Source organism: Streptomyces sp. NPDC051211, assembly GCF_040689505.1.
Taxonomy (GTDB): domain Bacteria; phylum Actinomycetota; class Actinomycetes; order Streptomycetales; family Streptomycetaceae; genus Streptomyces.
In genome coordinates, this window is the sequence record NZ_JBFBAV010000013.1 from 1 (window position 1) to 181,128 (window position 181,128).

At 72.9% G+C, this 181,128-nt stretch carries 156 protein-coding genes, 1 rRNA gene, 1 pseudogene and 1 riboswitch; of the genes and pseudogenes, 85 read left to right on the forward strand and 73 right to left on the reverse strand.

Annotated elements, in window-relative coordinates; translation table 11 throughout:
- The first annotated feature begins 136 nt into the window (after positions 1-136).
- The 11 genes from rrf to AB0447_RS15425 all read left to right on the forward strand — a co-directional run bounded on the left by rrf (position 137) and on the right by AB0447_RS15425 (position 10,545).
- A 5S ribosomal RNA gene (gene rrf, locus AB0447_RS15375) occupies positions 137-253 on the forward strand.
- A gap of 121 nt (positions 254-374) precedes the next feature.
- Complete coding sequence (locus AB0447_RS15380; protein WP_366477138.1) at positions 375-962, forward strand: CDP-alcohol phosphatidyltransferase family protein; 588 nt, start codon at positions 375-377, stop codon at positions 960-962.
- Positions 963-983: 21 nt separating this feature from the next.
- Positions 984-3,479, forward strand: coding sequence for a mannose-1-phosphate guanyltransferase (locus tag AB0447_RS15385; RefSeq protein WP_366477139.1), 2,496 nt, complete (start codon positions 984-986; stop codon positions 3,477-3,479).
- A gap of 112 nt (positions 3,480-3,591) precedes the next feature.
- A complete protein-coding gene (locus AB0447_RS15390; RefSeq protein WP_366477140.1) occupies positions 3,592-4,494 on the forward strand; it encodes a DUF881 domain-containing protein in 903 nt (300 codons plus the stop codon).
- Positions 4,491-4,823, forward strand: coding sequence for a small basic family protein (locus AB0447_RS15395; RefSeq protein WP_003970459.1), 333 nt, complete (start codon positions 4,491-4,493; stop codon positions 4,821-4,823). The genes AB0447_RS15390 and AB0447_RS15395 overlap by 4 nt, the downstream gene beginning before the upstream one ends.
- Before the next feature lie 10 nt (positions 4,824-4,833).
- Positions 4,834-5,607: a DUF881 domain-containing protein gene (locus tag AB0447_RS15400; RefSeq protein WP_366477141.1), complete on the forward strand. Its 774-nt coding sequence runs from the start codon at positions 4,834-4,836 to the stop codon at positions 5,605-5,607.
- An 82-nt stretch (positions 5,608-5,689) separates the two neighbouring features.
- A complete protein-coding gene (locus AB0447_RS15405; protein ID WP_366477287.1) occupies positions 5,690-6,628 on the forward strand; it encodes an FHA domain-containing protein in 939 nt (312 codons plus the stop codon).
- Between the two features lie 48 nt (positions 6,629-6,676).
- Positions 6,677-7,408 (forward strand): MerR family transcriptional regulator, encoded by a 732-nt coding sequence (locus AB0447_RS15410; protein WP_366477142.1) that lies wholly within the window; start codon positions 6,677-6,679, stop codon positions 7,406-7,408.
- A 53-nt stretch (positions 7,409-7,461) separates the two neighbouring features.
- The gene (locus AB0447_RS15415) at positions 7,462-7,935 is read left to right on the forward strand and encodes a bifunctional nuclease family protein (protein WP_366477143.1); all 474 of its coding nucleotides are present in this window, start codon (positions 7,462-7,464) and stop codon (positions 7,933-7,935) included.
- A 158-nt stretch (positions 7,936-8,093) separates the two neighbouring features.
- Positions 8,094-8,735 carry a MerR family transcriptional regulator gene (locus AB0447_RS15420; protein WP_366477144.1) on the forward strand — a complete coding sequence of 214 codons (642 nt, stop codon included), beginning with the start codon at positions 8,094-8,096 and terminating at the stop codon, positions 8,733-8,735.
- 334 nt (positions 8,736-9,069) lie between these two features.
- Positions 9,070-10,545, forward strand: a complete 1,476-nt coding sequence (locus AB0447_RS15425; RefSeq protein WP_366477145.1) for a DNA polymerase IV — start codon at positions 9,070-9,072, stop codon at positions 10,543-10,545.
- A gap of 243 nt (positions 10,546-10,788) precedes the next feature.
- On the opposite strand, the gene AB0447_RS15430 is transcribed toward AB0447_RS15425, so the two are convergent.
- The gene (locus AB0447_RS15430; RefSeq protein WP_366477146.1) at positions 10,789-11,163 is read right to left on the reverse strand and encodes a PRC-barrel domain-containing protein; all 375 of its coding nucleotides are present in this window, start codon (positions 11,161-11,163) and stop codon (positions 10,789-10,791) included.
- Between the two features lie 122 nt (positions 11,164-11,285).
- Positions 11,286-11,384: riboswitch (glycine riboswitch) on the forward strand.
- Between the two features lie 197 nt (positions 11,385-11,581).
- On the opposite strand from AB0447_RS15430, the gene gcvP reads away from it, so the two are divergent.
- A complete protein-coding gene (gene gcvP, locus AB0447_RS15435; RefSeq protein WP_366477147.1) occupies positions 11,582-14,467 on the forward strand; it encodes an aminomethyl-transferring glycine dehydrogenase in 2,886 nt (961 codons plus the stop codon).
- Between the two features lie 71 nt (positions 14,468-14,538).
- On the opposite strand, the gene AB0447_RS15440 is transcribed toward gcvP, so the two are convergent.
- Both AB0447_RS15440 and AB0447_RS15445 read right to left on the reverse strand, forming a co-directional pair.
- The gene (locus AB0447_RS15440; RefSeq protein WP_366477289.1) at positions 14,539-14,745 is read right to left on the reverse strand and encodes a DUF5999 family protein; all 207 of its coding nucleotides are present in this window, start codon (positions 14,743-14,745) and stop codon (positions 14,539-14,541) included.
- 277 nt (positions 14,746-15,022) lie between these two features.
- Positions 15,023-15,613 (reverse strand): hypothetical protein, encoded by a 591-nt coding sequence (locus AB0447_RS15445; RefSeq protein WP_366477148.1) that lies wholly within the window; start codon positions 15,611-15,613, stop codon positions 15,023-15,025.
- Positions 15,614-16,122: 509 nt separating this feature from the next.
- Between AB0447_RS15445 and AB0447_RS15450 the strand changes: the two genes are divergently transcribed.
- Both AB0447_RS15450 and AB0447_RS15455 read left to right on the forward strand, forming a co-directional pair.
- Positions 16,123-17,631, forward strand: coding sequence for a glutamate-cysteine ligase family protein (locus AB0447_RS15450; RefSeq protein ID WP_366477149.1), 1,509 nt, complete (start codon positions 16,123-16,125; stop codon positions 17,629-17,631).
- 57 nt (positions 17,632-17,688) lie between these two features.
- Positions 17,689-18,522 carry a type II CAAX endopeptidase family protein gene (locus AB0447_RS15455; RefSeq protein WP_366477150.1) on the forward strand — a complete coding sequence of 278 codons (834 nt, stop codon included), beginning with the start codon at positions 17,689-17,691 and terminating at the stop codon, positions 18,520-18,522.
- 75 nt (positions 18,523-18,597) lie between these two features.
- On the opposite strand, the gene AB0447_RS15460 is transcribed toward AB0447_RS15455, so the two are convergent.
- Positions 18,598-19,434 (reverse strand): PhzF family phenazine biosynthesis protein, encoded by an 837-nt coding sequence (locus AB0447_RS15460; protein ID WP_366477151.1) that lies wholly within the window; start codon positions 19,432-19,434, stop codon positions 18,598-18,600.
- A 128-nt stretch (positions 19,435-19,562) separates the two neighbouring features.
- Between AB0447_RS15460 and AB0447_RS15465 the strand changes: the two genes are divergently transcribed.
- Positions 19,563-20,168 (forward strand): PadR family transcriptional regulator, encoded by a 606-nt coding sequence (locus tag AB0447_RS15465; RefSeq protein WP_366477152.1) that lies wholly within the window; start codon positions 19,563-19,565, stop codon positions 20,166-20,168.
- Positions 20,169-20,235: 67 nt separating this feature from the next.
- Here the strand turns inward: AB0447_RS15465 and AB0447_RS15470 are convergent, their stop codons facing one another.
- Complete coding sequence (locus tag AB0447_RS15470; protein ID WP_366477153.1) at positions 20,236-20,664, reverse strand: SRPBCC family protein; 429 nt, start codon at positions 20,662-20,664, stop codon at positions 20,236-20,238.
- 148 nt (positions 20,665-20,812) lie between these two features.
- Here AB0447_RS15470 and AB0447_RS15475 point away from each other — a divergent pair, with 148 nt between their 5' ends.
- Entirely contained in the window at positions 20,813-21,769 is a 957-nt protein-coding gene (locus tag AB0447_RS15475; protein ID WP_366477154.1) for an EamA family transporter, read from the forward strand.
- Positions 21,770-21,931: 162 nt separating this feature from the next.
- A complete protein-coding gene (locus AB0447_RS15480; protein WP_366477155.1) occupies positions 21,932-22,900 on the forward strand; it encodes a DMT family transporter in 969 nt (322 codons plus the stop codon).
- On the opposite strand, the gene AB0447_RS15485 is transcribed toward AB0447_RS15480, so the two are convergent.
- Positions 22,882-23,550 carry a pyridoxamine 5'-phosphate oxidase family protein gene (locus AB0447_RS15485; RefSeq protein WP_366477157.1) on the reverse strand — a complete coding sequence of 223 codons (669 nt, stop codon included), beginning with the start codon at positions 23,548-23,550 and terminating at the stop codon, positions 22,882-22,884. The genes AB0447_RS15480 and AB0447_RS15485 overlap by 19 nt on opposite strands.
- A 37-nt stretch (positions 23,551-23,587) precedes the next feature.
- Between AB0447_RS15485 and AB0447_RS15490 the strand changes: the two genes are divergently transcribed.
- On the forward strand, positions 23,588-24,919 hold the full coding sequence (locus AB0447_RS15490; protein WP_366477158.1) for an aminotransferase class I/II-fold pyridoxal phosphate-dependent enzyme: 1,332 nt from the start codon (positions 23,588-23,590) through the stop codon (positions 24,917-24,919).
- A 115-nt stretch (positions 24,920-25,034) separates the two neighbouring features.
- On the opposite strand, the gene AB0447_RS15495 is transcribed toward AB0447_RS15490, so the two are convergent.
- Both AB0447_RS15495 and AB0447_RS15500 read right to left on the reverse strand, forming a co-directional pair.
- The gene (locus AB0447_RS15495; protein ID WP_366477159.1) at positions 25,035-25,298 is read right to left on the reverse strand and encodes a hypothetical protein; all 264 of its coding nucleotides are present in this window, start codon (positions 25,296-25,298) and stop codon (positions 25,035-25,037) included.
- 50 nt (positions 25,299-25,348) lie between these two features.
- The gene (locus tag AB0447_RS15500; protein ID WP_366477160.1) at positions 25,349-26,296 is read right to left on the reverse strand and encodes a DMT family transporter; all 948 of its coding nucleotides are present in this window, start codon (positions 26,294-26,296) and stop codon (positions 25,349-25,351) included.
- A 74-nt stretch (positions 26,297-26,370) separates the two neighbouring features.
- Here AB0447_RS15500 and AB0447_RS15505 point away from each other — a divergent pair, with 74 nt between their 5' ends.
- On the forward strand, positions 26,371-27,282 hold the full coding sequence (locus AB0447_RS15505) for a LysR family transcriptional regulator (RefSeq protein WP_366477161.1): 912 nt from the start codon (positions 26,371-26,373) through the stop codon (positions 27,280-27,282).
- Positions 27,283-27,307: 25 nt separating this feature from the next.
- Here AB0447_RS15505 and AB0447_RS15510 read toward each other — a convergent pair whose 3' ends face one another.
- Positions 27,308-27,766, reverse strand: coding sequence for a pyridoxamine 5'-phosphate oxidase family protein (locus tag AB0447_RS15510; RefSeq protein ID WP_366477162.1), 459 nt, complete (start codon positions 27,764-27,766; stop codon positions 27,308-27,310).
- A gap of 76 nt (positions 27,767-27,842) precedes the next feature.
- Between AB0447_RS15510 and AB0447_RS15515 the strand changes: the two genes are divergently transcribed.
- Both AB0447_RS15515 and AB0447_RS15520 read left to right on the forward strand, forming a co-directional pair.
- Entirely contained in the window at positions 27,843-28,448 is a 606-nt protein-coding gene (locus tag AB0447_RS15515; RefSeq protein WP_366477164.1) for a cysteine hydrolase, read from the forward strand.
- Positions 28,449-29,088: 640 nt separating this feature from the next.
- The gene (locus tag AB0447_RS15520) at positions 29,089-30,216 is read left to right on the forward strand and encodes a hypothetical protein (protein WP_366477165.1); all 1,128 of its coding nucleotides are present in this window, start codon (positions 29,089-29,091) and stop codon (positions 30,214-30,216) included.
- A 422-nt stretch (positions 30,217-30,638) separates the two neighbouring features.
- Here AB0447_RS15520 and AB0447_RS15525 read toward each other — a convergent pair whose 3' ends face one another.
- Positions 30,639-34,877, reverse strand: coding sequence for a hypothetical protein (locus AB0447_RS15525; RefSeq protein WP_366477166.1), 4,239 nt, complete (start codon positions 34,875-34,877; stop codon positions 30,639-30,641).
- A 218-nt stretch (positions 34,878-35,095) separates the two neighbouring features.
- Between AB0447_RS15525 and AB0447_RS15530 the strand changes: the two genes are divergently transcribed.
- The 8 genes from AB0447_RS15530 to AB0447_RS15565 all read left to right on the forward strand — a co-directional run bounded on the left by AB0447_RS15530 (position 35,096) and on the right by AB0447_RS15565 (position 41,992).
- Complete coding sequence (locus AB0447_RS15530; RefSeq protein WP_366477167.1) at positions 35,096-35,305, forward strand: hypothetical protein; 210 nt, start codon at positions 35,096-35,098, stop codon at positions 35,303-35,305.
- 658 nt (positions 35,306-35,963) lie between these two features.
- Positions 35,964-36,800, forward strand: a complete 837-nt coding sequence (locus tag AB0447_RS15535) for a HipA family kinase (RefSeq protein ID WP_366477168.1) — start codon at positions 35,964-35,966, stop codon at positions 36,798-36,800.
- The gene (locus AB0447_RS15540) at positions 36,797-37,180 is read left to right on the forward strand and encodes a DUF3037 domain-containing protein (protein WP_366477169.1); all 384 of its coding nucleotides are present in this window, start codon (positions 36,797-36,799) and stop codon (positions 37,178-37,180) included. The genes AB0447_RS15535 and AB0447_RS15540 overlap by 4 nt, the downstream gene beginning before the upstream one ends.
- 117 nt (positions 37,181-37,297) lie before the next feature.
- On the forward strand, positions 37,298-38,059 hold the full coding sequence (gene fabG / locus AB0447_RS15545) for a 3-oxoacyl-ACP reductase FabG (protein ID WP_366477170.1): 762 nt from the start codon (positions 37,298-37,300) through the stop codon (positions 38,057-38,059).
- Positions 38,060-38,080: 21 nt separating this feature from the next.
- The gene (locus AB0447_RS15550) at positions 38,081-38,842 is read left to right on the forward strand and encodes an SDR family oxidoreductase (RefSeq protein ID WP_366477171.1); all 762 of its coding nucleotides are present in this window, start codon (positions 38,081-38,083) and stop codon (positions 38,840-38,842) included.
- 151 nt (positions 38,843-38,993) lie between these two features.
- Positions 38,994-40,577, forward strand: coding sequence for an ABC transporter substrate-binding protein (locus tag AB0447_RS15555; RefSeq protein ID WP_366477172.1), 1,584 nt, complete (start codon positions 38,994-38,996; stop codon positions 40,575-40,577).
- Between the two features lie 124 nt (positions 40,578-40,701).
- Positions 40,702-41,370: a uracil-DNA glycosylase gene (locus AB0447_RS15560; protein WP_366477290.1), complete on the forward strand. Its 669-nt coding sequence runs from the start codon at positions 40,702-40,704 to the stop codon at positions 41,368-41,370.
- A 103-nt stretch (positions 41,371-41,473) separates the two neighbouring features.
- The gene (locus AB0447_RS15565) at positions 41,474-41,992 is read left to right on the forward strand and encodes a hypothetical protein (RefSeq protein ID WP_366477173.1); all 519 of its coding nucleotides are present in this window, start codon (positions 41,474-41,476) and stop codon (positions 41,990-41,992) included.
- 28 nt (positions 41,993-42,020) lie between these two features.
- On the opposite strand, the gene AB0447_RS15570 is transcribed toward AB0447_RS15565, so the two are convergent.
- Positions 42,021-42,572, reverse strand: coding sequence for a hypothetical protein (locus AB0447_RS15570; RefSeq protein ID WP_366477174.1), 552 nt, complete (start codon positions 42,570-42,572; stop codon positions 42,021-42,023).
- A 72-nt stretch (positions 42,573-42,644) separates the two neighbouring features.
- Entirely contained in the window at positions 42,645-43,172 is a 528-nt protein-coding gene (locus AB0447_RS15575; protein ID WP_366477175.1) for a DinB family protein, read from the reverse strand.
- Positions 43,173-43,260: 88 nt separating this feature from the next.
- Between AB0447_RS15575 and AB0447_RS15580 the strand changes: the two genes are divergently transcribed.
- Positions 43,261-44,169 (forward strand): Gfo/Idh/MocA family oxidoreductase, encoded by a 909-nt coding sequence (locus tag AB0447_RS15580; RefSeq protein ID WP_366477176.1) that lies wholly within the window; start codon positions 43,261-43,263, stop codon positions 44,167-44,169.
- On the opposite strand, the gene lnt is transcribed toward AB0447_RS15580, so the two are convergent.
- From lnt to AB0447_RS15595, 3 genes are all read right to left on the reverse strand, one after another.
- A complete protein-coding gene (gene lnt / locus AB0447_RS15585; RefSeq protein ID WP_366477177.1) occupies positions 44,111-45,664 on the reverse strand; it encodes an apolipoprotein N-acyltransferase in 1,554 nt (517 codons plus the stop codon). The genes AB0447_RS15580 and lnt overlap by 59 nt on opposite strands.
- Positions 45,665-45,699: 35 nt before the next feature.
- Positions 45,700-46,167 (reverse strand): nuclear transport factor 2 family protein, encoded by a 468-nt coding sequence (locus tag AB0447_RS15590; protein WP_366477178.1) that lies wholly within the window; start codon positions 46,165-46,167, stop codon positions 45,700-45,702.
- 71 nt (positions 46,168-46,238) lie between these two features.
- Positions 46,239-46,418, reverse strand: coding sequence for a hypothetical protein (locus AB0447_RS15595; RefSeq protein WP_366477179.1), 180 nt, complete (start codon positions 46,416-46,418; stop codon positions 46,239-46,241).
- 150 nt (positions 46,419-46,568) lie between these two features.
- Here AB0447_RS15595 and AB0447_RS15600 point away from each other — a divergent pair, with 150 nt between their 5' ends.
- Positions 46,569-46,952 carry a hypothetical protein gene (locus AB0447_RS15600; RefSeq protein WP_366477180.1) on the forward strand — a complete coding sequence of 128 codons (384 nt, stop codon included), beginning with the start codon at positions 46,569-46,571 and terminating at the stop codon, positions 46,950-46,952.
- Positions 46,953-47,020: 68 nt separating this feature from the next.
- On the opposite strand, the gene AB0447_RS15605 is transcribed toward AB0447_RS15600, so the two are convergent.
- Together AB0447_RS15605 and AB0447_RS15610 are read right to left on the reverse strand one after the other, a co-directional pair.
- Entirely contained in the window at positions 47,021-47,893 is an 873-nt protein-coding gene (locus tag AB0447_RS15605) for an undecaprenyl-diphosphate phosphatase (RefSeq protein ID WP_366477181.1), read from the reverse strand.
- Between the two features lie 48 nt (positions 47,894-47,941).
- Positions 47,942-48,646: a TVP38/TMEM64 family protein gene (locus tag AB0447_RS15610; RefSeq protein ID WP_366477182.1), complete on the reverse strand. Its 705-nt coding sequence runs from the start codon at positions 48,644-48,646 to the stop codon at positions 47,942-47,944.
- A 94-nt stretch (positions 48,647-48,740) separates the two neighbouring features.
- Here AB0447_RS15610 and AB0447_RS15615 point away from each other — a divergent pair, with 94 nt between their 5' ends.
- Positions 48,741-49,622, forward strand: coding sequence for a patatin-like phospholipase family protein (locus AB0447_RS15615; RefSeq protein WP_366477183.1), 882 nt, complete (start codon positions 48,741-48,743; stop codon positions 49,620-49,622).
- A 79-nt stretch (positions 49,623-49,701) separates the two neighbouring features.
- Positions 49,702-50,493: a fused MFS/spermidine synthase gene (locus AB0447_RS15620; protein ID WP_366477291.1), complete on the forward strand. Its 792-nt coding sequence runs from the start codon at positions 49,702-49,704 to the stop codon at positions 50,491-50,493.
- Between the two features lie 314 nt (positions 50,494-50,807).
- On the opposite strand, the gene AB0447_RS15625 is transcribed toward AB0447_RS15620, so the two are convergent.
- Complete coding sequence (locus AB0447_RS15625) at positions 50,808-52,193, reverse strand: MFS transporter (protein WP_366477184.1); 1,386 nt, start codon at positions 52,191-52,193, stop codon at positions 50,808-50,810.
- A gap of 52 nt (positions 52,194-52,245) precedes the next feature.
- Entirely contained in the window at positions 52,246-53,319 is a 1,074-nt protein-coding gene (locus AB0447_RS15630; RefSeq protein ID WP_366477185.1) for a hypothetical protein, read from the reverse strand.
- Between the two features lie 96 nt (positions 53,320-53,415).
- On the opposite strand from AB0447_RS15630, the gene AB0447_RS15635 reads away from it, so the two are divergent.
- The 3 genes from AB0447_RS15635 (at position 53,416) to AB0447_RS15645 (ending at position 57,266) form a co-directional block, all read left to right on the forward strand.
- Entirely contained in the window at positions 53,416-53,871 is a 456-nt protein-coding gene (locus tag AB0447_RS15635; RefSeq protein ID WP_366477186.1) for a DUF4442 domain-containing protein, read from the forward strand.
- 98 nt (positions 53,872-53,969) lie between these two features.
- Positions 53,970-56,492, forward strand: coding sequence for a glycoside hydrolase family 3 C-terminal domain-containing protein (locus AB0447_RS15640; RefSeq protein WP_366477187.1), 2,523 nt, complete (start codon positions 53,970-53,972; stop codon positions 56,490-56,492).
- 69 nt (positions 56,493-56,561) lie between these two features.
- The gene (locus tag AB0447_RS15645) at positions 56,562-57,266 is read left to right on the forward strand and encodes a DedA family protein (protein ID WP_366477188.1); all 705 of its coding nucleotides are present in this window, start codon (positions 56,562-56,564) and stop codon (positions 57,264-57,266) included.
- 57 nt (positions 57,267-57,323) lie between these two features.
- Here AB0447_RS15645 and AB0447_RS15650 read toward each other — a convergent pair whose 3' ends face one another.
- Positions 57,324-57,869: a gamma carbonic anhydrase family protein gene (locus tag AB0447_RS15650; protein WP_366477189.1), complete on the reverse strand. Its 546-nt coding sequence runs from the start codon at positions 57,867-57,869 to the stop codon at positions 57,324-57,326.
- Between the two features lie 116 nt (positions 57,870-57,985).
- Here AB0447_RS15650 and AB0447_RS15655 point away from each other — a divergent pair, with 116 nt between their 5' ends.
- Positions 57,986-58,735 carry an acyltransferase gene (locus AB0447_RS15655; RefSeq protein ID WP_366477190.1) on the forward strand — a complete coding sequence of 250 codons (750 nt, stop codon included), beginning with the start codon at positions 57,986-57,988 and terminating at the stop codon, positions 58,733-58,735.
- Positions 58,736-58,812: 77 nt separating this feature from the next.
- On the opposite strand, the gene AB0447_RS15660 is transcribed toward AB0447_RS15655, so the two are convergent.
- Positions 58,813-59,220: a CoA-binding protein gene (locus AB0447_RS15660; protein ID WP_366477292.1), complete on the reverse strand. Its 408-nt coding sequence runs from the start codon at positions 59,218-59,220 to the stop codon at positions 58,813-58,815.
- Between the two features lie 111 nt (positions 59,221-59,331).
- Between AB0447_RS15660 and AB0447_RS15665 the strand changes: the two genes are divergently transcribed.
- Positions 59,332-59,961, forward strand: a complete 630-nt coding sequence (locus AB0447_RS15665; RefSeq protein WP_366477191.1) for a YigZ family protein — start codon at positions 59,332-59,334, stop codon at positions 59,959-59,961.
- 30 nt (positions 59,962-59,991) lie between these two features.
- Here AB0447_RS15665 and AB0447_RS15670 read toward each other — a convergent pair whose 3' ends face one another.
- The 5 genes from AB0447_RS15670 to AB0447_RS15690 all read right to left on the reverse strand — a co-directional run bounded on the left by AB0447_RS15670 (position 59,992) and on the right by AB0447_RS15690 (position 68,908).
- The gene (locus AB0447_RS15670) at positions 59,992-61,272 is read right to left on the reverse strand and encodes a vanadium-dependent haloperoxidase (protein WP_366477192.1); all 1,281 of its coding nucleotides are present in this window, start codon (positions 61,270-61,272) and stop codon (positions 59,992-59,994) included.
- 111 nt (positions 61,273-61,383) lie between these two features.
- On the reverse strand, positions 61,384-62,460 hold the full coding sequence (locus tag AB0447_RS15675; RefSeq protein WP_366477193.1) for a serine protease: 1,077 nt from the start codon (positions 62,458-62,460) through the stop codon (positions 61,384-61,386).
- Positions 62,461-62,490: 30 nt separating this feature from the next.
- Complete coding sequence (locus tag AB0447_RS15680; RefSeq protein WP_366477194.1) at positions 62,491-63,639, reverse strand: trypsin-like peptidase domain-containing protein; 1,149 nt, start codon at positions 63,637-63,639, stop codon at positions 62,491-62,493.
- A 6-nt stretch (positions 63,640-63,645) separates the two neighbouring features.
- Complete coding sequence (locus AB0447_RS15685; RefSeq protein WP_366477195.1) at positions 63,646-67,719, reverse strand: ATP-binding protein; 4,074 nt, start codon at positions 67,717-67,719, stop codon at positions 63,646-63,648.
- A 316-nt stretch (positions 67,720-68,035) separates the two neighbouring features.
- Positions 68,036-68,908 carry a DNA/RNA non-specific endonuclease gene (locus AB0447_RS15690; RefSeq protein ID WP_366477196.1) on the reverse strand — a complete coding sequence of 291 codons (873 nt, stop codon included), beginning with the start codon at positions 68,906-68,908 and terminating at the stop codon, positions 68,036-68,038.
- A 142-nt stretch (positions 68,909-69,050) separates the two neighbouring features.
- On the opposite strand from AB0447_RS15690, the gene AB0447_RS15695 reads away from it, so the two are divergent.
- From AB0447_RS15695 to AB0447_RS15705, 3 genes are all read left to right on the forward strand, one after another.
- On the forward strand, positions 69,051-69,899 hold the full coding sequence (locus AB0447_RS15695) for a caspase family protein (protein WP_366477197.1): 849 nt from the start codon (positions 69,051-69,053) through the stop codon (positions 69,897-69,899).
- Between the two features lie 149 nt (positions 69,900-70,048).
- Positions 70,049-71,218, forward strand: coding sequence for an exonuclease SbcCD subunit D (locus tag AB0447_RS15700; RefSeq protein ID WP_366477198.1), 1,170 nt, complete (start codon positions 70,049-70,051; stop codon positions 71,216-71,218).
- Positions 71,215-74,241, forward strand: coding sequence for an SMC family ATPase (locus AB0447_RS15705; protein WP_366477199.1), 3,027 nt, complete (start codon positions 71,215-71,217; stop codon positions 74,239-74,241). The genes AB0447_RS15700 and AB0447_RS15705 overlap by 4 nt, the downstream gene beginning before the upstream one ends.
- A 53-nt stretch (positions 74,242-74,294) precedes the next feature.
- On the opposite strand, the gene AB0447_RS15710 is transcribed toward AB0447_RS15705, so the two are convergent.
- Positions 74,295-74,741 (reverse strand): Lrp/AsnC family transcriptional regulator, encoded by a 447-nt coding sequence (locus AB0447_RS15710; protein ID WP_366477200.1) that lies wholly within the window; start codon positions 74,739-74,741, stop codon positions 74,295-74,297.
- Between the two features lie 94 nt (positions 74,742-74,835).
- On the opposite strand from AB0447_RS15710, the gene AB0447_RS15715 reads away from it, so the two are divergent.
- The gene (locus AB0447_RS15715; RefSeq protein ID WP_366477201.1) at positions 74,836-75,354 is read left to right on the forward strand and encodes a rhodanese-like domain-containing protein; all 519 of its coding nucleotides are present in this window, start codon (positions 74,836-74,838) and stop codon (positions 75,352-75,354) included.
- 82 nt (positions 75,355-75,436) lie between these two features.
- Here the strand turns inward: AB0447_RS15715 and AB0447_RS15720 are convergent, their stop codons facing one another.
- The 4 genes from AB0447_RS15720 to AB0447_RS15735 form a co-directional block, all read right to left on the reverse strand.
- Positions 75,437-77,131: a DUF885 domain-containing protein gene (locus tag AB0447_RS15720; RefSeq protein ID WP_366477203.1), complete on the reverse strand. Its 1,695-nt coding sequence runs from the start codon at positions 77,129-77,131 to the stop codon at positions 75,437-75,439.
- A 111-nt stretch (positions 77,132-77,242) separates the two neighbouring features.
- A complete protein-coding gene (locus AB0447_RS15725) occupies positions 77,243-78,640 on the reverse strand; it encodes a GNAT family N-acetyltransferase (RefSeq protein WP_366477204.1) in 1,398 nt (465 codons plus the stop codon).
- A gap of 163 nt (positions 78,641-78,803) precedes the next feature.
- Positions 78,804-80,384: an alkaline phosphatase D family protein gene (locus AB0447_RS15730; protein WP_366477205.1), complete on the reverse strand. Its 1,581-nt coding sequence runs from the start codon at positions 80,382-80,384 to the stop codon at positions 78,804-78,806.
- Positions 80,385-80,481: 97 nt separating this feature from the next.
- A complete protein-coding gene (locus AB0447_RS15735; RefSeq protein WP_366477206.1) occupies positions 80,482-81,411 on the reverse strand; it encodes an alpha/beta fold hydrolase in 930 nt (309 codons plus the stop codon).
- A gap of 223 nt (positions 81,412-81,634) precedes the next feature.
- On the opposite strand from AB0447_RS15735, the gene AB0447_RS15740 reads away from it, so the two are divergent.
- Positions 81,635-82,396 (forward strand): GntR family transcriptional regulator, encoded by a 762-nt coding sequence (locus AB0447_RS15740; protein WP_366477207.1) that lies wholly within the window; start codon positions 81,635-81,637, stop codon positions 82,394-82,396.
- A gap of 99 nt (positions 82,397-82,495) precedes the next feature.
- Here AB0447_RS15740 and AB0447_RS15745 read toward each other — a convergent pair whose 3' ends face one another.
- The 3 genes from AB0447_RS15745 to AB0447_RS15755 form a co-directional block, all read right to left on the reverse strand.
- Complete coding sequence (locus tag AB0447_RS15745) at positions 82,496-83,650, reverse strand: ROK family transcriptional regulator (protein WP_366477208.1); 1,155 nt, start codon at positions 83,648-83,650, stop codon at positions 82,496-82,498.
- An 83-nt stretch (positions 83,651-83,733) separates the two neighbouring features.
- Entirely contained in the window at positions 83,734-84,384 is a 651-nt protein-coding gene (locus AB0447_RS15750; protein ID WP_366477209.1) for a response regulator transcription factor, read from the reverse strand.
- Between the two features lie 4 nt (positions 84,385-84,388).
- Positions 84,389-85,564 carry a histidine kinase gene (locus AB0447_RS15755; protein WP_366477210.1) on the reverse strand — a complete coding sequence of 392 codons (1,176 nt, stop codon included), beginning with the start codon at positions 85,562-85,564 and terminating at the stop codon, positions 84,389-84,391.
- A 108-nt stretch (positions 85,565-85,672) separates the two neighbouring features.
- Here AB0447_RS15755 and AB0447_RS15760 point away from each other — a divergent pair, with 108 nt between their 5' ends.
- The 3 genes from AB0447_RS15760 to AB0447_RS15770 are packed head-to-tail and all read left to right on the forward strand — an operon-like array spanning position 85,673 to position 87,840.
- Positions 85,673-86,587, forward strand: a complete 915-nt coding sequence (locus AB0447_RS15760; protein WP_366477211.1) for an ATP-binding cassette domain-containing protein — start codon at positions 85,673-85,675, stop codon at positions 86,585-86,587.
- A 22-nt stretch (positions 86,588-86,609) separates the two neighbouring features.
- Positions 86,610-87,362 carry an ABC transporter permease gene (locus tag AB0447_RS15765; RefSeq protein ID WP_366477212.1) on the forward strand — a complete coding sequence of 251 codons (753 nt, stop codon included), beginning with the start codon at positions 86,610-86,612 and terminating at the stop codon, positions 87,360-87,362.
- A 40-nt stretch (positions 87,363-87,402) separates the two neighbouring features.
- Positions 87,403-87,840, forward strand: a complete 438-nt coding sequence (locus tag AB0447_RS15770; RefSeq protein ID WP_366477213.1) for a hypothetical protein — start codon at positions 87,403-87,405, stop codon at positions 87,838-87,840.
- A gap of 6 nt (positions 87,841-87,846) precedes the next feature.
- Here AB0447_RS15770 and mug read toward each other — a convergent pair whose 3' ends face one another.
- From mug to AB0447_RS15795, 5 genes are all read right to left on the reverse strand, one after another.
- The gene (mug, locus tag AB0447_RS15775; RefSeq protein ID WP_366477293.1) at positions 87,847-88,386 is read right to left on the reverse strand and encodes a G/U mismatch-specific DNA glycosylase; all 540 of its coding nucleotides are present in this window, start codon (positions 88,384-88,386) and stop codon (positions 87,847-87,849) included.
- Positions 88,383-89,816 carry an adenylosuccinate lyase gene (gene purB / locus AB0447_RS15780; RefSeq protein WP_366477214.1) on the reverse strand — a complete coding sequence of 478 codons (1,434 nt, stop codon included), beginning with the start codon at positions 89,814-89,816 and terminating at the stop codon, positions 88,383-88,385. The genes mug and purB overlap by 4 nt, the downstream gene beginning before the upstream one ends.
- 71 nt (positions 89,817-89,887) lie before the next feature.
- Positions 89,888-90,655, reverse strand: a complete 768-nt coding sequence (locus AB0447_RS15785) for an SGNH/GDSL hydrolase family protein (protein ID WP_366477215.1) — start codon at positions 90,653-90,655, stop codon at positions 89,888-89,890.
- 23 nt (positions 90,656-90,678) lie between these two features.
- On the reverse strand, positions 90,679-91,692 hold the full coding sequence (locus AB0447_RS15790; RefSeq protein ID WP_366477216.1) for a hemolysin family protein: 1,014 nt from the start codon (positions 91,690-91,692) through the stop codon (positions 90,679-90,681).
- A complete protein-coding gene (locus tag AB0447_RS15795) occupies positions 91,689-93,044 on the reverse strand; it encodes a hemolysin family protein (RefSeq protein WP_366477217.1) in 1,356 nt (451 codons plus the stop codon). The genes AB0447_RS15790 and AB0447_RS15795 overlap by 4 nt, the downstream gene beginning before the upstream one ends.
- Positions 93,045-93,211: 167 nt before the next feature.
- Here AB0447_RS15795 and AB0447_RS15800 point away from each other — a divergent pair, with 167 nt between their 5' ends.
- Positions 93,212-93,637, forward strand: a complete 426-nt coding sequence (locus AB0447_RS15800; RefSeq protein WP_366477218.1) for a GNAT family N-acetyltransferase — start codon at positions 93,212-93,214, stop codon at positions 93,635-93,637.
- A 5-nt stretch (positions 93,638-93,642) separates the two neighbouring features.
- Here the strand turns inward: AB0447_RS15800 and AB0447_RS15805 are convergent, their stop codons facing one another.
- From AB0447_RS15805 to bioB, 5 genes are all read right to left on the reverse strand, one after another.
- Positions 93,643-94,326, reverse strand: coding sequence for a class I SAM-dependent methyltransferase (locus AB0447_RS15805; protein ID WP_366477219.1), 684 nt, complete (start codon positions 94,324-94,326; stop codon positions 93,643-93,645).
- A gap of 91 nt (positions 94,327-94,417) precedes the next feature.
- Positions 94,418-95,443, reverse strand: coding sequence for an SUKH-4 family immunity protein (locus AB0447_RS15810; RefSeq protein WP_366477220.1), 1,026 nt, complete (start codon positions 95,441-95,443; stop codon positions 94,418-94,420).
- Between the two features lie 216 nt (positions 95,444-95,659).
- Positions 95,660-96,379 (reverse strand): dethiobiotin synthase, encoded by a 720-nt coding sequence (gene bioD / locus AB0447_RS15815; protein ID WP_366477221.1) that lies wholly within the window; start codon positions 96,377-96,379, stop codon positions 95,660-95,662.
- An 8-nt stretch (positions 96,380-96,387) separates the two neighbouring features.
- A complete protein-coding gene (locus tag AB0447_RS15820) occupies positions 96,388-97,701 on the reverse strand; it encodes an adenosylmethionine--8-amino-7-oxononanoate transaminase (protein WP_366477222.1) in 1,314 nt (437 codons plus the stop codon).
- Positions 97,694-99,019 (reverse strand): biotin synthase BioB, encoded by a 1,326-nt coding sequence (gene bioB, locus AB0447_RS15825; protein ID WP_366477223.1) that lies wholly within the window; start codon positions 99,017-99,019, stop codon positions 97,694-97,696. The genes AB0447_RS15820 and bioB overlap by 8 nt, the downstream gene beginning before the upstream one ends.
- A gap of 158 nt (positions 99,020-99,177) precedes the next feature.
- Between bioB and AB0447_RS15830 the strand changes: the two genes are divergently transcribed.
- Positions 99,178-100,344, forward strand: coding sequence for an 8-amino-7-oxononanoate synthase (locus AB0447_RS15830; RefSeq protein WP_366477224.1), 1,167 nt, complete (start codon positions 99,178-99,180; stop codon positions 100,342-100,344).
- On the opposite strand, the gene AB0447_RS15835 is transcribed toward AB0447_RS15830, so the two are convergent.
- Positions 100,341-100,559, reverse strand: a complete 219-nt coding sequence (locus AB0447_RS15835) for a DUF397 domain-containing protein (RefSeq protein WP_366477225.1) — start codon at positions 100,557-100,559, stop codon at positions 100,341-100,343. The two genes, AB0447_RS15830 and AB0447_RS15835, sit on opposite strands and share 4 nt — an antisense overlap.
- 13 nt (positions 100,560-100,572) lie before the next feature.
- The gene (locus AB0447_RS15840) at positions 100,573-101,454 is read right to left on the reverse strand and encodes a helix-turn-helix transcriptional regulator (protein ID WP_366477226.1); all 882 of its coding nucleotides are present in this window, start codon (positions 101,452-101,454) and stop codon (positions 100,573-100,575) included.
- A gap of 200 nt (positions 101,455-101,654) precedes the next feature.
- Between AB0447_RS15840 and AB0447_RS15845 the strand changes: the two genes are divergently transcribed.
- Complete coding sequence (locus tag AB0447_RS15845) at positions 101,655-102,107, forward strand: ATP-binding protein (protein ID WP_366477227.1); 453 nt, start codon at positions 101,655-101,657, stop codon at positions 102,105-102,107.
- 9 nt (positions 102,108-102,116) lie between these two features.
- On the opposite strand, the gene AB0447_RS15850 is transcribed toward AB0447_RS15845, so the two are convergent.
- The gene (locus tag AB0447_RS15850; RefSeq protein ID WP_366477228.1) at positions 102,117-102,596 is read right to left on the reverse strand and encodes a C40 family peptidase; all 480 of its coding nucleotides are present in this window, start codon (positions 102,594-102,596) and stop codon (positions 102,117-102,119) included.
- A gap of 488 nt (positions 102,597-103,084) precedes the next feature.
- Here AB0447_RS15850 and AB0447_RS15855 point away from each other — a divergent pair, with 488 nt between their 5' ends.
- From AB0447_RS15855 to AB0447_RS15885, 7 genes are all read left to right on the forward strand, one after another.
- Positions 103,085-103,387 carry an urease subunit gamma gene (locus AB0447_RS15855; RefSeq protein ID WP_366477229.1) on the forward strand — a complete coding sequence of 101 codons (303 nt, stop codon included), beginning with the start codon at positions 103,085-103,087 and terminating at the stop codon, positions 103,385-103,387.
- Positions 103,388-103,406: 19 nt separating this feature from the next.
- Complete coding sequence (locus tag AB0447_RS15860) at positions 103,407-103,718, forward strand: urease subunit beta (RefSeq protein WP_366477230.1); 312 nt, start codon at positions 103,407-103,409, stop codon at positions 103,716-103,718.
- The gene (locus AB0447_RS15865; protein ID WP_366477231.1) at positions 103,711-105,432 is read left to right on the forward strand and encodes an urease subunit alpha; all 1,722 of its coding nucleotides are present in this window, start codon (positions 103,711-103,713) and stop codon (positions 105,430-105,432) included. Before AB0447_RS15860 ends, AB0447_RS15865 begins: the two co-directional genes overlap by 8 nt.
- Positions 105,433-105,445: 13 nt before the next feature.
- Positions 105,446-106,120, forward strand: a complete 675-nt coding sequence (locus AB0447_RS15870; RefSeq protein WP_366477232.1) for an urease accessory UreF family protein — start codon at positions 105,446-105,448, stop codon at positions 106,118-106,120.
- A 26-nt stretch (positions 106,121-106,146) separates the two neighbouring features.
- The gene (gene ureG, locus AB0447_RS15875) at positions 106,147-106,842 is read left to right on the forward strand and encodes an urease accessory protein UreG (RefSeq protein WP_366477233.1); all 696 of its coding nucleotides are present in this window, start codon (positions 106,147-106,149) and stop codon (positions 106,840-106,842) included.
- A 143-nt stretch (positions 106,843-106,985) separates the two neighbouring features.
- Complete coding sequence (locus AB0447_RS15880; RefSeq protein ID WP_366477294.1) at positions 106,986-107,732, forward strand: urease accessory protein UreD; 747 nt, start codon at positions 106,986-106,988, stop codon at positions 107,730-107,732.
- A gap of 153 nt (positions 107,733-107,885) precedes the next feature.
- Positions 107,886-109,541, forward strand: a complete 1,656-nt coding sequence (locus AB0447_RS15885; protein ID WP_366477234.1) for an alpha/beta hydrolase — start codon at positions 107,886-107,888, stop codon at positions 109,539-109,541.
- A gap of 43 nt (positions 109,542-109,584) precedes the next feature.
- On the opposite strand, the gene AB0447_RS15890 is transcribed toward AB0447_RS15885, so the two are convergent.
- Positions 109,585-110,295, reverse strand: a complete 711-nt coding sequence (locus AB0447_RS15890) for a lysophospholipid acyltransferase family protein (protein ID WP_366477235.1) — start codon at positions 110,293-110,295, stop codon at positions 109,585-109,587.
- Between the two features lie 16 nt (positions 110,296-110,311).
- Positions 110,312-110,779 (reverse strand): DUF6328 family protein, encoded by a 468-nt coding sequence (locus tag AB0447_RS15895; protein WP_366477236.1) that lies wholly within the window; start codon positions 110,777-110,779, stop codon positions 110,312-110,314.
- A 447-nt stretch (positions 110,780-111,226) separates the two neighbouring features.
- Between AB0447_RS15895 and AB0447_RS15900 the strand changes: the two genes are divergently transcribed.
- The gene (locus tag AB0447_RS15900) at positions 111,227-111,862 is read left to right on the forward strand and encodes a VOC family protein (RefSeq protein ID WP_362636108.1); all 636 of its coding nucleotides are present in this window, start codon (positions 111,227-111,229) and stop codon (positions 111,860-111,862) included.
- Between the two features lie 177 nt (positions 111,863-112,039).
- Positions 112,040-112,487: pseudogene (locus AB0447_RS15905) on the forward strand (transposase); the annotation flags it as partial.
- A gap of 15 nt (positions 112,488-112,502) precedes the next feature.
- Here AB0447_RS15905 and AB0447_RS15910 read toward each other — a convergent pair.
- The 5 genes from AB0447_RS15910 to AB0447_RS15930 form a co-directional block, all read right to left on the reverse strand.
- Positions 112,503-112,661 (reverse strand): hypothetical protein, encoded by a 159-nt coding sequence (locus tag AB0447_RS15910; RefSeq protein ID WP_366477237.1) that lies wholly within the window; start codon positions 112,659-112,661, stop codon positions 112,503-112,505.
- A gap of 32 nt (positions 112,662-112,693) precedes the next feature.
- Positions 112,694-113,650, reverse strand: a complete 957-nt coding sequence (locus tag AB0447_RS15915; protein ID WP_366477238.1) for a cytochrome c oxidase assembly protein — start codon at positions 113,648-113,650, stop codon at positions 112,694-112,696.
- 82 nt (positions 113,651-113,732) lie between these two features.
- Positions 113,733-114,758: a 6-phosphofructokinase gene (locus AB0447_RS15920; RefSeq protein ID WP_366477239.1), complete on the reverse strand. Its 1,026-nt coding sequence runs from the start codon at positions 114,756-114,758 to the stop codon at positions 113,733-113,735.
- Between the two features lie 138 nt (positions 114,759-114,896).
- Positions 114,897-115,625, reverse strand: coding sequence for a glutamine amidotransferase (locus AB0447_RS15925; RefSeq protein ID WP_366477240.1), 729 nt, complete (start codon positions 115,623-115,625; stop codon positions 114,897-114,899).
- A 24-nt stretch (positions 115,626-115,649) separates the two neighbouring features.
- Positions 115,650-116,888, reverse strand: coding sequence for a MurT ligase domain-containing protein (locus AB0447_RS15930; RefSeq protein ID WP_366477241.1), 1,239 nt, complete (start codon positions 116,886-116,888; stop codon positions 115,650-115,652).
- A 134-nt stretch (positions 116,889-117,022) separates the two neighbouring features.
- Between AB0447_RS15930 and def the strand changes: the two genes are divergently transcribed.
- Positions 117,023-117,562 (forward strand): peptide deformylase, encoded by a 540-nt coding sequence (def, locus tag AB0447_RS15935; RefSeq protein ID WP_366477242.1) that lies wholly within the window; start codon positions 117,023-117,025, stop codon positions 117,560-117,562.
- 124 nt (positions 117,563-117,686) lie between these two features.
- Here def and AB0447_RS15940 read toward each other — a convergent pair whose 3' ends face one another.
- Positions 117,687-118,334 (reverse strand): TetR family transcriptional regulator, encoded by a 648-nt coding sequence (locus AB0447_RS15940; protein WP_366477243.1) that lies wholly within the window; start codon positions 118,332-118,334, stop codon positions 117,687-117,689.
- Between the two features lie 191 nt (positions 118,335-118,525).
- Between AB0447_RS15940 and AB0447_RS15945 the strand changes: the two genes are divergently transcribed.
- On the forward strand, positions 118,526-119,755 hold the full coding sequence (locus AB0447_RS15945; RefSeq protein WP_366477244.1) for an acyl-CoA dehydrogenase family protein: 1,230 nt from the start codon (positions 118,526-118,528) through the stop codon (positions 119,753-119,755).
- Here AB0447_RS15945 and AB0447_RS15950 read toward each other — a convergent pair.
- A complete protein-coding gene (locus AB0447_RS15950) occupies positions 119,752-120,186 on the reverse strand; it encodes an SRPBCC family protein (RefSeq protein ID WP_366477245.1) in 435 nt (144 codons plus the stop codon). The genes AB0447_RS15945 and AB0447_RS15950 overlap by 4 nt on opposite strands.
- A 154-nt stretch (positions 120,187-120,340) precedes the next feature.
- Between AB0447_RS15950 and AB0447_RS15955 the strand changes: the two genes are divergently transcribed.
- Positions 120,341-120,532 carry a DUF5999 family protein gene (locus AB0447_RS15955; protein ID WP_150211049.1) on the forward strand — a complete coding sequence of 64 codons (192 nt, stop codon included), beginning with the start codon at positions 120,341-120,343 and terminating at the stop codon, positions 120,530-120,532.
- Positions 120,533-120,674: 142 nt separating this feature from the next.
- Here the strand turns inward: AB0447_RS15955 and AB0447_RS15960 are convergent, their stop codons facing one another.
- On the reverse strand, positions 120,675-122,741 hold the full coding sequence (locus AB0447_RS15960; protein WP_366477246.1) for an NB-ARC domain-containing protein: 2,067 nt from the start codon (positions 122,739-122,741) through the stop codon (positions 120,675-120,677).
- Between the two features lie 150 nt (positions 122,742-122,891).
- Complete coding sequence (locus AB0447_RS15965) at positions 122,892-123,890, reverse strand: fibronectin type III domain-containing protein (RefSeq protein ID WP_366477247.1); 999 nt, start codon at positions 123,888-123,890, stop codon at positions 122,892-122,894.
- 166 nt (positions 123,891-124,056) lie between these two features.
- Here AB0447_RS15965 and AB0447_RS15970 point away from each other — a divergent pair, with 166 nt between their 5' ends.
- The 7 genes from AB0447_RS15970 (at position 124,057) to AB0447_RS16000 (ending at position 131,469) form a co-directional block, all read left to right on the forward strand.
- Positions 124,057-125,685, forward strand: a complete 1,629-nt coding sequence (locus AB0447_RS15970) for an ABC transporter substrate-binding protein (protein WP_366477248.1) — start codon at positions 124,057-124,059, stop codon at positions 125,683-125,685.
- A gap of 23 nt (positions 125,686-125,708) precedes the next feature.
- Complete coding sequence (locus tag AB0447_RS15975) at positions 125,709-126,674, forward strand: ABC transporter permease (RefSeq protein ID WP_366477249.1); 966 nt, start codon at positions 125,709-125,711, stop codon at positions 126,672-126,674.
- The gene (locus AB0447_RS15980; protein WP_366477250.1) at positions 126,667-127,545 is read left to right on the forward strand and encodes an ABC transporter permease; all 879 of its coding nucleotides are present in this window, start codon (positions 126,667-126,669) and stop codon (positions 127,543-127,545) included. Before AB0447_RS15975 ends, AB0447_RS15980 begins: the two co-directional genes overlap by 8 nt.
- Positions 127,546-127,694: 149 nt before the next feature.
- On the forward strand, positions 127,695-128,597 hold the full coding sequence (locus AB0447_RS15985) for an ABC transporter ATP-binding protein (RefSeq protein ID WP_366477295.1): 903 nt from the start codon (positions 127,695-127,697) through the stop codon (positions 128,595-128,597).
- The gene (locus tag AB0447_RS15990; protein ID WP_366477251.1) at positions 128,590-129,249 is read left to right on the forward strand and encodes an ATP-binding cassette domain-containing protein; all 660 of its coding nucleotides are present in this window, start codon (positions 128,590-128,592) and stop codon (positions 129,247-129,249) included. Before AB0447_RS15985 ends, AB0447_RS15990 begins: the two co-directional genes overlap by 8 nt.
- Before the next feature lie 305 nt (positions 129,250-129,554).
- The gene (locus AB0447_RS15995) at positions 129,555-129,749 is read left to right on the forward strand and encodes a hypothetical protein (protein WP_366477252.1); all 195 of its coding nucleotides are present in this window, start codon (positions 129,555-129,557) and stop codon (positions 129,747-129,749) included.
- A 154-nt stretch (positions 129,750-129,903) separates the two neighbouring features.
- The gene (locus AB0447_RS16000) at positions 129,904-131,469 is read left to right on the forward strand and encodes a hypothetical protein (protein WP_366477253.1); all 1,566 of its coding nucleotides are present in this window, start codon (positions 129,904-129,906) and stop codon (positions 131,467-131,469) included.
- Between the two features lie 95 nt (positions 131,470-131,564).
- On the opposite strand, the gene AB0447_RS16005 is transcribed toward AB0447_RS16000, so the two are convergent.
- Entirely contained in the window at positions 131,565-131,738 is a 174-nt protein-coding gene (locus tag AB0447_RS16005) for a CsbD family protein (RefSeq protein WP_366477254.1), read from the reverse strand.
- 138 nt (positions 131,739-131,876) lie between these two features.
- Here AB0447_RS16005 and AB0447_RS16010 point away from each other — a divergent pair, with 138 nt between their 5' ends.
- Positions 131,877-133,454 (forward strand): FAD-dependent oxidoreductase, encoded by a 1,578-nt coding sequence (locus AB0447_RS16010; protein ID WP_366477255.1) that lies wholly within the window; start codon positions 131,877-131,879, stop codon positions 133,452-133,454.
- Between the two features lie 39 nt (positions 133,455-133,493).
- Here AB0447_RS16010 and AB0447_RS16015 read toward each other — a convergent pair whose 3' ends face one another.
- On the reverse strand, positions 133,494-134,114 hold the full coding sequence (locus AB0447_RS16015) for a sigma-70 family RNA polymerase sigma factor (RefSeq protein WP_366477256.1): 621 nt from the start codon (positions 134,112-134,114) through the stop codon (positions 133,494-133,496).
- A 183-nt stretch (positions 134,115-134,297) separates the two neighbouring features.
- Positions 134,298-134,936: a hypothetical protein gene (locus AB0447_RS16020; protein ID WP_366477257.1), complete on the reverse strand. Its 639-nt coding sequence runs from the start codon at positions 134,934-134,936 to the stop codon at positions 134,298-134,300.
- A 293-nt stretch (positions 134,937-135,229) separates the two neighbouring features.
- Here AB0447_RS16020 and AB0447_RS16025 point away from each other — a divergent pair, with 293 nt between their 5' ends.
- Together AB0447_RS16025 and AB0447_RS16030 are read left to right on the forward strand one after the other, a co-directional pair.
- The gene (locus AB0447_RS16025; protein WP_366477258.1) at positions 135,230-136,462 is read left to right on the forward strand and encodes an MFS transporter; all 1,233 of its coding nucleotides are present in this window, start codon (positions 135,230-135,232) and stop codon (positions 136,460-136,462) included.
- Positions 136,459-137,550 (forward strand): sugar ABC transporter permease, encoded by a 1,092-nt coding sequence (locus AB0447_RS16030; protein ID WP_366477259.1) that lies wholly within the window; start codon positions 136,459-136,461, stop codon positions 137,548-137,550. Before AB0447_RS16025 ends, AB0447_RS16030 begins: the two co-directional genes overlap by 4 nt.
- Here the strand turns inward: AB0447_RS16030 and AB0447_RS16035 are convergent.
- Positions 137,535-138,683, reverse strand: coding sequence for an acyl-CoA dehydrogenase family protein (locus AB0447_RS16035; protein WP_366477260.1), 1,149 nt, complete (start codon positions 138,681-138,683; stop codon positions 137,535-137,537). The two genes, AB0447_RS16030 and AB0447_RS16035, sit on opposite strands and share 16 nt — an antisense overlap.
- 155 nt (positions 138,684-138,838) lie before the next feature.
- Here AB0447_RS16035 and AB0447_RS16040 point away from each other — a divergent pair, with 155 nt between their 5' ends.
- Both AB0447_RS16040 and AB0447_RS16045 read left to right on the forward strand, forming a co-directional pair.
- On the forward strand, positions 138,839-140,671 hold the full coding sequence (locus AB0447_RS16040) for a CoA transferase (RefSeq protein ID WP_366477261.1): 1,833 nt from the start codon (positions 138,839-138,841) through the stop codon (positions 140,669-140,671).
- On the forward strand, positions 140,668-142,317 hold the full coding sequence (locus tag AB0447_RS16045; RefSeq protein WP_366477262.1) for a class I adenylate-forming enzyme family protein: 1,650 nt from the start codon (positions 140,668-140,670) through the stop codon (positions 142,315-142,317). The genes AB0447_RS16040 and AB0447_RS16045 overlap by 4 nt, the downstream gene beginning before the upstream one ends.
- Before the next feature lie 73 nt (positions 142,318-142,390).
- Here the strand turns inward: AB0447_RS16045 and AB0447_RS16050 are convergent, their stop codons facing one another.
- From AB0447_RS16050 to AB0447_RS16070, 5 genes are all read right to left on the reverse strand, one after another.
- A complete protein-coding gene (locus AB0447_RS16050) occupies positions 142,391-143,200 on the reverse strand; it encodes a zinc ABC transporter substrate-binding protein (RefSeq protein WP_366477263.1) in 810 nt (269 codons plus the stop codon).
- Complete coding sequence (locus tag AB0447_RS16055) at positions 143,158-144,027, reverse strand: metal ABC transporter permease (protein ID WP_366477264.1); 870 nt, start codon at positions 144,025-144,027, stop codon at positions 143,158-143,160. Before AB0447_RS16055 ends, AB0447_RS16050 begins: the two co-directional genes overlap by 43 nt.
- Positions 144,024-144,659, reverse strand: coding sequence for an ABC transporter ATP-binding protein (locus AB0447_RS16060; protein WP_366477265.1), 636 nt, complete (start codon positions 144,657-144,659; stop codon positions 144,024-144,026). The genes AB0447_RS16055 and AB0447_RS16060 overlap by 4 nt, the downstream gene beginning before the upstream one ends.
- 78 nt (positions 144,660-144,737) lie before the next feature.
- Positions 144,738-145,292: a MarR family transcriptional regulator gene (locus AB0447_RS16065; RefSeq protein ID WP_366477266.1), complete on the reverse strand. Its 555-nt coding sequence runs from the start codon at positions 145,290-145,292 to the stop codon at positions 144,738-144,740.
- Positions 145,293-145,456: 164 nt separating this feature from the next.
- Entirely contained in the window at positions 145,457-146,404 is a 948-nt protein-coding gene (locus AB0447_RS16070) for a methionyl-tRNA formyltransferase (protein WP_366477267.1), read from the reverse strand.
- 246 nt (positions 146,405-146,650) lie between these two features.
- Between AB0447_RS16070 and AB0447_RS16075 the strand changes: the two genes are divergently transcribed.
- From AB0447_RS16075 to AB0447_RS16095, 5 genes are all read left to right on the forward strand, one after another.
- The gene (locus AB0447_RS16075; protein WP_366477268.1) at positions 146,651-148,000 is read left to right on the forward strand and encodes a lysine N(6)-hydroxylase/L-ornithine N(5)-oxygenase family protein; all 1,350 of its coding nucleotides are present in this window, start codon (positions 146,651-146,653) and stop codon (positions 147,998-148,000) included.
- A 145-nt stretch (positions 148,001-148,145) separates the two neighbouring features.
- Positions 148,146-149,132: an iron-siderophore ABC transporter substrate-binding protein gene (locus AB0447_RS16080; RefSeq protein ID WP_366477269.1), complete on the forward strand. Its 987-nt coding sequence runs from the start codon at positions 148,146-148,148 to the stop codon at positions 149,130-149,132.
- 48 nt (positions 149,133-149,180) lie between these two features.
- Positions 149,181-164,783, forward strand: a complete 15,603-nt coding sequence (locus AB0447_RS16085) for an amino acid adenylation domain-containing protein (protein ID WP_366477270.1) — start codon at positions 149,181-149,183, stop codon at positions 164,781-164,783.
- The gene (locus AB0447_RS16090; RefSeq protein ID WP_366477271.1) at positions 164,780-164,992 is read left to right on the forward strand and encodes an MbtH family protein; all 213 of its coding nucleotides are present in this window, start codon (positions 164,780-164,782) and stop codon (positions 164,990-164,992) included. The genes AB0447_RS16085 and AB0447_RS16090 overlap by 4 nt, the downstream gene beginning before the upstream one ends.
- 187 nt (positions 164,993-165,179) lie before the next feature.
- Positions 165,180-166,583 carry a hypothetical protein gene (locus AB0447_RS16095; RefSeq protein ID WP_366477272.1) on the forward strand — a complete coding sequence of 468 codons (1,404 nt, stop codon included), beginning with the start codon at positions 165,180-165,182 and terminating at the stop codon, positions 166,581-166,583.
- A gap of 364 nt (positions 166,584-166,947) precedes the next feature.
- Here AB0447_RS16095 and AB0447_RS16100 read toward each other — a convergent pair whose 3' ends face one another.
- A complete protein-coding gene (locus AB0447_RS16100; RefSeq protein WP_366477296.1) occupies positions 166,948-168,675 on the reverse strand; it encodes an ABC transporter ATP-binding protein in 1,728 nt (575 codons plus the stop codon).
- A 203-nt stretch (positions 168,676-168,878) separates the two neighbouring features.
- Positions 168,879-170,714, reverse strand: coding sequence for an ABC transporter ATP-binding protein (locus tag AB0447_RS16105; RefSeq protein ID WP_366477273.1), 1,836 nt, complete (start codon positions 170,712-170,714; stop codon positions 168,879-168,881).
- A 179-nt stretch (positions 170,715-170,893) separates the two neighbouring features.
- Between AB0447_RS16105 and AB0447_RS16110 the strand changes: the two genes are divergently transcribed.
- The 6 genes from AB0447_RS16110 (at position 170,894) to AB0447_RS16135 (ending at position 176,503) form a co-directional block, all read left to right on the forward strand.
- Positions 170,894-171,976 carry an iron chelate uptake ABC transporter family permease subunit gene (locus AB0447_RS16110; RefSeq protein WP_366477275.1) on the forward strand — a complete coding sequence of 361 codons (1,083 nt, stop codon included), beginning with the start codon at positions 170,894-170,896 and terminating at the stop codon, positions 171,974-171,976.
- Between the two features lie 26 nt (positions 171,977-172,002).
- The gene (locus AB0447_RS16115; protein ID WP_366477277.1) at positions 172,003-173,067 is read left to right on the forward strand and encodes an iron chelate uptake ABC transporter family permease subunit; all 1,065 of its coding nucleotides are present in this window, start codon (positions 172,003-172,005) and stop codon (positions 173,065-173,067) included.
- Positions 173,064-173,924, forward strand: a complete 861-nt coding sequence (locus AB0447_RS16120; RefSeq protein WP_366477278.1) for an ABC transporter ATP-binding protein — start codon at positions 173,064-173,066, stop codon at positions 173,922-173,924. The genes AB0447_RS16115 and AB0447_RS16120 overlap by 4 nt, the downstream gene beginning before the upstream one ends.
- A 12-nt stretch (positions 173,925-173,936) precedes the next feature.
- Entirely contained in the window at positions 173,937-175,511 is a 1,575-nt protein-coding gene (locus AB0447_RS16125; RefSeq protein WP_366477280.1) for an amidohydrolase, read from the forward strand.
- Positions 175,508-175,747, forward strand: coding sequence for a hypothetical protein (locus AB0447_RS16130; protein ID WP_366477281.1), 240 nt, complete (start codon positions 175,508-175,510; stop codon positions 175,745-175,747). Before AB0447_RS16125 ends, AB0447_RS16130 begins: the two co-directional genes overlap by 4 nt.
- 240 nt (positions 175,748-175,987) lie before the next feature.
- Positions 175,988-176,503 carry a GNAT family N-acetyltransferase gene (locus AB0447_RS16135; RefSeq protein ID WP_366477297.1) on the forward strand — a complete coding sequence of 172 codons (516 nt, stop codon included), beginning with the start codon at positions 175,988-175,990 and terminating at the stop codon, positions 176,501-176,503.
- Between the two features lie 117 nt (positions 176,504-176,620).
- On the opposite strand, the gene AB0447_RS16140 is transcribed toward AB0447_RS16135, so the two are convergent.
- The 4 genes from AB0447_RS16140 to argC are packed head-to-tail and all read right to left on the reverse strand — an operon-like array spanning position 176,621 to position 180,829.
- Entirely contained in the window at positions 176,621-177,817 is a 1,197-nt protein-coding gene (locus tag AB0447_RS16140; RefSeq protein ID WP_366477282.1) for an acetylornithine transaminase, read from the reverse strand.
- Positions 177,814-178,647 carry an acetylglutamate kinase gene (argB, locus tag AB0447_RS16145; protein WP_366477283.1) on the reverse strand — a complete coding sequence of 278 codons (834 nt, stop codon included), beginning with the start codon at positions 178,645-178,647 and terminating at the stop codon, positions 177,814-177,816. The genes AB0447_RS16140 and argB overlap by 4 nt, the downstream gene beginning before the upstream one ends.
- Positions 178,644-179,798, reverse strand: coding sequence for a bifunctional glutamate N-acetyltransferase/amino-acid acetyltransferase ArgJ (gene argJ, locus AB0447_RS16150; RefSeq protein WP_366477284.1), 1,155 nt, complete (start codon positions 179,796-179,798; stop codon positions 178,644-178,646). The genes argB and argJ overlap by 4 nt, the downstream gene beginning before the upstream one ends.
- Positions 179,795-180,829, reverse strand: coding sequence for an N-acetyl-gamma-glutamyl-phosphate reductase (gene argC / locus AB0447_RS16155; RefSeq protein ID WP_366477285.1), 1,035 nt, complete (start codon positions 180,827-180,829; stop codon positions 179,795-179,797). The genes argJ and argC overlap by 4 nt, the downstream gene beginning before the upstream one ends.
- Positions 180,830-180,907: 78 nt before the next feature.
- Here argC and AB0447_RS16160 point away from each other — a divergent pair.
- Positions 180,908-181,128: DUF397 domain-containing protein (locus AB0447_RS16160; RefSeq protein WP_366477286.1), on the forward strand; the 221-nt coding region annotated here is incomplete at its 3' end.

The window sequence follows — 181,128 nt, forward strand, 5'->3', positions numbered from 1 at the left end:
CAGATGTGGAAGCCCGGTAACGGGTGGAGCTGACTGGTACTAATAGGCCGAGGGCTTGTCCTCAGTTGCTCGCGTCCACTGTGTTAGTTCTGAAGTAACGACCGTGATTATGCCCGGTTGGTTAACTTCATAGTGTTTCGGTGGTCATAGCGTTAGGGAAACGCCCGGTTACATTCCGAACCCGGAAGCTAAGCCTTTCAGCGCCGATGGTACTGCAGGGGGGACCCTGTGGGAGAGTAGGACGCCGCCGAACAATCATTGTGGGAAAGCCCCGCACCTTATGGTGCGGGGCTTTTCTGCGTTCAGGGCACACCCGTTCTCCTGTAGGGTCAGTAGGCATCGTTCGCACGTTCAACTGCTGTGGAGGCCCCCGGGTGGAGGTCCAGGAGACTCGGGTTCAGACGGACCGAATTTTCACCATTCCGAACATCCTGAGCATGGCTCGGCTCGCTGGCGTACCCCTCTTCCTCTGGCTGATTCTGGCGGAGTACGACGGTTGGGCTCTGCTCGTGCTCATGCTGAGCGGCGTCAGTGACTACCTCGATGGAAAGCTCGCAAGGCGGTGGAACCAGATCAGCAGCCTCGGCCGGCTGCTCGACCCCGCCGCGGACCGGCTCTACATCCTGACCACGCTGTTCGGCCTCACCTGGCGTGAGATCCTGCCGCTGTGGGTGACCGCCGCGCTCCTGGCGCGCGAACTGATGCTCGCGGTCATGGTGTTGATCCTGCGTCGGCACGGCTATCCGCCGCCCCAGGTGAACTTCCTCGGCAAGGCCGCAACGTTCAACCTCATGTACGCCTTCCCGTTGCTTCTCCTCAGCGATGGCTCCGGATGGCTCCCCTGGCTTGCATCTGTTTTCGGATGGGCGTTCGCTGGATGGGGTACAACCCTCTACTGGTGGGCAGGAATCCTTTACGTGGTTCAGGTCCGTCGGCTCGTTAAGGCGGACACCGTCGATTGAGCCAAGGAGGATTTTTCCGACATGAAGGCCGTCGTGATGGCCGGTGGCGAGGGCACACGTCTTCGCCCCATGACCTCGAGCATGCCCAAACCGCTCCTGCCGGTGGCCAACCGGCCGATCATGGAGCACGTACTCAGGCTGCTCAAGCGGCATGGGCTCAACGAGACCGTGGTCACCGTGCAGTTCCTGGCATCCCTGGTGCGGAACTACTTCGGTGACGGCGAAGAGCTCGGCATGGAGCTCACCTACGCCAACGAGGAGAAGCCACTCGGCACCGCCGGCAGTGTGAAGAACGCCGAGGCGGCCTTGAAGGACGATGCCTTCCTCGTCATTTCCGGGGACGCGCTCACCGACTTCGACCTCACCGATCTCATCAACTTCCACAAGGAGAAGGGCGCACTGGTCACGGTGTGCCTGACCCGGGTGCCGAATCCACTGGAGTTCGGCATCACCATCGTGGACGAAGAAGGCAAGGTCGAGCGGTTCCTGGAGAAGCCGACCTGGGGGCAGGTGTTCTCGGACACCGTCAACACCGGCATCTACGTCATGGAGCCCGAGGTCTTCAACTACGTCGACCCGGACGTCTCGGTCGACTGGTCCAGCGATGTCTTCCCCCAGCTGATGAAGGAAGGCCGGCCCATCTACGGCTACGTCGCCGAGGGCTACTGGGAGGACGTCGGCACCCACGAGAGTTACGTCAAGGCCCAGGCCGACGTCCTCGAGGGCAAGGTCCAGGTCGAGATGGACGGATTCGAGATCTCGCCCGGGGTGTGGGTCGCCGAAGGTGCCGAAGTGAGCCCGGAAGCGGTACTGCGCGGGCCGCTCTACATCGGTGACTACGCCAAGGTCGAGGCCGGGGTCGAGATCCGCGAGCACACGGTCATCGGATCGAACGTGGTGATCAAGAGCGGTGCGTTCCTGCACAAGGCCGTCGTCCACGACAACGTGTACATCGGGCCGCACAGCAACCTGCGCGGCTGCGTCATCGGCAAGAACACCGACATCATGCGGGCCGCCCGGATCGAGGACGGCGCCGTCATCGGTGACGAGTGCCTGGTCGGTGAGGAATCGATCGTCCAGGGGAACGTGCGGGTCTACCCGTTCAAGACCATCGAGGCCGGCGCGTTCGTCAACACCTCCGTCATCTGGGAGTCCCGCGGGCAGGCGCACCTCTTCGGAGCGCGCGGCGTGTCCGGAATCCTCAACGTGGAGATCACCCCCGAGCTCGCGGTCAGGCTGGCCGGCGCGTATGCGACCACGCTGAAGAAGGGTGCGACCGTCACCACGGCCCGCGACCACTCCCGTGGCGCGAGGGCGCTGAAGCGGGCCATGATCTCGGCCCTGCAGGCCAGCGCCATCGACGTGCGGGACCTGGAGAACGTGCCCCTGCCGGTCGCCCGGCAGCAGACCGCGCGAGGCAGCGCCGGCGGAATCATGATCCGGACCTCGCCAGGTGTGCCCGACTCGGTGGACATCATGTTCCTCGACGAGCGCGGGGCAGACCTCTCGCAGGCCCAGCAGCGGAAGCTGGACCGGGTGTACGCGCGACAGGAGTACCGGCGTGCCTTCCCCGGAGAGATCGGCGACCTGCAGTTCCCCTCCAGCGTCTTCGACTCCTACACGGGCTCGCTGCTGCGGCGGGTGGACACCACCGGGATCGCCGATTCCGGCCTCAAGGTGGTCGTCGACGCCTCCAACGGCAGCGCCGGCCTGGTCCTGCCCAGCCTCCTCGGACGGCTCGGGGTGGACGCCCTCACCATCAACCCGGGCCTCGACGAGTCCCGGCCCACCGAGACCGGGGACACCCGGCGGACCCGGCTGGTGCGGCTCGGCGAGATCGTGGCCTCCGCACGGGCGGCCTTCGGTGTCCGCTTCGACCCCGTCGGGGAGCGGATCTCGCTGGTCGACGAGCGCGGGCGGATCATCGAGGACGACCGGGCGCTGCTGGTGCTGCTGGACCTGGTCGCGGCCGAGCGGCGCAGCGGCCGGGTGGCGCTGCCCGTCACCACGACCCGGATCGCCGAGCAGGTGGCCGCGTACCACGGCACCCAGGTGGAGTGGACGACGACCTCGCCGGACGATCTGACCCGGGTCGGCCGGGCCGAGAACACGATCTTCGGCGGCGACGGCCGCGGCGGGTTCATCGTGCCCGAATTCAGCAGCGTCTTCGACGGCTCCGCGGCCTTCGTACGGCTCCTCGGCCTGGTGGCGCGCACCCAGCTCACCCTGAGCCAGATCGACGCCCGGATACCGCGTGCGCACGTCCTGCGGCGCGATGTGCCGACGCCGTGGGCGGTCAAGGGCCTGGTCATGCGGCGGGTGGTGGAAGCGGCCGGAGACAGGCAGGTGGACACCACCGACGGGGTGCGGGTGGTCGAGGCGGACGGGCGCTGGGCGCTGGTCCTGCCGGACCCTGCCGAGGCCGTCACCCACCTGTGGGCCGAAGGCCCCGACGACGCGTCGGCGCAGGAGCTCCTGGAGGAGTGGGCGAGCGTGGTGGACGGCGCCGGGAACTGAACCCGGACCGGTTTCCGAGCGGATCCTGAACCCGGCGGGCCGGGACGGGCGACAGCCCCGTCCCGGCCCGCCGGGCGACCGCATTCGGTAGTGGTGGTGCCGCCATGCGACGATGTGCGGCATGTCGCAGCCGCCCAAGAACCGGACTCCGGCCGCGCCGCCGGCCCGTCCGGACGCGTCCATGTCGCTGCTGACGCACGTGATGGACCACGGCCTCGACGAGGGCTACGCGGAAGCCTCGGCCCGGCGCGCCGCGGACGGTACGACCGGCCTGCCGCGCACGCTCAAGGCGAAGCTGGGGCTCGCGGCCGGACTCGTCCTCGCCGCCATGGTCGTCACCCTGGGCGCCGCCGAGGCGCAATTGAGCGCCCCGGTGCTCGCCAAGGAGCGGCAGGAGCTCATCGATCGGGTCCAGGTGGCCGACGGCCACGCCAACGACCTGGAAAAGGACATCGAGAAACTCCGCGCGGACGTCGCCGCACGCCAGCGGGAAGCGCTGCGTCAGCACGGCGGAGAGCAGGGCCAGCTGGTGGCGCTGCTGTCCGGGGCTACGGAGGTCCGCGGGCCCGGGATCAAGCTGGTCGTCGACGATGCCAAGGGTGCCGCGGCGGGCGGCGGCGGACCGCGGGAGAACACCGGGTTCTCCGACACCGGCCGGCTGCGGGACCGGGACATGCAGCGGATCGTGAACGGGCTGTGGCAGTCCGGAGCCGAGGCCGTCGCCATCAACGGGCAGCGGCTGACGGCCCTGTCCGCCATCAGGGCCGCGGGTGACGCGATACTGGTCGACAACCGGCCCTTGGTGCCGCCGTACGAGATCCTCGCCGTGGGGGACAAAAACCGGCTGGGCACCACGTTCCAGGACAGTGCCGACGGCCAGTACCTGCACGTGCTGCAGGAGAGCTACGGCATCCGCTCCACCCTGTCCCCGCAGGACGAGGTGCGGTTGCCGGCCGCGTCGAGCCTGACCGTACGGACAGCCACAGCAGTAGAGCCGAAGAAGGGTGCATCGTGATCGCGGTACTGGGCCTGGTGGTCGGAGTGGTGGTCGGACTGCTGGTCCGGCCCGAAGTGCCGGCCGTCGTCGAGCCTTATCTGCCGATCGCCGTCGTGGCGGCGCTCGACGCCGTCTTCGGCGGTCTGCGCGCGATGCTCGACGGCATCTTCGTGGACAAGGTGTTCGTCGTCTCCTTCCTCTCCAACGTGGTGGTCGCGGCGCTGATCGTGTTCCTCGGGGACAAGCTGGGCGTCGGCGCGCAGCTGTCCACCGGTGTGGTCGTCGTCCTCGGCATCCGCATCTTCTCCAACGCCGCGGCCATCCGTCGGCACGTGTTCCGGGCGTGAGGACAGGCCGATGAGTACGCACGACACTCCCCCCGAGGCGATGCCCGAGCCGGAGCGGCCCGAGGAGACCGGGCGGCAGCGGCTGATGGCAGGGCTGTGGCCGCCGAGAATCAGCCGGGCCCAACTGATCGTTGCGCTGCTGCTCTTCGTCCTGGGGCTGGGGCTGGCCATCCAGGTGCGGTCCAACAGCGACTCCAGCGCGCTGCGCGGGGCCCGGCAGGAGGACCTGGTCCGGATCCTCGACGAGCTCGATGGGCGCACCAAGCGCCTGGAGGACGAGAAGCAGAGGCTGGAGGACCAGCGCAAGGAGCTGGAGAGCAGCTCCAACCAGGCCGAGGAGGCGCGCAAGCAGACCGTGGAGAAGGAGCGCCAACTGGGCATCCTGGCGGGTACGGTGGCAGCCCAGGGGCCGGGCATCACGCTGAAGGTCTCCGACCCCAAGGGCCTGGTCGAGTCGGACATGCTGCTGGACACCATCCAGGAGCTGCGGGCCGCGGGTGCCGAGGCCATCCAGATCAACGGTGTGCGTGTGGTGGCGAGCTCGTACTTCTCCGACGAGAGCGACGGTGTGAGTGTCGACGGTAAGAAGATCACACAGCCTTACGAGTTCAAGGTCATCGGCAAGCCCCAGGACCTGGAACCGGCGCTGAACATCCCGGGCGGCGTCATCCAGACGCTGGAGAAGGAGCAGGCCACGGCCACTGTCGTACGCTCGACCAAGATCGTCGTGGATGCCTTGCGGGCAGTGAAGCAGCCTGACTACGCTCGGTCGTCATCGTCATGAGGCGGGGCGGAGGGTGGCGCCTCTCACGTGGGCGGAAGCCTGCGGGGGGTCGACGCGCCGAAGTCGCGGTGCGTGGTGGAAACTGTCTGGTGGTTACGGACGTTGTGAGGATGTCCGGGTCGGCAGGTGTGTGCATTCGGAGTTCGTCCTGCCCCACGGGCGGGTCTGTTTCGGTCAAGGGGAATCGCCCGTGAAGTTGTTTGAGAAGTTGTTCGGCAAGAAGAACCGCGAGGAAAGCGGTGCCAGGCACCGCGCTGGGCACGGGGACGTGGAAGGGCAGGGCGACCGGCCGCTCTTCCGCGACGAGGTTGCCGGCCCGGGTGACATTTCGGGCGCGCAGGGCGCGTCGGCTGTTGACCCCGGTACCGGCCGCATAGGTTTCGGTGAACCATCAACCTCAAGTGCGGGTGGAGGGTTTGACTCCGACCCGTATGCCACCAATGCCTCCGCGGGGCAGCCGCGGCGCGAGGAGCCGTCCATGTCGGCCGAGCAGGTTTGCAGCAGGTGTGGGCACCGCGCTGGCGCGGCCAGCCGATTCTGCTCCAACTGCGGCGCGCCGCTGCGGGCGGGTCTGACGCCGGAGCGTGCCTCGGAGACCACGTCCACCATCTCGATCTCGGGCCTCGAGGCCTACGAGGCCGAGGTGTCCGGACAGCAGCACGTGTCGTCCTCGCTGTCCCCCGAGGCCCAGGCCGCGGTGGAAGCGCTCCCGCCGGGCTCCGCTCTGCTCATCGTGCGGCGCGGCCCGAACTCGGGCAGCCGCTTCCTGCTGGACGGCGAGCTGACCACGGCCGGCCGCCACCCGCAGAGCGACATCTTCCTGGACGACGTCACGGTCTCCCGGCGGCATGTCGAGTTCCGCAGGAGCCAGGACGGCGGCTTCACCGTCGCCGACGTCGGCAGCCTCAACGGCACGTACGTCAACCGGAACCCGATCGAATCCATCGCCCTCAACAACGGCGACGAGGTGCAGATCGGCAAGTACCGGCTGGTCTTCTACGCGAGCCAGCGGGGCATCTGACCCTCCCCCGGACTCCGTCCGGGGGGACCCGACCCCCAGGGAAGGTCCATGCTGCGTACACCGACAGGCGGTGCCGGACACGGCACCGCCGGCTCGGCCGGGCGGCTGGTGAGCATCGGTACGGTGCTCAACCAGCTGCGTGACGAGTTCCCCGAGGTCACCATCTCCAAGATCCGCTTCCTGGAGGCGGAAGGGCTCGTCGAGCCCCGGCGCACACCTTCCGGATATCGCAAGTTCAGCGCCGAGGACGTCGACCGGCTGGCGCAGATCCTGCGGTTGCAGCGCGATCACTACCTCCCGCTCAAGGTCATCCGCGAGCAGCTCGACGGGCGGGCGCCGGGGGAGCCGATCCGCATCCCCGCCCCCACTCCACACGCCGACGCGGCCCCCGAGGGCCCCGAGCGGCCCACCGCCGCCCGGATCGGCCGGGCCGAGCTGCTCGCCGCCGCCGAGGTGGACGAGGTACAGCTGTCCGAATGGGAGTCGTACGGGCTGATCGCCGAGGCGCCCGGCGGCGGTTTCGACGCCGAGTCCGTGACCGTGGCCAGGCTGGTGGCCGATCTCGGCCGCTTCGGACTGGAGCCGCGGCACCTGCGGGCGATGAAGGCCGCCGCCGACCGTGAGGCCGGGCTGGTCGAACAGGTGGTGGCACCGCTGCGCCGGCACCGCAATCCGCAGACCAGGGCCCATGCCGAGGCCACCATGAAGGAGCTCGCAGGGCTGTCCGTACGCCTGCACGAGGCGCTCGTACAGACCGCCCTCGGTGTGCGTCTGCACTGAGCGGCGAAGGCCCCGACTACCCAAACCCGCACGGCAGGTCCTAGGGTTGCTGTGTGAACGAGCTCGACGTTGTGGGTGTCCGGGTGGAAATGCCCTCCAACCAACCGATCGTGCTCCTGCGTGAAGTGGGAGGCGATCGGTACCTCCCCATCTGGATCGGTCCTGGGGAGGCGACCGCCATTGCCTTTGCCCAGCAGGGCATGGCCCCTGCCCGGCCGCTGACGCACGACCTGTTCAAGGACGTGCTGGAGGCGATCGGTGAGGAACTCACCGAGGTCCGGATCACGGATCTGCGGGAGGGCGTGTTCTACGCGGAGCTGGTCTTCGCCAGCGGGGTGGAGGTCAGTGCGCGGCCGTCGGACGCGATAGCGCTGGCCCTGCGCACCGGAACGCCGATCTACGGCAGTGACGGGGTGCTGGACGACGCCGGAATCGCCATCCCGGACGAGCAGGAGGACGAGGTGGAGAAGTTCCGCGAGTTCCTCGACCAGATCTCGCCCGAGGACTTCGGCACCGGCAATCAGTGACCGCCGTTCCGCCCCATTCGAGTAGCCTTTCCCCGCAATGGGGCACGGGAAACCACTCTCAGGGTGATTATCACTCGGCGTGCCGAGTGTGGCGATCGTTGACGCACCCCTGGTGACTGCCTACCGTCGACATGGCAGGTCAAGGACGGAGGGTCGGCGTGAGAGTCACGGGCGACGGTACGACCGGGGGCATCCCCGCACGGAGTGAGAGCGGGCCGTATCCGCTGCACGGCAGTGCGGTGGGCCCCGCGCGCCGGTCGCCGGAATCCGCGCCGGGCACGCCGGGGGGTGGGGACGAGCCGGAGACCCAGCAGATCGGGTACCGGGGGCCGACCGCATGCGCCGCGGCCGGGATCACCTATCGACAGCTCGACTACTGGGCGCGGACCGGGCTGGTGGAGCCGAGCGTGCGCCCCGCCTACGGATCCGGCACCCAGCGGCTGTACAGCTTCCGGGACGTCGTCGTCCTGAAGATCGTCAAGCGTTTCCTGGACACCGGGGTGGCGCTGCAGAACATCCGCACCGCCGTCCAGCACCTGCGGGACCGGGGATTCGCCGACCTGGACCGCATGACCCTGATGAGCGACGGCGCCACCGTGTACGAGTGCACCTCGCCCGACCAGGTCGTGGACCTGCTCCAGGGTGGGCAGGGGATCTTCGGCATCGCGGTGGGGGTGGTGTGGCGGGACGTGGAGAACGCGTTGTCGCAGCTGCACGGGGAGCGGGTCGATACGGGGGAGACGTTGGTGGGGCACAATCCGGCGGATGAGCTGGCGGCTCGGCGCAACCGGGCTGTCTGAGCCCGCCTGGCCCGCCTGCCGATTCCGCCATTCCGTTCCGGCCTGCTTCGGCCTGCCGTAGCCGGCACCCCGCTGTGGTGCGGCCGGTGGTCGGGTGCGGCGCCGTTGCCGGGGGCCGGCCCCCGGACCCCCGCGCCTCAAACGCCGGCGGGGCTGGTTTTGCCGCTGCCGATGGGCCGTGCGGCGCCGTTGCCGGGGGCCGGCCCCCGGACCCCCGCGCCTCAGACGCCGGCGGGGCTGGATTTGCCGCTGCCGATGGGGCCGTGCGGCGCCGGCGCCTCAAAACGCCGGCGGGGCTGGGTCCGCTGTCAGTGGGGTGAGGGAGGATCGGCGTGTGAGAGCCGCGCCGACGATTCTGCATCTCGACATGGATGCCTTCTACGCCTCTGCCGAGCAGGCGGCGAAGCCCAGTCTGCGTGGGAAGCCGGTCATCGTGGGCGGGCTGGGGCCGCGGGGGGTGGTGGCGACCGCGTCGTACGAGGCGCGGCGTTTCGGGGTGCATTCGGCGATGCCGATGGCGCAGGCGCGGCGGCTCTGCCCGAACGGCGCGTACGTCGTCCCCCGCTTCACCCTGTACCGGGCGGTGAGCGACCAGGTGATGGCCCTGCTGCGCGAGCTCTCCCCGCTGGTCGAGCCGCTCAGCCTCGACGAGGCCTTCGTGGACCTGGAGGCGGGTGCGACGGCCTTCGATTCGGCCTCGGCGCGGGCGGCCGGCGAGCGGCTGCGTGCCGACATCCTGGCGGTCACCGGGCTCAGCGGCTCGGTGGGGCTGGCCGGGTCGAAGATGCTGGCCAAGGTGGCCTCGGAAGAGGCCAAGCCGGACGGGCTGCTGCTCATCGAGCCGGGTACGGAGCGGGCGCTGCTGGCGCCGATGCCGGTACGGACGCTGCCCGGGGTGGGGCCGGCGACCGGGGAGCACCTGCGCAGGGCCGGGATCACCACGGTGGGGGAGCTGGCCGAGGCCGGCGAGGACGAGCTGGTGCGGATGCTGGGGCGTTCGCACGGGGTCGCCCTGTACCGGATGGCGCTGGGGCAGGACGACCGGGCGGTCGTCGCCGAGCGCGACGCCAAGTCCGTCTCGGTCGAGGACACCTTCGACGTGGACCTGCACGACCGGGTCCGGATCCGGTACGAGGTCCAGCGCCTGGCGGACCGGTGCGTGGAGCGGTTGCGGGCGTCGGGGCACTCCGGGCGGACCATCGTGCTGAAGGTGCGGCGGTACGACTTCTCGACGCTGACCCGGTCCGAGACGCTTCGCGGGCCGACGGACGATCCGTCGGTGGTCCGGGAGGCGGCCGGCCGGCTGCTGGAGGGCGTGGACACCACGGGCGGGGTGCGGCTGCTGGGCGTGGGGGTCTCCGGGCTGGCGGACTACACGCAGGAGGACCTCTTCGCGCAGACGCTGGCCGCTGAGCCGGACGGGGCGCCCGGGGCCGCTGAGGCGGCTGCGGAGGCTCCACCGGTCCAGGAGCCCACCGCCCTCCCGGAGCGGCGCTGGGCGGCCGGGAGCGACGTACGGCACGCCCTCTACGGGCCGGGCTGGGTGCAGGGCAGCGGGGTGGGCCGGGTGACCGTGCGGTTCGAGCAGCCGTGGTCGCCGCCCGGCCGGGTACGGACCTTCCTGATCGGAGACCCGGAACTGGAGCCGGCGGAACCGCTCCCCCTGCGAAAGCCGGCCCCGGAGCCCATGCCGGAGCCGCCGGAACCGGGGTCCGAGCCGCACCTGGAGCCCGGGCCGGAGCCGGAGCCCGGCCCAGACCGGGAACCGGAGCCCGGCCCCGACCTGGAGCCGGAGCCCGACCGGACCTGAAGTTCAGGCCGGACCTGAAGCCCGGGCCGGGACCCGAGCAGGGGGCCCGAGCCGCACCGGGAGCCCGGGCCGGACCTGGAGCCCGAGCCGAAGCCGGACCTGGAGCCCGAGCCCGAGCCGGGCCCTGAGGGCGCGCCCGGGCCCCGGCCCGGAGCATGATCCGGGGGCCGGTTTCGGGCCGGGTTCAGGTGGTGGTCCGGACCTGACACAGGACCTGACACAGGGCGCGGACCGGGGGAGGTCCTAGCGCGGCTGGCCCTCCTCGCCGGCCAGGCGGCCGAAGTCGCGTTGGAAGTCGCTCGGCAGGGCGACGTCCAGACCGTAGTGGTGATAGAGCTGGAGCTCCTGTTCGGGGGAGAGGTGACGGCCCACTCCGAAGTCCGGGGCGTCCTTGATCAAAGAGCGCTCGAAGGGCACTCGCAGGGTCTCGTTCACCAGCTCACTGGGCTCCAGCGGCACGAACGCGTCCCGGCTGAACAGACCCGTACGCACCGCCGCCCATTCCGGGACGCCCGTGGCGTCGTCGAGATAGACCTCGTCGACGGTGCCGATCTTGACGCCATTGCGGTCGAACGCCTTGCGGCCGATCAGGCTGCGCGGATCGATGTCGGTCTGCACGGTCCCTCCAAATGGTCGCAACTCCTCCGTAAGCACAACGAAAGTGCATATCGGGAGAGGGGGCCACTCGAGGGAGGGCCGGAAGGCCCCGGAACTGCGCTGGTAGGCTGGGTGACGGCTGTTGACCCTGTGCGGGAGAGTCCTCCGAGTGAGTACGACGGAGGCGCCGAAGGAGCAAATCCTCCCCGGAATCTCTCAGGCACACGTACCGCACGGACGAGGCCACTCTGGAAAGCAGGGCTGGGCGTCGGATCCGCAGTGCCGGCACTCTCCCTCACCGACGGTGAAAGTCGATCCTCCACGGGAGACCCCCAGGAGACGGCGAAGCTCTCAGGTTGAGATGACAGAGGGGGAGGCCGTCCGGGCGCCCGCCTCGTGGTGCCCTCACAGGTCGTGCAGACCAGGAGGCCTCCGTAACATGACTGCCAACCGCATTCCGCTCTCCCAGCTGGAGCGTGGCATCCCCTTCGAGCAGCGCCACATCGGTCCCGATGCCGAGGCGCAGGCGAAGATGCTCGCCCAGGTCGGCTACGGCTCCCTCGACGAGCTGACGGCCGCCGCGGTACCGGATGTGATCAAGAGCGCCGCAGCCCTGAACCTGCCGGAGGCCCGGACCGAGGCCGAAGTGCTGGCCGAGCTCCGCTCCCTCGCCGACCGCAACCAGGTCCTCTCCTCCATGATCGGTCTCGGCTACTACGGGACCTTCACCCCGCCGGTCATCCTCCGGAACGTGATGGAGAACCCGGCCTGGTACACGGCGTACACGCCCTACCAGCCGGAGATCTCGCAGGGCCGGCTGGAGGCGCTGCTGAACTTCCAGACCGTGGTCGCCGAGCTCACCGGTCTGCCCACCTCCGGCGCCTCGCTGCTCGACGAGGGCACCGCGGCCGCCGAGGCGATGACGCTGGCCCGCCGCGTCGGCAAGGTCAAGGGCGGGGTCTTCCTCGTCGACGCCGATGCGCTGCCCCAGACCATCGCCGTCATCGAGACCCGCGCCGAGCCCCTCGGCATCGAGGTCGTCGTCACCGACCTGTCCGAGGGCATCCCCGCCGAGATCGCCGAGCGCGGCGTCTTCGGCGTGATGCTCCAGTACCCCGGCGCCTCCGGTGCCGTGCGGGACATCAAGCCGGTCATCGACCAGGCCCACGGGATCGGCGCGATCGTCACCGTCGCCGCCGACCTGCTGGCCCTCACCCTGCTGACCTCCCCGGGCGAGCTCGGCGCCGACATCGCGGTGGGCACCACCCAGCGCTTCGGCGTCCCCATGGGCTTCGGCGGCCCGCACGCCGGCTACATGGCCGTCCAGGAGAAGCACGCCCGCTCGCTGCCCGGCCGCCTGGTCGGCGTGTCCGTCGACGCCGACGGCAACAAGGCCTACCGCCTGGCCCTGCAGACCCGCGAGCAGCACATCCGCCGCGAGAAGGCCACCAGCAACATCTGTACCGCGCAGGTGCTGCTCGCCGTCATGGCCGGCATGTACGCCGTCTACCACGGCCCCGAGGGCCTGAAGACGATCGCCCGCCGCACCCACCGGTACGCCACCCTGCTCGCCGAGGGCCTGAAGGCCGGCGGTGTCGAGATCGTGCACGGCGCCTACTTCGACACGATCACCGCCCGCGTCCCGGGCCGCGCCGCCGAGGTCGTGGCCGCGGCCCGCGAGGGCGGGGTCAACCTGTACCAGGCCGACGCCGACCACGTCTCCGTCGCCTGCGACGAGACCACCCTGCGCGCCGACCTCGAGGCCGTCTGGGCCGCCTTCGGCGTCACCGCCGACATCGAGGCCCTGGACGGGACCGCCGCCGAGACCCTGCCCGAGGGCCTGCTGCGCTCCGACGCGTACCTCACCCACCCGGTCTTCCACCAGCACCGTTCCGAGACGGCGATGCTGCGCTACCTGCGCAAGCTGTCCGACAAGGACTACGCGCTGGACCGCGGCATGATCCCGCTGGGCTCCTGCACCATGAAGCTCAACGCGACCACCGAGATGGAGCCGGTGACCTGGCCCGAGTTCGGCCAGCTGCACCCGTTCGCGCCGATGGACCAGGCCCAGGGCTACGCCACGCTCATCACCGAGCTGGAGGAACGTCTCTGCGAGGTCACCGGCTACGACAAGGTCTCCATCCAGCCGAACGCCGGTTCGCAGGGCGAGCTGGCCGGCCTGCTGGCCGTCCGCGCCTACCACCGGGCCAACGGTGACGAGCAGCGCACCATCTGCCTGATCCCGTCCTCCGCGCACGGCACCAACGCCGCCAGCGCCGTCATGGCCGGCATGAAGGTCGTCGTCATCAAGACCGCCGACGACGGCGAGGTCGACGCCGAGGACCTGCGCGCCAAGATCGAGCAGTACCGCGACGAGCTCGCCGTGCTGATGATCACCTACCCGTCCACGCACGGTGTGTTCGAGGAGCACGTCGCCGACATCTGCGCCCAGGTGCACGACGCCGGCGGCCAGGTCTACGTCGACGGCGCCAACCTGAACGCGCTCGTCGGCCTCGCCAAGCCGGGCCACTTCGGCGGCGACGTCTCGCACCTGAACCTGCACAAGACCTTCTGCATCCCGCACGGCGGCGGCGGCCCGGGCGTCGGCCCGGTCGGTGTCCGCGCGCACCTGGCGCCGTACCTGCCGAACCACCCGCTGCAGCCGACCGCCGGCCCGGAGACGGGCGTCGGCCCGATCTCGGCCGCGCCCTGGGGCTCGGCGGGCATCCTGCCGATCTCCTGGTCGTACGTACGCCTGATGGGCGGCGAAGGCCTCAAGCGGGCCACCCAGGTCGCGGTGCTCGGCGCCAACTACATCGCCAAGCGCCTCGAGCCGCACTACCCGGTGCTCTACACCGGCCCCGCCGGGCTGGTCGCGCACGAGTGCATCATCGACCTGCGCCCGCTGTCGAAGGAGACCGGCGTCTCCGTGGACGACATCGCCAAGCGCCTGATCGACTACGGCTTCCACGCCCCGACCATGTCCTTCCCGGTGGCCGGCACGCTGATGATCGAGCCGACCGAGTCCGAGGACCTCACCGAGATCGACCGATTCTGCGACGCGATGATCGCCATCCGCGCCGAGATCGACAAGGTCACCTCCGGTGACTGGCCGGCCGGTGACAACCCGCTCTCCAACGCCCCGCACACGGCGGCCGCGCTGGGCGGCGAGTGGAACCACCCGTACACCCGCGACGAGGCCGTGTTCCCCGGCGGAGTCGTGGCGGCCGAGAAGTACTGGCCGCCGGTGCGCCGCATCGACGGCGCCTTCGGCGACCGGAACCTGGTCTGCTCCTGCCCGCCGGTGGACGAGTACGACAACTGATCACGCTGAAGAGGCCGAGGGGCCGGTCCGGGAGGAATCCCGGGCCGGCCCCTCGGCCGTTCGGCCGTCGGTCAGGCCGCCTTCACCACGTGCGCCGCCGCGAGCGGGCGGTGCGGTGCGATGATCTGGCCGTTCGGCAGCAGCTCACCGGTGTCCTCGAAGAGCAGGACGCCGTTGCACAGCAGGCTCCAACCCTGTTCCGGATGGTTCGCCACAGGGTGCGCTGCCTCCCGGTCGGCGGAGTCGGCTGATGGGCAGGCAGGCTGGTGCTGGCACATGGATGCGTTCTTTCGCTGCGGTGTGGTCTGTGTGCTGCGGCTCGATGCGTTGTTCATGGCCGCCCCCCGTATCAATCGGTGTGGTCAGGGTCCCAGTGTTGCCCTACGGCCTTGGCTCCGCAGGGATTTCCGGCAGCTGTCCTCATAGATTGATGACGCATCACTCGTGCGGGCGGTTCAGGCCAACTCCCCTGTCATTTCGGATGGTTCGGATCTGGCCCGGAGGGACTAGGCCAGATGGGTCAACCATGTCATCGACACCGGACCGGCGGTGCGCTCAGGCGGCCGCCTCACCCGCCAGGGCGGGCGGGGTCAGCCGGTGGGTCATCACCGGGAGCAGCTCGGAGACCGGGTGCGGGCGGTACGCGGCGATGCCCGGCGGGGCCGGGGCCAGCGGTACCAGCAGGTCCGCGGCAGCGGGCAGGCCGGCGGCGGGATCCGCGCCGACCGCCCCGTGCAGCCACAGCGTCAGCATGTACAGCTCCGGTACGGACAGCAGCCGGGGCTGGTAGCTCGTGCCGAGGGATTCAGCCTGTCGCAGCGCCCGCTCGGTGGCGGCCACGTACGGGCCCTCGAAGAAATGGGAGAACGTCCAGCCGTCCGCGGTCAGCCGGGTGTCCGCCGCCGCCACGAACCGGTCCCCGCCGCGGATCAGGAAGCGCCATGCGGTGAGGCGGGTGCGCGGTGGCCGTCCTCCGGCGATGACCCGGTCCAGGACGTGGACGGGAAGCGGGAGTTCGGCGGTCAGCGGCCCCTGGTGGGCGCGCAGGGTGGGAGTGTGCCTCTCATGCACGGCGGTGGGGGAGCCGAGTGCCGCGAGGACGCTGCGCAGGGCGGGCGCGGGAGCCGGAGGGACATGCAGCGGCATGGTGGGTCGCCTCTCACTTGGGAGACCGGTGGAGCGGGGGCAGGGGTGTGCGGAGGGCGCAGTCGCATTCTGGGGCCAGAGGGGGGCTGTGGGGCAATGGCCGCGCGCCAACTCTCTGCCTCGTTTGCGAGTTTATACGACACGTGTTCACACAGTGTTTCGGCTAGCTGTCCCGTCTATTGCCGACAAGGCGCTTACCGGTCCCACTGTCATGGATTTCATGCCGGGGGGTGCGCAAGAGTTTCGCGCTGACCTCGGAGGTTACCTGACGAGGGCTCGGCTGGAAAGCGTCGGTAATGCGTGCGATCGGAACTTCGGCAAGTCGACGGGTAAATGGCGTCCGGCCATGTGCCGAGTGAATGTGCCAACGCGCTGTGTCGGCCAAACCGGCGCACGCTCCCCGCCACGCACGCCCCCTCGGAGTTATAGATCACGCGGCTGGGGCATCATCGACCGTAACGCGCGCGCCCGGGTGGCCGGGTGGGGCCCACTCCAGGAGGGACGCTTCGATGGGGGAGAAGGTCGTGGCAGGCGGATTCGACCTGTCCGATCGGCAACGGTATCGGAGGAAGCTTCACGAGTGCCTGGAGGGGCTGGAGCGGCTTCTGGCGGAGAAGAGGTTCGATCGGCCCAAGAATCTCATGGGGCTTGAGATCGAATTGAATCTCGCGGGTGCCGACGGACTGCCGAGAATGGTGAACGCACAGGTTCTGGAGCGCATAGCGAGCCCCGATTTCCAGACCGAACTCGGAATGTTCAACCTGGAGGTCAACATACTCCCGCACCGCCTCGACGGCCGGGTATTCGACCAGCTCGCCGAGGAACTCAGCGCCGGTCTCGGCTATGCCCACCGGCAGGCCGCCGAGGTCGATGCCGGAGTCGTCATGATCGGCATTCTGCCCACCATCTCGCAGCAGGACCTGGTCACCGCGAACCTCTCCGCGGTGGACCGGTATTCGCTGCTCAACGAGCAGATCCTGATGCTGCGCGGGGAGGACTTCCACCTGGACATCGACGGGGTGGAGCGGGTCAGCTGGACCGCCGGGTCGATCGTTCCGGAGGCGGCCTGCACCTCCGTACAGCTTCATCTGCAGGTCACTCCGGCCCGGTTCGCCGATGTGTGGAACGCGGCGCAGTGCGTGGCGGCGGTGCAGATCGCGGTCGGCGCCAACTCGCCGTTCCTGTTCGGCAGGGAGCTGTGGCGGGAGTCGCGGCCGCCGCTGTTCCAGCAGGCCACCGACACCCGCCCGCCCGAGCTCCAGGCGCAGGGGGTGCGGCCGCGGACCTGGTTCGGCGAGCGCTGGGTGGACTCGGCGTACGAGCTGTTCGCCGAGAACGTCCGCTTCTTCCCCTCCCTGCTGCCGATCTGCGACGAGGAGGAGCCCCTGCGGGTGCTGGCCGAGGGCGGGGTGCCCGGCCTGCAGGAACTGGTCCTGCACAACGGCACCGTGTACCGGTGGAACCGGCCGGTGTACGGGGTGGCCGACGGGATGCCGCACCTGCGGGTGGAGAACCGGGTCCTGCCGGCCGGGCCGACCGTCACCGACGTGGTCGCCAACGCCGCCTTCTACTACGGGCTGGTGCGCACCCTCGCCGACGAGAAGAGCCCGGTGTGGGGCAGGCTGCCGTTCGCCGAGGCCGAGGCCAACTTCGACGCGGCCTGCCGGTACGGGATCGACGCCCGGGTGCGCTGGCCGCGCCGGGGGCGGTCGGGCGGGCTGGCGAGCGTGCCGGCCGTCCGCCTGGTCCTGGACGAGCTGCTGCCGTTGGCGGCCGCCGGGCTGGACGCCTGGGGGATCGAACCGGCCGACCGGGACCACTACCTCGGCATCATCGAGGAGCGCTGCCGGCGGCGGGTCAACGGGGCGACCTGGCAGGTGGACACCTACCACCGGGGGCTGGAGGGCGGGCTGGAGCGGGAGGCGGCGCTGGCGGCGACCACCCGGCGGTACAGCGAGCTGATGCACAAGGGGGATCCGGTGCACACCTGGCCGGTGGGGCTGCCCGAGCTCTCCTGACCTCCTCCCGCCCCCGGATCCCGTCCCGGCCTCCCCTTCCGCTGCCGGGCAGGCAGTATGGGGAGGTCGGAACGGGATGGCAGGACGGAGTCGGGCGTGCGGGCGGAACCGGTGCTGGAGGATCTGCGCGAGGGCGGGCGGCGGAGCCTGCTGCGCACCGAGACGCTGCTCGTGCTCGCGCTGTCGCTGGGGGCGAGCGGGGTCTCGTCCCTGATCAGCTTCATCGGTTCGCTCACCGAGCCGGGCGGCCTGAAGGACCAGGCCGCCACGCTGAACGGCTCGTACGCTCCCGGCCGGCCCTGGCTGGACCTGGCCTGGCAGCTCTTCGGCATCGGCACCGCCCTGGTGCCCGTCCTGCTGGTGGCGCACCTGCTGACCCGGGAGGGGGCCGGCGGCGTGCGGGCGCTCGGTTTCGACCGCACCCGGCTCCGGCCGGACCTGGGCCGGGGCGCGCTCGTCGCGGCCGGCATCGGCAGTGCCGGGCTGGCCTTCTACCTGGGGGCCCGCGCCGCCGGATTCAACCTGACGGTGGTGCCGGAGGCGCTGCCCGACGTGTGGTGGAAGTTCCCCGTACTCATCCTCTCCGCCGTGCAGAACTCGGTGGTGGAGGAGGTCATCGTGCTGGCCTACCTGCTGCGCCGGCTCGACCAGCTGGGCTGGTCGCCGATGGCCGCGCTGCTGGCCAGCTCGCTGCTGCGCGGCTCGTACCACCTCTACCAGGGCATCGGCGGGTTCATCGGCAATGTGGTGATGGGCGTCGTCTTCGTCCTGCTGTACCGCCGGTGGGGCCGGGTCGGGCCGTTGGTGGTCGCGCATGCGCTGCTCGACATCGTGGCCTTCGGCGGGTACGCGCTGCTGGCCGGCAAGGTGGGCTGGCTGCCCACCCCTTGATGACACCTGACGACACCGCTTGATGACACCGCTTGATTGTCCGCCTTTTGATGCCCACCCCCTCCGGACCGGCCCTCAGGGGGCGGTGAGCAGTTCGCCGTCGATGACGGTGACGGCCCGGCCGGTGAGCAGGGTGCGGTCGCCGGCGAGGGTGACCTTGACCAGGCCCGTGCGGGCCCCGCCCTGCAGGCCGGTCAGCTCGGTGCGGCCCAGGCGGGCCGCCCAGAACGGGGCCAGCGCGGTGTGGGCGCTGCCGGTGACGGGGTCTTCGTCGATTCCGACGAGCGGGAAGAAGCCGCGGGAGACGAAGTCGTAGCCGCGCGCCGGGTCCTCGGCGGGAGCGGTCACGATCACTCCGCGCCGGGCGAAGGCCCGCAGTCCCGCGAAGTCGGGGCGCAGCTCGCGGACGGTCTTCTCGTCGGCCAGCTCGATGAGCAGGTCGCCGATGTGCTCGGCCGTGTCGTGGGCCGTGAGGATCTCCACTCCGCCCAGGGCCCGCGCGATCTCGGCGGGCGGCTCCCAGGGGGTCAGCGAGGACGTGGGGAAGTCCATGGTGATGCCGCCGTCCTCGGCCGCCTCGGCGGTCAGGATCCCGCAGCGGGCGGTGAACCGGACCGGTCCGGCGGGCCGTCCGGTCGTCGCCAGGCTGTGCTGGTTCAGTACGTGCGCGGTGGCAAGGGTGGCGTGGCCGCACATGTCGACCTCGGCGGCCGGGGTGAACCACCGCAGGGCCCAGTCCGCGTCTCCGCCGGCCGGCAGCGGGTGGGCGAAGGCGGTCTCGGACAGGTTGACCTCGGCGGCCACCTGCTGGAGCCACTCGTCCGGCGGGAACCCGCCGTCGAGGAGCAGGACGCCGGCGGGGTTGCCGCCGAAGGGCCGGTCGGAGAAGGCGTCGACGATTCGGATTCGCATGCTCCGACGGTAGGGCGCCCCCTCGTGCGGGGCCCAAGGCCAATTCGGGATGACTGGCCTTGTCAGTAGAACACTCCCGATATATCGTTGAAGCATCGCGAACGATCGATGATGAGAGGAGCGCAGCCATGCGTTCACATGGACATGGACACGGACATGGGCACGGCAACTGTGGGCCCGACCGTCAGGGAGAGTTCGAGGGGCGCCGCGGCGCCTTCGGCCCGTTCGGACCCGGCTGGGGCGGCGGTCCCGGCGGACCCTTCGGCGGGCGCGGCCGGGGCGGCCCGCACCGGCGGGCCCGGCGTGGCGACGTACGCGCGTCGATCCTGGCGCTGCTGCTCGACCGGCCGATGCACGGCTACGAGATGATCCAGGAGATCGGCGAGCGCAGCGGCGGGGCCTGGAAGCCCAGCCCCGGCTCGGTCTACCCGACCCTCCAGCTGCTGGAGGACGAGGGGCTGATCCGCAGCGAGAGCGAGGGCGGCAAGAAGCTGTTCACGCTCACCGACGCGGGCCGTACGGAAGCCGAGGCGGGTCCCGCGGCGCCCTGGGAAGAGGTCGGGCGCGGCTTCGACTTCGAGGCCATGAACGAGGTCCGCGCGGCCGGCTTCGGCCTGATGGAGGCCTTCGCGCAGGTCTGGAAGACGGGCTCGGCCGAGCAGCGGCAGAAGGCCGTCGGCGTCATCAACGAGGCCCGCAAGAAGCTCTACCTGATCCTGGCCGACGAGCACTGACCCGGCCGGTGCGCACCAGCGCCCCGCGGCTTCGGCCGCGGGGCGCTCGCGTGTGGGGGGCGGCGGCTCAGGCGACCAGGCCGGCCAGCTTGCGCAGCGACTCGTTGAGCGCGGCCGTGGCCGAGTCCTTCAGCTTGCCCGCCATCAGCGAGACGGCCGCGCCGGTGAACTCGCCGTCGATACGGACCGTGGTCGCCCCGCCGTCGGGGACCAGGGTGTACTTCGTGCCGACGACCACGCCCATCGGCCCCTTGCCCTTGATCGCGAAGACCCGCTCGGCCTCCAGCTCCTCGATGGTCCAGGTGACCTCGGCGGGGAAGCCCATCATCTTCATGTTCTCCTCGAAGGTGGACCCGACCGCGAGGTTCTCCGGTCCGCCCTTGGGGAAGCTGGTGTGGGTCATGCTCCACTGGCCGTACGCACCCCAGTCCGTCAGCTGGGACCAGACCTTCGCGGCGGACGCCTCGATGCGTGATTCCGCGGTGACTTCAGCCATGCGACCACCCCTTCTCGTCGGGTACGTGCGCGGAACGTAGCCCCGGCGGCCACAACATTCAATACTGACGACCTGTCAGAAAATGTGTGACCGTCTCAACAGGCGTCACACGTGTGACGCTCCTGACGCCGACTGCCATGATGGCCGGATGCAAGCGTCAGGGAAGAACGCCGGACTGGGCCTCGCCCTCGTCTCGGCGGCCGCGTTCGGCGGTTCGGGAGTGGCGGCGAAGCCGCTGATCGAAGCGGGTCTGGACCCGCTGCACATGGTCTGGCTCAGGGTGGCCGGAGGCGCGCTGGTGCTCTCCCCGCTCGCCTGGCGGCACCGCGATCTGGTACGCCGCAAACCGGCCCTGCTGGCCGGCTTCGGTCTGATAGCGGTCGCCGGTGTGCAGGCCTTCTACTTCGCTTCCCTGTCCCGCATCCCGGTCGGCGTGGCCCTCCTGCTGGAGTACCTGGGCCCGGCGCTGCTCCTCGGCTACATCCGGTTCGTGCAGCGCAAGCCGGTCACCCGCGCGGCCGCGGCCGGAGCGGCGGTGGCCGTGGTCGGGCTGGCCTGTGTGGTGGAGATCTGGGCCGGGCTGAGCCTGGACCCGCTGGGCGTGCTGCTGGGGCTGGCCGCCGCCTGCTGCCAGGCCTTCTACTTCGTCTTCGCCGATCAGGGCACGGACGGGGAGGACGTCCCGGACCCGCTCGGCGTCGCGGCGTACGGGCTGATCATCGGCACCGTGGTGATGACGGTGATCGCCCGCCCCTGGCAGATCGACTGGCAGGTGCTCGGCGGGAACGCCGAGGTGGCGGGCGCGCAGGTGCCCGGACTGGTGCTGCTCGCCTGGGTGGTGCTGATCGCGACCGTGCTCGCGTACCTGACCGGAGTGGTCTCGGTGCGCCGGCTCTCGCCGCAGGTGGCCGGGGTGGTGGCCTGCCTGGAGGCGGTCGTCGCCACCGTGCTGGCCTGGGTGCTGCTCGGCGAGCACCTGTCCGGGCCGCAGGTGCTCGGCGGCGCGCTGGTGCTGGGTGGTGCGTTCATCGCCCAGTCCTCGCGGAACCGGGCGCCGGCCGGGCCGGAGATGGACGCGCTGGACCGGGAGAAGACCACCGCGTAGGGTTCCGGTCATGCCTTCGACCGTGCTTCCGCCTCCCGCCGCCTAGCGCGGGCGGCCACGCTCAAGAACGAGACCCCGGCCCGGGGGTTCCCGGGCCGGTCCGTGCTGCCCGCGAAGCGATGACGCAGACCCTTCATCCTTCCTGCAAGCGCGGAGAAACACGTGTCGAACCACTCGCCCGCCGGGCGCAGTCTGCTGTACCTCGTCGTCGCCGGAGCTGCCTGGGGCACTGCCGGGGCGGCCGCCTCCCTGCTCTTCCTGGCCAGTGACCTCGGGCCGCTGTCCCTGTCCTTCTGGCGGTGTGCGGGCGGCCTGGCCGTTCTGCTGGCCGTGCTGGCGGTCCGCCGTCCGGCGGGCCGCCCGGGGCGGGCTGCGGCCGGCGCCGCGCGCCCGTCGCTCGGTTCACTGATCACCACCGGCCTGCTGTTCACCCTGTTCCAGGCCGCCTACTTCGGGGCCGTGCAGCAGACCGGACTGGCCGTCGGAACCGTGGTCACCCTCGGCGCCGGCCCGGTGATGATCGCTCTCGGCGCCCGGACCTGGACGGGCGAGCGGCTCGGGCGCGGCGGCGCGGCCGCCGTGGCCGGAGCGCTCGCCGGGCTGGTCGTTCTGGTCCTGGGCAGCGGCGGCGGTGAGGTGCGGCCGCTGGGTGTCGGCCTGGCGCTGCTGTCGGCCGCCGGCTACGCGGCGATGACCCTGCTGACCCGGTGGACCGGTCAGCGCGGCGAGGGCGGGGACCCGCTGGTGACCACGGCGTGGTCGACGGGGGTGGGCGCCGTCTGCCTGCTGCCCCTGGCCGCGGTGGAGGGACTGCTGCCGCACACGGCCGACCTCGGGCAGGTGATCTGGCTGATGGCGTACGTCGCGACCGTGCCCACCGCGCTCGCGTACGCGCTCTACTTCACCGGAGCCGCCGCGGTGCGGGCCGCGACCGTGTCGGTGATCATGCTGATCGAGCCGGTCAGCGCGGCGGTGATCGCCGTGCTGGTGCTCGGGGAGGAGCTCACCGGGGCGGTGGTGCTCGGCACCGTGCTGCTGTTGACGGCGGTCCTCGCGCTGATCATCGCGGAGGCCCGCCGTCCGGTGGTGCAGCAGCCGTCACCCGCTCCGCTTCAGAGCGCGGCGAGGTAGTCCGGGGTGGCGATGCCGGGGGCCAGGCCGTCGGCCGGCACGGGGGTGCCGTACGTCCGGGCGACCGGGACCACACCCGACCAGTAGGGCAGGTCCAGGTCCCCGGCGTCGTCGTTCGGGCCGCCGGTACGGATCTTCGCCGAGACCTCGGCCAGGTCGAGGCGGATCACCGCGGTGGCCGCCATCTCCTTGGCGTCGGCCGGGCGGGAGTCGGCGGAGCGGCCCGGGACCACCTGGTCGACGAGGGCGTCGAGCGCCATCCGCCGCTCGTCCGCGTCGGTCACCTCGTACGCGGTGCCGTGCACCACCACCGAGCGGTAGTTGAGGGAGTGGTGGAACGCCGACTTGGCCAGCACCAGGCCGTCCACGTGCGTGACGGTGACGCAGACCGGCAGGCCCGGGTCGGTGCGGCCGGCCTCGCGGAGCGGGCGGGAGCCGGTGGAGCCGTGGATGTAGAGGGTTTCGCCGACCCGGCCGAAGAGCGTGGGCAGGACCACGGGGGCGCCGTCGCGGACGAAGCCGAGGTGGCAGACGTACGCCTCGTCGAGTATCGCGTGCACCGTCTCGCGGTCGTAGCGGGCCCGGTCGCGGGACCGGGTGGGGACGGTCCGGTCGGTGGGCTCGTAGGAGGCGGGAGTGGGGGCGGTCATGGTGCGAACTCCATTGCACTAGTGCATAATGTGTTTTGTGCTAGGAGAATATCTGATCAGCGGTGGGCGTGCATCGGAGATTGCGGCCAGCGTCGAAGCAGGGGTGGGATCGGGGGAGCTCACCCCCGGCGCACTGCTGCCCCCGATGCGGGAACTCGCCGCCCGGCTGGGCGTCAACCCGAACACGGTCGCGGCCGCGTACCGGACGCTGCGCGAGCGCGGGGTCATCGAGACGGACGGCCGGCGCGGCAGCCGCATCCGGGCGCGCCCGGCCAGCACCCCGCGCGGGGCCATGGGGGTCGCCGTACCGGCCGGCGCGCGGGACCTGTCCACCGGCAACCCCGATCCGGCCCTGCTGCCCTCGCTGGACGGGCCGCTCGCCGCGGCCGCGCGCCGGTACGCGCTGGCGCCCACCCAGTACGGGCAGGACCCGGTGGTCCCCGAGCTCGCCCGGCTGGCCCGCGCGGAGTTGACGGCGGACGGGGTGCCGGACGGGCCGCTGGCCCTGACCTCCGGTGCGCTCGACGGCATCGAGCGGGTGCTGGCGGCCCACCTCAAACCCGGCGACGCGGTGGCCGTCGAGGACCCCGGATGGGGGAACGTGCTGGACCTGGTGCCCGCGCTGGGGCTGCGGGTGCTGCCCGTCGAGGTGGACGACGAGGGGCCGCGCCCGGCGGCGGTCGCCGCGGCGCTGGCCGCCGGGGCGCGGGCACTGGTGGTCACCTCACGGGCGCAGAACCCGACGGGGGCGGTGGTGGGCGCGGCCCGGGCCGCGGCCCTGAGGACGCTGCTGGCCGCGCATCCCCAGGTGCTCGTCATCGACGACGACCACGGTCACGGCATCGTGGACCTGCCGCTGCACTCGCTGGGCGGAGTCACCCGGCACTGGGCCCTGGTGCGGTCCACCGCCAAGGCGTACGGGCCGGACCTGCGGCTCGCGGTGCTCACCGGCGACCCGGTGACCCTGGACCGGGTCCGCGGCCGGCAGCGGCTGGGGCCGGGCTGGGTCAGCCGGGTGCTGCAGTACGCGGTGCTGGAGCTGTGGAGCTCGGGCGCGGTGGACCCGGCGGCGGTGGCACGGGCGTACGGGGAGCGGCGCGACGCGCTGGTCGCCGCACTGGCGGCCCGCGGGGTGCCGGCGTACGGGCGCAGCGGGATGAACGTCTGGGTGCCGGTCGCGGAGGAGACGGCCGTGGTGACCCGGCTGCTCGCGGCGGGCTGGGCGGTGGCGCCGGGCGCCCGCTTCCGGCTGGGGAGCGGGCCCGGCATCCGCATCACGGTCTCCCGCCTGACCCCGTCGGACGTCCCCGGCCTGGCGGAGGCGATCGCCGCCGCGACCGGACCGGCCTCGACGACCCGCTACGTCTAGGGGGTGTCCTGTCGATCAGGCCGGATCAGGGAGCGGTGCCACGCGTCGCGAGCCCGGCCTGACCGGCGGGACACGCCCCAGGCCCTGACCGGATGGTCTTCGTTCACCGGCTCGGTCAGGCGGTGGCGATCACGGCGAAGGAGAGGAGGGCGAGGACGCTCCCGGCCGCGGCGACCACGGCGGCCAGGACCCGGAAGCCCGTGACGCCGAACCAGGCTGCGGGCGGGTCGAGGCGGCCCTGGGCGTGGGCACGGAGTTCGATATTGCGTTCTTGACGCTGGTTCAGCGAGACCGCGGCGCCGCGGATGTTCAGCGCGACCCAGCCCCCGCCGGCCAGACCGGTCAGGCCGAGAACGAGCAACAGTATGCCGACGGGCATGTGGTCCCCCCAGGGATGCAATCGATGATCGCCCAGAAGGTAGCAGTGGCTCAGGTGCGCCGGCCGGACTGGGTCAGTGCAGCGCCCGCCAGGACGACGGCGGCGCCCACCGGGGTGTTCCAGTGGAGCTGTTCGCCCAGGACCAGGACGCCGGCCGTGGTGGCGATGACCGGGATGAAGTACGTGACCATCTGGGCCGTGGTCGGGCCGATCTCGGTGACGAGGCCGTACTGCATCTGCAGGGCCATGCCGGTGCCCAGGGCTCCGAGGGCGATCACCGAGAGGGTGGGCCAGAGCGGGAAGGAGGCCGGGGCGGTGGTGAACACGGCGCTGGTCACGGCCAGCTGGAGGGTGGAGAGCAGCAGCTGGCCGCCGGTCAGGGCGACCGGGGAGCCCGGGGTGTCCGCCAGGGTGCGGCGGACGTAGATCCAGCCGATCGGGTAGCAGAGCGCGGCCAGCAGCGCGAGCGCGGTGCCCTTCGCGTCGACGCCGGAGAAGCCCTGCCAGGCGCCGAGCACGGTGAGCACGCCGAGGAAGCCGAGGCCCAGGCCGGCGACCCGGCGCCGGGTCGGGCGGTCCTCGGAGAGGGCGACCAGGGAGAGCGCCATCCCCCACAGCGGGGAGGTGGCGTTGCAGATCCCGGCGAGGCTGGAGGGGATGCTCAGCTCGGCGTACGCGAAGAGCGAGAACGGGACCGTGTTCAGCAGGAGGGCGGCCACCGCGAGGTGGCCCCAGGTGCGCAGGCCGCGCGGCAGCGGCTCGCGCCGGACCAGCAGGACGGCGAGCAGCGCGAGCGCACCGAAGAAGACCCGGCCGAGGGCCACCTGGAACGGGGCGTACCCCTCGGTGCCGACCTTGATCAGGAGGAAGCTGAAGCCCCAGACGACGGAGAGCACGCCGAACCGGATCCGCCAGTCGAGGGCGGCGCGGCGGGTGCCGGTCGGGGAGGTCGGCGGGGCGGGGGAGAGGGTCGGGCGGGTGGCCGCGGGTGCGCTCATGGGGCCTACTCTGCGGGCGCCGACCTCGTAGGACAAGCGAGATTTTTTAGAGCTGACGGCGTAGCATCACTTACATGTTGAACCTGGAGCGCCTGCGCACCCTCGACGCCCTCGCCCGGCACGGCTCGGTCAGCGGCGCCGCCGAGGGTCTGCACGTCACCACCTCCGCCGTGTCCCAGCAGATGGCCAAGCTGGAGCGCGAGGTCGGCCAGCCGCTGCTGTCCAAGAACGGCCGCGGAGTGCGGCTCACGGACGCCGGGCGGCTGCTCGCCGATCACGCGGCGCGGATCATCTCCCAGGTGGAGCTCGCCCAGGCCGACGTCGAGGCCCAGCGCGGCTGCGCCGTCGGCGAGCTGCGCATCGGCGCCTTCCCCACCGCCATGCGGGGCCTGCTGCCGGCCGCGCTGACGGCCCTGCGGGCCGGGCATCCGGAACTGCGGGCGCGGGTGCGCGAGATGGAGCCGGCGGAAAGCATGGCCGCGGTGGTGCGCGGCGACCTCGACCTCGCGCTCGCGATCGACTGGCACAACAAGCGGATGCCCGTCCCCGCCGAGCTGGTCCGGGCGCACCTGCTCGACGACGCCGCCGATGTGGCGGTGCCGGCCGGGCACCCGATGGCCGGGCGCACCGAGGTCTCCCTCGCGGACTTCGCCGAGGAGGACTGGGTGTCCTGGAACGAGGGGCAGTTCTGCCACGAGTGGCTGGTCTTCACGCTGCGCGGCACCGGCGTCGAGCCGCGCATCGCGCACATCGCCGAGGAGCACCACACCCAGCTCGCCTTCGTGGAGGCCGGGCTCGGCGTGTGCGTGACCCCCCGGCTGGGGCGCGGCCCGGTGCCGCCCGGGGTCCGGCTGCTGCCGGTCTGCGACACCGTGCGGCGCCACGTCTACGTGGTCTGGCGGGCCGACGCCGACCGCCGGCCCTCGATCCGGGCCGCGGTGGACGCGCTGCGGACCGTGGCCGCCGAGGTCGAGGGCCGATCCTGATCCGGCCCGATCGACAAGACGCCCCCTAGAGCTTGCGGAAGTCCCAGGACACCACCGCGTCCGGGGTCAGCCGCAGCCAGGCGTGGCGCCCGTCGTGCGGCATCTCGGCGATGCCGAAGTTCTTGGCCGGAAAGAGCCGTTCGACCTCCTCCAGCTCGGGGCAGGGCTCGCCGGTGCGCGGGGCCTCGCCCACGAAGACGGCGCTGCCCGACAGCTCCACCCCGCGCAGTTCGTCGTACGACTCGCCCGCGTCCACCACCACCGAGATCCGCGGATCCTTGCGCAGGTCGGCCCAGCGCCGGCTGCGGGTGATCGAGTACAGCCAGAGCGAGGTGCCGTCCCAGGCGAACCACAGGGCTCCGACGTGCGGGCGGCCGTCGGCGGAGACCGTGGCCACCCGGCAGGTCCGCTGTTCCCGCAGAAAGGCATCCACTTCCCGCTCGGTCATCATGATCCGCCGGCCGCGCCGCTGGGTCTCGTCCATCAGTCCCGCACCCCTTCACATCTGACTGTGTGTCAGGAATCATGAGGGCTCTTCCGCCGTCACGCCAGGGGGAACCATGCTGCAGCTCGGCCCGGCCACCACCGCCCTGCTCACCGTCGAATGCCAGAACGGCGTCGTCGGCGAGGACGGCGCGCTGCCGGAGCTCGCCAAGGAGGCGCGGGCCTCCGGGATGCTCGGGCGGGTCGCCGCGCTGGTCGACGCCGCGCACCGGGCCGGCGTACAGGTGCTGCACGCGGTGGCCGAGCGGCGGCCGGACGGGCGCGGGGCCAACTCCAACGCCCGGCTGTTCCGGGCCGCGGGCAGGCTCCCCGTACAGCAGCTGTCCGGCACCCGGGCGGTCGAGGTCGCAGCGCCGATCGAGGTGGCCGGGGAGGACCTGGTCGTACGGCGTCTGCACGGCCTGTCCCCGATGGCCGGCACCGATCTGGACGCGCTGCTGCGCAACCTCGGCTGCCGGACCCTGATCGTCACCGGGGTCTCCTCCAACGTCGCGATCCCCAACACCGTCTTCGACGCCGTGAACCTCGGCTACCAGGTGGTCGTCCCGGCCGACGCGATCGCCGGAGTGCCCGCCGAGTACACCGCGCAGGTCCTCCGCAACTCGCTCTCCCTGGTCGCCACCGTCACCACCACCGAGGAGATCCTCGCGGCCTGGCCGTGACCTGCATTCTCTCGAGCGGTTCAGACCGTCTGGGCTCGCTGACCCCGCCCCGTGCGAGCTCTGACCCAAACTCGGACATGGCTTCGCCCCGGCGCAGTGTCGGCGCATGTACCGGGGCGGGGAGTGCCTGGGACCTACTTCGGATCAACGATCAGAGATCCGAACTCCCGGTTGACCGTCTTCGTCGATGGCGTTGATGTGGCTGGTGCGGGAGGTGGGAGTGAACGCACCTGCCGTGTAAGCCCCGAGCGTGGTTCCGGCCCCGTCCACGATACCCGGATGCCCCAAGCCGCCGGACACTGAGCCGACGCTCCGTACAGTTCTGCCCATCGCGTCATCGGGCGACGCGCGCGCGAGTCGCAGACCTGGGACGACGCTGTGAGTCGGCCCCGCAAGATGCGAAAGAGACGGCCAGGGGCCCGGGCGCAAGCCGACCCGATCCCGCTGCCGCTGCCCGGTGGCCAGGGCGGTACGGCCGCTGAGGTCCGGGAGACTTTCATTCGTCATGGCGGGAACGTCGGGGACCCGCGCGCACCCCGCCCGCCCGCCCGTTCCAGGCCGGGCTCGAAGCTGATGAAGGCTGAACTACTCGATGTGAGCATGCAGTAGCAGAGCCTGTCTATTCGTGACAAACTGTGATTTGAGCTTCCAGTGGGGCGTGCTCGCGCGTCGAGCCGGGCAGCCCATCCATCGTCAAAGCGGTGGGGGGACTGTTTCGAAATGCGATGCGAAAGGATGCGCCATGGAACTCGAATCTCTCCCGGATGACGTCGTCGCGGCGATCGAAGTACGGGATCGTTGGAGGCGCGCATCGGCCGGCGGCGGCCTGGAGTTCCTCGTTACCGACATCGCGCGGTGGACACCCGGTGCGACACTGAGGGTCGCGTTCCTCGACGGGGACGACCAGCTGCACGCGGATATCGCAGGAGCGACGGAGCAGATCACCGACAGCTGCAACCTGAAACTCGACTTCGGCCACGACGAAGCGACCGGGACGTTCCGGAGATGGACCACGGCCGACACCGCCTTCGCCGCCGAGATCCGCGTCAGCTTCGACATGGGCGGCTTCTTCTCCCTGGTGGGCACCGACAGCACGGACCGCACCATCGGTGCGGGCGGCGGCCCGGTCGGGGGCAACCCCGGCCAGCGCAGCCTCAACCTCGGACGGTTCGCCGTGAACAGGCCCACCACGTGGGAGGGCACGGTGCGTCACGAGTTCCTCCACGCACTGGGATTCCACCACTCCCACCAGAACATGCGCGGAACCTGCGAGGGCGAATTCCGCTGGGACGACGAAGCGGGGTACGTTCCCACGCAGAATGCGGACGGTGTGTTCGTGGCGGATGCCCAAGGGCGGCAGCCCGGAATTTACACGTTCCTCGCGGGTGAGCCGAACAACTGGCCGCGCGCGAAGGTGGATCACAACCTTCGCACCGAGGACGACCCGGATGTCGTCGCCGGGCCATTCGACTCACGATCCGTGATGCTCTACCGGTTCCCGCCGTTCTTCTACAAGTCCAACCCGAGCAGCTGCGCGCCGAGCGGTAACGGGCAGAATCTGTCGGACGACGACAAACGCGGGCTCAGGCTGCTGTACCCGCACACCGCGGAAGAGTTGGCGGACCGTCAGGCCCGCGCCGACGCGGTCCTGAGGTCGATGGGGGCCGGCCCGGAGGGGCTTCCCGGTTCGGACGGCGGCAGCCTGGTCGAGGCGTACCGCAGCCGGGTCGAGGAGCTGGCCGCCGCCCAGGCTGCGGGCGCCGGCTGAGCCGAGCGGAGGACGTCATGTCTGACGGCAGCCCTTACGACAGGCTCCTTGGAGGGTCACCGGACGGAGGACTTGAGGGAGCCGCCGGGGGCGGCGCGTCGAGTCCACCGGATCCGAACGCCTGGTCGCCGGGCTGTCCGACGATATCGGCTGGCTGGAGGAGCGTCTGGGGGAGCGAGCCGATCCGGCGGCGCTGGAGCGGCTGATGCGGGGCGCCGAGCACGCGCTGCGGGAGGTCGTCGACCGCGGGGCTCGAAGGTGTCGTCGCCGTGCGCGGTGCCGGGGGCCATAGTGGGCGTCGCCGGTGTGCCGAACGGTGTAGCCGAACACACCGCCGGGGCGCAGAACACGTCGGACCTCGCCGACGAGGGCGTGGATCCTTCGTCGACAGCGTGCCGCCCTCCGGGCCCCGGCCGGACGCCTCAGGGCGCCGCGGTGTCTTCGTAGAGCGTTTCCCAGCGCAGGTTGGCGCCGTCGCGGCCAGCCCAGGACGCGGTTCGCCGGGCGGCGTCGCGCAGCTCCGCCGGCCAGATCGGGTCCGCGAGCAGCCTGTGCAGTTCGACCGAGATGTCGGTCACCGCCTGGCCCGCGACTTCCAGCAGGTGTCGGGTGAGTTGATGGTCGCGAGGGCCGTACTCGATGAGCAGGTCGTACAGTCGGGAGCGTTCGCTGACAAGGAGGCGCAGGTAGGGGCGCCAGGGATTCCATCCGGCGTTTCGCCAGCGGGCGGAGGCACCGGACTGCGCGGTCGCGACGGTGACCGCGCGCTCCAGCAGCCGCTCGGCGTCCTGCCGATGCCCCGCCTCGTGGAGGTCGACGCAAAGGCGGGGCATGGTGTCGAAACGGCGCGGCCACACATTGCCCGGCTGCGTCAGGCTGTGGCCGGGCGGCAGGCACAGGTCTGCGGGGAGGAAGACCTGGGACTCGACCTGTTCGAGACCGAAGTCGTCGACGCCCTCGGCGACCTTCCTGCGTGCGTCGAGGACGGCCAGACGCGCTCGCAGCAGATGTGCTGCGTATCCGGCCAGCATGTAGGCCTCATGTCCCATCTGCGGCGCGGTGACGTCGGCGGCCATCTCCGTGGCCCGGTCGACCAAGGCGTCCAGGCGGGGGGCTAGAATCGCGTGCGCACTGGGAAGATCCCACGACTGGGGGTCTGCGGTGATGGCCTGGGTGACCGCTTGGAGCAGTTCGGTCTGCGCGACGGCGCTCGTGTTCAGCGAGTTCACCTGCTGTACCACGTCCTCGGGGCTTCCCAGAGGGGTCATGCCGCAGCTGATCATGCGGGCGGCCAGCCGGTGCGCGGCGGCGACTGCGCGGGGGTCATCCCGCGTCGCCAGGTAGGCGGCGATGTCGCGTAGCTGCTCAGGGTGCTCGGCGGGCAGTTGCCCCCCGCTCGCCCGGACGAAGCCGATGACGGCGTCGGCATTCTCACGCTGCTCGGCGTCTCGCAGGAGCCACGGCAGGAGAAGCCCGGGCGCTTCCGGCACGCGGGCGACGACCTCCTCGCGGGGCGGTGCCAGCCGCTTGCGTGGCTGCTTGCCCCGACGGCGGCCCTTGCCCCGTGCGGACGCCTCCTCGGCCTGCTCGGTGCCGGCTCCGTCCGCTTCGAACTGCTCCGGTCCGGGCTGCTCCGGTGCCGGTGCTTTCGGGTCGTGCACTGTTCCTCCGGTCAGGAGGTCAAGGGCGCCTGTGGCGAGATGGTGTCCGCCGGCTGCGGCGGCGACGGTCAGATCGGCGTCCCAGGGGGCGGTGATCCAAGGAAGGAGCGTTGTGGCGCGCTTCCTGGCCGAACGTGGATCATCGGGAAGGCACCCGGCCACCACGGCTCCCGGTAGGCGTCGGCCTCCGAGGACGCTCAGGGCGGTCAGGGCCAGGGCGGTGCCCGGGGGCTGCGGGTCCTGACGGACTTTCTTGTGATTGATCTGGGACCGGCACCACTCGCGTGCGGCGCGCCCGGCGGGCGCTTCACCGGCCAGGATCAACGGGCGCAGGAAGTAGCGGGCCACGGTCTTGCGGGGACTGCCGTCGGTGACATCGGCCGCGGCACTGTCCAGCGCGGAGCGGAGGAGTCTGGAGTCGGTGTGCGCATCCGGGCGGCAGAGCGTGCTCGCCACGCCGTGCAGGACGACGTGCCGGCGTCCCGTCGGCGGGCTGCCGTCCGCCAGTTCGTCGAGGCAGCCCTGCAGCGTCTTGAGGGTGTCGGCGGTGCGTTCGTGTCCGTGGGCAGCGGCCCAGCAGGCTGCGGCGGAGGAGATGATCGCGTCGACGTCCTTGGGGACTTTGTCCGGCGTCGTCATGCGCTCGGGTAGTCCGCGGCACAGATCGCCGTACTGAGCCGGCCACTGGGTGGCTAGGTCGGCGAGCGTGGCGAGTGCGCGTTCCAGAGGCGCGCCACGCTGGACGAAGACCTCGTCGAGCATCTCGTGCATGACGGTGACGGCCGTGCGCTCGGCACGTCCGGTGCCGTCCGAGGGGGCTTCCGCGTCGTGGTTGTGTGCCTGGTGCATCAGGCCGGTCAGATGCTGTGTAGGGGCATGCTTTGCCAGCTCGCCGGCCTCAAGGCTGTACAGGAAAACAGTGGCGGCGTCACGCTGTTGCAGGACAAGGGTGGTGACCGTGTGCATGACCTGCGGACGGAGCGAGGCGTTGCCCGTGTCCCAGATCGTCCGCAGCACCGTCGGCCAGATGCCGTCGGCGGGCTGGACGATGGCGCTGAGGGCATCCAGGTAGTGCTCGGCGTGCAGCGCGCCGGTCTCTGGATCCTTGATCACAGCGACGGCGTCGGTGGCAGCGCTGAGCGGAGCATGGCGTAGGCCGGCGAAGATGCGGAGGAAGGTGTCGCGTGCCACCGGAGCGGTGGCCTGGGCCAGGCCCGCCAGGTGTGGGTACCACCGATGTGACTCGTGTGCGTGAGCCCGGTCGGTGTAGTGGAATGCGTGCCGGGCCGCCTCGGCGAGGTAGAGGTCCTGCGGATGCTGCGCGATTCGGCGGGCGGTGGCGGCCAGGCCGGCGGGGGCACTGGCGAGGCCCCGGCCTGCGGCGTACTCGCCGATGACCTGGTGGTGGAAGCGCACCCGCCCGGCGACGCCCTCGCTCAGCACGCCCCGGCGAACCAGCAGCCCGGTCCAGCGGGCTGCGGTGTCACGCGGCTCACCACACCGTGAGGCGAGCAGGTCGCGCGCGTGCTCCCGGTGCAGCTCGATGGTGCCCCGGAGCAGGGTGGCCAAGCCGAGTTCGGCTGCGGCCCGTCCCAGTTGCCGTGCCTCTTCCGGCGCAACCGTGTCGAGGCCCGTCACCGAGTCGCGCAGATCACGCTCGACGCGCCTCTCCCAGTAGTCGCGGAAGAGGGCGGCGACATCGAGCTCGGACACGTTCGGGCCGTGGGGGCTGTACAGGTCGAAGACCATGCGCAGATGCAGTGGGTGGCGGATCAGCTGGCCCAGGGGGAGTCCGCGGGCGGCCGCGGCAGCGAGCGACTGCTCCATTCTCGGGAGGGAGCCGTCTTCGTCCTTCCGGGCCGGGGCGTACGTCCGTCCGTAGACGGCGATCGCCCGGCCGAGTTCGGAGTCCGGGGTCCAACCGCGTTCTCTGCGTTCGTCCTTCCCGGTTCCGTAGAGGCCGAGAGGGATGTTCGAGAGCAGTGAGGTGTAGGCGCCGTCGCCTTCCTCCGCGTCCCAGCTCCGCTTGAGAAGACTCGCTTCGCCAGACCGGCAGGCCAGCGCCACGGCGACGTTCCTGGACCGCAGGACGGTGATCAGCTCGGTGAAGTCGTGCGCTGTCTCCGTCTCGTGCAACAGCAGATCGGCGGTGTCGAGCAGCAGGACGATCTGGCGTTGCTCGGGTGCCCTGGCACGCCCTCCAACGGCGGGGGTGCCGGTCGGCCGGCTGCGATGGGCCTCCAGCAGTCTGGGCAGTTCGTGCGGGTGCAGGTCCGGCTCGCGTCCTGCGCCGGCCAGCAACGAGGTTGCGGACAGCAAGACGAGGCAGAGCTCCGGCCGCTTGGACAGGGCTCTGTGCACGCCCCACAGGGAGCAGCTCTTTCCGACACCTGGCTCGCCGAGCAGGGCCGCGGCTTGCCCCGGTGCCCTGTCTGCCAGTTGCCGATCGATGTGCTTGATCACCTCCTTCTCGGCCACGCGTTCGACCCGGACCTGATCCAGGGTCACGCGGTTCAGGACCGAGTCGAACGGGTCGACGGTGACGGTCTTCAGAGCCCGCAGCGCGTCCTTCTGGGCATCCTCCAGCGAGGACAGACCGCCGGCGATGTCCTTCAGGGGGCGGCTGTAGGCGGCGGGCAACGGGTGAGGCCTACTTGAACGTCGTGCATGGGCGTTGGCGCTCTTGAAGTCCCGGGCGGCGCCCTCGTAGCGAGTGACCAGGGCGTTCCGATCGCCGAACCCGCTCTCGCAGTCGGGCGAGCAGCGGGACCGCTCCTGGGCCACCTGGCAGAAGTGCAGGCCCCTCCGTGCCACGCCGCCGTTGCTGATCCACGTGGTGATCGTCGAGGCGCTCTTGACCTCGCACCACTCGGCCAGCTCCTGGCCCTGCATGCGACGCCCCTGGAAGCCGTGGTCGCGATGCCAGGTCCAGTGCTGCAGCGCCGCCAGGAGCCAGAGGCGATCCTCGCTCCAGCCTCTGGTGTCGCTGGGCCAGTTCAATTGCCGGTTCCGTCCGGCGGGATGCCACTTCAGTTCTTCATCGGCCACTTCTTCAACCCCCGGAGCATCTGAAGAACAACCACTCAGCGTCATTGCACCAGGCCAGCAGCGTACGTGAATTGCGTCGGTGGCGAGCCGCCTCGGCGGCTGTTCTGCACAACTCCCCTGCACGGGAGTCTCGTTCGTGTCGGAGAGACCGACACGAACGGGAGGAAGAGATGGACCTCAACGAGCTGCTCAACCAGGCCGAGAGCTGGGCCGAGACCCTGGCCCCGTGGATGGGCGTCAACCTCGGTCTGCGCCTCGGACGGGATGTCGTCCGCTACGGCGTCCTGCTGTGGATGACCCGCGGCTGCACGCCACGCGAGCGCGCCATGGCCCTCGCCGCGATGCATCGGTCGGGTCGGAGAGGCCGCCGAAGGAGGTGACCGCAAGCCGGAGTGGCCAGGACCGTTCCTGGCCACTCCGGCCCCCCCCCCGCACCGGCGGTGACAGGAAGACGGGCGCGCCGTACCCGCGTCCCCATAGAAATACGTCAAGCGCACGATCACGGGGCCTGGGGGAAAGCCGGACGGTGGCTCCGTTCGGCGGTTCGGCGCCGGCCGTGAGGTCTTGCGCTTCCCCGGTTGGGCTGGTCATCCACGAGGTCCGTTTGGCTCAGGCCTGGGGAGTGAGGGCGCGGCGTAGTGCGGTGAGGATGTTCTGGCGTCGACGGTGACGAAGCCGAGCCAGCGTGTGCTGGACGGGTGGGTTCCGCGCGCAAGTGGGCGCTGCGTACGCGACGTGGGGGCATCGGTACGGCGGTTGGTGAAGCGGCACGCCAGGGTGCGGGCGACTGGGCGAGCGGCGAAGTCCGAGCTCTCCCATTGCCGGACCTGGCACCGTCGAGCCCCAGGAATCTCGGTAGGGCGCGACGATCACGACGCCTACTCTGGCGGTGGAGCCCCTCGACACTCGCCGGGGAGCGGGGCACTGACTGAAACTCCCCAGATTCTCCCCAGGGCCCTAGGCCGGCAAGCCGAAGGGACACGCAGGAGGAGAGTGTGCCTTTGATTGAAAGGCTTAATGAATGGATACCCTGGGAAAATGCTCACAGAAGTGATTGCGACCCGCTACGTCACGCCCTTGCGTGAGGGCGGCTCGCTTCCGGGGATCGTCGAGGCCGACGACCTCGGGACCTACGTCATGAAATTCACCGGAGCCGGCCAGGGGCGCAAGACCCTGGTCGCCGAAGTCATCTGCGGGCGGCTCGCCCAGCGCCTGGGCCTGCGGGTCCCCGAGCTGGTGCAGATCCAGCTGGACCCGGTCATCGGGCTCGCCGAGCCCGACCAAGAGGTCCAGGAACTGCTCAAGGCCAGCGGCGGGCTCAACCTCGGGATGGACTACCTGCCCGGCTCGATCGGCTTCGACCCGCTCGCGTACCAGGTGGACCCGGTCGAGGCGGGGCGCGTGGTCTGGTTCGACGCGCTGATCAACAACGTCGACCGGTCCTGGCGCAACCCCAACATGCTGGTCTGGCACGGCGATCTGTGGCTCATCGACCACGGCGCCACCATGATCTGGCACCACAACTGGCCCGGCGCCCCGGCGGCGGCCGCCAAGCCGTACAACGCCTCCGACCACGTCCTGGCCCCGGCCGGGCCGGACATCGCCGCGGCCGCGGCGGAACTGGCCCCCCGGGTCACCGCGGAACTGCTCGCCGAGATCGCCGCGGACGTTCCGGACGAGTGGCTGGTCGACGAGCCCGGCTTCGACTCCACCGACGAGCTGCGGCGGGCCTACGTGGACGCGCTGCTGCCGCGGGCCGCGACGATCCACGAACGGATCTCGATGGAAGCTCCGGTGAAGGCCCCGTCGAAGCCGCCGGGCTGGCTCCAGCCCCTGATCGAACGGCCCTACAAGAAGAAGAGCGACAGCCGGTGACCAAGCGGGACGTGTTCGAGTACGCGCTGGTGCGCGTGGTGCCGCGGATGGAACGCGGGGAGTGCTTCAACGCCGGGGTGATCGTCTACTGCCGGGCGCACGGCTACGTGGCCGCGCGGACGCACCTGGACGAGGCGAAGCTGCTGGCGCTGGACCCCGAGGCCGATGTGACCGGCGTACGGGCCGCCCTCCGGGCGGTCGAAGGGGTCTGCGCGGGCGGGGAGTCGGCCGGCCAGGCCGCGGGGGACGACCCGGGGCGCCGCTTCCGCTGGCTGATCGCACCGCGGAGCACGGTCGTGCAGCCGGGGCCGGTGCACACCGGGCTTACCGCCGACCCGGAGGCGGAGCTGGAACGGCTGCTGGACCTGCTGGTGCGCTGACGTCGGGGGCGGCGGCGTTGACAGGGAGTGGCGCGGTCCCTAGCGTCTCCTCAGCTGAAGCTACTAAGCGGTTGCTCAGGCCTGGGCGGCCGTCTCTCAAGGGCGAGGAGAACCAGCATGTCCACGACCGAGCAGCGCGTCGCCGTCGTCACCGGGGCGGCCCGGGGGATCGGCGCCGCCACCGCCGTGCGGCTGGCCGCGGAGGGCCGGGCCGTGGCGGTCCTCGACCTCGACGAGGGTGCCTGCAAGGACACCGTCGAGGCGATCACGGCCGCCGGCGGCAAGGCCCTCGCGGTCGGCTGCGACGTGTCCGACGCCGCCCAGGTGGAGGCCGCGGTCGAGCGGATCGCCGGGGCGCTCGGCGGCCCGACGGTCCTCGTCAACAACGCCGGCGTGCTCCGCGACAACCTGCTCTTCAAGATGAGCGAGAACGACTGGGACACCGTCATGAACGTGCACCTGCGCGGTGCCTTCCTGATGTCCCGGGCCTGCCAGCAGTACATGGTGGAGGCCAAGTTCGGCCGGATCGTCAACCTGTCCAGCAGCTCCGCGCTGGGCAACCGCGGCCAGGCCAACTACTCCGCCGCCAAGGCCGGCCTGCAGGGCTTCACCAAGACCCTGGCCATCGAGCTCGGCAAGTTCGGCATCACCGCCAACGCCGTGGCCCCGGGCTTCATCGTCACCGAGATGACCGCCGCGACCGCCGCCCGCGTGGGCATGGGCTTCGAGGACTTCCAGGCCGCCGCGGCCACCCAGATCCCGGTCCAGCGGGTCGGCCGGCCGGAGGACATCGCCAACGCCATCGCCTTCTTCACCGGCGAAGCGGCCGGCTTCGTATCCGGCCAGGTCATGTACGTGGCCGGCGGCCCGCTCAACTAGCACGAGAGAGGGCGTACGGACATGGCGTACAACGGGACCGACAGCGGCAAGGTCGCGCTGATCACGGGCGCGAGCCGGGGCATCGGCTACGGCATCGCGGAGGCGCTGGTCGCCCGCGGCGACCGGGTCTGCATCACCGGCCGGAACGAGGAGACCCTCAAGGAGGCCGTCGAGCAGCTCGGGGCCGACCGGGTGATCGGGGTGCCCGGGAAGGCGCACGACGAGGCCCATCAGGCCGTCGCCGTCGAGCGCACGATGGAGGCATTCGGGCGGGTCGACTTCCTGATCAACAATGCGGGTACCAATCCGGTCTTCGGCCCCATCGCGGACCTGGACCTCGGGGTGGCCCGCAAGGTCTTCGAGACCAATGTGATCTCCGCGCTCGGCTTCGCCCAGCGCACCTGGCACGCCTGGCAGAAGGACAACGGCGGGGCGATCGTGAACATCGCCTCCATCGCCGGGGTCTCCGCCTCGCCGTTCATCGGCGCCTACGGGATGAGCAAGGCCGCCATGGTCAACCTCACCCTGCAGCTCGCGCACGAGATGGCGCCGGGTGTGCGGGTGAACGCGATCGCCCCCGCGGTGGTCAAGACGCAGTTCGCGCAGGCGCTCTACGAGGGCCGGGAGGCCGAGGCGGCAGCCGCCTACCCGCTGGGCCGGCTGGGTGTTCCGGCCGACATCGGCGGAGCCGCCGCATTTCTCACCTCGGAGCAAGCGGAATGGATCACAGGGCAGACTCTGGTCGTTGATGGAGGAATGTTTCTCAATGCCGGAGTTCACTGACCGATAACCGGACACATTTGCCCCTCAAAGGGCGGCAAATGTGTCCCGAATATGTATAGAACCGGTCAAGTACCCCACGGAACCTGCCCATTGGATTCGTGGGGTACTGCGGTATGGTCTGCCGCACCCAGGCTGATCGAGGAGCGTGCACGTGTTCAACCGGACCAGATGCCTGCAGATCACTGCAGCCCTTGCGTCCATATCCATGCTCGCCGGCTGCGGGCTGATCTCGGGCGACAGTGGCGACAGCGGAGAGCGGATCGTCGTCGGCACGACGAGCGCGCCCAGCACGCTCGACCCGGCGGCAGCCTGGGACGGCTCCTGGGAGCTGTACCGGAACGTCTACCAGACCCTGCTCGCCTTCCCGACCGGCAGCGTCAAGCCGCAGCCGGACGCCGCGCAGAGCTGCGAGTTCACCGACTCGGTCAACGAGTCCTACCGCTGCACCCTGCGCAAGGGCCTGAAGTTCTCCAACGGCGAGCCCCTCGACTCCAAGGCCGTCAAGCACTCCTTCGACCGCATCCGGACGATCAATTCCAAGGTCGGCCCGAAGGACCTGTTCGGCAGCCTGGAGCGGATCGAGACCCCGGACGCGCAGACCGTCGTCTTCCACCTCAAGACCCCCGACGCGACCTTCCCGTACGTGCTCGGCTCCCCGGCCGCGTCCCTGGTGGCGCCCAGGGACTACCCGGCCGACAAGGTCCGCGAGGACGGCAAGGTCACCGGCTCCGGGCCGTACGTCCTGGACGAGTACGTGGACAAGGAGAAGGCGGAGCTCAGCGGCTACTCCGACTACCAGGGCTTCGCGCAGCGCAAGAACGACGGCGTGACCATCCGGTACTTCGACGACTCCGGCAAGATGGTCGCGTCCCTCAAGGACAAGAAGATCGACGCCACCTACCGTGGTCTGACCGCCGCCGAGATCAAGGAGCTGCAGACCCCGAACTCGCGCGATCAGGGCATCCAGGTCGTCGCCAACGTCGGGGCCGAGATCCGCTACCTGGTCTTCAACCCCAAGGACCCGGCCGTCCGGCAGCTGCCCGTCCGCCAGGCCATCGCCCAGGTCGTCGACCGCGGCACCCTGGTCTCCGAGGTCTACCAGGGCACCGCCGAACCGCTGTACTCGATGGTTCCCAAGGGCGTGGTGGGCCACAAGACGCCGTTCTTCGACAAGTTCGCCCACCCGGACATCCCCAAGGCCAAGAAGCTGCTCAAGGACGCCAACGTCGCCACCCCGGTGGAGCTGAGCTTCTTCTACACCACCGACCGCTACGGCTCCTCCACCGAGGCCGAGTTCAAGGAACTCAAGCGGCAGCTGGAGGAGAGCGGCCTGTTCAAGGTCAGCCTGCAGGGCAAGCCCTGGAAGGAATTCCAGGCGGGCTACAAGAACGGCCAGTACCCGGTCTTCGGGCGCGGCTGGTTCCCCGACTTCCCGGACCCGGACAACTTCATCGCGCCGTTCGTCGGCAAGGAGAACGCGGTCGGCACCCCGTACGAGCCGACCGAGATCATCAACGACCTGCTGCCCAAGTCCCGGCGGTCCGGCGACCGCTCGGCGGTCAGCAGCCAGTTCGAGCGGGCCCAGCAGATCCTCGCCGAGGACGTGCGGCTGCTGCCGCTGTGGCAGGGCAAGCTCTACGTGGCGGCCGGTGAGGACATCGCGGGCTCCGAGCGGGCGCTCGACCCGCAGACCGCCATGCAGATGTGGGAGCTGTACCGCAAGACCAGCTGGTAGCCGCGGAGGCAGGCAGCGGGTTCGGCGAGCAGGCCGGGCAGCGGGTTCGGGCAGTGTCAGTGGGCGCCGGTAGATTCTCCGATCAGTTGCTGAACGATTGTCGGAGGTTGTCGACGTGACCGAGATGCTGCCCGAATCCTGGCTGCCCGTCCTGGGCGAGGAACTGGACAAGCCCTACTTCAAGGAACTCACCGAGTTCGTCGAGCTGGAGCGGGCCCAGGGGCCGGTCTACCCGCCGCGCGAGGAGGTCTTCGCCGCGCTGGAGGCCACGCCGTACGACCGGGTCAAGGTGATGATCCTCGGCCAGGACCCGTACCACGGCGCCGGCCAGGGCCACGGCCTGTGCTTCTCGGTCCGCCCGGGGGTGAAGACCCCGCCCTCGCTGCGCAACATCTACAAGGAGATGCAGGCCGAGCTGGGGACGCCCATTCCCGACAACGGCTACCTGATGCCGTGGGCCCAGCAGGGCGTGCTGCTGCTCAACGCGGTGCTCACGGTCCGCGAGGCCGAGCCCAACTCGCACAAGGCCAAGGGCTGGGAGAAGTTCACCGACGCGGTGATCCGCGCGGTGGCCGAGCGGCCCGACCCGGCCGTGTTCGTGCTGTGGGGCGCCTACGCGCAGAAGAAGCTGCCGCTGATCGACGAGACCCGGCACGTGGTCGTGAAGGGTGCGCACCCCTCGCCGCTGTCCGCGAAGAAGTTCTTCGGCTCCAAGCCCTTCACGCAGATCAACGAGGCCGTCGCCGCGCAGGGGCACGAGCCGATCGACTGGCGGATCCCCGACCTGGGCTGACGCCCGATCGCCCGACCGCGCCTCGGCGGCATTGTCGGTGCCTCCGGATAGCTTGTTGATGATCAGACCGGACAGGTCTGACAGGACGAAGCCGGAGGCCGCGGTGACGGAGCAGCAGGAGGCGTCGGAGGACGCCGTCATGACCAGGATCGGCCAGGCGATCATGCTGCTGCACGCGGGGGACCGCGAGGAGGCCCGCAACCGTCTCGGCGAGATCTGGACGGAGATCGGCGAGGAGGGCGACCCCCTCCACCGCTGCACCCTGGCGCACTACATGGCCGATGCGCAGGACGACCCCGCCGATGAACTCGCCTGGGACCTGAGGGCGCTGACCGCCGCGGACGGGCTGGGCGACGAGCGGCTCGCCCGGCACGAGCCGGACGTGGCGGTCCGGGCCTTCTACCCGTCCCTGCACCTGAATCTGGCCGCGGACTACGTCAAGCTCCAGCGGCCCGAGGAGGCCCGGGTCCACCTCGCCCGGGCCCGCGCCGCCACCACCGCACTCGCCGACGACGGGTACGGCAACGGCATCCGGGGGGCCATCGCCCGGCTGGAGCAGCAGCTCGCCGCTCCGCCGGGCGACCATCCCAACCCGGGGCCCTTCCCCGGCCAGCAGGGCTGACCGTTCACCGGCCGGGAGGACCGACCGCTCAGCCCTCCTGGACGCCCGCGCAGATGCGGGCCTCCGGGCTGTCCGGCTGCCAGCTGCCGTGCTTGCGGCCCAGGGCGCACACGTCCGCGGGGCGCACGGGCAGGCGCTTCATCAGCTCCCGTTCCACCTTCTTGGCCTCCGGCTGCTGCCGCTTCCCCGAGCCTTCGGGCCGGCCGGACGCCGATTCGGCCGCGGCCGGGGGTTCCGGGATGTCCGGAACCGGCGGCGGCAGCTCCGTCCCGCCGGCGGCCGCCTCCTGCGGGGCGCCCGAGGGCTCGGCGGCGGCCGGCCGGACCGGGGCCGCCGGCGGGACGGAGCTGCCGTCCCCGGCGGGCGCCGGCGCGGCCCGCAGCGCCTCCAGGGCGGGTGCCTGCACTTCCACGGGGGCGGCCCCCGGGCCGCTCCGCGGCCCGTGCTGCGGCGGCACCCCCGCCGTGGGGGCCCCGGCGGGCTGGACCGGCCCCGGGGTCACATTCACACAGCCGGAGACGGCCGAGACGGCACAGGCGACTCCGAGCAGCAGGGTTGTCGTGGTTCGGGTTGGATGCACTCGCGCAACTCTGCTCTGCGCGGACCCGGTTGCGAAAACCCGCGGGCCATAATGACCCCGCATGAGTGACACCTACGCGCCGGTTGCCCCGTCGATCTGCTCCCGCAGCAGGTCCGCGTGGCCGTTGTGCCGCGCGTACTCCTCGATCATGTGCGTGTAGACCCAGCGCAGGTTGAACCGCTCCTTGCGGCGCGGGTGCACGGCCACCGACACCTCGTCCAGCGACCGGCCGGCGACCGCCTCGCGGGCGGCCTCCACCTCCGTCCGCCACACCCGGTCGGCCTCGGCCCAGGTGTCCTCCGGGCCGAAGTGGAAGTCCCCGTCCCGGTCTTCCTCGGTGGAGTACAGCTCCGGCAGCTCCAGGCCCAGGGTGATCTCGCGGAACCACCAGCGCTCCACCTCCGCCATGTGCCGTACGAGACCCAGCAGGGTCAGCTCGGACGGCGGCACGGCGGCCCGGCGCAGCTGCTCCTCCTCCAGGCCCTTGCACTTTCGGGCGAGGGTGGCCCGGTGGTAGTCCAGCCAACCGTCCAGCATCTCCCGCTCCTTCGCGGTGGTGGACGGCTCGGGACGTGCGTCTTCAGAAGAGATCATGGCCATATCCTCGGCGAACCCGCGTTCGCGCACCAGGGATTAAGCTGCCCGCAGTCCCACGGGGAACCAAAGCGCAGGAAAGAGGAGGATCCCGGTGAAGGTCGCATGCATCGGACTCGGTGACATCGCGCAGAAGGCGTACCTGCCGGTCCTCACGGCCCGCCCAGGCCTCGAACTGCACCTGCAGACCCGCAATCGGGCCGTCCTGGAGGAGCTCGGCGACCGGTACGGCGTCCCGGCCGCCCGCCGCCACACCGACCTCGGCTCGCTCATCGACCAAGGCCTGGACGCCGCTTTCGTGCACGCCGCCACGACGGCCCACCCGCAGATCGTGACGGAACTGCTCGAAGCCGGCGTCGCCACCTACGTGGACAAGCCCCTCGCCTACGAGTACGCGGACTCCCAACGGCTGGTCGAACTCGCCGAGGAACGCGGGGTGTCCCTCGCCGTCGGCTTCAACCGCCGCCACGCGCCCGGCTACGCGCAGTGCGCCGACCACCCGCGCGAGCTGATCGTGATGCAGAAGAACCGCGTCGGACTGCCCGAGAACCCGCGCACCCTCGTGCTGGACGACTTCATCCACGTCGTGGACACCCTGCGCTTCCTGCTGCCCGGCGAGGCCGACCACATCGACGTCCGGGCCCGGATCCGGGGCGGCCTGATGCACCAGGTGGTGCTGCAGATGTCCGGGGACGGCTTCACCGCGCTCGGCATCATGAACCGGCTGTCCGGCTCCACCGAGGAGATCCTGGAGGTCTCCGGCCAGGACACCAAGCGGCAGGTGGTCAACCTCGCGGAGATCATCGACCACCGCGGCCAGCCGACCGTCCGGCGGCGCGGGGACTGGGTGCCGGTGGCCCGCCAGCGCGGCATCGAGCAGGTGGTGGACGCCTTCCTGGAGGCCGTCGCCGCCGGCAAGGTGCTGAGCGCCCGGGACGCACTGCTCACCCACGAGCTGTGCGAGCGGGTGGTCCTGTCGGCGCTTGAGCAGGCCGGTTCCTGAGCCTCCCGGCGGCCGCCACCGCCCCGTACCCGGCGAGCGAGAGCAGCGCGGCCGCGACCGGCCAGGCGCCGAAGCGGGCGTACAGGGTGCTGCCGTGCGCGAGCGGGACGTCGTACACGGCCGTTCCGCTCGCCCAGACCGGCAGCGGCCGGCCGATGCGCTCCCCGGACGGGCCGTGCACCACGCTGATGCCGGTGAGGGTGGCGTGCACCATCGGCCGGCCCGCCTCGGCCGCCCGCAGGGCCGCCAGCGAGGCGTGCTGGGCGGGCGCCCAGCTGTCCTGGAAGGTGGAGGTCGCCGACTGGGCGACCAGCAGGTCGGCGCCGTCCCGGGCCAGCCGCCGGGTCATGTCGGGGAACGCCGACTCGAAGCAGACCAGCGGGCCGATCCTGACCTCGGGCCGGTCGGGCAGGGCCATCAGGACCGGGGCGGTGCCCCGCCGCCGGTCCTCCCCGGCGGCCTTGCCCACCGAGGTCGCCCAGCCCAGCGCGGACCGCGCCGGAACGTACTCCCCGAACGGCACCAGCCGCATCTTGTCGTACCGGGGGCCGGTCGGACCGTGCGGTCCCACCAGCACCGAGGACTTGTAGATCCCCGGCCGGTCCGCGCCCCGGGCGTCGACGTTCACCAGCAGCGGGGCATCCAGCTCGGCCGACAGGGCCGCCAGCCGCCGGGTCAGGTCCGGCCGTGCCGCCGGATCCGCCCCGACGCTGCTCTCGCCCCACACCACCAGATCCAGCCGCTGCCCGGCCAGCGCCCGAGTCAGCCGCTCCCCGACCGCGAACCGCTGCTCCACACTGTCCGCGCCGCCCACCACCCCGGGCTGTACGACCGCCACCCGCAGCCCGCCCGACAGCTCCGGCCGGGGAGCCCACAGCCACACCGCGCCCGTCAGCACCGCGCAGCCCGTCACCCCGGCGAGCGCCGGGAGGCGGGCCGCGGGCACCGCGATCAGCAGGACCAGTGCGCAGTTCACCGCCACCACCAGCAGGCTCAGCAGCCACACCCCGCCCACCGAGGCCAGCCGCAGCGCCGCCGGCACCTGCCACTGTCCGGCGCCCAGCAGCCCCCACGGCCCGCCCAGCCCCTCCCAGGACCGGGCCAGCTCGGACAGCAGCCAGCCCGCCGGTACGAGCACCAGCGCGGCCGCCGCCCGCCCCGCACCCGGACTCCCCCCGAGCAACTGCCGTACCAGCAGGGCCCAGGGGATCCACAGCAACGCCAGCAGGGCCGCCAGCGGCAGCAGGAACACGTGCAGGCTCGGCAGCAGCCAGTGGTGTACGGCCAGAACGAAGCCGGTCCCGCCCAGCCAGCCCTCCAGGGCGGCCCGCCGCCCGCTCGGGGCGGTCCGCAGCAGCAGCATCCACGGCACCAGGGCCACGTACCCCGACCACCACAGCGCGGGCGCGGGAAAAGCGAGCGCCGGCAGGGCACCGGCCGGTACCGCGGCCGCCGCCCGCCACCGCCGGGTCCGGCCCGGCCGGTCGGTCAGCATGACGCGCCTCCCCCTCCAGTGTGGACCGCGCCGGGTCAGCCGGTCAGATGACGCCACTTCTCGTGGACGGTGACGGAGGCGATCCGCCAGCCGTCCGGGGTGCGGGCGAGCGCGAAGGTGTACCGGCCGGCGGCCACGAAGTTCGGTGCCGTGACGGTCCCGTCCTCGGCCTCGCCGACCAGCCGCATGGGGTTGACGAAATCGGCGCGCACCTCGGCCCGGTCGCCGGGGGAGCCGCCCAGATCCTCCAGCACCACCCGCCGGTTGACGATCAGGTGCTGGCGGACCGGAAACAGTTTCATCGTCTCCGCCAGCCATTCCGCCACCTCGCCGGCGGCCCCGTCGATCCCGCCGGCCGAGCGGTAGTCGGCCCGCCCGCCCGGGGCGAACAGCGCCCGGTACGCCGCCCAGTCGCCGTCGTCGACGGCGACGGCGTACCCGGTGATCACCTCGTCCACGGCGAGCCGGTCCATTACGGTCGCCAGGTCCACACGCTGCGTCATCGGCCCAGTGTGGATCAGTCGGGCACGGAGGCCAAGGGGCGTGCGCCGGCCGGCCGGATCAGTGGAGCCGGTCAGTGGCCGGAACGCCGCGCGTCCCGTTGCCGTACGACGACCAGGAAGGCGTCGGTGGCCAGATCCATCACCACTTCGGCCGGCACCCCCTCCCGCATCCGCTGCGCCGCGTACTCCTCGGCCGGCCAGCTCCCCCTCGGACTTCCGGCCGGAAATCGCTCCAGCACCACTCGTCCCATCGGACACCCCCTGCACGTCACCTGTCGTTCGTATGTCGGCCTTCTCTTCTCACAACGACGCGGAAGCCATCCGGGAACGTTCCACCGTGCTCTCGCCACGGGCGGAGGTCTCGCTGCATGATGCAGCGCACCCGAACCCCTGGGGGAACCATGCGCACGACCCGAACCCTGGCTGCGGCCGCCCTCGTGGCCGCCGCTCTGGCCGGCTGCTCCGGCAGCTCCGACCCGAAACCCGGCGCCACGACGCCGACCGCCACGCAGTCCACGGCACCGCCCACCGCACAGCCCACCGCGACCGGCCCCGCGCCGGGCGCCACCGCCCCCTCCTCGAGCGTGGCGGAGCAGCGGGCGCGCTGCGTGCAGGCCGTCGTCGACCAGGCCGCGACGAACCCGGCCGAGCTGACCGCCGACCCGCGACCGCCCGAGTGCTCGGCCCTGTCCGACGAGGCCTACCTCGCGGCGTACTACGAGGCCCTTGCCGAGGTGAAGAAGAAGGGCTTGGACGGACTCGGCGGAGGATCCACCGGGGGCTGACGACGAGACGCCCCCGCGGTGTGCGCGGGGGCGTCTCGGTTCGGTCCGGATTCGAAAAGGACCGCGGGTCAGTGGCCGGACTCGCCCGCGTGCGGGCTCAGCACGTCCGTGCCGACCAGCACGAACAGGGCGATGCCCAGCAGGATCCGGTAGATCACGAAGGGCATGAAGCTCTTCGTGGTGATGAACTTCATGAACCATGCGATGACCGCGTAGCCGACGAAGAAGGCGATGACCGTCGCGAAGATGGTCGGACCCCAGGACACGTGGCCCTCGCCCGCGTCCTTCAACTCGTATGCCCCGGAGGCCAGCACGGCCGGGATGGCCAGCAGGAAGGAGTAACGGGCCGCCGCCTCACGGGTGTAGCCCATGAGCAGACCGCCGGAGATGGTCGCACCCGAGCGGGACACACCCGGGATCAGCGCCATCGCCTGGCACACGCCGAAGATCAGGCCGTCCCTGACGCCCAGGTCCTTGAGGGTCTTGCGGTCCCGGATCGCCCGGTGCCGGCCGCCGATCTCGTCGCGGGCCGCCAGCCGGTCGGCGATGCCCAGCACGATGCCCATCACGATGAGCGTGGTGGCGATCAGCCGCAGATCACGGAACGGGCCCTCGATCTGGTCCTTGAGCGTCACGCCCAGCACACCGATCGGGATCGAGCCGACGATCACCAGCCAGCCCATCTGGGCGTCGTGGTCGGACCGCATCGCCTTGTTGGTCAGCGACCGGAACCAGGCGGAGATGATCCGCGCGATGTCCTTGCGGAAGTAGATGAGCACCGCGGTCTCGGTGCCGATCTGCGTGATGGCGGTGAAGGCCGCACCCGGGTCCTTCCAGCCGGCGAACGCCGCGGTCAGCCGCAGGTGGGCGCTGGAAGAGATCGGGAGGAACTCCGTAAGCCCCTGGACGAGACCGAGGATTAGGGATTCGAACCAGCTCATGTCGGGGTGCGCTCGTCCTTGTGATCGTCGGGCAGTTCGGGTCCGATGCTAGGGCCCGTGCGGAACTCCGTTGACCACTGGGGTGCCCTGGGCGGGCATCGAGGCCGTCAGCCGGTGCCGCTTGCGCCAGGCCACGACCCCCGCCAGCAGGCCCGATACGGCGATGAAACCGAACGCGGCCAAGAACGCGGGGGAGGTCGGCGAACCGGCATTGCCGCCGGCGATCACGTACGCCGCCGTGTTCGGCACCGTGCCGATCGCCGTGGCCAGCAGGAACGGCAGCCACCCGCAACGGGAGACCGCGGCACAGTAGTTGGCGGCGGCGAACGGCACCCCCGGGAAGATCCGCACCGCCAGCATCGACCGGAACCCGTGCCGGCTCAGCTGCCCGTCCACCGCCCGCAGCCAGCGACCCCGCACCAGCGGCCGCAGCGCGTCCTGGCCCATCACCCGGCCCAGCCCGAAGGCCAGACCGGCCCCCAGGACCGTGCCGCCGACCGCCGCCACCAGCCCGAACTGCGCCCCGAACACCGCACCCGCGCCCAGGTTCAGCAGCGGCCGCGGCACGAACGCCGCCGTGCACACCCCGTACGCCGCCGCGAACAGCAGCACCGCCGTGCCCACCGGAAGCCCGGGCGGCCAGCCCTCGGACAGCAGCCGCTGGGGCTCGTACACCAGCACGCAGGCACCCGCCGCCGCCAGCAGCAGGACGAGCAGCGACAGCCGGATCCACGGCGCGAGGAGGAGGGACATCCGGGGAGACTAACCGAAGCGAACGGCCGAGCGCCGTAATCTGGGCCTCAAACGGCGGAACCGCCGGTATCCAGGACGGGGGACGGGGGCGGCGATGACGGCGACGGGCGGCGGGACGGCGAAGGAAACGGCACTGGGCGGGACGGCGCTGGTGCTGGGCGGCGGGGGGCTGACCGGGGTCGGCTGGGAGTGCGGCATCCTCCACGGCCTGGCCGAGGCCGGTGTGAACCTGTTCGACGCCGACCTCGTCGTCGGGACCTCCGCCGGGTCCGTCGTCGGCGCCCAGCTCACCTCCGGCCTCCTCGACCCCAGGGAGCTGTACGAGCGCCAGCTCGTCGACCCCGCCCAGGAGGCCGCCGCCCGGCTCGGCACCGGCACCCTCGCCCGCTACGCCCTGGCCATGCTGGGTTCCCGCAGCGCCACCGCCTACCGCCGGCGGGTCGGCGCCCTCGCCCTCGCCGCGGCCACCGAGGACGAGGCGGCCCGCCGCACCGTCCTCGCGGCCCGCCTGCGCTCGCACGAATGGCCCCGCCGGAGGCTGGTGGTCAGCGCGGTCGACGCACTCACCGGCGAACTCAAGGCCTTCGAGCGGGACAGCGGGGCCGGGCTGGTCGACGCGGTGACGGCGAGCTGCGCGGTACCGCTGGTGTGGCCGCCGGTCACCATAGACGGCCGCCGCTACATCGACGGCGGGATCCGGTCCTCCGCCAACGCGGACCTCGCGGCGGGCTACCGGCGGATCGTGGTCCTCGCCCCGATCTCGCTGGGGTCCCGGATGGTCCCCTCGGCCCGGGCGCAGGCCGCCGCGCTGCGCAGGGCCGGGGCGGAGGTGGCGCTGATCCACCCCTCCCCGGAGGCCCGCAAGGCCTTCGGCCGCAACGTGCTCGATCCGGCGCGGCGGGCCCCGGCGGCGCGGGCAGGCCTCGCCCAGGCGGCCGCGCACGCGGACGAGGTGGCGCGGGTCTGGGCTGCCTGACAATGGTGGGGTGAGCGACGAGCAGACCGACGAGCAGATCCCGGTGATCCGGGAGGTGGGCCAGGGCACCGCGAAGCTGATGCCGGACGTCGACCGGGACCGGGCGTGGCTTCTGACCGTCGACGGGGCCCCGCAGTCGTACGTGGACCTCGACGATCCGGAGCACCTGGAGTTCGAGTACGCACGCCGGCTCGCCCACGTCCTGGACTGCGCGGCGGAACCGGGCGCACCGCTGGACCTGGTGCACCTGGGCGGTGGCGCGCTGACCCTGCCGCGCTATGCGGCGGCGACCCGGCCGGGGTCGCGGCAGCAGGTGGTGGACTTCGACGCGGAACTCCTGGACCTGGTCGCCGAGCACCTGCCGCTGCCCGCGGACGCGGGGGTGACCCTGCACGCGGCCGACGCCCGGGCCTGGCTGGAGCAGGCGCCCGCGGCGAGCGCGGACGTGCTGGTCGCCGATGTCTTCGGCGGCTCGCGGGTGCCGGCGCAGCTGACCTCCGTCGAGTACGCGCGGGAGGCGGCGCGGGTGCTGCGGCCGGGCGGGCTGTACGCGGCCAATCTGGCGGACGGGGCGCCGTTCGGGTTCCTCCGCGCCCAGCTGGCGAACTTCCGGGCGGTGTTCGCGGAGCTGGCGCTGATCGCGGAGCCGTCGGTGCTGAGGGGGCGGCGGTTCGGGAACGCGGTGCTGGTGGCGTCGGATGGGGAGGTGCCGGTGGGGGTGCTGGCGCGGCGGTGTGCGGGGGATGTGTTTCCGGCGCGGGTGGAGGCGGGGGCGGGCTTGGCCCGGCTGATCGGCTCGGCCACCCCGGTCCCCGACGGCCATGCCTCCCCCTCGCCCCAGCCACCCCCGAACACCTTCACCCTCGGCTGACCCCACCGGCCGCAACCCGCTGCCCGTGCCCGTGCGCCAGCCTTGCCGGGCCGCGACACCGCTCCCGTACGCCGGCCCCGGGACCTCCGCGCCTCAATCGCCGGCGGGGCTGGATGGGGCTCTGCCGGTGGTGCGGTGCGGCGCCGTTGCGGGGGCGCTGCCTCCGGACCTCCGCGCCTCAATCGCCGGCGGGGCTGGAGTTGCCGGGCGCGAAGGCCCGCTTTCGGATTCCGCCGGGCGGACCCACCCAGCCCCGCCGGCGTTTGAGGCGCGGGGTCTGGGGCGGAGCCCCAGGTCTTTCGGCCCACCGGCCGTCAGGCGCCGGGCCGGACCGCCGCGGGGGAGGCAGCCGGCGTCGTGACCGGCGGGGCACCGGTCAAGTCCGGGGTCGGGCCCGAGGCCAGGGACGGGGCCAAGCCCGGGGCCGGGGGCGGGGCCGGGGAGAGGGTTTTCGGGGGGCGGCGGGTCAGGTGGCGGACGTCGGGGACCAGGAGGGTCAGGGCGGTGACCAAGATGACCAGCGCCGCGCAGCCCCACAGCGCCTCCGTCCGCCCGAACACCGACTCCGCCGGCCCCGCCACCGCCGTCGCCAGCGGCAGCAGCGACACCGATCCGAACCAGTCGTAGGCGGAGACCCGGGAGAACTTGTCCTCGGGAATCTCCTGGTGCATCGTCGTCATCCAGTTCACGCCGAACACCTCGATCGCGGCGCCGCTGACGAACATCACCAGGCACAGCGCCCAGACCGGCAGCGGAACCGCCAGCCCGGCCGAGGGCAGGGCCAGCGGGAAGACGCACAGGGTGCCGACCAGCAGCATGCGGCGCGGTTTCCACGCCACCATCAGCACCGCGCCGGCGATGGTGCCGACGCCGAAGCAGGCCAGGGCCACGCCCCAGGGTGCGGGGCCGCCCAGCTGGTCCCGGGCGACCAGCGGCCCGTACACCGATTCGGCGGCGCCGACCACGGCCACCACCACGGAGAACTGGAGCACGATGCTCCACAGCCAGGGCCGGGTCCGGAACTCCACCCAGCCCTCGCGGAGGTCGGACAGCAGGCCGCCGCCCGGCTCCCGCTCCGGGGTGCCGCCGACGTCCAGGAAGGCGCGCAGCAGACCGGCGACGGCGAAGGCGGCGGAATCCACCGCGAGCACCCAGCCGGGCCCCATCGCGGCGATCATGGCCCCGCCGAGCGCGGCCCCGCCGATGCCCGCCCCGTTCACGGCCATCCGGAACAGGGCGAAGGCGCGGTTGGAGTTCTCGCCGGAGACGGTGGCCAGCAGCATGCCTTCGGCGGCCGGGTTGAAGAAGGCCTGGCCGACGCCGCAGAGCGCGGTGAGCGCCATCATCTGCCACAGCTGCGGCTCGCCGAGCAGCACCAGCGCGGCAAAAGCGCCCTGCGAGAGGAAGTTGAGCGCGTTGGCCGCGACCATCACCCGGTGCCGCGGCAGCCGGTCCGCGAGGGCCCCGCCGACGAGCAGGAACAGGACGAGGGGGAGCGTACGGGCGGCCGCGACGAGACCGACGTCGCCGCCCGAGCCGCCTGCCTCCAGCACGGCGAACGCGGCGGCGATGAGCGCGCCGTGCGCACCGAGGTTGGTGACGACGGCGGAGGCGGTGAGCAGGCTGTAGTTGCGACCTGCCCACGCCGGGCGTCGGCGGGGTGTCCGGGGGTGGTCGGCGCGGGCGGTGCGAGTACTCACCCCCGGACTATGTCTGGCCGAAGCCCTTCTGCCAAACCGATTATCCGGCGGCTTATCCGGCGGTGAGCCGGACCGTGCTGAGCACCTTTTCCGCCATGTCGTTCTGGTACTCGTCCTTGACGCCCGCCGCGCCGTACATCACCCAGCTGGCGAAGTCCCCGTTGGCGGTCTTGAAGCCGAAGCCGATGCCCTTGCCGTCGGAGGCGCACTTGTGGGGCTTCTTCACCCCGGTGGCGGTCGAGGTGACCATGTGCCCCTTGAGGCCGGACTTGGTGGTGTACTCCTTGGGCTGGGTCACCTTGGTGGTGCCCTTCGGCTCCTTCTGCGCGTAGCCCGCCCACACCCAGCTGCCGGTGTTGTCGTACGCGGCCTGGCCCGTGTCCTTCGCGCCGTTGGCGCCCTTCACGCCGGTGGCGGCGAGGGACCACTCCTCGGTGTCGCCGTCCTTGTCGGCGTCGACCGTGCACCACTCTTCCTTGAGGTACGCGGGCGCGGACATGGTGATGACCGGCATGCCGTCGGTCCGGGACTCGTCCTCGATGCCGGAGGACACTCCGGAGCCCAGCACCTTCCACTCCGGCGGGACGTCGAAGGCGACGCCGTACTTAGGGTTGATGACGACCTTCCAGCCCGGGATGACCGGCGGGATCGAACCGCCGGCGCGCGGGTTGCCGGTGGCCGAGGGGGAGGTCGCCGGTGCGGAGCTCGCGGGCTGGTCGGCCGGGGCGGAGGCGGAGTTCTGCGGCTTGCCGTCCGCCTCGGTCTTCTTGTCGTCGTCCTTGGTCAGGACGAAGGCTCCGGTGACGGCCGCCGCGACGACCACGGCGGAGGCGGCGATGATGGCCACGCTCTTCGTCGAGGCGGAGGAGCCGGAGCCGCCGCCCTGCGGGGGCAGCGGGGGCTGGGCGGGCGGCGGGCCCCACGGCTGCGGGGCCGGCGGCTGCTGCGGGTAGCCCTGCTGCGGGGCCGGCTGCTGCGGGTATCCGTAGCCCGGCTGCTGCTGTCCGTACCCGGACTGCTGCTGGTACGGGTTCGGCTGCCCCGGCTGCTGCTGCTGGTACGGGTTCTGGTGGGGGTCCTGAGGGTTCTGCTCGCCCCCGGGCTGCTGCTGCTGTCCTGGCCACATGGCCGATAACGATAGTGGGAGGGGGTGGGCGGGGATACGGCCGCCCCTCCCCAGGGTCTGGCCAAGAGCTTCTACTCACGGGTAACATCCGATCGCATGAGCGCAGATCAGATGAACATGGGCGAACTCCTCGCCGCGACGGTGCCGATGGTCCGCACCCTGAACCTCGAGTGCGTGGAGACCACGCCGGAGCGCGCCGTCTTCCGCCTCCCGGACCAGCCGGACTACCACAACCACATCCAGGGCCCGCACGCCGGCGCCATGTTCACCCTCGCCGAGTCGGCGAGCGGCGCGATCGTCCTCGCCGCCTTCCAGGAGCAGCTGGCCCGTGCGGTCCCGCTGGCCGTCAGCGCCCAGATCGGCTACAAGAAGGTCGCCAAGGGCCCGGTCACCGCGACCGCCACCCTCGGCCGCCCGGCCGCCGAGGTCGTCGCCGAGCTCGACGCGGGCGGCCGCCCCGAGTTCCCGGTGACCATCACCATCCAGCGCGACTCCGACGAGGCCGTCACCGGCGAGATGACCGTGGTCTGGACCCTTCGCCCCAACAGCTGAACGGCCCGCACCCGGCCGCGCGTCCGGCCCGGGGCGGGCGGCGGGTGGCTCACAGTGGGCCGGGTCGTGTCGTCGAAGGAGCGCCGCCGGGAGCCTGCATGAGCGAGGCCGTGTCCAGACGTTCCGCCCTGCGGGTGTTCGGCGCCCTCGGAGCGGCCCTCGGAGCGACCGCCGGGGCCGGCGGATGCGCGGGCACCGCCCCGCCCGGGGCCGGACCCGGTACGCCGGCCGGGGCGGACGGCGCCGCACCCGGCGCGGCCCGACCGCCGAGGGCCGCTCCCGTCGACGCGCTGCTGGAACGCCTCACCCTGGAGGAGAAGACCGCCCTGCTGCACGGCAGGCCGGACCCCGCCTCCCTCGGCCGGGCCGGCTACCTGCCCGGCGTACCGCGCCTGGGCGTCCCGCCGCTCCGGCTCGCCGACGGGCCCGCCGGGGTCCGGGCGGCCCGGCCGGCCACCGCGCTGCCCGCCCCCGTGCTCCTCGCCTCCGCCTTCGACCCGGAACTGGCCCGCGAGTACGGGCGGGTCCTGGGCCGCGAGGGCCGCGCCCTCGGCCTGGACGTCCTGCTCGCGCCGACGGCCAACCTGATCCGCACCCCGTACGCGGGCCGGAACGCCGAATCCTTCGCCGAGGACCCGCGGCTCACGGCCGACCTGGTCGCCGAGGTCGTCCGCGGCATCCAGGACGAGGGCCTCATCGCCGCCGTCGGGCACCTCGCCCTCGCCAACCAGGAACAGGGCCGCGACACCGTCGACGTGATCGTCGGCGAACAGGCCCTGCACGAGACCGAACTGCGCGGCTTCGAAGCCGCCGTGGCCGCCGGCGCCGGAGCGGTCACCGGCGCGCACAACAAGGTCAACGGCGTCCACGCCTGCGAGAGCCGGGCCCTGCTCGACGAACTGCTGCGGCAGCGCTGGGGGTTCGACGGCTGGGTGATGTCGGACCGGAACGCCACCCGCAGCACGGTCGCCGCCATCACAGCCGGCCTGGACATGGAGCTGCCGGGCGGCACCCACTTCGGCGCCCCGCTGCGGCAGGCGGTCCGCGGCGGCTCGGTCTCCGAACCCGCCGTCGACCAGGCCGTCCGCAGGATCCTCGGCACCCTGGACCGGTTCGGCCTGCTCGACGGTCGCGCACCCCGGCGGCCCCCGCGGGACCCGGTGGCCGGCGCCCGGATCGCCCGCCGGGTCGCCACCGCCGGCGCCGTCCTGCTCCGCAACGAAGGCGGCACCCTGCCGCTGACCGGAGCCGCCGCCCGGTCCATCGCCGTCATCGGCCCCACCGGCTCCATCCCCTTCGTCGGCGGCGACGGCAGCGCGCACGTGGTCCCCGACCGGGCCGCCGCACCGCTGGCCGCCATCAAGCACCGGGCCGGGCGGACCGCCACCGTCCGCTACGCCCTCGGCGAGGACGTCCACGGCCGGCCCCTGCCCACCCGGCTGCTCACCCCGGCCGTCGCGCTCGACGACCGACAGGTCGACACCGGCCGCACCTGGAGCTGGGAGGGCACCCTCACCCTGCCCGAGGACGACGAGTGGACCCTGCTGGTCCACTACTCCGGACAGCGGCCCGCCGTGCGGCTCGACGGCGAGGACCTCTTCGCCGTCCGGCCCGGCGCCACCGACCCCTCCGCCGGAAGCCTGCTCGCCACCGCCCCCGACGGCCTCACCGTGCGCCGCCGCACCCTCGCCCTCAAAGCGGGCCCGCACCGGCTCGCCCTCACCGCCCGGGGCGGCACCCGCGGCCAGCGGTTCCGGCTGCGCCACACCACCCGCGCCACCCGGGCCGCCGACCTCGCCGAGGCGGTGAAGGCCGCCAAGGCGGCCCGCAGCGTGGTGCTCTTCGCCTACGAGGACGCCACCGAGGGCACCGACCGCACCACCCTCGGCCTGCCCGGCGGCCAGCCGCAGCTCATCGAGGCGGTCACGGCGGCCAACCCGCACACCACCGTGGTGCTCAACACCTCCGCCGGCACCACCATGCCCTGGCTGGCCCGCACCGGTGCCGTACTCCAGATGTACTACCCCGGCCAGGAAGGCGCCGGTGCCACCGCCGACATCCTCTTCGGCCACGCCGACCCGGGCGGCCGGCTCACCCAGACCTTCCCCGCCGACGAGCACGCCCACCCGGTCGCCGGCGACCCGCTCCGCTACCCGGGCGTGGGCGGGCGCCGGGAGCACACCGAGGGCATCCACGTCGGCCACCGCTGGTACGACGAGCAACGCGTGACCCCGCTGTTCCCCTTCGGGCACGGCCTCTCGTACACCACCTGGCGGTACGAGCAGCTGGCCGTCCGGCCCCAGGACGGCGGCCTGCGCGTGGAGTTCACCCTCCGCAACACCGGCCGCCGCAAGGGCACCGAAGTGGCCCAGGTGTACCTCGGCCCCTCGCCCGACCTGAAACTCGACCAGGCCGTCCGGGCACTGGCCGGCTACCGGCGGCTCAGCCTCGCACCGGGCCAGGCGCAGCGGATCACCGTGGACATCGACCGCCGCGCCCTGTCCTCCTGGGACCCCGCCAAGCACGCGTGGGTGCTGGGGAGCGGGCGCCGGGAGGTGTTCGTGGGGCGCTCCTCCCGGGAACTGCTGCTGCGGGCGAAGACGGTGGTCCGGAGCCGGTAGGCTGCCCGGTCGGTGCGCCACAGGGGGCGCGCCGGGAGATCGACGCGGGCAGATGCGGAGGACGTTCCGGTGCACATCCAGGACTGGCTGGAGACCGTTCCGGCGGTGAGTGTCTACATCCTGGTGGGACTGGTCATCGGGCTGGAGAGCCTGGGCATCCCGCTGCCGGGCGAGATCATCCTGGTGAGTTCGGCCCTGCTCGCCTCGCAGCACGGCGAGATCGACCCGCTGGTGCTGGGCATCTGCGCGACCACCGGCGCGATCGTCGGGGACTCGATCGGGTACGCGATCGGACGCCGCGGCGGCAAGCCGCTGCTGGCGCGGCTGGGGAAGCGGTTCCCGAAGCACTTCGGCGAGCACCACATCGCGATGGCGGAACGCTCCTTCGAGAAGTGGGGCATGTGGGCCGTGTTCTTCGGCCGGTTCGTCGCCCTGCTGCGGATCTTCGCCGGTCCGCTGGCGGGCGTGCTGCACATGCCGTACTGGAAGTTCCTGATCGCCAACGTCTTCGGCGGCATCCTGTGGGCGGGCGGCACCACCGCCGTCATCTACTACGTCGGCATCGTCGCCGAGGCCTGGCTGAAGCGGTTCTCCTGGCTGGGCCTGGTGCTGGCGGTGCTGATCGGCGCGACCTCGATGCTGGTGCTGAAGAACCGGGCGAAGAAGGCGGCGGCCGAAGCCGAAGCCGAAGCCCAAGCCGAAGCCCAAGCCGGAGCCGAACGCGAGGCCGTCGGCTCCGCCGAACCCGCACTGGCCCGGGCCGACCGGACCTGACGCGGCCCACGGCCGCCCCGGGCCCGGGGCCCGGCGGTCGGGCCCGGCGGGGTCGGGTCAAGCGGTCGGGGAGACCGCCGCGCGGTGCTGCTCGGCCAGCTCCAGGTACATCGCCGCGTTCAGACGGATGCCCTCCCGCTCCTCCTCGGTCAGCTCGCGCCTGACCTTCGCCGGCACGCCCGCGACCAGCGAGCCGGGCGGGACCACCATGCCCTGCGGGACCAGGGCCTGGGCCGCGACCAGGGAGCCCTCGCCGATCACCGCGCCGTTGAGGACGGTGGCGCCCATGCCGATCAGGCAGTCGTCCTCGACCGTGCAGCCGTGCACCACCGCGTTGTGGCCGATCGACACGCGCGCGCCGATGGAGACCGGGAAACCGGGGTCCACGTGGATCGTGCAGTTGTCCTGCACATTGCTGTCCGGGCCGAGCGCGATCGGACCGCAGTCGGCGCGCAGCACCGCCGAGTACCAGATGCTCGAACCGGCGGCGAGGGTGACATCGCCGACGACCACGGAGGTGGGCGCGGTGAAGGCCTTGGCGTCGATCTGCGGGCTCTTCCCGCCCACACCTGCGACGAGTGCCTGGTCCGACTGGTACGCCATGTCTCGTTCTCTTCCTCTGCTGTCCGGTTGCCGCGCTGCCAGCACCGTAGACGATGGGGTGAAGATCACAGGATCCCGGTCCGGACGTCCGGGGCGCGGCGCACTACCGTGGCCGGGTGCCGAAGAACAGAAACACGTTCTCATCCCTGGCGGCCTGGCGCCGCCGGGCCGCCAGCCGCGCCGTCCACGCCGGCTGGCGCTGGATGCAGCAGGCCGGCGCGGTCACCGCGCAGACCCCCGGCGGCCACCGCTTCGGCGCCATCGGCACCGGCACCCGGCTCGCCTTCCCCCAGGGCACCGTCTTCGGCGCGCCCTGGATCCGGCTCGGCGACCACTGCATCATCGGCGAGCAGGTCACCCTGACCGCCGGGATGATGCCCGACCTCGACCTCGGCCCGGAACCGATGCTGGTGCTCGGCAACGGAGTGGTCCTGGGCCGCGGCAGCCACGTCATCGCCGACACCCGCATCTCCATCGGCGACGACACCTTCTGCGGACCGGGGGTGTACATCACCTCCACCAACCACAGCTACGACGACCCGCACGAGCCGGTCGGCCGCCAGTGGCCGCGCAGCGAACCCGTGGAGATCGGCCCCGGCTGCTGGCTCGGCACCGGCGCGGTGATCCTTCCCGGCGCCCGTCTCGGCCGCAACGTGGTGGTGGCCGCCGGAGCCGTCGTACGGGGCGAGGTGCCCGACCACGCGGTGGTGGCGGGCGCGCCCGCGCGGATCGTCCGCCGCTGGGAACCCGACACCGGCTGGCAGCCGCCGCTGCGCAGCCCCGCCCCGGTGCCCATCCCGGACGGGGTCACCCCGGAGCAGCTGCGGGCGCTCGCCGAGGCCGAGCGCACGGCGGACGCCGGCTGACCCGCCGGCACCCTGCCGCTCCGGCCCGCCGGCACCCTGCCGCTCCGGCCCGCCGGCCCCCGGCCGCCGGCCGCCGCTCAGACCAGGGCGGGGATTTCGATGGCGGGGCAGCGGTCCATCACCATGTGCAGCCCGGCCGCGCGGGTCCGCTCGTACGCCGCCTCGTCGACCACGCCGAGCTGGAACCAGACGGCCTTCGCGCCCGCCGCCGCGGCCTGGTCGGCGACCGGGCCGGCCAGCGTGCTGTTCACGAACACGTCGACCACGTCCACCGCGAACGGGATCGCCTCCAGCGACGGGTAGCCCTGCTCGCCGTGGACCGTCTCGGCCTTCGGGTGGACGGGGATCACGCGCTTGCCGAACCGCTGGAGGACCTTGGCCACGCCGTACGCCGCACGGTCCTCGTTGTTGGACAGGCCCACGACGGCCCAGGTGTCGCCGAGTTCGGTGAGGATGGTGCGGATGGTTGCCGGATCGCCGTACACGTGCGCCGCCTCCTGCTGCTCGCGGGGCCGGCCCGCTGCCGGCCCGCACTGGGGATCAACGGCCCGGAAGCCCGTCCGATTCCCCACCGCGGTTCCGCTTAGGGTGGAGACGTGAAGGCAGACCAGTACGTGACGGTCGCCCGGGAGGGCGTGCACGAGTCCGAGATCAACCGCTCCCGGTTCATCTGCGCACTCGCCCCCGCCGGGACCGAGCAGGAGGCGCAGGACTTCGTCGCCCGCATCCGCCGGGAGCACCCCACCGCCACGCACAACTGCTACGCCTACGTGATCGGCGCGGACGCCTCGGTGCAGAAGGCGAGCGACGACGGAGAGCCGGGCGGCACCGCCGGGGTGCCGATGCTGCAGATGCTCACCCGGCGCGACATCCGCTACGCGGTGGCCGTGGTGACCCGCTACTACGGCGGGGTCAAACTGGGCGCCGGCGGACTGATCCGCGCCTACGGCGGGGTGGTCGGCGAGGCCCTGGACGCGCTCGGCACCGTCACCCGGCACCGCTACCGGCTGGCCACCGTCACCGTGGACCACCAGCGGGCCGGGAAGACCCAGAACGACCTGCGCTCCACCGGCCGCACGGTGCTCGACGTGCGCTACGGGGAGGCCGTCTCCATCGAGATCGGCCTCCCCGAGTCGGACATCGACGCCTTCCGGGCCTGGCTGGCCGACACCACGGCCGGCACCGCCGCATTCGAGCTCGGCGGCGAGGCGTACGGCGAGGGCTGAGGCCCGGCGCCCCTCGTCGCCGCTGAAGGGCTAGCCCCGGAGCTCGCCGAACAGCCGGTCGGCGTTGCGCAGCGCGTGCTGCCCGACCGCCCGCCCCAACCGGACACCCGCCTCGTCGGCGGTCCGGCTGTGGATCCCGGACCAGACCCGGGCGTCCACGTTGTCCCGGGTGAGCGCGCCCCAACTGCTGTACGTGCGCTCCACGCCGGGCGCAGTGGCGCTGGTGAAGGTGAACGGCGCGGTCCGCGGACCGGTCAGCGCGTCCAGGACGGCCTGGGCGGCGCCGGCGTAGGTGGTGTGACCGCTGGGATAGTCGGGGTGCGCCGGGGTCCGGTGCAGCGGACGCCAGCTGGGATCGGTGCCGAGTGAGCCGGTCCGGATCGCCGTCACCGGCCGCCACCGCAGATGCGTGTACTTGCTGTCGGAGGTCGCTATCTGGGTGTCGACGAGCGCGGTGTGGAACAGCGCCAGCAGTTCGGCCCGCTGCCCGGCCGAAACACCGTGCCGGGCGACGGCCACCCGCAGCGGCTCGGTGTAGAGGGTCAGCGAGGAGCCGTACCAGAAGGTCGCCGTCTCCGTCTGGCGGGCCGTGCGGACGGTGCTGTCCGCCGAGCCGTACGCCCGTACCTCCGCCAGGTCGGCCCGGTACCGCCGGGAGTCCAGCGCGGGCGGCGGGCCCAGCCGGTACTGGGCGGGGGAGTCCAGCAGGAAGGGCCGGGCGATCCGGTTGCCGTACTGGACGGCCGGCGCATGGTCGTCGGGCGTCGGCTGCCACACACCGGGTGCGGCCGCCGGCACCGTGAACGGGGCGTTCACCGAGGCCGGGTCGAGGCCGTCGCCGGAGCGCGCGGCCAGCACCGTCCGGGCCTGCCGGGCGCCCGCAGCCACCCCGCGGTCCTCGGCCGGGCCGTCCGGGACCCGGGCCAGGCTGGTGGTCAGCGCGGCGTCCAGCTCGGCCTTGCGCGAGGGCGCGAGGGCGACCAGCGCGTCGTGCACGGCGGACGCCACCGCCGCGTCCTGGAAGGCGGCCCGGGAGCGGCCGTCCGGGGCCTCACGGGTGGCGCGGGCGGCGGCGAGCCAACTGATGGCCCATGTCCGGCTGTTGGTGATCTGGGTCGGCGCGGAGGTGGCGGCCACCGTCCGCGCGGTGGTGTCGTACCAGTCGAGCACGACCGAGCCTCGGGTGCCGACAGCTTCCGGACCGGTGGAGGCGGCGGCCGAGGGCACCGCGGCGGTCAGCGCCAGCAGCGCCGCGGAACCCAGCGCGATCAGGCCGGGACGCCGGCTCCGGGAATGTGTGATGAACGACATGCGGCGAAGCTAGTCAGCGCCCCGCCCGGCGGACAAGGACCCCAAGCAGCCAACGGAGTTCGGCCACGGAACCTTCGTACGGCAGCCATGGTCCCGTAACAGCCGGGCCGGTCAGACCCAGTTGACCTCCGTCCGGGCCAGCAGCGGGTCCTCGGTCAGCGCGAACAGCGGCACGGCGAAGTTGCCGGACCGGAACCGGCCGCCGAAGTGGAGCCCCAGCACCCGGTGATCGGCGAGGTCGAAGACCGGGGAGCCGCTGTTGCCGCCCAGCGTGGAGCAGTCGTGCGTCATCGTGAACCCGTCCGTGAGCAGGGCCGTCGCCGTGCCCGGCTGCAGCCGCTTCACGTTGTAGACGTCCATGAAGATCCGGCTCATCGCCTCGGGTTCGTTGCGCCGGCCGTCCGCCGCCGGGTACCCCACCACGTACACGGGCCGGCCGGCCAGGTCCGCCGGTGCGTCCGCGGCCACCGGCAGCGGGGTGGGCAGCGTTCCGCCGCCACCCGCGGCCGGGGCCACCCGCAGCAGCGCCATGTCGACCTCGCTGTGGATCCCCACCACTTCGGTGACGTTGAACTCGAAGGAGCCGTCGGACGCCGGGGCGCCCAGCTCCTCCCTCGTGTCGATGCGCGCGCCCATGCCCGGGCGGAAGGTGAAGCCGCCCCCGCCGTCGGAGCGGGTGAACTCGGCGGCCACGTGCCGGTTGGTCATCACGACGTCGGGCGACACCAGGAATCCGGTGCCCAGCCAGTCCAGGTCCAGGTGGCCGGAGACCTCCACCCGGCCGACCCGGGCGATGGACTCGCGGATCCCGGCCCGCTGCCCCTCCAGCACGGCCCAGTCGCCGGCCTGCGCGGCGAAGTCCTGGCCCTGCACGAGGATCGCCGGCCTGCCCTCGAGCAGGACGATCGCCTCCACCCCGAAGTACTCGTCGTCGTCGACGTCGTCGCGGCGGCCCGCGGCCAGTTTCTCCAGCCCGCGCACCCCCGCCTGAAGCACCCTGGCCCGCTCCTCGTGGGCGGCCCGCTCGATCTGCGCGGCGCTCACCTCCTCGGGCGGGACGTCTTCATCGGCCACGTCGGACTCGGAGATCTCCTCGTCCAGACCCTTGCGTACGCGTGCGGCGACCTCCAGCAGGTCCTCGTCGAAGACCTTCTCGGGGCCGGTCGCCACCGGTGAACCACCGCGCATTTCACACCTCCTGGGTTGCCGGGGCCCGGTTCAGGCGGACGGCCCCGGTCGGGCGGACTGGGCCGCCGTGATCTCGGCGTGGACCTCCGGGCTGTGCTCCCGCAGGTGCTGCATGAGGGCGCTCAGCTGGGTGCCCACGTTCACAAAGGCCGTGCTCTTGCCCTGGAAGCTGACGTCCGAGACGCGGCGGGTTCCGCGGTGCAGGGCCACCACCGTCCAGTCGTCGGTCAGCACGGGGGAGCCGGAGGAGCCGCCGCGGGTGTCGGTGAAGTAGCGGATGTCGCGCTCGTCCGCCTCGAAGACGATGTTGTTGCGCAGCGCGACCCGCTGCGGCTCCCCGCCGGGGTGCTGGATGATGTTGACCGCGACCGGGGAGTCCTTGTCCACGGCCAGGGGTTCGGTGGCGACCCGCAGGAAGGGCCGGGGCGGGGCGGGAGCCAGCCGCAGCACCGCGTAGTCGAGTTCCTCGTCCCAGGCCAGGAGGTCACCGGCCGGGATCTCCTCGGTGTCCCCGTCGTCCTCGGCCACGTAGTCGAACCGGGAGCGGGACCCCAGGGCCTGGAGCCGGAAGTCCGCGGGGTCCACCACCGGGCGTTCGCCGGCCGTCCGCTTGCGCGCGTGGATCACATGGTGGTTGGTGACCAGCAGGCCGGGCGCGATCAGCCAGCCCGTGCCGTTGTGCGGCAGCGCGATCGGCTGGAGCAGGGCGCCGGACTGGTACGGCAACACCTTGATCCGGGCGACCGAGGAGCCGGCCAGCGCACCGCCGCCGAGGAACTCGACCGGCACCGTGTCGTCCTGGGCGACGACCTCCTCCTTGGTCTCCCCGGTGGGGAGGTCCGGTGCCACGTCGGGCTCGCCGGCCTCGTCGCGCGAGACCCGGTCCAGTGCGGACATGAAGAGGTCCCGGGCGGCGGCGTCGGTGAGCTGGCCGACGGCGTTCTTCAGCCAGATCGCCAGCGGAACGGTGCCGTCGATCAGCCGCTCCACCTGGTTCATGTGGTTCAGGTCCGACTGGACCTGCGGGCCGGGGAACGGGAGCATCGGCAACGAACCCCTGTACTTGGGCAGGATGCCGGCGAAGAGCAGGCTCCGCAGCATCGGATCGGCCAGCCCCTGCTCCACCGCGGTGTCCTTCAGCTGCGCGATGTCGTCCTGCGGGAGATACGGGTCGCTCATGGTCGCTCAGGCCGCTCGGTGGCCGTTTCCTTCCGCCGTGCCCCCGGTGGTGCCCGCCGGATCGGCCGGACTCGCCGGATCGATCGGATTTGCCGGCGCGGGTGGGCGGGCCGGTGCGCCCGCTGTGCCCGGTGCGCCCGGTGCGTCCGCTGTGCCCGCCGTGTCCGCCACGCCCGGTACGTAGGCGGGCAGGTCGGTGCGGGCGCCCGCGCCCATCGCCGCCGCCACTCCCGAGACGAGTTCCGGGCTCTGCTCGTCCAGCCTCAGCAGCCGCCGGGCGAGCCGGTTCAGGGTGCCCCTGCGCTGTGCCTCCCGCAGGATGCCCGTCACGCCGGTGGGTGCGCCCCCGTCCGTGGCGGCCCGGTCCGGCGGGCCGAGCGCGTTCTCCAGCAGCCTGCCCAGTGCGGCGCGCAGGTCGGGCCGGTCGGCCTCCACCCGCCCGATCGCCTTGCCCAGGGTGGCCAGTGCTCCCTCCTCGGCCTCCGGCAGGCCCACCACTTCCAGGGTGTGTTCCAGGACCTTCGGGTGGTCGTGCGACACCTCGGCCGCCGCGGCCCGCACCAGCGCGGGCTGCCGGAGGAGTTCCTCGTCGGGCAGCCGGCGCAGCCGGTCGGCGAGCCGGCTGCCGGCCTCCGGGTCGGCCCGCCCCGTCCCGGCACCCAGCCGGGCCCGGGCGAGCAGGGCACCCACCGCCTCGAAGTTCCGGCCGAGACCGGTGGCGATCTCCTCGGCCTCCGCCAGGTCTTCGGAGGCCTCGCCGAGATCGCCGTCCGCCTCCGCCAGCCGCGCCGACAGCAGCAGCAGTTCCAACCGGAGCCCGGGGAGACCCGCCTGCTCGGCCCGGTCCACGGCCGCGTCGGCGGCCGCCCTGGCCTCCGTACGCCGGCCCTGCCGGTCCAGGGTCTCCACCCACAGGGGGTGCAGCGGGCTGCCGGGGGTCCACGGCCGGCGTTCCGCGAGCCGGGCCGCGGCCGCGTCCGTGTACTCCTGCGCCAGCAGGTCCTCGACCTCGCGGGCGGCGATCCGCTCCCAGTCCTCCTGATCGGCCTCCGCCATCACCTCGTCCGGGGTGTGGCCGCCCAGGTGCCCGGCCAGATAGGCGGCGGACCGGCCGGCCATGTCCTGGCCGGCCCCGGCCAGGAACCGCTCCACGCCGGGCGTCCAGCGCTCTTCCACCGTGCGCGGGTTCTCGTTCAGCCGCAGCCGGTGGTAGATCTCCTCGGCCCGCGCCTCCGGTCCCTCGCGGGCCGCGTAGTAGGCCACCGCGCGCCGACCGACCGTACGCATCAGATCCGCCCGGGCCCGATCGGCCGGCCGCAGCATGATCGCCCGAAGGTCGGCGCGGTGGCGTACGGCGCCCGGCCCGGCGGGCTCCAGGAGGTCGAGCCGGGACAGCGGGCCGAACAGCCGCTCGGCCTCCTCCTCGGATTCCACCCGCAGCCCGCAGGGCTCGGCGAGCACTTCCCGGACCAGCTCGGGGGTGATGGTGCGCAGCGCCAGGCCCGCCTGGGCCAGGATGCGGACCCGGTCGTCCGCGATGTGCTGGAGGATCCGCTCGTACAGGGTGCCTTGGACGAGCAGCTGGTCGACCTTGCGGAAGAACTGCCGGCGGCGCGCGGGCAGGCTCTCGATCAGCTCGCTGAGGGCGCCGGTCCCGTCGTCCTCCTGTACGGCGGCCCGCGCGGCCAGCTTCAGACTGAGCGGGTGTCCGCCCACCCGGGCGGCGAGCTCCGCGGCCAGCCGTCCGTCGGTCACCCCGCAGGTCAGCAGCAGGGCCACCGAGGCCTCCGGGTCGAGCTCGCCGAGCTCGATGGTCCGGGGCTCCACCACCCGCGCCGGATGTTCGACCAGCAGCCGCCCGGAGACGATGACCCGCAGCCGGGGGTGGGCCTCCTGGAGCGCGGACCAGACGGCCCACAGCCGGCCGAGCAGGGGCGAACCCCGGTACTGGGCCTCCTCGAAGGAGTCGATCACGATCACGAAGGGCGGCTGCGGCTCCCTGGGCGGGATGCCCACCGCCTCCACCACCAGCTCTCCCAGATGGCGGGCCAGGCCGGCCTCGCGGGCGGCGATCTCGGCGTGCACTCCGGAGTAGGACACCCGTCCCAGGGTGGCCCGGGTGGTGGACAGCCCGAAGAGCTCGTCGACGGTGCGCCGTTCGGCCCGGTGGATCCCGGCGGTCTCCTCGCAGGTGCGGGCCAGGTCGTCGAAGGCCGTCCGCCGGTCCGGGTACTGGATGCCGAGCTGGCGGGCCATCTCGGCGATCAGGGTGGCCGGTTCGTGCACCGAGAGGGTGGGCCGTTCGAAGTCCACGTACGCGAAGGGGAATCCGGACGGGACATCGCGCAGGCTGTCCAGCAGGAACTTGGCGAGCAGGCTGCTCTTGCCGATGCCGGCGGGGCCGTGGACCACGACCGGGGGCTCGGGTCCGCCGCCGACGGCCCGGGCCAGGTCCTGCCGGACCTCCCGCAGTCGGCCGTGCAGGGACTCGGGCGGAAGCCCGATGTACGTGCGCAGTTCGGCGAGCTCCCGGGCGCGTCCCTGGAAGGAGTCCTCCACCAGGCGTTCCAGGGGCTGGAGCAGGCGGGCGTGTTCCAGTCGGTGCTGGACGGCCGCCGGGTCCGGGATGCCGGAGATGCCCGGGATCAGGGCCAGCCACAGCATGGCCTCCAGGGTGTGCGGCAGTTCGTCGGGGGTCTGCCGCGACAGGTCCGGGGGAGTGCCGCTCAGGAAGCCGAGGGCGATGCGTTCGGGGCCCGGGCCGGGCGGGACGTGGTCCATGTTGGCGAGCAGCGCGAGCCGGGCCTGCTCGGGGCCGGCGAGGCCGCGCAGGGTGCTGTCGCGGATCTCCGGTTTGAGGACCCAGGAGGTGGTGATCACGGTGACCCCGTCCGGTGTGTCCACGGCCGGGGTGCCCACGGCCCGGCTGTCGTCCACCAGTTCCAGGGCGGCCTTCCCGGTCGGCCGCTGCTCGCCGGGCAGCCGAAGCCGGTCGGGGTCGAAGCGGGTCAGCAGGCAGGCGGCCTCGCGGTAGGCCTTCCGCAGGTCGGCCACCGCGGCCGGAGCCGGGGCGGTGACCGCGGCGCACACCCGCTCGCGCAGTCGGGGCCCGAAGTCGTCGCGGGGGCCGAGGGACTGGTAGAGGCGGACGGCCTCCTCGGCGGCCGTGCATACCTTGCGCATGTAGCTGTCCTCGCCGGGGGCTTCGGCGGCTTGCAGTACGGCCGGGACCACCGTCTCCACGAGAGTGGCGATGCGGTGTTCGTCGACCGGTGCGGCCGCGGCGGGGTCGTCAGGGCCGGCGGTTGCGGCGGCTTCGGCGAAGAACTGCCGGAAGAACATCTGGAGGTCGTCGGCCCCGGTGATCCGGGCGGTGTCCCGGACCTCGTTCTTGCGTATCTCGTACGGGAGCTGCCGCATCGTCGCCGAATAGCCGAGCAGCACCAGACGCGGCGCCGCCGCCCGGTGGACGGGGGCGTGTTCGTAGATCGCCAGGGCGAGCTTGCCGATGCAGTCCCAGGCATCGGAATTCACGTCGAGCTTGTCGCATTCGTCGAGGACGAGCCAGAACTGCTCGGGGGCGGCGGTGGCCTCTCTGACGATGCGGTGCACCGCCGCACCGATCGAGGGCAGTGGATCGTTCAACCGTGTTGGATTCAACGGTGAGATGTGGGTGCGCGGATCGATGACGAAATCGGCGAGCCGCTGCACCACCTGCTCGGCCGTCGAGGCCTGGTCGAGCGTCACCCGCACCGGCCGGAATCCGCAGTGTGCACTGAGATGGCGAATGAAGCTGTACGTGTAGGAACGGCCGCTGCCCGGCTCTCCGTCCACCAGCAGAACGGTCTTTTCGGGGTCCTCGACGAATTCCCGGATCCTTTTCCTCAGGTCCACCCGGTCGATGAAAACCTCGGCGCCGTTCTTCAGTACTCCGGCGAGATAGGGGTCCAGCGGTGAGACGCGCAGCCGGTTGGCGTCGGCCAGCTCCCCCCTCAGCGTGTCGAGCAGCTCGGCTGCGGGGAGGGAGGTGAGCGAGTCGAGCTGGCCGAGCGTGTCCAGCACGAGGAGCTGGATGTCCATCCCGTCGTTCCGCGCGGCCCCGACCAGAGCGGCCGCCCTTTGGCTCGCCGACCCGACTTCACCGAAAGGGATGTCCCCGACAAATTCCTTGGGGAATCCGAATTGCAGGAGAATTAGCTGGGGCGGAGGGCCGAGCGTGAAAAGGTGGTCGCGGGCCCATTCTCTGACGAGGTCCCATTGGGTATTGGTGAGCGGCATAGCACACCTGCACATCCGCAGCAGCGGAGCGGCGAGACGGACTGCCTGATACCTGTCATGGTTTCACTCGCCCACCTCCGCTGCAACGCGGCCGAACGCCGCGCGGACCGCTCCCCGCTCAGTCCGCCAGGACCAGGTCGTCGAACGACTCCAGCCGCTTCCAACGCTCCGCGGGCGCCCGGGTGACCGGCATCAGGTCGGCCGCCGGCAGGGGGCCGAAGTCGAGTCCGGTGAGTTCGGCGATGTCCGTGACCGGCACCTGGAAGGTGCGGAACGGGCCCAGCGGCGGCGGGTCCCCGGGCTTGGCCCCGGCCATGGCCCGCTCGTAGTCCCGGCTGAGGTCGGGGCTCTGGTCGAGGATGTAGCCGGTGGAGGCGAGTGCGCCGGCGTGGAGGAACGCGGCCACCTTCCAGAACCGCAGCGGGACCTGGATGCCCCGGTAGGGCGGGTCGGAGTCCTGGAGCACCGGGCCGGTCATCACCGACAGCTTGCGGTCGAACTGGGCGGCGTGGTCGAGGAGATGGTTCTCCAGTCCCTGCCACAGCTGTTTGCCCTGGTTGAACACGTCGGCCTGCGGGGCCGCGTTGGTGTACCGGAAGGTGTCGGTGTTGGCGCGGTGCGCCTCGGGGGCTGTGCCCCAGACCGGGTCGAGGCGCCGTACCAGGTGGCCGCGGTCCAGGCTGTTGTTGCGGTAGATGTCGTTTCCGGCCTGCTGGGACTCCGGAACCCGCGGGTCGAACTCCCAGACGTCGTCGCGGGGCACGTCCTCCAGCAGCCGGCTGCCGTCGATGCAGACGGCGGTGGAGGCGGCCAGCCGGCGGTCCGGGCGCAGCACCACGGTGAAGTGGGTGTAGGGGAGGATCTCCGTCTCGATGCCGTCGGAGGCGGGCAGTGGGAGCGGGACCACGGGCCCCAGGAAGGCCTCGTCATAGCCGGTGCGGTCGGCGAGCGAGTCCGCGCGGGCTTCCGGAGGCGTCTCGATTGCATTCATATGATGGAAATACCGCGCATGGCGGGGCATTCACGGCGCGACGCGACCGGCCACCCGAACAGCGGCCACCCCTGATTCGGACGGCGGCGAGCACGGAAACCATGCTCTCGACCCACCCTCCCCTCCCGCCCGAGGAGTCATCGTGCCCACTGGTCTGTCCATCCACGTCGGCCTGAACGAGGTCGACCCCGACAAATACGACGGCTGGGACGGCAAGCTCCTGGCCTGTGAGAACGACGCCCGCGACATGGCGGAGGTCGCTCGTGCCCGCGGGTTCGAGGACACGGTGATCCTCACCCCCGACGGCACCGTGGACAACATCACCGCCGCCCTGCGCGAGGCGGCCGGCCGGCTCCGCACCGGGGACATGCTGCTCTTCACCTACTCGGGCCACGGCGGCCAGATCGACAACCTGGCCGGCTCGGACGACGAGGCCGACCGGCTGGACGAGACGCTGGTCTTCTACGACCGTCAGTTCCTCGACGACGAGTTGTACCGCGAGCTCCAGCGGTTCGAGCAGGACGTACGGATCTTCGTGCTGCTGGACTGCTGCCACAGCGGCAGCTCCATCGAGTCGATCCGGGAGATGCTCACCCCCGACGCCATGGAGGCCCGCTTCCAGACCCGCGACCCGGAGCAGATCGAGGCCACCTCCCGGCTGATGCCGCTGTTGAAGCAGCAGGAGATCGCGGCCCGGGACCGCTCCTTCTTCACCGAGCTCCAGCGCGAGCTGAAGGACGGCGAGCGCGACGGGCCCGCCCAGAACGCCGTCCTCATCGGCGCCTGCCAGGACAACCAGCTCGCCTCCGACGGCCAGATCAACGGCCTGTTCACCGAGCAGCTGCTCAAGGTGTGGCGCAAGGGCGCCTTCGAGGGCGACCACCGCACCTTCCACCGCGACATCCAGAAGCGGATGCCCGCCATCCAGAGCCCCAACCTCTACACCACCGGCCGGCCGACCTTCCTCGACCAGAGGCCGTTCACCATCTGAGCCAGGCCCGCCGCCCCGCCGACCCGCGCGCGTTACTGTGATGGGTGCCGTCAGCCGCACCCAGCCCGGGTCGCGCGGGGTCCGGGAGCTCAAGGAGCGGAAAACATGCAGGTCGGGGCGGGGATCGGAATGCGCGGCGGGGCCGCGGCGTGAGGTTCCTGCACACCTCCGACTGGCACCTCGGCAGGTCCTTCCACCGGGTCGGCCTGCTCGACGCCCAGGCCACCTTCATCGACCACCTGATCGAGACGGTGCGCGAGCAGGCCGTCGACGCCGTACTCGTCGCCGGCGACATCTACGACCGCGCCGTGCCCCCGCTGCCCGCCGTCGACCTCTACGACCGGGCCCTTCACCGCCTCGCCGCCCTCGGCGTGCCCACCGTGATGATCTCCGGCAACCACGACTCAGCCCGCCGGCTGGGGGTCGGCGCCGGGCTCATCGGCCGGGCCGGCATCCACCTGCGCACCGACCCGGCCGGCTGCGCCGACCCCGTCGTGCTGGCCGACGTACACGGGGACGTCGCCCTGTACGGGCTGCCGTACCTGGAGCCCGCCCTGGTCAAGGACGAGTTCCCGGCCGCGAAGGTCAGCCACGAAGCAGTGCTCGGCGCCGCCATGGACCGGGTCCGTGCCGACCTCGCCGGCCGGACCCCCGGCACCCGCTCCGTGGTCCTCGCGCACGCCTTCGTCACCGGCGGGCAGCCCAGCGACAGCGAACGCGACATCACCGTCGGCGGGGTCGAGGCCGTGCCCGCCGCGGTCTTCGACGGGGTGGACTACGCCGCCCTCGGGCACCTGCACGGCTGCCAGACCATCAGCGAACGGGTCCGCTACTCGGGCTCCCCGCTCGCCTACTCCTTCTCCGAGGCCGGCCACCGCAAATCCATGTGGCTGATCGACCTCGGGCCCGCCGGAGAAATCACCGCCGAACGCGTCGACACCCCCGTGCCCCGGCCGCTGGCCCGGATCCGCGGCCGCCTCGACGCACTGCTCGAGGACCCCGCCCTCGACCCGCACGAGGACGCCTGGGTGGAAGCCACCCTCACCGATCCCGTCCGCCCCGAGGACCCGATGGCCCGCATCGCCGCCCGGTTCCCGCACACCCTCAGCCTGGCCTTCGACCCCGAAGGCCGGGACGAGGAGGACGGCACCGCCTCCTACGCCCGGCGCCTCAAGGGCCGCAGCGACCAGCAGATCGCCGAGGACTTCGTCGCCCACGTCCGCGGCGGCGGCCTGCCCGACGAGGCCGAGCGCAGCGTGCTGCGCGAGGCCTTCGACACGGTCCGCGCCGACACCGCGACCCAGGAGACCGCCCGATGAGGCTGCACCGGCTCCAGGTCACCGCCTTCGGGCCGTTCGCCGACCGGCAGGAGATCGACTTCGACGCCCTCTCCGGCGCCGGCATCTTCCTGCTCCACGGCCCCACCGGAGCCGGCAAGACCTCCGTCCTCGACGCCGTCTGCTACGCCCTGTACGGATCCGTTCCCGGCCCCCGCCAGGCCCCCGGCACCCGGCTGCGCAGCGACCACGCCGACCCCGGCACCCCCACCGAGGTCACCCTGGAGCTCACCGCGGGCGGCCGCCGGCTGGAGATCACCCGGCGCCCCGAACAGGACCGCCCCAAGAAGCGCGGCACCGGAACCACCCGCGACAAGGCCCAGAGCCGGCTGCGCGAGCACACCGTCGACCACACGGGCGAACCCGGCTGGCAGGCCCTGTCCCGCTCCCACCAGGAGATCGGCGAGGAGATCGAACAGCTCCTCGGCATGAGCCGGGAGCAGTTCTGCCAGGTGGTCCTGCTGCCGCAGGGCGAGTTCGCCCGCTTCCTGCGCGCCGACGCCGAAGCCCGCGGCCGGCTGCTCGGCCGGCTCTTCGACACCCGCCGGTTCGCCGCCGTGGAGACCCTGCTCGCCGACCGCCGCCGGGCCGCCGAGGCCAAAGTGCGGGCCGGCGACGAGAAGGTGCTGGCCACCGCCCAGCGGCTGGCCCAGGCCGCCGGCGACACCGCCGAGCTGCGCGAGTGGCCGCTGCCCGCCCTCGCCCCCGGCGACCCCGGCCTGGCCGAGGCGGTGCGGGCCTGGGCGGCCGTCGCCCGCAGCGGGGCCCGGGAGCGGCTGACCGTGGCCGAGTGCGCGCTGGCCGCCGCCGAGAGCCGGCACCACGCCGCCCGCCGGGCCGCCGAGGACGCCCGCGAACTCGACCGGCTGCAGCGCCGGCACGCCGAGACCGAACAGCGGGCCCGGGAGCTGGCCGCCGCCGCGCCCGAACGCGACCGGGTACGGGAGCAGCTGGACCGGGCCCGCCGGGCCGCCCTGGTCCGCCCCGCCCTGGAGCTGCGCGATACCGCGGCGGCCGCCCACGGCGCGGCCGCCCGCGCCGAGGCCGACGCCCGCGCGCAGCTGCCCGCCGGCCTCGCCGAGGCCGGCACCGAACAGCTCGGCACCCTGGAACAGCGGCTCCGCGAGGACCTCGGCGCGCTCGGCGCCGCCCACCGCGCCGAACAGCGCAGCGCCGACATCGGCCGCGAGCGCGCCGCCCTGGACCGGGAAGCCCGCTCCGCCGAGGAACTGCTCCAGGAGGACGCCGGCTGGCTGGCCCGCTGGGAGACCACCCGCACCGCCCTGCGGGACCGGGTCGACACCGCCCAGCAGGCCGCCACCCTCGCCGAACAGCTCGCCGGGGCGCTGGAGCCCGCCCGGCTCCGGCTGGACGCGGCCCGCCGCCGGGACGCCCTCGCCGCCGAGGCCGACACGGCCGCCGCCGACCTGCTCGCCGCCCGGGAGGAGTCCGGGACGGCGAAGGAACGCTGGCTGGAGCTCAAGGAGGCCCGGCTGCGCGGCATCGCCGCCGAACTGGCCGGCGCGCTGGTGTCCGGCGAGCCCTGCAGCGTGTGCGGCTCGGCGGAACACCCGGCTCCGGCGCGGCCGGCACCCGGCCATGTGGACCGGGCCGCGGAGGACGCCGCCCACGCCCGCTACGAGCGGGCCGAAGAGCGGCGCGCCGGGGGCGAACGCCGGCTGGCCGCCGTACGCCAGGCCGGAACCGAGGCCGCGGCGGCCGCCGGGGACACCGCCACCGCCGAACTGCTGGCCCGTACACAAGACCTGACGGCCCGGCATGCGGCCGCGCACACCGCCGCGGCCGGACTGCACGCCGCCCGCGAGGCCCTGGCCGCCGCCGAGCGCGAGCACGCGGCCCGCAGCGAGAACCGGCAGCGGGCCGAACGCCTCGCCGCCGCCCGCGCTTCCCGGCGGGAGGCCCTCGACCGGGAACAGGCCGCCCTGGAGGCCGAACTGCGCCTGGTCCGGGGGGACTCGGGCACGGTCGCCGAGCGGGCCCGGATCCTGGAGACCCGGGTCCGGCTGGTGGCCGGGGCCGCGGAGGCGCTGCGCCGGGCCGAAGCGGCCGCCCAGCGCCTGAAGGAAGCCGACGGCCAGCTGGCCGACGCCGCCTTCAAGGCCGGTTTCGACACCACCGGGCAGGCCGCCGAAGCCGTGCTGCCCGAATACGAACGCGCCGCGCTGCAACGCCGGCTGGACGGCTGGCAGGCCGAGGAGGCACTGCTGGCGGACCGGTTCGCCGAGGCCGGCACGGCGGCCGCGGCCGCCCTGCCCGCCGCCGAACCGGTCCGCGCCGAGGCCGCCGCCGACCGGGCCGCAGCCCGCCTGCGGGCCGCCGGCTCGGCCTGCGACGCGGCCCGGCTGCGCTGCGCCGAACTGGACCGGCTCTCCCGGCAGGCCGAAACGGAACTGCGGGCGCTGGGCCCGCTGCGCGAGGCGTACGACCGGGTGGCCCGGCTGGCCGGGCTGACCGCCGGCACCTCCGCCGACAACGAGCGCCGGATGCGCCTGGAGGCGTACGTCCTGGCGGCCCGGCTGGAGCAGGTCGCGGCGGCCGCCACGGCCCGGCTGCTGCGCATGTCCGGCGGCCGCTACACCCTCGTGCACTCCGATGCGCGGGCCGGCGGACGCGGGCGTTCCGGGCTGGGCCTGCACGTGGTGGACGCCTGGACCGGCAGCGAGCGGGACACCGCCACCCTGTCCGGCGGCGAGACCTTCTTCGCCTCCCTGGCGCTGGCGCTGGGACTGGCCGACGTGGTCACCGACGAGGCCGGCGGGATGCGCCTGGACACCCTGTTCATCGACGAGGGCTTCGGCAGCCTGGACGACCAGGCGCTGGACGAGGTGCTCGACGTACTCGACTCGCTGCGGGAACGCGACCGCAGCGTGGGCATCGTCAGCCATGTCGCCGACCTGCGCAGCCGGGTGCAGGCCCAGCTGGAGGTCGTCAAGCAGCGCGGCGGCTCGGTGGTCCGGCACCGGACGGCCGGCCTCACGGACTGACGGCCGGTCTCGCGGACTGACGGCTCGGCCGGACCACCGGGCCGCCGCCGGTCTCACGGACTGAGCGGACGCCTGGGCAGCGGCGAGGAGTAGACGATGCTCGTGGTCACCGGACCGAGGCCGGCGATCCGTCCGGTGATCTCCTCCAGGTGGGCCATCGAGCGGGCTGCCACCTTCAGTACGAAACAGTCGTCGCCGGTGACGTGATGGGCTTCCAGGATCTCGCCGGTCGTTTCGAGCAGGTCGTGGAAGGGCTTGTAGTTGCCGTGCGGATAGCGCAGCCGCACCAGGGCCAGGATGGACTTGCCGAGCTTCTCCGGGTCCACCACCGCGGTGTAGCCGGTGATCACGCCGGTCTCCTCCAGCCGGCGGACCCGCTCGGTCACGGCGCTCGCGGACATGGACACGGCGCGGGCGAGGTCGGCGAAGCTGGCCCGGCCGTCCTGCTGGAGGGCCTCCAGGATGCGCCAGTCGGTTGCGTCGGGGGAATAGGTCGCCATGGGGCAGGAATAGCAGGGGATTCCCCGGTCCAACAAGTGATACGCCGTGGAAACCTGCTTCCGCGCGATGATCAACGGCCGTAGATTTCTGGCCATGACGACGACGCAGAACACCACGACCGCAGCCGCCACCACCGCCAACCCCGTGCTCCGGGTCCCGCCGGCCTCCCCGGCCGCGGCCGCCGCCTACTTCGGGGCCAGCCTCGCCTTCCACGCGGACGTGTCCGACGTCGCCGCCGCCTTCAAGGCCCACCGCGAGCAGGGCGCCGAGCTCGGCTTCCAGCTGATCGACTCGCGCTCCACCCCGTCCTGGGACCAGGCCCACGTGCCCGGCGCCATCCACCTGCCCACCGCACTCATCCCCGAGCAGGCCGAGCAGCTCCTCGACAAGAACGTCCCCGTGGTGACGTACTGCTGGGGCCCCGGCTGCAACGGAGGCACTCGCTCCGCCCTGGCTCTCGCCGAACTCGGCTTCCAGGTCAAGGAGATGCTCGGCGGCATCGAGTACTGGATCCGCGAGGGCTTCGAGGTCGAGACCTGGCAGGGCAAGGCCCGGCGGACCGAGGCCGACCCGCTGACCGCGCCGACCGACTCCGACGACTGCGGCTGCTGAAGCCCGTGCTTCGGCGCTGCGCCCGCGGCATGCGGACGGGCCGCCCGCTCCACCGGGGAGCAGGCGGCCCGTCGCGCTCGCCTCAGAGCTTGGACAGCTCGTCCACCAGGTCGTCCAGGCCGAGCGAACCCTGCGACAGCGCCGCCATGTGCCAGGCCTTCAGGTCGAAGGACTCGCCCCGCGCGGCCCGCGCGTTCTCCCGGCCCAGCAGCCACGCCCGCTCGCCCAGCTTGTAGCCGATGGCCTGGCCCGGCATCGACAGGTAGCGGGTCAGCTCGCTCTCGACGAAGTCCTCCGGCCGGCCGCTGTGCAGGCCGAAGAACTCCTGCGCCAGATCCGGGGTCCAGCGCTCGCCCGGGTGGAACGGCGAGTCCGCCGGGATCTCCAGACCCAGGTGCATGCCGATGTCCACGATCACCCGGCAGGCCCGCATCATCTGGCAGTCCAGGTACCCGAGTCGCTGCTCCGCGTCCTTGAGGTAGCCCAGCTCGTCCATGAGCCGCTCCGCGTAGAGCGCCCAGCCCTCGGCGTTGGCGCTGACCCCGCCGACGGTGGCCTGGTAGCGGGACAGCCGGTCGGCGACGTGCGTCCACTGCGCGAGCTGCAGGTGGTGACCCGGCACGCCCTCGTGGTACCAGGTGGAGACCAGGTCGTAGACCGGGAACCGGGTCTGCCCCATGGTCGGCAGCCAGGTGCGGCCGGGACGCGAGAAGTCCTCCGAGGGCGCCGTGTAGTACGGGGCCGCGGCGCCGCCGGGCGGCGCGATCCTCGACTCCACCTTCCGGACCCGCTCGGCGAGTTCGAAGTGGGTGCCGTCCAGGTTCTCGATGGCCTCGTCCATGATGCCCTGGAGCCAGGCCTGGACCTCGTCGACGCCCTCGATGTGGGTGCCGTGCTCGTCCAGGTGCTTCAGCGCCTCCCAGGGGGTGGCGCCGGGCAGGATCTTGCCGGCCTCGGTCTTCATCTCGGCGAGCAGCCGGTGGTACTCGGACCAGCCGTAGGCGTAGGCCTCGTCGAGGTCCAGGTCGGTGCCGTTGAAGTAGCGGGACCAGCGGGCGTACCGCTCGCGGCCGACGGTGTCGGGCCGGCCTGCGACCGCGGGCGCGTAGACCTCGCGCATCCAGTCGCGCAGCCCGGCCACGGCCGCGGTGGCCTCGGCGCCGGCCGCGTCGAGCTCGGCCCGCAGCGCGTCCGGGCCGCCCGCCGCGAACTCGGTGAAGAAGGCGGGCTCGACCCCGTCCTCGCCGGCCCAGGTGGTGAGCTGGCCGATGAAGGTGGCGGTGGGCCGCGGGCCGCCGTACAGGCCGCGGGACAGGCCCAGTTCCAAGCAGGCGCGGTAGCCGGCCAGGGCGGCCGGGACGGCGCGCAGCCGCTCGGCGATGGCCGCCCAGTCCTCGTCGGTCTCGGCGGGGGTGAGGGTGAAGACCTCGCGCACCGAGTGGGCGGGGGAGTGGATGTTGCTGACCGCGAGCAGGTCCTCGTCGGCCTCGTGGACGGCGAGCTCGGCGGTGAGGCGCTCGCGGAGCAGCCGCGCACAGCGCCGCTCGACGTCGCTGTCGGCTCCGGGCAGTTGCTCGGCGGCGTCCAGCCTGGCCAGGGTGGTGCGGGCGAGTTCGGCGACGGCGGCGCGCCCGGCCGGCGAAAAGTCCGGGAGCTTGGCGGAACTGGCCGCCACGCCGAGGTAGGTGCCGGTGATCGGGTCGAGGGCGATCAGCTCGTCGACGTAGGCATCGGCGACCTGCCGGGGCAGCTGCTTGCTGTGGAGGGTCTCTGACATGCGGACATCTTCGTACGGGACACCCGCCCGCGTCACCACCGTTTCGACTCAGGCGCCTGACGTCGGAACGGGAGCACGGGCGGCGCCCGTGGGCCGGACCGGACCGGGCGCTCAGCGCTGCGGCCGCGGGCGATCCTGCGATGCCGCGCGCGGAAGCTCGTACGGCAGCCGCGACCTGACCGGGGTGGCGTCCAGCCGGGTGGTGATCACCAGCGTGCCCTCCTCGATCTGGTAGTCCAGCGGCAGGCCGAGGCCGCGCATGGCCGCCACCATGCCCGTGTTGGAGGCCTGGGTGACCGCGTACACGCTGTCGCACCCGGCCTCCACGGCCATCGCGATCAGCCGGCGCAGCAGCTCGGAGCCGACGCCGCGGCGCTGCCAGTCGTCCTCGATCAGCAGCGCCACCTCGGTCTCGTCCCCGTCCCACAGCAGATGGCCGAGGGCGACCAGCTTGCCGGAGGCGGTGGTGGCGGCCAGGGTCCGGCCGAACCGGGGGCTGAGCAGGTGGGCCAGGTAGCGGTCGGCGTCGGCGACCGGGCCGTGGTAGCGAAGCGACAGCGTCCGGTCGGAGCAGCGCCCGTGCATGGCGAGCGCGGCCTCGTGATCGGCGGAGTCCGCGCGGCGCACGGTGATGTCGTTGCCCTCGGGCAGGGTCAGCACGTCCTGGCTGCGCGGCACCCGCGGCCCGAGCCGGGCGTCCAGCTCGACCAGGGCGCGGGCCCGGGCGAACTCGGTCGGGGTGAAGGGCAGGTAGGGCCGCTCGACGGTGATCGCGCCGCCCGAGGGGTCGCGCAGCCGCATCACGGTGGCCTCCAGGACCCCTTCGACGGGAGCGTCGGCGGCGGCGTTCGGCCGGCCCGAGAGAGTGGTGGCGGGCAGCGAGTGGATGGTGCAGCGGCCGAGCAGCTGGCGCAGGGAGAGGGGGAGTTCGGCGGCGTCGAGGGCCGTCCGGGTGGCGAGTCCGAGGACGCGGGTGGGGGTGTCGACCAGATCGTGGGCGTCGGCCCGCTCGATCCAGGTGCTGTGGCCGCCGGCGCGGGCGACGGCCCGGCCCAGCTCGGCGGTGACCAGGCCCTGCGGGGCGCGCAGCAGGAACTCGTCCACGGTGCCGCCCTCGGCGAGCGGGTGGGTCTGCAGGGTCAGGATGTCCACGTGCTGGGCGGCCAGCACGGTGCACAGCGCGGCCAGGCTGCCCGGCTCGTCCCGCACGGTCGTCCGCATCCGCCACAGGGTGGGGGATCCGGAAGCGGCCGCGGGGACGGCGGTATCGGAAGGCGCTGTCGTCTCCGGCGGCGGCGCATGGCTGTGGCGGCGCGCCCACCAGGTGTGGAAGGCGGCCGTGACCAGGAGTGCCACGGCCGAAGCCACGAGCAGGACGGGGCCGTTCGGGCCGTGCACGACGAGGTTGGCGATGCCGTCGGCGACGGCGACGGCGCAGAACAGGGCGGCCAGCTCGACGAGGTCGCGGCGCCAGTGGTGGATGTGCTTGCGAAGGGTGCGCTGAGTCATGCACACCACTGTGGCGAAGGGGTGTTGCGTGATCACGAACGATCTGTGACCGACTGGTTAAGGATCCATCTGGCCGATTTCGCCCTGTTTTCCTGGCTGTCTTCGGCCTATCGGCCTATCGCCCTATCGGCTTGTCGCCCCAACGGGCCGCGGGCCTCCCGGACTACTGTCCGACCTGGCCGGGCCGGAGCGTCCGGGAGAAGAGCACGCCCTCCCCTTCGGCGCGCAACCGGACGGTGAGCTCGCCGCTGTCCGCGTCGATGTCCACCTCCCCGTAGTACGGCGGGTGCTCCGCCGGGGACATGTTGGCGAACGGAGCCGACCGTACGAACTCCTGGCGCGGGCCGAAGGTGGCGTCCAGCCGGCCGTGCGGGAAGCCGCCGGCGCCGACCGGGCCCGAGACGAACTCCCAGAACGGCTCGAAATCCGTGAACGCGGCCCGCTCCGGGGCGTAGTGGTTCGCGGCCGTGTAGTGGACGTCCGCGGTCAGCCACAGGGTGCCGGTGATCCGGCGGTGCCGGATGAACCGCAGCAGCTCGGCGAGCTGGAGCTCCCGGCCGAGCGGGGCGCCGGGATCGCCCTGGGCCACCGCCTCGAAGTCGGTCGCGCCGTCGGGGACGACGATGCCCAGCGGCATGTCGGCGGCGATCACCTTCCAGGTGGCGCGGGAGCGGGCCAGTTCGCGCTTGATCCAGGCCAGTTGTTCGGTACCCAGGATGCCGACCGGGTCCTCGGTCTGCCGGCCGGGGGAGTTGGCGTTGCGGTACGTCCGCATGTCGAGGACGAACACGTCCAGCAGGGGGCCGTGGTGGACGACCCGGTACATCCGGCCCTCGCTGCCTTCTCGGAGTCCGGTGACCGGGAAGTACTCGGAGAACGCCCGGCGGGCGCGGGCCGCGAGCAGGTCCACCTCCTTGACCGTGTACCGGGGGTCCGACAGCAGCTGGCCGGGGTACCAGTTGTTGCGGACCTCGTGGTCGTCCCACTGGGCGATCACCGGGACCTGGGCGTTGAAGGCGCGGAGCTGGCGGTCGAGCAGGTTGTAGCGGAAGTTCCCGCGGAACTCGTCCAGGGTTTCGGCGACCTTGGACTTCTCCTCGGTGGTGATGTTGCGCCAGACGGTGCCGTCGCGCAGCGGGACCGCGGCCTGGATCGGGCCGTCGGCGTACACGGTGTCCCCGCTGAAGAGGAAGAAGTCGGGGTCGCACCGCCGCATCTCGTCGAAGACGCGGAAGCCTCCGCGGTCCGGGTTGATGCCCCAGCCCTGTCCGGCCAGGTCCCCGGACCACAGGAAGCGCACGCCGGAGCGGCGGGTGACCGGGGTGGTCCGGAACGTGCCGTACACGGGCTCGCTGCTGCGGCGCGGATCGTCGGGGTCGGCGAGCAGCACCCGGTAGTGGATCTGCCGGCCGGGCGGCAGGCCGTGCAGGGCGGCGGTGCCGGTGAAGTCGGTGGCCGGGCCGAGATAGGGGCCCGGATGCCGGCGTACGGCATAGCGGAAGGACTCGCTCGGGGAGGTCTCCACGTACATCCAGGCGGGCCGGTCGGAGCGGGTCCAGACGGTGGCCGAGAACGGGGTGATCTCACCGGACTGGACACCCCACGGCGCGCTGGGCCGGCCCGAGCGGGCGAAGGCGGGTGCGACGGGGGCCGGCGCGGCGAGGGCGGCGGGTGCGCCGGGCAGGGCGAGAACGGCGGACGCGGCGAGGGAGCCGCGGAACAGGGACCGGCGGGTGTGCGGCATCGGTGCGCCTCCAGAGACGGGTCGGGCCAGTGTGCCGTCGGCACCCCGGCCCGACCGCGACCTCGACGCGAACCGCCGGTGAACAGCCGTCAGACACTCACGGATGGACCCGGCGCGGACGTGCCGGGGCGGACGTGCCCGGTGTGGACGTTCCCGTAGGGGAGGTGCGTGGTGTGGACGTGCCCGGGGCGGCGGCGGCGCGGGCGGTGTCGAGGATGACCCGGGAGACCAGCGCCGGGTCGTCGTTCATCGGGACGTGGCCGCAGCCGGGCAGCCGGACCAGCCGGGCGTCCGGGATGGTGTGCTTGGCGCGGATGCCCTGGCGGCGGAGCAGCAGCCGGTCCCGGGAGCCCCAGGCGATGGTGACGGGCAGGCCGGGGACATCGGAGGTGAACCGTACGGAGCCGCCCGCGGCCAGGGTCTGGGTGAAACCGGTGGCGCCGCGCAGGGCCAGGGTCTCGGCGACCACCGCCTCCGGCGAACGCCGGGTGGGCCGGGCGTAGATGGTCCCGGTCAGGGCGGCCCGGCCGGCCGCGCTGCGGGCGAGGCGCTCGAGCGCGGGCAGCGGCAGGGCCTTCGCCCCGGCCCGCATCGCGAGGAGGGTCGCGAAGGCGTAGCGGCGCTCGGGCTCGGACCAGAAACCGGCGGGGGACAGCGCGGTCACCGAGCGGACCAGCCCGACGCGGCCCATTTCGAGGGCGAGCAGCCCGCCGAGCGAGTTTCCGGCGACGTGCGGGCGCTCCACCCCGAGGGCCGAGCAGAGGGAGGCGAGGGCGGGGACGACGGTGGCGAGGTCATAGGGGACGCCGTCCGGGAGCGGCTCCGAGGCTCCGAAGCCGGGCAGGTCGACGGCGATCACGTCGTGCCGGCCGGCCAGCACGTCGGTCACCGGCTGCCAGGCCTGGAGGTGATGGCCGATGCCGTGGAGCAGCAGGAGCGGCTCGCCCGCGCCCTTGCGCTCGTAGCGGGCGGTGGCCGTGCGCGGGCCGAGCGGGGAATCGATGGGGAACGACACCGTGGAGGTCATGCCGCATCACTACCGTCCGGTAGCCCCCTGCTACAAGCCCTTCGCAGGCCTCGGCGAGTCCGCGAACATCCCGTGAACGGCTTGATACGTATGCCCGATCTGCCCGGCAAAGGGATGAGGATTGGTCTTGACCAAGGGATTGCGTCGCCCTATGGTCGCAGGGATAGTGCAAGAACCTTTAATAAACAAAGGCGCGAAACGAAGGCGCGAACGAGGAGTCAGGGTGGGGACCACGCAGCTCGAAACGGTGCCGGAGCCGAAGTACTGGCACCTCAAGACCGTGCTCAGCGAGGCGCTCGATCAGGACTTCGCGGTGGGCGAGGTGCTGCCGAACGAGCGTGAGCTCGCGGCCCGCTTCGGCGTCGCCCGCGCGACCCTCCGGCAGGCCCTCGAACAGCTGGAGCTCGAAGGCCGGCTGCAGCGCCGCCGCGGAGTCGGCACCACCGTCGCCCCGCCGCGGGTCGGTGTGGCCGTCGGCAGCGCCCGGCACAGCTGGCCCGGTGAGGGCGGCGACGGCTGGCAGCCGGTCGACGCCACCGAAGGCCTGCCCACTGCCGCGGTCGCCAAGCTCCTCGGCGCCCCCGCCGACCGGCCGGTGCACACGGTGCGCCGGACCCGGGTCACCCAGGGCCAGGTCGTCGCCGCCGAACTGCTGTACGTCCCGGCCGCCTCGGTGCCCGGCCTCTCCGGCATCGACGCCCCCTCGGGGCCGGCCCGCGCCCGCGCCGTCCTCCGCGAACTCCAGCGCCTCGTCCTTGAAGGCCAGGACCGCGCGGTGGAGTTGGGCTCCGCCCGCGCCGACGACGCCAAGGAACTCGACCGGCTGCCCGGCGCCCCGGTCCTCCTGGTCACCACCCGCTACATGGCCGCCGCCGGCACCGCCGCGGTCTCCGTGGCCACGTACCGCGCGGACACCTGCCGGCTGACCTTCGGCGACGAGGGCGGCGTGGAAATCGCGCACCAGCCCGACCGCGTCGCCTCCTGACCCACCGGCCCGGCCCCCGTACGGCCGCCGCTTGCCGGCGTTCGTCCGGGGGCCGCGCCGTGGGTGCGCTCCTCGGTCCCGGGCCGGGCGCCGACGGGATCAGCGCCGGGCCGTGACCGACTTCTCCACGGCGAACAGCTCCGCCTCGACGTGGTCCATCGCCAGTCGCAACGCCCCGGTCGCCACCGCCGCCTCACCCAGCAGGGACAGTGCCACCCGCGGGGGCCGCAGGCAGTACCGCTCCAGTTCCCGCCGCAACGGGTCCAGTACGCCGTCCAGCCCGGCCGCCCAGCCGCCGACCACGACCAGCTCCGGGTCCATGGCCAGCACCAGCGCCGCCACGTCGTGGACCAGCCGCTGGATGAACCGGTCCAGCGCGGCCACCGCCCGCTCGTCACCCCGCTTGGCCATCGCGAAGACCTCGGCCACCGCCTGCTCGTCCAGCGGGTGCAGCGGCTCCCCGGTCGTCGACAGCAGCCTCTCCGGGGTGACCTCGCGCCCCAGCAGGTGCAGCGCGCCGATCTCGCCCGCCGCCCCTCCGAACCCCCGGTGCAGCCGGCCGCCGATCAGCGACCCGGCGCCGGGACTGAGCCCCGCCATCACGAACACCATGTCGTCCGTGTCCTGCGCGGCGCCCTTCCAGTGCTCCCCGACCGCCGCCGCGTTCGCATCGTTCTCCACCAGCACCGGGCAGCGGAACGACCGCCTCAGCCGGTCACCGAGCGGCAGCCCGGTCCAGCCCGGGAGCGCCGTGCCCAACCGCACCGTGCCGTCCGCCTGGACGATGCCCGGGCTGGCGACCCCGACCGCCCGCAGCGAATCCCGGGGCACTCCGGCCCGCCGCAGCAGATCGGCCACCGTGGCCCGGACCTTCTCGAGCCGCTCGTCGGCGGACGCCGTCTCGGCGACCTCCTTCGTGCCGGCGCCGATCACCCGGCCGTCCAGCCCGGACAGCAGCGCCGCGATCCGGTGCGAACCGATCTCGACACCCAGCAGATGGCCCGCCTCGGCCCGGAACCGGAACCGCCTGGCCGGCCGGCCCTGCCGGCGCGCGCCTTCCTCGGCCGAGGCCTCGACCACCAGCCCCGTGCCCATCAGCCCCTCGACGACCCCCTCCACGGTCGGCCGGGACAGCCCGGTCGCCCGCGTGAGGTCGGTGAGGGTCCGTGCGCCGGCCGCGCGCAGCGCACGCAGCACCACCGCGGAATTGATCCGCCGGAGCAGAGAGGGGTCCCCGCCGGTCAGCTGCCCCAACGTGTGTCCTCCCAGCTAGCGCGCCTGTCAGCCGGATCGTACTGCCCACCTGCGGCGGCGGCGAGAAGCGGCCCCCCATCCGTTCACGCCGGGGCGACGAACCCCGACTCGTACGCCGCGATCACCGCCTGGGTCCGGTCCCGTGCACCCAGCTTCGCCAGCACCGCACTCACATGGGACTTCACAGTCTCCGTCCCCACGAACATCTCGCCCGCGATCTCCGCATTGGTCAGCCCCCGCGCCATCAGCCGCAGCACCGCCTCCTCCCTCTCGGTCAGCGCGGCCCGCTCCAGCGCCGCCCGCGCCCGGCTGTTTCCGTACTCGGTGGCCAGCGAACGGACCGCCGCGGGGAACAGCAGGCTCTCGCCCTCGGCGACCAGCCGCACTGCGTGCACGATCTCCGACGGCCGGGCCCGCTTCAACAGGAACCCGTCCGCGCCGGCCCGCAGCGCCCGGTAGACGTACTCGTCGTTCTCGAAGGTCGTCACCACCAGGATCTTCGGCGGGGAGTCGACGGACTTCAGCACCGCCTTCGTCGCCTCGATCCCGTCCAGCAGCGGCATCCGCACATCCATCGCCACCACGTCCGGGCGCAGCTGCCGCACCAACGGGATCACGGAGGCCCCGTCGGCGGCCTCGCCCACCACCTCGATGTCGGGCTGCGCATCGAGCACGGCGCGCAGACCCGCGCGGACCAGGGGTTCGTCGTCGACGAGCAGTACGGTGACCGGCATCCGGTCAGCCTATTCGCTCCAGCGGAAGCCGCGCGCGCACCCTCCAACGACCCTTGTACGGACCGGTCTCGGCCTCACCTCCCAGCAGGGCCGCCCGCTCCCGTATACCGCGCAGCCCGCTCCCTCCGCCGGTGGACACCACCGGCCGCGTGGGCAGCGGGTTCGACACCTCCAGATCCAGCCGTTGCGCGCCCATCGCCACCCGCACCCGGACCGGAACCGGTCCGCAGTGCCGCAGTACGTTCGTCAGCGCCTCCTGCAGGATCCGGTAACCCTCCCGGGTGACCGGGCCCGGCAACGTCTCCAGCGGGCCGGACAGTTCGGCCTCCACCGTCGCCCCCGAGGCCCGGGCCGATTCCAGCAACCGGTCCGCCTCGGCCAGCGTCGGCCGCTGCGAGGGGCGCGGCCCGGTGTCCCGCAGGACCGCCAGGACCCGCTCCAGATCCTCCAACGCGGCGCGGCCCGTCTCCTCGATGGCGCTCAGCGCCCGTTCGGTGAAGGCGGGATCCCCCGCCGCTTGCGCCGCTCCGGCCTGCACCACGGCAACCGTCAGGGCGTGCCCGATCGTGTCGTGCAGCTCCCGCGCGATCCGGGTCCGCTCCAACAGCTGTTCGGTGCGCTGCTCCAGGGCGGACAGCCGCTCGGCCGCCGAGGGCCCCAGCAGCCGGGCCGCCACGGCGGTGACCAACTCGCCCAGCAGGAACACGGTCACGAGCAGCACGATCAGCGGTACGGGCACCAGCGCGGCGGCCGCCCAGCGCGGTGGCTGCACGGGCAGTGACACGTCGCCCTGCACCGGGTACCCGCAGGCGAGGGTGACCAGTTCGACGGTGAACACCGGCAGCCACACGGTGGCGAACATGGTGACCATCGCCAGCACCATGCGGACCTCCAGCCACAGCACGGTCCGCCAGCGGTCCCCCCAGCGCCTGGAGGCGGCCGTGGATATGGCGCCGTCCTCGGCACCCCGGTCGTAGGGGGTGAGCAGGAACTGCGCCTGGAGCCCCTCGGCCGTCCGCACCCAGGGAATCAGCCCGAACGGCGCGATGAACACCGCAGGCAGCCACGGCGCCTCGGGCATGATGAAGATCCAGACCGCGACCACCAGCACGGGCACGCACAGGTGCAGCCAGCGGGAGTAGGTCACCGGCCGGATGGCGAAACGGAGCAGTCGGTACATGCCCACATCGTGACACTCCGTCGATCACCGCCGTCTCCCCCGTGCGGGGGAGACGATCCCCCCGCACGGGGGAGGAAGGGGGGTGGGCCCGGCGGCGAATCTTGAGCCATGAACAGCATCGAGATCCGCCGACTGACCAAGGAATACGGTGCCACCCGGGCCGTGGACCGCCTCGGCTTCGACGTCCTGCCCGGCCGGGTCACCGGCTTCCTCGGCCCCAACGGCGCCGGCAAGTCCACCACCATGAGACTGCTGCTGGGCCTCGACCGGCCGACCTCCGGCACCGCCACCATCGGCGGCCGCGCCTTCACCGACCTCACCGAACCGCTCCACCACGTCGGCGCCCTCCTGGACGCCCAGGCCGCCCACGGCGGCCGGACCGGCCGGGACCACCTGCTCGCCCTCGCCGCGAGCAACCGCATTCCGGTCCGCCGGGTGGACGAGGTCATGGAGCAGGCCGGCATCGGCTCGGCGGCGCGCAAGCGCATCAAGACCTACTCGCTGGGCATGCGCCAGCGCCTCGGCATCGCCGCGGCACTGCTCGGTGACCCCGGTGTCCTGCTGCTCGACGAGCCGACCAACGGGCTCGACCCCGAGGGCATCATCTGGATCCGCGAGCTGATGCGCAGTCTGGCCGCCGAGGGGCGGACGGTCCTGGTCTCCAGCCACCTGATGTCCGAGACCGCCTCCTTCGTGGACCACCTGGTCGTCCTGGGACGCGGAAGGCTTCTTGCCGACACATCGATGAAGGAATTCATCGATGCGCGGAGCACCCCCCGGGTCCGGCTGCGCACCTCGGACCCGATACGCCTGCGGGCCACCTTGGCCCGGGACGGCCTCGAACTGATCGAGGCGGCGGAAGGCCGCTGGACCGTCGACGGAGCGCAGGCCGAGCAGATCGGCGCGCTCGCCGCCCGCGAGGGCATCCCGATGTTCGAACTGTCGGACGAGCGGGCCTCGCTGGAGCAGGCCTACCTCGACCTCACCGCCGACCATGCCGAATTCGCCGCCACCCCCCGCTGACTCCCACAGGAGGCTCCACCCCATGTCCACCACCGCCCTGCCCACCCGCCCCGTCCTGCACGCGGAATGGATCAAGATACGGTCGCTGCGAGGCACCCTCTGGTCGCTGATCGCCGTCTTCGTCGTCACCGCCGGGATCCAGGTGCTCACCGCGGCCGCCATCGGCACCGCCGAGGAGGGCAGCATGGGAGCGGACCCGCTGCTCGCAGCCTTCTACGGCCTCAACTTCGGGCAGATAGCCGCCATCGCGTTCGGTGCGAGCGCGTTCTCGAACGAGTTCCACAACAACGCCCTGAGGGTCACGCTGACGTCCGTGCCGGACCGCACCCGCTTCTACCTGTCGAAGGTCCTCATGGTGGGCGGGCTCGCGCTTCTGGTGGGCCAGGTCACGGGGTTCGTCACCTTCGCTGCCGGCCAGGCCTTCATGGGGCAGTACGCCATCGGGCTGGGAGACGAGGGCGCGGTCCGTGCCATGGTCGGCAGCGGGGTCTACTTGGCCCTGATGGCGCTGTTCGCCGCCGGCCTGACGGCGATCCTGCGCAGTGGTACCGCGGTGTTGAGCCTGCTCATACCGTTCATCCTGATCGTCTCCTTCGTCGTGGGCGAAGTCGTGGGCGGCATCAGCCAGTACCTGCCGGACCGTGCCGGGCAGCTGGTGATGCGCATCGAGCCGCACGGCGAGCTCGGCCCCTGGACCGGGCTGGGGGTGATGGCCCTGTGGGCGCTGGCCGCGCTGGTCGGAGGCTGGCTGGCGGTGCGCCGCCGGGACGCATGACGCAGGGCCAGTTGTCAGTGCCGGCCGGAATACTGACGGCATGACCACGGCACAGCATCTAGAGACGATAGACCGGCTCCGGACGCGCGAGTTCCCCGCGGTCCGGGGCAGGTCCGGGACGGTGACCAGCGGACCCGGCTACCACCTCGCCGAGTTGGGCGGCAGCCGCTGGTACGGGGACGAGGACGCCGCCGACCGGATCGAGGGGGAGGAGCAGGTGTCCGCCGAGTACGGGGCGCTGGCGCAGGAACTGGCCGGCCGCTGGGGGGAGCCCGACCTGGTGCCGCTGGCCGGCCTGCTGGAACGAGCCGGTGCGGGGGAACGGCTCGCCCAGCCCTGGCAGGAGCTGAGCGGCACCACCGATCACCTGAACCTGTGGCGGGTGGGGGACCGGTGGGTGGCGGTGTACGCGGCGCAGTGGGGGGCCGACCACTCCCCGCAGCTGATGGCGGCGGTCACGGTGATCGACCCGCCTTAGGGAGAGCTATGGCCGGTCGGCGGCGGCGCGGAGGCGGGCGTACTCCTGGGCCATGGTCTCGGCGGTCCAGTGGGCGTTGAGGCCGCTGGGGTTGGGGAGGGCCCAGATGCGGGTGGCGCCGATGGTGCGGGCCTGTTCGCCGATGGCGGCGCGGCGGTCGCCGAAGGCGGTGCGGTAGGCGGTCACGCCGACCACGGCCAGCCACTGGGGGCGCAGCTGCTCCACCTTGGCGGTCAGGATCCGGCCGCCCTCGCGGAACTCCTCGGCCGACAGTTCGTCGGCCCGCGCGGTCGCCCGGGCCACCACGTTGGTGATGCCCAGGCGGTAGGTCAGCAGCTCCTCCTGCTCGGCGGGTGCCAGCCGGCGGGGGGTGAAGCCCGACAGGTGGAGCACGGGCCAGAAGCGGTTGCCGGGACGGGCGAAGTGGTGGCCCGTCGCGGCGGAGAGGAGGCCCGGATTGATACCGCAGAAGAGCACGCGGAGACCGCCCGCGACCACGTCGGGGACGACGCGGTCACGGGCGGCGTTCAGCTCCTCGGGGGTCAGAGGATCGACCCCGGCGTGTACCCGGCGGCCTCCGGGTGCTGCTTGGCAATCTCCTCGATGCGGGAGACCACCGTGGCGACCTGGTCGCCGGCCGCGCCCGTGAAGGACAGCTTGTCCGCCATCAGGGCGTCCAGCCCGGCCCGGTCCAGCGGGATGCGCTCGTCGGCGGCCAGCTTGTCCAGCAGCTCGTTGCGCTCGGCGCCCTGCTCGCGCATGGCGAGCGCCGAGGCCACCGCGTGCTCCTTGATGACCTCGTGGGCCACCTCGCGGCCCACACCGGCGCGCACGGCCCCCATCAGCACCTTGGTGGTGGCGAGGAAGGGGAGGTAGCGGTCCAGCTCGCGGGCCACGACGGCCGGGAAGGCGCCGAACTCGTCGAGCACCGTCAGGAAGGTCTCCAGCAGGCCGTCGAAGGCGAAGAACGCGTCGGGCAGGGCCACCCGGCGGACCACGGAGCAGGAGACGTCGCCCTCGTTCCACTGGTCGCCGGCCAGCTCGCCGGTCATCGAGGCGTAGCCGCGCAGGATGACCATCAGGCCGTTCACGCGCTCGCAGGAGCGGGTGTTCATCTTGTGCGGCATCGCGGAGGAGCCGACCTGGCCCGGCTTGAAGCCCTCGGTCACGAGTTCGTGCCCGGCCATCAGGCGGATCGTCTTGGCGATCGAGGACGGGGCGGCCGCCAGCTGCACCAGGGCGGTGACCACGTCGTAGTCGAGGGAACGGGGGTACACCTGGCCGACCGAGGTGAAGGCCTGGCCGAAGCCGAGGTGCGCGGCGATCCGCTGCTCCAGGTCGGCAAGCTTGCCGGCGTCACCGCCGAGCAGGTCCAGCATGTCCTGGGCGGTGCCGACCGGGCCCTTGATCCCGCGCAGCGGGTAGCGGCCCAGCAGGTCCTCGAGGCGGCCGTAGGCGACCAGCAGCTCGTCGGCAGCCGTCGCGAACCGCTTGCCGAGGGTGGTGGCCTGGGCGGCGACGTTGTGCGAGCGGCCGGCCATGACCAGCTCGGCGTACTCGCCGGACAGCTTGCCCAGGCGGGCGAGGACGGCGACCGTGCGGTCCCGGGCCAGTTCCAGGGAGAGGCGGATCTGGAGCTGCTCGACGTTCTCGGTGAGGTCGCGCGAGGTCATGCCCTTGTGGACGTGCTCGTGGCCGGCGAGGGCGTTGAACTCCTCGATGCGGGCCTTCACGTCGTGCCGGGTGATCTTCTCGCGCTCGGCGATGGACGCGAGGTCGACCTGCTCCAGGACGCGCTCGTAGTCGGCCAGGGCGGCGTCCGGGACCTCGATGCCGAGGTCCTTCTGGGCGCGCAGCACGGCGAGCCAGAGCCGCCGCTCCAGGGTCACCTTGTACTCGGGGGACCACAGGACGGCGAGCTCCGGGGAAGCGTAGCGGCCGGCCAGGACATTGGGGATGCGGGGCTTGGCAGTCACGTAAAGGGATTCTACTGGCCGCCGGGCTGTGGGTTTACGCAGGTCCGGGGCCCGTCCCAGGTTGTGGATTGCTACGAGAACGGCAGCAGGTCGGGGCGCTTGGCGGGCCGGCCGTCGCCGGAGGAGCGGCCGGTGAGGCGCCGGCCTATCCACGGCAGCAGATGCTGCCGGGCGAACCGGAGGTCTTCGGTCCGCCGGACCGTCCAGCCCGCGGGCCGGCCCGGCGCCAGTGCGGCCCGCCAGTCCTCGGCCGCCGGCAGCCCCAGAGCCTGCCAGACCGCCTCGGCGACCCGGCGGTGGCCCTCGGCGTTCAGGTGCAGCCGGTCGACGTCCCAGAGCCGGGGGTCGCCGAGCACCGGTGCCCCGTACAGGTCGACCACCAGGGCCCCGTGGCGCGCGGCGAGCTCCTCGATGACCGCGAAGAGCTCCTCCATGCGCGGCCGGAAGCGTTCCATCACCGGACCGTTGCGGCCCGGAGAACGCATCAGCACCAGCTGCCCGCAGGCCGGGGCCAGCCGTTCCACGGCCTCCTCCAGGTGGCCCCGGACCCGGCCCATGTCCACCTTGGGGCGCAGCGCGTCGTTCAGCCCGCCGACCAGGGTGACCACGTCGGCGCCCATGGCTGCCGCCGTGCCGACCTGGTCCTCGACGATCTGCCCGATCAGCTTCCCGCGCACGGCCAGGTTGGCGTAGCGGAAGTCCGGTTCCCGGGTCGCGAGGCGGGCGGCGAGCAGGTCGGCCCAGCCCCGGTAGGAGCCGTCCGGCAGGCCGTCCGACATGCCCTCGGTGAAGGAGTCGCCGACCGCGACGAAACTGGTGTAAGAGGCATTCATCTGCATGGCGGAGCGATGTTACCGCGCAGTCAGGCCCGCTTGCCGAACAGTTCGCGCAGGACGTCCTCCATGGTCACCAGGCCCGCCATGGCCCCGTCCTGGCCGCGCACCGCGGCCAGATGGGTCCGGCTGCGCCGCATCGCGGTCAGCACGTCGTCCAGCGGGGTGTCCGCCCGTACCTGGGCGATCGGCCGCAGTGCCGGCAGCGGGAACGGCTCGTCCCGCGCCGTCGCGTCCAGGGCGTCCTTGACGTGCAGATATCCGAGGATCATGCGCTGTTCGTCGATCACCGGGAAGCGCGAGTACCCGCTGGCCGCGGAGAGCCCCTCCAGTTGCCCGGGCGTGATCCCGGCCCAGGCCGGCACGACCTTTTCGGCCGGCAGCACCACGTCGGTCACCGGCCGGCGCCCCAGTTCCAGCGCATCGTGCAGCCGCTCACTGGCCCGGTCGTCGAGCAGACCGGCGTCGCTGGAGTCCTTCACCATCCGGGCCAGCTCGTCGTCCGAGAAGCTCGACGCCACCTCGTCCCTCACCTCCACCCGCAGCAGCCGCAGCAGGGCGTTGGCGAAGGCGTTGATGGCGAAGATCACCGGCTTCAGCGCCCGGGTGGTGGTCACCAGCGGCGGACCCAGCAGCAGCGCCGTGCGCACCGGCTCGGCCAGGGCCACGTTCTTCGGCACCATCTCGCCGAAGAGCATGTGCAGGTAGGTCGCGAGGGCCAGCGCCACCACGAAGGAGATGGGATGGGTCAGCCCGTGCGGGACACCGGCGAGGTCGAGGAGCGGGGTCAGCAAGTGGGCGATGGCCGGCTCGGCCACCACGCCCAGCACCAGGGTGCACAGGGTGATGCCCAGCTGCGCCGCCGCCATCAGAGCCGACACGTGCTCCAGGCCCCAGAGCACGCTCCGGGCCCGCCGGTCCCCCTGCTCGGCGTACGGCTCGATCTGGCTGCGGCGGACCGAGATCAGCGCGAATTCCGCACCAACGAAGAAGGCGTTGACGACCAGGGTCGCCAGGCCGATCAGCAACTGGACCGTGGTCATCGGGCCGCCTCCGAACCGTGCTCGTCCCCGTCGTCGTCTCCGGTGGATCCGACCGGTGCGTGCAGCAGCACCCGCGCGGCCCGCCGTCCGGTGTCGTCGACCACGTCGAGCCGCCAGCCGTCCAGCTCCAGGGTGTCGCCGACGGCGGGAATGCGGCCCAGTTCGGTCGCCATCAGCCCGGCCAGGGTCTCGTAGGGGCCGTCCGGCACCCGGAGCCCGATCCGCTCCAGCTGGTCGGTGCGCGCCGCACCGTCCGCCGAGTAGAGCAGGCGACCGTGGGCGTCCGTACCGGCCGAGGCCAGATCGGGCGTCTCGTGCGGATCGTGCTCGTCCCGCACCTCTCCCACCACTTCCTCGACGATGTCCTCCAGCGTGACCACTCCGGCCGTACCGCCGTACTCGTCGATCACCACGGCCATCGTCTGCTTCCCGGACAGCCGGTCCATCAGCCGGTCCACGGTCAGCGACTGGGGGACCAGCAGCGGCGCCCGCAACAGCTTGGCCACCGGGCGGAGGCGCCGTTCGGCGGCGGGCAGGGCGAGCACGTCCTTGATGTGGACGGTGCCGACCACCCTGTCCAGGCTGCCCTGGTAGACGGGGAACCGGGACAGACCGGTGGCCATGGTCGCGTTCGCCACGTCCTGCGCCGTCGTCTGCACGTCCAGGGCGGTCACCTGGACCCGCGGGGTCATCACGTTCTCCGCCGTCAGGTCGGCCAGGTTCAGGGTCCGTACGAAGAGCTCGGCGGTGTCCTTCTCCAGGGCGCCCGACTTGGCCGAGTGCCGGGCCAGCGCCACCAGCTCCTGCGGGGTGCGGGCGGAGGCCAGCTCCTCCGCCGGCTCCATGCCGAACCGGCGCACCGTGTGGTTCGCGGTGGTGTTGAGGTGGCCGATCAGCGGCTTGAAGGCCCGGCTGAACACCCGCTGCACGGTGGCGACCCGCTTGGCGATGGCCAGCGGCGAGGAGATCGCCCAGTTCTTGGGCACCAGCTCGCCGACGACCATCAGGACGACGGTCGACAGGATGGTGCCCAGTACCAGGGCGGTGGAGGAGGCGGCGCCCGAGGACAGGCCGATGGCTTTGAACGGGCCCGTGAGCAGGGCGGCGATCGAGGGCTTGGCGATCATGCCGATGACCAGGCCGGTGACGGTGATGCCGAGCTGCGCGCCGGACAGCTGGAAGGTCAGGCTGCGGACGGCCGCCAAGGCGCTCTCCGCCCCTCGCTCACCGCGCTCCACGGCCCGTTCCAGCTCGCTGCGTTCGACGGTGGTCAGCGAGAACTCGGCCGCGACGAAGACGCCGCAGGCCAGACAGAGCAGCAGCGCCACCACGAGCAGAAGCACTTCGGTCATCGGTTCACCTCCGTCCAATGATCAACCAGGAGGAGGGGAGTCGCGCGACGTCGGGTGCGGAGAGCCGGTACCCGACATGGTAAAGGACGGGCAAAGGGGAGGTGTGGCCGTCTCGCGGGACGGAACCCGGTGGCGGGCCCGAGCCCGCCCGTGCTTCGCTGTGGATCATGACTGAGCCCCAGATCCGGACGGCCGTGCCGGCCGACGCCGAGAACGTCCTGCTCTTCTGGAAGGAAGCCGCGGAGGGCACCTCCATCACCGACGACGTCGACGGGGTGACCGGCCTGATCGGCCGCGACCCCGAAGCGCTGATCCTCGCGGAGACGGACGGGCGGATCGTCGGATCGGTGATCGCCGGGTACGACGGATGGCGCTGCTCCCTGTACCGGCTGGCCGTGCTCCCCTCCCACCGGCGCCGCGGCATCGCCACCCGGCTCCTCGACGCGGCCGAGCGGCGCTTCCTCGCGGTCGGCGGGCGGCGCGGCGACGCCATGGTGCTGGAGGCCAACGAGCGGGCCCAGCAGGCCTGGGCCGCGGCCGGCTACCGGCGCGAGGACCACTGGCGCCGCTGGGTGAAGCCCTTCACCGGCTGAGGCCCCTACCGGGACGATTCCATGTCCCGCCGGGCCGTGCCGATCACGCAGTACGAGGTGGGCAGCGGGGGGCCGTGCTCCGGCAGCCGGAAGGCGCGCCGCTCGGTGACCCGGAACCCCGCGGCCTCGATCGCGGCGGCCGCGTCCCGCGCGGTGTGGCAACCGCCGAACAGGTGCGGCCACACGGTCCGGTCCAGGGCACGCTGCACCGCCGCCATCCCACGCCCGGGAGCCACCCCGTGCTCGAAGAACCGCAGCTCCGCCCCGGGCCGCAGGACCCGGTGCAGCTCGGCCAGCGAACGCGGCAGGTCCCGGACGCTGCACAGCACCAGTGAGGCCACGGCCCCGTCGAAGGCCTCGCTCTTCACCGGCAGCGCCTCGGCGGCCCCCGGCACCACGTCCACCGGCACCTCCGAGCGCTGCGCGGCCTCGGCCGCCAGCCTCCGCAGGGTGCGCTCCGGCTCCACGGCGACGACCTCGGAGACGGCACGCGGATAGTGGGCGAAATTCAGGCCGTTGCCCGCGCCGATCTCGATGACCCGGCCGGACAGCCCGGCCAGCAGCTCGCGGCGCAGGTCGGCGACCCCGCCCCGGGCGTCGGCCTGCACGCTCAGCCGGGCGTAGAACCGGGCGAACAGGGGGTGGTGGACGGCGTCCGGGGGCAGCGCCCGTTTCGCTCGCAGCGGCATGGCGGCGGACCTCCTCGAAGCGGACGGACTCCTACCCCCAGTCTTCCCCGCGGCCGCGCCCCTACCACCCCGCCTACAGCACCCCGCCGGCCTACAGCACCCCGCCCGCCTCGTCGTGGAACACCTGGGGCCAGTAGTGCCAGTCCTCCTCGTCGTCGGTCGCCCGGCCGGGCACCGGGTCGACCGCCGCCAGCACGTCCACCATCGTGTCGGCCAACTGGCCGTACAGGCCGTCCGTGAACCCCTGGACCTCCTCCAGGGCCTGCTCGCGCCGGTACAGCCACAGGGTGAACGCCAGGGTCGAGACGTCGGAGTTGAGCGGGACCAGACTGCCGTACCCGTGGTACCAGGCATGGACGGCGCCGGTCACTCCGTCGACGTAGACCGAGGTGTCCTCCACGAGCCCGCCGAGCGAGAACAGCGCCCGGGTGTCGACACCCGGTATCTCCGGAGCCTCCTCGGCGAACGGGGTCAGCAGCTCGTCCGGCCCGTCCAGGTAGAACATGCCGCCGTCCCTAGGCAGTCCGACGGCGGCCAGGAACCGGCGGGTCGGCTCGTGCACCAGCCCCGCCGGCAGCCGGGCGGGATCGACCCGGACCACCTCGCCGGCCCCGAACTCCTCCACCAGCAGCGCCCCGGGCAGCTCCAGCCGCAGTCCGTCCCCCGGCCCCGCGATCAGGGACAGCGGGCGGATCACCGCGGAGAGCTCCCAGAACCGGGGTATGCCGCCGGAGCCCCAGTCCTCCTCGGCGAGCACCGACCGGAACAGGACCTCCGCCCGCGCCACCGCCGCCGGCCCCCGCTGCCCGGCCAGCTCGGCGAAGCGCCCCCGGAAGGCCCCGAGATCCTCCACCGCGCCGAGCAGCCTGCCCAGCGAAGCCGGCGACGGCGCCAGCTCCCGCAGGGTGCTGAGATCGGGCCGCTCCTCGTACAGCCACAGGCTGAACAGCCGTCCGGTGACCGGATCCAGCACCACGTGCTCCGCGTCCCAGTCCTGCACCCGCAGGTGCCCGACGGCCAGCCGGCCGGCCAGCCCCGGCTCGAGCAGAGCCGGATCACCCTTGCCCTCCACCAGCCGGGCCACCGTCACGGCAGCCTCCACCGGCCTGAAACGCATCAGAGCGCCACTGCGTGGCAGTTCCCATCCCTGCGTCATGTCCGTCGCCCCCTCCTGCGCCAGGTGTCTTCCGATCACCACCGTAGGAGAGGGCACCGACAACGCCCGTACGGACCACTCCGGCAGTGGACAACGCCCGTCCGGCAAACGCCGGCAACGGACAACGCCCGTCCCGACAACGCCGGCAGTGGACCATCCCGCACGGACAACGCCCTGCTACGCGGGCCAGCGGCGCAGGAATTCCTCCCCCGACCAGCTGCCGCCCAGCACCGGCCCCAGCCACGCACCCGCGGCCGCCCGGAACTCCGCCGGGGCCAGCGCCCCCGCCCCGTCCGGTACGGCACCCAGCAGCGGCATCCCCGACACCGCCGGCAGGTCCGCCAGGTTGCAGCGGGCGGCCAGGTCCGGGGCGGCCGGCCAGCTGCCCACCACCACGCCCAGCGGCTCCAGCTCCCGAGCCCGCAGGGCTTCGGCCGTCAGCGCCGTCGAGTTGAGCGTCCCGAGCCCGGCCGGAGCCACCACCAGCACCGGCGCCCCCAGCAGCCGCGCCGCATCGGCGAGGGTGTGCCCCGCCTCGTCGAACCGTACGAGCAGTCCGCCCGCCCCCTCGACCAGGACCAGGTCGTGGGCGGCGGCCAGCCCGGCCGCCGTGTCCGCGATGTCCTGCGGCGCCACCGTCGCCAGCCCCGACCGCCGTGCCGCGGTGTCCGGGGCCAACGGTTCGGGGTAGCGGGCCAGTTCCCTGGCCGTCACACCCGGCCCGGCCAGCCGCACCACCTCCGCCGCGTCCCCGGCCTCGTCCGGCGCAACGCCCGTCTGGGCGGGCTTGAGCACCGCCACCGACCGGCCCGCCGCCACCGCGAGGGCAGCGACGGCCGAGGTGACCACGGTCTTTCCGATTTCGGTGCCCGTCCCGGACACCACCAGCACGCCCATCCGCGCCCTCAGCCTTCCCGCGCCGCTGCGCACACGGCGCGGCCGATCCGCGCCACGTCCGCGTCCCCGGTGACGAACGGCGGCATCGTATAGATCAGGTCGCGGAACGGGCGCAGCCACACGCCTTCCCGGACCGCGGCCGCGGTCGCCGCCGCAACGTCCACCGGATGGTCCAGCTGCACCACTCCGATGGCCCCGAGGACGCGTACGTCCCGGACCCCCGGCAGCGCGGCGGCCGGCGCCAGCCCCTCCCGGAGTCCGGCCTCGATCCGCTTGACCTCCTGGCCCCAGTCCTGGCCGAGCAGCAGGTCGATCGAGGCCAGCGCCACCGAGGAGGCCAGCGGATTGCCCATGAAGGTCGGGCCGTGGGCCAGCACCGGGACCTCGCCCCGCGAGATCCCGTCCGCCACCCGTTCCGTGCACAGGGTCGCCGCCATGCTGAGGTAGCCGCCGGTCAGCGACTTGCCGAGGCACATCACATCGGGGGTGATGCCGGCGTGGTCGGCCGCGAACAGGGCACCGGTGCGCCCGAATCCGGTGGCGATCTCGTCGAGCACGAGCAGGACCCCGTACTCGTCGCACAGTTCGCGCAGCACCCGCAGGTAGCCGGGGCTGTGGAAGCGCATGCCGCCCGCCCCCTGTACCACCGGCTCCACGATCACCGCGGCCAGCTCGTCCGCGTGTGCCGCGATCAGGGTGCGCAGGTGGTCGGCGTACGCCGGGTCGACGGACGCGTCGAAACCGCCGGGCGGGGCGTCCGCGAAGACCTGCTTGGGCAGGTGCCCGGACCACAGCTCGTGCATCCCGCCGTCGGGATCGCAGACGGCCATCGGCTGCCAGGTGTCGCCGTGGTAGCCGCCGCGCCAGGTCAGCAGCCGGGTCTTGCCCGACCGCCCCACCGAACGCCAGTACTGGAGACACATCTTGACCGCGACCTCGACGGCCACCGAGCCCGAGTCGGACAGGAAGACGTGCTCCAGGCCGGCCGGGGTGAGCTCGACCAGCTTGGCGGCCAGCCGGACGGCGGGCTCGTGGGTGAGCCCGCCGAACATGACGTGCGACATCCGGCCCAGCTGCGCCGTCACGGCCTCGTTGAGCACCGGGTGGTTGTACCCGTGGATCGCCGACCACCAGGAGGACATGCCGTCGACCAGCTCGTCCTGCCCGTGGGCCGGGGCGGCCAGACGCAGCCGGACCCCGGCCGCGGAGGCCACCACCAGCGGGTCCTCCCGCCCCGGCATCGGCCCGTACGGATGCCAGACGTGCTGCCGGTCCAGGGCGATGAGTTCACCGGCCGACAGCTGATGGTGCAGATCAGGCATTGGGCGCGAGGTCCGTTCCGGCGCCGCGGCGGCGCACCGACACCAGGTCCGGACGCACCTCGCCCGGCGCGGCCTGCCCCGGGGCGGTGGTTGCGGCCTGCGCCGGAGCCGTGGCCCGTGCCGCGCCGGCCGTCTGCGCCGCAGTGGCCGTCTGCGCCGGTACGGGCTGCTCGTCGGCCGGCGCGTGCGAGCCGCAGCCCCCGCAGCCGGAGCCGCAGCCCGCGTCGGCGGCCGCGCCGCCCGCGGAGGAGCCGCACACCGAGCCGCCGGAGCCGTGCGATCCGCAGCCGCCGCCGCTGCCGGCCGCCACGTCGGAGCGGTGCGCGGGCAGGGTCTGCTCTCCTGCGCCCTCCACCTCGAAGCCGGCGTCCGCGATCATGTCCAGGTCGGCCTGGCCGGCCTGGCCCTCACTGGTCAGGTAGTCGCCCAGGAAGATCGAGTTGGCCAGGTGCAGGGCGAGCGGCTGAAGCGTGCGCAGGTGCACCTCGCGGCCGCCGGCCAGCCGGACCTCGACGTCGGGGCAGACGAACCGCACCATCGCCAGGATCCGCAGGGCGCGCTGCGGGGTGAGGTGCCACTCCTTGGCCAGCGGGGTGCCCTCGAACGGGATCAGGAAGTTGACCGGCACCGAGTCGGGGTCCAGCTCGCGCAGCGAATAGACGACGTCGACCAGGTCCTCGTCGCTCTCGCCCATGCCGGCGATCAGACCGGAGCAGGCGGACAGGCCGGCCGCGTGGGCCTTCTGCACCGTGTCCACCCGGTCCTGATAGGTGTGGGTGGTCGTGATGTCCCCGTACGTCCCCTCGGACGTGTTGAGGTTGTGGTTGTAGGCGTCCGCGCCCGCGTCCCGCAGCCGCTCCGCCTGGCCGTCCGACAGCAGACCGAGGCAGGCGCACACCTCGATGCCCTCGTTCTGCTCCTTGATCGTCTCGATCGTCTTCGAGACCCGGTCCACGTCCCGGTCCGTCGGCCCGCGCCCGCTGGCGACCAGGCAGACCCGCTTCGCGCCGCCCGCGACACCGGCGGCCGCGGCCTTCGAGGCGTCCTCCGGCTTCAGCCAGGTGTACTTGAGGATCTCCGCCTTCGAGCCCAGCCGCTGGGAGCAGTACGAGCAGTCCTCCGGGCACAGGCCCGACTTCAGGTTGACCAGGTAGTTCAGCTTGACCCGGCGCCCGAACCACTGCCGGCGCACCTTGCCGGCCGCGGCCACCACGTCGAGCAGTTCGTCGTCGGAGGTCGCCAGCACGGCGAGCGCCTCTTCGCGGGTCGGCAGCTCACGCCGCAGCCCCTTGTCCACCAGGGTGTTCAGCAGGTCCATGGGCCCGATCCTGGACCACACCACCACTCCCGGCCAAGGAGAGACCGTACAAGATGGCTTGAGATGAGTGTGTGTATCGCCACACCAACCACACCGGTTGCGGGCGGCTAGGGTCGGGGAAGGTCTGTGGACAGCCGACAAAACGCGAGGACCAGCCAATGGACGTGTTCGCCTGGATCGACGACGAGGCCCGGGCCCGGGAACGGGCCGGCCTCGTGCGCACCCTGCGCCCCCGCCCTGCTGCCTCCGGGCTGCTGGACCTCGCCGGCAACGATTACCTGGGTCTGTCCCGGCACCCGGAGACGGTCCGCGGGGCGCGCGAGGCGGCCGAGCGCTGGGGCGGCGGAGCCACCGGTTCCCGCCTGGTCACCGGCACCACCGAGCTGCACGCCGAGCTGGAGCAGGAGCTCGCCGCCTTCTGCGGGTTCGAGGCGGCCCTGGTGCTGTCCTCCGGCTACGCCGCCAACCTCGCCGCGGTCACCGCGCTGAGCGGTCGCGGCAGCCTGGTGGTCTCCGACGCGGGGAACCACGCCTCCATCGTGGACGGCTGCCGGCTCTCCCGGGCCGAGACCGCGGTGGTCCCGCACTCCGACCCGGACACCGTCCGCAAGACCCTGGCCGCCCGGGCGCCCGGCACCCGGGCCCTGCTGGTCAGCGACTCGGTCTTCTCGGTGGACGGGGACGCGGCCCCGCTCGCCGGGTACGCGGCCGTCTGCCGGGAGGAGGGCGCGGCCCTGGTCGTGGACGATGCGCACGGGCTGGGCGTGCTGGGCGAGGGCGGCCGGGGCGCGCTGCACGAGGCGGGTCTCGCGGGGGCGCCCGGTGTGGTCGCCACGCTGACCCTTTCCAAGTCGCTGGGCAGCCAGGGCGGTGCGGTGCTCGGCCCCGCCAAGGTGATCGCCCACCTGGTCAACACGGCCCGGACGTTCATCTTCGACACCGGGCTTGCGCCGGCCGCGGCGGGAGCCGCGCTCGCGAGCCTGCGGCTGCTGGCCCGCGAACCGGAACGTGCCGGGCGGGCCCGGGCGGTGGCCGCCGAGCTGTACGGGCGGCTGACGGCGTCCGGCCTGACCGCGGCCCGGCCGGACGCGGCCGTGGTGTCGGTACGGGCCCCGTCGCCGTCGGCGGCACTGCGCTGGGCCGCCGACTGCCGCGAGGCGGGACTGTCCGTGGGCTGCTTCCGGCCGCCGTCCGTGCCGGACGGCATTTCCCGGCTGCGGCTGACCGCCCGGGCCGATCTCACGGGGGACGAGATCTCCCGGGCCGTCGAAACGATCCTGCGGACCGCTCCGGCCGGAGCCACGGACCTGGGGGAGACGCTCTAGCCTGCGTCCACCCGGACGGAGTCGAGGAAGCCTGCCCAGGCCGGCCCGGTGAAGAGCACGGCCGGGCCGTCCGTCCGCTTGGAGTCGCGGACGGCCAGCAGGCCGCCACCGAGGTCGGCGGCTTCCACGCAGTTGTTCATTCCGGTGCTGCGGCTGCTCCGCCGCCACCGCGCGCTGTTCAGAAGTCCGCCGGTGCTCGAGGGGGTTGCGGACACGGGGGTTGCCTCCTTACGCGTCGTCAGCGATCACGCTGATCAGATCCGACGAGTCCTGGGGCGGGAGGGCGTGCGCCTGGATGGTGCGGAACGCGGCACTGTACGCCTCAAGGTCTTCCTTCCGCTCCAGATAGAGGCTACTCGTCAAATGGTCGAGCACCACCACATCCAGATCGGCGATGTTCGGAAATGAGAAAATGACGAACGGTCCGGTCAGGCCGAGATGACCCCCCACGCTGAACGGCAGGACCTGGAGCCGGACGTGCGGCAGCCGCGCCACCGCCACCAGGTGCCGCAGCTGCTGGGCCATCACCCCGGGACCGCCGATCTGCCGCCGCAACACCGCCTCGTCCAGCACCGCGCTCAGCTCCAGCGGCGGATCCGCCCGCAGCACCGACTGCCGGGCCAGCCGTACGTCGACCAGCGCGTCCACCTTCGGCTCGGGCAGCCCGCCGAGCGCCGCCCGGGTCACCGCCTTCGCGTACGCGGCGGTCTGCAGCAGCCCCGGCACCACCGAGAGCTCCACGGTCCGGGCCGACCTGGCTCCCGCCTCCAGGCTGATGAAGTCCCGGTACTCCTGCGGCAGCAGTCCCCGGTAGTCGTGCCACCACTGCCGGCCGCGCCCGGTCTCCTCCCCGCCGGCCGGCCCGGCGGCCGAGGCCGACAGCGCCTCCAGCAGCGCGCGCTGCTGGGCGCCCACTCCTCCGTACGCATCGAGGAGCAGCCGGACGTCCTCCGGTTTCACGCCACTGCGACCCGTCTCGATCCGGCTGATTTTCGACTGGTGCCAGCCCACGATCCGGGCGGCCTCACCGCTGGTGAGCCCGGACCGGTCGCGCAGCGCACGCAGTTCCTCGCCGAGCTTCCGTCGGCGCACCGCGGGGCCGTGCTGCATACCCGCCTCCCCTTCCACCGGCACACCTCGCACCAGTCTGCCGTCCAAATACGGTCTCTCGTAGCAGAGTTCACCGCTTTGAGCGACAGATATATGCATATCTTGGGGGAACGGCAGCCGTGGCCCGGCGAACAGTGGCAGTCTGGCGCGAAGCACAGATCCGGGGCGAATCCGCCCCGGTGGGAAAGGGACAGCGCGCCATGGCAGACCACCAGGAAGCATCCGTCACTCTGCCGAGCGATCCCGCCTCGGTGTCCGCCGCCCGCCGCTACGTCGCGGACGTGCTCAGCGAATGGGGCCTGCCGGACGAGCACACCACGGCCGACACCGTCCGGCTGATCGTCTCCGAACTCGCCACCAATGCCGTGCAGCACACCTTCGGCCGGTCGCCCACCTTCACCGTGGACGTCCGGCTGGAGCGGGAGGAGCTGCTGCGGGTGGGGGTGACCGACAGTCACCCGCGCTGGCCCAAACGACTCCCGGCCGCCGTCCAGCAGGACAACGGCCGGGGGATGGTGATCATCCGCTGGCTCACCGCGGAGGCGGGCGGCCGGTTGTCGGTCACCCCGACGGCGGACGGCGGGAAGACGGTCTGGATCGCCCTGCCCTGGACCGTCGGCGCGCCGGCGAAATCGCGGTCCTGTCTGCCCTGACCGCCCGGTTCAGTGCACGCGTCCGTACGTGACGCTGTCGGTCCAGATCTTCTCCAGGCGCACCGTGCCGCCGGGCTTCGGGGAGTGCCAGATCCGGCCGCCGCCCGCGTACACGCCCACGTGGTAGACCTGGCCGCCGGACAGGAAGAAGACCAGGTCGCCCTTCCGGCGGGAACGTTCTCCTATCGGCGTGGTGCGGTTGTACTGCTGGGCGGCCGTCCGGGGCAGCGACTTGCCGGCCTGTTTGTACGAGTACTGGGTCAGCCCCGAGCAGTCGAAGCGGTCCGGTCCCGTGCCGCCCCACTCGTAGGGCGCGCCCTGTTTGGATGCGGCCACCTGAAGTGCCTGCCGGGCGTGCGCCGTCGCCGCCTCCGCTTGTGGTGAGGCCCCCGGGGTGAGCATCGTGCCGCCGGCCACCGCGAGGGTGAGCGCGGCGGTGACCCCGACCCGGGTCGCGGCGGACGGAACTGCATTCAGACGCGCGGACATGGGATCCCTTCGGTCCGGACCCGCCGGGAAGGCGGGGCTGTTGACCGGGATCCTGGCGTAGGAAATGCCGGATTTACGGCTTTTGATGGCCCTGTGTGATACTCATCACTTATTGAGCGTATACGGCGTGTCGCGCGAAACCCGCCCCTTCGCGGCCCCTGCATCAGCCGTCCGACCAGCGGTGTTGTGCGGGTCGGCGGCAGGTCGGCCGCGCAAGTGCGTTCGCCGTTCGGCCCGTTCCGGCGCTGCTCCGAACGGGCGACGGCGCGGCGTGACGCCAAGTCCCCCGATGTGTACGGTCCGTGTTCTCCCTGCCCTGCCGGCGTGTCCTCCGCCGTATACGGAGTCACACGAGCGGTGTGCGGACCCTGAACCGGGTGACCGCTTGAAACGTGCGTTAACGCATCGGAAAAGCGAGCGCCCTAGCGTGAGGCGGCCGGATTCCGCAGGGCGTGTGGTGATCATGTCCATAAGGCAGGGTGGTACGGGTGCAACTGACACCGCATGAGCAGGAGCGACTGCTCATTCACGTGGCGGCCGACGTCGCCGAGAAGCGCAAGGCGCGCGGAGTGCTGCTCAACCACCCCGAGGCGATCGCCCTGATCACCTCGCACATTCTCGAAGGGGCCCGCGACGGCCGGACGGTGGCCGAGCTGATGGCCTCCGGCCGCACCGTCCTGACCCGCGACCAGGTCATGGAAGGCATCCCGGAGATGCTGCACGACGTCCAGGTCGAAGCGACCTTCCCGGACGGCACCAAGCTCGTCACCGTCCACGACCCGATCGTCTGAGCGCGAGGGGAACAGCCGCATGATTCCCGGCGAGATCCAGTACGGGGCCGGGCCGGTCGCCCTCAACGAGGGCCGCCCCGTCACCCGCCTGACCGTCCTCAACGCCGCCGACCGGCCCGTCCAGGTCGGCTCCCACTACCACTTCGCGGAGGCCAACCCGGGCCTGGAGTTCGACCGGGCCGCCGCCCGAGGCCATCGGCTCAACATCGCCGCCGGTACCGCCGTCCGCTTCGAGCCCGGCATCCCGGTCTCGGTGGAACTCGTACCGCTGGCCGGCCTGCGCACCGTACCGGGCCTGCGCGGCGAGACCGGAGGGCCGCTCGATGGCTGAACTCTCCCGCCCGGTCTACGCCGACCTGTTCGGCCCCACCACCGGCGACCGGATCCGGCTGGCCGACACCGACCTCCTGGTCGAGATCGAACAGGACCTGTCCGGCGGCCCCGGACGGGCCGGTGACGAGGCCGTGTTCGGCGGCGGCAAGGTGATCCGCGAATCGATGGGGCAGGCCCGCACCACCCGGGCCGAAGGCGCCCCCGACACCGTGATCACCGGGGTGGTGGTGCTCGACCACTGGGGCATCGTCAAGGCCGACATCGCCCTCCGCGACGGCCGGATCACCGGCATCGGCAAGGCCGGGAACCCCGACACCATGGACGGCGTGGAGCCCCCGCTGGTGATCGGCCCGGAGACCGAAGTGATCTCCGGCAACGGGAAGATCCTCACCGCCGGCGCCATCGACGCCCACGTCCACTTCATCTCCCCGACCATCCTCGACGAGGCCCTCGCCTCCGGCATCACCACCCTGGTCGGCGGCGGCACCGGCCCCGCCGAAGGCACCAAGGCCACCACCATCACCCCCGGCCCCTGGCACCTCGCCCGGATGTTCGCGGCCCTGGAGTCCCACCCGGTCAACATCGGCCTGCTCGGCAAGGGCAACACCACCTCCCGCGAGGCCATGCACTCCCAGCTGCGCGGCGGAGCCCTCGGCTTCAAGATCCACGAGGACTGGGGCGCCACCCCCGCCGTCATCGACACCTGCCTGGACGTATGCGAGGAGACCGGCGCCCAGCTCGCCATCCACACCGACACCCTCAACGAGGCGGGCTTCGTCGGCGACACCCTCGCCGCCGTCAACGGCCGCACCATCCACGCGTACCACACCGAGGGTGCGGGCGGCGGGCACGCACCCGACATCATCACCGTGGTCTCCGAGCCGCACGTGCTGCCCAGTTCGACCAACCCCACCCGCCCGCACACCCTCAACACCGTCGAGGAACACCTCGACATGCTGATGGTCTGCCACCACCTCAACCCGGCCGTGCCCGAGGACCTCGCCTTCGCCGAATCCCGGATCCGGCCCACCACCATCGCGGCCGAGGACATCCTCCACGACCTCGGAGCCATCTCGATCATCTCCTCCGACTCCCAGGCCATGGGCCGGGTCGGCGAGGTGATCCTGCGGACCTGGCAGACCGCCCACGTGATGAAGAAGCGGCGCGGCCCCCTGCCCGGCGACGGACCCGCCGACAACCACCGGGCCCGCCGGTACATCGCCAAGTACACGATCAACCCAGCCGTGGCCCAAGGGCTTTCCCGCGAGATCGGCTCCGTCGAGACCGGCAAACTCGCCGACCTGGTGCTGTGGGATCCCGCCTTCTTCGGGGTGAAGCCACACCTGGTCATCAAGGGCGGACAGATCGCCTACGCGCAGATGGGCGACGCCAACGCCTCCATCCCCACCCCGCAGCCGGTGCTGCCGCGCCCCATGTTCGGCAGCCACGGCCGGGCACCCGCCCACAACTCGGTCAACTTCACCGCCCAGGCCGCACTCGACGACCACCTGCCCGAACGGCTTGGCCTCGGCAAGGAGTTCGTCCCCATCGACAGCACCCGCAAGGTCACCAAGGCGGACATGCGCAACAACGACGCCCGGCCCCGGGTCGAGGTCGATGCCGACACCTTCACCGTCACCATCGACGGCGAGCGGGTGGAGCCGGCACCGGCCGCGGAACTGCCCATGGCCCAGCGCTACTTCCTCTTCTGATGAAGGGCCGCAGATGAGCCGCGCAGCCCTCCTGGTCCTCGCCGACGGCCGCTTCCCCGCCGGCGGGCACGCCCACTCCGGCGGGGCCGAGGCCGCCGTCAAGTCCGGCCGGATCCACGACGCCGCCACCCTGGAAGAGTTCTGCCGGGGCCGGCTGCACACCGCCGGGCTGGTCGCGGCCTCCCTCGCCGCGGCCGCCGCCCTCGGCCTGGACCCGGCCGCCCTGGACGCCGCCGCGGACGCCCGCACCCCCTCGGCCGCGCTGCGCCTGGCCGCCCGGAAACTCGGCCGGCAACTGCTCCGCGCTGCCCGGGCCACCTGGCCCGCACCCGAACTCGACGCCCTCGCCGCGGCGTTCCCGCGCGGCGCGCACCAGCCGGTGGTCCTCGGCCTCACCGCCCGCGCCGCCGGCCTCGGACCGGCCGACGCCGCGCACGTCGCGGTGTACGAGAGCGTCGGCGGCCCGGCCACCGCCACCGTACGGCTGCTCGGCCTCGACCCCTTCGAGGCCAGCTCCGTACTCGCCCGGCTCGCACCCGAACTCGACACCGTCGCCGCCACCGCCGAACAGGCCGCCCGGCACGCCCGCGAGGCCGGACCCGGCACCCTGCCGGCCGCCTCCGGCCCGCTGCTGGAGATCGCCGCCGAAGCCCACGCGGCCTGGCCGGTACGGCTGTTCGCCTCCTGACCCCTCCGCCGCACCAGGGAGAACCCATGCACCTCGACCACGCCGTGACCTTCCCGCACCGGCACACCCACAGCGCCGAGCCCACCCGGCCCGACGGCTCCCGGCGGGCGCTGCGGATCGGGCTCGGCGGGCCCGTAGGCTCCGGCAAGACCGCCACCGTCGCCGCGCTCTGCCGGGCCCTGCGCGCCGAGTACTCCATGGCCGTCGTCACCAACGACATCTACACCCGGGAGGACGCCGAGTTCCTGCTCCGCGAGGCCGTCCTGCCGCCCGAGCGGATCAGCGCCGTGGAGACCGGCGCCTGCCCGCACACCGCCATCCGCGACGACATCTCCGCCAACCTGGAAGCCGTGGAGGAACTGGAGGAGACCCTCCGCCCGCTCGGCCCGCTCGACCTGATCCTCGTCGAATCGGGCGGCGACAACCTGACCGCCACCTTCTCCCGCGGCCTGGTCGACGCCCAGATCTTCGTCATCGACGTGGCCGGCGGGGACGACATCCCCCGCAAGGGCGGCCCCGGCGTCACCACCGCCGACCTCCTCGTGGTCAACAAGACCGACCTCGCGCCGCACGTCGGCTCCGACCTCGACCGGATGGCCCGCGACGCCGCCGAGCAGCGCGCCGGACTGCCCGTCGCCTTCCAGTCGCTGCGCACTCCTGAAGGCATCGGCCCGGTGGCCGGCTGGGTGCGCGAGCGGATCACCGCCTGGGTGTCCCGGTGAGTACGGCGCCCCCGCGTACGGCGCCCCCGCGTACGGCGCCCCAGGGTGCGGCGTCCCCCGGTGCGGCGTCCCCCGGTGCGGCGCTCCCGGGGCCGGCGACACCGACTCCGGGGCCCCCGACTCCGGCGCCCCCGCCCGCTGGGCTGCGCGCCACCGCCCGGATCGCCGCCCGGGCCGACGGCCGCGGCGCCACCGTCCTGCCCGTCCTCACCGGGGAGGGCCCTCTCGCCCTGCGCCGCACCCGGGGCACCGGCGCGGAGGCCGGGGTCACCCTGGTCGGTGCGATGAGCGCACCCCTCGGCGGGGACCACCTCACGGTCCGGGCCGCCGCCGGGCCGGGCGCCCGGCTCGCCGTCGGCTCGGCCGCCGCCACCCTCGCCCTGCCCGGACCGGCCGGCGAACCCGCCCGGTACGACGTCCACCTGACCCTGGACCGGGAGGCGGCGGTGCGCTGGCTGCCCGAACCCCTGGTGTCCGTACGCGGCAGCGACCTGCGGGTGACCACCCGGGCCGAACTGGCCCCGGGCGCACGGCTGCTGCTCCGCGAGGAGCAGGTCCTAGGCCGCACCGGCGAGATGCCGGGACTGCTGCGCAGCCGGCTGACCGTCCTCCTGGACGGGAACCCGCTGCTGGACCAGGAAACCACCGGCGGCCCCGGCGCGCCCGGCGGCTGGGACGGCCCGGCCGGACTCGCCGGCCACCGCGCCTTCGGCCAACTCCTCGTCGTCGACCCGGACTTCGAGACCGCACCCGCCACACCCCGGATGCTGGGGGAACTCGCCGCCGCCACCCCGCTCGCCGGCCCCGCCGTCCTGGTCACCGCGCTCGCCCCGGACGCGCTGAGGCTGCGCGAACTGCTCGACGAGGCACGCCGGACCTACGCCTGGTAGACCGGCACCGTTCAGCGGTACACCGCACACCGGTTATCGGCTTGGCAAAGAACCAGGCCACGGACTGTTGCCGCGCCCGGCCGAGACGCAAAGATCCCTGTGACCGCGAACCGCGCCGCCTCGCACGGCACCTGACGCAGGGGGAACAACCACGTGATACGCAACGCGGCGCTGGGGAGCGCCGCCACTCTGACCGTCGGCGCAGTGGCCGCCGGACTGCTGCTCGCCCCGCCGGCCTCTGCCTCCGCCGACAGCCGTACGTACGGTGTCCCGGAAGCGGTGGGCGTGCAGATCGCCGCCGCCCGGGCGGCCCGCGCCGGCATCGACTGGAAGGACTGTCCGGCCGACTGGGGGCTGGAGAAGCCGATCCAGTGCGGCTGGGTGAAGGTCCCGCTGGACTACGCCAAGCCCTACGGCAAGCAGATCGAGATCGCCGTCGACCGGATCGGCAACACCGGCACCCCGCAGGAGCGCCAGGGCGCGCTCCTCTACAACCCGGGCGGCCCCGGCGGGTCCGGCCTGCGCTTCCCGCGCCGGGTCACCACCAAGAACCCGCTGTGGACCAACGTCTCCAAGGCGTACGACTTCGTGGGCTTCGACCCGCGCGGCGTCGGCCACTCCGCGCCGATCTCCTGCATCGACCCGCAGGAGTTCGTCAAGGCGCCCAAGGCCGACCCGGTCCCGGACAGCGAGGCCGACAAGCGCGCCCAGCGCAAGCTCGCCGCCGAGTACGCGGACGGCTGCAAGGAGCGCAGCGGCTGGATGCTGCCGCACATGACCACCGCCAACACCGCGCGCGACCTGGACGTGGTCCGGGCCGGGCTCGGCGAGGGGAAGCTCAACTTCCTGGGCGTCTCCTACGGCACCTACATCGGCGGGGTCTACGCGACCCTGTTCCCGAACCACGTCCGCCGCATGATCGTGGACAGCGTGGTCAACCCGTCGAAGGAGAAGATCTGGTACGAGGCCAACCTCGACCAGGACGTCGCCTTCCAGATGCGCTGGGACGACTGGAAGGCCTGGGTCGCCAAGAACGACGCCACCTTCCACATCGGCGACACCCCGGCCGAGGTCGAGCAGAAGTGGCGCGAACTGCGCGCCGCCGCCAAGGCGACCCCGATCGGCGGCAAGGTCGGTCCGGCCGAGCTCATCGGCTTCTTCCAGGGCGCGCCGTACTACGACTCCGCCTGGGTGCCCGTCGCCCAGACCTGGAGCGACTACCTGGCCGGCGACACCCAGGCGCTGGTCGACGCGGCCGCCCCGGACATGACCGACACCGCCGGCAACGCGGCCTCGGAGAACGGCAACGCCGTCTACACCGCGGTGGAGTGCACCGACGCCAAGTGGCCGACCAGCTGGAAGAAGTGGGACCGGGACAACTCCCGGCTGCACGCCAAGTACCCCTTCCTGACCTGGTCCAACGCCTGGATGAACTACCCGTGCGCGGTGTGGAAGTCCAAGCAGCACACCCCCGTCGAGGTCGGTGCCAAGCGCGGGCTCCCGCCGGTGCTGATCGTCCAGGCCGAGCGGGACGCGGCCACCCCGTACGAGGGTGCGAAGGAGCTGCAGCGCCGGCTGGCCGGCTCCCGCCTGATCACCGAGAAGGGCGCGGGCTCGCACGGGGTCACCGGGCTGAAGAACGCCTGCGTCAACGACCGGGTCGACGCCTACCTGCTGACCGGCAAGGTGGACGCGCGTGACGTGACCTGCGCTCCGCACGCCGCCCCGGTGGTGCCCGCCCCGGCGGCCGCCAAGGCGCAGGCCCCGTCGGCGCTGCCGCAGCTCGAGGACCTGCCGGCCGTCCGGTAGTCCGGCAGTCCGGTAGTCCCGAAGTACGCGGACGGGAGAAGGCTCAGCGCGGTGCGCGCCGGGCCTTCTTCCGTGCCGCCTCCTCCTCGGCCTTGACCTCGGCGGCGTACCGGTCGACGTACTCCTGCCCGGACAGTTCGAGGACGGCGTACATGATCTCGTCGGTGACGGCCCGCAGCACGGCCTTCTCGCCCTCCAGCCCGGCGTACCGGGAGAAGTCCAGCGGCTCGCCGAAACGGATGGTCACCCGCCGGATCTTCGGCACCACCTTTCCGGGCGGCTGGATCTCGAAGGTGCCCACCATCGCGCACGGGATGACCGGCACTCCGGCGCCCAGCGCCATCGCCGCCACCCCCACCTTCCCCTTGTACAGCCGCCCGTCGTGGGAGCGGGTGCCCTCCGGGTAGATGCCGAGGAGTTCGCCCTTGGCCAGCACCCCGAGCCCCTCGCGGATCGCCGCCTGGCCGGCCTCCTTGCCGGAGCGGTCCACCGGGATCTGTCCGGCGCTGCGGAAGAACGCCGCGGTCAGCCTCCCCTTGGGGCCCTTGCCGGTGAAGTACTCCGCCTTCGCCAGGAAGGTGATCCTCCGTTTGAGGATCGCGGGCATCAGGAAATGGTCGGAGAACGACAGGTGGTTGCCCGCCACGATGGCAGCGCCCTCGGCCGGGATGTTCTCCAGGCCCTCGATCCGCGGCCGGAACAGCAACCGCAGCAGCGGGCCGAGCAGGACATGCTTGAGCACGTGGTAGAACACCGGGGCGTTTTCCCTTCTACCGGGCGGGGAGGTCAGTGTGACGGACCCTGTGCCAGATGGGCATGGCGAACCAGAAGCCGACCAGCCAGAACAGTATGACGGCGGCCAGCAGCCCGGCGAGGGACAGTCCCAGGACCAGATTGAGCACGAGCAGCACCGCCGAGGACATGGCCGGCATCAGCAGCAGCACCCCCCAGAGCGCGAGCCGGCCGGCGATCCGGACGAGACGGACCTTGTCCATCGCGTCGCACAGCCGGTGCAGCGGGGCGGGCGCGGTGAGCAGCCCGACCGAGCCGAACGCCAGCACCAGCGCGGTGACGTAAATGGCGCGGTCGGCGGAGTCGAACGTGGCGAACCGCGGTGTCACGGCCACGGCCATCAGAAAGCCGAGCAGGAACTGCACCGCCGTCTGGGCGATCCTTACCTCTTGCAGGATTTCGGCGTAGGCCTGGCAGGCCCGATCGTCTTCCGCGCCCTTGGACATGAGTGGGTCCCTCCAGGCAGTGGGTCGTCACATGGACTTCCTGTGACAGATAGAACGGATCCCGTTGCCCGGAGTTCATCTGGGCGTGGGCCGGAATCGGCCAAGTCGTCGTGCGCCGCGCGAGAGCGGAGGGACGGGAGCGCCGGGCGGTGCTCCCGTCGGAGGGCGGCGGGGCAGGCTCCTAGAGCCTGTCTCTTGGAAGAGCGGTGCGCATGGTGCTGCATGCCGGATCGAAATCCTGTGGCAGCAGCGCTCGCCCCGCAGCGGCCGATCGAGCGGGTCGCGGGCCTCGACGAGGCGGCAGCGCTGCTGCCTGGCTTCGACCGGGCCTCCCCCCGCCGGGATGACGATGATCGATCCGCTCCACGGCTGAATCCACGGCGGACGCGGCCGGGGCGGCGGGCGTGGCGTCGGGATTTGTACGGGTCGTCGGGTGATGCTGGCTCAGTGCGACTTGATCACGTGTCCTATGCGGTGGCCCGCGACAGCTTCGTCTCGACCGTCCAGTGGATCGGATCGGCCCTCGGCGCCGGGTTCGTCGACGGGGGCGTGCACCCGCGATTCGGCACCCGCAATTTTATTCTCCCGCTGAGCGGCGGCACCTACGTCGAGGTCGTCACCACACTCGACCACCCCGCCGCCGACCGCGCACCCTTCGGCCAGGCGGTCGCGCGCCGCGCCGCCGAGGGCGGCGGCTGGCTCGGTTGGGTGGTCTCCGTCGACGACATCGCCCCGGTCGAGGCCCGCCTCGGCCGCACCTCGGCCGAGGGCCACCGTGTCCGCCCCGACGGGTTCGACTTGAGGTGGAAGCAGATCGGCCTGCTGGAACTGCTGGAGGACCCGCAACTGCCCTACTTCCTCCAGTGGTTGGTCCCCGTCGAGGAGCGCCCGAGCGCCGACCCGCGCACCTCCACCACCATCCACGGGGTCTCCATCGCCGGCGACGCCGCCTCCATCGCCGAATTCCTCGGCGAACCGGCCGACCACCCCCTCGACCAGATCGACGTCACCTGGGTCGAGGATGAGGAACCGGGCCTGGTCTCGGTCGAGTTCGCCACCGCCCACGGCCCGGTCACGATCTGACCAGGGCCGAACATCCTGACCGCCGAGCTGGCGGCCGCGGACGCCGATGACGACATCGGCTGGACCGTCTCGGTCGACTCCACCGTCGTCCGCGCCCACCAGCATTCCGCCGGAGCACGCAAATAGCAGCGAGCCCGCCGACCACGCCCTCGGATGCTCACGCGGCGGCCTGAGCAAAAGATCCACCTGGCCGCCGACGACCGTGCACGGCCCCTGGCCTTGACCGGCACCGCGGGCCAGGCCGGCGACGCACCCGCCTTCGAAGCGGTCATGGCCCGCATCCGCGTGCCACGAAGCGGGCCCGGCAGGCCGCGCACCCGGCCGTTGGCCGTGCTCGCGGACGGGGCCTATTCCTCCCGTGCCGTCTGGTCCCACCTGCGGCGACGTGGGATCCGCGCGGTCATTCCGCAGCCGTCCGACCAGATCGGCCACCGTCTGCGGCGAGGCCGCCGAGGCGGCCGCCCGCCCGGCTTCGACGCCGAGATCTACAAGCAGCGGAACACCGTCGAACGCTCCATCAACCGCCTCAGGCAGTGGCGCGGCCTGGCCCCACGATGCGACAAACTCGCCATCGCATACCAGGCTCCACCACCTCGCCGCCGACCTCATCTGGGCAGGACGCTGACCAAAGAGACAGAACCTAGGAGCTGCGGGTGGCTGCCATGCCGGCCGTGAGCAGCCCGAGGACCACCCAGCCGAACCAGAGCCAGCCATTGCTGCCGAGCGCCACCGAATACGTGGCGACGGCCACCAGAGAGGCGAAGGTCAGCACGGCCATCGCCTTAACGGATCCGGTCATGCCCCATGGTGGCGCCTGAAGGTGCTCCTCCGCTACTGGCCACGCGCTTGGAGCGAGGCCAGATACGCGTTGTAGGCCTCCAGCTCCTTGTCGCCGTCCCGGTCGGCGGCCCGGTCGGCGCGCTTCGCCGCCCGCTGTTCCGAGTGGTACCACTGGTAGACCAGGGCGATCAGCACCAGGACCGAGGGGATCTCGCTGAACGCCCAGGCGATGCCGCCGGCCCACTGCTGGTCCTCGAGGGCGTCGATGCGGAGCGAGCCCGGGGGACTGGCGTACGTGCCGATCATCGGCTCGCTGGCCATCATCAGGGCGATGCCGAAGAAGGCGTGGAAGGGCATGCCGGCGAACAGCTCGAGCATCCGCATCACGTAGCCGGGGCGGTGCGGTCCCGGGTCCACGCCCATGATCGGCCAGAAGAAGACCAGGCCGACGGCGAGGAAGTGCACCATCATCGCGATGTGGCCGGTCCGGCTGCCCATCAGGAAGTCGAAGAGCGGGGTGAAGTACAGGGCGTACAGGCTGGCGATGAACATGGGGATCGTGAACGCCGCGTGGGTGATGATCCGCATGTACCGGCTGTGCAGCAGCATCAGGAGCAGCTCGCGCGGTCCCTTGCGGCCGCGGGCGGCCGGCGGGAGGGCCCGCAGGGCCAGGGTGACCGGGGCGCCGAGCAGCAGCAGGATCGGCGAGATCATGCTGATGACCATGTGCTGGACCATGTGGACGCTGAACATGACCATGCCGTAGTCGTTCAGCTTGGTGCACATCACAAGGGCGATGCTCAGCACGCCCAGGGTGAAGGCGGCGGTCCGGCCGAGCGGCCAGGAGTCGCCGCGGCCGCGCAGCCGGAGCATCCCCCAGCCGTACAGGGCCAGGGCCAGCAGGCAGCCGATCAGGAAGAAGGAGTCGAAGGAGAACTCCAGCCCCCGCCCGAGAGTGAACGGCGGCAGGTCCATGTCCATGTCCATGCCGTGCCCGTTGTGATCCATCTGTTCACTCCCTTGACCGTGGTGCCCCACCACAGTAATGGCGCCCCCGGCCGTGCTCACGGCCGGGGGCGCCATCGGGACATCAGAGGACGTTCTGGGCCTCGGCGTAGCGCTCGGCCGGCACCGTCTTCAGGGTCTGGACGGCGTCGCCGAGCGGCACCATCTCGATCTCCGTGCCGCGCAGGGCGGTCAGCATGCCGAACTCTCCCCGGTGGGCGGCCTCCACCGCGTGCCAGCCGAACCGGGTGGCGAGCACCCGGTCGTAGGCGGTGGGGGTGCCGCCGCGCTGGACGTGGCCCAGGATCACCGGGCGGGCCTCCTTGCCGAGCCGCTCCTCCAGCTCGACGGCCAGCCGGTTGCCGATGCCGGCGAACCGCTCGTGCCCGTAGATGTCCTTGCCGCCGTCCTCGAACTCCATCGAGCCCTCGCGCGGCTTGGCGCCCTCGGCGACCACCACGATCGCGAACCGCTTGCCGGCCGAGAAGCGCTCCCCGACGATCCGGGTCAGCTCCGCCACGTCGAAGGGGCGTTCCGGCACCACGATGGCGTGGGCGCCGGCCGCCATGCCGGAGTGCAGGGCGATCCAGCCGGTGTGCCGGCCCATGACCTCGACCACCATGACGCGCTGGTGGGACTCGGCGGTGGTCTTCAGCCGGTCCAGGGCCTCGGTGGCCACCCCGACCGCCGTGTCGAAACCGAAGGTGACGTCGGTGGAGGCGATGTCGTTGTCGATGGTCTTGGGCACGCCGACGATCGGCAGCCCGGCCTGCGAGAGCAGGTGGGCGGCCTTGAGGGTGCCCTCGCCGCCGATCGGGATGATGGCGTCCAGGCCGAGGTCGGCGACATGGCCGCGGGCCCGCTCGACGCCGTCCCGCAGGTGGGCGGGCTGGACCCGGGAGGAGCCGAGGATCGTGCCGCCGCGGGCCAGGATGCCGGCCACGGCATCCAGGTCCAGCTTGCGGTAGTCGGCCTCCAGCAGGCCCTTCCAGCCGTCGTGGAAGCCGATGACCTCGTCACCGTGGTCGACGACGGCGCGGTGCACGACGGAACGGATGACGGCATTGAGGCCGGGGCAGTCGCCGCCGGAAGTGAGCACACCAATGCGCATGGCAGGGAGAACCTTTGCAACGTGGGCCGAGGACCGGACCACGTTGTCCGGTTGGAACAACCGTCACCCTACAAGGTCGTAGAAAAAGCCGAAGGCCCGGATTTCCCTGGGGAAACCCGGGCCGTACGGCAGGTGACGCTATGCGGGCTGGGTGGCGGCCGCGATGCGCTCCGCGCGCAGCGCCTCGTACCACCGGTCGTCGATCGGCGGCAGCGCGTTCACATCGAGGGCCAGCTTCAGCAGCAGGTCCGCGATCTGCGGGTTGCGGGCCATCACCGGGCCGTGCATGTAGGTGCCGAACACGGTGTCGTTGTACGCGCCTTCGGTGCCGTCGCCGGTGCCGTTGCCGCGGCCCAGCCGGGTCCGGGCGAAGGGCCGGGCGGTCGGGCCCAGGTGCGTGACGCCCTGGTGGTTCTCGAAACCGGTCAGCGGGGGCAGGTTCAGCTGCGGGTCGATGTCGGCGAGGACGTCGCCGACGCACCGCTCGCCCTCGCCGCGCACGGTGACCACGTCCAGCAGGCCGAGGCCCTGCTGGCGCTCGCCCATGTCGTTGACGAACTCCTGGCCGAGGATCTGGTACCCGGCGCAGACCGAGAAGACGATCGCCCCGTTCGACACGGCGCGCTCGAGGCCGCCGTCCCGCAGCAGCCGCTCGGCGGCCAGCCGCTGCGGCCGGTCCTCGCCGCCGCCGATCAGGTAGATGTCACCGGAGGTGGGGATGGCCTGGTCGCTGCGGACGTCCAGGCGCTGGACGTCCAGGCCGCGCTGGCGTGCCCGCCGCTCCACCACCAGGGCGTTGCCCTGGTCTCCGTACGTGCTCAGCAGGTCCGGGTAGACCCACACCAGACGCAGGCTGTTGTCGCTCATGCTGTTGTCCTCTTGGGATGGGTACTAGTTGCCGACGCGGCGGCGCACGTCCTGGAATGCGGTGTAGTTGGCGATCAGCTCGATCTGCCCGGGCGGCGCCAGCTGCACGGCCTCGTCGAGGGTCTCGCAGACCCGGAAGTCCAGGCCCGCGACCTCCAGGCGGACCGCCAGGTCCAGCTTGCGGTCGCCGATCACGAAGATCGGGTGGCCGGCCAGCCGGGGGTAGTCCACGTCCCACAGCCAGGAGGTGTCGGTGCCGTCGGCGCCGCGCGCGTTGACCGAGAGGATCACCGGAGTGGGCGGCGGGTCGATCAGGGAAAACGTTTCGAGCCAGCCCGCCGGGTTCTTCGCGAGCAGCAGCCGCAGCTGCCGGTTCTGGAAGGTGACCACGTCGTAGCGGCCGGCCACCGCCTGCACCTGGTACATCCGCTCCAGTGCGACCTGCGGCGGAACACCGAACACGGCGGCCACGGCCGCCGAGGTGGCGGCGTTGGCCTTGTTGGCGCGGCCGGGCAGCTGGAGCTGGATCGGCCAGGCGCTGCCGTGCGGGTCGAGCACGTGGTCGCCGGAGAGCGCCCAGCTCGGGACCGGGCGGCGGAAGCCGCACTCGCCGCAGAACCAGTCGTCGCCCGGGCGCTGCATCACACCGCCGCAGGAGGGGCACGACCAGGCGTCGTCCTTCCACTCCTGGCCGGCCGCGACCCACACCACGTTCTGCGAGGAGGAGGCCGCCCATACGATCAGCGGGTCGTCGCAGTTCGCGATCACGACCGCCTTGGAGCCGGACAGGCCCTCCCGCCACTTCTCGGCGAGCATCCGGGTCTCGGCCGCGCGGTCCAGCTGGTCGCGGGAGAGGTTGAGCAGCGCGATGGCCTTGGGCGTCACATCGCGGGCCACCCCGGCCAGGTACTTCTCGTCCACCTCGATGACGCCGTACTTGGCGTCGCTGCCGCCCGCGAGGGCGGAGGTGATGCCGGCCGGCATGTTCGCGCCGAGCGCGTTGGAGACGACCGGACCGCTGGCCCGCAGGGCCTCGGCGATCAGCCGGGTCGTCGTGGTCTTGCCGTTCGTCGCCGACACCAGGACGACGTCGAGGTGCTGCGCCAGCGCTCCGAGCAGATCGGGGTCGAGCCTCAGCGCGACCTTGCCTCCGATCACCGATCCGCTTCCACGCCCCGCGGCCCGCGACACCGCCGCCGCGGCCTTGCCCGCCGTCACGGCCAGCTTGGCCCGCGGCGAAAGCGGCTCCGTGTTGCCTGCCATCGTCCCTGTTCCTCCTTGCGTCGGTCCGGCACCAGCCTATCCAGAACCGGCCGGACCCCTGACCGCGGCGCCGCTGTGACGCCGCGGATCTCCTCATATATTCGCCGGTACCGGCCCCACGTACCCTTACCGCCATGCGACAGCGCCCCATCCCCGGTACGTCCGGCCTCGTCCGCACCATGAGCCTGCTGGGCGATCCGGTGCTCCACTCGGCCTGCCGGGAGGTCACCGAGTTCGGCCCGGCCCTCGACCGGCTGATCGAGGACATGTTCGCGACGATGTACGCGGCCCACGGTGTCGGCCTGGCCGCCAACCAGATCGGCGTGGACCAGCGGGTGTTCGTCTACGACTGCCCGGACGACGAGGACGAGCGGCACGTCGGGCACATCGTCAACCCCCGCCTGGTCGAGGCGGACGGGATGGAGCTGCGCGGGCCGGAGGGCTGCTTGTCGCTGCCGGGGCTCGAAGCGGGGACGGGGCGGTTCGACCGGGCCGTCGTCGAGGGGGTTGCCGCCGACGGGCGGGCCGTACGGGTGGAAGGTACCGGGTTCTTCGCGCGGTGCCTGCAGCACGAGTGCGACCACCTCGACGGTGTCGTCTATCGCGACCGGGTCACGGGGTGGCGGCGGCGGCGCCTGGAGCGGGCCATTCGCAAGGCCCCCTGGTCTGCGTAGCCGGGGCCGGGCCGCTGCGCGGAGCTGTTCCCCTACCCGCCCCTTCCCGAACTGGGGGCAAGCCCCCAGACCCCCGTACGTGCGCTTCGCGCCCATGCGCTCAAACGCCGCGCGGGCTGGAGTGTCAGAAGCCGGGCCCGTCGGTGCGGTTGCCGGCTGTGGCGAGGCGGCCCCAGAGGAGGTCCGTCAGGCCGCTGACCAGGGTGGCGCGGTCGCAGGGGCGTTCGCCCAGCCACCAGTCGCCGGCCGCGTGCATCATGCCGACGATGCCGTGGCCCCAGATCCGGGCCAGCTGGTCCCCGTCCGGCCCCAGGTCCACCCGCTCCGCGACGACCTGGGCCAGCTCCTCGCCGAGCCGGCGCAGCAGCGGGGCCGAGTGCAGGCCCACGTCGAAGCCGCGCTCGGCGGTGTGCGAGTCCTCGGCCGGGTGCATCAGGAAGCGGTACACCTGCGGCCGGGCCTCGATGGCCGCCAGGTAGGTGTCGAGGGTGGACTCCACCCGGCGGCGCCGTTCGGCCGGGGCGTCGAGCGCGGCGCGCAGCGAGTCCAGCAGGGCGTCGGTGTGGCGGGTGGCGAGGGCCTGGTAGAGGCCCGCCTTGTCGCCGAAGTGCCGGTACAGGATCGGCTTGGTGATGCCGGCCTCGGCCGCGATGGCGTTCATGGAAGCCTTCGGGCCGTCGCGCAGCACGACCCGGTCGGCCGCTTCGAGCAGCTCCCGTCGGCGGCGTTCCGCCGTTCCCGGCTGCTGGCCGGCCTGCTGCGTGGTCTCCATGACGTGTCTCTCCCCGCCCTTGCGATGTGCGTGACGCCCACGCAACGTAACACCCCGCACACCCTGGCGAACGAATCGGCGGTCGGTCCGACCTCGTTGTTGACAGTTGCTACTGGTGAGTAACACACTGAGGCCCCTGCGGTAGTTACCGCAGGTAACGCACGTGATGCACAAGCATAGCTGGAGGGGACATGGCGGAGTTCACCATGGAGCTCAACGAGGACCAGAAGCAGGTCCAGGAGTGGATTCACGGCTTCGCCGCCGATGTCATCCGCCCCGCCGCCGCCGAATGGGACGAGCGCGAAGAGACTCCCTGGCCCGTCATCCAGGAAGCCGCCAAGGTCGGCATCTACTCCCTCGACTTCTATGCGCAGCAGTTCTTCGACCCGACCGGCCTCGGCATCCCGATGGCCATGGAGGAGCTGTTCTGGGGCGACGCGGGCATCGCCCTGTCCATCGTCGGCACCGGCCTGGCCGCCATCGGCGTCGTCGCCAACGGTACCGAGGAGCAGATCGGCACCTGGATCCCGCAGATGTACGGCACCCCGGACGACGTGAAGGTCGCGGCCTTCTGCTCCTCCGAGCCGGACGCCGGGTCGGACGTCGGGTCCATGCGGACCCGTGCGGTCTACGACCAGGCCAAGGACGAGTGGGTGCTGAACGGCACCAAGACCTGGGCGACCAACGGCGGTATCGCCAACGTCCACATCGTCGTGGCCGTCGTCGACCCGGAGCTGGGGACCAAGGGCCACGCCTCCTTCATCGTGCCGCCGAACACCCCCGGCCTGTCCCAGGGGCAGAAGTTCAAGAAGCACGGCATCCGCGCCTCGCACACCGCCGAGGTGGTCCTGGAGGACGTCCGGGTGCCCGGCTCCTGCCTGCTCGGCGGCAAGGAGAAGCTCGACGAGCGGCTCGCCCGGGCCCGCGAGCGGGCCGAGGCGGGTGGCGGTGAGCGGGTGAAGAACGCGGCCATGGCCACCTTCGAGGCCTCCCGCCCGGCCGTCGGCGCCATGGCGGTCGGCACCGCCCGGGCCGCGTACGAGGTGGCCCTCGACTACGCGAAGACCCGCACCCAGTTCGGCCGCCCCATCATCGACAACCAGGGCGTGGCCTTCCAGCTCGCCGACATGCGGACCCAGATCGACGCGGCCCGGCTGCTGGTGTGGCGGGCCTCCTGGATGGCGGTCGCCGGCAAGCCCTTCACCTCGGCCGAGGGGTCGATGTCCAAGCTCTTCGCGAGTGAGGTCGCCAAGAAGGTCACCGCGCAGGCCGTACAGATCCTCGGCGGGAACGGGTTCACCCGCGAGTACCCCGTGGAGCGGATGCACCGGGACAGTGCCATCTACACGATCTTCGAGGGGACGAGTGAGATCCAGCGCCTGGTGATCGCCCGCACCCTCTCCGGGATGCCGATCCGCTAGGTCAGCAGCCGGTCCAGGGCGCGGGAGAAGAGCAGGTGTCCCACCGCCGCCACGGTGGGATCGAGAAGGCGGGGGAGGGCCGGTAGGCGGAGGTCCTCCCGCCAGGTGATCTCGCTGCCCCCGGCGGGCAGCGCGGTGATCTCGATCTCCGCCCAGCCCCTGACCGCACGGCCGCGCTTCTCCAGCCGGACCAGTCCCGCCCGGCCCGGTTGCGGGGGCTCCCAGCGGACCACTTCCATCCGGTCGTCGAGTGTGAGCCTCCCCACGCCGGTGCGCGCCGTGAAGCGGGTTCCGACCCGCGTGGGCGGCGCCGTATCGACAACGGTTTTCGTCAGGGGGACGGCTGTGCCGTGGCGTTCCCAGTCCGTGAGCCGCATCCAGGCCTCCGCCGGGGCGAGCGCACAGGGGCGGACAATCCGGATGCAGGGCATGAACGCATCGTAACCGGGCAGGAGCGCGCCGAACTGGACCTCGAATATGGGTTCCGTCCGGTGCCCGTGATCAGTAATACTCCTCGCCACCGTGGATCGCGGAATCGACCGGGTGACCGCCGGCCCTCCGCCCCACACTGCAAGGAGGTGCGCCATGTGCTCCCACCAGCCCCCCTGCCCCAGCGCCGACAGCGCCGACCGCGAAGCGGCCCGCGTCGTCGCCTCCCGTCCCGAACAGGGCTGGAGCCTGCTCTGCAACGGTGCCGTCGTCTTCGACGACACCGGCGAGCTGCTCCCCGACGGCCGCACGGTGGAACCGCACCGGCCGGCCCCGGCCCTGGTCTGACCGAGGAGGCCCGCATGCGCCAGCAGTTGATCCGCAAGCCCGTCCCCAAGCCGGCTCCCCGCGATCTGGACCTGCGTACCCCGTCGGGCAGAACCCTCCCGTACTGACGGGACCGCGAGGCCCACCGGCCGGCCAGTGACGCTCAGCCGGTGGGCGCCTGCGTGCCCCCGCGGAACGCCGTCTCGTAGGCCTCGTCGCCGATCGCCGCGCGGGCCTGCCGCTCGCCCTCTTCCCGCAGGGCCGTGAGCGAGGGCGATCCCATCTGCGGCCGGCCCACCGTCCGCCACCAGGCGTGGCCGTTGCCCAGCAGCCGGGCCGCCAGTTCCCCGTCGCCCAGGGCGGCGACCGCCGCGGCCAGCAGGTCCAGGCCCAGCGCGATGCCGAACCGGTCGCCCAGCAGCCGTTTGCCCGACAGCATCGCCCGGACGTGCCGGGCGGCCTCGTCGTGCCGGCCCAGTCGCAGCGCCGCGACCGCCAGGACGTAGTCCGCATAGGCCCGCAGCCAGCGGTCGCCGAGTTCCGCGCAGGACTCCCGCAGTCCCCTCGCCTCCTCGGCGGCCTCCTCGAACCGGCCCAGGTCGCACAGCGCGTACGAAGCCGACAGCCGGCACAGCAGCCATCCCGGCCCGTTCGCCGGGCCGCCGATCGCCGCCCGGGCCCGCGGCCCGGCCAGGAGCAGGGCCTGCTCGGGGGCGCCCGGCATCAGCACCGACACGGACAGCAGATAGGCCGCCTTCAGCTCCCGCTCCGGGTCGGCCAGCCGGGCCGCGGCCGCCGTGCACTGTTCCCCGTACTCCCGGGCCGTGCCGAGGTCGCCCTGCATCAGGCAGGTCAGCCCGGCCGCCCAGAGCCCCTGCGTGTACGCGGCGCCGGTCGGCGGGGCCGTCCGCAGGGCCCGCTCCAGGAAGCCGCGGCCCTCGTGCACGTGCCCGCAGGAGAACCAGAAGAACCACAGCGCCCCGGCCATCTCCAGTGCGGCGGCCGGGTCGGTGCCCAGCAGGTGCTCCAGTGCGGCGCGCAGCTGCATGTGGTCGCCGGTCAGCCGGCGGTACCAGTCCACCTGGCGGGGCCCCAGCCAGCCGCGGTCGGCGGCCTGCACCAGTTGGGCGTACCAGTGGGCGTGCCGGTCGGCGAGGGTCCGCACCTCGTCCAGTGCGGCGAGCCAGCCGTGCCCGTACTCGCGGATGGTGTCGAGCAGCCGGTAGCGGGTGCCCTTGCCGCGGAGGTCGGTCTGCCGGACCACCGACTTGGCGACGAGCGAGGCCAGCACCGGCTCGACCCGGCCGGCCGGCAGGGGCCCGCCGGCGCAGACCGCCCGGGCCGCAGCCAGGTCGAAGTCCCCGGCGAACACCGAGAGCCGGGCCCACAGCAGCCGTTCCAGCGGCTCGCACAGTTCGTGGCTCCAGCCGATCGCCGTGCGCAGGGTCTGGTGCCGGGGGAGCGGCGCCGCGGAGGTCCCCCCGGAGGAGGTCCCGGGGAGGGTGTCGGACGGCTGGTCGAAGCCGGCGCCGAGCCGCTCGGCGATCTGTTCCAGGGGCCATACGCGCAGCCGGGCCCCGGCCAGTTCCAGGGCGAGCGGGATGCCGTCGAGCCGGCGGCACAGTCCGGCGGCGACGGCGGTGCGGCCGGGGTCGTCGAACAGGGCGGCAGCCCGGGGGGTGGCGGCGAGGGCCCGGGCGCGGAACAGGGCGAGGGCATCGCTGTCCGGGCCCTCGGTGGGCAGCGGTTGGAGTACGAGCACGGCCTCACCGGGGCAGCCGAGCGGTTCCCGGGTGGTGATCAGGACCGTCAGGCCGGGGGCCGTCTGCAGGAGTTCGCCGACCAGGTGGCGGCAGGCGGCCACCAGGTGCTCGCAGGTGTCCAGGACGAGCAGCAGCTCCTTGTCCGCCATCCAGGAGCAGAGTTCCTCGTTCAGGGCATGGGTGGACTGGGCCGCCAGGCCCAGCCCCAGGGTGTGGGCGACGGTCGCGGCCAGCAGAGCCGGGTCGCGCAGCGGGGAGAGCTCCACCCACCACACGCCGTCGCGGAGATCCGGTCTTCGGTTCCGCGCGGCGGTCCGGACGGCGCGCAGAGCCATCCGTGACTTGCCGACTCCGCCGACTCCGGTCAGGGTGACCAGTCTGCGCTCGCGCAACAGGACGTCGAGCAGGCCGAGTTCGCGTTCACGGCCTATGAAGCTCGCCGATTCCGGCGGCAGGTTTCCCGGCACGGCGTCAGATTCTGGCTCAGAACCGCCGTCGAACGCGCCTGCCTGACTGTTGTTGATTGAATACTCTCCGCACACGGCTGCATTCTGCGCGATCTTCATGCATCGCGTGGCTGTTCTGTGCGGATCTTGACGTGGACCGGTCGGCCGGGCTCAGTGGGCGAGCACCACCCGGCGTTCGGCGGAGAAGGAGCCCCAGGTGCCGTCGGGCAGCCGGGCGCGCAGTTTCAGCCGCCACACGGTGCCGGCCGGCTCGGCGACGGTGAGCCGGTGTTCGACCCGTCCGTCGGGTACCGCGCCGGCCCCGAACTGGATCACCGTGGTGGCCCGCCCGTCGACGAACAGCTCGTACGCGCGGGTCTCGTGGCCGGTGTCCGGCGGGGTCCAGGCGAGGGCCACCGTGCCGGGCGAGGCGGTGGCGGTGAAATCGGCGGGCGAGGTGCTCGGGCCCTCGCCGTCGGCGGGCTCGGTGGTGATGTCGACCGGGGGGCTGTCCGGCGAGGAGTTGTCCGCTCCGTCCCGGGCCCGCACGGTGAAGGTGTAGACGGTGTCGGGCTGCAGTCCGGTGAGCCGGGTGCCGGTCTCGGTGCCGGCCACCGTGTGGATGCGGACCCCGCCCTGGTGGACGTCGTAGGCCGTGACGCCGGTGTCGTCCGTGGCCGCCGACCAGGACAGCCGGGCCTCCCGGGGGCCCGCCGGGCTGCCCGCGGCGCGGGCCGGGGCGGTCGGGGCCCGTTTGTCCTCGGCCCGGACGGCGGGGGTGGTGACGGTGACGAGGGGGCCGGCGGGGGAGAGGTTCCCGGCCGCGTCCCGGGCGCGGACGGTGAACTCGTACCGGGTCTGCGGGCTGAGGCCGGTGATGTCCACCATGGTCTTGTCGGCGGGCAGTTCGCGGACCGGCTGCCCGCCCTGGAGCACCTGGTAGCCGGTGACCCCGTCGCGTCCGTCGGCCGCTTCCCACATGACGTGGGCCGAACCGGCGCTGCCGGCCTGCACGGTGAGGCCGGCCGGGGCCGGCGGAGGCTCGGTGTCCGGCCGCGAGCAGGCAGTGAGTGAGGCTGCGAGTACGGCCGCGAGTACGGGCGGGAGTACGGCCGCGGTCAGGGAGGGCGGCAGGGTGGCGGACGCGGTGGGCGCGGCGGAGCGTCGCACGGGGTGCCTCCCTCGGTCCCGTATAAAGGTCTGGACCTTTATGGCATGCGGGGCGCCGACCGGACAAGCGACCGGACAGGACCGGGTTCGTCTTCCGCTGATCCCTTCTGGCAGTATTGCGACTCGTTTGCAATAACGTACGAACAGCAGCAGGGATGTGCACAGCATGACGGGCCGCACGGCACGGGGACTGGCCGCGACCACGCTGGCCGCCGCACTCATCGCGAGCGCAGCGGCCTGCTCCAAGCCCGCCGAGGGCGGCGCCTCCGCCGGCGGGGACCCGGCGAGCTCGGTGGTGGTCGGCATCGCCACCGAGCCGGAGAGCCTGAGCCCGCTGCTCGGCTACGGCAAGGACGGCAACTCGAAGATCTTCGACGGGCTGCTGGCCCACGACGCGGGGATGAAGCTCAAGCCCGCGCTCGCCGCCGCCCTCCCGGAGGTCTCCCCGGACGGCCTCACCTACACGTACAAGCTCCGGCCGGGCGTCACCTTCAGCGACGGCCGGCCCTTCACCGCCGCGGACGTCGTCTTCACCTACCGGACGATCCTCGATCCGAAGACCAACAACGCCTCCAGGACCGAGCTCGACGCCCTCGCCGGCGTCGAAGCCCGGGGCACCGACACCGTGGTCTTCACCCTCAAGTACCCCTACGCGCCGTTCGCCGAGCGCACCGTGCTGCCGATCGCCCCCCAGCACATCGCGGGCCGGCAGGACGTCAACAGCGGCGAGTTCACCACCAAGCCGGTCGGCACCGGCCCGTACCTGCTCACCGGCTGGTCCAAGGGCGAGAAGCTCGCCTTCAAGGCCAACCCCCGCTACTGGGGCGGCGAACCCGCGGTGAAGAAGTTCACCATGGCCGTCATCAAGGACGACGACGTCCGCGCCACCCGGCTCCGCTCCGGCGAACTCGACGCCGCCGTCCTGCCGCCGAACCTGGCCGAGGGCTTCGCCGAGGACAAGGGGCGCCTGGGGGCACCCCCCAGCGGTAGCTGGGGGATCTACGCCGCCACCTCCTTCGACTACCGGAACGTGACCCTCCCGACGCACAACCCGGTCACCGGAGACCTCGCCGTCCGGCAGGCCCTGGACATCGCCGTGGACCGCAAGGCCATGGTCGACAGCCTCCTCGAAGGCTCCGGCAAGCCCGCGTACGGGCCGGTCCCCACCGACAGCCCCTGGTTCACCGCCGGCACCGAGCGCACCCACGACCCGGTGAAGGCCCGGAAGATCCTCGACGACGCCGGCTGGAAGCCCGGCGAGGACGGCATCCGGGTCAAGGACGGCGTCCGCGCCGCCTTCCCGCTCTGGTACACCTCCGGCGACAAGATCCGCCAGGACCACGCCCTCGCCTTCGCCTCCGACGCCAAGAAGGCCGGCATCGAGGTCAGGACCCAGGCCGGCACCTGGGAGGTCATCGAACCCCGGATGAAGACCGACGCCGTCCTCGCCGGCGGCGGCTCCCCGGCCGACCCCGACTTCGACCAGTACCTGCTGCTCCACTCCTCCCTCGCCGGCGACGGCTTCAACAACATGGCCCGGTACGCCGATCCGGCCGTGGACCGGGCCCTCGACCAGGGCCGCCGCAGCGGCGACCCGGCCGTCCGCAAGGCCGCGTACGACACCGTCCAGCGCGAACTGGTGCGGAACCCCGGCTACGTCTTCCTCACCCACATCGACCACCTCTACGTGGTGAACGACCGGTGGGACGGCCCGTCCACCCAGGTGGAGCCGCACGACCACGGCCTGGGCACCGGCCCCTGGTGGAACGTCGAAACCTGGAAGCCCGAGAAGTGATCCGCCGGCTGCCCTGGCGGCCCATGGCACGGATGGCGGGCCGGCGGACCCTGTTCGCCGCCCCGGTCCTGCTCGCCGTCACCTTCGCCGTCTTCGCGGTCGCCGCGCTCTCCCCCTTCGACCCCGTGAAGGCGTACGCCGGCACCGCCGGCCTCACCGCTTCCCAGGCCGGCCTCGACCAGCTCCGGGCCAACCTGGGCGTGGACCGGCCGCTGGTCACCCGCTGGTGGGAGTGGCTGACCTCGGCCCTCACCGGAGACTTCGGCGACTCCGCCGTGATGCGGCAGCCGGTCGCCGACGTCATCACCGAACGGGTCGGCTGGTCCGCGCTCCTCGCCGCGACCGCCTTCGCCGTCGCGGTCCTGCTCGGCACCCTGCTCGGCGTGCTCGCCGCCCGCCGCCCCGGCGGCCTCCTCGACCGCTGCACCACCGCGCTGGCGTACACCCTGGAGGCCGCCCCGGCCTTCTGGCTCGGCCTGCTCGCCATCTGGTTCTTCTCCGTGCGGCTCGGCGTCCTCCCCTCGGGCGGGCTCACCGACGCGGCCAGCGACACCGTCACCTTCGGCCAGGTCGCCACCCATCTGGTGCTCCCCGCACTGGTCCTGGGCATCTCCCAGCTGCCCTGGTTCTTCCTGTACGTGCGCCAGGGCGTGGCCGACGCGCTGGAGGAGGACCCGGTGCGGGGCGCCCGGGCCCGCGGGCTGCGCGGGCGGACCGTGCTGCTCGGGCACGGGCTGCGGGCCGGCCTGCTGCCGATGCTCACCCTGATCGGATCCCGGGTGCCCGAACTCATCACCGGCGCCCTGCTGGTCGAGACGGTGTTCAGCTGGCCCGGCATCGCCGCCGCCACCGTGCAGGCCGCGACCGCCGTGGACTTCCCGTTGCTGGCCGCTCTGACGGTGCTCGCCACCGCCGCCGTCCTGGCCGGCAACCTGCTGTCCGACCTGCTGTACGGACTGGCCGACCCGAGGGTGGGCTTCGATGGCTGAGGCATGTCCCGAGCGCGTCTGGCGGCCGGCCGGCCGCACCCGCCGCTCCACCCGCGCCCTGCGGGTCCGCACCTCGGCCGGGCTGGTGGGCCTGATCGTCCTCGCCGTCCTGCTCGTGCCCCCGCTGGTGCGGCTCGACCAGCAGGCCGTCGACCTCTCCGCCAGGCTGCTGCCGCCGTCCTGGGCGCACCCGTTCGGCACCGACGACGTGGGCCGCGACCTGCTGCTCCGCTGCATCTACGGACTACGGGTGTCGCTGCTGGTCGGGCTGGTCGCGGCGGTGGTCGCCACCGTGATCGGCACGGCCGTGGGCGCCGCCGCGGCCGCCCTCGGCGGCTGGACCGACCGCCTGGTCATGCGGGTGGTGGACGCCCTGTCCTCCATCCCGCACCTGCTGCTGGGCATCTTCATCGTGGCCCTGTTCCGGCCCGGGGTCTGGCCGGTGATCGTCTCCGTCGCCCTGACCCACTGGCTGTCCACGGCCCGGATCGTGCGGGCGGAGGTCCTGTCGCTGCGATCCCGCCCGTTCATCGACGCGGCCGTCTCCGGCGGTGCCTCGCGCCTGCGGACCACCGTGCGGCACCTGATCCCCGGTGTGCTCCCGCAGGCCGGGCTGGCCGCGGTACTGATGGTCCCGCACGCCATGTGGCACGAGTCCGCCCTGTCCTTCCTCGGCCTGGGCCTGCCCTCCCACCAGGCCAGCCTCGGCACCCTCGTGCAGACCGGCCGCGGCTCCCTGCTCGCCGGCGACTGGTGGCCGACCCTCTTCCCCGGGCTGTTCCTGATCCTCCCCACCCTCGCGATCGCGGGCCTGGCGGGCGCCTGGCGCGACCGGCTGAACCCCCGCCGACGCTCGGAGCTGATGCTGTGACCTCCCGCCCCCGCGTCATCCGGCCCGCCGGGCGCGCCGCCGTTCCGCCCGTGGCGGCGCCCGCCGCCCTGCCGGTCCCAGGTGGGTCCGTGCCCAGTGCGTCCTCGGCGCACGTCCTCACCGTGGACCGGCTCTCGGTCCGGTTCCGGATGCGCGGCGGCCGGCACATCGCGGCCGTCTCAGGGGCCTCGTTCTCACTGGCCGCCGGCGAGTGCCTCGCGCTCGTCGGGGAGTCCGGCTGCGGCAAGTCCGTGCTCGCCTCCGCGCTGCTCGGGCTGCTGCCCGGCAATGCCGAGACCGCCGGCTCCGCTCGGCTCGCCGACGGGCTCGATCTGCTCGCCGCCGACGAGCGGACCCTGGCGCGGACCGTACGGGGCCGCCGCGTCGGCCTGGTCCCGCAGAGCCCGGCCGCCCACCTGACCCCGGTCCGCACCGTCCGGGCCCACCTGGAGGAGACGGTCCGCGAGCTGGTGAGCCGCCCCGGTGGATCCGGGCGCAAGGCGTGGCTGCGGGCCGCCGCCGAAGCCGCCGCCGAGCGGGCCGCGTTCCCCGCGAGCCATCTCGACCGGTACCCGCACCAGCTGTCCGGCGGGCTCGCCCAGCGCGCCGCCACCGCCCTCGCCCTCGTCGGCGACGCCCCGCTGCTGCTCGCCGACGAACCGACCACCGGACTCGACCGGGACCTGGTGCACCGCACCGTCGACGAGCTCCGCGCCCACACCCGGGACGCCGGCCGCGCCCTGCTCCTGATCACCCACGACCTCGCGGCGGCCCAGCGCATCGCCGACACCGTCGCCGTCATGTACGCCGGCCGGATCGTCGAACTCACCCCCGCCGACCGGTTCTTCGGCGAACCCGGCCCCCGCCATCCGTACGCCCGCGGGCTGCTCGCCGCCCTCCCCGAGCGCACCTTCGCCCCCATCCCGGGCAGCCCGCCCGAGCTGGGCGCCCTCCCGGCCGGCTGCGCCTTCGCCGCCCGCTGCCCGCGCGCCGACGAGCGGTGCGCCGTACGCCCCGACCTCACCGACGGAGTGGCCTGCCACCATGCTTGAGCTCCACGGCATCACCGCCGGCTACACCCCCGGCCACCCGGTGGTCCGCGACGCCCACCTCACGCTGCACCCCGGCGAGGCCGTCGGCCTGCTCGGCCCCAGCGGCTGCGGCAAGTCCACCCTCGCCCGGGTCGCCGCGCTGCTGCACCGCCCCGACCGCGGCACCCTCGTCCTCGACGGCACCACCGTCACCCGCTGGCGGCACCGCGCGCCGCGCGCCCAGCGCACCGCCGTCGGCGTGGTCTTCCAACAGCCGCGGCTGTCCGCGGACCCCCGGCTGCGGCTGCGCGACATCATCGCCGAACCGCTGCGCGCCACCGGCCGCCGGGACGGCCTCGCCGGGACCACCGCGGCACTGGCCGAACGGGTCGGGCTCGGTGCCGGGCTGCTCACCCGCCGCCCCCACGAGGTCAGCGACGGTCAGCTGCAACGTGCCTGCCTGGCCCGCGCGTTGGTGCTGGAACCGCGCTGGCTGGTCTGCGACGAGATGACCGCGATGCTGGACGCCTCCACCACCGCTGCGCTGGTCGGCGTGGTCGAGGAGTACCGGGCCGAGACCGGGGCGGGCCTGCTCGCGGTCGGCCACGACCCCGTCCTGCTGGACCGCTGGTGCGACCGTACGGTCCGGTGGAGCGAGATCGCCGGGAGCTGACCGTTCGCAGGCCGCCCGGGCCGCGATCGGGGCCGGGTTGCCGAAGCCACCCGATCGTCAAGAGGTGGTCAGGGCCCGAGGCTCAGGGCCCGGGCGTCAAGGGCCCGGAAGTCAAGGGCCGGGAGTCAAGGCCCGGGATTCAAGGGCCCGGAAGTCAAGGGCCGGGAGTCAAGGCCCGGGATTCAAGGGCCCGGAGTCAAGGGCCGCGAGGCCGTCACGGACGGTCAACACCCGTACGGCGGACACGTCATGAACCCGTCCGGACCTCCCGCTGCGCCACGATGACGCCGGACAAGGAGGTTTCGATGGCGATTTCCCTCTCCGTGGTCGTGCTGCTCCTCATCCTCGCGTGGATCTTCCTGCGCAGCGGCGGCCTCAAGTTCTCGCACGCGCTGGTCTGTGTGCTGCTCGGCTTCTACCTGGCGAGCAGCAGCATGGCCGCGACCATCCACAACGGCCTTTCGGCCACGGCCCAGGTGGTCTCCACCCTCAATCCCTGACGCCTTCTGACGCGACATCAGTGATCAACTGTTGCGCCTTCATGAATCATCCTCACCTTCCATGGACTCCTCGGGCAGTGCGATCTAGCGTCTGGCGGCGGCGCGATGTCATCCGCAATGTCAACAACGAGGAAGAGAACGGAGGAAGACCCCCATGGTCCGAAGTGCGCTGAACTGCGCCGTGGTCCCGGCACTCGCCGCCCTCGCGGTGTTCACCGGGGTGCCCCCGGCCCAGGCCGAGGAAATACCCAAGGCGCCCGGCCACCGCCTGGTCGGCCAGTACGACGGCAGCCCGGCGGCCGTCGCACCGCTGCCGGGGGAGGCCCCGCCGCAGCACCCGTACCTCGCGCCCAACGGCCGCAGCGGCATGCACGCCGACGCGGCCGGCAGCGCCACCTCCCCCTGGTCCGGGCCGCTCGGCCGGAACCCCCGGGTCACCAGCCGGAAGATCGCCGCCCTGGGCGGCGAATGCGCCACCGCCACCTTCGACTCGGGCGGCCGCCTGGTCACCGTGTGCGGCACCTTCTCCGGCTTCAAGGTCAAGCTCCTGGAGCCCCGTACGCTCGACACCCTCGCGGAACACCAGCTCCCGCAGCGCTCTTCCACGGTCGAGGCGATCACCTCGCTCGACTTCTCGAAGATCTTCAAGGACACCTCGGGCGGCGCCTACTTCTACCTGGACGACCAGGACCGGGCCGTGCTGGCCGACTCCCGCCAGCACATCCTGCGCCTCGCCCACGGCCAGAACCCGGACGGCAGCTGGAAGTTCACCGTCGAGGACGACTGGGACCTCACCGGCCACGTCCCGCACGACTGCGTCGGCTGGACCAACCTGCGGCCCAGCGGCAGCTGCGATCCCGTCACCTCCGTGATGCCCGACTGGACCGGCCGCATCTGGTGGGTCACCCGGCAGGGCCGGGTCGGCACCGTGGACCCGGGCACCGGGCAGATCCGCACCGTCCGGCTCCCCGGCGAGGAGATCCAGAACTCCTTCTCGGTCGCCGAGGACGGCGTCTCCATCGTCTCCGACCACGCGCTCTACAGCTTCCGCGCCGCCCCCGACGGCACCCCGCAGGTGCAGTGGCGCCAGACCTACGACCGCGGCACGGGCACCAAGCCCGGCTCCGTGAACCAGGGCTCGGGCACCACCCCGGACCTGTTCGGCAACGGCTACGTCGCCATCACCGACAACGCCGACGACCGGATGAACGTCCTCGTCTACCGGCGCGGCGTCGACGTCCCCGAGGGCGAGCGCCTGGTCTGCAAGGTCCCGGTCTTCGGCTCCGGAGCCTCCACCACCGACAACTCCCTGATCAGCTGGGGCAACAGCCTCGTCGTCGAGAACAACTACGGCTACGAGAACCCGACCAGCCTGCTGCTGGGCAAGAGCGTCGTCGGCGGCGTCAGCCGCATCGACGTCCGTCCCGACGGCAGCGGCTGCGACACCGTCTGGGAGAGCGCGATCCGCTCGCCCTCGACCGTCCCCAAACTCTCCACCGCCAACGGGCTGCTCTACTTCTACGAGAAGGACCCCAATGTCTGGGGCATCGACGCCTGGTACCTCACCGCGGTGGACTTCCGGACCGGTGAGCGCCGCTGGCGGCAGCTGACCGGCACCGGCCCGCTCTACGACAACAACTGGGCCCCGATCACCCTCGGCCCCGACGGCACCGCCTACATCGGCGTCTTCAACGGCATCGTGGCGGTCCGCGACAGCTAGCGGGCGGGCTTCCGCCCGCTCCGGCCACAGCAAGCTGAACCGCCCGTTCCGGCGCGCCGGCCTCCCTGCGGGGGGCCGGCGGCGGCCGGGGGCGGTTACTTGTTCGGCCTCTTCATCTTCTCGCCGGTCTTGTGCGCGGCCTCCTGCGTCTTGCCGGCCATCTGCTCGCCTCGGCCCTCCGCCTCCATGCGCTTGTCGTCGCTCATGTCGCCCATGGTCTCCTTCAGCTTGCCCTTGACCTGCTTGGCCTTCGCCTTGCCCTTGCCCATGACGTTTCCTTCCAGAGGGGTGTGGGCGTTCTGCCCGCATATTCACTCTGTGCCGGGCCCCGTCCGGTCGCAACCCGTGACCGTCCGCTCACAGGAGTGCGCAGGCATCCCCGGCCCGGCACGGGGTACCCGCACGGCATGGACGACATCCCGGCACGGGCCGCCCACCCGCTCTCCCACTGGCTGGCCACCGCGAAGCGGCCGCCGCGTCCCGCCCTCGACCAGGACCTCGACACGGACGTCGTGGTCATCGGCGGAGGCATAGCCGGACTCGCCACGGCCTGGGAACTGGCCCACGCGGGCCGCCAGACCGTACTCCTCGAAGCCGACCGGATCCTCTCCGGCACCACCGGCCACACCACCGGCAAGCTCACCGCCCTGCACGGCCTCCAGTACGACCGGCTGCGGCGCACCGTCGGCGCCGAAGGAGCCGGGCTGTACGCGGCCGCGCAGCAGGACGCCATGGAACGGGCCGCCGCACTCGGCGCCGACCTGGGCATCGACGCCGGATTCGAGCGCCGCCCGGCCGTCACCTACGTCCGTGCCGCCGACCGGGTCAAGGAGATCCACGCCGAGACGGCCGCCGCCCGGGCGGCCGGGCTCGACGCCCACTTCGTCACCGAGACCGGCCTGCCCTTCCGGGTGGCCGCCGCCGTAGAGCTGCCCGACCAGCTGCAGTTCCACCCGGCAGCCTTCCTGACCGGGCTCGCCGAGGCCTTCACCGCCGCCGGCGGCCGGATCTTCGAGCGGACCCGGGTCACGGCAGTGGAGGAGCTCGCCCGGATCCGCGTCGACACCGCGGGCGGGGCCGTCGTCCACGCCTCCGAAGCGGTCCTCGCCACCCACTTCCCGCCCTTCGGGCCCGTCTCGCTCATGATGCAGCTGACCCCGCGGCGGGAACTCGTCATCGCGGCCCCGGTCCCGGAGGCGGCCGACCCCCAGGGCATGTACCTCACCCCCGAGGACCGGATCCGCTCCGTCCGCACCGCCCCGTACGCGCCCGGGCAGCGCCTGCTGATCGTCGCCGGGGAGGCGTTCCGGCCCGGCGAGGACGGCGTCTCCGACCGATGGGACCGGCTGGAATCCTGGGCCCGCGACAACTTCCCGGACTTCGGCGGCACCGGTGAGGTCCTCCGCTGGGCCGCCCAGGACCTGGACTCCGCCGACCACCTGCCCTTCGTCGGGCACCTCCACCCGGGCACCCAGCACATGTACGCGGCCACCGGATTCGGCGGCTGGGGCCTGACCGGCGGCATCATGGCCGGCCGGCTGCTGTCCGCCCACATCCTCGGCGGACCCCGCCCGGCCTGGACCGAGCTCTTCGACCCCCGCCGGCTGCCCGCGGTCCGCGAACTCCCCGGCCTGCTGTCCTCCCAGGCCGCGGTCGCCGGCCACTACCTGGGCGACCGCCTCCACCTGCCCGGGCCGGAGGCCGCCGACGCCCTCGCGCCCGGCGAAGGGGCCGTCGTACGCGAGCACGGCCACCACGGCCATCCGGGCCGTCCGTGCGCCGTCCACCGCGACGCCGACGGAACCCTGCGGGCCGTCTCGGCCCGCTGCACCCACATGGGCTGCCTGGTCGCCTTCAACCCGGCCGAGCAGGCGTGGGAGTGCCCGTGCCACGGCTCCCGGTTCGCCCCCGACGGCACCGTCCTGGAGGGCCCGGCCACCAGCCCGCTCCCCGCCCGGCCGTTCGAGCCGGGGGAGAGCGGGTGACGCGGCGGACCACCGAGGTCCGTCGGCCGTCCGGGTCCCTCAGGCGGCCTGTGCCGCCTCGGTGTCGGACAGCAGCGTGATCAGCGAGGTGCGGGCCCGGGCGACGCGGGACCGCACGGTGCCGACGGGACAGCCGATGGCGGTGGCCGCCTCGGCATAGGGCAGCCCCAGCACCTGGGTGAGGACGAAGGCCTCGCGCCGCTCGGCGGGGATCGCCGCCAGGAGTTCGGCGAGCGCTATCCCGTCCTCGAAGCCCGGCAGTCCGCGCGGCTGGGCCTGTTCCGCCGCGCTCTGCCAGTCGTCCCGGCCCGACAGTCTGGGCCGGGCCGCCGCATGGCGCAGGCTGTCGATCACCGTGCGCCGGGCGATGGACAGCAGCCAGGTGCGGGCCGAGGAACGGCCCTCGAAGCGGTGCAGGGCACCCAGCGCGCGCAGGAACGTCTCCTGGGTGAGGTCCTCGGCCGCGTGCGGGTCGGCACCGAGGAAGCCGATGTACCGGCGGACGTCCCGGTGCAGAGCCCGGACGAACCGGTCCACCTGCTCCGGATCTCCGCCGCGGGCGGCCAGGGCGAGCCGGGTCACCGTCTCGTCGGTGCCGGTGGTGTCGCGCGCGGGGGGCGCGGGCCGCGCGGGGGTGTGCGTGGTCAGGGCAGGGGTCATCGCCTCGGGTCCTTCGGAAGGATGCGGGAACCGGCGCCGCGCACGGGAGGGCGGCACCGGTGGGGTTTTCGCACGGCCGGGCGCGCTGGGGGATGCCGGGCCTGATCGGCAAGACACCCCTAGGCGCACCGGACCGGTGCCCGGAGGAGCGGCGGTCGCGCCGCGTCCGGAAGCCGGCTGTCGTCAGAGGACAGCGGTCCCGGCGGGCGGACCCCGTGAGGTGATGGCGTGGTCGAGGAGCAGCCGGCGCAGCGGCCGTGCCCGCCGTTCGCGGCGGACACCGGCACGCGGCCGGTACGGGTGCACCGGCACGGGCCGGTGCAGCAGGGAGCGCAGCGGCGTGAGGAACCGGCCGGCGAAGGAGCGGAGCAGCCGGAACACGGCCCGCTCGCCGTACGCGAGCCAGAGGCCGCAGAGCAGGGCGGCGAGGAGGTGGGCTGCGGCCATCCCGGCCGCCATCCCGGTCGGCGACATGCAGCCCATGTCGTGGCCGGCGGGGAGCGGGGCGGGGAACGAGGCCGGCAGGGCAGGGTCCGCGGCCGCGTGGGCCGTATGGGCCGTATGGGCGGTGTGCAGGTGGTGAGCCGGGCCGGTCACGGGGCCGGCGCCCCGCTCGACTGGGGCGGTGCAGGAGGCCGGCGGCGGCCGGTGGGCGGCCGTCTGGGCCAGCGAGAACCCCGTGTGGAGCAGGGTCTGGGCGGCGACGGCGGCCGAGGTGACCACCAGGAGACCGCGTTCGCGGGCGGCGAGCAGCCAGGCCACCGCGCCGGTCCCGGCGAGCCCCGCGCCGATCGCCCACCAGGCCACCGGAGTCCCGGACATGAGCACATGGCCGAGGGACGCGAGCAGCACACAGGCGGCCGCGAACACCGCAGCCCGTAAGCCTCGACAGCACCCGTCCGGATTCATTGCGGGCTCATCCTCGCACCCCCTTCGACGGACCGGCACGGCATGCGCTCGACTTGTCCCGGACGACCGCCGCAGGACGGCGGATGTGACCGGGGCCACCCGGGCGGCCGGGAACCGGAGCGGCCCGGCATCCGACAACTGCACCGCACCGAAAGGCGATTCGTACCGGCGACCGGACCGGCGACCGGACCGGAGAGGGGCAGGCCATGGGGGATGCGCGGACGCCCGCGCCCGGACACCGGCTGACGCTTCTGCTGACCTGCGCCATGGCCTTCTCCATGCTCCAGCTGTTCCTGCTGGGTGCGCTCGGCCCGCGGCTCGTGGACGAACTGCCGCTGTCGACGGTGGTGTTGGGGCTGACCACCACGATCGGCTTCGGCACCGCGGCGGTGCTGTCCCCGTGGGCCGGCCGGGCCGTGGACCGGACCGGCCCCCGGCGGGCGCTCGTCCTGCTGCTCCTGGTGGCCGCGGCGGCGCTCGCCCTGATCGGGGCCGCACCGGGCCCGGGGCTGCTGCTCGGCGCGGTGGCCCTGGGCGGTCTGCCGCAGGCACTGGCCAACCCCGCCACGAACAAGGCCATCCTGGCCGCGGTTCCGGCGGAACGCCGGGGCGGGGTCACCGGGATGAAGCAGTCCGGGGTCCAGCTGGGCGCGTTCGCCGCCGGCCTGCCGCTCGCCGCGCTGGCGGGCGGGCTCGGCTGGCGCGGCGCGGTGTGGACGGCGGCGGGCGCGGCGCTGCTGACCGCGGTGTGGGCGTGGCGGGCGCTGCCGGCGGATTCGGCCCCGGTGGCCCCGGTGGCCCCGGCGGCCCCGGTGGCGCCGCCGGCCCGGCCGGCCAAGGCTGCCGGGGGCGCCGCAGAGCCGGCCCGACGGCTGGCGGTCTTCTCCCTGTTCCTGGGCTGCGGCACCGCCTCCGTCAACACCTATCTGGCGCTGTTCGGCACGGAGCGCCTCGGCCTGGGACCCACGGCCGCCGGCGCGTTGGTGGCGGTGCTCGGCGTGGCCGGCATCGCCGGGCGGGTGGGATGGTCGAAGGCGGCCCGGCCGGGGCGCGCCGAATGGCTGCCGGGCGGGCTGGCGGCCGGCGCCGTCGGGGCGGCGGCGCTGCTCGCCGGCGCGACGGCGGCGGGCCCGCTCGTCTGGCTGGGGGCCGCGGCCGCCGGGGTGTTCGCCGTGTCCGCGAACGCGGTCTCGATGGTGCTGGTCATGCAGCGGGCCGAACCCGGCCGGGCCGGGCAGGACACGGCCCTGGTCTCCGCCGGGTTCTTCGCCGGCTTCGCGATCGGGCCGCCGCTGTTCGGACTGCTCGCGCAGAGCGGCCGCTACGGCGCCGGATGGCTGCTGGTGGCCGCCGAGTTCGCGGCCGCGGGAGCCGTCGCGTACACCTGGGCGGTACGGGACGGCCGGGCCGGCCGCCGGCCGGCGGAGGCCGGCACATGACCGGCGCGCGGCTCACGCGTACCGAGCCCTGGGCGGAGGCCGCCTTGGCGGCCGTACTCGACCGGGTGGCCGTCACCCGGGCCGGAGTCGGGGACCGCTTCCCGCTGTTCGCCGATCCCGGTACGGGCCGGTGGACCACCACCGGGCGGGGTTCCTGGGCGGGCGGATTCTGGGCCGGGCTGCTCTGGCTGCGGGCCCGGCACACCGGGGCGGAGCCGGACCGGGCGGCGGCCGTCGCCTGCACGGCCCGTCTCGCCCCCTGGGCGGAGGCGGACACCGCCACCCGCGGGCTGATCCTCTGGTACGGGACCGCGCTCGCCGGGGACGATCCGGCCGCCGCCGCCCTGCGCGACCGGGCCGCCGGGGAATGCCTGGCCGCGTTCGACCCGGGGCTGGGGCTGGTGCCGTGGGGGTCTGCCCTGGGCGGACCCCGGCTGCTGGCCCGCAGCGACGCCGTGCCGGGCATGGTGCCGCTGCTCGCCGCCGCCGGGCCGGCCGGTGTGGCCGCGGCCGCCGCCCATCTGCACCGGCATCTGGACCTGTGCCTGGGCCGTGAAGCGCTCCGGCACGCCTGGGAGTTCGAGCCGGAGGCCGGCTGGCGGCCGTGCGCGGAGCCGCCGCCCGGGTGGAGCCGGGGCCGGGCCTGGCTGCTGCTGGCCCTGGCCGAGGCCCTGCACCGGTCCGGTACGCCGAAATGGCGGCCGGAGCGGCTGACGGCGGCGGTGGAGCGGCTGCTGCCGGGCGGCCCGCTCGTGCCGCCCGCGGACGAGGCCCGGCCCGAGGGCCCGGCCGACACCTCCGCGGCCGCGATCACCGCGGTGGCCCTGCTCGCCCTCGGCCGGCTGCCGGGGCCGCACGCGCAGGCGTACACGCGCCGCGGCGAGGCGGTGCTGCGCCGGCTGGCGGCCGCCCATCTGACCGGGCGGGGCGGCGGGCGCCCGGCCGGAATGCTGCTGGACGGCTGCTACGACGCCGCCCGCTCCACCGCCACCCGCCACGAACTCGTCTGGGGCGACTTCTTCCTGGCCCTGGGCCTGGCCGCCCTCACCGGCCTCGTCGACCTCACCGAGGCCTACGGGCCGTCGTAGCCCCGCAGGACACGGCGCGCCACCGAGGTGATGTGGAGTTCATCCGGTCCGTCGAGGATGCGGGCGGCCCGGCCGGTGCGGAACAGGGACGGCAGGGCGGTGTCGGGGCCCAGCCCGGCCGCGCCGTGGACCTGGATGGCGGCGTCCGCGACCTGCTGGAGCATCCGGGCGGCCGCGACCTTCGCCAGGCCGACCTCGGTGTGCGCTTCGCGCCCGGCCGCGAGCAGCGCCACCGCCTCGTGCACCAGCGGCCGGGTGGTACGGATCGCCAACAACGCCTCGAACACGTGCTGCTGGACCAGCTGGTGCCCGGCGAGCGGGCCGCGGGAGCCGGTCCGGGACACGGCCCGGGCGCACATCAGGTCGAAGGCCCGGCCGGCCTGGCCGAGCCAGCGCAGGCAGCGCAGGGTGCGGCCCCACTGGAGCCGTTCCCCGGCGATGGCGAGCGCCCCGCCGGGCGACCCGAGCAGATGGTCCTCCGGTACGGCGACCCGGTCCAGCTCGATCTCCCACTGTCCGCCCGCGCCGAACAGCGGCAGCTCGCGCACCACCCGGAAGCCCTCGGCGTCGGTGGGCACCAGCAGCAGGGACAGCCCCTCCCGGTCCCCGTCCCGGCCGCCGGTGCGGGCGAGCACGGTGACCAGGCCGGCGTCCGCCGCGCCCGAGGTGAACCACTTGCGGCCGGTGATCCGCCAGCCGCCCCCCGGCATCCGCTCGGCCCGCGTCCCCGTCAGGAACGGGTCGGTGCCCGGCACATCCGGTTCGGTCATCGCGTAACAGGCCCGGACCTCCCCGGCCACCAGCGGCTTCAGATACCGCTCCCGCACCCGCTCGCTGCCGTGCGCGGCCAGCATCCGTACGTCGAGCAGCGAGGCCGACCCGAGGGCGGCCGGGCCGTGGTCGCTGGCCCCTTCCGCCTCGGCCAGTCCGGCGTACCCGGCCAGTGCCAAGCCGCCGCCGCCCAGCGCGGCGGGCAGCGGCAGCGCCCACAGCCCCTCCGCCCTGGCCCGGTCCCGCAGCTCCCGCAGGGCCTGCGCCGCGGCCGGGCCGCCCGCGTCCAGGACCTGCTCCTGCGGCACGACCCGGCTGCGCACGAACTCCGCGACCCGCTCCGGCACGTCTGAATCGACCACGTCTCTCCTTCGGTTCGCCGGGAACCCGTGGGAACGGCTGTCCGACTGCCTCTTACGTGGAACTGGTCGGGCACACAGGCCGCCGGGTTCCCCGCGAGACCCGCATTGCGACATCTGCCGGGCGGCGGCCACCGCCGCGCCAGGGGAGGAGAGGCATGACGTCACCCGTCACCACCCGGACGGTACGGCCGCTCGACGCGCTCCGGTTCGACACCTCCGGACCCCCGGAGCTCGCCGGAGTCGTCGCCGAGCACCTGCTGCTGCTCGGCGCCACCGCCGACGGCCCGCCCGCACCGGCCGTACCGGCCGAGGTGGAACCGACGGGCCGGCCGGCCGGGCGGACCGGGCTGTCCGGCGCGGAGTTCGCCGCCGTCACCGCGCACACGGCCTGGGGCGCTCCCGGCAGCGGGATCAGCGACGAGGCCACCGTGCAGGCCGCCACCGGCATCATGGCGGTGCACGGCCGCCGCGACGGCGAACCCCGTGGCCTGGCCGCCGACTTCGCCGCGACCGCCACCGGCCTGCTGACCGTGCAGGGCCTGCTGGCCGGCCTGCTCGCCCAGGCACGCGGCGGCACCGCACCCCAGGTCGTCGCCACCAGCGCCGACCGGGCCGGCCTGCTGACCGTCGCCCAGTACCTGGCCGCCGACGGGGCCGACGAGGGAGAGGCCGCCGAACTCGGGCCCGGCGGCCCGCCGTTCACCACCGCCGACGGGATCCGCTTCGAACTGGAGACCCTCGACCCCGGGGCCTGGGCGGCCTTCTGGCGCGCACTCGAAGCGCCCGCGCAGGCGATCCGGGACGGCTGGCGGCCCTTCCAGTTCCGCTACGCCACGGCCTGCGCGCCGCTGCCCGGCACCCTGCACGACACCGCCCGCTCCCACGCCTGGGACCGGATCCGCCGCGCCGCGGCCGCATCCGGTGCCGAGGTGTGCGCCCTGCGGACCCTCGCCCAACGGGCCGCGGAACACGACGGCGCCGCCCCCTGGTCCCTGGCCCCGCTGGCCCCGCCCGGATCCGGACACCCGCACGCCGCCCCGGCCGGCCGGCCGGCGTCCGCACCGGCACCCGGGAAACCACTCTCCGGCCTGACCGTCCTGGAGGCGGGCCGGCGCATCCAGGCCCCGCTCGCCGCCCATCTGCTCGGGCTGCTCGGCGCCGACATCGTCCGCATCGAACCGCCCGGCGGCGACCCGCTGCGCGGAATGCCGCCCGCCTGCTCGGGGATCTCCGCCCGCTGGCTCGCCCTCAACCGGGGCAAGCGGGCCGTCGAGATCGACATCAAGGACGCCGCCGACCGCCGCAGGCTGCGCGAACTGGCCGCGGACGCCGATGTGTTCCTGCACAACTGGGCCCCGGGCACGGCCGCGCGCCTCGGCCTCGACGCGGACGACCTCGCGGCCGCCAACCCCGCGCTCGTCTACGCGTACACCAGCGGCTGGGCCGGCCGGCTCGACGGCGCCCCGATGGGGACGGACTTCATGGTGCAGGCCCGCACCGGAGCCGGCGAGGCCGTCCGCCCCGAGGGCGAGGCACCCGCGCCGTCCCTGATGACGCTCCTCGACGTCCTGGGCGGACTCCTCGGTGCCGAGGCGGTACTGGCCGGCCTGCTCCTGCGCGAACGCACCGGAACCGGCGTCCGGGTGGACTCCTCCCTGCTCGGAGCCGCCGACACGCTGACCGCACCGGCCCTGCGACGCCTGGCCGCGGGAGGCCCCGCGCGGCGGCCCGCCGGTTTCCGCCGCCCGCAGCCCACGGCCGACGGGTGGATCGCCCCCGCCGACGCCTGCGCCCCCGCGGCCGCCGCCTACGACCTGCGCGACCTGCCCACCGCGGACGCGCTGCACCTGCTCCGCGCCCACGGCCTCACCGCGGCCCGGGTCACCACCGACCTCGGCGAGCTGCACCACGACCCCCGGTTCACCGGCTCGATCAGCCGGGACCCGCACGGCGCCCCCGCAGTCCCCGACCCCTGGAGCTTCGCGTGACCGTCCTCCTGCACGACCTGCTGCCCGCCGCCCTCCGCCGGTCCTGGGCGCTCGACGGCACCTGCCCCGACCTCGACCTGTACAGCCTCTTCCGGGCCCGCCAGATCGCCGACCTGCACCGCACCGCCGTCCTCGACGCCAAGGGCAAGCTCTGCTACACCGCCCTGGACCGCAAGGTGCGATGTCTGGCCGCCGGGCTCAGAGACCTCGGCATCGGGGAGGGCGACGTGGTCGGCGTCCAACTCCCCGACCACCGCAACGCCGTCATCGCCGACCTGGCGCTGGCCGCCCTCGGCGCGGTCGCCCTCCCGTTCCCGGTCGGCCGGGGCACCCGGGAGGCCGAGGTCCTGCTGCGCCGCGCCGAGGCCGTCGCCGTGATCGCCGCCATCGAGTACCGCGGCACACGGCACGCCGCCGACCTGCAGGCCCTCGCCCCGGAGTTGCCCGCTCTGCGGCAGGTGATCGCGGCCGGGCCGGGCACCGCCCCCGAGGGGACGGTGCCGCTCTCCCTGCTGCTGCGCTCCGATCCCGGCGGCTTCGTCCCCGCCCGCCCCGACCCCGACAGCGCGGCCCGGATCCTGGTGTCCTCCGGTTCCGAGGCCGAGCCGAAGATGGTCGCGTACTCCCACAACGCCCTCGCGGGCGGACGCGGGAACTTCCTCGCCTCCCTCATCCCGGACGGCACCCCGCCGCGCTGCCTGTTCCTGGTGCCGCTCGCCTCCGCGTTCGGCTCCAACGGCACCGCGGTCACCCTGGCCCGGCACGGCGGCACCCTCGTCCTGCTCGACCGGTTCACCCCGGAAGCCGCCATCGCCGCGATCCGCGAGCACGAGCCGACGCACGTCCTCGGCGTGCCCACGATGGTCCGGATGATGCTCGACCGGCTCGACGCCACCGGGGAGAAGCTGCCGGCCCCCACCGCCCTGGTCCTCGGCGGCGAACCGCTCGACGAGACCACCGCGGCCGCTGCCGCCACGGCGTTCGGCTGCCCCGTCGTCAACCTCTACGGATCCGCCGACGGCGTCAACTGCCACACCGGGCTGGAGCATCCCACCCCGCCCACCGACGGCTCCGCAGTGGTGGCCGGCCGGCCCGACCCACGGGTCGCCGAGATCCGCATCACCGACACCGAGACCCGCGAACCGCTGCCGGACGGCGGCATCGGGGAGATCACCGCGCGCGGCCCGATGACCCCGCTGTGCTACGTCGGCGCCCCCGAACTCGACGCCCGCTACCGCACCTCCGACGGCTGGGTGCGGACCGGGGACCTCGGTTTCCTCGACGAGCAGGGCGTCCTGCACGTGGTGGGGCGCCTCAAGGACATCGTCATCCGGGGCGGCGCCAACATCAGCCCCGCCGAAGTGGAACGCGCCCTCACCTCGCATCCGCAGATCCGCGACGTGGTGTGCGTGGGCGTACCCGACCCGCTGATGGGGGAGCGGCTGGCCGCCTGCGTGGTCCCGCGCACCGCACAGGCCCCCACCCTCGCCTCCCTCGGCGCCCATCTGACCGGCTCCGGACTCGACCCGCGCAAGCACCCCGAGCACCTGCTGGTGCTGGCCGAACTCCCGCTGACACCGGCGGGCAAGCCGGACCGGCGCGCCCTCCGGGAGCGGCTGACCGCGATCCCCGCTCCGGCACACTGACCGGGAACAGGGGCCGGGGGCCGGGTGTGAACCCGGCCCCCGGCCCCTGCCTCTGCCCCTGTCCCGACAGCGGTCAGGAGCCGGCCATGGCCTTCTTCAGCTCCGCCGCCGCATTGCGGTACACGGAGAGGAGGTCGAGGTCCTCGCCCGGGTAGTTGACGATCCGCACCTGCCGGGCGCCCGACCCGGGCAGCACCGTGCCGGTGGACATGTGCGCGTTGTCCAGCACCAGCGCCGGCTTCTTCGCGGAGAGTTCGGCGAGCTGCGCGGGAGTCACCGCCTCCGGCCCGTACGTGCCGACGCTGTTCGCGCCCGCGAGCTTCGCCGACCAGGCGGTGAACACCTGGCTGACCACGGCCGGGCTCTGCCCGCCCGGCCAGGCCGCCTTCAGCTCGCCGTTCAGCCGGGCGTACTCGCCGTCGAAGCCGGACTTCCACTTCTTCCCGGCGTCCTCGGTGCCGAACAGCGCGGCGAGCCGGGCCACCTCGGCCCCCGCCTTCTCCGGGTCGTTGTCCAGGTTCACCTGGACCAGCTTCGCCTTCGAGCCCGCGGCCTCCTTGATCTTCTCGGCGTACGGCTCGAACGGCGCGTACAGCACGAAGTCGGCCTTCGCCACGGCGGCCAGGTCGGAGGGCTTGGGGTCGTAGTCCGGCGCGTGGTGCACCGACTGCGGCACGATGACCTCGATGTCCTCGGCGCCCGCGGCCTTGGCGAAGGCGCCCTCCCAGGTGGTGGTGACCACCACCACGGGCTTGCGCTCCGCGGTCCGGTCCTCGTCGTCCCGGGCGGGTGGGTCGTTGTCGTCGCCGCAGCCCGTCAGCAGGACTGCCAGGGGCGCACTCAGTGCGAGGAGGGAAGCGATGCGGACGCGGGTGCGCGCCATGAGCCGGTTCTCCGTTCCGGAACGAGATGGACGGCGAGGACGACGGCCCCCGCCGTGAGGACGAGGACCGGCCCGGGCGGCCAGTCCAGCCAGAGGGCCACGAGGAACCCGGTCAGATTCACGAACACGCCGAAGGCGACCGCCCAGAGCGTGATCGAGACGAGGGAGCGGCCCAGCCGGCGGGCCGCCAGCGCGGGCAGCAGGGTCAGGGCGTCGACGAGCAGGGCGCCGGTCAGCTTGATCGCCCCGGCGACCGAGACGGCGACCAGGACCAGCAGCACCAGCGTCAGTCCGCGCACGGGCACGCCCGAGCAGTGCGCGAGCTCCCGGTCGTACAGCAGCAGCGCCAGATCCCGGCGCCGCCACCAGAACAGCGCCGGCACGGCCGCCGCCAGTACGCCCAGGACGACGAGGTCCGCGGTGCCGACGGACAGGATCGACCCCCACAGCAGGGCGAACGCCCCCGAGGCGTTGACCCCGGTCACGGCGAGCACGAGCAGGGCGGCGGCGATGGCCAGGCTCATCAGCAGGCCCATCGCCCCGGACAGCCCGTCCGGGGTCCGGGCCAGCGGGGCGACCCCCGCACCGGCCAGGGCGCAGGCCACCAGCGCGCACAGCATCGGGTCGAGGCCCGTCCACAGGGCGACGGCGATGCCCAGCAGGGCCACGTGCATCATCGCGAACCGCACCGGCATGATGTCCAGCCCGACGATGACCACGCCGATCACCGGCAGTCCGACGGCGGCCAGCAGCAGCGCGAACCCGGCCCGCTGCACCGGCACCAGCTGCAGCAGCTCGCCCAGGTCGGCTGCGGCGACGGGATTCACCGGACCTCCCGCAGGCGTCCGGCCGCCATCTCCAGGACCCGGTCGCAGCGTTCGGCGAGCGCCCGGTCGTGGGTGACGACCATCACGGTGACCGGCAGGGAGGCCAGCACGTCGGCGGCCTCCGCCTGCCCGTCGAAGTCCAGGGCGGCGGTCGGCTCGTCCGCGAGCACCACCTGCGCCCCGGCCGCCACACAGCCCATCGCCCGGGCGAGGTACATGCGCTGGAGCTGCCCGCCCGACAGGGTGTGCAGCGGCCGCCGGACGAGTTCGGCGACCCCCAGCCGGGCGGCCGCCTCCGCGGCCTCGGCGGGGGCGCCGCTGCTGGCCAGCAACTCCCCGCCCAGCAGCGGGAACCGGCCCACGGCGGGCTTCTGCGGGATCCAGGCGCAGGACCGGCGCCGCCAGGCGCGGTCCGCTGCCGACCCGGTCCCGCGCCCGCCGATCAGGATCGCCCCGCTGTCCTGGCGGTGCAGTCCGAGGACGGCCCGCAACAGGGTGGTCTTTCCGGAGCCGTTGGTCCCGGTCAGGGCGATCCGCTCACCGGCCGCGATCTCCAGGTCCACGTCCAGCACGGCGGGCACCCGCCCGTGCGAGCACGCGACCCCCCGCATGCGTACGTCCAGCCCGCCCATCGCGTCCCTTTCCCGTCGGCCACATGCCAGTAGTCGGACGGCGCACCCGGCGGGTTCCCGGGGGGACGGAAACGGGGACTACTGCTCCGCGCCGGCCGCCCGGCCGGTGGCCGAGGGGACAGACGGGGCCGAGGGGGCAGACGTAGCAGACGGGGCGGTCGGGGCGAGGTGGCCGTGCACGCGCTGGAGCAGCGCGGACAGCCGGTCGCGTTCCGACCGGTTCAGCGGGGCGAGGAGGTCCCCGTCGGTGGTCGCGATGTCGGCGTTGACGCGGTCGAGGGCGGCCCGACCGGCCGGGGTGAGCCGCACCAGGATGCGCCGCCGGTCGCCGGTGTCCCGTACGCAGACCACCTGGCCCTTGCCGACCAGGTCGTTCACCACCTTGACCAGGTCGCTGGGGTTCATGTCCAGCCGGGTCGCCAGCGTTCCCTTGGACTGCGGGCCGTGGTCGGCCAGCAGGTCCAGCACGGTCAGGTGCCAGAGCCGCATCCCGTGGGCGGTGAGCTTCTCCGTGAGCCGGCGGCGCGCGGCCTTGCCGATCGCGTACATGAGATAGGCGTTGAGCCCGAGCACGCCCGGCGCGTCGTCCGCTCCGATGACGGCGGACCGCTGCTCCATTGCTCTCCCTCGCATGCTCTCCCTCCCGGGGTGGGACGTGGGGCCGCCCGAGCCTACCCCTGGGTGGCGGACCGTCAGAAATGCGTCGCCGCCGCGTGGACAGGGCAGTCCACGCGGCGGCGACGACCGGCGGCCCCGGGGCCATCGGAGGGGACGCCGGCGGTTTTGGGGGGTGTTCCCTACGGGCGGCTGGTGAGGTATCCGCCCATGCGGGTGAAGTAGTCGGTGGCGAACATCTCCTCGCCTGCTTCGGTGCGCACCCGGGTGATGGCGAGGCCGTGGTTGCGGCCGGTGCGGGCGTCGGCTCCGGCGACGATCACCACGCCGTTGCCCTCGCGGTAGAAGATGCGGCCGGGCGTGCCGCCGTACTTCGCCTCCGAGACGACCGCACCGATGATCTCCAGGCGGCGGCCCTTGTGGTAGGTGAAGGCGGACGGGTACGGCGCGGACTGCGCGCGCACGAGACGCTCCAGCTCCTCGGCGGACCAGTTCCAGTCGATCCGGATGTCCTCTTCCGCCCGCTTGTGGAAGAAGCTGGCCTGCGACCGGTCCTGCGGGGTGAACTCCGTCTCACCGGCCGCGATCCGGGCGAGCGCGCCGACGGTGACCGGGGCGATCAGGTCGCAGGTCTTGTGGAACAGGTCGGTGGTGGTGTCGGTGGGGCCCACCGGCACGGCCTGCTGGAGCACGATGTCCCCGGCGTCGAGGGTGTCGTCCATCATGTGGGCGGTGACGCCGACTTCGGTCTCGCCGTTGATCAGGGCCCAGATGAGCGGGGAGAACCCGGCGTACTTGGGCAGCAGCGAGTCGTGCACGTTCAGGGTGCCGTACTTGGGCAGGCCGAAGATCCGCGGCGGGATCCAGGTCCGCCAGTTGTTGGCGACGATGATGTCCGGCTCGGCCTCCTTGAGCCGGGTGAACAGCTCTTCGTCGTCGGGCCGGTTGCGGATCAGGACGGGCACGTTGTGCTCTGCGGCGAGATCGGCGACGGAGTCGCTCCAGATCTTTTCGTAGGCGTGGTCGCTCTTCGGGTGGGTGACGACCATGACCACGTCGTGCTCGGAGTCCAGGAGCGCTTGCAGGGTGCGGTGCCCCCAGGTCTGATAACCGAACATGACGACCCGCATAGGGTTCCTCCTCAGAGCAGTGATGCAACGGGGCCAGTAAAGCAAGGCTTACCTAAGTGTGCAACGGGGTCCGTTTTGCACCGGGTTCAGCCCCCCGGCCTGGGACGACGCCCGATATGCCCGGTCGACAGCTGCAAAAGATCAGGTTAGCCTTGCCTAAGTAATCGGGTCGACGCCTCCTCGGCGTGCCCAGCTCTTGGTTCCCCAGCGCCTGACAAGCGGCTGCCCCGCACGATTGGGAGTGACATGTCACAGGCTCTTCCTGACGACGCACCTTTGATCCACGACCTCATCGGAATCGGCTTCGGCCCGTCCAATGTGGCCATGGCGATCGCGCTCAGCGAGCACAACGCAAGCGTCGGACGGCAGGAGGCGGTCACTGCACACTTCTTCGAGCGGCAGCCGGAGTTCGGCTGGCACCGCGGCATGCTGATCGACGATGCCACGATGCAGGTCTCCTTCATGAAGGACCTGGTGACCCTGCGGAACCCGGCCAGCGAGTACAGCTTCCTCTGCTACCTGCAGAGCAAGGGCCGGCTGATCGACTTCGTCAACCACAAGAACCTGTTCCCGCTGCGCGTGGAGTTCCACGACTACTTCCAGTGGGCCGCGGCCAAGGTCGACGACATGGTGTCCTACGGCTGCGAGGTCGTCGCCGTCCGCCCCGTCGTCGAGGACGGCGTGGTGCAGTACATGGACGTCACCGCCCGCTCCGGCTCGGAGCTCGTGGTCCACCGGGCCCGCAACCTCGTCATCGGCACCGGCCTGACGCCGCGGATGCCGGAGGGCGTGGAACGTACCGAGCGCATCTGGCACAACTCCGACCTGCTGGCCAAGGTCGAGGGCCTCAAGGACTCCGAGCCGAGCCGCTTCATCGTGGTCGGCGCCGGGCAGAGCGCCGCCGAGAACGTCGCCTACCTCCACCGGACCTTCCCCACCGCCGAGGTCTGCGCCGTCTTCTCCCGCTACGGCTACAGCCCCGCCGACGACAGCAGCTTCGCCAACCGGATCTTCGACCCGGCCGCGGTCGACGAGTACTACACCGCGCCGGAGGACATCAAGCAGAAGCTGATCGGCTACCACGGCAACACCAACTACTCCGTGGTGGACATCGATCTGATCGACGACCTCTACCGCCAGGAGTACCAGGAGAAGGTCCTCGGCACCGAGCGCCTGCGCTTCCTGAAGGTCTCCCGGCTGACCGACGTCGTGGAGACCCCCGACAAGGTCCGCACGACGGTCGAGTCGCTCGTCACGGGGGAGAAGACCCCGCTCGACGCCGACGTCCTGGTCTACGCGACCGGTTACCGCTCCGCCGACGCCCTCGGCCTGCTCGGCGAGGTCGAGGAGTACGTCCACCGCGACGAGCACGGCAGGGTCCGCGTCGAGCGCGACTACCGCATCACCACCGACCCCGAGGTGCGCTGCGGGATCTACCTCCAGGGCGGTACGGAGCACACCCACGGCATCACGTCGTCCCTGCTGTCCAACACCGCCGTCCGCGTCGGCGAGATCCTCGACTCCGTCATCGACAACGGGCGGGAGACGGCGGCCGCCGTCGAGCTCCCCGCCGACGAGATCGCCTCGACGCTCTGACATCCCCCCGACCGTTGCGCCTGCCCGGTGTTCCCATGGCACCGGGCCGGTGGTCTGCGCACTGTGAAAAACCCCCGTGAAAGGAACACTCGTGTCCGTTGGCAAGCGCCCCGCGCTGACGAGAGCAGTCAGGAACATCCCCCGCGTGGCAATCGCCGCAGCCGCCGCGCTCGTTCTGAGCGCCTGCAGCGGCGGTGACGAGAAGGCCGATTCCAAGCCGTCCGGTTCGGGCGACACCAAGGCGTCCGGTGCCTTCCCGGTCACCCTGGAGCACAAGTACGGCAGCACCACCATCTCCGCCGAGCCGAAGAAGGTCGTCACCCTCGGCCTCTCCGACCAGGACGCGGTACTGGCCCTCGGCGTCAAGCCGGTCGGCTCGGTGGACTGGTTCAAGGAGCAGCCGTACGGCAAGTGGCCGTGGGCCAAGGACCTGTGGGGCTCCACCCCGCCGCAGGTCGTCGGCGAGCGCGACGAGTACAACATGGAGAAGATCGCGGCCCTCAAGCCGGACCTGATCATCGCCCAGTACTCGGGCATGAAGAAGGAGCAGTACGACACCCTCTCCAAGATCGCCAAGGTGGTCGCGCAGCCCAAGGGCGCCGAGGACTACCAGGCCGACTGGCAGACCATGACCAAGCAGATCGGCAAGGCGCTCGGCAAGGACGCCGAGACCGAGAAGCTGATCGCCGGCATCGACGCCAAGTTCAAGGCCGTCAGCGACAAGCACCCCGAGTGGAAGGGCAAGACGGTCTCCGTCGGCGAGCCCTACGAGCCCGGCAAGTTCTCCGCGTTCTCCCCGAACGACCCCAAGCTGAAGTTCTTCGCCGGCATGGGCTTCGGCACCACCGACGCCTACCGCGCCGCCCTCGGCAAGGAGAACATCGCCGACCTCAGCTCCGAGCGCCTCGACGTGATGGAGGCCGACCGGACCGTGTGGCTGGGCACCCCCGACACCGAGAAGGCCATGAAGGCCGACCCGCTGTACCAGAAGACCAAGGTCAACCAGGAGAAGCGCGACCTCTTCCTGCCCTACGACAGCCCGGACATCGGCGCCGCGCTGTCCTTCAACACGGTGCTGAGCATCCCGTACGCCATCGACCAGGTGGTGCCGCGGCTCGAAGCCATCAAGTAACGCCGCAGCACCAGTACTGACGCACGACCAGGGAAAGGCCTTCGAACGATGTTTGACGCCGAGTCGGACCGGACTTCTGCCGCCGGGACACCCGTCACCGGTGGGCAATCCGGAATTTGGCTTGCTCAGCAGATCGAGCCGGACAGCTCGGCCTTCAACGTCTCGTTCACCCTGGAACTCCGCGGGTACGCCGACCTCGACCGCCTGACCGCCGCCGTGCGGCAGGCGGTCGAGGAAGCGGAATGCCTGCACGTCGTCGTCGAGGAGGCCGCGGACGGCAGCCCCCGCCAGCTGCCCCGCCGCTTCCCCGTCGAGATGCCCGTCGTCGACCTGCGCGAGGACGCGGACCCCGAGAGCGCCGCCTGGGACTGGATGAGCGCCCACCGCGCCCGGCCGATCGACCTCGCGGCCGGCCCGCTGTACTCCCACACCCTGCTGCGGCTCGCCGACGACCGGGTGCTCTGGTACCAGTGCTACCACCACATCGTCATCGACGGCGTGAGCATCGCCCTGCTCTCCCGCCGGGCCGGCGAGCTCTACACCGGCGGTGAGTCCGGCGGCGACGCCACCGGCGGCTCCAGCGGCGAGTCCACCGGCGGCTCCACCGGCGCGGCCGACTGGTCGCACGGCCGGCTCGCCGCCTCCGAGACCGCCTACCGCGCCTCCGCGCAGTACGCCGCCGACCGCGCCTACTGGCTCGACCGGCTCGCCGACCGCCCGGAGCCGGTCCGCCTCGTCGAGCGCGCCCCGAAGCTGATAGCCCGGCGGTTCCGCCGTACGACGGAACTGTCCGCCCCGGACACCGCCCGCCTGCGGGACGCCGCCGCGGCCGCCGGCGTCCGCATGTCCCGTCTGCTCGTCGCCGCCGTGGCCGCCTACCTGCACCGGGTCACCGGCGAGCAGGACATCGTCCTCGGACTGCCGGTCACCACCCGGCAGGACCCCGCGGCCGCCGGCGTCCCCGGCATGGTCTCCAACATCCTCCCGCTGCGCCTGGCCGTCCGGCCCGGCATGACCGGCACGGAGCTGATGGCCGAGGTCCGGACCCGGATCGCCGAGACCGTCGAGCACGGCCGCTACCGGGCCGAGGACCTGGCGAAGGACCTTGGCCTGGTCGAGGGCGTCGCCGAACTCGTCGGCCCCACCGTCAACATCCTGCCCGGCACCGACTGGCTGCACTTCGGCGACCTCGTCTGCGACCTGCGCCCCCAGTGGATGGGCCCGGTCAGCGACCTGGCGATCACCGTCGGCGAATCCCTGCGCGGTGCCGCCCGCATCCTCTTCGACGCCGACGCGGACGTGTGCGACGAGGACGCCCTGGTCGCACACCAGCACCGCTTCGGACTCCTCCTCGACGCCCTCGTCGCGGCCCCCGACCAGCCGCTGGGCCACATCGAACTGACCACCGCCGCCGAACGCACCCGGCTGCTGGAGGAGTTCGGGACCGCGCCCTGCGAGTCCCCCGAACTGACCTGGCCGGCCGCCTTCGAACAGCAGGCACACCGCACCCCCGACGCCGTCGCCCTGGTCTGCGAGGACCGGGAGCTGACCTACGCGGAGCTGGACGCCGCCGCCAACCGGCTCGCCCGCCTGCTCGCCGCCCGCGGCGTGGGCGCCGAGGACGTCGTCGGCGTGGCCCTGCCCCGCTCGCCCGAGCTCGTCACCGCCCTGCTCGCGGTGATGAAGACCGGCGCCGCCTACCTGCCGCTGGACTCCGACCACCCGCAGGACCGCCTCGCCTACATGCTCCAGGACGCCGGTGCCCGCACCGTCGTGACCGCGCGCGAACAGGCCGAAGGCCTGCCCGAGCTCCCGGGCCTCGGCCTGGTCCGCCTCGACGACCCGGAGACCGCCGCCGGCCTCGCCGCGCAGGACCCGTCCGCCCTCGGCCTGGACATTCCGCTGGACCGGGCCGCGTACGTCATCTACACCTCCGGCTCCACCGGCCGCCCCAAGGGCGTCGTGGTCCCCCACGACGGCGTCGGCAGCCTGATCGCCACCGCCACCGAGCGGATCGGCATCACCCCGGACAGCCGGGTCGTCCAGTTCGCCTCCGTCGGCTTCGACGTGACGGTCTGGGACCTGATCATGTCCCTGTGCGTCGGCGGCCGGATCATCATCGTCCCCACCGAGCGCCGGGTCGCGGGCCCCGCCCTCACCGACTACATCGCGGCGCACCGGGCCACCCACATGATCCTGCCGCCCTCGCTGGTGTCGGCCCTGCCGCAGGACTGCGAACTGCCCGAGGGCGCGGTCCTCGTGGTCGGCACCGAGGCGGTGCCGAGCGAGCTCATCGCCCGCTGGGCCGACCGGCTCCAGATCGTCGTCGCCTACGGCCTGACCGAGGCGAGCGTCAACTCCACCCTGTGGCTGGCCCGGGCGGACTGGCAGGGCCCCGCCCCGATCGGCGAGCCCGACCCCAACACCCGTGCCTACGTCCTGGACTCCGCCCTGCGGCCCGTCCCGGTCGGCGTCGAGGGCGAGCTGTACGTCGCCGGGCGCGGCCTGGCCCGCGGCTACCTGGGCCGCGCCGGACTGACCTCCGAGCGCTTCGTCGCCGACCCGTTCGGCGAGCCCGGCAGCCGGATGTACCGCACCGGCGACCGGGTCCGCTGGTCCGCCGAGGGCAACCTCGACTTCCTCGGCCGCGCCGACGGCCAGATCAAGATCCGCGGCCACCGCATCGAACCCGGCGAGATCGAGAGCGCGTTCATGGCCTGCGCGGGCATCGCCCAGGCCGCCGTCCTGGTCCGCGAGGACCAGCGCGCCGCCAAGCGGCTCGTCGCCTACCTGGTGGCCGACGCCTCCCTGGACGCCGCCGGCGCCGAGGCGGCCGTCACCGCCGCCCGCGCCGAGGCCGCCCAGGGCCTGCCCGACTACATGGTGCCCTCGGCCGTGGTCCGCATGGACGGCCCGCTGCCGCTGACCCCCAACGGCAAGCTCGACGCCCGCGCCCTGCCCGACCCGCAGTGGACCGCGATGACCGGCGACGCGGCCCCCACCACCCCCGCCGAGGCCACCCTCGCCGCGCTGTTCGCCGACGTCCTCGGGCTGCCCTCGGTCGGCGTCCACGACAGCTTCTTCGAGCTCGGCGGCGACAGCATCGTCGCCATCCAGCTGGTCACCCGCGCCCGGGCGGCCGGTTTCGCGATCAGCCCCCGCGAGGTGTTCCGGCTCCGTACGGTCGCCGCCCTCGCCCGCGCCGCCGGCGACGCCCCGGACCTGCCGCAGGCCCCCGCCGCGCTGCCCGAGCCGTTCTCCCTGGTCCCGCTGACCGCCGCGGACCGGGCCGCGTTCGCCGACGGCCTCGGCGAGCTGCTGGACGTGGTCCCGGCCACCCCGCTGCAGGAAGGATTCTTCTTCCACGCCGCCATGGACCGCGACGGCGCCGACGGCTACGCCGTCCAGGACACCGTCGAACTCGGCGGCGACGTGGACCCCGAGGCCCTGCGCGCCGCCGTCCAGCGCCTCCTCGACCGCCACCCCCTGCTGCGCGCCGCCTTCCGCCAGCACCCCGACGGGCCCGTCGTCCAGGTCATCGGCGCCGACGTCGCCCTGCCCTGGCGGTTCACCGACCTGACCGGCCAGGACCCGGCCCGGCAGCAGGCCGCCGTCGAGGAGATCGCGGCCGCCGAGCGCGACCGCGGCTTCGACCTCGGCGCCCCGCCGCTGATGCGCGCGGCCCTGGTCCGCCTCGACGGGCAGCGCTCCCTGCTGGTGCTGACCATGCACCACATCATCGTCGACGGCTGGTCCGTCTCCCTGGTCATGCGGGAACTCCTGGACGGCTACCGGCCCGGCGCCCCCGCCGAGGCCACCGCGCCCGACCCGGCCTACCGCGCCTACACCGGCTGGCTGGCCGGCCGCGACCGCGAGCTGGCCCGCGCGGCCTGGCGGGACGCCCTCGCCGGACTCGACGCCCCCGCCGGACTGCCCGTGCGCGCCGCCGAACAGGCCGGCGCCGCGACCGGCCGGATCACCCTGGAGCTGTCCGCCGAGCACACCGAGGCGCTGACCGCCCGGACCCGGCGTCTCGGACTCACCCTCGGCACCGTGGTGCAGGGCGCCTTCGGCCTGGTCCTCGGCGATGTCGTCGGAGCCCAGGACCTGGTCCTCGGCACCACCGTGTCGGGCCGTCAGGCCCCCGTGGAGCACATCGAGAGCCTCGTCGGCCTGCTCATCAACACCGTGCCCGCCCGGCTGAGCTGGCGCCCCGAGCAGCCCCTCGCCGAGGTCCTCGCCCGGTTCCAGGACGGCCAGGCCGACCTGCTGGACCACCAGCACCTGGGCCTCGCCGAGATCCAGCGGGCCGTCGGCCGCAGCGACCTGTTCGACGCGCTCGTCGTGGTGGAGAACCTGCCCGAGGCCGGCGACGCGGCCGACCCGCAGGGCCTGATCCGGATCCTCGGATCCGAGATCCGCGACTCGGTGCACTACCCGCTCGCCCTGACCGTGCTGCCCGGCGAGACCCTCCGGCTCCAGCTGGACCACGACCCGGCCCGGCTCGACGCCCCCGCCGCCACCCGCTTCGCCGGCCGGCTCCGGTCCCTGCTGGAGCAGGTCACCGCCGACCCGGAGCTGCCGGTCGGCCGGCTCGCCGCGCAGTCCCCGGACGACCTGCGGAGCACCCTCGCCGCCCTCGCCGGAGCCGAGCGGGAGGTCCCCGCCGGCACCGTCCACGGCGCCTTCGAGGAGCAGGTCCGCCGCACCCCCGACGCCGTCGCCCTGATCCACGAGGGCGGCCGGACCTCGTACGCCGAACTCGACGCCCGCGCCCAGGCGCTGGCGCACCGGCTGGCCGCCGGCGGGGTGACCGCCGAGTCCGTGGTCGCCGTCGCCGTCCCCCGCTCCGCCGACACCCTGGTCGCCCTGCTGGGCGTCCTCAAGGCAGGCGCCGCCTACCTGCCCGTCGACGTGGACTACCCGGCCGACCGGGTCCGCCACATGCTGACCGACTCCGGTGCCCGCACCGTCGTCGCCACCGAGGACTCCCTGGCGAAGCTGCCCGCCCTCGACGGCGTCACCCCCGTCCTCCTCGACGGCGCCGGGGCGGCGGCCGGGGCAGCGGCCGCGACCGCTCCCGGAGCCGCCGCGCCCGCACCCGTCGACCCGGACGGCGCCGCGTACGTGATGTACACCTCCGGCTCCACCGGCCTGCCCAAGGGCGTGGTGGTCCCGCACCAGGCCGTCGTCGGCCAGCTGGCCTGGACCGCCCGGGAGTTCGGCTTCGGCCCCGGCGAGCGGGTGCTGCACCAGTACTCGACCAGCTTCGACCCCTCCGTCCAGGAGATCTTCGTACCCCTGCTCACCGGCGGCACCGTGGTCGTCGCCAAGCCGGACGGCCACCGCGACCCGGCCTACCTCGCCGAGCTGATCCGCACCGAACAGGTCACCAACGTCGACCTGGTGCCCTCCCTCTACACCGCCCTGCTCGCCGAAGAGGTGGACGGCGTCCCCTGGTGGGCGAGCCTGCGCCGCGCGTTCAGCGGCGGCGAGGCCCTGCCCGTCCCGCTCGCCCGGCGCTGGCAGGAGCGCACCGGCGTGCCCCTGCACAACGTGTACGGGCCCACCGAGGCGGTCATCCAGGTCACCAGCTGGGAGGCGGGCACCGAGTCCGCCGAAGCGGCCACCGTGCCCATCGGGCGGCCGGTGTGGAACACCCGGCTGCACGTCCTCGACCGGTACCTCCGCCCGGTGGCCCCGGGCGAGCCGGGCGAGCTCTACCTCGCGGGCGCCCAGCTCGCCCGCGGCTACCACGGACGCACCGCGCTCACCGCGGAGCGGTTCGTCGCCGATCCGTTCGGCACTCCGGGCGCGCGGATGTACCGCACCGGAGACATGGTCCAGTTCAGCGCGGACGGTGTGCTCACCTACCTCGGGCGCACCGACCACCAGGTCAAGATCAGGGGAAACCGAGTGGAACTCGGGGAAATCGAAGCCCGACTGCGGGACGAGCCGGCCGTCACCGACGCGGTGGTCGTCGCCCGCGACGACGAGCGCGGCGTCAAGCAGCTGGTGGCCTACCTGGTCCCGGCCCAGGGCCGGAGCGCCGACACCCTCGACACCGAGGCCGTACGCGCCGGGCTGACCGCCAAGCTGCCCGCGCCCATGGTGCCCAGCCACTTCGTCGCCCTGGACGCGCTGCCGCTCACCCCGGGCGGCAAGACCGACCTGAAGGCCCTGCCGGCCCCCGCGGTCCGCCGCAAGCCCGGCCGCAGCTCCCGCGAGGGCCGCGAGCAGCAGCTCTGCGCGATCTTCGCCGAGGTGCTCGGCCTCGACGCGGTCGACGCCGACGAGGACTTCTTCATGCTCGGCGGCGACAGCATCCTCTCCATGTCCGTCGCGAGCCGGGCCCGCAAGGCCGGCCTCCAGGTCAGCCCCCGCGAGGTCTTCGAGCACCGCACCCCGGCCGCGCTGGCCGCCGCCACCGGCGGCGCCGCGGACACCCCCGCCGCCCCGGCCGCGGACACCGACGGCGTCGGCGACATCACCCTGCTGCCCATCGTCCACCAGCTCCGCGAGGACGGCGGCCCCATCGGCCGGTTCAACCTGTCGATGCTGCTCCAGGCGCCCGCGGCCGCCGACACCGCCGCCCTGACCCGGATCCTCCAGGCCGTCCTGGACCACCACGACGGCCTGCGCATGAGCCTGACCCGGATGGACCTCGGCCCGGCCATCCCGGCCCTCTGGTCCGCCGTCACCACCCCGGCCGGCAGCGTGGACGCCGCCGCCCTGCTGCACCGCGTCGACGCCACCGGACTCGACGAGGCCGCCCTGCGCGCCCTGATCACCCGGGAGTCGGACGCCGCCGCCGGCCGCCTCGACCCCGACACCGGCGCCATGCTCCAGGCCGTCTGGTTCGACGCGGGCACCGGGGTGCCCGGCCGGCTGCTGCTCGTCGTCCACCACCTGGTGATCGACGGCGTGTCCTGGCGCGTCCTCCTCGGCGACCTCGCCGCCGCCTGGGCGGCCGTCGCCCAGGGGCAGCGGCCCGAGCTGGAACCCGTACCCTCCTCGCTGCGCCGCTTCGCCCGGGAGATCGCCGAACAGGCCACCTCCCCACAGCGGCAGGCCGAACTCCCGTACTGGGCCAAGACCCTGGCCCCCGGCGCCGAGCTGGTCCCGGGCGCCGGCCGCACCGGCACCGCCGGATCCGCGCAGGACCACACCGTCACCCTCTCCACCGAGGAGACCCGCGCCCTGCTGACGGCGGTCCCGGCCACCGCCGGCGCCGACGTCACCGAGGTGCTGCTCGCCGCCCTGCGCCTGGCGGTCTCCCGTCGGCACGGCGACCGCGGCGCCGGCGCCGGTGTCGACCTGCTGGTCGACCTGGAGCGCCACGGCCGCGACGGCACCGGCCTGGACCTGTCCCGCACCGTGGGCTGGTTCACCGGCCTGCACCCGGTCCGGCTGCCCGCCGCCGACACCGCCCTGGACACCCTCAAGCTGGTCAAGGAGGCCGTCCGCTCGGCCCCCGACTCCGGCGCCGGCTACGGCATGCTGCGCTACCTCAACCCGCAGCTCGCCCCGGTGTTCGCCCAGCTGTCCACCGCCCAGGTGCTGTTCAACTACTTCGGCCGGCTCCCCGCCGACCAGACCGTCGACTGGGCGCCCGCCGCCGAGTCCGACGCGCTGGCCGTGGAACCGGACGCCGACCTCGCCATGCCGTACCCGCTCCAGATCAACGCGGTGTGCGCGGACACCCCGCACGGCCCCGAACTGCGGGCCACCTGGACCTGGCCCGCCGGACAGGCGCTCGACGAGGAAGACGTCCGCGCCCTCGGCCGGGCCTGGGCCGACGCCCTGCGCGAACTCATCGCCCAGGCCGCCGGAACCGGCTCGACCACCCGCGCCCTCACCCCGTCCGACCTGCCGCTGGTCCGGCTCACCCAGGCCGAGATCGACCGGATCGAACAGGTCAGCCCGGTCCCCGTCGCCGACATCTGGCCGCTGTCCCCGCTGCAGGAGGGCATCCACTTCCACGCCAGCTACGACACCGACGGCCTGGACGTCTACACCGCGCAGGACTGCTTCGACTTCGGCGTCCGGCTGGACCTGGAGCGGCTGCGCGCCGCCTGCGCCACCCTGCTCGCCCGGCACCCCAGCCTGTGCGCCGGCATCACCTCCGACGGCCTGACCTCCCCGGTGCAGTTCGTCGGCCCGGCCGCCGAGATCCCCGTCCCGCTGACCGAGACCGACCTGACCGGCCTCACCGAGGAGCAGCGGCAGGCCCGGCTCGCCGAGATCGCCGACGCCGACCGGCTGCGCCGCTTCGACCTGGACCGGCCCCCGCTGTTCCGGCTCCAGCTGATCCGGCTCACCGAGCACACCGACCGCCTCATGCTCAGCCACCACCTGGTGGCCTGGGACGGCTGGTCCCAGTCCCTGTTCCTCGACGAGCTGCTCGCCCTGTACGCGGCGGCCGGCGACGACACCGGGATGCGCACCCCCGGCAGCTACCGCGACTACCTGAGCTGGCTCGACGGGCAGGACTTCGACGCCGCCCGCGCCACCTGGCAGCGCGCCCTCGCCGGACTCGAGGAGCCCACCCTGGTCGCCCGCGGCCGCGGCGGCGAGCCGACCATCCCGCGCCGCCACTCCCTCGACCTGGGCGCCGAGCTCAGCGACCGGCTGCGCGGCTCCGCCCGCGAACACGGCCTGACCATCAACGCGGTGCTGTCCGCCGCCTGGGCGCTCGTCCTGTCGGCCGCCGTCGGCCGCCACGACGTGGTGTTCGGCGCCACCGTCGCCGGCCGCCCGGCCGACGTGCCCGGCGCCGACACGACCATCGGCATGTTCCTCAACACGGTGCCCCTGCGGATCGCCCTGCGCCCCGAGGAGACCGTCGCCGAGCTGCTGCGCCGGGTCCAGTCCGAGCGCATGGCCCTGATGGACCACGAGTACCTGGGCCTGGCCGAGCTCCAGCGGGCCGGCGGCCACGGCGTCCTCTTCGACACCCTGTACGTGCTCCAGAACTTCGCCGACGAAGGCGCCTTCCGCGAGCTCACCGAACGCCACGGCATCACCGGAGTGGGCAGCGTCGACGCCACCCACTACCCGCTGACCCTGATCGTCAACCCGGCCGAGCGGGTCCAGGTCAAGCTGGAGTACCGGCCCGACCTGATCGACGACGAGCAGGCCGCGGCCACCCTGAACCGCTACCGCACCCTGGTGGAGCGCCTCCTGGGCGACCTCACCGCCCAGGTCGGCACCCTGGACCTGCTGCTCCCCGACGAGCACGCCGCGCTGACCTCCGCCTGGGAAGCCAGCAACGAGCCGGTCCCGAACGAGACCGTCGCCGACATGCTCGCCGCGCAGGTCGCCCGTACCCCGGACGCCGTCGCCCTCGTCTTCGGCGACACCGCCCTCACGTACGCCGAACTGGACGCCCGGATCAACCGGCTGGCCCGGCTGCTGCTGGCCCGCGGGGCCGGCCCCGAGCGGACCGTCGCCCTGGCGCTGCCCCGCTCCATCGAGATGGTCGTCGCCCTGTTCGCGGTCCTGCGCACCGGCGCCGCCTACCTGCCGCTGGACCTGGACCACCCGGCCGACCGGCTCCGCCTGATGGTCGAGGACACCGGGCCGCTGTGCCTGCTGTCCACCACCGCGGTCGCCCCGACCCTGCGCGCCGAAACCGGCCCGCTCGCCCCCGAGATCGCCCTGGACGCCCCGGCCGTCGCCGCCGAACTCGCCGCCCTCCCCGGCGACGAGATCACCGACGCCGAGCGCCCCGCGTTCGCGCACTCGGTGGCCGGCCGGCTGGAGCACCCCGCGTACGTCATCTACACCTCCGGCTCCACCGGCAAGCCCAAGGGCGTCGTCACCCCGTACCGCGGTCTGACGAACATGCAGCTCAACCACCAGGTGGAGGTGTTCGATCCGGCCATCGCCTCGGCCGGCGGACGGCGCCTGCGCATCGCGCACACCGTCTCCTTCGCCTTCGACATGTCCTGGGAGGAGCTGCTCTGGCTCGTCGAGGGCCACGAGGTGCACGTCTGCGACGAGGAGCTGCGCCGCGACGCCGAAGCGCTGGTCGCCTACTGCGACCGCAACCGCGTCGACGTCGTCAACGTCACCCCCACCTACGCCCAGCTGCTCATCGAAGAGGGCCTCCTCGAGCACGACGAGGCCGCGGGCAAGCACCGCCCGGCCCTGGTCCTGCTCGGCGGCGAGGCCGTGTCCGACACCGTCTGGACCCGCCTCGCCGACACCGAGGGCACCTACGGCTACAACCTGTACGGCCCGACCGAGTACACGATCAACACCCTCGGCGGCTCCACCGCCGACAGCCCCACCCCCACCGTCGGCCGCCCCATCCGCAACACCCGCGGCTACGTCCTCGACGCCATGCTGCGGCCCGTCCCGCCCGGCTGCCCCGGCGAGCTGTACATCGCCGGCACCGGCCTGGCCCGCGGCTACCACGACCGGCCCGGCCTGACCGCCGAGCGGTTCGTCGCCGACCCGTTCGGCGCCCCCGGCAGCCGCATGTACCGCACCGGCGACCTCGTCCGGCAGCGGCCCGACGGCCTGATCGACTTCCTCGGCCGCACCGACGACCAGGTCAAGATCCGCGGCTACCGGATCGAACTCGGCGAGATCTCCACCGCCCTGTCCGCCCACCCCGACGTCGCGCACGCCGCCGTCGTCGTCAACGAACAGGCCGGCGGCAAGCGCCTGGTCGGCTACGTCGTCCCCGAGGAGACCGCCGAGCGCGGCGAGGCCCTGGTGCAGAGCCTGCGCGAGCACCTCAAGACCGCCCTGCCCGACTACATGGTCCCGGCCGCCCTGGTGGCCGTGGACACCCTGCCGCTGACCGTCAACGGCAAGCTCGACACCAAGGCGCTGCCCGCCCCCGAGTTCGCCGGCCCCGGCACCAGCCGGACCCCCCGCACCCCGCAGGAGGAGACCCTCTGCGCGCTGTTCGCCTCGGTCCTCGGCCTCCCCGAGGGCAGCGTCGGCATCGACAGCGACTTCTTCGAGCTCGGCGGGCACTCCCTGCTCGCCACCCGCCTGATCGGCCGCGCCCGCACCGCCCTCTCGGCGGAACTGGCCATCCGCGACCTCTTCGAGGCCCCGACCGTCGCCGAACTCGTGGAGCGCGCGGCCGGCGCGCAGACCGGCGGACGCCCCGCCCTGACCGCCGGCGAACGCCCCGAGGAGCTGCCGCTCTCGCACGCCCAGCAGCGCCTGTGGGTCATCCAGCAGATCGAGGACACCTCGGCCGCCTACAACTTCCCGCTGGTGATGCGCCTGCACGGCACCCTCGACACGGAGGCCTGGCGGACCGCCCTGGCCGACGTGACGGACCGCCACGAGGCCCTGCGCACGCTCTTCGCCGAGCGCGACGGCCAGGCGTACCAGCGGGTGCTGCCCGCCGGGCAGGCCCACCCGCCGGTGGAGCACCTGCGCGCCACCGAGGACGAGGTCCAGGCCCTGGTCGACGCGGCCATCAACCGGCCCTTCGACCTCGCCGCCGAACTCCCGCTGCGCGCCACCGTCATCGAGGTGGCACCCGAGGAGCACGTCGTCGTGATCCTCCTGCACCACATCACCACCGACGAATGGTCGGACCGCCCCTTCCTCGGCGACCTGGCCGCCGCCTACGCCGCCCGCCGGTCCGGCACGGCCCCGCACTGGGAGCCGCTGCCGGTCCAGTACGCCGACTACGCGCTGTGGCAGCAGAAGCTGCTCGGCGACCCGGCCGACGCGCAGAGCCTGGCCGCCCGGCAGCTGGACTACTGGCACCGGACCCTGGACGGCGCGCCCGAGGAACTGGAGCTGCCCACCGACCGGCCCCGCCCGGCCCGCCCGGCCTTCACCGGAGCCGAACTCGACGTCGAGTTCGACGGCGCGGCCTACCAGGGCCTGAAGCGGCTGGCGAAGGAGAACGGCGCCAGCATGTTCATGGTGGTGCACGCGGCCGTCGCCACCCTGCTCCACCGCATCGGCGCCGGCACCGACATCCCGCTCGGCTCGCCCATCGCCGGGCGCGGCGACGAAGCCCTCGACGACCTCGTCGGCTTCTTCGTCAACACCCTCGTCCTGCGCACCGACCTCAGCGGCGACCCCACCTTCACCGAGCTGCTGGCCCGGGTCCGCGACACCGACCTGGCCGCCTTCTCCCACGCCGACGTGCCCTTCGAGTCCGTCGTGGAGAAGCTGAACCCCACCCGCTCGCTGGCCCGCAACCCGCTGTTCCAGGTGATGGTCGGCTACCACGCCCGCACCGAGGGCGAACTGGACCTGGCCGGCCTGGGCGTGGAGTACGTGCCCTTCCGGATCCGCTCCGCCAAGTTCGACCTGGTGTTCAGCTTCACCGAGCAGACCGCCGCCGACGGCGACGGCGGCTCCCTGGTCTGCCGCCTGGAGTTCGCCACCGAACTCTTCGACACCGAGACCGCCGAGCGGATCGGCGAGCGCCTCGCGGCCCTCGTCGCCGGCCTGGCCGAAGCCCCCGACCGGCCCGTGTCGGCCGCCCCGCTGCTCGTCGGCGACGAGCGCCGCCTCGTCCTGGAGGGCTTCAACGGCACCCCCCGCGAGGTCGACGAGCTGTCGCTGCCCGCCCTGTTCGCCCGGCACACCGCCGAGCGGCCCGACGCGGTCGCCGTCGTCGACCGCTCGACCCGGGTGAGCTACGCCGAGCTGGACGCCCGGTCCAACCGGATCGCCCGGCTGCTGGCCGCACACGGCGTCGGCCCCGAGAGCGTGGTCGGCGTGGCCGTGCCCCGCTCGGCCGACATGATCGCCACGGTGCTGGCCGCCCTGAAGCTCGGCGCCGCCTTCCTGCCGCTGGACCTGGTCCACCCCGCGGACCGGCTCGGCTACATGATCGAGGACTCCCGGGCCGCCCTCGTGGTCGGCACCGAGCCGGTGGCCGGGAAGATCCCCGGCATCGCGGGCGTCCCCGTGCTGCTCCTCGACGAGCCCCGCACCGCCGCCGCCCTCGCGGAGCTCCCCGAGTCCGCCCCGTCCGCCCCCGAAGTGCTCCTCGACCAGGCGGCGTACGTCATCTACACCTCCGGCTCCACCGGCCGGCCCAAGGGCGTCGTCGTCCCGCACGAGGGCATCTCCAGCCTGGTCGCCACCGCGGTCGACCGGATGGGCCTGGAGGCCGACAGCAGCGTGCTGCAGTTCGCCTCCATCGGCTTCGACGTGTTCGTGTTCGAGCTCGCCATGGCCCTCTGCCACGGCGGACGGCTGGTGCTCATCGCCGAGGAGGCCCGGGTCGCCGGACCGGCCCTGACCGACTTCCTGGCCGAGCACGGGATCAGCCACATGATCCTGCCGCCTTCCCTGGTCTCGGCCCTGCCCGCCGGCTGCGAACTCCCCGAAGGATCGACCGTCCTGGTCGGCACCGAGACCGTGCCGCCGGACCTGTTCGAGCGGTTCGGCGCCACCGCCGACCTGATCTGCGCGTACGGACTGACCGAGGCCACCGTCAACTCGACCCTGTGGCCGTCCCGCGACGCGCAGCTGAGGCCCGGCGCCCGGGTGCCGATCGGCATCCCCGACCCCAACACGGTCTGCTACGTCCTGGACGACCGGCTCGCGCCCGTCCCGCCCGGCGTGGTCGGCGAGCTGTACGTGTCCGGACGCGGCCTGGCCCGCGGCTACCTCGGCCGGTTCGGGCTCACCGCCGAGCGGTTCGTCGCCGACCCGTACGGTCCGCCCGGCAGCCGCATGTACCGCACCGGGGACCGCGCGCGCTGGCGCCGCGACGGCAACCTGGACTTCCTCGGCCGGGTCGACACCCAGGTCAAGATCCGCGGCTTCCGCATCGAGCTCGGCGAGATCGAGGCCGCGCTCGCCGGACACCCGGCCGTCAGCCAGGCCACGGTGGTGCCCGACCGCGACGGCGACATCGTCCGCCTGGTCGGCTACGTCGTCCCCGAGGCCGGCGAACTCGACCCGCAGGACCTGCGGGCGCACGTCGCCGGGCAGCTGCCGGAGTACATGGTGCCCGCCCTCGTCGTGCCCCTGGACGGACCGCTGCCGCTCACCCCCAACGGCAAGCTGGACCACAAGGCGCTGCCCGCGCCCGACTGGACCGGCATGACCGGCGACGCCCGCCCGGCCAACGCCACCCAGGCCCGGCTCGCGGAGCTGTTCGGCGAGATCCTCAAGCTCGACGAGGTCGGCGTCCACGACAACTTCTTCGCCCTGGGCGGCCACTCGATGGCCTCCATGCGCCTCCTCGGCCGGATCCGCACCGAGTTCGGCGTCGAGCTCGGCATCCGCGACGTCTTCGACGCCCTCACCGTCGCCGGCCTCGCCGCCAAGCTCGACGGTGCGGCCGCCGCCCGCCCGGCCCTGCGCCCGGCGGGCCCCCGCCCGGCCGGCGAAGAGCCCGCGCTGGCACCCGTACAGCGCCGGCAGTGGGCGGCGTACGAGCGCTGGGACGGCTTCGACCACGGCCTGGTGCTGCGCTCACCCGGCGCCCTGGACCCCGCGGCGCTGGCCGCGGCCCTCGACGACGTGGTCACCCGTCACGAACCGCTGCGGACCAGGTTCACCGAGCGGGACGGCACCGTGCACCGGCAGCCCGCCCCGCACCCGGTCCTGGAGCAGGAGCAGTGCGCCGACCTCGACGCCCGGCTCGCCGAACTCGCCGCGCTCCACCCCGACCTGCGGCGCGAGGCCCCGCTGCGGGCCCGGCTGCTCACCGGCGCCGACGGCACCCAGGCGCTGCTGCTGACCGCGCACTACCTGGCCGTGGACGAATGGTCCGTGGTGCCGCTCTTCCGCGACCTCACCGGTGCGTACGAGGCCAGGCTGCAGGGCGCAGCCCCCGAGTGGGAGCCGCTGCCCGTCAGCTACGCCGACTACGCGGACTGGGCCCACCGGGTCCTCGGCGACCTCGACGACCCCGACAGCCTGGGCGGGCGTCAGCTCGCCTCCTGGCAGCGGACCCTGGACGGCATCCCGGAGCTGCTGGCCCTGCCCACCGACCGGCCGCGGCCCAAGGCGCCGGCCGTCCGCGGCCCGGGCGGCGACTACGTCTCCTTCGTCCTGGACGAGCAGCTGCACGCGGACGTGGACGCGCTCGCCCAGCGGACCGGCACCAGCATGTTCATGGTCCTGCACTCGGCCCTGTCGGCCCTGCTCACCGCCCACGGCGCAGGCACCGACCTGCCCATCGGTACCATGGTCGCCGGCCGCGGTGAGGATCAGCTGGCCGACCTGGTCGGCTGCTTCTTCAACACCGTGGTGCTGCGCACCGACACGGCGGGGGACCCGACCTTCGCCGAACTGCTGGGCCGGGTGCGGGAGACCACGCTCAACGCCCTGGACCGGCAGGACGTCCCGTTCGACGCGGTCGTCCGCGCGACCGCGCTGCCCGCGGAGGGGCCGCAGGTCATGGTGATCCACCATGAGCAGGCGGACCTCGGGCAGCTGGAAGGGGGCATGGGCTCCTTCCACGCGGTGCCGACCGGCTCGGCGAAGGCGGAGCTGACGCTCAGCTTCTACGAGCCGCGCGGCGACGGGCCGGTGCACTGCGAGCTGATCCACGCGACGGACCTGCTCGGCCGGGCCAAGGCCCGCCGGCTCGCCGACGAACTTCACGCGCTGCTGCGCCATGTGGCGGCCGACCCCGGACAGCCGCTCTCGGAGCTGTTCACCGTTATGTCCATGAGGAGTGAGAACGCATGACCACCAACCCGTTCGAGGACCCGCAGGGCCGTTTCCTGGTCCTGGTCAACGACGAGAACCAGCACTCGGTGTGGCCGTCCTTCGCCGAGGTGCCGGCGGGCTGGCGGACCGTGTTCGGCGAGGACACCCGGGACGCCTGCCTCTCCTACGTGGAGTCCCACTGGACGGACCTGCGCCCGGCGAGCCTGATCGCGGCCCAGCAGTCCTGACCGCCTGACGGGCCCCGGCCCGCCCGGAATCCCCGGAACCCCGGAATCCCCGGGATCCCCCGGAAGCCCCCGGCAGCCGCTCACCGCGGCGGCCGGGGGCTTCGGCGTGCTCCCGTTTCCTAACTGTCCGTCAGCGTTGCTAGTCTCCAGCTGATTTGATCTTCACGGCACGAGGGGGAAGCCCACCATGGTGAGGCGCATTCGAGGGGCGGGGACCGCGGCGGCCGCGGCCGTGGCGACGGCCACGCTGCTGGCCGGCTGCAGCGGCGGGCAGGGCACGGAGGGGGACGGCAAGGGCGGTGCGGCCGCGAACCCGCTGAAGGCGAAGCCCGTGGCCGCGATCAACGTGCCCGAGGCCTGGGACGGCGCCAAGGGATGGGACCAGGTGCTCCCCTGGGTGCCGGAGAACGCCACGTCACCGGTGACGGTGGTACCGGGTGGCCGTGCCGTGGCCCTCCTGAACCCGGAGACCTCCGGCTACAGCGTCCAGGTCAGGTCCGCGACCGGCGGCGAACCCGTGTGGACCTCGGCGACCTGGGACCTGCCGCTGCCCCTGGACGGGGCCAAGAAGGCCGGGGAGATCCCCGAGGTCCTCGGCGTCGAGCAGGAGGGGCAGCGGTTCGTCGTGCTGGCCGCCCACGGAACGAAGGGCAAGGACGCACTCCACGAGGGGACCGAGGTGGTGCGCCTCGCGGTCTACCCGGCCGACGCGAAGGGGCAGGGGGTCAAGCCCCTGCGGGAGATCGACGTTCCGGTCCGGGCGGACGCCGGTGAAGTGCGGGTGCAGACCCAGGGCGGACGGCTGCTGGTCGCCTACGGAGAAGACGGGGACTATCCGCGCTTCGCGGCCTCCGTCGACCTGGTGAAGGGATCGGCCACGCGCTACGACGCCCCGTACGAGCTGCTGCCGCAGTGCGAGACACCCCACTGCTCCGCCCGGGTGATGGCAGCCGGTCCCGCCGGACCCCTGGTCGGCCTCGGCGGCGGGTTCGGCGTGCCGGGACGCTGGTTCAGCGACTCCGTCCGCCCCGGCGGGGTGCCCGCGAAGAGCGGTCTCTTCGCGACCTGGAACGGCGACGTGTACGGAGCGGTCGGCGGGCGCTTCCTCGCCCAATGGGAGAACGAGGGGAAGAACGGCAACAGCGCCCCTCCCACCTGGTCGGTGCACGACGTCGACTCCGGCCGGCTGCTGGCGCGCATGGAGTGCGCGTACTCCGAGAAGCCGTCGGGCCCCAACTACCGTGGCTGGCGCGACCACACGGTGGTCTCGTCCCCGTCGGGGCGCTTCCTCGCGGCCGGGCCCGTCGCCTTCGACATGGAGCGCAAGCAGGGGGTCTGTCTGGAGCGGGACGGGAACCGGAAGCGGATCGAGGTCCGGGCGGTGCGTGACGACGGCACGGCCTACGCCGAGGTGGACTCCGACGGTCCCCCCGTCTTCGCCCAGCTCAACCTGACCACCCCTGCGACCGCCCCGACCGTCCTCCCCACCGGGGTCGAGGTCCCGGACCACACCGGCCTGGACGGCGCGGCCCTGTTCGTCGCCCGCGACGAATCGGAGAACCTGCGCATCTCCGTGCGCCACAACCGCTGACGGCCCCACCCCTGCCGCCTGCGGCGCCGTCACCGGGGACCAGCCCCCGGACCCCCGCGCCTCAAACGCCGGCGGGGCTGGAATTGCCCGCTGCGAGGCAACCCAGCCTGCTGGGCCGGTGCCCTGCGCTGAATTCAGCCTCGCCGGCGTTTGAGGCGCGAGGTCTGGGGCGGAGCCCCAGTTCGGGAAGGGGCGGGTAGGGGAAAGGCTCCGCGCAGCGGCCCCGCCCCCTGGCCCCCGCCCCCTGGCCCCCGCCCCCCCGCCCCCCGGCCCCCAGGCCCCGGGCCCGGGGATATAGGCCCCGGGGATATGGGGCGGCCCCTCCCGCCGGTGGGCGGAAGGGGCCGGGGGAGTGGAGCCGGGCTCAGGTCTGGTTGGGGATGGGGGCCGGGGGGTCCTGGGGGTGGCGGGTGGCGGACCAGGCGGCCCAGAGGGCCGCGTAGCGGCCGCCCGCGGCAACCAGTTCGGCATGGGAGCCGGTCTCCACGATCCGGCCACCGTCCAGGACGACCACCCGATCCGCCGTCGCAGCCTGCGGCAGCCGATGCGCCACCATCAACCCCGTCCGCCCCTCCAGCGCCTGCAACGCAGCCGCCTCCAGCGTGCGCGCCCCCGCACTGCCCGCATCGGCCGTGGCCTCGTCGAGGATCGCGACCGGCGGGTCGGCCAGGACCAGCCGGGCCAGGGCCAGGTGCTGGGCCTGGGTGACCGTCAGCTGGTGGCCGCCCTCCCCGACCACCGTGGCCGGCCCCTCGGGCAGCGCGTCCACCCAGCCCTGCGCGCCCACCGCGGTCAGCGCCGCGTACAGCTCCTCGTCGGTGGCCTCCGGGCGGGCCAGCCGCAGGTCCTCGGCCAGCGGTCCGGCGAACACGTGGACCTCCTGGCTGATCAGGGTGACCGCCCGGCGCAGCCCGGCCGGCCCGAGCTCGCGGGCGTCGACCCCGCCGAGGGCGACGGTGCCGTCGGAGGGCCGGTGCACTCCGGCGATCAGCTTGGCCAGGGTGGTCTTGCCGGCGCCGCTGGCGCCGACCAGCGCCACCCGTTCCCCGGGCTTCACCGTCAGCTCGACGTCCCACAGCACCGGGTGCCCGTCCACGTACGCGTGACTGAGCGCGGACACCGTCACCGAGCCGTCCGCCGGTTCGGCCGGCCGCTCCGGTTCGGCCTCGGCGGGCAGTTGCGACACCCCGACCAGGCGGGTCAGGCCGGCGCCGGCGGACTGTACGTCGTCCAGGAGCACCAGCGCCGCGTTGATCGGGTTGAACAGGCTGTGGAAGTACAGCGCGGCGGCGGTGGCCGTACCGATGCTGACGGAGCCGTTGTCGACCAGGAAGAAGCCGGTCACCAGGATCGAGCCCAGGCCGAGGAACTCGGCCAGGTTGAGCCGGGAGAAGAAACCGGTGACCAGGTGGATGCCGCGCAGCGCGAGGTCGACCGCCGACCGGGACCGCTGTTCGATCAGCCCGGTGTGCTCGCCGTTCAGCCGGAAGGCGCGTACGGTCCGGGCCCCGCCGACGCTGTCCAGCAGCTGGTGCTGGAGGGCACCCGTGGCCACCCGGTGGGCCGCGTACACGGGGACGGCACCGCGCAGGTACCAGCGCACCGCGAGGATCTGCACGGGCACGGCGGGCAGGACGGCGAGCAGGAACCGCCAGTCCAGCACGGCGAGTCCGGCCAGGGTCAGGGCGATGGTGAGGACGGAGCGGCTGAACTCGGGCAGGGCCTGCCGTACCGACCGGGCGATGAGCGTCACGTCGCCGGTGACCCGGGAGACCAGGTCCCCGGACCCGGCCCGCTCGACCCGTTCGAGGGGGAGCCGCAGGGCCCGTTCGATGAACCGCTCGCGCAGGGCCGCGAGGACGGTCTCGCCGAGCCGGGCGACGAGGGCGCTGCCGGCCGCGGTGGCGGCACCCCGGGCGAGGGCGACCGCGACCAGCAGGACCAGCGGGACGGTCAGCGCGTCCGGGCCCTTCTGCTGCACGACGAGGTCCACGATGCGGCCGAGCAGCGGGGCCGTCAGCAGGCCGATGCCGGTGCCGAGGAGGAGTACGGCGACCGCGGACACGGCGAGCAGGCGGTGTCCGCGCAGCATGGCGCGCAGTGCGGCTAGGGTCTGGGCGCCGGTGGCGACGGGCAGCAGGGCCCGGCCCGCGGACGGCGTGCCGTCGGCGCAGTTCGCCGTGCCGTCGGCGGAGTTCGCCGGGGCGGCGGGGTCCGCCGTGCTGGTGGGACCCGCCGTGCTGGTGGGGCTCATCGTCTCTTCCGTCCCGGCTGTGTTCTTGGCGGTCCCGGCGGTCATGCCAGCACCGCCGTGCGGTAGGTCTCGTCGGCGGCGACGAGGTCGGCGTGCACTCCGTCGGCGGCGATGGCGCCGCCGTCGAGGACCACCACCCGGTCGGTGACGGTCAGCAGGGCGGGGCTGGTGGTGACCAGCAGGGTGGTGCGGCCGTGGCGCAGCTCCCGCAGCCGGGCGGCGATCACCGATTCGGTGACCGCGTCCACCGCGGTCGTCGGATCGTGGAGGACCAGGACGGGCGGATCGGCGGCGAGGGCGCGGGCGAGTGCGACCCGCTGCCGCTGGCCGCCGGACAGCGACCGGCCGCGTTCGGCGAGCAGGGTGTCCACCCCGTCGGGCAGGGTGCGGGCGACGTCGTCGGCGGTGGAGGCGCGCAGCGCGGCCTCGATGCCGGCCGCAGTTGCCCCCGCCGTGGCTGCTGCCCCTGCCGTGGCTGCTGCCCCAATCGTGGCTGCTGCCCCTGCCGGGGCCGCTGCGTCTGCCGTGGTCGCCGAGCCTGCCGTGGTCGCCGAGCCTGCCGGGTCTGTGGCCCCCGCCGGGTCGGTGGCTCCCGCCGTGACGTTGTCGAGCAGGCTGCTTTCGAACAGGGCGGCGTCGTGCTGCGCGACCCGGACCGCGCCGCGCACATCGCCCGGGTCCAGCGCGGTGAGTGACACCCCGTCGAGTTCGATGGTCCCCTCGGCCGGGTCGGCCTCCCGGCCCAGGCACAGCAGCAGGTCGCGGGCGACCGCCGGATCCCGGGCGACGATGCCGAGGAGTTCGCCGGGGCGGACGGCCAGGTCGATCCCGTGCAGTGCCCCGAAGCTGACGCCGCGCAGCCGGAGGCCGCCGTCGACGGTGTCGGGGAGGGCCGTGGTGCCGGCCGTCACGGCGTGCGGGGCGTCGAGGACTTCGGCGATGCGGCGGGCGGAAGCGCGCCCCTGCGCGACCTCGGCGTTGACCCAGCCGAGCGTCTGGAAGGGGCCGAGCAGGAACTGGGCGAGGCCCACCGCCGCGACCAGGTCGCCGACGCTGATCGTGCCGCGCATCGCCAGGTAGGCGCCGGCGATGCCGATGCCGGCGATGAACAGGCCGGTGAGGGCGAGGACGGCGCCTTCGTGGCCGGCCCGGCTGCGGGCGGCGCGCAGTGCCGCGGACAGGGAGTCCTGGCTGGTCCGCCGGTAGCGGGAGACGGCCGCCGACTCGGCGCCGATTCCCTTGAGTACGCGGAGCCCGGCGACCAGGTCGGCGGCGACACCGGAGGCGTGCGCGGCCCGGTCCTGCTCGACCTCGCTGCGCTGTTCGAGCGGCATGCTGATCTTGTGGCCGAGCCACAGCAGCGGGGGGATGCCGAGCAGGACCAGCAGTCCGAGCGGCACCGAGATGCGCAGCAGGGCGATGGCGCTGACCGCGAGGCCGGCGAGGGCCGCGATGCCGAAGGGCAGCATGGTGGTGGCCCCGCCCACGCGGCGGGCGTCGTCGGTGGCGATGTTGGTGAGTTCGCCGGGGAGCCGGTTGGCCTCGGCGCCGCCGCGCGGGTCGAGCACCCGGGCGCCGAGCTCGACGCGGAGGCCGTGGGCGGCCTCCTCACCGGCGCGTTCGGCGATCCGGGCGCCGATGCGGTAGCTGGTGGACAGCACGAGGAACAGGGCGGCGAGGACCACCAGCCAGCGCACCAGGGCACCGGAGTCGCCGGTGGAGACCGCCCGGTCGATCACCACGCCGATGACGACGGGAACCATCGCCTCGCCGCCCTGATGTGCCATGCCGAACAAGGAGGCTCCGACGACGCGCCGTCGCTGGCCTCCGATCGCGCGCCGGAGGACATCGCCTCCGGTGGGACCCCCTGTGAGCATGCGTGTCCTCCGGAGATGGTCGGATAGTTAGGTAAGGCTACCTTAAGAAATGCGGGCGTACAGTGGTGTCTCATCGCACGCGTGAGCGAGGCATTTGCCCAGCTGAGCACGCACGTTGACCCTGCGGCCAGCCTTCGGTTAGCCTCACCTAAGTTATTGGTCGCCGGGGGGAGTTTCAGTTGTCGATCGAGGCCGAGGCGGAGATCGGAACCGGAACCGACGACCCACCCCGGGCACCGGCGGCGCCGTCCGCACGGCGGGCCGCGTCGGCCGCGCTGCGCGGCGCGGGCGTGCTCGTCTGCCTCGGCGTCCTGCTGCTCGTCGCCCTGCTCAGCGTGTGGTGGGGCAGCCGGGACATTCCCTTCACCTCCACCTGGAACGTCCTGTGGAACCCCGACGGCTCCCAGGCCGCGGTCATCATCCACGAATACCGGATCCCGCGCACCCTCCTGGGCATGGTGGTGGGCATCGCGCTGGGCCTGTCCGGCGCCCTGATGCAGGCCCTGACGCGCAATCCGCTCGCCGACCCCGGCCTGCTCGGCGTCGGCCTCGGCGCCTCCACCGGCGTGGTGCTCGCCATCGGCTTCCTCGGCATCGCCAGTGCCCTCGGCTACCTCTGGTTCGCCTTCGCCGGTGCGGCCGCGGCCTCCGTCGTCGTCTACCTGCTCGGCTCCGCCGGACGCAACCTCGTCACCCCCGACCGCCTCGTGGTCGCCGGAGCCGCGGTGACCGCCGTGCTGTGGGCCTTCAATTCGGCCGTGCTCCTGCTGAACCCGCGCGCCTTCGACCAGTTCCGCTTCTGGACGGCCGGCTCCCTGGCGGGCCGTCGGATGGACGTGTTCTGGGTGGTCCTGCCGTTCATCGCCGTCGGCCTGGTCCTCGCGCTCGCCCTCGCGCCCTCGCTCAACGCGCTCGCCCTGGGCGACCAGATGGGCCGGGCCCTCGGCGTCAACGTCAACCGCACCCGCGTGATCGGCGTGATCGGCGTGATGCTCCTCTGCGGCGCGGCCACCGCGGCCGCCGGCCCCATCGCCTTCATCGGGCTCGTCGTCCCGCACATGGCCCGGTTCATCGTCGGACCCGACCAGCGCTGGCTGATGGTGTACTCCGCCCTGATCGCCCCCATCCTGCTGATCGGTTCCGACGTCCTGGGCCGCGTGCTCGGCGCGCCCGGCGAGCTCCAGGTCGGCATCGTCACCGCGTTCGTCGGAGCGCCCCTGTTCCTCGCCCTGTGCCGCCGCCGAAAGCTGGTCATGCTGTGACTGGTCCCCTTGTGAAGGGCCCTGCCGTGAAGACCCCGCGCGGGCCCAGGGTGGTCACCGGTACCGTCCTGCGCACCCCCGGCGACCGCCACTCGCTGCGCCTGCACGGCCGCACGGTGGTGGTGACCCTGGCCCTGCTGACCGCCCTGGTCGTGGTCATGGGCATCACGTTGACCACCGGAGACTTCCAGCTGTCGGTCGGCGAGGTCCTCCAGGCCCTCACCGGCAACGGCTCCGGCGCCGCCGACTTCATCGTCAACACCCTGCGCATGCCCCGCCTGGTGACCGCACTGTGCGTCGGCGCCGCCCTCGCGGTCAGCGGCGCGATCCTGCAGAGCCTCACCCGCAACGCGCTGGGCAGCCCCGACATCATCGGCTTCACCAACGGCTCCGCCACCGGAGCCCTGCTGGTCATCGTCGTCCTCAACGGCAGCATGACCCAGGTGGCGGTCGGCGCCCTGGCCGGCGGCATCGTCACCGCCCTCGTCGTCTACCTGCTGGTGTTCGGCGGCGGATCGCCCGGCTTCCGGCTGGTCGTCATGGGCATCGGCGTCAGCGCCCTGCTGATCGCCGTCAACACCTACCTGATGACCCGGGCCAACTGGCAGGAGGCACTGGAGGCGCAGGCCTGGCTGCTCGGCACCCTGGGCAACCGCACCTGGGACCACGCCGCCGCGATCGGCCTGGCCACCGCCGTCCTGCTGCCCGTCGCCTTCCTGCTCGGCCGCCGCCTCACCATGGTCGAGATGGGCGACGCCACCGCGACCGCGCTCGGCGTCAACGTCGGCCGCACCCGCGTCGCCCTGCTGTTCACCAGCGTCGCGCTGGCAGCCTTCGCCACGGCCGTGACCGGACCGATCATGTTCGTCGCGCTCGCCGCCCCCCAGCTGGCCCGTACGCTGATCCGTTCCTCGGGGCCGGGACTCGTCCCGGCCGCACTGATGGGCGCCCTCCTGCTGGCCGTCAGCGACCTCCTGGTGCAGCGGCTGTTCTCCCCCGCCCTGCTGCCGGTGGGCGCCGGCACCGGCACCATCGGCGGGCTCTACCTCATCTGGCTGCTGGTCACCGAATCCCGAAAGAGCCGAGCATGACAGCGACGACCGCGTCCACCACCCCCTCGGCCCGGCTGCGGGCCGAAGGGCTGACCCTCTCCTACGACCAGCGCACCGTGGCGACCGACCTCGGGGTCGTCATCCCCGACCACTCCTTCACCGTCATCATCGGCCCGAACGCGTGCGGCAAGTCCACCCTGCTCAAGGCCCTCGCCCGGATGCTCAAGCCGAAGACCGGCGAGGTCTACCTGGACGGCGCGGCCATCTCCTCGTACCGCTCCCGCGAGGTCGCCCGCCGGCTCGGCCTGCTCCCGCAGTCCTCCACCGCGCCGGGCGGCATCACCGTCGGCGACCTGGTCGCCCGCGGCCGCTACCCGCACCAGAAGATGCTCAAGCAGTGGTCCGCCGAGGACGAGGCCGTGGTGATCGAGGCGATGAACCAGACCGGCGTCCTCGAACTCGCCGACCGGCCCGTCGACGACCTCTCCGGCGGCCAGCGCCAGCGGGTCTGGCTCTCCATGGTGCTCGCCCAGCAGACCTCCATCCTGCTGCTCGACGAACCGACCACCTACCTGGACATCGCGCACCAGGTCGAGGTCCTGAACCTCTGCGCCGACCTGCACGAGCAGAAGGGCCACACGATCGTCGCGGTCCTCCACGACCTCAACCAGGCCTGCCGCTACGCCAGTCACCTCATCGTCCTGAAACCCGGCGGGGTCGTCGCCGCCGAGGGCGACCCGGCGACCGTCATGACCGCCGAACTGGTCGAGGACGTGTTCGGCCTGCCCTGCCGGATCATCGAGGACCCCGAGACCGGCACCCCCCTGATGGTCCCCACCGCCCGCACGCGCCACGGCGCGACCGCCGGCCCCGTCGCCGCGGCCCACACCTCCTGAGGACCGACCGCCATGCTCAGTACGCGGCTCACCAACGCCCGCATCCTCACCCTGGACCCGGACCACCCCGTCGCCCACGACCTGGGCATCTGGCAGGGCCGGATCGTGGGCCTCGACGAGGCCGTGACCGCACTGCCCGCCCGCGAGGTCATCGACCTCCAGGGCGCCACCGTGCTGCCCGGGTTCATCGACAGCCACGTCCACCTGTCCTGGGCCGGAGTCAAGGCGAACACCCCGACCGTGGCCCCCTGCACGCACGTCGAGGACGTCCTCGCCGTGGTGGCCGCCGCAGCGGCCCGGGCACCGCACGGCGCCTGGGTGGACGTCGCCGGATACGACCAGCGGGCGCTCGGCCGCCACCTGACCGCCGCCGAACTCGACAAGGTCAGCGACGGCCGCAAGATCTTCATGATGCACGACTCCGGACACGCCTGCGTGGTCAACACCGCCGTCCTGGACCTGCTCCCCGCCGAGGCCGCCGCACAGGAGGGCTTCCTCGCCGAGAGCGCCATGACCGCCGCCCGCCGGCTGCGCCTGCCCTACTCCCAGGAAGAACTCGCCGACGCCATCGAACGCGCCGGCCGCGACTGCCTCGCCGAAGGCATCACCGCCTGCGCCGAAGCCGGCATCGGCGGCGGCCTCCTGGGCCACAGCCCCGTCGAGCTCGGCGCCTACCAGCTCCTGCGCGACCGGGGCCGACTGCCCCTGCGCGTCCAGCTGATGGCCGCCTCCGACACCCTCCGCCCGGTCGCCGCGCACGCCTCCGACGGCATCCCCCGCTCCCTCGACCTCGGCCTGCGCACCGGCTTCGGCGACGACTGGCTCTCCATCGGCGCCCTCAAGGTCTACACCGACGGCGGCATGATGGCCCGGACCGCCGCCCTGACCCGCCCCTACCACGGGATGGAACACACCGGCGAATTCCAGGACGAACCGGAACGCATCGCCGACACCATCCTCGCCGGCCACCTCGCCGGCTGGCAGCTCGCCGTTCACGCCATCGGCGACCGCGCCGTCGACCTCGCCCTGGACGCCCTGGAACGCGCCCAGCGCACCCGGCCCCGCCCGGCCGCCCGGCACCGCATCGAACACGCCGGCCTGGTCCGCCCCGACCAGCTCGCCCGGTTCGCCGAACTCGGCGTGAGCGCCGTCGTCCAGCCCAACTTCCTGCGGTACTTCGGCGACGACTACGCCGCCGTCATGGGCCCCGACCGGGCCCCCTGGATGTACCGCGGCCGCGGCTTCCTCGACCACGGGGTCACCCTGGTCGGCAGCTCCGACCGCCCGGTCACCGACGGATCACCGCTGCGCGCCATCCAGTTCATGGTCGAACGGGCCTCCCTCTCGGGCCGGTCCATCGGCCCGGACGAGGGCATCGGCGTGGAGGCGGCCCTGCGCGCGTACACCGTCGCAGGCGCCTACGCCTGCCACTGGGACGACAGCGCCGGCACCCTCTCCCCGGGCAAGCGCGCAGACCTGGTCGTGCTGGGCGACGACCCGCGCCGCGTGGAGACCTCCCGGATCGGCGACATCGACGTGGTGAAGACCTTCGTGAACGGCACAGAGACTTGGAGTTCGGCAGCATGAGCGCGACCATGGAGCAGACGGAAGCCATCGGGCCCCACGCCCACCTGTGGCAGCCCCGTGCGTCCGAGTTCCGCTGGGTCGTCTGGAACGCGGCCGAGGGGACGATGGTCTTCGACACCGAACTCAACTGCCCCGTGTACATCGACGACGAACCGACACTGCACCGGGTCCTGGACCGGATGCGGGAAGCGGGAGTCCCGGAGGGCAAGGACTATCCGGGCCGGCCCTGTTCCTAGGGGGTGTCCGGCGGATCATGGCCGGGCCCGGCCCGCCTGGCACCGCGGCTTGCCGCGTTGTCGTCGGTCGCCAATGCTCCGCAGTGGCTCCCTCCTCCGCCTTGCAATCCACGGCACCAGACGACCCGGGCTGTCCGACCCTGATCCGCCGGACACCCCCTAGCCGGCACCACGTCAGTCCGGCCCAGCCCGGTACAGGAAGGAAATTCGTTGATCACGGCCACCCGGCGTCGCCTCGGCATGCCACTGCTCCCCGCGCCCCGGCCGGCCGAGCTGCCCGTACGGCCCGCGCGTCCCGAGGACGCGGCCGCCCTCGCAGCTTTGTCCCGGCCCTTCGCCCGCGCGGGCGCCCTCCGCGAACGGCCCGAGGCCGTCTACGCCGCCCATGCCACCGACTTCATGGTCTGGGAGGCGCCCGACGGCACCCTCGACGGCTGCCTCGGCCTCCAGGTGCACATCGCCGGCCCGCAGGGCCCGGCCGGGCCGGGCACCCTGCCCGCGGGCGTTCTCTACAACTTCTGCGTCACCCGCCGCATGCAGGGCCGCGGAGTGGGCGCCCTGCTGCTGCGCGCCGCGCTGACCCGGGCCAACGCCCTCTCCCTGACCGGCCTGTTCACCGCCACCACCGGCAGCGGCGCGCTCTTCCTGCGGTACGGGTTCACCCCCGCCGACCCCGCGCACGCCCCGGCCGCCTGGGCGGACACCCTGGACCCCCGCCGCAACGCGCAGGTCCTCGGCCGCAGGCTCCGCGCCTGACGGCGGGAAACGGCACGGGAAACGACCCAGGAAACGAAGCAGGAAAACGACGCAGGAAACGGCAGAAGGGCCGGTCCTTCGGGCAACTGCCTGAAGGACCGGCCCTTCTGCTGCGGCTCAGCCGTCGAGAATGCCGGGCAGCGCCGCCGTCAGCGCGTCCACCTGCGCCTCGCCGATGGTCAGCGCCGGCGCCAGCCGTACCGTCCCCGGCCCGGTCGCGATGACCAGGAAACCGGCGTCCTGGGCCGACCGTTGCACCCGGGCGGCCACCGGCTCCGCCAGCACCACCCCCAGCAGCAGACCGGCCCCGCGCACCTCGGCCACCAGCGGATGCTTCAGCTCCTCGATGCCACGGCGCAGCCGGTCGCCGACCCGCCGGACATGGCCGAGCAGCCCCTCCGACTCGATGGTGTCCAGGACCGCCAGTCCTGCCGTACAGGACACGGGATTGCCGCCGAAGGTCGAACCGTGCTGGCCCGGCGACAGCAGGGCGGCCGCTTCGCCGAACGCCACCGCCGCCCCGATCGGCAGCCCGCCGCCCAGCCCCTTGGCCAGCGTGATCACATCCGGGTCGGATCCTTCCGCCGCCTGGTGGGCGAACCAGTGGCCGGTCCGGCCGATTCCCGTCTGGACCTCGTCCAGCACCAACAGGGTGCCGGTGGCCCGGGTGATCTCCCGCGCCGCCCGCAGATATCCCGGAGGCGCCGGGATCACCCCGGCCTCGCCCTGCACCGGTTCGAGGAACACGGCCGCCGTCTCCGCGGTGACCGCCGCACGCAGCGCGGCCACGTCGCCGAACGGTACGTGCGACACCCGGCCGGGCAGCGGTTCGAACGGCGCGCGCTTCGCCGGCTGCCCGGTGAGCGCCAGCGCCCCCATCGTGCGGCCGTGGAACCCGCCCTCGGCGGCGACCACATGGGGCCGCCCCGTCCGGCGGGCGATCTTGAACGCGGCCTCGGCCGCCTCCGCGCCGGAGTTCGCGAAGAACACCCGCCCCGGCCGTCCCGCCAGCCCCAGCAGCCGCTCGGCCAGTGCGACCGGCGGCTCGGCCACGTACAGATTGGAGACATGGCCCAGCCGCGCCATCTGCGCGCTCACCGCCGCCACCACGGCCGGATGCGCATGCCCCAGGGTGTTCACCGCGATGCCCGCGGTGAAGTCCAGGTACGGGCGCCCGGATTCGTCCCACACCGTGCTGCCCTCACCCTTGACCAGTGCCAGCGGGGGAGTGCCGTACGTGTCCATCAGCGCGGCCCGCCAGCGGCCGGTGAGGCCGCCGCCGTCCGCCGCGCCCGCTTCGGTTGCGTCGGTCACGCCGCGTCCTCCTTCTCGTCCTGGTCCGGCAGCACCGTGGTGCCGGAGCCGTCCATGGCGGACACCGCCCCCAGGACAGCATGCGGAACCCGGCCGTCCAGAACGCGCGCAGAGCGGACGCCCTCGCGGACCGCCTGCAGGCACGCCTCCATCTTGGGGAGCATCCCGCTCGCCAGTTCCGGCAGCAGCTTCTCCAGCTCGCCGGCCGTCAGCCGGGGGATCACCTCGGGGCTGTGCGGCCAGTTCGCGTAGAGCCCCTCGACATCGGTGAGGACCACCAGCTGCTCCGCGCCGAGGGCCACCGCGAGCGCGGCCGCCGCGAGATCGGCGTTGATGTTGTAGACCTGACCGTCCGTGCCCCGGCCCACGGGCGAGACCACCGGGATCCGGCCCTGGTCCAGCAGCGCCCGCAGGGTGTCCGCGTTGACGTCGACGACCTCGCCGACCAGGCCGATGTCCACCGGCTCGCCGTCCACCCAGGCCTGCCGGCGCACCGCCGTCAGGGTGTGCGCGTCCTCGCCCGTCAGGCCCACCGCGAGCGGGCCGTGACCGTTGATCAGGCCGACCAGCTCCCGCTGGACCTGCCCGGCGAGGACCATCCGGACCACGTCCATGACCTCCGGCGTGGTCACCCGCAGCCCCGCCTCGAACCGGACCTCCAGATCGAGCCGGTCCAGCAGGGCGCTGATCTGCGGCCCGCCGCCGTGCACCACGACCGGGCGCAGCCCCGACCGCCGCAGCGCCACCACGTCCTCGGCGAAGGCCCGCTTCAGGTCCTCGTTCACCATGGCGTTGCCGCCGAACTTGATCACCACCGTACGGCCGCTCATGAGCTGTACGCGCTGTTCTCGTGGACGTACTCGGCGGTGAGGTCGTTGGTCCAGATCGCCGCCGAGGCGTCACCGGCGCGCAGGTCCACGGTGACCCTGATCCGGCGCCCGGACAGGTCGACCTTGTCGCGGGACTCGCCCGCCGCGCCGTCCCGGCACACCCACACCCCGTTGATCGCCACATCGAGCCGGTCCGGGTCGAAGGCGGCGGAGGTGGTGCCGATCGCGGACAGCACCCGGCCCCAGTTCGGGTCCTCGCCGTGCAGCGCGCACTTGAGCAGGTTGTTGCGGGCCACCGAGCGGCCCACGGTCACCGCGTCCTCCTCCGAGGCCGCGCCCACCACCTCCACCTCGATCTCCTTCGAGGCGCCCTCGGCGTCCGCGACCAGCTGCCGGGCCAGGTCCAGGCAGACCGCGTACACGGCACCGGCGAAGGCGTCCGGCTCCGGGATGGTCCCGGACGCGCCGGAGGCGAGCAGCAGCACCGTGTCGTTGGTGGACATGCAGCCGTCGGAGTCCACCCGGTCGAAGGTGGTACGTACGGCCGACCGCAGCGCCGCGTCGAGTCCGGCGGCACTCACGTCGGCGTCCGTGGTGAGCACCACCAGCATGGTGGCCAGGCCGGGGGCGAGCATGCCCGCGCCCTTGGCCATCCCGCCCACGGTCCAGCCGGGACCGGACACCACGGCCGTCTTGTGCACCGAGTCGGTGGTCTTGATCGCGACGGCCGCGTCCTCGCCGCCGGTGGGGGAGAGCCGCGCGGCGGCGGCGTCGATCCCTGCCCTGACCCGGTCCATCGGCAGCGGCACCCCGATCAGTCCGGTGGAGCACACCGCGATCTCCGCCGCGGCGTCCGTGCCGAGGGCGAGCGCCGTGCGGGCGGCCATGGCCTCGGTGTCCACGGCGCCCGAGGGCCCCGTACAGGCGTTGGCGCCGCCGGAGTTGAGGACGACCGCCGAGACCCGGCCGCCGGCCAGCACCTGCCGGGACCAGCGGACCGGGGCGGCCTGGACCCGGTTGGAGGTGAACACCCCCGCGGCCGCCCGGGACGGCCCGCGGTTCACCACCAGCGCCAGGTCGGGCGCGCCGGATTCCTTGATCCCGGCGGCCACGCCGCTCGCGAGGAATCCCTGTGCAGCGGTCACGGTCACGGAGCCACTCCATTCGTGGGCAGGCCCAGGCCTTCCGGCAGGCCGAGGGCGACGTTCATGCTCTGCACCGCGCCACCCGCGGTGCCCTTCGTCAGGTTGTCGACGGCGCTCACGCAGACCAGCCGGCCGGCCTGCTCGTCCACCGCCACCTGCACCTGCACGCTGTTGGAGCCGAGCACCGCGCCGGTGGACGGCCAGTGGCCGGGCGGCAGCAGGCGGACGAACGGCTCGTCGGCGTACGCGGCCGCGTAGGCGGCACGTACCTCGTCCGGGCCGGTGCCCGGCCCCGGCCGCAGGCGCGCCGAGCAGGTGGCGAGGATGCCGCGGGCCATCGGGGCCAGGGTCGGCGTGAACGACACGGTGACCGGTTCGCCCGCCAGCTGCGACAGGTTCTGGACCAGCTCGGGCGTGTGCCGGTGGCCGCCGCCGACCCCGTACGGGCTCATCGACCCGGCCACCTCGGACGCCAGCAGGTGAGGCTTCGCCGCCCGGCCCGCGCCCGAGGTCCCGCTGGCGGCCACGACCACGGCCTCCGGCTCCACCAGCCCGGCGGCGTAAGCCGGGTACAGGGCCAGGGTCACCGCGGTCGGATAGCAGCCGGGCACCGCCACCCGGGTGGCACCCTTCAGCTCCTGCCGGCTGCCCGGCAGTTCGGGCAGGCCGTACGGCCAGGTCCCGGCATGCGGGGTGCCGTAGAACCGCTGCCAGTCGGCCGCGTCGCGGAGCCGGAAGTCGGCGCCGCAGTCCAGGACGAGGGTCTCGGGGTCCAGTTGGGCGGCGAGCGCCGCGGACTGGCCGTGCGGGAGGGCCAGGAAGACGACGTCGTGGCCGCGGAGCGCCTCGGCGGAGGTGGGTCCGAGCACCCGGTCCGCGAGCGAGGCGAGGTGCGGCTGCACCTCGCCGAGGCGCCGGCCGGCACTGCTGTGCCCGGTGACGGCACCGATCTCCACGCCGGGATGCCCGGCCAGCAGCCGCAGGATCTCCCCTCCGGCATAGCCGCTCGCTCCGGCCACCGCCGCCCGTAGGGTCATCGTCCGGGTCTCCTGCCACTGGTCGCCTGATGGGCACTCACGCGCCCAAGTGTTTAGCTTAGGCTAACCTAAGTCCAGTTGGGTGACGGGGGCGGGGCCGGAACCGGGGGAGCAGATCGGACGGCACCGACGAAAGAGGCCCGGCCCGGCACCGACGGAAGAGGCCCGGCCCGGCACCGACGGAAGAGGCCCGGCCCCGGTGTTCGCCTGCTCCCCGGCACCGACCTGCCCGAGGCGAAGTGGCGCAAGTCGTCATACAGCGACGGCGGCGAGCAGTGCGTCGAGATCGCCGACACCCG

What these genes read in the sequence shown, in the direction of transcription:
- AB0447_RS15385 (WP_366477139.1), top strand. Translation starts at nt 984, where the DNA reads ATGAAGGCCGTCGTGATGGCCGGTGGCGAGGGCACACGTCTTCGCCCC.
- AB0447_RS15390 (WP_366477140.1), top strand. Translation starts at nt 3,592, where the DNA reads ATGTGCGGCATGTCGCAGCCGCCCAAGAACCGGACTCCGGCCGCGCCG.
- AB0447_RS15400 (WP_366477141.1), top strand. Translation starts at nt 4,834, where the DNA reads ATGAGTACGCACGACACTCCCCCCGAGGCGATGCCCGAGCCGGAGCGG.
- AB0447_RS15410 (WP_366477142.1), top strand. Translation starts at nt 6,677, where the DNA reads ATGCTGCGTACACCGACAGGCGGTGCCGGACACGGCACCGCCGGCTCG.
- gcvP (WP_366477147.1), top strand. Translation starts at nt 11,582, where the DNA reads ATGACTGCCAACCGCATTCCGCTCTCCCAGCTGGAGCGTGGCATCCCC.
- AB0447_RS15440 (WP_366477289.1), bottom strand. Translation starts at nt 14,745, where the DNA reads ATGTGCCAGCACCAGCCTGCCTGCCCATCAGCCGACTCCGCCGACCGG.
- AB0447_RS15445 (WP_366477148.1), bottom strand. Translation starts at nt 15,613, where the DNA reads ATGCCGCTGCATGTCCCTCCGGCTCCCGCGCCCGCCCTGCGCAGCGTC.
- AB0447_RS15450 (WP_366477149.1), top strand. Translation starts at nt 16,123, where the DNA reads ATGGGGGAGAAGGTCGTGGCAGGCGGATTCGACCTGTCCGATCGGCAA.
- AB0447_RS15455 (WP_366477150.1), top strand. Translation starts at nt 17,689, where the DNA reads ATGGGGAGGTCGGAACGGGATGGCAGGACGGAGTCGGGCGTGCGGGCG.
- AB0447_RS15460 (WP_366477151.1), bottom strand. Translation starts at nt 19,434, where the DNA reads ATGCGAATCCGAATCGTCGACGCCTTCTCCGACCGGCCCTTCGGCGGC.
- AB0447_RS15465 (WP_366477152.1), top strand. Translation starts at nt 19,563, where the DNA reads ATGCGTTCACATGGACATGGACACGGACATGGGCACGGCAACTGTGGG.
- AB0447_RS15470 (WP_366477153.1), bottom strand. Translation starts at nt 20,664, where the DNA reads ATGGCTGAAGTCACCGCGGAATCACGCATCGAGGCGTCCGCCGCGAAG.
- AB0447_RS15475 (WP_366477154.1), top strand. Translation starts at nt 20,813, where the DNA reads ATGCAAGCGTCAGGGAAGAACGCCGGACTGGGCCTCGCCCTCGTCTCG.
- AB0447_RS15485 (WP_366477157.1), bottom strand. Translation starts at nt 23,550, where the DNA reads ATGACCGCCCCCACTCCCGCCTCCTACGAGCCCACCGACCGGACCGTC.
- AB0447_RS15495 (WP_366477159.1), bottom strand. Translation starts at nt 25,298, where the DNA reads ATGCCCGTCGGCATACTGTTGCTCGTTCTCGGCCTGACCGGTCTGGCC.
- AB0447_RS15500 (WP_366477160.1), bottom strand. Translation starts at nt 26,296, where the DNA reads ATGAGCGCACCCGCGGCCACCCGCCCGACCCTCTCCCCCGCCCCGCCG.
- AB0447_RS15505 (WP_366477161.1), top strand. Translation starts at nt 26,371, where the DNA reads ATGTTGAACCTGGAGCGCCTGCGCACCCTCGACGCCCTCGCCCGGCAC.
- AB0447_RS15510 (WP_366477162.1), bottom strand. Translation starts at nt 27,766, where the DNA reads ATGGACGAGACCCAGCGGCGCGGCCGGCGGATCATGATGACCGAGCGG.
- AB0447_RS15515 (WP_366477164.1), top strand. Translation starts at nt 27,843, where the DNA reads ATGCTGCAGCTCGGCCCGGCCACCACCGCCCTGCTCACCGTCGAATGC.
- AB0447_RS15530 (WP_366477167.1), top strand. Translation starts at nt 35,096, where the DNA reads ATGGACCTCAACGAGCTGCTCAACCAGGCCGAGAGCTGGGCCGAGACC.
- AB0447_RS15535 (WP_366477168.1), top strand. Translation starts at nt 35,964, where the DNA reads ATGCTCACAGAAGTGATTGCGACCCGCTACGTCACGCCCTTGCGTGAG.
- fabG (WP_366477170.1), top strand. Translation starts at nt 37,298, where the DNA reads ATGTCCACGACCGAGCAGCGCGTCGCCGTCGTCACCGGGGCGGCCCGG.
- AB0447_RS15550 (WP_366477171.1), top strand. Translation starts at nt 38,081, where the DNA reads ATGGCGTACAACGGGACCGACAGCGGCAAGGTCGCGCTGATCACGGGC.
- AB0447_RS15560 (WP_366477290.1), top strand. Translation starts at nt 40,702, where the DNA reads ATGCTGCCCGAATCCTGGCTGCCCGTCCTGGGCGAGGAACTGGACAAG.
- AB0447_RS15575 (WP_366477175.1), bottom strand. Translation starts at nt 43,172, where the DNA reads ATGGCCATGATCTCTTCTGAAGACGCACGTCCCGAGCCGTCCACCACC.
- lnt (WP_366477177.1), bottom strand. Translation starts at nt 45,664, where the DNA reads ATGCTGACCGACCGGCCGGGCCGGACCCGGCGGTGGCGGGCGGCGGCC.
- AB0447_RS15590 (WP_366477178.1), bottom strand. Translation starts at nt 46,167, where the DNA reads ATGACGCAGCGTGTGGACCTGGCGACCGTAATGGACCGGCTCGCCGTG.
- AB0447_RS15595 (WP_366477179.1), bottom strand. Translation starts at nt 46,418, where the DNA reads ATGGGACGAGTGGTGCTGGAGCGATTTCCGGCCGGAAGTCCGAGGGGG.
- AB0447_RS15600 (WP_366477180.1), top strand. Translation starts at nt 46,569, where the DNA reads ATGCGCACGACCCGAACCCTGGCTGCGGCCGCCCTCGTGGCCGCCGCT.
- AB0447_RS15605 (WP_366477181.1), bottom strand. Translation starts at nt 47,893, where the DNA reads ATGAGCTGGTTCGAATCCCTAATCCTCGGTCTCGTCCAGGGGCTTACG.
- AB0447_RS15610 (WP_366477182.1), bottom strand. Translation starts at nt 48,646, where the DNA reads ATGTCCCTCCTCCTCGCGCCGTGGATCCGGCTGTCGCTGCTCGTCCTG.
- AB0447_RS15615 (WP_366477183.1), top strand. Translation starts at nt 48,741, where the DNA reads ATGACGGCGACGGGCGGCGGGACGGCGAAGGAAACGGCACTGGGCGGG.
- AB0447_RS15620 (WP_366477291.1), top strand. Translation starts at nt 49,702, where the DNA reads ATGCCGGACGTCGACCGGGACCGGGCGTGGCTTCTGACCGTCGACGGG.
- AB0447_RS15630 (WP_366477185.1), bottom strand. Translation starts at nt 53,319, where the DNA reads ATGTGGCCAGGACAGCAGCAGCAGCCCGGGGGCGAGCAGAACCCTCAG.
- AB0447_RS15635 (WP_366477186.1), top strand. Translation starts at nt 53,416, where the DNA reads ATGAGCGCAGATCAGATGAACATGGGCGAACTCCTCGCCGCGACGGTG.
- AB0447_RS15640 (WP_366477187.1), top strand. Translation starts at nt 53,970, where the DNA reads ATGAGCGAGGCCGTGTCCAGACGTTCCGCCCTGCGGGTGTTCGGCGCC.
- AB0447_RS15650 (WP_366477189.1), bottom strand. Translation starts at nt 57,869, where the DNA reads ATGGCGTACCAGTCGGACCAGGCACTCGTCGCAGGTGTGGGCGGGAAG.
- AB0447_RS15670 (WP_366477192.1), bottom strand. Translation starts at nt 61,272, where the DNA reads ATGTCGTTCATCACACATTCCCGGAGCCGGCGTCCCGGCCTGATCGCG.
- AB0447_RS15675 (WP_366477193.1), bottom strand. Translation starts at nt 62,460, where the DNA reads ATGCGCGGTGGTTCACCGGTGGCGACCGGCCCCGAGAAGGTCTTCGAC.
- AB0447_RS15680 (WP_366477194.1), bottom strand. Translation starts at nt 63,639, where the DNA reads ATGAGCGACCCGTATCTCCCGCAGGACGACATCGCGCAGCTGAAGGAC.
- AB0447_RS15685 (WP_366477195.1), bottom strand. Translation starts at nt 67,719, where the DNA reads ATGGACATCCAGCTCCTCGTGCTGGACACGCTCGGCCAGCTCGACTCG.
- AB0447_RS15690 (WP_366477196.1), bottom strand. Translation starts at nt 68,908, where the DNA reads ATGAATGCAATCGAGACGCCTCCGGAAGCCCGCGCGGACTCGCTCGCC.
- AB0447_RS15705 (WP_366477199.1), top strand. Translation starts at nt 71,215, where the DNA reads ATGAGGCTGCACCGGCTCCAGGTCACCGCCTTCGGGCCGTTCGCCGAC.
- AB0447_RS15710 (WP_366477200.1), bottom strand. Translation starts at nt 74,741, where the DNA reads ATGGCGACCTATTCCCCCGACGCAACCGACTGGCGCATCCTGGAGGCC.
- AB0447_RS15715 (WP_366477201.1), top strand. Translation starts at nt 74,836, where the DNA reads ATGACGACGACGCAGAACACCACGACCGCAGCCGCCACCACCGCCAAC.
- AB0447_RS15720 (WP_366477203.1), bottom strand. Translation starts at nt 77,131, where the DNA reads ATGTCAGAGACCCTCCACAGCAAGCAGCTGCCCCGGCAGGTCGCCGAT.
- AB0447_RS15725 (WP_366477204.1), bottom strand. Translation starts at nt 78,640, where the DNA reads ATGACTCAGCGCACCCTTCGCAAGCACATCCACCACTGGCGCCGCGAC.
- AB0447_RS15730 (WP_366477205.1), bottom strand. Translation starts at nt 80,384, where the DNA reads ATGCCGCACACCCGCCGGTCCCTGTTCCGCGGCTCCCTCGCCGCGTCC.
- AB0447_RS15735 (WP_366477206.1), bottom strand. Translation starts at nt 81,411, where the DNA reads ATGACCTCCACGGTGTCGTTCCCCATCGATTCCCCGCTCGGCCCGCGC.
- AB0447_RS15750 (WP_366477209.1), bottom strand. Translation starts at nt 84,384, where the DNA reads ATGCCGGTCACCGTACTGCTCGTCGACGACGAACCCCTGGTCCGCGCG.
- AB0447_RS15755 (WP_366477210.1), bottom strand. Translation starts at nt 85,564, where the DNA reads ATGTACCGACTGCTCCGTTTCGCCATCCGGCCGGTGACCTACTCCCGC.
- AB0447_RS15760 (WP_366477211.1), top strand. Translation starts at nt 85,673, where the DNA reads ATGAACAGCATCGAGATCCGCCGACTGACCAAGGAATACGGTGCCACC.
- AB0447_RS15765 (WP_366477212.1), top strand. Translation starts at nt 86,610, where the DNA reads ATGTCCACCACCGCCCTGCCCACCCGCCCCGTCCTGCACGCGGAATGG.
- AB0447_RS15770 (WP_366477213.1), top strand. Translation starts at nt 87,403, where the DNA reads ATGACCACGGCACAGCATCTAGAGACGATAGACCGGCTCCGGACGCGC.
- AB0447_RS15785 (WP_366477215.1), bottom strand. Translation starts at nt 90,655, where the DNA reads ATGCAGATGAATGCCTCTTACACCAGTTTCGTCGCGGTCGGCGACTCC.
- AB0447_RS15790 (WP_366477216.1), bottom strand. Translation starts at nt 91,692, where the DNA reads ATGACCACGGTCCAGTTGCTGATCGGCCTGGCGACCCTGGTCGTCAAC.
- AB0447_RS15795 (WP_366477217.1), bottom strand. Translation starts at nt 93,044, where the DNA reads ATGACCGAAGTGCTTCTGCTCGTGGTGGCGCTGCTGCTCTGTCTGGCC.
- AB0447_RS15800 (WP_366477218.1), top strand. Translation starts at nt 93,212, where the DNA reads ATGACTGAGCCCCAGATCCGGACGGCCGTGCCGGCCGACGCCGAGAAC.
- AB0447_RS15805 (WP_366477219.1), bottom strand. Translation starts at nt 94,326, where the DNA reads ATGCCGCTGCGAGCGAAACGGGCGCTGCCCCCGGACGCCGTCCACCAC.
- AB0447_RS15810 (WP_366477220.1), bottom strand. Translation starts at nt 95,443, where the DNA reads ATGCGTTTCAGGCCGGTGGAGGCTGCCGTGACGGTGGCCCGGCTGGTG.
- bioD (WP_366477221.1), bottom strand. Translation starts at nt 96,379, where the DNA reads ATGGGCGTGCTGGTGGTGTCCGGGACGGGCACCGAAATCGGAAAGACC.
- AB0447_RS15820 (WP_366477222.1), bottom strand. Translation starts at nt 97,701, where the DNA reads ATGCCTGATCTGCACCATCAGCTGTCGGCCGGTGAACTCATCGCCCTG.
- bioB (WP_366477223.1), bottom strand. Translation starts at nt 99,019, where the DNA reads ATGGACCTGCTGAACACCCTGGTGGACAAGGGGCTGCGGCGTGAGCTG.
- AB0447_RS15830 (WP_366477224.1), top strand. Translation starts at nt 99,178, where the DNA reads ATGGACGTGTTCGCCTGGATCGACGACGAGGCCCGGGCCCGGGAACGG.
- AB0447_RS15840 (WP_366477226.1), bottom strand. Translation starts at nt 101,454, where the DNA reads ATGCAGCACGGCCCCGCGGTGCGCCGACGGAAGCTCGGCGAGGAACTG.
- AB0447_RS15845 (WP_366477227.1), top strand. Translation starts at nt 101,655, where the DNA reads ATGGCAGACCACCAGGAAGCATCCGTCACTCTGCCGAGCGATCCCGCC.
- AB0447_RS15850 (WP_366477228.1), bottom strand. Translation starts at nt 102,596, where the DNA reads ATGTCCGCGCGTCTGAATGCAGTTCCGTCCGCCGCGACCCGGGTCGGG.
- AB0447_RS15860 (WP_366477230.1), top strand. Translation starts at nt 103,407, where the DNA reads ATGATTCCCGGCGAGATCCAGTACGGGGCCGGGCCGGTCGCCCTCAAC.
- AB0447_RS15865 (WP_366477231.1), top strand. Translation starts at nt 103,711, where the DNA reads ATGGCTGAACTCTCCCGCCCGGTCTACGCCGACCTGTTCGGCCCCACC.
- AB0447_RS15870 (WP_366477232.1), top strand. Translation starts at nt 105,446, where the DNA reads ATGAGCCGCGCAGCCCTCCTGGTCCTCGCCGACGGCCGCTTCCCCGCC.
- ureG (WP_366477233.1), top strand. Translation starts at nt 106,147, where the DNA reads ATGCACCTCGACCACGCCGTGACCTTCCCGCACCGGCACACCCACAGC.
- AB0447_RS15895 (WP_366477236.1), bottom strand. Translation starts at nt 110,779, where the DNA reads ATGTCCAAGGGCGCGGAAGACGATCGGGCCTGCCAGGCCTACGCCGAA.
- AB0447_RS15910 (WP_366477237.1), bottom strand. Translation starts at nt 112,661, where the DNA reads ATGACCGGATCCGTTAAGGCGATGGCCGTGCTGACCTTCGCCTCTCTG.
- AB0447_RS15915 (WP_366477238.1), bottom strand. Translation starts at nt 113,650, where the DNA reads ATGGATCACAACGGGCACGGCATGGACATGGACATGGACCTGCCGCCG.
- AB0447_RS15920 (WP_366477239.1), bottom strand. Translation starts at nt 114,758, where the DNA reads ATGCGCATTGGTGTGCTCACTTCCGGCGGCGACTGCCCCGGCCTCAAT.
- AB0447_RS15925 (WP_366477240.1), bottom strand. Translation starts at nt 115,625, where the DNA reads ATGAGCGACAACAGCCTGCGTCTGGTGTGGGTCTACCCGGACCTGCTG.
- AB0447_RS15930 (WP_366477241.1), bottom strand. Translation starts at nt 116,888, where the DNA reads ATGGCAGGCAACACGGAGCCGCTTTCGCCGCGGGCCAAGCTGGCCGTG.
- def (WP_366477242.1), top strand. Translation starts at nt 117,023, where the DNA reads ATGCGACAGCGCCCCATCCCCGGTACGTCCGGCCTCGTCCGCACCATG.
- AB0447_RS15940 (WP_366477243.1), bottom strand. Translation starts at nt 118,334, where the DNA reads ATGGAGACCACGCAGCAGGCCGGCCAGCAGCCGGGAACGGCGGAACGC.
- AB0447_RS15945 (WP_366477244.1), top strand. Translation starts at nt 118,526, where the DNA reads ATGGCGGAGTTCACCATGGAGCTCAACGAGGACCAGAAGCAGGTCCAG.
- AB0447_RS15950 (WP_366477245.1), bottom strand. Translation starts at nt 120,186, where the DNA reads ATGCCCTGCATCCGGATTGTCCGCCCCTGTGCGCTCGCCCCGGCGGAG.
- AB0447_RS15955 (WP_150211049.1), top strand. Translation starts at nt 120,341, where the DNA reads ATGTGCTCCCACCAGCCCCCCTGCCCCAGCGCCGACAGCGCCGACCGC.
- AB0447_RS15970 (WP_366477248.1), top strand. Translation starts at nt 124,057, where the DNA reads ATGACGGGCCGCACGGCACGGGGACTGGCCGCGACCACGCTGGCCGCC.
- AB0447_RS15975 (WP_366477249.1), top strand. Translation starts at nt 125,709, where the DNA reads ATGGCACGGATGGCGGGCCGGCGGACCCTGTTCGCCGCCCCGGTCCTG.
- AB0447_RS15980 (WP_366477250.1), top strand. Translation starts at nt 126,667, where the DNA reads ATGGCTGAGGCATGTCCCGAGCGCGTCTGGCGGCCGGCCGGCCGCACC.
- AB0447_RS15985 (WP_366477295.1), top strand. Translation starts at nt 127,695, where the DNA reads ATGCGCGGCGGCCGGCACATCGCGGCCGTCTCAGGGGCCTCGTTCTCA.
- AB0447_RS15990 (WP_366477251.1), top strand. Translation starts at nt 128,590, where the DNA reads ATGCTTGAGCTCCACGGCATCACCGCCGGCTACACCCCCGGCCACCCG.
- AB0447_RS15995 (WP_366477252.1), top strand. Translation starts at nt 129,555, where the DNA reads ATGGCGATTTCCCTCTCCGTGGTCGTGCTGCTCCTCATCCTCGCGTGG.
- AB0447_RS16000 (WP_366477253.1), top strand. Translation starts at nt 129,904, where the DNA reads ATGGTCCGAAGTGCGCTGAACTGCGCCGTGGTCCCGGCACTCGCCGCC.
- AB0447_RS16005 (WP_366477254.1), bottom strand. Translation starts at nt 131,738, where the DNA reads ATGGGCAAGGGCAAGGCGAAGGCCAAGCAGGTCAAGGGCAAGCTGAAG.
- AB0447_RS16010 (WP_366477255.1), top strand. Translation starts at nt 131,877, where the DNA reads ATGGACGACATCCCGGCACGGGCCGCCCACCCGCTCTCCCACTGGCTG.
- AB0447_RS16015 (WP_366477256.1), bottom strand. Translation starts at nt 134,114, where the DNA reads ATGACCCCTGCCCTGACCACGCACACCCCCGCGCGGCCCGCGCCCCCC.
- AB0447_RS16020 (WP_366477257.1), bottom strand. Translation starts at nt 134,936, where the DNA reads ATGTCCGGGACTCCGGTGGCCTGGTGGGCGATCGGCGCGGGGCTCGCC.
- AB0447_RS16025 (WP_366477258.1), top strand. Translation starts at nt 135,230, where the DNA reads ATGGGGGATGCGCGGACGCCCGCGCCCGGACACCGGCTGACGCTTCTG.
- AB0447_RS16030 (WP_366477259.1), top strand. Translation starts at nt 136,459, where the DNA reads ATGACCGGCGCGCGGCTCACGCGTACCGAGCCCTGGGCGGAGGCCGCC.
- AB0447_RS16040 (WP_366477261.1), top strand. Translation starts at nt 138,839, where the DNA reads ATGACGTCACCCGTCACCACCCGGACGGTACGGCCGCTCGACGCGCTC.
- AB0447_RS16050 (WP_366477263.1), bottom strand. Translation starts at nt 143,200, where the DNA reads ATGGCGCGCACCCGCGTCCGCATCGCTTCCCTCCTCGCACTGAGTGCG.
- AB0447_RS16060 (WP_366477265.1), bottom strand. Translation starts at nt 144,659, where the DNA reads ATGGGCGGGCTGGACGTACGCATGCGGGGGGTCGCGTGCTCGCACGGG.
- AB0447_RS16065 (WP_366477266.1), bottom strand. Translation starts at nt 145,292, where the DNA reads ATGCGAGGGAGAGCAATGGAGCAGCGGTCCGCCGTCATCGGAGCGGAC.
- AB0447_RS16070 (WP_366477267.1), bottom strand. Translation starts at nt 146,404, where the DNA reads ATGCGGGTCGTCATGTTCGGTTATCAGACCTGGGGGCACCGCACCCTG.
- AB0447_RS16075 (WP_366477268.1), top strand. Translation starts at nt 146,651, where the DNA reads ATGTCACAGGCTCTTCCTGACGACGCACCTTTGATCCACGACCTCATC.
- AB0447_RS16085 (WP_366477270.1), top strand. Translation starts at nt 149,181, where the DNA reads ATGTTTGACGCCGAGTCGGACCGGACTTCTGCCGCCGGGACACCCGTC.
- AB0447_RS16090 (WP_366477271.1), top strand. Translation starts at nt 164,780, where the DNA reads ATGACCACCAACCCGTTCGAGGACCCGCAGGGCCGTTTCCTGGTCCTG.
- AB0447_RS16095 (WP_366477272.1), top strand. Translation starts at nt 165,180, where the DNA reads ATGGTGAGGCGCATTCGAGGGGCGGGGACCGCGGCGGCCGCGGCCGTG.
- AB0447_RS16100 (WP_366477296.1), bottom strand. Translation starts at nt 168,675, where the DNA reads ATGCTGCGCGGACACCGCCTGCTCGCCGTGTCCGCGGTCGCCGTACTC.
- AB0447_RS16105 (WP_366477273.1), bottom strand. Translation starts at nt 170,714, where the DNA reads ATGCTCACAGGGGGTCCCACCGGAGGCGATGTCCTCCGGCGCGCGATC.
- AB0447_RS16120 (WP_366477278.1), top strand. Translation starts at nt 173,064, where the DNA reads ATGACAGCGACGACCGCGTCCACCACCCCCTCGGCCCGGCTGCGGGCC.
- AB0447_RS16125 (WP_366477280.1), top strand. Translation starts at nt 173,937, where the DNA reads ATGCTCAGTACGCGGCTCACCAACGCCCGCATCCTCACCCTGGACCCG.
- AB0447_RS16130 (WP_366477281.1), top strand. Translation starts at nt 175,508, where the DNA reads ATGAGCGCGACCATGGAGCAGACGGAAGCCATCGGGCCCCACGCCCAC.
- AB0447_RS16135 (WP_366477297.1), top strand. Translation starts at nt 175,988, where the DNA reads ATGCCACTGCTCCCCGCGCCCCGGCCGGCCGAGCTGCCCGTACGGCCC.
- argB (WP_366477283.1), bottom strand. Translation starts at nt 178,647, where the DNA reads ATGAGCGGCCGTACGGTGGTGATCAAGTTCGGCGGCAACGCCATGGTG.
- argC (WP_366477285.1), bottom strand. Translation starts at nt 180,829, where the DNA reads ATGACCCTACGGGCGGCGGTGGCCGGAGCGAGCGGCTATGCCGGAGGG.